This window comes from Echinicola pacifica DSM 19836 (assembly GCF_000373245.1).
Lineage (GTDB): Bacteria > Bacteroidota > Bacteroidia > Cytophagales > Cyclobacteriaceae > Echinicola > Echinicola pacifica.
In genome coordinates this window covers 1-210,650 of record NZ_KB890757.1, presented here as the reverse complement: position 1 = coordinate 210,650, position 210,650 = coordinate 1, and the positions used below count along the sequence as shown (strand labels likewise).

The following is a 210,650-nucleotide window of genomic DNA, read 5'->3' as shown; positions in this document are numbered from 1 at the left end:
ACATAGATGTCACCAGCTACACCGTTGGTGCCATTATCGTTTGGAGAACCTGCTCCGCTTTGAGATACATTAAAAGTCGTGGTTGTATTATCTTCGGAGGTATAGGTAAAGGTACCGTCGCCATTATCAGCCAAAGTAGTAATCGTTTCATTCGCTTTTACTAACTCTTCGATTGTAATGGTTTTTTCTTCACCATCTTCAGTAATATAAGTTAAATTATCACCGTCATAGAAAACGTTTCCACCGTGTTGTTTGATCAGTTTAATAATATGATTCATCACTTGAATATTGGTGATAATCGTATTAAAATTCGTGATCACCTCTTGGGTCACATTTAAAGTAGTGTTTTCTCCAGCTTCGTTGGTATAAGTATATGAGCCATTTCCATTATCAATAAGTGTGGTAATGGTTTCGTTCAATTTCACGACATCGGAAATAGTAATTTCATTTACTACACCATTCTCGTCCACATAAGTAAATGAATCACCATTATAGCTTACGTTACCACCATAGTGTTGGATGATAGTCACCAGGGTATCAAGAACCTCAGGATGGTAAATTATTTCGCTGAAATTATTTACAATACTTTCAGGAACATTAATAATGGTTTTCACCTCTTTCTCGTCGGTATAGGTATAAGTACCATCGCCATTGTCCACGAGTGTAGAAGTGGACTCATTTAGTAAGTCACCGATTGAGATCGTAATTTTGTCTCCTTTCTCGTTCAAATAATAGAATTCATCATTTGCCGGATCGTAGATCACGAAGTTGTTAGAGGTATTTCCGCCCGCGGTAGAAGCAAGTCTTCTCCATCGGCCATCAAACCAATAATAGTATCCAGGAACAATAAGATCGCTGTTTGTGGTATTGAATACCATCAGGCTTTCTACATTTCCTGCCTTAATTGTGGCTGAATCGGTGACATGGGTAAGCGCCACCCGGGGGATGAGGATACCTTTGTCGGAAGCCACCACTTCCAATTGTGCCGAGGGGTTTGGGGTCGTTGTCCCTACTCCGACCTGGGCACTTACATATCCTACGGGAAGCAGGAATATCAATACCAATAAAAGATTTTTCATAACACTATGATTTAATGTATTGTCTATATTTTTTAAGATTATTTAATCGGGTTTCTCATTACTTGAATCCATCCTTTGAAGGTCTTTCTAGATCCATCATCCAGGGTGACTTCAAGTACGTAGAAATAGGTTCCGTCAATTAGGCCATCGGCATCCCAGTTATTCTTATAATCATCTGATTCAAATACATGGTCACCCCATCTATTAATAATCGTTACTTTGTGTTGGGAGAATTTGCTTAATCCTTTAATTTCAAAAACGTCATTTTCACCATCTGCATTAGGTGTAATGATGTTTGGAATAAAAAATTCCCGAACTTCATTTTCATCTTCATCAATATTGTCAGAAGGTTCTGCGTCCTCTTCTTTGGAGCTTACTTGTACTAAGTTTTTGATTGCACCCACTTCCTGGGTAGATACTGTTAGTTTAATGATCATCTCATCTCTAGAAATGAATTCCGGAACCGTCCAAATAAGACTTTGTCCCATGGTTTCCAAGGTATATTCCAATAAGCCGAAAGCCGACTCTACTGTCATTGATTTATACCGTGTGCCATCCGGGAGATTATCGACAATTACCACGTTGGTAGCTGTGATATCGCTGTTATTTTGAACTCGGATTTCATATTCTAAGTCATCGCCTGCCCAGACCATCTTTTCAAAAGATGTCTTCGTAATTGTCAGATCCGTCAAGGAACTCTGAACCGTTGCCATGGTAAAGACACCATAGGCTGAAAGTTCCTCTGGCGTCGTGATGAGCTGATTTGCAGCATCCATCTCTCCTCCGAGGTCCTCCCATTGCTGGGCTGTTTCGTCCCATCTCACGATATGCATCCCTGTTTCCACTTCACCAAGTATAAAAGCGGGGGTGGTCACATCACGAAAGGAAAGAGACAGCTTCACATCCTTAGCGCCATCACGCTTTTCCATTGTCCAATATTCTGCGTCGTTGATCGCATTGATTTGAGCCTCTTTATTTGCTCTTGGATATTGGCTATTCGGATCCTCGAAAAAGTACTGTGTCCGAAAATCACCATTATTGCCTGTTGCCGAGATGGCATCTAATCGATAATAGCCCTTATCTCCAATAGGATAGGTAAAAGCCTTATCACCTGATTTGCTTACCAGACCATCCACAAAACTTGCATCAGACACATTTTTTGTGAGGCCATTTTCTTTAAAATCTATCTCTCCATCAAACTCATTGGCCTGGACAATCCCGTCTGAAAAATCCGCTTCACCGGAGATATTCATTAGGCCTGACAAATGGAATGGTTCGTTTTGAGCAGCGTTCTGAAAAAGAACATGCTGTAAATTAATCTCCCGGGCACCTTGAATAATCTGCAAGGCGCTCCCTTGGAACCTGGTAAGACCTGTGGTCTGTCCTTCTGTAAATCCTACCTTGCCCTTATTGGCGTAATTGGCAAATACATAAAACTCCCCATCGTTGGTCATCTCCCCTTCTTCCTTATTCTCAAAATCAAATAAGGTGGAAACTATGGTGCCCGAATTCACTTTTAGCGTACCGTAGTTTGTCGTCTGTGCACATACCAGCGAGGTCTCACCGAACCCGCAAAGGAGCAATGTCCCTAGCATGCAAAATATTGCGTTAGATGTTCTCATCATTTAATTCTGATTATCATATTACCACGGGACTGACTTGATGCTGATTGTAATTCTTCCTCCGAATGTGGAGATACCTTAACTCTGTCCGAATCCAATCCTCGGCTTACTAAAAATTCCTTTAACTTCGAGCACTTGTTACTAAAAATTGTTTGGTCACCTTCATGTTGAGCAATGAGTGTGACGTCCAGCTCTGGATTAAAGGTCATCAATAACCTTAACCTTTCCAAAGCCATTATCTGCGCAACATCCAGATCCATAGCCAGTTGATGCATATCAAGGTTGTATAGATTGGCCTTAATCATCAACTGCTCGATCTGAGAGCTCATTTCGCAATAATCTGAGGATGTGGATTTTAACTCAATTAATTTTTTAGTATTTAATGGAATGATCAATTCACTACGTCTATTTACCTGATGAAGCTCCTCTTTACAGCTTACACCGTCTGGGCATGAGCTGATTAGATCCTCCTCACCATACCATGATAAAGTCAATCGATCTGGATCAATTCCCTCTGCTTCCAGATATTTACTTACAGCATTTGCACGTCTTTTACTCAATCGTTGATTGTACTTATGAGAAGCTCTGGAATCAGTATGTGAGCGAACTTCTAATGTCAGCTCAGGATAAGTATTTAGCAATGCTGATACATCATTCAGAATATCATCTTCTCCTCTACGGATAAAACTTTTGTCCAAATCGTAATAGATGATCTCAGTAAATACCGCAACATCCGGAGCTGGATATTTGGCAAGCTTATACTGCTTTGTGATCAGGATCGAATCTTTCCCTAATGCGGAGATTTCATTATCCGATACGGTAAAGTAACCGGCCTTCATAATGGACAGATTATACAATTCATCCTGACCCAGATCAGTTTTATATTTATTGTTTTCGATAGTAGCCAATGCGATATTCTTCCCTTTGGCATCTACAAATTCCAATTGAGCCCCTTCTATAGGATTTCCGTTGCAATCCACCACCTCAGCTATAAATTTTCTAAACACTGGTCTAATTTTATATATATCATCCAATCCATTTTCGGCATCTCTATTGGAGCTTAGGTAAAGCTCATTATCCGAAAACATCCTGTAGGCAAAATCATCTCGAATACTATTGATCGGCAGACCTAGGTTCTGTACTTTGCCTAAAGTCTCTCCGTTGATTTTCGATTGATAAATATCCAATCCTCCATAACCCTGGTGGCCATTGGAAGAGAAGTACAAAGCGCTATTATAAATAAATGGGTCCCTCTCGTCATTACTGGTGTTCACCATTTCCCCAAGGTTCTCTGCGGCACCGAAGCCAATTCCATTTGAATCCGTGATCAGGGCCACTTTATAAAGGTCATAACCTCCAAGGCCTCCATCCATATTGGAAGAGAAATAAAGGTTGTTGTCCTGAGAAATGTATGGACTTACTATGGCGTACTCATGAATGGAATTACCTGGAAAGGCTTCATACTGGCTGATAGTGCCATTTTCGTCCAGGATCCCATAATACAATTCAGGATAAACGATTACTTCATCCTCACCTTTTACTTTGGTAATGCCTCTGGTTGCTGTAAAAAACAGGTAGGTCTTACCGTTTATTTCTGCAAAAGCAGGGTCACTTACATGCCTAAAGGCCTCTGTATCCACTGTCAGCTTTTGGATCTCTCCGGCAGGATTCTGCTTGTAAATGCTCAGGTAGCTTCTCCCGGTCCACTGATAGTAATCCTTATTAAAGGACTTATTGCGAGCATCCAATCTAAAGAGCTTCATGCTGGAGGACTTTTCTATTCCTCTATCTGAAACAAAGTATTTGTTGCCAGCGGCATCTTTGGTCAGGTAAAAGTCTGCAGCATTGGTGTTAAGCTCTTCCACCGCGATCACCTTGGTAGGGTCCACAGGTGAATGATTTGCAGCAAGAAAATCCCACTCTGCCAACGTCCTCTCATCAATATCTTCCTGCTGCAATAAATCATTTATTTCACCATACCGATTGACGGCATGTGCGGTTTGAGCAAATCCCTTCACATCTTCCTGGGTATATTCTCCTTTATAAGAAAGAGCTTTCTCCCACCATACGTAAGCCTTATCGTAATCATTGATCTTACCATAGCTATACGCTACATTTCTGGCGGTCATGTACCTGGCTTTCTTCTCGTAGGCCTTCTCATATAGCTCCGCAGCAGCTTTATAGTTCAGCTGATCCATCTGCTCATCAGCGTATCTCAGAAGTGAGCGCTGAGCAAAAGCGGCATTGCTTAGGACCATTAGTAATAGTATTGTCTTTATCTTTCTCATCTTTAGAACCACCTTTGATTTCTCATTTTTACATTTCTAGGGCTCAGATAATATCCCACTGATAACTCGTGCGAACTATTTCTAAGGTTATTTAAAGCATTCAAATTATGATCGTATGCATAGCCAATTCTAAAATTGTCCGTAGCAAATATTTCCATAACTATTGCAATGGCATTTCTGTGACTTAAGTCTTCTTGTAAATTATCTTTGGAGATATTGAAATTGCTTCTGTAGCTTCCCCCGATCCAAAACCTCTCATACAATAAGAACATGGTATTGATATCATAACTGGTAGGAGCACCTGCTACTTCCTTGATCAGGAACGAAGGCTTGATGGATACCACCGCAGATAGTGGCCAGATCGCCCCGGCAGTTAGGTAATAATGGAAATTCTCATACTTACGCTCCACGCCTTGGTTTTCTAAAGCTTGGGTGCTTACGATATTATAAGCACTCAGACCAGCGTAGTATTTGGGAGTGTGATAGAATAAACCCACATTCAGGTTGGGTTCCAGCACATTCACGATACCCTCGGTCAATAATGGATCATCCTCATCAACTGGCTTCAGCTGATCAAAGTCGAAACGGTAATCAGATAATCCACCACTAATCCCTAATGCTAAAAAAGACTCTCTACCCACCTGCAAGTGATAAGCATAGGTAAGAAGTGCACCAGTAGTCTTGGTAGGACCGATCTCATCATGCGTAAAGGCTACCCCAAAACCCATGGTCCCTTCGTTGGCACTGAAATCTGCAGTGGCCGTGAAGGTCTTTGGTGCTCCTGGGAAATTAATCCATTGAGATCTGTAAGTAGATTGTATATACCCCACATTCTTATATCCCGCATACCCTGGATTAACATGCAGTCCATTAAATATATACTGACTGAATTGCGGCATTTGTTGACCAAATACTTGAGTGCTAAAAAAGCCCAAGTTAATCAGCATTAATATTTTGATAAGTTTTCCCATTACTATTTTGATGAATGTCAATACTAAAATGCTTCTTCTATACTTTAAAGGGCAGTTGCCCCACCAATTACTCTTTTGAAGCGCCAATTTTTTCAGAGGAACTTATTTTCTAACGTTTATTAGACCGTTCATACTTATTAATTCGCTACTGACACAAATAATGTAATATTCAAGCTGAATGTCTAAGAAACGGATACGCACATATACGCAAACAAAAAATAAGAATATATCTTATTAATTTAATCCTAAAAAATACCTGTAATTTCTAACTATATAATTACGATAAGCGGGTAAATTACAATTTTAAGCGATTTTAGGGCGTATTACCCAATAATCATTACTTAAAGCCATTTAAGAGCACATAATACTGGTAAAAATCACCAGATTTAGGAGGGCGAATTGGTGGGGTTACCTAGTAGAAAGCACCTGAAAACAGGTATTAAATTACCAAACACTATTTTTTTAAAAATCACGACCTTCTATCCTCTAAAACTTTAGATACCAATGCCCTAGAATCTTTACCCCCCTATTTTTGAGCACTTCTTCTCTTAATAGTACCCACTTTCTAATGCCGCTTTTAGGTACATCTCCCATATTGCCTATCATTTTACCCACATATAGAGGGAAAATAACTATTAAGGAGTAAAATCAATTTTGCCCCACTCAATATCACTCCATATTCCACTACTCATCCCCCAATGCTTCACGCTCTCAATTGGCCAAGCGTGTCGTGGCTAATAAGGGCTAGCCTGTCTTGTCAAAGGATCCTAAATGGTAAGCCTTTAACTAAATCTGCATAAGCTATATATAAAGAGCGCATGAGGGCCTTGAAATATCGACTATGGCCTGGCGACAAAAAAAATGCGCCTCCACTCTATATAGCACCCAGACCCATTTGACTTAAGCCGCATAAGCCAGCGCTCTTCCTAGCAGAGCTCCTCTTCATATGAAGACCGGCCTCTATTCATCAATAGACCATCTATGCTGTGGGGAAATCTATTTTTCAAGCTGCGCTTTTGAGAACCACAACTAAATCTAATCAATTGATTTTCAAAAGATTACAAACAAAATAGAATACAAGAAAATAACCTCTCACATTAGAGGCATTTTCTTTGGAGCGAAGCGAATCAGAAAAAATCACCATCATCAACCCTTAAGAACTACGGATCACTAAAAGGAGAATGGTAAGAATTAAGCTAAAAATCAAAATTGAGGACATAAAAAAGGACCTATGAAGCTCCTTCATAGGTCCTTATTCTCAGTGTAGGACTGAGATCCACTTATATATACTTATAGATTGTCTTTGATCGTTGTAGCGATTTTTTTCATTTCTTCTTCTTCCAATTTCAGCTTGGGACGGGTGAAATTGATATCATCCATGGTATTGAGAGGCACCAGGTGCACATGGACGTGAGGCACCTCAAGACCGATCACCGCCACACCCACACGGGTGCATTTGACGGACTTATCGATAGCCTTGGCCACCTTCTTTGCAAAGACATAGAGTCCCGCTAAGACCTCATCTTCCAGATCAAAGATATAGTCGGTTTCTTGCTTTGGCACCACTAGTACATGGCCCTTTACTAAAGGCATGATATCTAGAAATGCAATATAATTATCATCCTCGGCCACTATCTGGGCGGGGATCTCTCGGTTGATGATTTTTGTAAAAATACTTGCCATGGGGTAAAAATAAAAAATCCCGAATGGAATACCATCGGGATTAAGCTATTTAATATTCTATTTCCAACACTTCAAATTCCACTACACCAGCAGGAGCCTTAATCTGGGCTACTTCTCCTACTTTCTTACCTAGAAGTCCTATACCAAAAGGAGAGGCAAGTGAGATTTTGTGCGCTTTGAGATCGGCTTCTTCCTCAGATACCAAGGTATAGGAGACGGTCATGCCATTCTTTATATTTTTGATTTTTACGGTGCTTAGGATCCCGACTTTTGAAGGGTCCATTTTGGAATTGTCTAGCACTCTGGCATTTCCGATTACGCCTTCGAGTTTGGCTATTTTAAGTTCCAAATGGCCTTGAGCATCCTTGGCAGCATCGTACTCAGCATTTTCACTCAAATCTCCCTTATCACGGGCTTCAGCGATTTGTTTTGCTATATCCTGTCTTCCTTTGGTCTTCAATAGTAGCAGCTCATCCTTAAGCTTTTTAAGACCCTCTTCTGTATAATACTGTACTTTTCCCATAGTCTAATTGTTTGTCAAAGCTTGAAAAATAAAAGAACGGCCTCATTTCTAAGACCGTTTCATATTTCTACCGATATTTTAAGTATAGAGCAAATATAATAATCTCCAATGCATAAAGCAATTTTAAACACCAGAATTATACCCTGTTACCCCCTTATGCCCCAAAACCACTATTAATCTTGTCCACCAACACTTGGTTGATTTTCTCATAGGACTGGAAGGTCCAGCCTGCGATATGTGGAGAAAACATCACATCCTCCCGCGTCACCAGTTCCTCGAATGCTGCACGCTGAGATTCATCGAGTGTCTTCAACTTTTCATTTTCAAGCACATCCAATAAGGCTCCCTTGAGTGTTCCTTTTTTCAGGGCAGAAACTAAGGTTTGCAATAATATCACCTCACCTCTGGCGGTATTGATCAGGTAAAAAGGATGGTGAAAACCAGCCATCACCTCCTCCGAGAAGAAGCCTCTGGTTTCCGGAGTCAATGGCACATGAATGCTCAGCACCTCTGCCTGCTCCTGCAGCTCCTGGAAAGTGGCCTGCTCAGCGTATTCATCGCCGTAGTTTTCCAGGTATTTGTCATAAGCCAGTACCCTTACGCCAAATCCGGACATCCTTTTTGCGAAGGCTTTTCCCATATTTCCATAACCAAATACACCTATCGTCTTACCCTGAAGTTCCTCCCCACGATTTCCTTCACGATCCCAGATGCCTTTTCGTACTTCTGCATCCGCTTTTTTGAGATTATTGAATAGCGAAAGCAACATGGCCACGGCGTGCTCCCCTACCGCATCACGATTTCCCTCAGGCGCATGATATAGCTTAATATTATGCTTATCGATATAGTCCAGGTCAATCTTATCCAAGCCAGCGCCGGCACGCCCAATGAACTTCAGCTTGCTAGCTTTGGCTAATAGCTCCTCATCCATGGGGGTTTTTGACCGGATGATCAGGCCATCATATTCGTGCACCGTCCCCAATATCTCCTCACGGGTGATCTTAGGCTTATAATCCGCTTCAAATCCCCGCTCTTCCAATAAGGACATGATACTGGGGTGCATTTCGTCAATAATTAATATTTTCATAGGAATTAATCATTAGCCCATTGGAACCAATGGATAATTTTCATTTTTACAAATTCAGCAACATCATCGCTACAAAGAAGTACACCGCAAGTCCCAGGAGGTCATTGGCAGTGGTGATAAAAGGTCCTGAGGCCATGGCAGGGTTTACCCCAAACTTATCTAGGACAATCGGCGTCACTGTCCCCATAAAGGAGGCCAACAATACCACACAAAATAAGGCAAGGCCTACCACAATACCGAATTTCACCTCATTATTGTATATAAAGACCACTGTCCCGAAGACGACCAGTCCCAGCACCAATCCATTGAGCATGGCCACCATCAGCACCTTGGCAAACCGCCGGCCTAGGCTCTCCGCAAATACGGACTTGGCAGCAAGAGACTGCACCACCAAGGAAGACGACTGGATCCCCACATTTCCGCCCGTAGCCGTGATCAGCGGGATAAAAGAAGCCAGCTGAATGTACTTACTCAAGCCTGCATTATAGCCTCCAATCAACTTGGCGCCTAATAATCCACCGACGATCCCGATAAATAGCCAGGGTAAACGGGCTTTAGTCAGTCGGAAAACAGAATCAGATTCTTCTACATCATCTGATATCCCGGACATGGCCTGCATATCTTCCTCAGCCTGCTCCCGCATCACATCCAGGACATCATCGACGGTAATTCTTCCCACCAACTTATTCTTGGCATTGACCACAGGTACAGCTTCCAAATCATATCGGCGCATGATCTCGGCGATCTCCTCCTCATCCATATAAGTGGGTACGGAGATCAGGTCTTCCTCATAAATATCCTTGACTTTGGTATCGGCAGAGGAAAGAATGATTTTCTTTAGCGCCACGCGCCCCAAAAGGCTCTCTTTATTGTCCACGACATAGATAGAATAAATCTTCTCTACATTTTCTGCCTGACGGCGGATCTCCTCAATGGTCTGCACCACCGTCCAGTTGAGGTTAGCTTTTATAAATTCTTTTGCCATCAGGGAGCCCGCACTGCCCTCTTCATAGCGAAGGAGCTCTTGGATATACCCTGACTTTTCTTTTTCCTGAATATGGCTGATGACCTCTTCCCGGTCCTTGACCACGAGCTGATTTAGGATATCCACGGCATCATCCGACTCCATATGATCAAGGAGAGCGGCCAGCTCGGCGGATTCCATTTCCTGGACCACCTTAAACTGAGGCTCTTCATCCAGCTCAATCAATACATCTGCAGCAAACTCCCGCTCCAGGACCCTAAGGACAAAGAGGGCTTCCTCCATATCCAGTTCATCCAGCAGCGCGGCGACATCAGCCTCGTTTGCCCCTTCGATGGACTCGCTTATTCCGCTGACATCCTGAGCTTCCACGCTGTCACGCAGGGATTCCAGGTACTCTTTGGAGAGCTCAAATTCTCTTATTCTTTCCAAGACGATTCCAGTTTATTAGTTAATAATACGAAAGAAGCCACATCCAACTGCTCCGCTCTCAAATCCAACATTGGATCCTCCTTCATGCTATCACTTAATCCTAAAGATTTCAGGGCATTTCTGAGTGTTTTCCGTCTCGTGCTAAACCCTTGCTTTACCACTCTGAAAAATAATTTTTCATTGCAGTCCAACTTTTCGACCTCATTTCTTTTGAGTCGAATGACGCCACTATTTACCTTTGGTGGAGGGTCAAAAACCGTCGGGGGAACTGTCATCAGGTACTCTATATCATAATAGGCCTGTAAGAAAACACTCAAAATGCCATAACTCTTATTTCCATGTGGAGAGGCTATGCGCTGGGCAACTTCTTTTTGAAGCATGCACACTACTTCGGTGACTTTGTCCTTTTCTGCCAAAACTTTAAAAAAGATTTGTGAAGAAATATTATAAGGAAAGTTTCCGGCAATGATAAAAGGCGTATCAAATACCTCTCCAAAGTCATATCTTAAAAAATCCCCAGATATTATTTTATCTTTAAGTAATGGATATTTCTTGTTCAAATAAACGATTGACTCTTTGTCAATATCTATCAGATGAAGGTCCCACTCCTGCTGAAGCAAAAAATCAGTCAACACTCCCATGCCAGGACCGATCTCCAACACTTGTTTCACGCCCCTATGCCCACTGACCGCTTTGGCGATATCTTCAGCTATATTCAAGTCCGTAAGGAAATGCTGCCCGAGATGCTTTTTTGCACTGACTCTCTCCATCTTTAGTTCTATGATAAATTTATAGTAAATTGCCTTCCAAAATTAAAACAATATATGCTAACCGCCATAAGAATACTAGACTCTCCTGGAAATCTTCGCACGCAAATGGGCGTATGCCTTATTAGCAGCGGCAAAGACATAAATAAACTTCCTATAGATGAGGCCAAATCTGCCTACATCAAAAAGACTTTTGCAGACAAAAAGAAAACTAAAGTCAGCTTGTCTGACGAAAATTCTCATTTGGTATTTATAAAACTCGATGAAGAAAAAGATAATATAGCCGATTTAGAAAAAGCGCGGAAGGAAGGCGCCAGCCTTTGGAAAAAAATAAAGCAGGAGCTCGCCCCCAAAATATATTATTTTGGCAAGTCCGAAAAACTGCTCTTAGCATTTGCCGAAGGCCTGATATTAGCCTCCTACCAATTCTCCAAATACCTCTCCACAAAGCCTGAAGCTCCTGAGACCTTGGAGATCTATACCGATGTCACCGATCAGCAGATGGCAGATGAACTGATGGCAATATGCCACTCCACCTTCATCGCCAGAAATCTGGTCAATGAGCCAGTCATCACCTTGACCGCTCAGCAGCTAGGACAGGAAATCGAAGCATTAGGAAAAACCTATGGCTTCAGCACTGAGATATTTGACGAGAGCAAAATAGCATCTCTAAAGATGGCGGGTCTGCTGGCTGTCAATGCCGGCAGTGAGCAAGCGCCTACTTTCAGCATCCTGCATTATAAGCCTGCGTCAGGAAGGAAATTCAAAAAGCCCATTGTCCTGGTGGGCAAAGGGGTGGTCTATGACACTGGCGGACTAAGCCTAAAGCCTACTGCCAACTCCATGGACTTCATGAAAGCCGATATGGCGGGTGCTGCTGCGGTGATCGGTACCCTATGCGCTGTGGCTCAGCTAAACCTGCCAATAGAGGTCATCGGCCTGATTCCAGCGACGGATAATCGGCCTGGTGGCAATGCGATTACTCCTGGGGATATCATCACCTACCCTAATGGGAAGAGCGTAGAAATCCTGAATACCGATGCAGAAGGCCGGTTAATCTTGGCGGATGCTTTATTATATGCAGCGAAATTTGACCCTAAATTAGTCATAGACTTGGCCACTCTCACGGGCTCCGCAGCGGCGGCTTTAGGAAAAGAAGGTGCAGTGATGATGGGCAAAGCTTATGATGAGGAGAAAAGTTTTCTTAAAATTGCAGGAAAGGAAGTCTGGGAGAGACTGGTGGAGTTTCCGCTATGGGATGAATATGGCGATCAATTGAAATCCTCTGTGGCTGATATTGCCAATATTGGAGGCCCTACTGCCGGGGCAATTACCGCAGGGAAATTCCTGGAGCACTTTACTTCTTATAATTGGATCCATGTGGACATCGCTGGACCAGCCTTCTTAAAAACAGGAGAAAACTACAAACCAAGTGGAGGAACAGGATTTGGCGTCCGCCTCATCACTCAGTTTCTGAAAAATATCGCAAATTGATCCGTATATGAATCAAAGAAAAAATAAGCCCATCATTGGGATTACCATTGGAGACATCAATGGGATAAGTGCTGAAGTGACGATGAAAGCACTGCAGGACAATCGACTGCTAAAGAATATGACCCCTGTCATCTATGCACATGGCAAGGCGATCACCTTCTATAGAAAGCTATTAAAGCTGGAAGATTTCAATTTTATGCAAATCAGGTCCATAGAAGAAGCTCATCCTAAGAAGGTGAATGTCCTTAATATAATAGAGGAATGTCCGGAGATATTACCCGGCGTAGAGACTGCTGAGGCGGGCAAAATGGCATTGGCCGCACTAGACCAAGCCATAGGCGATCTGAAAGCGGACAAAATCCAAGCGATGGTCACTGCGCCATTAAACAAAAATAATATCAACTCTGCCGAGTTAAAATTCGTAGGACATACAGAATACCTCACTCAGGCTTTTGGAGCCAAAGAGAGCTTGATGTTCATGATAGCGGAGGACCTTCGCGTGGGAGTGGTGACAGGACATATCCCACTGGCTGAGGTACCGAAGAATATCACTGGACCTAATATCAAGCAAAAGCTAAAGATAATGTTGAAATCTTTGCAGGAGGATTTTGGGATTCAGAAGCCACGAATCGCCGTGCTGGGGCTCAATCCACACGCGGGAGAAGAGGGCTTATTAGGATCCGAGGAAGAAGCGATTATTCAGCCAGTCATTCGGGAGTTTAAGGACAAAGGTCATATGGTTTTTGGTCCCTACCCGGCGGATGGTTTTTTCGGGATGATGCATCATAAAAAATTCGATGCGGTGCTGGCCATGTATCACGACCAAGGCTTGGTTCCATTCAAGGCACTCTCCTTCGAAAATGGAGTAAACTTCACGGCAGGGCTGCCAATAGTCCGGACTTCTCCGGATCATGGAACAGCCTATAATATAGCAGGAAAAAACGTGGCAGAAGAGGGTTCAATGCGAGCAGCCCTATTTTCTGCCTATGATATTCTCACCCAAAAGCAAGGTTGGCAAGAAGATGAATAAAAATAAATCACTGCTATATTTTACATTTAAAAATATATACACTAAATTTGCGGTCTTAAATAAGAAGGAGGAATTGTGAAATTCTGGAGAGCTTTTGACATAGAAATCATCAAATTAAACGAAGGGAAGCATGAGTTTACCTTTGAGATCAATGATGATTTTTTCAGTCATTTCGAAGATAATGACCTTGTAAAACAAGGGAATTTGGAAGTAAAGGTTTTGATCAAAAAAGGATCAAACCTATTGGAAGTTATATATCAAATAAAGGGTCAGGTAGAGTTGACTTGTGACCGGAGCTTAGAGAAGTACGATGAGCAGATAGAATCCAGTCAGAAGGTGCTTTATAAGTATGGCTCTGAGGAGGCGGAGATCAACGAGGAAATGTTCATGATTACTCAGGACACTCCTTCGATCAATGTGGCTCAGTTGATTTATGAATTTATACTTCTTTCATTGCCAGCTAAGAAGATTCACCCGAGTTACAGGGATGATGAAGACGAGGCCGAGAGTGAAGGTAAGATGATATATTGGTCAGATTCGGAGAATGAGGACAATGATGACCTTTCTGAGGAAGAGGAAGACCAACAAGTAGATCCCAGATGGGAAGCATTAAAGAAAATTAAGAAAAAAGATTAATCTAAAAACTGTATAGAGATGGCACATCCTAAACGCAAAATTTCAAAAACTAGAAGAGACAAGAGAAGAACTCACTATAAGTTGACTGCTCCTTCTTTGGCTCAATGCCCAACCACTGGTGAATATCACCTTCCTCACCGCGCTTACTGGTTAGACGGCAAGCTGTACTACAAAGGTCAGGTAATCATTGATAAAGAAGTACTTGCCTAATTTAGGCGGGAATTTGTTTCAGGTGAAAAAAATGTCACTTAGGTGAACAATACCATAAATCCATTTGGGTATAGCTCAAATGGATTTTTTTATGTCCTCCAATCACCTGGCACTCAATTCCGTTCATTTTACATTCTACTTCCCAAAATGCTTGGTTGAATAGCACATTTTAAATAATTTTGGAAGCCAAAAACATTTTGTATTGGGAACTAAGGAATCCCGGTCACAAAATTACCATTACAGGGTTCGGATGCTAACCTCCCTCATTACCAATAATAGACTAGCATTTGCCCAAAACTAAAAGTAAATGAAAAAGACTAGAGCTGTCATAACCGGAGTAAATGGATGGGTTCCTGATTATGTACTAACAAACCAAGAACTGGAGTCCATGGTTGACACCAGCGATGAGTGGATCACCTCCAGAACTGGCATCAAGGAAAGAAGGATCCTAAAAGGAGAAAACCAGGGTACTTCAGAGATCGGAGCCAATGCCATAAAAGGATTGCTCGAGAAAACGAATACCAAGCCAGAGGAGATCGACTTGATCGTCTGCGCCACGGTCACCCCCGATATGCCTTTCCCTTCCTGCGCCAATATCATCGCACATAAGGTCGGAGCCATCAATAGTTATAGCTTCGATATTTCTGCCGCTTGCTCAGGATTTCTATATGCACTGACCATCGGAAGCCAGTTTATCGAAACCGGCCAACATAAGAAAGTAATCGTCGTGGGAGCAGACAAGATGTCCTCCATCGTCAATTACGAAGACCGTACCACCTGTATCATTTTTGGAGATGGCGGCGGCGCGGTACTCTTGGAGCCTACCACCGAGGAACTAGGCATCATGGACTCCCTTCATCATTCGGATGGATCAGGAGCTCCCTACCTCCATATCAAAGCCGGAGGAAGCTTAAAACCAGCCACAGAAGAAACCGTAAAAGCTAAGCAGCACTACGCCTTCCAGGAAGGATCTACTGTATTTAAATTTGCCGTCACCAATATGGCGGAAGTTAGTGGCCAGATCATGGAAAAAAACAACCTCACGGGAGATGACATCGCATGGCTGGTACCCCACCAAGCCAATAAGAGAATCATCGACGCCACTGCCAACCGAATGGGCGTGGGCTCAGACAAGGTCATGATCAATATCGAAAAATATGGCAATACCACTGCCGGAACTTTACCGCTCTGCCTGTGGGATTATGAATCGCAACTTAAAAAAGGCGACAATATTATCCTTGCAGCTTTTGGCGGAGGATTCACCTGGGGCTCGATCTACCTGAAGTGGGGATACGACTCAAAATAACTAAAAATTAATCAATCTAAGCATATGGCAAGTACTGCAGATTTTAAAAATGGTCTTTGCATGGTAATGAACCATGACATATGGAGCATTGTGGAATTTCAACACGTAAAACCAGGCAAAGGTGCGGCATTTGTCCGAACCAAACTAAAGAGCCTTACTACTGGCAAGGTGCTGGACAAAACCTTCAACGCAGGGGAAAAAATCACCACTGCCAGAGTAGAAAGAAGGCAACACCAGTTTTTGTATGCCGATGATATGGGATACCATTTCATGGACAGTTCCACCTTTGAGCAAATTCCAATAGAAAAATCCTTACTTGATCGAGCTGACCTTATGAAAGAAGGACAGCTCGTTGACGTCCTTATCCATGATGAAACGGAAAACGTATTAGGCGTAGAGCTTCCACCATTTGTGGAGCTCATGATCACCTATACCGAGCCAGGCATCAAAGGGGACACCGCCACCAACGCACTCAAACCAGCCACCCTTGAGACTGGAGCCACGGTCATGGTTCCGCTTTTTGTGGACCAAGACATCATGATCAAGGTCGATACAAGAGATGGTTCTTACTCGGAAAGAGTAAAATAATTTCAAAAGCTATGTGATTTGATTAAATTACATAGCTTTACTGTTTGTGAAACCCTATTTAGATGATTTGATATAGGCATCTATTATAAACTTTAACATTTTATGAAAGCCAAAGAAATTCAAGAATTAATAGATTTCATTTCTAACTCGGGCCTTGCCGAAGTAAAAATAGAAACTGATGAGTTTAAACTTTCCATTAAGAAAAACGCAGAAGTACAAGCAGTGAGAACGGTGGAGGCTGCTCCCGCTCCTGCCCAAGCTCCAGCTGCTGCTCCTGCTGCCGCTGCCCCAGCTCCCCAAAAAGCCGAAGCAGACGACACAAGCAATTATGTAGAAATCAAATCCCCAATGATCGGTACTTTCTACACCACTCCTAATCCAGATGCAGACCACTTTGTCTCTGTAGGAGAAAGCATTAAGCCTGGCCAAACGGTTTGTATCATCGAGGCAATGAAACTTTTCAACGAAATAGAAAGTGAAGTTTCTGGGAAAATCGTTAAAATCCTGGTAGAAAACGCCACACCTGTTGAGTACGACCAGCCATTATTCCTGGTTGACCCAGCAGGATAATTTATTTTCTCACCAACTTTGATGTATCGTGTTTAATAAAATACTAATAGCCAACAGAGGAGAAATCGCCTTGAGAATTATCCGTACCTGCAAGGAAATGGGTATCAAGACGGTTGCTGTATATTCCACCGCTGACAAAGACAGCCTTCATGTGCGTTTTGCAGATGAAGCTGTGTGTATAGGTGCTCCACCAAGCCGTGAATCTTACCTTAATATCCCTAGAATAATCGCCGCAGCAGAGATCACCAATGCTGATGCCATTCATCCAGGATATGGATTCCTATCCGAAAACGCAGAATTCTCCAAAATCTGTGAAGAATATAATATAAAATTTATCGGAGCAAGCTCCGACATGATTGACCGAATGGGCGATAAGGCCACCGCTAAAGCTACAATGAAAGAAGCTGGTGTCCCTACCATCCCTGGATCCGAAGGACTGCTAGCCTCAATGGGTGAAGGCATCCAAATCGCTTCCGAGATGGGCTATCCTGTCATCCTTAAAGCTACCGCTGGTGGCGGTGGTAGAGGAATGAGAATCGTTCGGGAAGAAAGTGAATTCAAAAAAGCCTGGGACGATGCGCGCCAGGAATCAGGCGCTGCCTTCGGCAATGACGGTCTCTATCTGGAGAAATTCGTCGAAGAACCTCGCCATATTGAGATCCAAATCATTGGAGATAGCACAGGCAAAGCTTGTCACCTCTCTGAAAGAGACTGCTCCATCCAACGTCGTCACCAAAAATTGGTGGAAGAAACTCCTTCCCCTTTCATCACAGACGAGCTTCGCGATGCCATGGGCAAAGCTGCCATCAAAGGCGCAGAAGCTATTGGATACGAAGGCGCTGGAACCATCGAGTTCCTAGTGGACAAAAACCGAAACTTCTACTTCATGGAGATGAATACCCGGATCCAGGTAGAACATCCTATTACCGAAGAAGTGACTGACTTTGACCTGATCAAGGAACAAATAAAGGTCGCTGCCGGTGAGCCAATCTCTGGTCAAAACTATTACCCTAAGCTATACGCTATGGAATGTCGTATCAATGCGGAAGATCCTAGCAATGGCTTCAGACCTAGCCCAGGCAAGATAAACAACCTTCACCTTCCAGGTGGTCGCGGCGTAAGGGTAGATAGTCATGTTTATGCTGGATATGTCATCCCGCCAAACTATGACTCCATGATCGCAAAACTTATCGTAAGCGGCCAGTCCAGGGAAGAAGTAATCGTAAGAATGAAGAGATCCTTGGAGGAATTTGTGATTGATGGTATCAAAACCACCATCCCATTCCACATCGCCTTACTAGAAGACGAAGAATTTAAAGCAGGTAACTTTACCACCAAATTCCTCGAAACTTTTGACTTCTCAGTAATCAAAGGCTGATCTCATATCGATAGCTAAACAAAAAAGGCTGATCCTACTGATCAGCCTTTTTTTGCTTTATACTTTTTACACACTTCCTAAACTATCCGCCCAGTACGCTCCCATACAGGATCCAAAATGATAAATGCAATTACTATCCGAAAAGGTGTTACAAGAGAAAAATAACACCCCATAAACAATCCATTACTGGAAAATCACAATAAAAAAGAAAATCAAGACCCAAAAGCCTGATGAAATTCATAATCCATCAATCATGACTTAACAAAATCAAGTAACTTTGTTAGGGAAATCTCTCCCCCTTTAGTTACTACCCCTATTGTGCCAATACATAGAGAAGGGTTCTTTTTTTAAATGAAAGAGTCCTCATATAATGAGGCAAGGACATAGGTAGAGCAATGGTAAAGAGAAGACCAAACTCTAATCTCCGTTCATGGGAGATTTATCGACCAGTCTGCTGCTGAAAAAATGGAATATATCGATAAATAACCTATAAACCGTCAGTTACCTTTGCAGATAGAATCAAATAGTGATAAGAGGAATTATTTACCTTCGATATCCTCCACTAATTCCTGGTACCAGGCTTCGCCATACTTTCGGATCAAAGCATCTTTCACGAATTTATAAATGGGCACATTAAGCTCCTTGCCGAGTCCACAAGCAGGGCTGCAGATGTCCCAGCGATCATAATTCAGCGCATCATACTCCTCGTATTTGGTAACCCGAACAGGATAGAGATGGCAGCTAATCGGCTTTTTATAGTCAATATCACCTTGGATATGAGCCTCTTCAATTCCACATTTTAAAATACCATGGTCATCAGTGATGGCATAGGCACATTCTCTATTATTGATGGTAGGCGTCCCTTTCTCCCCTTCCTGATCGATCACCCAGGTTCCTTGCTCTTCGATAGCCTTGATGCCTTCCTTGCTAAGGTATTTCTTAACCTTCGGATATATCGCTTCAATGATGCTGATTTCTTCCTCTTCCAGAGGTGCACCAGCATCTCCTTCCACACAGCATGCGCCCTTGCATTTCTCTAGATTACAAACAAAAAAGTGTTCTTTCAAGTCGTCGCTCAGAACTGCATTTCCTACTAATATCATAATTATCTCTTTATCTCTGCAAAATTAGAAAAAGTAGCTTGGATCTTTTGCATAGAACTAAATTGTTTTGATAAGTGGGGAGAAATAAACTAATTAATCCTTCTGGCTTTCCTAAATATGGCATTTTGACTTGTCTTAGGCAATTGAGGTTAATGTGATTTTAAGCTAGCGTCCACATTGCCGAAGGCCCTTATTAATGAATAAGCGCATGCTCAAATAAGGGATCCGCACTCAGGAAGGATATCCGAGAGAAGCAGTAATTTATAGGAAGAGCAAAAGCGATAATAAACCTTTATTTAGGTAACAAATCGCCCTAATTTCCGTTTATTTGCAAAGTGCAAGCCGACTTGTCGCCGCAACCTAGTGTTGAGGAGGAAAGTCCGGGCAATATAGAGCGCCATACTTCCTAACGGGAAGGGCTAAGTCTGGTGACGGGCTTGGTACAGACAGTGCCACAGAAAACAAACCGCCTTGGTATCCACCGAGGTAAGGGTGAAAAGGTGAGGTAAGAGCTCACCGTCCTTTTCGTGAGATGAGGAGCAGGGTAAACCTTATGGGTTGAAAGATCAAATAGGCTCCGGTCCAAGGGCTGCTCGTCCAATTCCTGAGCTTGTCTCATGGAAAACCGGAGTGGGTAGATCGATAGATCTTAGTTGCAAAGCTAAGACTAGATAAATGACAAGTATCCGTCCTTGACGGAGACAGAACCCGGCTTATAGGCTTGCACATTTTATTGTTCTTTTTATTTAAAAAAAAAGCATTATAATTTTATGCCTAAGATCCTGATTATTGATGATGAGAGAGTCATCCGGTCCACGCTCAAAGAAATTTTAGAATACGAAAACTACGATATCCACGAAGCCCAAGACGGTGTAGAAGGACTTAAGAAAATCGAATCTCAGGATTTTGACCTGGTACTCTGCGATATCAAGATGCCTAAAATGGATGGGCTGGAAGTGTTGGAGAAGGTGAGTAAAATGGACAAACAGCCTCAGTTCATTATGATCTCTGCTCACGGGTCCATAGAATCAGCCGTGGAAGCCACCAAAATGGGCGCCTTCGACTTTATCCCCAAGCCTCCTGATCTCAACCGACTGCTGCTAACCGTGCGGAATGCACTGGACAAAAAAACCTTGGTTACCGAAACCAAAGTGCTCAAGAAAAAACTTTCGAAGAAGCTAGACATGGTCGGTGAGTCTCCAGCCATCCAGGATGTGAAGGAGACGATAGAAAAAGTGGCTCCTACCGATGCCCGAGTGTTGATCACTGGCCCCAACGGGACTGGCAAAGAACTCGTCGCTCACTGGCTTCATCAGAAAAGCACAAGAGACAAAGCTCCATTTATTGCGGTAAACTGTGCGGCTATCCCTTCAGAACTTATAGAAAGTGAGCTTTTTGGGCATGAAAAAGGTGCTTTCACCTCTGCCAACAAGCAAAGACAAGGGAAATTTGAGCAAGCCAATGGAGGCACCATCTTTCTTGATGAAATAGGCGATATGAGCCTTTCTGCCCAAGCAAAAGTCTTGCGCGCCCTTCAGGAGCATAAGATCACTCGCGTAGGTGGAGATAAGGACATCAAAATAGATGTGCGTGTACTTGCCGCAACTAATAAAGATTTGAAAAAAGAAATCGATGAAAATAACTTCAGAGAGGATTTATACCATCGTCTAAGCGTAATTCTCATTCAGGTTCCTGCTCTTAAGGACCGAACAGAGGACATTCCCCTTCTTGTGGATCGATTCTTGGAAGATATCGCCAAGGATTATGGTACGGCCAAAAAATCCATTGAAGATAAGGCTATCAAAAAGCTCCAGGAATACCCTTGGACGGGAAATATCAGGGAACTTAGAAACGTCGTAGAAAGACTCGTTATCCTAAGTGATCAAACGATCAGCCTAGAAGACATAAAAAAATACGCTGATTATTAATCAGCGTATTTTTTATCCTTTTACTTCCTGGTCATGCACCACTTTTGCATAAGCCGGACATGGCTTGCTGGAAGCACAGGCTCCCATTGCCAATAATCCTGAAGCCAATAGTATTGCTAATAGCTTTCTCATATTTTTTACTTTTATTAATCGAAATCAAATATGTTTATTTCTCTAAGGAATACAAAATTAATTCACCATTAAATTGCAACCTCTTACCTCACTATTATCAAATCTCCCTAAGATTTTCAGCATTCCCTTTTCATCATACTTCCCCAGATCCTGAGTTTCTATAAAAGCACAGGAATGAAAATTCGCCAGATCAATTATATTCACACCTCCCTGCCCCTTATCACTCCAACTAAGCGGGTCATTTACATCTCTAAGAAATACCTTCATCGATGCTGGCAGTTTATACAGTCCTTCCCCATCGCTATAGGCCTGAGAAAAAAGCTCTGTCATCCCATATTCTGAGTGAATGGAGGAGACTTTGAGACCTCTTTTCAATACCTCATGGACCTCCTCTCTTATCATCTCTTTTCGGCGCCCCTTCATCCCGCCAGTCTCCATAATGATCAATTGATCAAGCGGGGGAAAATCCTCCCCAAACTGCTCTGCCAAATCCAATAAGGCAAAGGTCACTCCCAGCAATAAGACCTTCTTACCATCCTGAAGGTGCCGGATTTTCAATAGTTGATCGATCAGCATATCGTAATTGTATAAGTAAAACCCCGAATAGTCCGAGCCGGTTTTCTTAATAAAATGATCCGCCATGCTGACCAGAGAGCTGCCTTTACGCTCCAAATAGGCAGGAAGCATCGCTAAAACATGAAAATCAGTCAAGTCCCCATAGTGTTGTTCAAAAATTCGCTGTGCGTGCTGCAGGTAAAAGGATTCCTCCCAGATCCAATGACGGCTGGTAATCTGCCCAGTGGTACCGCTGCTAGAATAAAAATCTGCATAGTCTGAAGATGGCCCGCTTATGACGGCATGGGACTTGAAAAATTGTATTGGCAAAAAAGGAATTTGCTCCACAGTGCTCACTGCCTCCACCTCTAGCCCTCTAGCTTTGAGGTAAGCGCTGTAAATCAAATTATGCTGAGCCTGAAACCGAAAAAGCTCCAGGGCCAGGGCATCAAATTCATTTCCCTGCAGGTTTAGGACACGCTCCGAAAAACTTTTAAAATAATTCATCGTTTTATTATCTATAATGCACAAATTTAAGCAAATTTAAGATTGACCAAATGTGTTGAGATACATGAATGCAAAACTTCTCTTTTATACTTTAATCTTGGGCTTCCTTGCTACGGCATGCGTCTCTCCTCCAGATGACTTCCCTTCCATACCAGAAATAAGTTTCCATGGATTGAGCTATATAGAACTCGACGGTGCATCAGATTCGCTTAAGATCGCAGTAAAATTCAGAGATGCGGAAGGCGATCTTGGTCTTGACCCCAGGGCTATCAATCCTCCATTTAACGAAATCGAATACCTAACGGACAATAACGGGAATTATATCACCTATTCAAACCGACCCGAAGGAGCACCTTCCTACAATCCTCTAGACTGGATCATCGATCCATTAATTAATAATGAGGAAATAAAAGACACCTTATGGGTCGAGTATAATCCTAATTACTATAATATCTTCGTGAAATTCTTCATTAAGAGAGGTGGCAATTTTACCGAATTCAAATGGTCTGACCCTCCTTTTTATACCACTTTAGACGGACGATTCCCTGAGATATTAGCAGGTGACAATCAACAATCCATTGAAGGGGTGATCGAATACTCGATGTTATCCTCAGGCTGGAGGCCCATATTTCGAAATGACACTATAAGAATTGACGTGCAGATCCAAGATCGAGCACTCAATCGGAGTAATACGGTATCCACGCCTAATTTTACGCTGAACCAAATACAAGTTAAATAAGGTTCAGTGATAGAGGTATTCATAAAAGCCAAGGCCTTCAATTCATAATTGAAGGCCTTGGCTTTTATTCTATATTATCGTTCCATATCCTACCATAAAGGGTAAGACCGAGGGTCAAATTCATTCATAATCCTATAGGCTATTTCCACGACATCATCCACGCTAGGCTTGGAGAAATAATCTCCATCGGAGGAATAGGCAGGTCTATGAGCTTTTGCGGCGATAGTGACCGGCTGAGAATCAAGGCTAAAATAAGCCTTTTGGTTTTCTATTACTTCTTGCATCATATAGGCTGAAGCTCCCCCCGGCACATCTTCATCCGCAAAAATCACACGATTGGTTTTAGCGATAGATTCAGAAATCTTATGACTTACGTCAAATGGCAGTAAAGTCTGCACATCGATCACCTCGAGCGAAATACCATATTGATCCAATTCCTCCGCAGCATCGAGGCAAATCTTACACATGGCTCCATAAGTCACCACGGTGATATCGGTCCCTTCCCGGATCACTTCAGGATGTCCCAAAGGCACGGTAAACTCACCGATATTCAATGGCATTTTTTCTTTCTGTCGGTAAGCATTCAGGCATTCGACCATTACGGCAGGCTCGTCGGCCTTCAGCAAGGTATTGTACATTCCCGCTGCCTGCGTCATATTTCTGGGGACACACAGAAGCATTCCACGTAGGCTCCCCAGGATAGCGCTCATTGGCGAACCGGAGTGCCAAACGCCCTCTAGCCTATGGCCGCGAGTCCGAACGATCAAAGGAGCCTTCTGGCCACCCTGAGTACGATAATGTAAGCAGGCCAAATCATCCGTGAGGGTCATCAACGCATAAAATATATAGTCTAAATATTGAATCTCGGCAATAGGCCGCAAACCCCGCAAGGCTGCTCCCACTCCCTGACCAATAATAGTCATCTCTCTGATCCCGGTGTCGGTCACACGAAGGTCACCATGCTTTGCCTGCAAGCCAGCAAAAGCCTGATTTACATCCCCGATCTTACCCACATCCTCACCAAAGGCAAATACCCTGGGATCATTTGCAAGCATCTGGTCAAAACAGGCCTGAAGGACCTCCCTTCCGTCCACCAAAGCCGTGGTATCTGCATATTCGGCGGGGACCACTGGCACATTTGCATGGCGATCCTGGGACTCACTGTATAAGTGCGAATTATATCTTTTGTGATTGATCTCCACCTGCTCCTCATACCATTTCTTCAACTCCTCCCTGACGCCAGGCTCGTCATAGCGCATAAGGAAAAGTGCTTTCCTCACGGTGCTGATCACATCCTTGCGGATAGGATTTAGCGTTTTGCCGAGCTCTTCGGCCAATAAATTTAAAGCAGCAGACTGCTTACTCAATGGCGCTGATTTGCTAAGTATCTCCACAGCCTCCACTAGTTCCGACTTTATACTTGTCGAAAAGGCTTTCCAAGCATTATTTTTTGCCTCACGGACAAATTTCAATGCCTCCTCCTCGATCAGAAGAACTTCCTCTTCTGTGGCAATTTCATTTTCTAAAATATAGGATCTGAATATTTTCACGCAATCGTGATCAGCCTCCCATTGTAGTCTTTCTTTTGATTTATAGCGCTCGTGAGAGCCTGAGGTGCTGTGTCCCTGAGGCTGGGTCATCTCCACGACATGAACCAGACTTGGTACAGATTCTTCACGAGAGAGTGCTTCCGCCTTGCGATAAGCCTCATGAAGACCTACATAATCCCATCCTCTCACCACAATAATCTCTACACCATCTTTATCGTCCTCACGCTGGAACCCCGCCAAAGCTTCAGAAATACTGCCTTTGGTGGTCTGGAAGGAGTTGGGTACAGAGATACCGTACTCATCATCCCATACGGAAAGGATCATTGGAATCTGAAGCACACCAGCAGCATTGATAGCTTCCAGGAACATTCCTTCGGCAGTGGAACCATTGCCGATGGTGCCCCAGGCAATTTCAGAACCGAGGCCCTTGAATTGTGATAATTTTTGTAACTCTTTATTTTCCTTGAAAAGCTTAGAAGCATATCCCAAACCTATCAGCTTAGGGATCTGCCCGGCTGTGGGAGAGATATCTCCACCGGAATTCTTACTTTTTCTGATATCTTTCCATGTCCCGTCCTCATTAAGAGATCGGGTGGCAAAGTGACCATTCATCAGACGCCCCGCAGAAGCAGGCTCTGCAGTCACATCAGTGTGGGCATATAGCTGAGCAAAGTACTCTTGCAATTTCAACTCCTCGATGGCTAACATAAAAGTCTGATCTCTGTAATAGCCACTTCTCCAATCACCCTGCTTAAAATACCTAGCCATCACCACTTGAGCAAGCTCCTTGCCATCCCCAAAAATCCCAAATTTAGCCTTACCCATAAAAACCTCCTTGCGGCCCATCAGGGAAGCTTGTCGGCTTTGCTGAACAATCCTGTAATCAAATAATATCTGATCCTTCGCTAAATTTAGATCCACCTTATGTCTAGGTAACGTTTCCACTTCTATCATTTTTATAAATTAACAGCAATTTTGGGTTTTCTAGTTAATCCAAAAATACTCAATTTTCACTTCTATACAAACTTTACCACAAAGTACCTAGCCAAGGATGCCAAACCAAATTCGCCTATTACCGGGTATTTCTTCCTGCCTTAAAATATTATTTTGACATTCATCTAAAGGCCTAAAATTCGCATTAAGCAGAAAATTTTGATGCTGATTTTAGATAAACGCCAAATCCTCCATAATCGTACACAAAATAATAAAGACCATAAAAAGGTTGTTTTAAAACAAAAGACAAATGTAATGATTTTAAGGAAATTAAATTTTGTTTTGAAAGAAATTTCAACAGCTAACCAAATAATCATAAAGATCATACCCAAGGATAATTTATCAGTTATTATATTTGTGCTAAGAATCATTAACCCAATAAGATACAACTATGATAATAGGGATCCCTAAAGAGATTAAAAACAACGAGAATCGAGTAGCTCTTACCCCAGCAGGAGCTCAGGAATTAGTCAAGAGAGGTCATACCGTTTATATCCAGGAAACTGCTGGTATTGGAAGTGGATTTCCTGACCATATGTATACAGAAGCAGGAGCTAAAATTTTACCTACTATCAGTGAAGTTTACCAGATCGCAGAGATGATCATGAAGGTAAAAGAACCGATAGAAGCGGAATATGATCTGATCAGAGAAGACCAACTTCTATTTACATATTTCCACTTTGCGTCATACGAACCTCTGACCAAGGCTATGCTGAAAAGCAAGTCCATCTGTTTAGCCTATGAGACGGTAGAAAGCATACATGGTGGCCTTCCACTCTTAGTTCCTATGTCTGAGGTAGCCGGCAGGATGGCCACCCAAAAGGGCGCTAATTATCTGGAAAAACCATTGGGCGGTAAAGGAATACTGATGGGCGGAGTACCTGGTACCCTTCCTGCTAAGGTTATGATTCTGGGCGGTGGCGTGGTCGGCACACAAGCCGCATGGATGGCGGCCGGCATGAAAGCAGATGTCACCATCCTCGACGTCTCTCTCCCTCGTATGAGATACCTCTCTGACGTGATGCCCGCCAATGTCAAAACCAGAATGTCCAATGAATATAATATTAGGGAAATGATTCAAACTGCCGACCTGATCATCGGAGCAGTATTGATCCCGGGAGCTAAGGCCCCTCACCTGATCACTCGTGACATGCTGAAAGACATGCAGCCTGGCACCGTCCTAGTGGATGTGGCCGTGGATCAAGGCGGATGTATCGAGACTTGCAAGCCTACCACGCACGAAGACCCAACATTCATCATTGATGATGTACTTCATTATTGCGTAGCGAATATGCCTGGAGCTGTCCCTTATACCTCCACTATCGCACTGACCAACGCCACTCTTCCGTATGCGCTCCAACTCGCTGAAAAAGGCTGGAAAAAAGCTGCTCAAGATAATTATGAGCTTGCCAAAGGCCTTAACGTCATCCACGGGGAAGTAGTATATAAGGCGGTGGCAGATGCTTTTGACCTTAACTATACCCCTGTCGAAAAATATCTTGTAGGATAATATCCTTCCGGTCAGCGATTATTACCACTGGCCTTTCTCATTGAATTGAATATCACCCAAATATATCATAAGGCTCCTTTTTAGGAGCCTTTTTTTTCTTATATCATCATCCCTTACTTTAAACCTGCCCTATCCTTGAGGCGATCACCTCTTTATTAGTGCTTACCCAAACCCACTCTCATCAAGCAAGTCCCCAGCTATAGAAACAACTAGCCTACTCGCTCTATGTAAGTGGTGGAAATCAATAATAATCTTCAAAACTTTATCTTTTAGGCAATAATATTTTCGTTATCTTTCTTTTATGAATATATTTATAGTCAAGAAAACTCCATTTAATATTATTTCATTATGAGATTGAGATCAATACCCTTACTAATTATCGGGCTTTTAAGCTTCCAATTAGCACATTCCCAGAATAGCGAGCCCATTACCGTTGTCCCCAAACCTGCATCTATTCAAACGAGCACAGGAAAATTCCTACTCAGCAAATCCACTGCTATCGTCACCCAGGATGAGGTAGGCAGAAAATCAGCTAGCATATTCAATGACTTTTTGGAGAGAATTCATGGCCTTAGACTACCTGTCACAAGCATTGCCCCAAGTCAAGCCCATATTGAACTACACACAGATGTGGAAGCGACCAATACTGAAGCGTACCGGATGGATGTAACTTCTGAAAACATCGAAATTAGCGGAAGTGAGCAGGGAATATTCTATGGGCTTCAAACTTTATTGCAGCTAATAGAGCCAGGCAGCTCCCTATCCGTGCCAGCAGTAAGCATTACTGATGAGCCCGAATTTGCCTATAGAGGCATTATGCTCGATGTAGCCAGGCATTTCTTCGAGGTAGATCAGATCAAAAATATGATTGACCTTATGGCTCATTATAAATTCAACAAACTCCACTGGCACCTCACGGAAGATCAGGGCTGGAGATTAGAGATCAAAAAGTACCCAAAACTTACAGAGATAGCCGCTTACCGTGACTCCACCATCATTGGTCAGTATTATGATTTCAAGCCTTTCGTCTTTGATGGACAGAAACACGGAGGATATTACACTCAGGAGGAAGCCAAGGAAATCGTGCGATATGCTGCCGAAAGGATGATCACCGTGATCCCAGAGATCGAACTTCCAGGACATAGCTCCGCGGCATTGACGGCTTATCCAGAGTTTAGCAGTTTCGACAGCAAAGACTATGATCCTAAATTAGAGAATGTGCTGCAAGGTAATATTCCTGCAAAAAACGAAAAAGGAGAAGCTTACGACAATGATCTTAACACCACCGTGCCCGGTATTTGGGGAGTACACCCTAATATCTACGGTGTAAAAGAAGAAACCTTCACCTTCCTTGAGGACATTTTGACCGAGGTAATGGAAATCTTCCCAAGTCATTATATTCATATCGGTGGAGACGAAGTGCCAAAAGATCACTGGAAAACTTCAGAGCTCGCGCAACAGGTAATCAAGAAAGAAAAGCTAGCCGATGAACATGAGCTTCAGAGTTATTTCATTACCCGAATGGAAAAATTCCTCAATAAAAATGGCCGGGACCTGATCGGATGGGATGAGATATTAGAAGGAGGACTTGCCCCCAATGCCACGGTAATGAGCTGGAGAGGTGAAAAAGGAGGCATCCAAGCCGCACAGATGAACCACGATGTGATCATGTCCCCAAATAGCCATATGTATATCGATCATTATCAATCAGAAGACACTAAGGACGAGCCATTAGCAATTGGCGGATTTTTGTCTTTGGAAAAAGTATATAGCTACCATCCGCGCCCTAGCTCTCTGACAAAGGAGCAGCAAAAGCATATCCTAGGCGTACAAGGGAATTTATGGACAGAATATATCGCTACCGACAATAAAATGGAATACCATCTCTTTCCTAGAGCCCTGGCCATAGCAGAGGTAGGCTGGACCAACAACCAGGATAAGGACTACGAGGAATTTAGTACCCAAAGACTACCAAGAAGACTATCTGAGCTGGAAAAATTAGATGTATTTTATCGTATTCCTGAGGCTAAAGTTAGTATCAATCAGGCCCCAAACAGCCCTAAACTCAGCATCAGTATCGACGCTCTGGTAGAAGGCAGCACGGTTTACTACTCGGTGGATGGCCATAAAGCCGACCAAACCGCCAACTTATACTCAGGCCCATTCTTAGCCCCTTACACTACTAAGGAACAAGGCCCGCTAGAATTACGCTATATCATCATCACCCCGGAAGGCAGACAAAGTAACGAGTTTTCATTACCTATTCAGCTTTAAACAAAAAAAAGCAGTAGGCATCAACTATCATGGGTGCCTACTGCTTTTTATAATTTTGATTTTAAAACACTTCCCGAACAGGTATGCTCATCAAGCGATGATCACTTCCACATTATTACGTTCCAGCATTTTTATGAATTCTGGCTCAATACCTGAATCAGTAATTACCTTATCCACCTGATTAAATCCAGCGATATAGGCTAAGCCAATTTTTTTGAATTTGGTAGAATCAGAAACCACAATCACCTCTTCTGCGATTTCGATCATAATTTGATTCAAATACGCTTCCTCCATATAGTGGGTAAATACCCCCACATCTGGCTTGAAACCATCCACTCCCAAAAACAGCTTATTGCAATGCAGCTGCTTGAGGTTTCTCTCCGCCATAGGTCCTACCAGTGACATGGAGAATTCCTTCAAAAAACCACCTGGCATCATCACCTCCAGATTATCATAACTCGCAAGGTTATTCACAATATCCAGTGCATTACTAATTACCGTAAGTTTCTCAAATTTGCCCAAATTACTAGAAATCTCAAAAGTCGTGGTACCAGAATCAAGGATAATTGAATCCCCCTCTTCAATAAGGGAGACCGCTTTTTTACCAATTTTCTTTTTTAGATCCAGATTAATTTTTTTCTTTTCCGTAACTGGAAGCGCCATATTATTGGTTTTGAAGGCCCCGCCATGAGCACGGACCAACAGTTTATTTCGCTCTAGATTAGCCAAGTCATTCCTTATAGTCACTTCACTAACTCCTAAAGATTTACTTAATTCACTAACATTTACTTGGCCATTTTCCTCCAATACATCCAGGATGTGAGACCTACGCTGCGCTGTTTTCTTCATAATTTATATATTTTTTACTTTTCTAATTCTGACTGACACACTTGCAATAACCTTTCGAAAATTACCTAATTACTTTCATTTATCAAACAGCATTCTCAAACAAGAACATTTTGAAACATAAAAAGTCATACTTGTCATAATAATATCGTTTAAAATGAAATAATATTATAAAATAATCTATCTATAAAATTTTCGGTTAGCCCGAATTCTTTGGCTATAAACCTTTCAACTCTCTCTATCAAAAGCCCATTGTCTAAAAAATATGCTTTCGAAAATACAAGGATCTATAATCAAAATCACCTGCTCACCCTCCAATACTCTAATCAAATGATAAAATACAAGATTTCAAAACTATTTTTAGTTTCGTTTTATTTGTTTATTATATAAATATTTTCTTTATTTGTATAAGATAAAGATTATCTGGTTTGTTAGGGTTATTATTCAAAAAGGCCGATCACTACTTCCGCACGTAGAATGATCGGCTTTTTTTTGTTTAATATTTTTATAACTCGCATCAAATTGTAAACCCGTTCTTTTCAAACTCAAAAATCTTTTCCTCATTTGGAAGAGGTTGAACTCCCTTATAACATTACGTAATAGGTTTTACTAATGTTGAAAAGATTCTGCAGTATCCTTAATTTTTAATATATTCACAGCTCATTTAGACCCTTAACCACAATAGTATGAAGTCCTTCCACCTTTTTATATTCAGCTTTATGATTTACGGCAGCACCTATGGGCAAAGCCAGCATGAGGGCTATGAATTAGTTTTTGAAGAAAATTTCGAGTCGTATCAGGCCATTTCCCATTTTAGGATGACCGATGATAAGGCTTGGCAAATTATAGAAACCCCTAATGGGAAGGTTTTGGAACTTTCTCAGCAAAGTCAATACAGCCCTCGCTTTCGTTCCCCTTTTAATATTGCGATTGTGAACAGCCCTGAGGTAGGCAGTTTTATTATGGAGATTGATTTACAGCAGACAGGAAGAGAATATGGCCATCGGGACTTATGCCTCATTTTTGGAGCACAGAACCCAGAGAACTTTTACTATACCCATATCGCATCCGTTCCTGATCCCCATGCTCATAATATTTTTCTGGTGAACAATGAAGAACGAAAGGCTATTGCCACCAAAATCAACAATGGAATTGACTGGGGCACCACGGACTCCTGGCATCATATTAAGATCATCAGAGATCTGGAATCGGGAAGCATTGAAGTGTATTTTGATGATATGGAGCAGCCAATCATGGTGGCTTCAGACCTCCACTTTGGATTTGGGAAAATAGGTTTGGGCAGTTTTGATGATACAGGAAGGTATGACAACCTAAAGATCTGGACTAAAAAGAATGAAGAAGCCCCAAAACCTTTCTTCTAAAGACCGAACTAGTACTTCGCTAGCTCTTCATCTATAAATTTCCGCCAGCGCGCTTGGGCGGCTTTATTTTGCCCATGAGAAGTTTCTGAATCGTATTGCTCCTGAAGTTTGTTCATCTCTCGATAGGTTTCGATATACCAATAACCGATCTGAGCGTCATAATTGCTTGGATCCATTTCCTCCTGGAGGAGATTTTCCTTAAATCGCTCCACCACCAGTTTAGTAATATCAAAATGCAATTGCTCATGCGCTAATCCATAGTCATTTTTCGCCGTGCTCTTGACCCAGGAAGATTGCTGAAGCATAAATACCTTCACCCAAAAATCTAATTGCAGGACTCCATCCACCACCTTAGTATTCCCCTCCCAGGCGAAACTAGTAAAAATAGAGGCGGCAAATTTGCTCCCTGCATGAGGCCGGGCCTTGAAATCCGACCATTTCAGCACTTGATCCTTACTGTAAAAGACCGTATCACCACGGTTTGGCCCGGTATAATCCATGATATTTACTTGTACTCCCTTGGCTAAAAGTGGGTGAGAAAATTCATTAAGGGCAAACCATTCGTTCAGATAAGCAATGGAATTTTCAAAAGAGCGCTTTAAAGAGCTGGGAATCGCAGAGTATTTACCAGGCGAGCGCTGGTAATTGGCGCCGCCCTTAAAATCCGCAAGGTGAACCAAGGAATCCCCCGCCTGAAGATAGAAGCCTAAATGAACCTTCAACTCCCCCTGAACGCTGCCATTTTTGCTTTGCTCACTTACACTTAGATGGTCCACACGGATGGTGACAGGCCATTCTTGATCAGGGCTGCCATGGCTTTTATTTATATAGTCTAAAATTCCCACCCCAGGATCTCCCTCAAAACTAATCTGCACCTTAGACTCCCTGGAGGTATATATTTGGCCAAAGCCAGCAGCCATAGTTCCAGTCCCCTCCACTTTGTCTATAAAATAGGACTTCATCTTAGTGGACGAGTTTTCGGGAGTCAAATCGACGTAAACAGGACTTTGGGAGAAAGCCTGTTGAGCTCCCAAAAAGAATAAACTGGTGGCCATAAAAAGCCATCTTGAAAAAATACGCCTGGGAAAAGTCTTCTGCATCAGCATCATGTATTAACTATTTTGCTCCTTTTATTCAACTCATCCATGTCGCTTAAGGTTTGGAAAAGTTGGCAAGATTCATCAGCAAGCCTGGAAGTTAAGCACCAAAAAAGCTACCCACCATAAGTGAGTAGCTTTCCCATTAATTGTTCCACATTCGTAAACACAGCCTTATCGACCAGGGATTAAGGAAGAATCACCTCATTAATCACATGGATGACGCCATTTGTGGCATGAATATTTAACATATCAGCATTAAGCGAAGCGCCACCTACAGTCATCGCGTCCAGATCCACCTGCAAAACGGCATCAGCATTCAGTGTGGCCAGAGAAGTCCCTGTTCTGAGATCCTGAGCAAAGGCTCTAGCCGGAACCACATGGGCCGTCAACACGGCCGTCAAAGTCTCTAGAGGAATGTCATTAAAATCATTCCATGAAGGATTGCTATCGTATAAAGCCTGGAAAGCGGCATCTGTTGGTGCAAAAACAGTCAAATCACCCTCATCTCCACTTACTGCCTCCACTAGATTCGCCCTGCTCAGCGCGCCCACTAGTTGAGTAAATTCCGGCATCTCCTCCATGGTCTTAGCCACAGCAATCTCCGCAATAGAAGAGGATGGCGGCATAATCACATAGTCCAACACATGAATAAGGCCATTGGTAGCCATGATATCGGTAGTAGTCACCTTAGCGGCACCATTAATCCAGATAGCGCCATTGGCATCTTCACTGACATAAAAACTTGCGCCATTCACCGTGGTCACTTCTCCAGGCATGACCGCCGAGGCCACCACCTCTCCCGAAAGCACATGGTAAGTAAGGATACCTGCCAAATCATCATTGGCTAGCAGATCAGAGGCAGACATATCGTTGTCTTCGAGGAAAGCGGTAAATGCATCATCCGTAGGTGCAAAAACTGTAAAAGGCCCATCCCCCTGCAAGGTGCTCACCAAATCCGCCTGAATAACTGCGGCTTCCAAGGTGGTGAAATTATCGCTTCCTACTACGATATCCACAATGTCTTCTTGTGCAACTGGGGTAGGCTCATCGTCGTCATTACACGCTACCAAAAACATCCAGCTGGAAAAAATTGCCAGCAAAATCGGAAACCTAACTTTTGAATTTTTCATGGTTTAAATGATTGTGTTTTAAAATCTCTTATAAACCAATAACTCAAGGTCGGTAGTTTTGTTTAACATTTTTCTCAAAATATTAAACACAAAAACAAAAAACCAGCCTCAAAGGTTACTGAGGCTGGTTTCAATTAAGGATTTATAATCAAAATCTAATCGTTGAGAGGATACCATTCGATATCCTGAAGATTTGGGCGACGACCTCGCTGCACGGGGGCGTAATATTCAGATAAATAGGAGACGATAATATCCTCATTGGCTCCGAGATCCCACAGGCCTTGTGTTTCCTGCATCCAGGCGATCAATTCACGCCATCTGGCTTCATCTCCCCGGTTTTGGGTGATTAGGTTTGCCGAATGGCAATTGGTACAGTTTGCGATAACCGTTTCGTACCCATCTTTTGCAACAAAGCCAGTGGCCACATGAACACCATCTTTGACTAAGTCATCTCCAGCAAAAGTCGCCTCAGGAATCTCCGCAGGTTGTTTTTCCACTTCCTCATCAAAAACCGAGAAGGCTTCAGGGTCCAATTTCAGCAAGACCAGACCGCCTATCAATCCGCATAGAGTAAGGGCTAATACCAAAACCAGCCCCACCAGTTTCTTTAATGCTTCTATTATCTGTTTATCCATTATCGCCCACCTTAACTGCTATTCTATGACATGCATTATTGAGGTATCCTTTTGGATTCCATCCGGGAACCACCATAGGCTGGCTAGTGCCATTTGAGTCGGTGGCCTTTGCCCAGACTTCGTAATACCCATCCTGAGGAAAGCTCAGCGTGGCTGAAAAATGTTGCCAAGCCAGGCGATTTGCAGGCTTCTGAAGCGTGGCTTGCTGCCAGGTCCCTCCAAAATCCGTAGAAACTTCGAGCTTCGTGACCTCCAGCTCTCCAGCCCAGGCATGACCACGGACTTCGAGTTTTTGGCCAGAAGATAGAACAGCGCCGGTTTTAGGGTAAGTTATAAGTGATTTTACCGGCATAGATTCGATAATGCACATGTCCTCATCAGCTACCGTATCTCCGGGAGCCACGGGCTTGCAAGGCACACGATAGGAAGGCGCCTCCATTTTTGACCCATCATGCACCTTGTCTCTTATGGATATCCCCGTCAGCCACTTACCAGATACGGAGGCAGGGTATCCCCCTGCGACTAGCCGTAAGGGATAGCCATGAGCAAGAGGAATATCTTCTCCATTCATCTGAAATGCAAGCAACGTTTCCTCCTGAAGAGCCTTGGAGATAGGAACACCCCTTGAAATCGGCTCCTTGTCCGGATTTCCTGATAGGTGTACATCCGCTGCATGATACCCTATATAAACCGCATCATCCTTAATCCCAACATCAGCAAGAACATCCTTAAGCCTTACTCCTGTCCAATTGGCACAGGCCACCGCTCCGGTCTCCCACTGATTACCACTTGCTGGTGGAAAGAACTCACTTCTGCCATTCCCTCCACATTCAATCGTCAACTGGTAAGTATAATGCTTAAACTTCGTCTTCAAGTCCTGCAAGCTATAGGTTTTTGGGGCATTTACTGATTCGCCATCAAAGGTCAATTGCCAGGCCCTTACATTTATTTCCGCAGGAATTAAGCCATTATTTCTCACAAACATCTTGCTGGCAGGTGTCACCTTATCATCCAAAAGATGAGGCATAGACTCAATATTCCACGGCTTACTATTAAGAACTTTTAGTTCTTTATTCTTGCTAAACAATTTATACGGATCATCATCCTGGAAAACAACTGGCACATAGCCCTCAGGCATATTGCCCCCAAAAACGATGTCTAAGCCCATGGCTGTGGCAAAGGCAGAAAGTGATGCTTTTTTTATAAATCCTCTCCTTCCTTTACCAATCTCCTTTATATCAATTTTAGTCATATCAATTATCTTAATGGATTATTCATCCTTACGGTTACTTGGCTTCTTCAAAAATAGAAAACTTTCAATGCCTTATGAAATAATTTTTAATAATGGTCCATAACTTATTGATAACTCCTACCCGCAAAGGAGCCTCCTATTATAGGCTCAGAAAATCGATCTCCTCAGAGCTTAAGAGTACCTCGAAAACCCCGACCGGCATAATACGAATCTGCACCATTATGATAAATAAACACTCTTCCAAATCGACGATCACCAAATATGGCTCCTCCACGCTTTCTGAGCTCCTCTGGTGTCTGGAGCCAACTTGATGTTTTGGTATCAAAGTCTCCTAAGCGCTGCAACATTTGATATTGGGTCTCATCCATGATCTGAATCCCGATGGCTGCGGCCAAGTCTTGAGCAGTGTTTTTAGGTTTATTATTTTTCCTTGCCTCCCAAGCAGCTCTGTCATAGCACAGACTCCTTCTTCCCGCGGGACTTTCGGCTGAGCAGTCGCAAAAAAGATAAAGATCTTCTTCACTATCATAGCCGATCAGATCCGGCTCCCCACCCGTGGATTCCATTTCGTATAGAATGGCCAATTTATCTAAATCCCCCCTTAATCGCTGCTCCACCGCCTCCCAATGGATGCCTTGGTGTCGAGTCGGAAATTTCTCAAATCGACTGGCCAATGTCTGCAAGAGCTCCTCCTGCTGGGAGGGTGATAAACTTTGAGTTCTATTTTTCATAGTGGAAGATAATTTTATAATTAATAGAATAGGAATGCTGATCTTAAAATCGAGCAAAAGCAATTTACCTCAAATAACACTAAGGATAAAAAATTATTTCGAATGGTTAATTAGCGAGTCTCATCTATAATGAACCTTCGGACGGTGGGAATAGAATTCATAACCCAAGAATCCACACTCTTTGCGTCAGCAAAAATCCATCTCAAGCCTACGCTAAACATTAATGCATCTAAGCCCAGACTAAGCAATGATATAGTATTAAAAAAACCATTGGCAAAGCCCATCTAATTCCACAATTTGAGGATTTCCCCAACAAATGATTTCCTAAGAATATGGCTAAGGGCCAAATCAAGTGATATTTTAGCTTGGCATGAATGTGGGACAATTAGATAGCAAGGGATGAGAATTCCATTTGAAAACTAACCAAACTAAAACCACAAAGCCATGAAAAGTTTAGCATTAATAATCGCCATGGGAAGCTTAAGTTTTGCCACTACACAGGCCAATACAATAGTCGAAAAAGAGCCAATCACCTATAGAGCTCAGGACAGCAAGGTGCAGATTGAGCCTGAGGAACTCCCTCAGAAAGTAAAAGAAAGCATTTTGGATAATGAAGAGGTAAAGATGCTTCCAGTATCCGAGGCTTTTAAAGTTACCGACCAACAAGGAGAGGTTTCTTACGAGGTTCAATTTGGAATGGAGGAAACCGTCATCAAAACCTATGATGAAGAAGGTAATGAATTAGAAGATTAATACAACCACCAATCGATAATGGGGTAATATTACCCTAAACCCGCAATCCGCTTCGAATATTGTTGCAGATTGCGGGTCTTTTTTTTTTAATTGACTAAAATAAATAGAATTTTATGGCGCAGCCGTCCTACTTAGAAATCACCGGAATGCCGCATGACTGATTGCGGTGATACCGCCTGATGGACCGCAAAGGGTTAACGTTTTCAAACAGGCCACTTTTCCAATCTGTATGCGCTATCCCAAAACATCCATTCGAGTCGAGAAGCCATTTCAAAAGCTTGGTACATCTGCTCCCGGGTTGATTCACTGGCGGACGCAGCAAGGTGATCGGTAATTTCAATTGCCTTATGAACGGCCTCGGCAAATTCTTCCCCGGAATAGGTGTCGATCCAATTTTTATAGGGGTTGAGCTTATTCGACTGATGCTCATAAATAAAATCACCCACCTCCTTATAAATCCAAAAACAAGGCAAAACTGCCGCTGCAGCTACTTCTATATTTTCGAAGGCGGCTTGATTTCTGAGAAAATTGGTATAAAGTAAGCAAGTAGGAGAAGGCAGAACCTCTTCAGGCAAACCCAATTCCACGAAATAACTCTCATGCAAGGCTCGCTCTACCACAATGGCGCCAGCGGCAAAATTAGAATAAGCAAGCACCTGATTCAGATCGGACAATCTCCCGCTAATCGTACTGAGTGCTTTCCCAAATTCGCCAAGATAATAAGCGTCCTGAGCCATATAAAATTTAAATTTATCCTTAGGGAGGCTTCCATTCAGCAGCTCTTGGTTAAAGGGCATCTGTATAATTTTCTTATATAAGGGATTGATTCTTTCCCAAGCCTGTTGGCTCCACTTCATATTTTTATCAATTTATTGGGGTGATGAAAATGATTTAAAGGGCCGTTGCCCTGACCGATTTGAACATCCTTACCAGCTTCCAGTGCTCCGAGGATATACTCTCTGGCTGCGGCCACTGCTTTATCCATGACCAAGCCCTGACCTAAATATGCCGCAATAGCAGAACTAAGGGTACAGCCGGTCCCATGGACATTGGAGGTTTGGATTTTTGCATGCTCAAATACGATTTCGGAATCTTTCCCTCCCAGCACGTCAAACACAGATTCTCCCACCAAGTGTCCCCCTTTTACTAATACATAAGAGGAGCCAAAGCCCAGTAAGTCCTTACTGGCAAGAATCATTTCGTCACGAGACTGAATATCTCGTCCCAAGAGCACTGCCGCTTCATCCAGGTTGGGGGTGATCAGGGTGGAGAGTGGGAAAAGACGCTCCTTTAAGACGCTCACGGTTTCCTCCTGGATAAGTCTAGCGCCACTGGTAGCCACCATTACAGGATCAAAAACCAAGGGAACCTGAGGGAAATCACGGAGGTAATTGGCCAGAGCAATGACTACTTCCGGCCTGTTCAGCATACCTATCTTGATCGCTAAAGGGGGGATATCCTCCATGACTGCTTTCAGCTGATCCATAATATGGTCCACTGGAATATCATGAATGCTGCTCACCCCACAGGTATTCTGCGCGGTGGTGGCGGTGATCACTGACATTCCGTAGCAGCCGAGGGCGGAGAATGTTTTTAGGTCTGCCTGAATTCCCGCTCCACCAGCACTATCTGAGCCAGCGATGGTCAAGAGGGGTATATATGATTTATTCTTTATCGTCATACTGCTTTTTCTATTTGATTCCTGAAGTTTTCTGCCGCTTTTGCAGGATCAGGAGCACTACATATTCCAGACACTACTGCGATAGCATCTGCACCAGCATTTATTATAGATTGGGTATTGTCTTCCTTGACATTTCCTATCGCCACCAGCGGGATGGAAGTAGCTGACCGTAATCTTTGAAGCCCTTCCAGGCCCCACTCACTGCGGGTGTCCTGCTTAGTCGGGGTCCTAAACACCGGGCTAACCCCAAAGTACCAGGCTTCTTTGGCGCTTTCATCCTCCAAGTCATCCATGGTCTCCAGTGACAACCCAACAGGAATCCCGGGACCAATAAGCAACTTCGCCTCCTGAATACCTGCATCAGATTGACCAATATGTAAGCCATCAGCCTGAATAGCCTTGGCGACCTGCCAATTGTCATTTACGATCAAAGGAACATTGTATTGGCTGCAGATTGCTTTTGCCCGAAGGGCCTTATCCATAAAATCTGTCAGGGAAAGACTTTTCTCTCTAATCTGGACAAGGTCCACTCCCCCTTTTAGCGCCTGCTCCAAGACCCAGAAGAAGTCCCTTCCTAGGCAGGCGGCTTCATCCGTCACCAGATAAAGTCTAAAAGGAAAATCTCGCTTATTCATCCAACAGGCTAATTTGGGCCCTTTTGAGGATCATTTCCTTGTCTATGGAAAACAGAGCGTCATAAATCTCCACCTGCATGGACCCAGGCCCTTTAGCTTTGATGGAGGCTATTTCGCCAGCGAGACCCATGATGGTCATACCGGAGACTGTAGCTTGAAAAAAGTCTTTTTCGATCGCGGCGAAGGCGGCCACCACTGCGGTGGCACTACATCCCATTCCTGTAATTTTCCCCATCAAGGAGTGTCCATTATGAATGGCACACACTCGCTTTCCTTCGATGATATAATCTGTTTCTCCAGATATACAGACCACTGCCCCTGTCTCCTCCGAAAGCTGCTTACCATAAGCCAGGGCTTCATCGGATCCATGACGGCTATCAACACCCTTAGATTGGATATTCACTTTGGCCATGGCCATGATTTCTGAGGCATTTCCGCGGATGATCGTAGGCCGAAAAGCCAGCAGTCGGGTGATGGTCTCATTTCTATAGGCTGTGGCTCCCGCTCCTACAGGATCGAGTACCCAGGGCGTATTGGTCGCACTGGCTTCTTTGGCGGCTAGCATCATGCTGTCCACCCAAAATTCATCCAAAGTGCCGATATTGATTACCAAGCTACCCACAATATTGACCATATCGGCAACTTCCTGCTTGGCATGAGCCATTATGGGAGATGCACCAAGGGCCAGCAAGGCGTTGGCGGTGTTATTCATCACTACATAGTTGGTGATGTTTTGTACCAAGGGAGATTGCTCCCGCAAGGTGATAAGATTGTTGATGATTGACTCCTTCATAGCGATTAGGTTAAAAAACTTTAGGAGTCTTGCAAGCCAGGTAAATATAGACCTGAGAATAATCAACACTTTTTCCTTCGCTGGTATTACCCATTTCAGGTTCGAAGGGTATGCTCTCAGTCCCTGTAAGGACACCCCTAAAGCTTATATATTTGGTGAAGTTAAAATATTAATATGGTCCTTCAAAACTAAACAGGGACAATTCTATCCCTGGAGGTTCTTCATTACTTTTGCGGTAATTTCATATGATTTTAAGCGTTCCTGATGCTCATAAATATTGGTGCTGATCATCAGCTCATCCACCTCGGTCATTTCAAGAAAGCGACGCAGGTCATCACTGATGGTCTTCTCAGTTCCCACAAAACTACAAGCCATCATCTGCTGAATGGCTGCCGCTTCTTCTCTGGACCATATGCTGTCCATGGAATCCACTGGTTCACGAAGTGGATAGGACTTCCTACGAATGATACCTAAGGCCATTTGGTAAAATGAGGTCGCCAGTTTATCTGCTTTCTCCTCCGACTCTGCTGCCACCACATTGATACAGCTGATTATATAGGGCTCCTTCAAATAGACCGAAGGCCGGAAATTTGCTCTGTAATAGCGAATGGCATCCAGAAACTGGGCGGGGGCAAAATGACTCGCAAAAGCATAAGGCAATCCTTTTCTGGCTGCCAACTGGGCGCTGCTCATACTGCTCCCCAGCAGATAGATGGGCACATCCAGGCCCTCCCCAGGGATCGCGCGAACCTTGCCATCGATGTTTTCATTTGAGAAATAATGCTGAAGCTCCTCTAGATCTCGTGGGAACTCCTCAACAGTCTCTAATCGATCCCGCCTCAAAGCCCTCGCTGTGGTCTGGTCAGTTCCCGGAGCTCTTCCCAGCCCTAGATCAATCCGCTCAGGATATAGCGAGGCTAAGGTGCCAAATTGCTCTGCGACCATGAGAGGGGCATGGTTGGGCAGCATGATTCCTCCAGAGCCAACGCGGATGCTCTTCGTTCCCCCTGCGATATGCCCGATCAATACAGCCGTAGCGGAACTGCCTACATTGACCATATTATGGTGCTCCGCCAACCAGAAACGCTTATAACCCCAGTCCTCCGTATGGCGAGCGAGGTCTAGGCTCCGGTCAAACGCATCAGCAGCATCGTGGTGCTCTTTTATGATGGCTAAATCCAAAACGGAAAAACTAACCTTATTCGATGTCAACATTTCTTAATTTCAATTTTTTTAGACTTGAATTAAGAACCGTTTAGGATTGAAATTCGTTCGCAAAAAACAGTTTATGCACTCCAACACAGCGAAAGAGAGACCCAATCAATTTACATTTTTTCAACAAAACTCCTTGTAAATCTCTCTGAATATCCCCCTATCCTCCGGTGATATACCCCTCGCCTATGTCCATACGCCGGCTCGCTTTACTCACACTTTGGTAAAGACATTGGATACTTCCTTTTAACTATTTTATAATCACATACTGCATTGTGGAGTCTCGAATTACTTTTGAAAAATGTCCCAAAAATTTCAATTCTATAATCTATAAAAATATAATCCTCCAAGGAAAAGATCACAACTAGGACATTTTCTGGCGAAGCCTTTCTTGTAAGGAAAATAATTCTTCAATGGTGCGTGTACACCACTCCCATGAATTTTCAATTGGAGCAAAAAGTATTATATCACAGATTCTTAAACCATTGTGAGTCATTCCTTCGAGTCTTTCCTTAAAAAAAAACACAAGTCCAAAGGATCAGAAAAATCATTACTAATCTATATATAGGAATTTAAAGAAATGCACCTATTCTCCCTTTTCATAAATCCGGCTGACATAAAGCCCCACCGCTCCAACAAAAAGCATAGCCGCAAATAGCGCAAAAGCAGGTTACCGAACTTGAAATAATAAATAATATTGGAAGAAGGAATCAGGTGTGTCCTCGTGGTCTTCTGATCACCCAAACAGGTCAGAACTAAGATAACGATCACCACGGTCACAGGTAATGCAGACAATAAGGCCTGAATCCAAGGACTCTGCAAGCTTTATGGCAGCAAAAAGGGCTCCCCCGCTGCTCATACCTGCAAGAATACCCTCTTCTTTTGCCATTCTCCGTGTCATTTCGGTTGCCTCTTCCTGGCTCACATCCATGATATGATCGACACGGCTGGCATCATATATTTTAGGGAGGAATTCGGGTGACCAGCGACGAATCCCTGGAATACTCGATCCATCTGTAGGTTGAGTACCCACTATCTGTATTGCGGGATTTTGTTCTTTAAGGTATTTGGACACGCCCATGATAGTGCCTGTAGTTCCCATTGCTGACACAAAATGTGTGATTTTACCTTCGGTATCGCGCAGTATTTCTGGTCCCGTACTTTCGTAATGAGCCATATAATTATCAGGATTTCCGAATTGATTCAGGATATAATAGCCTTCATTTTCAGCCATTTCTTCAGCTAAAGTCCGTGAATATTCGATGGTTTTCTCAGCGGGAGTTAGGATGACCTTGGCTCCATAGGCTTCCATGGAAACAACCCTCTCTTTGGTGGAGTTGTCTGGCATGATGAGGGTCATCTTTACCTGGAGAAGATTAGCGATCATGGCTAGGGCAATCCCTGTATTTCCACTCGTGGCTTCCACCAGCTTGTCACCCGGCTTGATATCTCCACGATCCATCGCTTTTTTGATCATACTATAGGCGGCGCGATCTTTTACACTACCACCGGGATTTTGCCCTTCCAGTTTACAATAGATCTTAACGTTTGATTTAGTAGGGATATTTTGCAGTTCCACAAGGGGAGTATTGCCAATTAATTCGGCTAATTTCATGAAGCTCCGTGTTTAAATACGTAGATGTCATTGGTCTCACCGCTGGCATCATACATTCTCGTCTGATAATAAATTTTACTTTTTGCGGGAATACTTTTGGTAAGCCATACGTTTCCGCCTACTATACTCTCCGCGCCTATGACTGTATTACCTCCTAGGATTGTAGCTCCGGCATAGATCACTACCCCATCCTCAATGGTGGGGTGACGCTTGAGATCTGCGTCTTCTTTATTGACACTTAGAGCTCCTAGAGTAACTCCCTGATATATTTTCACATGATTTCCAATGACCGTGGTCTCACCGATTACGATACCTGTGCCATGATCGATGCAGAAGTTACTACCTATTTTGGCTCCCGGGTGAATCTCAATTCCAGTTTTGCTATGGGCAAATTCGGTGATCATTCGGGGAATGAGGGCTACGCCCAATTTATGCAGTTGATGAGCTAGGCGATAAGCAGCGATGGCATAGAAACCCGGATAACTTCGGATGACCTCAGTTCTGGATTTGGCAGCCGGATCACCAGCATACATCGCATCGATATCCTCATGAATGGCATCAAATACGGTGGACAATTGCTCAAAAAATTGAGCTGCCACTGATCTACTATCGCAATCTATAAGTTTACGATTTCTCCCCAGAATCCCCTCCAACTCGGCTTGATAAAAATGCAAGCGATCTTCTATTTCTCCACCGTCCTTCAATACCTTGACGGCATATTCGGGAAAGAGCACTCCTAATACTCCCTCAAAAAACTCCTGAACGATTCTAGGTGAGGGGCAATCCGGGCACTGCTGATGGGACTGGTGTATTTTATCGATAAAGGATAAATTGTATTTCATAAGTAAAAAGACTATAATACAAAACCCGCTCGGATCACATATGGTTCAGTATAAATAGCATTTGTATTGACATAAAGAACATTGTACAGAAAGGTGAAATTCATCCCACCACGGCGGCCGAAAGGCACAAAATACCCACCACCAAGAAATAAGCCTGGAACCCACTCCCTTTCGGAGACTAGGATACCCGCATCATTTCTCCTATATGCTTCTACATTCAGGCTTTCATATTCGGCATGGGCAAAAATATTGGGGGAGATATTATATCTATTAAATAACCTTCCACCATACACATTCGAGGAGGTGCCATAATCTTTATATTCCAAATATTGGTAAGTAATGCCAGCACCTGCAGAATAGCGCTCAGTGATCATCACGCCGACCAATGGAGACACTTCGATATAAGTCAAATAACCGAACTGTAAGCCCAGGTTACCTCCAAAATAAAGTCTATCGCTAAAGGGCACCTTTTGCTCTTCATCCTCATAGTATTCGATTTGGGAATAGCTTTTTGTTACGGATAATACGAGGAATAGACCAGCCAATAAGGCCAGTTGAGTCAATTTATTCTTGAACGATAACATAGAGGTCTTCAGTTTTTTTCTTCATTAAATATCTTTCACGGGCAAACTTCTCCAAAAGTTCATAATTACTGAGTAATTCCTCTCGCTCTGCCTTGATTTTTTCTTTACGTTCTATGTAAAACTCCTTTTGATCCTCCAAACCATTTAGTTTGGAACGGAGTTTAAATTGGCTAATGATGTCATTATTGTCAATAAATACCATCCATACAACAAAAAGTACCGTGAAGATAAAGTAGAAGTTCTTAGTATATTTTAAGTATTTGGCCATTGATATTATCTTTTGCTCCAAGCAAATATAGGGAATAGTGGGGATAATTTTTAAATCTGTTATACAATAAGGGTTTATGGATTCGGTACTTAGAAGGCTTGAAGCTTAGGGCAAACCTTTATTTTAGGCGGCAATCAAATTTCGGATCGTCATAAACACTCATACCATCCACCATTGGTCTGTGCCAGCAGGTCCGTAAGGAACTTAAACCATCCTGGTGTTTAGCATGCACGGCAAAAAAAAACATCTGCCGAGACAGATGTTTTTAAATTTATAGAAGGGATGATTTCCTTATTTCTTTTGAGGGAAATAAGCATTATCACCTAACATTTCTTCAATTCTAAGTAACTGATTGTACTTGGCCATTCTGTCTGAACGGGAAGCAGAACCAGTTTTGATTTGGCCTGTATTACAAGCAACTGCCAAGTCAGCGATGGTAGAATCTTCAGTTTCTCCTGATCTGTGAGACATTACAGCGGTAAAACCAGCTTTGTGAGCTAGGTCGATAGCGTCCAATGTTTCGGTCAAAGTACCAATTTGGTTTACTTTGATAAGGATAGAGTTAGCTGATTTCTCTTCGATACCTCTTTGAAGGAATTTTACATTCGTCACAAAAAGATCATCACCTACGAGCTGAACTCTGTCACCAATTTTGGCAGTAAGCATTGCCCAACCTTCCCAGTCTTCCTCTGCACAACCATCTTCGATAGAGTCGATAGGATACTTTTCAGAAAGCTCAGCCAAATAAGCTACTTGCTCTTCTCTGCTTCTAGCCACGCCAGTTTCGCCTTCAAATTTCTTATAGTTATACTTACCATCTTCGAAGAACTCAGAAGCGGCACAGTCAAGAGCGATGGTCACATCATCCCCTGGAGTATAGCCGGCCTTCTTGATCGCTTCAAGGATAGAGTTCAAAGCTTCTTCCGTACCACCAGAAAAGTTAGGAGCGAATCCTCCTTCATCTCCTACAGCAGTGCTAAGGTTTTGGTCATGAAGGATTTTTTTAAGGTTATGGAAGATTTCAGCACCCATTCTCATGGCTTCAGAGAAGCTAGGAGCACCTACAGGGCGGATCATAAATTCCTGAAAAGCAATAGGAGCATCAGAGTGAGATCCACCGTTGATGATATTCATCATTGGTACAGGGAGGGTTTTGGCATTTACGCCGCCTACATATCTGAACAATGGTAAGCCTACTTCTTCAGCAGCTGCTTTAGCCACGGCAAGGGACACACCAAGGATGGCATTAGCACCAAGCTTAGATTTGGTATCAGTACCGTCAAGTTTGATCATCATCTCATCGATCCCCTTTTGGTCAAAGATAGACTGTCCGATCAATTCAGGCTGAATAATTTCATTCACATTTTTCACAGCTTGCAATACACCTTTACCGAGGTATTTGCTCTTATCGCCATCACGAAGCTCAACGGCCTCATTGATACCTGTGGATGCACCGCTAGGAACGGCCGCGCGACCAAAAGCTCCTGTTTCAGTCACCACATCAACTTCCACGGTAGGGTTACCTCTGGAGTCTAAAATTTGTCTGGCATGAATTGCTGTAATTAAAGTCATAATACTAAAAGGTTTATAGGTTGTTCTATATTAAAATATCGAAATATAAATTAAAAAAGCGAGGCGGAAGTACCGCCAGGCTTTATTATTTTTTGATCATTGCTACAAAATCGTCAAAGAGATACCTAGAGTCATGAGGCCCTGGGGAAGACTCTGGGTGATACTGTACGGAGAATGCTGGACGGTCTTTCAGCTTGATGCCTGCGACAGTATTATCATTCAAGTGTACATGAGTAATTTCGACCTGAGGGTTGTTTTCAGCATCTTCACGCACCACATTAAATCCATGATTTTGGGAGGTGATTTCGCTCATACCTGTTATCAGGTTTTTGATAGGGTGGTTTAGTCCACGGTGTCCATGGTGCATTTTATAGGTTTTGATACCTACTGCTTCTGCGAGCAATTGATGTCCAAGGCAGATACCGAAGACTGGCTTATTAAGTTCGAGAACTTCTTTCACCGTGTCGACAGCATAGTCCATTACGGCAGGATCACCTGGTCCGTTGGAGAGGAAATAAGCGTCGGGCTGCCAAGCTTCCATTTCGCTCACCGCTGTTTTGGCGGGAAATACTTTACAGTACACGCCACGGCTGGCTAAGTTACGAAGGATGTTTTTCTTAATCCCATAATCGATACAAGCCACCTTGATAGAGGCGGTTTCCTCACCGATAAAGTAGGGCTCTTTGGTACATACCTGAGAAGAAAGCTCCAATCCTTCCATAGAAGGGACTTTTTCAAGTTCTTTTTGAAGTTCTTCGATTGTATCATATTCAGAGCTAATGATGGCATTCATCGCACCTTTGGACCTGATATGGCGAACGATCTTACGGGTATCGACATCAGCGATACCAGTGATTCCGTGTTGCTCTAGGTAATCCTGAAGCGACTGGGTCGCATCCAAACGGCTATAGATATCAGAGAAACTATTAACGACTAGCCCGCCAATGGTGGGGTTATCGGATTCGGTTTCACTATCTATCACACCATAATTACCGATATGGGAGGTAGTGGTTACGATTATTTGGCCGGTATAGGAAGGGTCTGTATAGATTTCCTGATAGCCGGTCATACCTGTATTAAAACAGATTTCGCCACCATTAGTACCATGTTTACCAATCAGGGTGCCGTGGAATACGGTACCATCTTCAAGAAGGAGTGTTGCTTTATGTTTGTCCATTTATCGAAATTGAATGTCCAAATTTAAGGATTTTATCACTAAGTGACAGGATAATTTTAAAAAGGATAATAAAAAAGGGATTGAACCTAAGTCCAACCCCTTTTTTGAATATTTATAAACGGCAATACATTTATTATTCAGACTTAGTTTCTTTGTCCGAATCAGCATTACCATCAGCCGCATTGTCATCAGAGGCTTTTGCTTCTGGTGCTTCTGCTTTAGCCTCAGGGGCTTTAGTTTCAGTAGTAGCATCGGCAGCGCCAGCGCTACGACGGCTTCTTCTGGTTTTCTTCTTCTCAGGCTGAGCATCTTTCAGCATCAGTTCATTGAAGTCCACTAGCTCGATGATACACATTTCGGCATTATCACCGATTCTATAACCGGTTTTAATGATTCGGGTGTAACCACCTGGTCTATTGGAAACTTTTTCCACTACCTCACCGAAAAGAGCTTTGATCGCTTCTTTATCTTGAAGGTAAGAGAAGGCAATACGTCTGTTGTGCGTAGTATCTTCTTTGGCTCTAGTAACTAGAGGCTCTACATATTTTCTTAATTCCTTGGCCTTAGCAAGCGTTGTGGAAATTCGCTTGTGAAGAATCAGAGAGGCCGCCATATTAGAAAGCATTGCTTTCCTGTGAGAGGCCGTTCTGCCAAGGTGATTAAATTTCTTACCGTGTCTCATCTTTTATTATTCTTCGTCAAGTTTATACTTAGATATGTCCATGCCGAACTGCAATCCTTTTTCTTGGATTAACTGCTCCAATTCAGCCAGAGATTTCTTACCGAAGTTTCTGAATTTCATCATATCAGAAATCTCCAGTTTTGCAAGGTCTCCCAGAGTCTTCACATCTGCGGCTTTGAGGCAGTTGAATGCCCTAACTGACAGATCAAGATCACTAAGCGGAGTTTTAAGCAACTTACGCATGTGAAGGAATTCCTCGTCGATAGGCTCTGGGGAATCTCCACCTGGGGTGTCGATGACCATCGTCTGATCGGAGAACAGCATAAAATGCTGAATTAGGATTTTGGCAGATTCCTGAAGCGCTTTTTCAGGGTGGATAGAACCGTCAGTAGAAACTTCAAGGACTAACTTTTCAAAGTCAGTTTTTTGTTCTACCCTAGTATTTTCCACGCTATACTTTACGTTTTTGATAGGCGTAAAGATGGCATCAATAGGAATAACTCCGAACACCTGCTCTTTTGGCTTAGATTCTTCAGCAGGAAGGTATCCTCTACCTTTTTCTACTGTAATTTCGATTTCGAAGCTTTTAGAGTCATCCAAGTGACAGATTACCAAATCGGGGTTCAAAACCTCAAATGAAGAGGTAAACTTAGCGATATCTCCAGCAGTAAAAACATCTTGGTTTTTAACTTCCACGGTAATTTTACCATCTATGGAGTCATGGATTTTCTTAAGCCTCACCTGCTTGAGGTTAAGGATGATGTCAGTAACGTCTTCCACAACCCCTTCGATGGTAGAAAATTCATGAACTACACCAGGTAATTTCACCGAGGTGATGGCGTAGCCCTCTAAGGAAGAGAGCAAGATTCTTCTCAGCGCATTACCAATTGTAACCCCGTAACCTTTTTCGAGAGGCTTAAAAGTGAACAAACCGTGAAAATCATCGGCTTTTTCCATCACCACTTTTTCGGGCATTTGAAATGCAAGTATGGACATATCAATAGTTCTTTTAAGTCAGAAAGTTTAGTTATTACTTAGAGTAGAGTTCAACGATAAGTTGTTCTTTGATATTCTCAGGGATGTCTTCTCTTACTGGAATACTAACGAACTTACCGGATAAGGATGTATTATCCCACTCTATCCATGAATATCGATTAGAAGGTTGACCTGCCAAGCTGGAAGATATTGCTTCCAAAGACTTAGATCTTTCTCTTACTGATACGATATCCCCTGGCTTAAGGGAGTAAGAAGGTATATTTACCAACTCACCATTTACCAGGATATGCTTATGAGAAACCAACTGTCTGGCGCCTCTTCGGGTAGGGGAGATACCCATTCTATACACTGTATTGTCTAGACGAGCTTCCAACAATTGGAGAAGGTTTTCACCTGTAATTCCTTGTTTTCTGGAAGCAATGTTAAACATTTTAGCAAACTGTCTCTCCAGTACGCCGTAGATGTATTTAGCTTTTTGCTTTTCAGCAAGCTGAATAGCATATTCAGACTGCTTCTTTCTTCTACCTCTACCGTGTTGGCCTGGAGGATAGTTTTTCTTTTGAAGCGCCTTGCTTTGTCCCTCGATAGGCTCTCCGAATTTCCTGGAAATTTTCGCTTTTGGACCTCTATATCTTGCCATTCTATTTCTTCGTTAAATTATACTCTTCTACGTTTTGGAGGACGACATCCGTTGTGCGGAAGTGGAGTCACATCAATAATCGTAGTCACATCAAGACCTACATTTTGCAATGTTCTGATAGCTGATTCTCTACCAGCACCTGGACCTTTTACAAACACCTCGATTTTTCTCAAACCTAGGTCATAAGCTACCTGTCCGCAATTTTGAGCGGCCATCTGTGCAGCATATGGAGTGTTTTTCTTAGAACCCCTGAATCCCATTTTACCGGCAGAAGCCCAAGAAATCACTTGACCTGCATTATTGGTAATGGAAATAATGATATTATTAAAGGAAGCTTTAATATGCACTTGGCCTACTGCTTCTACTTTAACAACTCTCTTTTTCCCTTTAGCTTTATCGTTTCTTCTCTGAGCCATAATCTAAATCAAGATTTATTTAGTTGCTTTCTTTTTGTTAGCAACAGTCTTTCTCTTACCTTTTCTAGTTCTAGCGTTGTTCTTAGTCTTCTGACCTCTTACTGGAAGCCCTTTTCTGTGACGAAGACCGCGATAACATCCAATATCCATCAAACGTTTGATGTTCAACTGAACCTCAGACTTAAGGACACCCTCAGTCTTAAATTCTTCTGCGATGATATTTCTGATAGCAGTGGACTCATCATCAGTCCATTCTCCTGCTTTCTTATCATATGATATCCCTGCCTTAGTAAGGATAGCTCTAGCTGAGCTTCTGCCTATACCAAAAATATAGGTTAAGCCTATCTCCCCGCGCTTATTGTCGGGAATGTCAACACCTGCAATTCTTGCCATAATTTTAACCTTGTCTTTGTTTAAACTTAGGATTCTTTTTGTTGATTACGTAAAGTTTTCCTTTTCTTCTGATCACTTTACAGTCAACACTTCTCTTTTTAATAGATGCCTTTACTTTCATGACATTTTATTTATACCGATATACAATTCTTCCTTTAGAAAGATCATAGGGAGACATTTCAAGTTTTACCTTATCTCCTGGCAGGATCTTTATATAGTTCATTCGCATTTTACCGGAAATATGTGCGATCAGCTGATGCCCATTCTCCAGTTCCACTTTAAACATTGCGTTTGACAACGCTTCTATGATAGTGCCATCTTGCTCTATAGATGCTTGTTTAGCCATATTTAGAATTTAAAGTTTTCTTCTATGTATTGATGTGTTGTAAGTATTTCTGTTCGATCCTCAAATACCGCAATGGTATGCTCATAATGGGCCGAGGGCTTCCGATCAGCAGTCCTGATCGTCCATCCGTCTCGCTCTTGAACGATGTTTCGCGTTCCCAGATTGACCATCGGCTCTATTGCGATGACCATTCCTTCCTTGAGCTGAGGCCCACTTCCTTTTTTTCCGTAATTAGGAACTTCCGGTGACTCGTGAAGGCTTCTGCCTACTCCGTGTCCTACAAGCTCACGTACTACAGTATAACCTTTTGATTCAACGAACTTCTGTATCGCATTACCGACATCGCCAATCCGATTACCGAACACAGCTTTTTCAATACCGAGATACAATGATTCTTTCGTGTCTTTGAGTAATGACAATATTTTTGGAGAAACTTCACCGACAGGGTAAGTATAAGCGCAATCGCTATGAAAACCTTGGTGAAAGACTCCACAATCTACTGAGATTATATCGCCATCTTTCAAAACATATCCACTTGGAAATCCGTGAACTACTACTTCGTTCACAGAAATACAAAGTGAAGAGGGAAAACCATTGTATCCTTTAAAAGAAGGTACTCCTCCGTGATCCCTAATATACTCTTCTGCAATCTTATCTAATTCAGAGGTCTTTACCCCTTCCTTTACAAGCTTGGCCACTTCACCGTGAGCCTTACCTAATATTTCAGCACTATCTTTTATCAACTGGACTTCTTCCGAAGTCTTGTAGTGTATCATATATTATGCTACTGCGTAGTTAGAAGGATTATTCTTCATATTGCCACTCTTCATCATTCCTTCATAATGTCTCATCAACAGGTAGCTTTCTATCTGACGCAAAGTATCCATAATCACCCCTACCATAATCAATAGAGAGGTACCTCCATAAAACTGTGCAAACTGATTACTTACTCCAGCAATCATCGCAAAGGCAGGCATAATGGCTACCAGAGCGAGCAACACAGATCCAGGAAGTGTAATTCTGGAAATGATATTGTCAATAAAATCGGCAGTTGGGGCTCCTGGCTTGACGCCTGGCACAAAACCACCGTTTCTTTTCATATCGTCTGCAATCTGCTCCGGATTTACGGTAATAGCAGTGTAGAAGAAAGTGAACAATATAATCATAATGGCAAACACCAGATTATACTGCCAGGAGGTCGGGTTACTGAAAGTACTACCAATATAGTTGGCAATATCACTTTCTGAAGCCCAGATTTGAGCGATCAAAGCAGGTACAAACATCAGAGATTGTGCAAAGATAATCGGCATTACACCGGATGCATTCACTTTGATAGGGATATACTGACGCTGACCGCCATAGACTTTACCTCCTACTACTTGCTTAGCATACTGAACGGGGATCCTACGAGTGGCCTCAGTAAGGGCTACAACACCCACAACAACGAAGAACAACACGAAGAATTCGATGATCAATAGCAGAGCTCCTGAGGTACCTTTGGTAACTACTTCACCAAGGAGTGCTCCAGGAAGATTAGAAATGATACCGATCATAATCAGCATGGAGATACCGTTTCCGATTCCTTTCTCTGTAATCTTCTCACCTAGCCACATGCAGAACATGGTACCGGCGACAAGTAATACGAGAGAGCTGAACATAAACAGCGTCTTGCTTACCATGATGGCCTCATTAGGAATAGTAGCAGAAATATACCCAATTCCCTGCGCCAGCGTAATAAGAATGGTCAACACTCTAGTGATCTGGTTGATCCTTTTACGGCCAGATTCACCTTCCTTCTGGAGCTTTTGGAAATAAGGAACTCCAACAGTTAATAGTTGCAACACAATGGATGCGGAAATATATGGCATGATACCTAATCCGAAGATAGAGGCATTGCTAAATGCGCCACCTAAGAAAGTGTCGATCAAGCCAAAGATCCCTTCTGATGAGCCAGAGAGTTGATCAGGGTCTACTCCTGGCAAAACGATATAAGAACCCAATCTGAATACAACCAGAAAACCGATTGTATTCAGGATACGGATTCTTAGATCTTCAATAGAAAAGATGTTCTTAACTGTTGAGATAAATTTTTTCATTCTTAAATCTTGTTAGCAGTCCCGCCTTGTTTCTCGATGGATTCAATGGCAGAAGCTGAGAAATAATGAGCGCTTACGTTTAATTTGATCGTAAGTTCGCCTCTTCCTAGGACTTTTACAACATCTTTTTTCGAAACTAAACCGTTATCGATGAGCACATCCACGTTAATGGTGTCAGTATCAAGCTTTTCGGCCAAAGACTGGAGCACATCTAAATTTAAAGGTTTAAATTCAATTCTGTTGTGGTTCTTAAAACCGAACTTAGGAACACGTCTTTGTAGGGGCATCTGGCCACCTTCAAACCCAAGCTTACGGCTATATCCAGATCTGGATTGCGCTCCTTTGTGTCCTCTAGTGGAAGTTCCACCTCTACCGGATCCTTGTCCTCTACCGATTCTTTTACGGTTTTTTACGGATCCTTCTGCGGGTTGTAATGTATGTAATTTCATAATTAGGCTTCCTCTACTTTTACAAGGTGACTAACTTTACTAATCATTCCGGCGATCTGCGGGGTATTTTCTACTTCCACAGACTTGTTGATTTTACCAAGACCAAGAGCGACGATAGTTGCTTTTTGGTCTTTCGGTCTACTGATGATACTCCTGATTTGAGTTACTTTTACCTTTGCCATTTTCTTACCCGTTAAATACTTTATCCAATTTAACTCCACGCTGTTGAGAAACAGCGATAGCGTCTCTTAGTCGAGACAAGGCATCAATGGTAGCTTTCACCACATTGTGAGGGTTAGAAGACCCTTTGGATTTCGCCAAAACGTCTGTTACTCCAGCACTCTCCAATACGGCACGCATAGCACCACCGGCTATTACACCAGTACCAGGCGCAGCAGGCTTGATAAGTACCAAACCACCACCAAATTTACCAATAGCTTCATGAGGGATAGTACCTTTAAGTACCGGCACTTCCACCAAGCTTTTCTTAGCATCTTCAATACCTTTGGTAATAGCGTCAGTGACCTCGTTAGCTTTTCCTAAGCCATAACCCACAATGCCATTACCATCACCTACTACTACGATAGCTGAGAAAGAGAATCTTCTACCACCTTTCACTACTTTAGCTACTCGGTTGATAGCAACTACTTTTTCTTTTAGCTCTGTATCTGTTGCCCGGATGGGTTTTCTTTTTGATTGCGACATAATTGATTAAAATTTAAGGCCACCTTCTCTCGCACCTTCCGCGAGAGCTTTAACGTTACCATGATACAAGTAGCCTGATCTATCAAAAACTACTTCTGAAAAACCGCCTGCTACTGCACGTTCTGCTAATTTTTTACCTACCTCTTTAGAGACAGATACATTTGCATTGTTGGCAGCACCCAGCTCTTTTGAAGATGCTGATGCAAGCGTGTGACCTTTAAGGTCATCAATCAGCTGAGCGTATATACCCGTATTACTTTTGAATACGGACAAACGAGGTCTGGCAGCAGTACCGGAGATCTTCTTCCGGATGCTTCTCCTGATCCTGATTCTTCTTGAATTCTTATTAAAAGCCATCTTTCAATTATTTTTTAGCGGCAGTTTTACCAGCCTTACGTCTAACTATCTCACCAACAAAGCGGATACCTTTACCTTTGTAAGGTTCAACTTTACGTAGAGACTTGATTTTAGCGGCTAATTGCCCGATCAATTCTTTATCGATACCTTCTAGGGTTACCAAAGGGTTTTTACCTTTTGGAGTCTCAGCGGTCACTTTAATCTCTTCAGGAAGGGCAAAGAAAATGCTGTGGGAATATCCTAGGGATAATTCCAACACTTGTCCCTGGTTAGCAGCCTTATAGCCTACACCCACAAGTTCAAGTTCTTTCTTATATCCTTCAACTACGCCAACAACCATGTTGTTGATCAAAGAACGATACAGGCCATGAAGGGACTTATGTCTCTTCGATTCAGTAGGACGGGTCACAACGACCTGATTGTCCTCCACTGAAATGGCTATGTCGGGATTCACATCCTGAGTAAGTGTACCTTTGGGACCTTTAACAGTAACAACATTATCTGTTGCCACGTCTACAGTAACACCCGCTGGTAGATTTATTGGTTTTTTACCTATTCTTGACATAACGGTATGATTAATATACGTAACAAAGCACTTCCCCGCCTACACCTTCTGTACGGGCCTCCTTATCTGTCATCACCCCTTTGGAGGTGGAGATAATGGCTATACCTAGACCGTTGATCACTCTAGGTAGCTCATCTTTAGGAGCATATTTTCTTAAACCTGGCTTACTTACCCGTGAAAGACTCACGATAGCGTTTTGCTTAGTCACGGGATTATATTTCAACGCTATTTTGATGGTACCCTGAGGACCATTTTCTTCAAATTTATAGTTTTGAATATATCCTTTATCGTGAAGCACTTTCGTAAGTTCCTTCTTGATATTAGAAGCAGGTATTTCAACGATTCGGTGAGTTGCTTTGATAGCATTTCTCAACCTGGTCAAATAATCAGCTATTGGATCAGTCATATTAATATAAGTCTAACTGCACGCTCTTTCGGGCGGGCAAAGTTACACATTGATTCTTAGAATAAAAACTTTTATCTGATATTTACCAGCTCGCTTTGGTTACACCTGGAATCTTACCTGCAGAGGCCATTTCTCTAAACGTAACCCTGTTGATACCAAACTTCCTCATATAACCCTTAGGACGGCCGGTAAGCTTACATCTGTTGTGCAGCCTTACTGGAGAAGCATTCTTAGGCAGTTTGTCCAGTGCTTCGTAGTCACCAGCTGCTTTAAGTTCTGCTCTTTTCTTGGCGTATTTTGCTACCAGACGCTCTCTTTTTCTCTCACGAGCTTTGATCGACTCTCTTGCCATGATTATTCTTCTTTATTTTTGTTAACAAAAGGCATCCCGAAAGCTTTGAGTAAAGCATAGCTTTCTTCGTCAGTGTCAGCAGTGGTTACGAAAGTAATGTCCATACCTGAGATACGGTTTACTTTTTCAATGCTGATTTCAGGGAAAATAATTTGCTCAGTAACACCGAGTGTATAGTTTCCTCTTCCATCAAAACCTTTGTCACTGATTCCTTTAAAGTCTCTTACACGTGGCAGAGCCACAGAGATAAGACGATCAAGGAATTCATACATTTTACTACCTCTAAGGGTCACCTTGGCACCGATCGGCATTTCTTCTCTCAACTTAAAGTTGGAGATAGAATTTTTAGCTTTAGTAGCTACCGCTCTTTGGCCAGTAATCAGGGAAAGTTCTTCAACTCCCTGATCTACTAATTTCTTATCTGCAACAGCAGCACCGATACCTTTGTTAAGCACTATTTTGCTCAACTTAGGAACTTGCATTACTGATTTATATTGGAATTTCTCCTTAAGTGCAGGAGCGATTTCCTTAACGTATTTTTCTTTAACTCTAGGATTAGCCATTGATTACCTCCCCGGTTTTCTTAGAATATCTTACTAATTTACCATTTTCACCTGCCTTACGACCTGTTCTGGTGGCGTCACCAGTTTTAGGATCTACAAGCATCAGGTTACTGATGTGAATGGCAGCTTCTTTCTTTTCAATTCCACCTTGAGGATTGGCAGCAGTTGGTTTCACATGTTTGGTTACCATGTTCAAACCTTCTACGATAGCTCTTCTTTTCTCTAAGTTGATAGAAAGAACTTTACCAGACTTACCTTTATCATCGCCAGCGATCACTTTTACGGTGTCTCCGGATTTGATGTGCAATTTTGGTTGCTTATTCTTTTTTCTTTCCATGATTACAATACTTCTGGGGCCAAGGATACGATCTTCATAAATTGCTTCTCTCTCAGCTCTCTTGCTACCGGACCAAAGATACGGGTACCTCTTGGCTCATCGTTATTGTTCAAAAGAACCGCTGCATTATCTTCAAAACGGATATAAGATCCGTCTTTCCTTCTAATCTCTTTACGAGTTCTTACTATTACCGCCTTAGAAACGGTACCTTTTTTCATGTTGCTGGAAGAAAGAGCAGACTTAACGGTCACGACAACTTTATCTCCGATAGAGGCATAACGCTTACCGGTTCCTCCCAGTACTCGGATAACTAGCACTTCTTTAGCACCTGAGTTATCCGCTACACTTAATCTGGATTCTGACTGTATCATGATTATTTAGCTCTTTCTAATATTTCTACTAATCTCCAACGCTTGTTCTTACTCAGCGGACGAGTTTCACTTATTTTAACGAGGTCTCCTTTGCCACACTCGTTTTGCTCGTCATGAACCATAAATTTGGTAGTCTTAGCAACAAACTTACCATAGATTGGGTGCTTTACTCTACGCTCCACTGCTACGGTAATGGACTTGTCCATTTTGCTGCTGACTACTTTTCCTATTCTTTCTTTACGTAGATTTCTCTCAGTAGCCATTGTCTTATTATTTAGCTAGTTGTTTCTGCGCCAAAAAAGTCTTCAATCTTGCGATAAGCTTTTTTGTCTCGCTAATTCTATTAGGATTCTCTATTGGAGAAATTGCATGAGCAAAGCGTAACTTTGTAAGCTTCTCTTGCTCAGCGGCAATACGCTCATTGATTTCACTCTCGGAGAGTGCTATTATTTCAGAGTTTTTCATAGTTAGTATTATCCTACGTAATCCCTACGCACTATAAATTTGGTACTCACTGGCAGCTTCTGCTGCGCCAGTCTAAGGGCTTCCTGAGCCACTTCTCTACTTACACCTGTAGCTTCAAAAAGGATGGTTCCCGGCTTAATCACCGCTACCCAGTACTCTGGAGCACCTTTACCTTTACCCATACGTACTTCAGCAGGCTTTTTGGTAATTGGCTTATCAGGGAATATCCTGATCCATACCTGACCTTCCCTCTTCATAGCACGTGTCATCGCAATACGAGCCGCCTCTATCTGACGGGAGGTTATCCAACCTGCTTCCAGGGACTTGATACCAAAGTTACCGAACGCAAGAGTGTGACCTCTTTGCGCGATACCTTTGACGCGTCCCTTCTGCATCTTTCTATATTTAGTTCTTCTTGGCTGTAACATGATTTCTCACTTATGGGGTGAAAATTAGTTATTTCTCTTTCTTCTCTTTGGACCGCCTTCTCTTCTTCTTCTGCCTTGTCCTCCGGATTTTTCATTGGCGATACCAGCATTTGGAGAAAGATCTCTTTTACCGTAAACTTCACCTTTGAAGATCCAAACTTTGATACCAATGATACCATAGACAGTTTGAGCTTCAGATAATGCATAATCGATGTCGGCTCTTAATGTATGAAGAGGAATTCTTCCTTCTTTGTACATTTCAGATCTTGCCATCTCAGCACCACCTAGACGTCCTGAAAGTTTGATTTTAATACCTTCTGCACCCACTCTCATGGTCGCCGCAATAGATTGCTTCATGGCTCTTCTGAAAGAGATACGTGCTTGAAGTTGTTGAGCTATGGATTCTCCTACCAATTTGGCATCCAATTCAGGTCTCTTAATTTCAAAGATATTGATCTGAACGTCCTTGTTAGTAAGCTTTTTCAGCTCTTCTTTAAGTTTATCGACTTCAGCTCCACCTTTACCAATTACCACTCCTGGACGGGCAGTATGTATGGTAAGCGTGATTCTCTTGAGCGTTCTTTCGATAATAACTTTGGCTATGCCTCCTTTAGGGATACGGGCATAGACATATTTTCTGATTTTTTGATCTTCGTATAGCTTATCGGCAAAGTCCCTGCCACCATACCAGTTAGAATCCCAGCCCTTAACGATACCTAATCTAAAACCAATAGGGTTTACTTTTTGTCCCATATTCTAATCTTAATTAGCGTTTTCATTTGTTTCTACTTCGTCAGCGGTAACTGCTGCGTTGAATCCATCAACGACAAGAGTCACATGATTTGATCTTTTACGAATTCTGTGGGCCCTTCCCTGGGGTGCAGGTCTAAGTCTTTTCAGCATTCGACCACCATCTACCTGAATAGTCTTTATGAATAGGTCCGCCTCTTCAAGCTTCAAATCAGGATTTTTTGCCTGCCAGTTTGCAATGGCAGATAACAATAATTTCTCCAATTTGGCCGCACCATGGTTAGGTGTGAACTTCAGTATGCTTAGGGCGCTACCTACTCTCTGTCCTCTTACTAGGTCAGCTACAAGACGCATTTTACGAGTCGATGTAGGTACATTATTAAGTCTTGCTATTGCTTCCATGATTATCTCTTTCCTTTATCTTTTTTGGCAATGTGACCTCTAAAGTTTCTTGTAGGAGCAAATTCACCCAGCTTGTGACCTACCATGTTGTCAGTAACAAATACCGGAATAAATTTATTTCCGTTATGCACAGCAAAGGTATGGCCTACAAAATCCGGAGAGATCATAGATCTTCGCGACCAAGTCTTTATGACAGACTTTTTGCCGGATTCGTTCATAGCATCTACTTTTTTGGCCAAGTGATGGGCTATATAAGGACCTTTCTTTAATGAACGTGCCATAATTATTTAGATCTTTTACTAATGATAAACTTGTTTGAATACTTTTTAGGCGATCTGGTTTTCTTTCCTTTAGATAGTAAACCTGTTCTAGAACGAGGGTGTCCACCTGACGAACGACCTTCACCACCACCCATTGGGTGATCCACAGGGTTCATCGCTACACCTCTTACTCTAGGACGTCTACCTAACCAACGGTTTCTACCAGCCTTACCCAATACCACGTTCATGTGATCTGCATTAGACACGGTTCCAATAGTAGCCGTACATACTCCTAATACTAATCTCATCTCTCCAGATGGAAGTTTTAGGGTTACATACTTGCCCTCTCTGGCCACCAATTGAGCATAACTACCAGCACTACGTGCCATAGCTCCACCTTTACCAGGCTTCAGCTCAACATTGTGTATGATGGTACCTAGTGGAATATTCCTCATCTGAAGATTATTACCAACTTCCGGTGCCACACTTTCTCCAGAAATCACTGTTTGTCCTACTTGCAAACCTTCTGGAGCGATAATATACGTCTTAGCACCATCTGCATAAAAAAGCAGTGCCAAACGTGCAGTCCTATTTGGATCATATTCGATCCCATTTACTACTGCTGGTACATTATCTTTGTTACGCTTAAAATCAACGATTCTAAGCCTTCTCTTATGACCACCACCGATATAACGTGCGGTCATTTTTCCTGAGTTATTTCTACCGCCTGATTTCTTCAACGGAGCTAATAAAGACTTCTCTGGCTTTGACTTGGTTATCTCATCAAAGGCCGGAGCCATTCTAAATCGCGTGCCGGGAGTTACAGGCTTTAATTTTTTAACTGCCATGATTCTGATTCAATTAAATTTCTCCGTAAAAATCAATCACTTCCCCGTCGGCTACCTGTACAATAGCTTTTTTGAAAGCATTGGTATAACCGGATACTACTTTACTTTTGGTGTATCTAGACTTCTTCTTACCTGCATATCGCATGGTACGGATCGTCTTTACCTTCACACCAAACATATTCTCTACGGCTGCTTTGATCTCGGGCTTCCTTGCAGTCTTCTCCACCACAAATCCATATACCCCACTTTCGTTCAAGGCCGAAATCTTTTCCGTAATCAAAGGCTTCTTTAGTATATCCATTGTCTTACTTCGATAAAAGGGTTTCCAACTTACTTACTGAACCTTCACAAAGCACCAAAGTATCTGCGTGTAACAGATCGTAAGTGTTAATATCACTTACAGCTTTTACTTTTGCCTTAGGGAGGTTTCTACTTGACATATATACATTGTTGTTCGCTTCTGGAAGCACCAATAATGTCTTCTTATCTGTCAATGAAAGATCTGCCAACAATGCCAAGTAGTTCTTGGTCTTGATGCTGTCAAATGTCACATCTTCCAGAATAGTCAGGCTGTTATCCTTTACCTTATAAGTAAGGGCAGACTTTCTTGCCAATTGCTTCACTTTCTTGTTCAACTTGAAAGAGTAGTCTCTTGGTCTAGGACCAAATACTCTACCACCACCTCTAAACAATGGAGATTTAATAGAACCAGCTCTTGCACCACCGGTGCCCTTCTGCTTCTTGATTTTCCTTGTTGAGCCGGCTATCTCAGCCCTCTCTTTGCTCTTATGAGTACCCTGTCTTTGGTTAGCCAAAAACTGCTTCACATCAAGATAGATCGCATGATCGTTAGGCTCGATTGCGAAAATTTCGTCAGAAAGACTTATCTTTCTGCCTGTCTCTTCACCGTTATGTTTTAATACTGCTAATTCCATGTGATTACTTCTCTAAAATAACGTAAGAATTTTTTGGACCAGGGATAGAACCACTTACCAAGATCAAATTCTTTTCAGGATATACCTTCAAGACCTTCAGGTTCAATACCTTAACACGGCTTCCGCCCATTCTACCTGCCATTCGCAATCCCTTAAATACTCGGGATGGCCATGAACATGCTCCAATGGAACCAGGGTGCCTCTGACGGTTGTGCTGACCGTGAGTCGCACCACCTACACCGGCAAATCCGTGACGTTTTACTACACCTTGAAAGCCCTTACCTTTTGAAGTACCAATGGCATCAACGAAATCGCCTTCTCCAAATACTTCTCCAGCTTTTACAGCTTTTCCTAAATCCACCTGACCTTCAAATTCAACTCTGAAGTCTCTGAATTCTACAACTTTCTGCTTAGGTGTGGTACCGGCCTTTTTGAAATGACCCATTAGTGGCTTAGGAGTGTTTTTCTCCTTACGCTCACCGTACCCCAACTGAACAGCGCTGTACCCGTCTGTTTCAACATTTTTTACTTGCGTCACTACGCAAGGACCAGCTTCTATTAGCGTGCATGCGACATTACGTCCATCGGCACTAAAAATGCTAGTCATTCCTACTTTTTTACCTATTATTCCAGACATCTTCTGTTATATAATATAATTATGCACAGGCATTTACACACTTGTGGCTTTTTAAGGACTGCAAAGTTAGTAATTTATAATAAGCTAACAAATTACAACTCATATATTTTCAAACATTTACGCAAATATAATTCTATATTATCCCGCTTTATCGCCTGCTTTTAGATGAAGATTCTTTTCTACCATTCCTTATTTGGTCCATCTATTTCTGCCCTCTTCCAAAAAATCTACTCAAAGCACCAGGGTTTCCATCCTATTTCTCCATCCCCAAATCACCTAAAATAGGCTTCTTTTTTTTGGTGAAACAAAGAGATCATAGCCACCAATCAGGCCTCATAAAAGAACATCATCAACGAATAAGTCAAAAAGAAAAGCGAGAGGAGAACACGCAGCCCGTTTTAATAGTATTATCAGCCCTCTCAGGCGAACGAATACCCATCAGGCAACTCTCGCCTATCAAAGCATTCATCAAGCCCTCTACGAGCTATAAAAGACCAAAAAGCCTGTCCAGAATCGGAACAGGCTTTTTGTAATAATTTATAAAGACCAGTAGGTCACACTTTGATCTCAACATCAACTCCACTAGGAAGTTCGATTTTCATCAAAGCATCTACTGTCTTAGAGCTGTTAGAATAAATATCTACCAATCTCTTATAAGTACATAATTGATACTGATCTCTTGCCTTCTTGTTTACGTGTGGAGACTTCAATACAGTGAATTTCTCCTTTTTAGTAGGCAATGGAATCGGACCAACCACCACTGCTCCGGTGGTCTTTACAGCTTTTACGATCTTCTCAGATGACTTATCCACCAAGGTATGATCGTAGGACTTAAGTTTAATTCTTATTTTCTGATTCATGTTCGATGTTTTTTAGGCCTTAGCTCCTTTTACTTCAGCAATAACTCCTTCAGCAATATTATTAGGAACTGGGTCATAGTGAGAGAATGTCAAAGTAGCGGTAGCACGACCAGAAGTGATAGTTCTAAGGTCAGTGATATAACCGAACAATTCTGACAATGGCACAGATGCTCTGATCACAGAGGAAGTACCTTTGGTATCCATACCTTTCATGAGACCTCTTCTTCTGTTAAGGTCACCGGTAATAGGACCAGTGTACTCGTCAGGAGATACCACATCCACAGACATGATAGGCTCCAGCAACTGTGGCTTACACTTTTTAGCTGCTTCTTTGAAACCGATTCTTGCAGCCAATTCAAAAGAAAGGGCATCGGAATCGACGTCGTGGAAGGAACCGTGGAAAAGTCTTACTTTCATAGACTCAATTGGGTATCCTGCCAATGGACCATTTTTCATAGCCTCATTGAATCCTTTTTGGATAGAAGGGATGAATTCTTTAGGAATCACACCACCGACAATACCGTTTACAAAGTCCAATCCTGGCTTGATCTCACCAGTTTCAGGATCTGCTTCCTTAGCACCAAGTTCGAATACGATATCGGCAAATTTACCTTTACCACCTGACTGCTTTTTATAAACTTCCTTGTGCTCAACACTACCAAACAAAGCTTCTTTGTAAGCTACCTGAGGAGCACCTTGGTTTACTTCTACTTTAAACTCTCTTTTCAGACGGTCCATGATGATGTCCAAGTGAAGCTCACCCATACCTCTAAGAATGGTCTGACCAGTTTCGTGGTCAGTATTCACGTGAAGAGTAGGATCTTCTTCTACAAGCTTGGCGATCGCCATACCCAATTTATCAACATCCGCTTGAGTCTTAGGCTCAATAGCGTACCCAATAACTGGCTCTGGGAAAGTCATGGACTCAAGAACTACCTTACGGCTTTCGCTACAAAGTGTATCTCCAGTCTTAATATCTTTGAAACCTACAACTGCACCGATATCACCGGCTTCCAGTCTTTCGATTTGATTTTGCTTATTGGCGTGCATTTGGAATACACGGGAGATACGCTCTTTATTGCCAGACCGGCTATTGAATACGTAAGATCCTGATTCCAACACACCTGAATATGCTCTTACAAAGCACAGACGACCTACGAATGGATCAGTGGCAATCTTAAATGCCAGACCAGCGAAAGGTTCTTTAACATCAGGAGCAAGAGGAATTTCTTTCTCTTCGTCATCGATGTCATGTGCAATGATATTGTCCTTATCAAGAGGAGAAGGCAAGATCTCCATAACAAGGTCAAGCATAGTCTGAACTCCTTTGTTCTTGAATGAAGAACCACATACCATAGGTACGATCTTCATATCAATAGTCGCCTGACGAAGGGCGTTAAGGATTTCATCTTCCGTGATGGAGCTAGAGTCTTCAAAGAATTTCTCCATCAGGCTTTCGTCATAGTCTGCTACCGCCTCAAGAAGGTGCTCTCTGTATTCAGCAACCTCTTCAAGCATGTCCTCAGGAATAGGTATCTCTTCGAAAGTCATACCAAAATCATCCTCATTCCATACGATAGCACGGTTATTGATCAAATCAACAACCCCACGGAATTTATCTTCCGCACCGATCGGGATCTGCAATGGTACCGCATAGCTACCAAGCATTTCCTTCACTTGCTTACAAACTTCAAGGAAGTTTGCGCCCGCACGGTCCATTTTGTTAACGAAACCGAGACGAGGTACTTTATAGTTATCAGCTAATCTCCAGTTAGTCTCTGACTGAGGCTCAACGCCATCAACAGCACTAAAAAGGAATACCAATCCATCCAATACACGGAGGGAACGGTTTACTTCTACTGTAAAATCTACGTGACCAGGAGTATCAATAATGTTGATCTGATACTTTTTATCTCTGTAGTTCCAGAATACGGTAGTCGCAGCAGAGGTAATGGTGATACCTCTTTCTTGCTCCTGCGCCATCCAGTCCATGGTAGCAGCGCCATCATGTACTTCACCTATTTTGTGAGAAACACCAGAATAAAACAGTATCCGCTCAGTCGTTGTTGTCTTACCTGCATCGATGTGAGCGGCGATACCGATGTTACGGGTATATTTTAAGTCCTTTGCCATCCTTATTAAAATCTAAAGTGTGAGAATGCTTTGTTGGCCTCTGCCATTCTGTGAGTATCATCCTTCTTCTTCACAGCTGCACCTTCACCTTTGGATGCTGCGATAATCTCACCAGCAAGACGGTCCATCATAGTCTTCTCGCCTCTTTTTCTTGAAAAGGTGATCATCCACTTGATTCCTAGGGATGTTTTTCTCTCAGGTCTTACTTCCATTGGTACCTGGAAAGTAGCTCCCCCAACCCTACGACTCTTCACCTCTACAGCTGGAGTAATATTGTTAAGCGCTTTCTTCCAAACCTCAAGACCATTCTCACCCAACTTCTCTTCTACTTTCTCTACTGCGTCGTAGAAGATTCTGTAAGCAATACTCTTCTTCCCATCTACCATAAGGCAGTTCACAAACTTAGTCACCAAAGTATCATTGAACTTCGGATCAGGAAGAATATATCTCTTTTTTGGTTTCGCTTTTCTCATTGTTACGTTCTTTTACTATTAATTATTTTTTGTCCTTAGGACGTTTAGCACCGTACTTGGAACGACCTTGCTTACGGTCTTTTACTCCCGCTGTATCCAATGCACCACGGATGATGTGATATCTTACACCTGGAAGATCCTTCACACGACCACCTCTAATCAATACAATAGAGTGCTCTTGTAAATTGTGTCCTTCACCTGGAATGTAAGCATTCACTTCTTTTCCGTTTGTCAATCTAACCCTGGCTACTTTTCGCATCGCAGAGTTAGGCTTCTTAGGCGTTGTGGTATATACTCTCGTACATACTCCCCTTCTTTGAGGACACGCATCCAAGGCTCTAGACTTGGATTTTGTCACCAAAGTGGTTCTACCTTTTCTAACTAACTGTTGTATAGTAGGCATTAACTGATAAATTTATTTTACTTCTTTAACATATAAAATTTGGACTGCAAAGGTAATCAATAAGATAAAACAAACAAAATTAAAGAGTTATATTTTATTTAACCATGCCGCCCTTACAGAACTACGTGATTATCTGACACCTTATCCACCGTCCGTAATAATTAAAATTCTCCGATCTTAAGCCTCGCCCAAGGTCCCTCCGAAGTTCATCGGAAACTCAGGATGCTCAGAACCAGACTGTATCTTACCAAAGGCCTGCTCATACTTGTCTATATTGTCCTTCAGGGCCGCCAACAATCGCTTGGCATGATCTGGTGTCATTATGATCCTCGACTTTACCTTGGCCTTGGGAATGCCCGGCATCAGCCTGATAAAATCCACCACAAACTCAGAATTCGAATGCGCAATCATCGCTAGATTGGAGTAGATTCCTTCCGCTATCTCATCGGTCAGCTCTACATTGATCGGTTGATTGCCTTCCTTAATTTGATCTTTAGGGTCTTCCATTATCTCTTTGTTTTACCAAAAAAAGGCCTGCATTTCTACAGGCCTTCCTTATTGATTTCCAATACTATTTATTTAACAGCCTCTTTGGACTTACGGCTACTTTTCTCCTTATCGGATCCTGATAGCTTTTCATATTCTTCCTTAGATCCTACGATGATATGCTGGAAATGACGCTGACCAGTACCTGCAGGAATCAAGTGACCTACGATCACGTTTTCCTTCAGTCCTAATAGCTCATCACGCTTACCACGTATAGCCGCTTCACTAAGCACCTTGGTGGTCTCCTGGAAGGAAGCCGCAGAGATAAAGCTCTCTGTACCCAATGATGCCGCCGTGATCCCTTGCAAGGTAGGCTTAGAGACAGCCGTCTCTGCATCCCTTACCTGGACTAGCTTTAGATCCTTACGCTTCAAGCTGGAATTCTCATCTCTCAATCGTCTTGAGGTGATGATCATACCTGCCTTCAATGTAGGAGAATCTCCTGGCTCCATAACCACTTTCTTATCCAGAATATTGTCGTTTTCCTCTCTGAAGGCCCACTTATCAACGACCTGCCCCTGAAGGAATCCTGTGTCACCTGCATCAAGTATCTCTACCTTCTGCATCATCTGACTTACGATCACCTCAATATGCTTATCATTGATCTTCACACCTTGAAGACGGTAAACTTCCTGAATCTCATTTACCAAGTATTCCTGTACGGCAGTCGGGCCCTTGATAGAAAGAATGTCATTTGGCGTAATCGCTCCATCGGATAATGGCTCACCAGCTCTGATGAAGTCATTTTCCTGCACAAGAATGTGCTTGGAAAGAGATACCATATAACGCTTCTTAACGCCATCTTTGGACTCAATGAATATCTCACGATTACCTCGCTTGATACCACCATAAGTTACCACACCGTCGATTTCGGATACCACCGCTGGGTTAGATGGATTACGTGCTTCAAAGAGCTCTGTAACCCTTGGAAGACCACCTGTAATATCACGGGTCTTACCTACCGAACGAGGTATCTTCACTAGGATCTGGCCAGACTTCACTTTATCACCTTCTTCTACTGCAAGGTGAGCACCTACTGGAATATTATATCCCTTGGTCTCATCTCCGTAATTTACAATTACCGCAGGGTTCTTGGTTTTATCCTTGGTATCAATGATTACCTTCTCCTTATACCCTGTCTGATCATCGGCCACTTCCTTGAAAGTAATGCCTTCGATGATGGAGTCAAAGGATACCTCACCGTCAAACTCAGAAAGAATCACGGCATTGTATGGATCCCAAGTACATAGTGAATCCCCTTTGGCCAATTTCTGACCATCAGCTACATTCAATATCGCACCGTAAGGTACGTGGTTTGACACGAGTGTCTTACCAGACTTGGCATCATTGATTTTTATCTCTCCTGATCTTCCCATTACCACAGTCACAGGATCTCCGTCCTTATTAGTGGTATTGATGAATCTAAGTTCTTCTTCAAACTCTACTACCCCATCAAATTTGGCATTGATACTCGCCTCAACAGAGATGTTGGAAGCGGTACCACCCACGTGGAATGTACGTAGAGTAAGCTGAGTACCTGGCTCTCCAATAGACTGGGCTGCAATAACCCCTACTGATTCACCATTCTGAACTGCATTACCAGTGGTCAGGTTTCTACCATAACACTTGGTACATACTCCTCTTCTGGACTCACAGGTCAATACTGATCTGATCTCTACTTCTTCTACAGCTGAGTCATCTATTATTTTAGAAATCTCATCCGTAATCTCCTCACCGGATAGAAGTAATACCTCATCTGTAAGTGGATCAATCACATCGTGTACAGATACACGACCTACGATCCGCTCAGATAATGGCTCCACGATCTCGTCGTTATCCTTTAGCGCCTGTACGACCAAGCCTCTCAAGGTACCACAATCCGCTTCAGATACGATCACATCCTGAGCCACATCCACTAGCCTTCTGGTCAAATAACCCGCATCGGCAGTTTTCAAGGCTGTATCAGCCAGACCCTTACGAGCACCGTGAGTGGAGATAAAGTACTCCAATACATCCAATCCTTCTTTAAAGTTGGATAGAATCGGGTTTTCAATAATCTCACCAACGGAACCTTGAAGGTTTTTCTGAGGCTTAGCCATCAGACCCCTCATTCCACCCAGCTGACGAATCTGCTCCCTAGAACCCCTGGCTCCAGAGTGCATCATCATATAGATGGCGTTGAATCCTTGCTTATCCTCCTCCATCTGCTTCATCAGAATGTTCGTCAGGTTGGAGTTGGTACGAGTCCAGATATCAATTACCTGGTTATATCTCTCGTTGTCTGTGATCAGACCCATCAGATAGTTATTCCATACCTGATCTACCTCTTCCTTGGCTTTGGCGATCAATGGATCCTTATCTTCTGGGATAATTACGTCATTCAGTCCCATGGACAGACCACCTTGGTAGGCCATCTGGAATCCTAGATGCTTGATATCATCAAGGAACTGCGCACTACGTGCAATGCCGCATATTTTTACTACTTCTGCAATAATCTGCTGAAGCTTTTTCTTTGTAAGAAGTTCGTTTACAAATCCTACTTGCTCAGGCACAAACTGGTTGAAAATCAATCGACCGGCTACAGTCTCAATAATCTTCTCTACCAATGTTCCATCAGGCTCTCTTACCATCACCTTACACTTGACGATAGCATGTTGGGAAATTACCTTCTCATTAAGAGCGATGATTACATCCTCTTCACCGTAGAAAGTCATTCCTTCACCTGGTACTGGCTCCTCAGGGGTGGACCGGCGACCTTTGGTCACATAGTACAGCCCCAATACCATATCCTGAGACGGTACCGTAATCGGCGCACCGTTGGCAGGGTTTAGGATATTGTGAGAAGAAAGCATCAAAGTAGAAGCCTCAAGAATCGCCTCATGTCCAAGTGGTACGTGGACTGCCATCTGGTCACCGTCAAAATCGGCGTTGAATGCAGTACATACTAATGGGTGAAGCTGAATCGCTTTTCCTTCAATAAGCTTCGGCTGGAAAGCCTGAATACCTAATCGGTGAAGCGTCGGGGCTCTGTTTAGCAATACAGGGTGTCCTTTAAGAACGTTCTCTAGGATATCCCATACCACTGGATCTTTGCGGTCCACAATTTTCTTAGCAGATTTCACTGTCTTCACTATTCCTCTTTCGATCAACTTACGGATGATGAAAGGCTTGAATAGCTCGGCTGCCATATTCTTAGGCAAACCGCACTCGTGAAGCTTAAGCTCAGGTCCTACTACGATTACCGAACGACCAGAATAATCCACACGCTTACCAAGCAAGTTTTGACGGAATCGACCTTGCTTACCTTTCAGCATATCAGAAAGGGACTTCAAGGCTCTATTTCCATCAGAACGTACAGCATTTACCTTCCTTGAGTTATCAAATAAGGAATCTACTGCTTCCTGAAGCATTCTTTTCTCATTTCTAAGAATCACTTCCGGTGCTTTGATATCGATCAATCTTTTCAGACGGTTATTACGGATAATCACCCTTCTGTAAAGATCATTCAGATCGGAGGTAGCAAAACGTCCGCCATCCAAAGGCACCAAAGGACGAAGCTCTGGCGGGATCACAGGAACCATTCTTACCACCATCCACTCTGGACGGTTCTCGATACGTGTTCTTGCATCACGGAATGCTTCCACCACTTTCAGCCTTTTGAGGGCTTCAGCTTTTCTCTGCTGAGAGGTATCCGTGGCTGCTTGGTGACGAAGGCTATAAGAAAGATCATCAAGATCAAGTCTTGACAATAACATTTCGATGGCCTCAGCACCCATTTTGGCGATGAACTTATTAGGATCATCGTCATCAAGCATTTGGTTTTCCTTTGGAAGCTTATCCATGATATCCAAATACTCATCTTCTGTCAGGAAATCCAGGTACTGCAGACCGTCTTCGGCTTTGATACCAGGATTGATGACAGCATATCGTTCGTAGTATACTATCTGATCCAATTTCTTGGTAGGAAGTCCAAGTAAGTAACCTATTTTATTAGGTAGAGACTTGAAATACCAGATATGCGCTACAGGAACAACAAGCTCAATATGGCCCATACGTTCTCTACGCACTTTCTTTTCGGTAACTTCCACACCACATCTGTCACAGATGATACCTTTATATCTTATGCGCTTGTATTTACCACAATGACACTCCCAGTCTTTCACAGGACCGAAAATACGCTCACAGAACAAACCACCCATTTCGGGCTTGTAAGTCCGGTAATTAATGGTTTCCGGCTGTGTCACCTCACCATGCGAACTATCAAGGATAGATTCAGGAGAGGCCAAACTAATAGTGACTCTGGAGAAGTCGTTGTTTAGTTTTTTATTTTTTCTGAACGCCATAATATGTTTTGAGAGTATGTTAAGGGCCTTGCGGCCCAAATGATTCTAAATTAGTCAAGAGTAATTTCCAGAGCCAAACCTCTAAGTTCATGAACCAATACGTTGAAGGATTCAGGAATATTCGGCTTCGGAAGGTTTTCACCTTTCACGATAGCCTCATAAGCTTTTGCTCTACCAATTACATCATCTGACTTAACTGTTAGGATCTCTTGAAGCACGTGCGACGCACCAAAGGCCTCAAGTGCCCAAACTTCCATCTCCCCAAAACGCTGACCACCAAACTGGGCTTTACCACCCAATGGCTGCTGCGTAATCAAAGAGTATGGCCCGATAGATCTAGCGTGCATCTTATCATCCACCAAGTGACCCAGCTTCAACATATAGGATATACCTACTGTTACCGGCTGATCAAATTTCTTACCCGTCAGACCATCATATAGATAAGTCCTTCCAAAGGATGGAAGGCCAGCTAGATCCAATTCAGCAGCTACTTCTTCGGTAGTAGCTCCATCAAATATCGGAGTCGCATATTTCTTACCTAAAATCTGTCCAGCCCAAGCAAGAACGGTCTCAAAGATCTGCCCGATGTTCATACGAGATGGTACACCTAGCGGGTTAAGCACGATATCCATTGGGGTACCGTCTTCTAAGAATGGCATGTCTTCATCTCTTACGATCTTAGCCACAATACCTTTGTTACCGTGACGACCGGCCATCTTATCCCCTACCTTCAGCTTACGCTTCTTAGCCACGTAAACTTTAGCCAACTGCACTATACCCGCAGGCAATTCATCCCCTACTTCAAGGGTAAATCTATCCCTCTTGAATCTACCAGAAATCTCGTTTCTAGTATTAGTATAGTTTTTCACTAACTGTTGTACCAAGCTATTGGTATGCTCATCGTCTGTCCAATCATCCAAGATGATATCGGAAATAAGATTCGCTTCCTCAGGAACATTATAATTACTCTCATCTCTGTAAGGATTCTTAGCAGGGAAGAGATTATTATCAATATTCTGGTGGTTAAACTTAACGCCTTTGGTGATGATCTCATCCCCAAATTTGTGCTTCACCGATAAGGAAACTTTTCCTTCTAGGATACCGACAAGCTTATTGATCATTTTAGCTCTTACTCCAAGCAATTCCTTGGCATAAGTTTGCTTCAATTTCTCAACCTCAGCTTTTGATTTGGCACGAAGGTCTTTATCTTTCTTCGGTCTGGAGAACAGCTTGGTCTCGATCACCACACCATTCAATGATGGAGAAGCTTTCAATGACGCATCTTTTACATCCCCAGCCTTATCACCAAAGATCGCTCTAAGCAGTTTCTCCTCAGGGGTAGGATCGGTTTCTCCTTTTGGAGTGATCTTACCAATGATGATATCTCCTTCTTTCAGCTCAGCACCGATACGGATAATACCGTTTTCGTCAAGGTTTTTGACCGCCTCTTCGGATACGTTAGGGATCTCAGAAGTCAATTCTTCCTCCCCACGCTTGGTATCTCTTACTTCCAACTGGAACTCTTCGACGTGAATAGAGGTGAAGACATCTTCACGAACTACACGCTCAGAGATTACGATGGCATCCTCAAAGTTATACCCTTGCCATGGCATATAAGCCACTTTAAGGTTTTTACCAAGAGCAAGCTCACCCTGATTGGTGGAGTATCCTTCTACCAATACCTGACCTCTGGTCACGCGCTGTCCTTTTAGCACTAGCGGTGTTAGGTTAATCGTGGTATCCTGGTTAGTTCTTCTGAACTTGATCAGGTCATACGACTTATATTCATCACTGAAGTTTACCAATAACTCATCATCAGTCAGGTCATACTTAACAGTGATCTTTTTAGCATCCACAAAATCAATTACACCATCAGCCTCAGCGATGATCAATGATCTGGAATCCACAGCAGCCTTCGCTTCCAATCCGGTACCTACAATAGGAGACTCGGCTTTCAGCAATGGTACTGCCTGACGCTGCATGTTTGAGCCCATCAATGCACGGTTAGCATCATCATGCTCCAGGAATGGAATCAATGATGCTGCTACAGATACAATCTGGTTTGGAGCAACGTCCATATAGGTGATCTCTTTCGGCTCCAATACTGGGAAGTCACCCTCAAAACGAGCCTTCACACGATCATTGACGAAAGTACCATCTACCTCAAGCGGCGCATTTGCCTGGGCAATATTATTATTATCTTCTTCTTCGGCAGTAAGGAACACGATATCATCGGAATTCATTCCTGCTTTACCTTCTCTTACTTTACGGTAAGGTGTCTCCAGGAATCCCATAGAGTTGACCTTTGCGTGTACACAAAGAGAAGAGATAAGACCAATATTAGGTCCCTCTGGAGTTTCGATAGTACACAGACGACCATAGTGCGTGTAGTGAACATCTCGAACCTCAAAACCGGCTCTTTCACGAGACAGACCACCTGGCCCCAAAGCAGACAGCCTACGTTTGTGCGTAAGCTCAGCCAATGGGTTGGTCTGATCCATAAACTGAGAAAGCTGGTTGGTACCAAAGAATGAGTTGATCACAGAAGAAAGTGTTCTTGCATTGATCAGGTCAACAGGCTTAAAGTCCTCATTGTCCCTTACGTTCATTCTTTCGCGGATGGTTCTGGCCATTCTAGCCAAACCAACACCAAACTGGCTATATAATTGTTCCCCTACAGTTCTCACCCTTCTATTGCTCAAGTGATCAATATCATCGACCACGGCTTTAGAGTTGATCAAACCGATAAGGTATTTTACAATACTAATAATATCCTCTGTGGTCAATACGATCTTCTCTCTCTCAATATCGAGACCGAGTTTTTTATTGATTCTGTAACGACCCACTTCACCAAGATCATATCTCTTATCGGAGAAGAACAATCCGTGGATTACTTCACGTGCAGTGGCTTCATCAGGAGCTTCGGTATTCCTTAGCTGACGATAAATCACCTCTACGGCTTCTTTCTCTGAGTTAGAGTTATCTTTTTGAAGAGTATTATAGATAATAGAGTAATCGGCGATATTCACATCATCTCTATGAAGGATGATGCTTTTGGCGCCAGATTCAAGGATAAGTTCGATATCCTCTTCAGAGAGTACGGAATCTCTTTCGAGCAGTACTTCATTACGATCGATAGAAACCACCTCACCAGTGTCTTCATCCACGAAATCTTCCACCCAGGTTCTAAGCACACGGGCAGCCAGTTTTCTACCGACAATTTTTTTAAGATTAGCCTTAGTGGCATCTACTTCCTCAGACAGTCCAAAAAGGTCCAGGATGGCTTTATCAGAACCATAACCGATGGCTCTAAGCAAAGTGGTAACCGGGAATTTTTTCTTTCTGTCAATATAAGCATACATGACATTATTAATGTCAGTTGCAAATTCTATCCAAGATCCTTTAAAAGGAATAATTCGGGCAGAATACAGTTTAGTACCATTGGTATGCTTGCTTTGGGCAAAGAACACACCAGGTGAACGGTGCAGCTGAGAAACGATTACCCTTTCTGCGCCATTGATAACGAAGGACCCTTTTTCGGTCATATACGGAAGGTTTCCTAGGAATACTTCCTGTTCGATAGTTTCGAAGTCCTCATTATCCTCATCAGAGCAAAGCAATCTAAGCTTCGCCTTCAAAGGAACAGAATAGGTCAAACCTCTATCAATACATTCACCCACGCTATATTTTGGGGGATCGACAGCGTAGTCGATAAATTCAAGGGTGAAATTTTCCCTGGAGTCACTAATAGGGAAATTTTCAGAGAACACCTTGAATAGCCCATCCTGTCTCCTTTTTTCCGCTGGGGTATCCAATTGGAAAAAGTCTTTGAATGATTGTAATTGGATATCAAGGAAATCGGGATAGTCTTTGACCACCTTAATAGATGAGAAACTTTTCCTTACGGGTTGATTCTGGATAGCCAAGGCAGTATATGTTTATAGTGATAATTATTAACTAAATGCGGCAATTTCCGCTTAGAATAGTGCAATTTTTAATTTGTGCACAAACAGGAAAAGACCTGACTTTAAAAGTCAGGTCTAATCAATAACCTCCATCTTAACAGATGAGGTTATTCAAATTATTTAAGCTCTACTTCAGCACCAGCTTCCTCAAGTTGTTTCTTAAGAGCTTCTGCTTCGTCTTTAGCGATACCTTCTTTGATTGCTTTAGGAGCTCCGTCAACTACTTCTTTAGCTTCCTTAAGACCAAGACCGGTCAATTCTTTTACCAATTTAACTACTGCAAGTTTCTGACCACCAGCAGCTTTCAAGATCACGTCGAAAGAAGTTTTTTCTTCTTCGCCAGCACCTTCAGCGCCACCACCGGCAACCATAACTGGAGCGGCTGCAGCAGCTGGTTCGATACCGTATTCTTCTTTCAAAATTTCGGCTAATTCACTAACCTCTTTCACAGTCAAGTTAACTAACTGCTCAGCGAATGCTTTAAGATCTGCCATTGTATTATTATTTAAAATTAACTGATTTTGTTACTAATTGATTTGAATAATATTATGATTCTCTTTCAGAAAGAGTCTTAACAAGCCCTGCCAATGTATTCTGACCACTTTGTAGTGCAGAGATAACGTTTTTGGCAGGAGATTGTAGTAATCCAATAACCTCTCCCAAGAGTTCTTCTTTGGTCTTCAGAGATGCCAGCATATCGAGATTTTCTTCTCCTATGATAACATCTGTGTCGATTGAAGCGGCTTTGAATTTAGGTCTAGTTTCCTTTTTACCTGCTTTCTTTCTGTATTCCTTAAGGACTTTAGCGGGTAAGCTTGCTGTTTCGTTAGCAAACATAATACCTGAAAATCCTTTAAGACTGTCGATTAATTCTGAGTAATCTGCTTCGAGATCTTCAAGGGCTTTTTTGATAAAAGTGTTTTTGTAAACACGATATTCAATTCCCTTATCGAAACACATTCTTCTGAAAGTATTTACCTGAGCAACACTGAAACCTGAAGCATCTGTGATATAGAAATGCGGAGTTCCTTTTAATTTCTCGGTAAGACTTTCGATTATAGCTTTCTTTTCCTCTCTAGTCATAATTATATACCTTGAATACTCCCCTTATCAATTGCAATCCCAGGAGACATTGTGCTGGACATATGAATACTTCTGAAGTAAGTACCTTTGGCAGAAGAAGGCTTCAACTTAGAAATTGTATTAATCAATTCCTGCGTATTTTCCTCGATCTTACTTGGTTCGAAAGACACTTTACCAACACTTGCGTGAATGATACCGAACTTATCAACCTTAAAGTCGATTTTACCACCTTTTACTTCTTTCACTGCTTTACCCACTTCAAGAGTAACAGTACCCGATTTAGGGTTTGGCATCAAGCCTCTTGGACCTAATACTCTACCTAATCTACCTACTTTCGCCATTACGTTTGGCATAGTGATGATAACATCAATATCAGTCCAACCGCCTTCGATTTTGGCAATATAGTCATCCAAGCCGACATAGTCAGCTCCAGCTTCCTTAGCTTCTTCTTCTTTGTCCGGCGTACAAAGTACAAGTACTTTCACGTCTTTTCCGGTACCATGAGGTAAGGCTACAACACCTCTCACCATTTGATCAGCTTTCCGAGGATCAACACCCAGACGGATGTCAACATCTACAGAAGAATCAAATTTAGAGTTAGTGATTTCCTTCACTATTGAAGAAGCCTCAGTAAGGGAGTACTGCTGGCTTGGGTCGTACTTAGAAAGAGCTTCTTTTTGCTTTTTTGTTAACTTAGCCATTTTTTTATATTTATTCCTCCCAAGGAGCTTTTCCTGAAACTGTGATTCCCATACTTCTCGCTGTACCTGCTACCATTTTCATGGCAGACTCTACCTTGAAGGCATTTAAGTCAGGCATCTTCACCTCAGCAATCTCTTTTACCTGATCCCAGGACACAGAGCCTACTTTCTTCCTGTTTGGTTCAGCAGAACCACTTTTGAGCTTCGCCGCCTCTAACAACATGATCGCTGCAGGAGGAGTTTTTACTACGAATTCAAAAGTCTTGTCCGAATAAATCGTAACAAGGACAGGTAGAACTTGACCCATTTTATCCTGAGTTCTAGCATTGAATTGCTTACAGAACTCCATGATGTTCAAACCCTTGGAACCAAGAGCAGGACCAACAGGAGGAGATGGATTTGCCTGGCCACCTTTCACCTGTAATTTCAGATAACCAGTAATTTCCTTAGCCATTTCCTAGTCTTGTTTTTCTACTTGCATAAAGTTTAACTCAACAGGGGTGTTTCGGCCGAATATCTTAACCATAACGTTAAGCTTTTTCTTCTCCTCAAACACCTCTTCTATTGTTCCCGCGAAACCACTGAAGGGACCATCCATTACTTTAACGGTCTCTCCCACTATAAATGGCGTATCAAGTTTCTCTGCAAACTCATCAATCCCTTCAACCCTACCTAAAATACGGTTGATCTCAGATTGTCGTAATGGCTCAGGGGTTTTGGAAGCTCCCCCAGCGTTTGCTCCTAGAAAACCGATAACTCCCGGGATACTAGTAATTACGTGATTGGCTTCACCATGGGACAGGTCCGCATTAACCAAAACATAGCCAGGAAAGAAGTTTCTCTCTCTGACTCTCTTTTTGCCATTGCGCATCTCATATACTTTTTCAGAAGGTATCAAAACTTCCGGAATAAAATCCTCAAGCTTTTGACGGGCAATTTCATTGTCCAAATAAGATTTGGCCTTCTTTTCCTGCCCAGCTACCACTCTGAGTACATACCATTTTTGCTCTGCCATCAGTAATTATTGATTCTAATTAGAATAAATCATAAAACCACTTCATGATGTTCTCAAAACCTAAATTAATTATTCCTATCACTAGGGCGAATATCATTGAGGCAACAAGAACCAGCACTGCATTGCTTTGCAATGAAGAATACTTTGGCCATGTAACCTTATTCTTCATTTCGTCTATTGACTCTACAACAAAGTTCTTTACGTTCATGGTTTGTGATTTTATAAGCACGGGCAGAGAGATTCGAACTCCCATCAACGGTTTTGGAGACCGCTATTCTACCATTGAACTATGCCCGTGTGTCTTTTACTTCCCCCAAAAGGGATTGCAAAAGTAACAAATTTTCTATAAAGAAACAAATGCGATCCTGAAATACTTCAGAACCGCATTTGTATTTTATCTACTCAGACTAAAATTAGTCTAAAATTTCAGTTACCTGACCAGCACCTACTGTTCTACCACCCTCACGGATTGCAAAACGAAGACCTTTCTCAAGGGCTACAGCGTTGATCAATGTTACTTCCATTGTGATGTTGTCACCTGGCATAACCATTTCAACATTCTCAGGAAGCATTACTTCTCCAGTTACGTCAGTCGTTCTTAAGTAGAACTGTGGACGGTATCTGTTGAAGAATGGAGTGTGACGACCACCTTCTTCTTTAGACAGAACGTAAACCTCAGCCTTGAAACGGGCGTGTGGAGTTACAGATCCTGGCTTACAGATGATCATACCTCTCTTGATTTGAGCTTTCTCAATACCTCTAAGCAATAAACCAACGTTGTCTCCAGCTTCTCCTCTGTCAAGGATCTTACGGAACATCTCAACACCAGTTACTGTTGACTTAAGGCCTTCAGCACCCATACCAATGATATCTACTGGATCACCAGAGTTGATTACACCTCTTTCGATTCTACCAGTAGCTACAGTACCACGACCAGTGATCGAGAATACGTCCTCTACAGGCATCAAGAAGTCTTTGTCAACTAGACGCTCAGGAAGTGGAATGTGGTTATCTACCGCATCCATCAATTCCATTACTTTCTCTTCCCACTTGTCTTCTCCGTTAAGAGCACCAAGTGCAGAACCCTGAATCACAGGAATGTTGTCTCCGTCGTAATCGTAGAAAGAAAGTAATTCTCTTACTTCCATGTCCACAAGCTCAAGAAGCTCAGGATCATCTACCAAATCAACTTTGTTTAAGAACACTACTAGTGCAGGTACACCTACCTGACGAGCTAGAAGGATGTGTTCTCTTGTTTGAGGCATCGGTCCATCAGTGGCAGCAACTACAAGAATTGCACCGTCCATCTGCGCAGCACCAGTAACCATGTTTTTCACATAATCAGCGTGACCAGGACAGTCAACGTGAGCATAGTGTCTTGCTTCAGTTTGGTACTCTACGTGAGAAGTGTTGATAGTGATACCTCTTTCTTTCTCTTCTGGAGCGTTATCGATAGAAGAGAAGTCTCTTAGTTCAGAAAGACCTTTTCTAGCCAGTACAGTTGTAATGGCAGCAGTCAAGGTAGTCTTACCGTGATCGACGTGACCAATAGTACCGATATTTACGTGCGGTTTGGAACGGTCAAAGGTTGCTTTTGCCATGCGTGAAAATCCTCTGTTTAGTTAATGATATGAATTAGTTAAATTTTGCTAATGCCATTGAGCCAACGACGGGATTTGAACCCGTGACCTCTTCCTTACCAAGGAAGCACTCTACCCCTGAGCTACGTCGGCTGATAACATTTATTATCTACGCCTTAAAATAAGCATAGAGCGGGAGACGAGGCTCGAACCCGCGACCTGCAGCTTGGAAGGCTGCCGCTCTACCAACTGAGCTACTCCCGCTTATTACTACTCTATGTATTCCTCTATTTCCTATCCAGTACATCCTCGCAGACTTCCCAGAACCAACTAAGACCTGTATCTTAGCCAAAATATACCTACCAAAATCTTAGAAAAGAATCTTAACCATTGACTGTATTCTCAATCGTCGCCTTCCTTTTTGAAAAACTTCTCCAGTATAATTCTCACAAATTTAATAAAAACTTTGAGAATATAAAGTGTGGGGGAAACAGGATTCGAACCTGTGAAGACATAAGTCAACGGATTTACAGTCCGTCCCAGTTGGCCGCTTTGGTATTCCCCCTTTACATTATTTCAATTCGCTAAGCTCTTCGTAGAACACTTTTGTTCTTTTTTGTTTGTCTTAACGGATGGCAAAATTATACCCTTTTCTGAAACATTCAAAATATTGGGCAAAAATTACTGAAGTTTTTTTTACCTTTTTAATTAAGCTTTTCGTAATCAGCCAATTAATTTTCATCTAAGTACGGAAAAATAAAATACTCCTCTCCTGACTTTATCGACTCATCTGCCTCCTGACCGTATATCTTCTTCAACTTATCCAATACTCCCTCCTCGTCTACAAAGCCAAATAAGGACTGAAATGCCGCCAAACGAATATAGGGCTGAGTCGCTTCAGTCGCCAAATCTACTAAATTATTCACTGCTTCCATCGTCCCTTCCTCTGGCATCACCACAAAATAATCAGCATAATAACCGATCAGATAATACAGGGACTGCCCCTCTGTCTCCGAAATCTTCTCATGTAGCCAGGCTCCCTTGCCCGGCACTCGCTCTCTGGTATAGTAATCCGCCAAAGGGACAATCATCCGAATATTCCCCTCCTCCTCAAATGAGGCCGCCGTAAGCGCCTTAGGAATGCCAGTACCCGATGAAGTCAATAAGCCCTCCAACGCAGCTCCCGCTACATAATAAGAGGAATCCTCCACCCATATCATATACTGACTGCTATAATCCTCCTGTCCATAGGCCACCAGCCAATCTATCGCCGTGGCTCGCACCCCATTATTCGGGTCCGTAGCCGCCAGCTCTTCCACCTTCGCCTCCAAACCTGCATCAGCTATAGCCTCTCCAAAATGCTGCAAACTCCGCTCCCTGATCGCCCAAAACTCATCACCTAAAGACCGCTCCATTATCCCCCGAGATAAACCATACTGTGCCAAACTATCTAAGGCCTCATACCTGGAGACGCCAAATTGAGATTCCATAAACTGCTGCTTATAGTAGTCCTGACCATAAGACCCTCGCTTCTTTGCCAGCAAAACCTTGGCCTCATCAAAGTAAACCGCCGTTACAGAATCCTTATTCTCCAAGGCAAACTGCTTTACCTTCCTGTCCAAAGTGAACTTCCGCGAATAACGCTCTCCTCCACTATACCAGCTTAGCTCAAAAGGAATAATATACAAGGGACTGGACTCCAGATCCTGCTCCTGACTCACGGTCACCAGCACATTACCGGGCTCGCTATAATCCATCCGGACCACCAATTCGGGATGGCCTGAAGACAAAAACCATTGATCAAAAAACCAATTTAAATCCTTACCACTTACCTCCTCCATCGCCAGCCGTAGGTCATGAATCTCCACCGACTCCAGGGCATGCTGAGTCAAATAAAAGTTTAGCCCTTCAAAAAAGGCCTCATCCCCAAGGTAATTCCGCAACATATGCAGCACCCTCCCGCCCTTGGCATAGGAGTGATTGTCAAACATGTCCTCATTATGCTCATAATCAAAACGAATCAAATCTACCTGCTTCTCCTCGGCCTCATAAAAATAACTTTCCATCTCCCCTATATAGTGTAAATCCGCCGCATCCCGCCCCTCATCAAAACTGTACCATAAATACTCTGAATAATTAGCGAAAGCCTCATTTAAGGGCAAATTAGACCAGGACTCCGTGGTCACATAATCCCCAAACCAGTGATGAAACAGTTCGTGAGCAATAATTCCATCAAACTCACTATCAATAGCCTCTTTAGCCGTCATATTGAGATCCTCCATAAAAATGGACACGGTGGTATTTTCCATTGCACCGGACACAAAATCCCGAACTACCACTTGATCATATTTCGACCAAGGGTACTTCACTCCTAATAATTCAGAAAAGTAAGCAAGCATTCTCGGGGTATTTCCAAACACTTTCTTGGCCCCTTCGGCATAGTCCTGCTCCACATAATACCCCAAAGGGATACCTTCCCACTGATCTTCTATTCGGTCAAAATCCCCTGCGGCAAAGGCTACTAAATAGGGCGCATGTGGCAGATCCATCCTCCAATAGTCAGACCGGGTACCATCAGCATTTCTTGTCTGCGATACCAGTTCTCCATTACTTATTGTGGTCCACTGATCGGGTACCCTTAGCTTAAGGGCATGTGTGGCCCTCTCATTTGGGGCATCAATGGTGGGAAACCACTTAGAATTATGATCGGTCTCTCCCTGAGTCCATACCTGCCTCACCTCAGTACCATCGCCAGCCGAAGGTATAAAATAAAGCCCCTGGGTATCAGTAATGGCCGCACTTCCATTTCCGGCATTTCGGCTAGGGTGCGCAGTATATTTAATCATTACTCGTAGGGTATCCTCTTTGGTAAAGGTCTGGGGAAGGTAAATTTGCAGCTTTTGGCTGTCGTACCTGAAGTTCAATTCCAATGAGTCCGTCCTTAGCAGCCTCACCGAATGCACATCAAAATCCTGCGCATCAAGAATAAGGGTATTCTGGGGATAAAAATAGGGTTTAAGAGAGAGAATCGCCGTCCCGAGGACGGTTTGTGCCTTCAAGTCAAGGGCGATATCCAAATCACTATGCAGTAAATCGAAGTCTCTTTCTGGGCTGGGCTTATACTGCTCTATAGCCTGCTCCAAAGTCGCTACCCGCTCCTCTTCGCCCATCGGTTTCTGCGCTGGCGAAGGAGCCAGCTCCTCAGTATTCGGAGTTTGGGTGATCTGTGAGGGGGTTTTGCACGAGAAAACAAGTCCTGTGGCCAAGGCCAATATCAAAGAGAATTTATAATTCATAAAATCCTATTCAAGATAAAATTGTATATTGAAAACTAAATTTAGTCAAATGTACTCAGTAAGCATCAACGAAGAAAATTTTAGTATTGAGCAACAAGGCGATGATTTTTTGATCAACGGCGAGCTTGCCAGCCTTTCGATCACGGCTATAAACGACCGGCGCTTCCAGGTCATCAAGGATCAGCAAGCCTACGAAGTGGAGCTCCTCTCCAAGGTGCCTGAGGAAAATAAAATCACCTTAAAGATTAATAATAAGACGGTGGAGGTGGGCATAAAGGATAAGATGGCCTTACTATTAGAGAAGTTGGGGATGAATGGATCGGTCGCTCCGGCCAGCGCAGAAGTACGAGCTCCCATGCCTGGACTGATACTGGAAATACAGGTGAAAGTCGGTGAAGAGGTCACTGTAGGACAGCCCCTGCTTATCTTGGAAGCGATGAAAATGGAGAATATTATCAAGTCCCCACAATCGGGAACGATCAGTTCTATACTGGCAACGAAAGGCAATAGCGTAGAAAAAAACCAGTTATTGGTACAATTTTAGGTGGTTTTCCTTAGTTTTCTGACAGCAAGAAATTATATTTGTCGAGTTTATCTATTCTTTAATAAATACAGAAAAAAGGCGCTCTGTCAACCAACTTTACATTATGAAATACAAACGAATTTTGCTAAAACTCAGTGGAGAAGCTTTAATGGGAGCCAATGGCTATGGAATTGATTCCAACAAATTGAAGCAATACACCGAGGAGATCAAAAAAGTGAAAGACCTAGGCGTGGAGCTTGCCATAGTCATCGGTGGCGGCAACATTTTCCGAGGCGTTCAGGGTGAGAAAGTCGGAATAGACCGAGTACAAGGCGATTATATGGGCATGCTGGCCACATTGATCAACGCTATGGCTTTGCAAAGCTCCCTAGAGCAAAACGGCCTGTTTACCAGATTAATGTCAGGAATCAAGATCGAAAGTGTGTGTGAGCCATTTATCCGTCGTAGAGCGATTCGTCACCTTGAAAAAGGCCGAATAGTGATCTTTGGCGCTGGTATAGGCAACCCTTACTTCACCACCGATTCCACCGCCAGCCTCAGGGCTATCGAAATCGAGGCCGATGTGGTCCTCAAAGGTACAAGAGTAGATGGTGTGTACACCGCTGATCCTGAAAAGGACAAAAACGCAACAAGATATACCAATATCTCCTTCCAAGAAGTGTATGAGAAAAATCTCAATGTCATGGACATGACCGCCTTTACCCTCTGTCAGGAAAACAACTTGCCGATTATCGTGTTTGATATGAACAAAACCGGAAACCTCCAGAATTTGGTAAAAGGAGAAGAAGTTGGTACCTTGATTACCTCAAATTAAGACTATTTAAGATACAGATAAAAGATGGAAGAGATACAGTTAGAGCTGGATGCTGCACAAGAGCAGATGCAAAAGGCAGTGGATCATACTGCCAGTGAACTATTAAAAATCAGGGCCGGCAAGGCCATGCCTAACCTCTTGGATGGCATCATGGTAAATTACTATGGCGCACCAACTCCTATCGCTCAGGTGGCTTCTATAAATACCCCTGACGCCAGGACACTATCTATCAAACCTTGGGAGAAAAATCTGATTGGTGAAATCGAAAAATCAATCATCAACTCTGACTTGGGGCTTGCCCCTCAGAACAATGGGGAGATGATCATGCTTACCATTCCACCACTTACCGAAGAACGTCGTAGAACACTCGTAAAACATGTGAAAAACGAATGCGAAAATGGTAAAATCAGCGTACGTAGTGCTCGTAAAGAATGTAACGACGGCCTCAAAAAACTCCAAAAAGAGGGTGCAGCTGAGGACGATGTGAAGCGCGCAGAAGATAAAGTGCAAAAATTAACCGATGATTACTCTACCAAGATTGACGGTCTCTACGAGAAGAAAGAGGCTGAAATCATGAAAGTTTAATCCTCCTGGTTTTTCCTACTACTATTCAAAAAAGCAGCTGATTTCTCAGCTGCTTTTTTTGTTCCTTAATCTTATTCAATCTCCTGCTTCTCCACCAGAACTAATCCCCGGACCCTATAGTAATGAACGTCGCCACACCGAGACGCAGGCCTCCCCGAGAATATTCCCCATTCTCAAATCCAGCACCCATCTCTACCCTGAAAACCCTAAATAGGTTATCCAAAGAATAGCCCAGCTCCCAATAATGTGGGGAATACTCGGTCTTAAGGTAATTGAGGAATAGGTTTTCTTTAACCCCCGAAAACCGTAAAATGGGCAGTTGAGTGAACAAAAATTTCCGGAATTGGTAATGTATGAGGCCACTTATATAGTTGCTCTGGGTGCTAAAATCATAATAATCCAAAAACCGATAATTACCGACCGTTCCCATGCTTGTAAATAAGGTTCTATTGCCTCCAAAATGAGCATAATCCATAAAGTAAACCTTATTATTATTCAGGAATCCCCCCGCCCGGATATTAAAATTCAGATCCCCGCTCACCCCAAATTCTATGCTATGCTTCACGCCTAAAGCCCAGCGGTCAAAATCAGCGCTATTCTCCCCCAAGCCTATATTAGAAAAACCCTTGGCATACTCAAATTTTATAGCGGGTACCGATTGGCTTAAAGGGTATTTCACTCCATTGCGCATATAGTATTTTATCCCCGGCCTCCAAGTCAGCTCTGCCTCAATCACTAGCGATTCATTGGCAGAAAATGCATCAGGACCAGCCTCTATATTGACAGGAGTATTGGAAGAATATCCTCTTCCTTCCTTATTATAAAAACTGTAATTAGAGTGATTTTCCAAAGGCCCTCTATCCGCATACATCAAGTTTACCTTATATGAAAAAGCGTCCTTTGGCCGATGTTCAAAATAAAGTCGAACAAATTGCTGCTCATAAAGCTTCATATAATTTTGGCGCAGTAATAAGGAATAGGCTGCATTAATTAATTCGCTGATGGGCTGGTCCCCATTATATTGATAAATATATTTACCTGCACTCAAGCCATATTTAAGATTGCTCCGATCGTGGGTCCACTGTTTATAAAAGTCCATGGTACCATACCAGGTTTTGCTCGTAAAGCCGTACCTCAGTTCCGGGCTGATTTTCCATGAATAAGACTTATTTAATAAGGAGTCTTTTCGTTCTACCTGATAAAAGCCTCCCAATCCCATCTTAAACCCTTCAACAGTATTGAAAGAAAAACGAGTCCAATTGCTTGCAAAGCCTATCGACCTTCCAGCTCCCAGGAAGTAGGTCCGTCCTCCAAGGATATCCAGCGGTTTAAATTTCTTCTTGGCCATATCCGCTAAGGAATCAATATCACTGACTTTTGCCGCCTCTATCATGGCCAGGCTGTCATCTCTGTGGTATCCCTGGATTTCTTTATCAGTTAATTTTACGGGACGAATACTATCCCAATACACCTGACTACGCTCCTTTGCTAAACTATCAATGGTATAATTTCGAATCACGGCCACCTCCGGATCTTCCCTTTCTTTGATTTCCTCCTTTTCATATTCCCTGATAAGCTTTCTGAAATCCTTACGGGTCATCTGGCTTGACTCTGCAAGTTGGGCCACGGCATTTTTCTCACTTTTGAAGGAGCTCACTTCATCAGGGATATCCTCTACCTTTTCGTCTAAGATCTCAGTTTCGGCTATTAAATCAGGATTAAGCGTCAGCTTATAGTCTCTGGTGGAAGCCAGGTATTTATAGTGCCCGGCAAAGCCGAAAAAGCTGCCTCCAAAATTATATACATGAGTCAAAGGCATCCACACCTTATCCTGCACGGGAGCATACTGCTGCGTTACGCTCACATCAAACCCCATAATAGAGGTCTTTAGGTCCAGACTATGAATAGCCCATAACTCCTCAATAATATAAATATACCCCTCAAAAACCTGCTCCCCTTTGGATCTTGGCGTGACTTTGATTTTATTGACCATCACTCCATGGTCAAAGAAGGTTCCTTCATGCTTAAATCGATAATATGAAAAAGCATACCGTGCCAAAGGCGAGACGGCCTCATTTACCTTGTCAGCGTAAAATGAAGCCCCGATATAGGGCGCAGGGGAAGCTTGATTGTTTTCGCCGGCAGACCTCATACTGATCACTTTTTCCGTAAGCTCATTGGCTTGGCGAAAAGTAATCTCCGACACAGACTCGGAAGTATAGGCCTCATTGAGCGCTAAGCCCTCCTCTTTTAGCTTTTTCTTGAGAAAAAAGGGAGCATCGGTGAGCTCTCCAGTGCCTTTGATATAGACCTTCATAGAGTATTCGTCCACCTGAAGCCGATGGTACTTGGCCTTGCTAATGGCCTTTCGCATGACCGTTAAGGCCGGATCTTCTGCACCACCTTTCACCTCAACCTCCTCCATGGCATAGGTTTGAGCAGTCAGTTTGATTTCTAAGGAAACCCATTCCTTGGAGATTTCCACTGATTTTTGGAGGGTTTCATAGCCAAGATGTCTGATGATAATATCATAATTCCCTGGAGCAAGTGGGTATTCAAATTCACCGGATTGGTTGGTGGGTATGCCATCATTAAGGTTTCGGACAAATACGGATGCGTAAGCGATGGGAGTTCCATCTGTCTCTATAATCCGCCCTCGTATCCCCTGGCCAAATAAAGACCTGCTATCAAGGCATCCAATGACTATAATTAGTAGGCTCAGGGACAATAAAAATTTTTTCATCAATTCCATATTTTTTGACATGGAAAAATTAGTAATAATATTCAACAAGTAGGCTTAAGGCGGGTTGCTTTGACATTATTTAACTATTTCAAGCCATATCCTGTCAAAAATAGAAATTACGCTTTACCGAAGAAGAAGGGTTTCATTCTGAAATAAAAGGCGCTTGAAAAATGTAAGGCATAAAAAAAGCTTCCTAAGAAGCTGTAAAACAAAGAACGGACAGCCAATAGCTGCCAATTCTTTCCAATTATTTAAACCTTACGCAATAAATATAGCTTGGTCCGTAAAATTTTCAAAATTAAACCGCATGTAATTCCAAAGCCTAATACTTATCACTACAGAAAGGTAAATGCTTCCATGAAAAGAGCTCTCCATACCTCGCCACCAACCTACTCACAATCAATATCTTACCATCTATTCATTTAATAAAATAGTAAGAGCAGTTTTAATTCTTCATGAAATTGACCACTATTTTTATCCTGCAAAAGGGCTTTGAATAGGCTGTATAGTCCTATAAAGAGTTTGAATTGCAGAACTAATTAAATAAAACTTGTAGAAAACACAATATTAGAGTTTCGAAAGGCAGCAATCGTTTCCGACTTATAAATTGGCAAATAACCATCACTTCTTTTACGATTAACCTAAAAAATAATATTAAATACTAGTGAAAATGTAAACCTACGCACCAAAGGTTCAAAATAAGATATTGCATTTCTCATGATTTACAGCCAATTTAGTAAAACATAAACCCGGATCATGCCTCAGGCATTATCATAACCTACTCACTACCAAATTATCTTTATCCGTCGAAAAAGCGTGAAAAAGATATAAAGTGTATTTTTAACAATTTTATTATCAGTAGTTTACTGATAATGCTAAGTTATTTTTCGGGTTTTGTGGATAATAAATAAACCATTTAAAAAAACCCACATGACTCAAACTTTACGAAAGTTCAGAGTCCTTATGCTGAGCCTTTTATTGATTGCCGGATGGCAAGCAATGGCATATGGACAGGGGCGCGAGGTGACCGGAACGGTCATTTCCGCTGAAGACAAATTACCACTACCAGGCGTATCAGTCCTGATAGAGGGAACCACCCGCGGTACCGTCACAGACCTTGACGGTAAATTCAGCATCAACCTAAACCAGGGAGATGCAGTACTCACCTTATCATTCATTGGCTTCGAGACGCAAAATGTAGCGGTAGGCAATAAGAACGAAATCTCTGTCACCTTACAGATGGACATGCAATCCATGGATGAGGTGATCGTGGTAGGTTACGGTGAGCAAAAGAAAGAGACCATTACAGGAGCAGTAGCAGCCGTCAAAGGCGCCGATCTTGCCAAATCTCCAGCCACGAATATCTCCAACTCCATCGCCGGAAGAATGTCCGGTGTGGTAGCGGTAAATAGAAGTGGTGAACCAGGAAATGACGGCTCTGGCTTACGTATCCGGGGATCAAATACCCTTGGTAATAATGATGCCTTGATCGTAATCGATGGGATCCCTGCACGTGCAGGAGGATTCGAAAGGTTAAATCCAAACGATATAGAAAGCATCTCGGTATTGAAAGATGCCTCTGCGGCCATCTACGGTTCTAGGGCGGCCAATGGCGTGATCCTCGTGACCACCAAGCGTGGTCGATCAGGCAAGCCGGAATTGTCCTACCAGTTTAACCAGGGATGGGCTCAGCCTACCGTACTGCCTGATATGGCCAATGCTGCGCAGTACACCGAAATGCTCAACGACCTTAGCGTCTATGAACTTCCAGTGGATGAATGGGCTGATGCAAATCAAGCTTACAAAACTACCGGTGTATATACACGCCCTGACGGACAGGAAAGAGCAGCACCATTCTCCCCTGATGATATCGCCGCTTATAAGGCAGACAATGACCCGTGGAATTATCCCAATACCGATTGGTATGGCGCTACGCTCAAAAACTGGTCGCCACAGGTAAAACATAATTTGCAGCTGATCGGCGGAAGTGAAGACGTAAAGTATCTAGCTTCCCTAGGCTATCAAAATCAAGATGCCTACTATAAAAATGCCGCTACAGGATATAAGCAATACGACCTTAGAATCAACCTTGACGCAAAGATCAACGACTATATCAGTGTAAAACTGGGTGTACTTGGTCGTGAAGAATACAGACATTATCCTACAAGAAGTGCAGGAGCCATCTTCCGTATGCAGGTACGAGGAAAGCCTCATCAGCCTGCATATTGGCCAAACGGACTTCCGGGACCAGATATCGAAAATGGTGAAAACCCAGTGGTCATCACCACCAACGCCACCGGATATGATCGTGATAAAAGAGATTACTTCCAGTCAAACGGTGAGTTAACGATCAAAATCCCTGGAGTAGAGGGCCTGAAATTTGTCGGTACCGCTGCGGTGGATAAACTCTCCAGAGGGATCAAAAGATGGGAGATTCCATGGACTCTATACGAAAGAGGAACTGGATTCGAAGCAGATGGTGTGACGCCGGTGTTGGTGCCAAGTAAAAGAGGCCCTGCTGAACCACGTCTTCGTCAGCAACAATACAACCAATTGAATATCCTCCTTGGTGGGGTGATGTCCTACGAAAAGGTATTCAATGAAGACCACAGCCTAAATATCCTTGCGGGTACTAATAAGGAAACTGAAGAAGGTGATAATTTCTGGGCTTTCAGAAGGTATTATATTTCTGACAACCTCGATCAGCTATTTGCCGGTGGTGATAAGGAAAAAGATAATGGCGGAGATGCCTATGAAAGAGCAAGGCTAAACTACTTTGGCCGGGCAGCTTATAACTATAAGGAAAAGTACCTGGCAGAATTTCTATGGAGATATGATGCTTCTTATATTTTCCCGGAGGACACTCGATATGGCTTCTTCCCAGGCATCATGATGGGATGGGTAGCTTCTGAGGAAGACTTCTTCAAAAATGCCCTTCCAGGACTTGAATTCTTCAAAATCAGAGGTAGCTGGGGACAGATGGGGAATGATCAAATTTATTTTGATACCAATGGAGACGGTACCCAAACCCTTCAGGAATACCAATTCCTGGCCACTTATGGCTTTGGTTCTTATATCATTGATGGCACAGAAACGAAAACACTCTATGAAACGAGAGTTCCAAACACCACCATCTCCTGGGAAATCGCCAATAACTCCAATATTGGGATCGAAGGTCAGCTGATGGATGGCAAGGTATTCTTCGAATTGGATTACTTCTATAATAAAAGAACCAATATCCTATGGAGAAAAAATGCTTCTGTACCACAGACTACCGGGATTTCATTACCTGCGGAGAATATCGGCGAAGTGGCCAACTCCGGGGTTGATTTCCAAATCGGTTATAGAAACAGAACCGAAGGTGGCTTTAATTACTCCATTAGTGCCAACGGTGGCTATGCTAAGAATAAGATTCTTTTCTGGGATGAAGCTCCTGGAGCTCCAGACTGGCAAAAATCAACTGGCAAGCCGATGAATACATTCCTGGTTTACCAGTATGACGGGGTATTCCCTGACCAAGCGTCCATCGATGCAGAGAATCTAGACTACTCTTCCATCACCAATGACCTTCGTCCAGGTGATATGAAGTATGTGGATTATAATAATGACGGAGCCATCACACCTGATGATCGGGTGAGAATGGATCAGAATAATATCCCAATGTTCCAGGGAGGAATTAACCTGACAGCGAATTACAAGAACTTTGACTTAGCCATACTAATTCAGGGAGCCTTCGGTGCCAGACAATATATCAGTGCTGGAGAATCCGGAAATATCGGAAACTACTTCCTTGACATATATGAAAACCGCTGGACCGTAGAAAATCCTAGTTCGGTAGATCCTCGTATTGCCAATCGTAGTGATCAATATTATTCCAACGGAAACACCTATTGGTTTAGAAGTGCGGATTATATCCGTCTAAAGAACTTCGAGATAGGCTATACCTTACCAATGGAAATAGGCGAGAAAATCGGAATGAAAAACCTAAGGCTATTTGCCAATGGACTCAACTTGTTCAATTTCATGAACAAGCTAGGAATTATGGATCCTGAGTCAGACGCCTCCACAGGCCAATACTACCCACAGGCTCGGGTAATCAATACAGGTCTATCGGTAACATTCTAATCACTAAAGGACTTAACTATGAATATCATAAAAACAACAACCTATATCTGCGTGATAGCGGTCAGTTCATGGATCTTACCTTCCTGTAGCGGGGACTTTGTGAATACAAAGCCTTTGGATCAGGTATTGGGTGAAGAAGTTTGGGAAGACCCCGCTCTGGCAGAAGCAGCAGTTACCGGAATATACGCCGGTCTTGGAAACGGAGGTTTTGACGAGCAGATGCTAGCCTCTCTGACTGACGAGGCGATGTTTACCCACCCGGGTAGAGGCATCACCACCATCACCGAAGCTCGGTCAAACCCTGCGGACATTGGCTGGGTAAATAATACTTTGGCCTGGGGCAATATGTACTCGTATATTCGAGCCGCCAATGTGGCGATCGATAACCTCGCCGAGCCGGCTTTCTCCGATCAGGAATTGGCTGATCAGCTGATGGGCGAAGCGAAGTTTATGCGAGCTTATTATAATCATCAACTATTACGCTATTTCGGAGCCTTCCCCATTGTGGACGTAGCTTATAAACTTGGAGAGGAATCCTATGATATCCCAAGAAACACCTGGGAAGAATGTATCAATCATATCATAGAAGACCTGGATGATTCTGCTGGCCTATTGGCTGGGAAAAACATGCAGTCAGGTCGTACCAACCAAATCGCAGCTATGGCTCTAAAAGCACGTGTGCTTCTGTATGCCGCCAGTGATCTTCATGATGTCCCTACCGCTTCGGCGAAGTCAAGCACAATCAGCAGCTATTCAAACCCCGAATACATCGGCTATACTACCGGTGATCGTATGAGTAGATGGCAACAAGCCAGGGATGCCGCCAAAGCGGTGATGGATATCGATGATGGAAACCTGCTGAACTTAAGTGCTCCAGTATCCCATGAGGAAGGTATTGCGAACTATATGAATAATTCACTTTCCAGAAATGGTGGGGAGAATGAGCTAATCTTTGCACGCTACTTCATCAATGCCAAGCAGGAAAACGGTGGCCGTCAAGGTCTGTTTAACGGTCCCAACGGCTATAATAACTGGGCAGGAAACAGCCCTATCCAGCTATTAGTGGATGATTATGAGATGATGGACGGAACGGAATTTGACTGGGATAATTCCGAGCATGCTTCGGCTCCTTACGAAAACAGAGATGCCAGATTCTATGCTTCCATCCTATATGATGGCTCGCAGTGGAAACCTAGATCCTCCGCCAACCAGCCAAGAGATCCACTGGGCCAGATCCAATCTGGAACCTATGAGGTGGTAGTGGACGGTAAGAAGGTTGTCCACTTTGGACTGGACACTCGTAATAGCCCAATTGAAGATTGGAACGGATCCTATACAGGATATTATGTTCGGAAATTCACCGATCCAAATCCTAATATAGTGGATCAAAATACCTGGCAAGAGATCCCTTGGCCTTTCTTGAGATATACTGAGGCCGTACTGAACTATGTGGAAGCCTGCTTAGAACTCGGCCAGGAGGAAGAAGCGAGAATTTGGCTTAACCGTATCCGATATCGCGTGGGAATGCCTGCCATCACCGACTCTGGTGAAGCTTTGGTAGAGCGCTATCGCAATGAAAGAAGAGTGGAGCTAGCCTACGAAGAGCATAGATACCACGATACGCGCCGCTGGATGATCGCTGAAGAAACCCTGGGCCGTAAAGCAAATGGAATCAATATAGTGGGCGCATTCAAGCCAGGCAAAACCGCGGACCTTTACCGCTATGATCCCACTGTCTATGATTACTCCTATGATGTATTCCTGATTGATCCAGGAAAAGAAAATAGAATGTGGCTGGACAAAATGTATTTCTTGCCTATTCACAGGGATGAAATGAACAGAAACAGTCTGCTTATCCAAAACCCTGGATACACAAATTAACCTTCAACCTATTTGATCTATTACATTAGAGAATCTATACCTCAATACTCAAAGAGGTATAGATTCTTTTTTTTATATTTAAACTTGAATAGGCTTTCAGGAGGAAAACAACACTACCTGGGAGGATGATCCTCCGATAGGAAACTAACCTCTTCCTTTCCATCCCATTATTCTTACTCCCTAAACCATCACTTATTGATTTTCATAAACCAATAATCTCTAATTGACTAACAGAGGCATTTCCTGAAACTATGCTGGCCACTAACCCAATATTATGCAAAAAATCTACCCAAAATTAATTTACCTACTCACCCTAATCCCCTTAGCCTTTGCCTGCTCCCCAGAGGAAAAAGTGGAAGAGGCCCAACCTAAGGCTGCTGAGGCTACACTTTTCGAATTGGCCAGTCCAGCCCAGTCGGGAATCACTTTCCAAAACAAGCTGATAGAAGGCCTCAACACCAATGTACTGATGTATGAGTATTTCTATAATGGCGGCGGCGTGGCCATTGGTGACCTGAATGGTGATGACCTGGATGATATTTACTTCACCGGAAATATGAGTCCAAACAAGCTATACCTTAATCGTGGAAATATGCGTTTTGAGGATATTACTGAAGCCACCAGCACTGCGGGAAGGCCTGGTCCCTGGAAGACGGGTGTCACCATGGCGGATGTGAATGGGGATGGTCTATTGGATATATATGTATGCTATTCAGGAAATCTAAGTCCCGAAAAGCGAAAAAACGAATTATATATCAACGAAGGACCTGACCAAAATGGACTGCCAAAATTCTCAGAACAGGCCGAAACTTACGGCATTGCCAGCACCGCCACCAGCACCCAGGGAGTATTCTTCGACTATGATCGAGACGGTGACCTTGACCTATTTTTATTAAACCATAATCCTAAATCACTTCCTATCCTGGACGAGGCGAGCACCGCCGCAATCATGAAAATGGAAGATCCTGCAGGTTCCCAGCTATTTCGCAATGATTCGGGGAGATTCATAGAAGTCACCAAAAAGGCAGGGATTCATAATTCCGCCTTGTCCTATGGACTAGGGGCAGCAATGGCTGATATCAACGGGGATGGATGGACCGATATCTATGTCGGAAATGACTATACCGCCCCGGATTATCTCTATATGAATAATGGCGATGGAACCTTCAGCGATAAGCTGGACCAGTCCATGGGACATACCTCCCACTTCTCGATGGGCAATGACATCGCTGATATTAATAATGACGCCCTTCCAGATATCATCACCCTGGACATGCTGCCAGAAGAAAACCGTCGGCAAAAACTCCTCATGGCCCCCGACAATTACGAGAAGTTTGACTTTAAAGTAAAGGCAGGCTTTAACCACCAATACATGAGAAATATGCTTCAGGTAAATAATGGGAATGAGACTTTCAGCGAAATAGGTCAACTTTCCGGCATATCCAATACAGACTGGAGCTGGTCTGCTCAGTTTGCGGATTTTGATAATGACGGCTGGAAGGACCTATATATCACCAATGGCTACCTGCGAGACTATACTAATATGGATTTCCTGAAGTTTATGGGCGACTATGTCCAAAACAATGATGGAAATATCCGACGGCAAAATGTCCTTGACCTGGTAAAGCAAATCCCAGCCTCCAACTTGCATAACTATATCTTCAGCAATAATGGCGACCTGACCTTTACCAATGCCAGCCAAAAATGGGGTCTTGACCATGCTTCCAATAGTAATGGAGCGGCTTATGCAGACTTGGATAATGATGGCGACCTCGACTTGGTCGTAAATAATATCAACCAAGATGCTTTTCTGTTTGTAAATCAAAGTAGTCGTTTATTTGAAAACAATTTTCTAAAAGTCCAACTTAAGGGAGAAAACCACAACACTTATGGCCTGGGAGCCAAAATCAGCCTTTATCATAAAGGTCAAATTCAGTATTTGGAGCAAATGCCAACTAGAGGCTACCAGTCTAGCGTTTCCCCAGTGTTGCATTTTGGTTTAGGGTCAATCTCAGCGATCGACTCTTTACAGATACTCTGGCCATCTGGCAAAGCACAAACACTGACGAAGATAAAAGCAAACCAAACATTAACGCTTGAAGAAGGCAAATCCGGCAAAATTCCACCTCCAGAAAATCGTCAGGCAGCGCCTATCTTTGAGGAAGCGATTCCCTTGGTATCGGTCTCGCTCACCAGCAACACCATCAACGACTTCAAAAGGCAGCCACTAATGGTCAGCCCCATATCTTTTGGCAGCCCCACACTCACCAAGGCGGACCTTAATGGTGATGGCCTCGAGGACCTATTCGTCGGAGGAGGTGTCGGAGACCTCTCCAAAATATTCATCCAGCAGGCAAGTGGCAAATTCAATCAACTGCCTCAGCCGGCCTTTGAGGGAACAGAAAGTCTAGAAGTTACCAGCGCAGAAATTGCCGACTTCAATGGCGACGGGTTTCCGGATCTTTATATTGGCAACGGTGGCTATGGCAATTTCATGCCGGAAGACCCTATGCTACAAGATCAACTCTTTCTTAATGACGGCAAGGGAAAATTGACTTTATCCTCCACGGCCCTTCCTAGTATGCTGACGAGCACCAGTAGTGTGGCTGCAGCCGATATCAATAAGGATGGAAACATGGACCTCTTTGTGGGAAGCAGGGTCATCCCAGGCCGCTATCCAGAGATCCCCCGCAGCTACCTGCTGATCAATGATGGCCAGGGGAAATTCCACGATCAGACCAGCAGCATCTCTCCCGAACTCCAGTTTCCCGGACTTATCACCGATGCCAAATGGGCTGACCTGAACCAAGATGGCAATATGGAGCTGATCATCACCGGAGAATGGATGCCCATCCTGGTTTACACCTTGCAAAATGGCAAACTAGTAAATGTAAGTGCTTCCTATTTTGAGGAGGAGCTCAGTGGCTGGTGGAACCGACTATATATTAGCGATCTCAATGCCGATGGATTCCCTGAAATTATTGCAGGAAATCTCGGGGAGAATTCTCAAATTCATGCCTCCGCCACGGAGCCGGCGCAGATGGTGTATAAGGATTTTGACGATAATGGTTCGGTCGATCCAATTTTGCTTTGCTATATCCAAGGGAAGAAATACCCCTACCTGACAAGGGACGAGCTACTTGACCAAATCACAAGGATGCGTAGCCGATTTCCAAGTTACGAAAGCTTTGCTGATGCTCAATTAGAAGATGTATTTACAGAGGAAGAGCTAAAAGGTGCTAAAACCTTAACTGCTAATCACCTTCAAACGAGTTTATTCATCAATAATACCAAAGGAAAATTTACCCCTGCTAAGCTGCCGATTGAAGTGCAGTCCAGCCCTATAGCGGCCATCTACGGGCAGGATTTTGACTTGGATGGACATATGGACCTCCTCATGGCGGGAAATATGAGCAAGGCACGTTTACGATTTGGAAAAAGCGATGCCAATTACGGGCTTCTATTATTGGGAGATGGCAAAGGTGGATTCACTAGCAGCCCTCAAACTCTCTCTGGCCTTAATCTAAAAGGAGATATCAGGTCCATCTTAAATTTGAATAATCAAATATTGTTTGGAATCAATCAGCAAGGAATCAAAGCTTATAAGATAAAATAAACCCCAGACCAGCACAGTCAAAAATGAAAAATCATAGTTTATTACTCATATTTCTTTCTCTGCTGCTACTTGCCAGCTGTGAGCATCAGGGGTCTAGCCCTAAGATGAATCCCGAATGGATAGGTAAAGTGGTAGAAGAAATGACCGAAATGATGGTTCACGATGTCACCAATCCTCCCCTTGCGGCGAGGTTTTTCTCTTACGCCTGTCTGTCTGGCTATGAGGTCTATTCGTTTCAGGACAGTAGCCTTCACTCCATGCATGGTACGCTTAATAATTACCCAAAAATCAAGCATCCGCAAGAATACAAAGCCTATTCACCGGAGCTGGCTAGTGTATTGGCTATGATTCACACGGCCAGCAAGATGCAGCCCAGCGGAAGTGACCTGCAGCAATATCAGGCCTCCTTGCTCGACAGCTGCCGTCAAATCGGCTTTGACGAGGAGCGTATCGCGCAGTCCATTGCCTATGCCGAGGATATCAGTACGCAGATCTTGCAGTATGCCAAGGAAGATGGATATAACCAAACGACTAGCTACCCGCGATACACTCCTGTGGGGAGCCCGGGAAGCTGGTACCCGACTCCTCCGGGTTATTTCCCGCCAGTGGAGCCCCACTTCAACAGCCTACGACCATTCTTTTTGGATTCAGCGCAGCAGTTTAAGCCTTTGCCACCAGTGGCTTATTCTGAGGAAAAAGACTCGGAATTCTTCCAGATTTTGGAGGAAGTATATCACATAAATCTCAATGATACCACGCGAGAGATCGCCGCATTTTGGGACTGCAACCCATTTGCCCTTCAGGACAATGGTCATTTGATGGTGGGGATGAAGAAGATATCCCCAGGAGCGCACTGGATGGGCATCACCACCATTGCCTGTACCAAGGCTGAGCTCAACTTTGGGGAGACCCTAAAGAGGCATACCATGGTGGCGGTCACCTTGATGGATGGGTTCATTGCCTGCTGGGATGAAAAATATAGAAGCAATAGGATCCGTCCAGAAACGGCTATCCGGAAGTTGATTGATCCGACTTGGACTCCCCTCCTTCAGACGCCTCCTTTTCCGGAGTACCTGAGTGGTCACAGCACCGTTTCCACTGCGGCCTCGGTGGTCCTGACGCATTATTTTGGAGACAATTTTCAGTATGAAGATACGGTAGAGGAGCGTTATGGCCTTGCGGCAAGACCTTATAATTCATTCATAGAGGCGGCCGAGGAGGCGGCTATCTCGAGATTATATGGAGGCATTCACTATATGGACGCCATTACTCGAGGGCAGACTCAGGGCAGAGCCGTGGGAAACTGGATTATTGATAAGGTAGAATAAGGATATTCAGGGCAATTTCATTATCCTTAAGAAGGAAGAATCGATTATACAAAAAACTTTTTGCCTTTGATATAATCTTCCACCAAAGGAGGGAGCAGGTAGGTAACTGATTTGCCTGCTTCCATGGATTTCCTGATGAAGGTCGCAGAGATATCGATAAGAGGAGCTTCCACATACATGACGTTAGGATGCTCAAAGGTGACCGTTTCGCCAGGTCTTGGATAAACATATAGTCCAAAAAGCTCCAAAATCTGATCACTATTTTTCCATTTATGGAAATGAGTGAGGTTATCACCGCCAATAATCAGCTTAAAGTCATGCTGGGGAAATTTATCGGTAAGGTGAGCTAGGGTGTCTATGGTATAGCTAGGCTTAGGCATATGAAATTCAATGTCAATGGCCTTAAAATTAAAATTCCCTTCTATAGCCAGTTCCACCATTCGGAGTCTATCAAACTCATGGAGCAGACCTCGGCGTTTTTTGAAGGGATTTTGAGGAGACACCACATACCAGACCTCATCTAGGTCAGTTCTATCCTGCATGACATTTCCAATGATTAAATGTCCAATGTGGATAGGATTAAATGAACCGAAAAATAGACCGATCTTCAATGTACCTTATTTCTCGATAAATGAATTTATTAATTGACCAGCCTCCTCAAAGGAGCGCTGCATATCATCGTTGACGAGGGTGATATCAAACTTCCCCTCAAAAGACATTTCGAATTTCGCTTTATAAAGACGTCGTGAGAGGCTTTCTTCAGACTCGGTACCACGATCTTTGAGTCGTTCGATGAGGGTATCCAGGCTAGGGACTTTCACAAAAACCGCCATTGCCTGATCTCCAAAATATTCTTTGAGGTGCAGGCCGCCTTTTACGTCCACATCGAAAACAACATGCTTGCCGCTATCCCAGATGCGTTGGATTTCTGATTTCAGAGTTCCATAGAAATTACCTTCATAGACTTCTTCCCATTCCACAAAGGCATCTTCATCGATTTTTTGTTTGAATTCCTCAGGGGACAAAAAGTAATAATCTTTGCCATGGACCTCATGACGTCCTCTTCTATCTCTAGTACAGGCAGAAATGGAGAAGCCCAAATCGGTACGGGAGCTAAGGAGATGTTTTACGATGGTGGTTTTGCCGGAGCCCGAGGGCGCCGAGAATATAAAGGCTTTGCCGGATGCCATAATGCTGAGTGCGGTTTTTCGCTATTTAATATCTTCGATTTTTTGACGGATACAAGCCGCCAACTCGCTAGGGACATCCTGCTTGGTGCATTTATTTTTTAGCACTTCGCGGATGGCCTGCTCGAGGTGGTAATGTTCGAAGCAGGGCTGACATTTTGAAAGCTTCTCCTTCAACACCTCCTTTGAGGCGTCCTTGTCTTCTCCATCAAGAATGCTTTCTAACAGCTGAAAGCATTTGCTCACATCACCGCATTCCAGTTTTCTTTCGCCAGATGAGTTATTCTTATTATCCATTTTACTTTAATTTCAAATTGCAACTTACACTACTCTTCCTCAGTATCGTAGCCCATATCTTTTGCATAAGAATGCAATTTCTCCTTCAATAAGTTCCTTGCTCTATGAAGTCTTGATCGGACCGTCCCGATTGGAATATCGAGAATCTTGGCCATTTCCTCATAGGTAAACCCTTCCAGATCACACAATATGATGACTGTACGAAAATCAACAGCCAGACTATTGAGGGCGTTGGAAATCTCATCGCCCAGCATATCCTTTACTGCATCTACTCTCAAATCAGAGGTAATACTGTAATCAACACTTTCGGAGTTATAATAAGTTTCAACTTCCTGATAATCAACTTTCGCAGGTTGCTTACTTTTCTTCCGATATTCGTTGATAAAGCTGTTTTTCAATATCCTAAACAACCAAGCCTTCGCATTAGTGCCCTGTTCAAAGGAATTGATAAAACGATATGCTTTTAGATAGGTATCCTGTACCAAATCTTTAGCATCATCCTCGTCAAATGTTAGCCTGAAGGCAAAGTTGTACATGGAGTCTATGTGAGGCATAAACTCATTGTCGAAGATGCTATTCTTCTCTTTGTCGGAATATTTTTTCTTTTGTACCTCAGACATAAGTTTCAAAAATAATCATAGACTTAATTTATCACTAATTTTTTGAAAGAATTCGCTTGTTTTCATTTATTTTGAGTCTCAAAAATCGCCATTTCTCCTTTCATCAGGACGAATTTAACGTAACAAAACAGTTAATGTTTATATTCCGAGTAATTTCTTACTTACCACTTTGGTTCTTATACCTGCTATCTGACCTGTTTTTCATCCTTGCCTATCATATTATTGGCTATAGGAAGAAGGTGGTAAAAACCAATCTAGAGCATGCATTTCCAGAGCTGAGCCCTGAAGAGATCAGGAAAATAATGCGCAAATTCTACCGAAACCTCACTGACTCCTTTGCCGAAACCATCAAAATGCTCACCATGAGCCAAGATGAGGTAGCTCGGAGATTCCTCATCATAAACCATGAGCAGCTCACCGAATATATAGATCAGGGCAAAATAGTGATGGGACTTACTGCCCACTTCTTCAATTGGGAAGGTCAGGTGATCGGATTCAAGGCTCAGACCAAGCCCTTCCTAGACACCGTATATCTTAAGATCAAAAACCCCTTCTTTGAGAAGCTCATGCAGACCATGCGTGGGAGATTTGGTGGTGCGTTGATCGAAAAAAGCGACTTCCAACGGAATTTTATTCGCAACAGAAATAAGCCTCGCCTCATTGGCCTGGCCGCAGATCAGCGTCCTAATCGCGAAGACCAGCGTTATTCAGCTACATTTATGAATCGGGAAACTGGCTTCTTTGAAGGAGGCGAGAAACTCGCAAAGAAATTTGACCTGCCCGTTTTCTATTCTGAAGTTCGCAAAATAAAAAGAGGCTATTATCAGTACACCTATCATCTGATCACTGAAGCCCCGCATGACCCTACTCCGCATAGCATTACAGACACTTTTATCCGCCTGCTAGAGGAAAATATAAGGAAAGAACCTGCGCTTTACCTTTGGTCGCATAACCGATGGAAAAACAGTAAGTAAGGTACCTTTATTTTTTTACGTGAAATAACCTTAACTTTGAATATTATAGGAGGAAGAAGAATGGATTATTTAGATGGATTGAACCCACCGCAACGCCAAGCGGTAGAGCATACAGATGGACCAATAATGATCATTGCAGGAGCAGGATCTGGCAAAACCCGGGTACTAACCCTACGAATTGCCCACCTAATCCACTCAAAAAATGTGGATCCTTTCCAGATTTTATCACTGACGTTTACCAATAAAGCCGCCAGTGAAATGCGCCAGAGGATAGAGCGATTAATCGGTCTTGAGGCCAGAAACACCTGGATGGGAACTTTTCACTCCGTTTTTGCAAAAATCCTGCGTGTGGAATCCGAGCGACTGGGCTATCCCTCCAACTTCACCATTTACGATTCTGACGATAGTAAGTCACTTATTAAGAGTATTGTCAAAGAATTAAAGCTGGACGATAAGGTCTATAAGCCCAACACCGTCCTGTCTCGAATCTCCGGCGCCAAAAACAGATTGATATCCTGGGAAACGTACCTGAATGACCCTTATATCAAAGCCGACGATGAGGCTGCCATGAAGCCCCGAGTAGGTGAAATCTACCGATTATATCAGATGAGGCTCTTCAAGTCCTCCGCAATGGATTTTGATGACTTGCTCTTCAACACCAACGTTCTCTTTAGGGATCATCCCGATGTCCTTAATAAATACCAACAACGCTTCAGGTACGTGATGGTGGATGAGTTTCAGGATACCAACCTATGCCAGTACCTCATCACCAAGAAACTGGCTGCGGTACATCAAAATATATGCGTAGTAGGTGACGATGCCCAAAGTATATATGCCTTCAGGGGTGCCGACATCCAAAACATCCTTAATTTCGAAAAAGACTATCCTGATCTCTTTGTAGTAAAACTCGAGCAAAACTACCGATCGACCAAGAACATCGTCGAAGCTGCCAACTCCATTATCGCCAATAATAAAGCACAGCTTAAAAAGAATGTATGGACCCAAAATGTGGACGGGGACCTAATTGAGCTGATCAAGTCGGCCTCAGACAACGAGGAAGGCAGAATGGTGGCCTCCACGATATTCGAAGAAAAAAACAATAAGAAGCTTTCCAATAGCGATTTTGCCATCCTCTACCGGACCAACTCCCAATCGAGATCCCTGGAAGAAGCCCTGCGAAAAATGAACATCACCTATAAGATCGTGGGTGGACTTTCCTTCTACCAAAGGAAGGAAATCAAGGATCTGATGGGCTATTTCCGCTATGTGGTCAATCAAGACGACGAAGAAGCCTTCAAGAGGATCATCAACTATCCCAAAAGAGGCATAGGAGCGAGTAGCGTGGAGAAATTGATGGTGGCAGCCTATGAGCATGATATCCCTCTATGGAGAGCGGTCAATAATGCCGCTAGTTTCCTGAGTGGAAGAGCAGCCAATGCGGTGACGGACTTTGCGACCATGATCAAAAGCTTCAAGATGGAAGCTGAGCGAAAGGACGCCTTTGAGGCCACCTCAGCCATCGCGAAGCAGTCGGGATTACTTAAGGAACTCTACGAAGACAAAACCATCGAAGGGCTAAATCGATATGAAAACGTACAGGAATTGCTCAATGCAATAAAGGAGTACGTCGATAATCCTGAAAATGAAGATAAAAGCTTAGGCTCTTTCCTTCAGGAAATCGCCTTGCTGACAGATAATGATCGCGATAAGGACAATGCAGACGCAGTCACCCTGATGACCATCCACTCCTCCAAAGGCCTTGAGTTCCGACAGGTATTCGTGGTGGGTTTGGAAGAAGACCTCTTCCCTTCCCAGATGATGATCCAGAGTCGGGAAGATCTTGAGGAAGAGCGCAGGTTATTTTATGTGGCCACCACGCGAGCGATGGAAAAATTATACTTAAGTTATGCTATTACTCGTTATCGATTTGGTAGATTGTTAGATTGTCAGCCAAGTAGGTTCCTCGAGGAGGTGGATCCATCCTGTATCAAGCTGACCCGACGTCGCGGACAGCAGCCCACAGCGAGCCATTACGGCAATCAGGGCCAGCGAGAAGGAAAGACAGGCTTCATCGGCCTAAAGACTCCATCGGTGAGGAGAAATACCACGGCAAAAGTCCATACCCCAAGCCCGGATTTCAAACCTTCCAATACTCAAAACCTCTCGGGCGGCATGAAAGTCGAGCATCCAAAGTTTGGCTTTGGCAAGGTGCAGAAGGTGGAAGTAGAAGGATTGAATAAAAAAGCGACTATTGAATTTGACAATTTTGGAGAAAAAACTTTATTACTTAGCTTTGCTAAACTTCGCATTTTAGAATAAAGATAAAATTCCCTTAACCTCAGGCGATATTTTACCCAGACGCCTCTTTATCCACTATATATATATTGTGTGGATCTTGTATCGGGAATCATGAATGGATGCATAATAGGAGTCCCAATCAGGAACTTAGCATATGTGGTCCGAAGGAAAACTGAAGAATAAATTAACAGACAGTAAAGGAGTTCGGCTTTATATCCGATGGTCTCTTATAGGTTTCGCATATAGAAACGCTGCAAAACCCACAAATTAATCAAGCATCTTATAGCAGGAATAACAAAGTCTGCCTAAGCATACATTTAAGTACCAATCAAGGCCTCAAATAATGACATTATTTCGTAACTTGAAGTAATTGTCACCAAACTGAGGCCTAAGTATGGAAGAAATAGAACAGCAAAAAAACTCAGTAATTTTGAAAGAATACGGAAAAAATATTCAGAAGCTAGTCGATCACGTTACTCAGCTTCCTGATAAGGCAAAGCGCACCGAGCAATCTTACACCTTGGTGGAGCTAATGAAACAACTAAATCCCCAGCTTAAGGCTGAGAATGATCAGAAGCTATGGGACGACTTATTCATCATGTCTGACTTCCAGCTGGATGTGGACAGTCCCTTTCCAATGCCCGAAAAGGAGCTATTAGGTAAGAGACCACAGCTGATCGGATATCCTGAAGGCGAAGTAAAATTCAAGCATTACGGAAGGAATATCGAAAAACTTATCGAAAGAGCGGTAGAAATCGAGGACGATGAAGATCAGGAAATTGCCATTATCTATATCGGCCAGCTGATGAGAAGCTTCCATACGACATGGAACAGGGAGAACTTCGATGACGCCATCATCTTGGATGATATCAAGAGCCTCTCCAAAGGCAAGCTCCATATCGACCTGGAGAAAGTACGAGAAAATGGACTATTTGAAAGCAGCACCCGCAGGGACTTCAAGCCTGCAGGGCCAGAGCCTACCAGCACAAATAATGGCTCGGGAAGACGCAGCAATAGTAATAACAATACTAATAAGAAGAGAAATAACGGCGGTAACTATAAAAAACGCAGAAATTAATGTCCTCATTTAGAGTAAAAGGGGGATTGAAACTTAAAGGCGAAATCACCCCTCAAGGCGCTAAAAATGAAGCGCTACAGATTCTTTGCGCCGTATTGCTCACAGAAGAAACGGTCACGATCAATAAGATCCCCAATATCCGAGACGTCAATAAGCTCATAGAGCTCCTGGCCGATATGGGTGTAGAGGTCAATAAAATCGGCCCTGAAAGCTATCAATTCAAAGCTGCCAAGATCGACTTGGAGTATATGGATTCTGATAAATTTCTGACCAAGGCTTCCGCATTAAGAGGCTCAGTGATGCTTTTAGGCCCACTTTTAGCACGCTTTGGCACAGGTAAAATCTCCAAACCGGGAGGCGACAAAATCGGACGTAGAAGGCTCGATACGCACTTTATAGGTTTCCAAAGCCTGGGAGCCAAATTTCATTATGACACCAAAAGAGAGATCTACAATATAGATGGAAACGCGCTAAAAGGCACTTATATGCTGCTAGACGAAGCCTCTGTCACCGGCACAGCCAATATCCTAATGGCGGCAGTAATGGCAGAAGGCAAGACCACCATCTATAACGCCGCTTGCGAGCCTTACTTACAGCAGCTATGCGATATGCTGAACCGTATGGGAGCAAAGATCACTGGCGTAGGCTCTAATCTCCTCCATATCGAAGGGGTGAAGAAACTGGGTGGTACAGAACATACCCTGCTTCCTGACATGATTGAAATCGGATCATTCATCGGCCTCGCCGCCATGACTCAATCCGAAATCACCATCAAGGATGCTCAGATTCACCGACTAGGGATCATCCCTGATACCTTCCGCAGGATGGGAATCAAATTGGAGTTTAGAGGGGATGACATTCATATCCCTGCCCAAAAGCACTATGAAATAGAAACCTTCATCGATGGGTCCATCCTGACCGTGGCGGACGCCATTTGGCCAGGCTTCACTCCTGATCTCCTGAGCATCGTATTAGTGACGGCCACGCAGGCCAAGGGCACCGTACTGGTCCATCAAAAGATGTTCGAAAGCCGCCTATTCTTCGTGGATAAACTTATCGATATGGGTGCACAGATCATCCTCTGCGACCCACACCGTGCCACAGTCATCGGTCTTGATCGCAAATACCCACTGAAAGGTATCCGTATGACCTCACCAGATATCCGTGCAGGAGTTTCCTTACTGATAGCAGCCTTATCTGCTGAAGGTACCTCCGTCATAGACAATGTGGAACAGATCGATCGAGGATATCAATATATCGACCAGAGACTGAATGCTCTTGGAGCAGACATCGTCAGGATCGATTAGTATAAAAACCATTATAAAGCAAAGGCCGATGAATTTCATCGGCCTTTTGCACTTTCAGTGATGGGCTTCTAACTTTCAGCGAATAGAAACCAAAAAAATCATCTCCTTGCTAAGCTCTTTTTCTCCTCACCATTGAGGTATTCATCCAAGGCCAGTACACGCTCCACCGCATAGATTTGCTTGGCTTTGTATAGCTGACGTTTGGCGGTCTCCACATCCCCTTCGTTGAAGTGAAATACAGCATCATTATAATACTGCAATCCAGCAAGCTGCTTCAGATTTATGGAGGAGTAAATGGTATTGCCCTCATTGTGTTTTATTCCTGCTAGTTCGGAAGCCGCCTTGGACTTCTTAATCCCTGAGGCAGGAAGGAAATTTCCTATATACTCTTTGACGCTCGCCTGATCAGTAATCAATCCAGCACGAGGCTCGGTACTTTCCATGACATAAGTCTTATCGTCCTGGTGCACCAGTACGAATACATGAAAGTCCGTTTCTATAATTTCATAGTTAAACTCATACCTATCCAGGAAATAAGCGAATAAAGCGGAGCCGCTGACGCAATCATATTTCCCTTCCTCCAACAGATCATTGAAGGTGCTATGCCGCTGATAATCCTTCAAGGCATATTGATGGGATTTATAAAATACCTCCGCCAAAAACCATTCAGTAAATTTTTTCTTCTTTGCGCTTTTATCAAGCTTATCCACTAGCTTATCCAAAACAGCCAAATCAGCCTCTGATCTTGCATGCAAGGCCACGAGCTGATTTAAAGGATGAGAGGAGTCCTTGAACAATTGCTCTTCACGTGTGGTTTCAAATACCACCTCTTCTTCATCCTGAGCATTGACCAAGAACACTACACCTACCAATGCAATAAGTATCCATAATTTCTTCATCATCCCTCCTTTCTGATTTATATTAATTGAATATTATCAAGTTAACAATTTGTTAACATTAAGAAAAACAAAAATAGTAATTTGAATCAAAAAATACTATAAACTCTATTAATCAGTACGTTATAGTTTACCCCTATGTTACCAAAACATAAAATTGAACCTGAAAACAGGGGTTTATTACGAAACAGTAGAAAAGATTGCTACCCGAATAGGAGCTACCAAATGCTCTAGGCCTCGCAGATTAGCAACAGGAATTCTATTAAAATCGATGCTTTGGCTTCCAGATGAGCCTATAATTACCTTCTTATATAGCAAGCACCGCCAGTGCTCCACCTAAATACCCGAGTGGCTTTGGACTAAAAATAGGGTTTAAAATTAAGGGGATATTGACAAAATAAGGATTATAAGGCCGTCCATGAGCGAAAAAAAAGCATAAAAAAAGCCCTGGAAATGATTTCCAGGGCCTTCTATTCAAAAGAACTATTATTTCTTATACGTAATTATTGAGCATTACTGGCATCACTAGCATCAGGATATCCTCATTCTCAGAAATGTCACTTGGTACAATAAGTCCAGCTCTATTAGGAGCGCTAAATTTAAGAGTAACCTCTTTGCATGAAAGGTTATTCAGCATTTCCACAAGGAACTTAGCGTTGAATCCGATTTCGATGTCCTCTCCATCATGCTCGCAAGACAATCTTTCGTTGGCTTCATTGGAGAAGTCAAGATCCTCTGCGGAGATTTGAAGTTCGCTACCAGTCAATTTCAACCTCACCTGGTGCGTGGTTTTATTGGCATAAATGGCGATTCTTTTCAAGGAGCTCAAAAATTCCACTCGGTCAATGCTCATATTATTTTCATTGTCCACCGGAATCACATTCTCATAATCTGGATACCTCTCATCGATCAATCGGCAGATCATCTGGATATTGCCAAATTTAAAATAGGCATTAGAATTATTAAATTCCACTGTAACTGGCACATTGTCAGAAGGCAAGGTAGACTTCAATAGGTTTAGGGCCTTACGAGGAACGATAATACTAGCAGCTTCACCTGCGGCGATATCCACTCTTCTATAGCGAATAAGACGGTGACCGTCTGTCGCTACGAAAGTCGTATTGGTACTGCTTAGATTGATATATACCCCAGTCATGGCAGGTCTAAGCTCATCATTGCTAGTGGCAAAGATGGTATTGTTGATAGCGCTAGACAGCACATCGGTGGACATATCCACGGAACTGGCATTTTCTACAGATGGGATTTTAGGGAAATCAGTGGCATTTTCGCCGGCCAATTTATATCTACCATTATCTGAGCTGATCTCAACACTGTAAGTATCATGGTCGATACTAAAAGTAACAGGCTGCTCCGGAAGATTCTTCAATGTCTCCATCAAAATCCTGGCGGGTACAGCAATATTGCCATCTTCTTTGGCCTCTACATCTATTTCAGTCATCATCGATGTCTGCAGATCAGATGCGGTTACTGTCAGCTTGCCTTCCTTAATTTCAAATAGAAAGTTTTCTAATATCGGCACCACCGGATTGGTAGTAACCACTCCATTGATTCCAGAAAGTTGCTTCAAAAGAGCAGAAGAAGAAACAATAAATTTCATGTGTTCGATTTATTTATAAATGGCTTAATAATTCCGCAAATCCAGAGAACCTTCAAAAAAAGCTACCTCCACCAAGCATTGCGGTATTACTCGATTTTAATTAATTATATGTTGAATAAAAATGAATTGTGTCTGTTTTATTCTAACCAATAAACACAATTCAAGGCTTTTGACCAAGGCTTTACGCCCAATAAGTTTTCAACAGGGTAAATTTATAAATAAAATCATAAAAGACTGTAAGCGCTGGGGATTTCTCCCAAAAAAAATATCCTGATTCCTCGAATTCCCTCTGCCTCATCAAAGCCTGGGCCGACTATACTTATAATTCCGAATGATTATTTTTATTCCTCCAAAGGCAAGCACTATAAGAATCGGAAGCACTACATTAAATAACTGCCAATACGTACGATCTTCCAAAACCTCCTTTTGGTCCAATGGTCGAATCTTAAGGACCTTATTTCGGGTGGCCATGATCCCATCGGGGTCAATAAGATAGTTTACCGCATTGATCAAAAACTCCCTGTTGCCATAAGTTTCCTCAGAAAACGGGTCTTTCCCCAAAGGCATAGGCTCCCCGGTTTGTACATCTAGCCTTCCCTGCAGCCAATCGCCATCTCCCACGACCACTACCGCACCAGCATCGCCAGTATCCCGAAAGGCCGTGTCCTTCTCAAATGGAGCTGGCAAGAAGCGATTTTGAAATAAAGAGGTAAATTTTCCCTCCATCAAATAGGCCAAAGGCAGATGCTTCCGGTTAAACTGGTTGACATCAGGCTCCTGTGACATCTCCCGAAAAGCGACCGGCACTGGCGGCGATAATAGCCGACTGTACTGACCGCTATAAACCAAGGCTGTCCTAGTCAGTCCTTCAGCCTTTACCGTGTCCAGAGAGCTTACAAATCTCAGCTGAAGCTGATCGAGACCTTTGACCATAGGATGCTGCGCCATCTCGCTCGCGATCACATAAAACGGCCAGGGCAAGGGAACGATCTGCGGCTGATCCCCAAACTCCCCAGCGACTACGGGGTAGTAGCCATAATTCATATCCTGAACCAAGTCAGGATTGATACGAATGCCGTATTTAAACAATAAATTTTCTAATCCCGACTGATACGGCAATGCCACCGTGCCCTCTCCTGCCGCCGCTTCCATATCCACCGCCATAGGATCCAGCGCCACCAATAAGCGTCCACCTCTCATCAGGTACTGATCCAGCAGGTAAAGCTCCCTCTCCTCATACTCCTCCCTCGGGCTGCTCACAATGATAAGGTCAAAAGTCATCAGATCCTGCACGGACTTCGCCTGCTGCAGTGGCACCTTATACACCTCAGCAAACTCACTCAGTGCCTCCACGACACCATATCCTTCGTCTTCCTGAAACTCCCCATGGTTGGTGATCATCGCCACCGCGGGCTTCTGATCTTCTTCCAGCCGCTGAATTAGCCTTATCAATTCATATTCAATATTTTCTATGGATAAATTTAAGATCTCATCCGGAGACATACCTCCTGCGCCTTTTAGCAGCAGGCCGCCAGTTTCATACTCTTCATTGCGTACCAGGAGGCCGGGAAAAATCAATCGAGAGGTCTGACTGCCATTTTCTGAGGCAAATAAATTCGTCGGATTTATGCCAAAATCTGCGATATATTGGACAAACTCCGCCTGCGTCTCTTCCTCCAAAGACAGCGGATCTACCTTATGAAGTGAAATAGGCACCGCAGCAAAATCATCAAAAGTAAGTACCATCTCCTCAATACTCCGCTCAAACCGCCTCATACCACCAGGGAGATCTCCTGTCAGTAACAGCTCTACCTCCAGTGGATTCTTCAAATTCTCCAATACCTCAATGGTGGCGGGGTGCAAAGAAAAGCGCTTCTCCTCCGTAAGGTCGATCCGAAAAGGAAAGAGCAATTCTAAGGCGGTAAATATCAAAACAATCGCCAGACAGGATAACAAAATCCGCATGGTGCTTTGTCTTTTCACCTTCTTTGTGGCAGCTGCAAGCTCCTTCATCGCTTTCTAATCATCATAGTTGCCAACAAAATCAATAGCATGATGCTACCAATAAAATAATATAAATTTCCGCTGCTGATCACGCCTCTGCTCATTTGCTCATAATGGAAAGACAAGCTCAAGCTGTCCAGCAGATATGCGCCACGGCTAAGCTCCCATAAACTGGTCAATGCTGAGAAGCCAAAATAGGCTGCAAAGCATAGAAAAGCTGCAATAATAAAGGCACTCACCTGATTTTTGGTTATTGCCGAACTGAAGATCCCCAGCGCTGTAAAAACCCCTCCGATGAGCAGCATCCCAACATAAGCCCCAAAGAAACCTGCGGAATCTATATTGCCCTCAGGGCTGCCCAATTTATATATGGAATAATAATAAATCAAAGTAGGAATCAAGGCCAGGATTAAGACCAGAAATGACGCTATGAATTTAGAAAAAACAATCTGGACAGGACGGATTGGGGCCGTCACCAGCAGCTCCCAGGTCCCGGAGCGCCGCTCCTCAGCTAGCATCTTCATGGTAATGGCCGGAGCCAAAAACATCAATACATAAGGACCAGAATTAAACAATACCTCCAAATCTGCAAATCCATAATTCAATACGCTAGTATCAGGAAAAACCCAGACTACCAAGCCTAGGGCAATGAGGAAAACCGATATAACAAGATAGCCGGTCAGTTGATTGAAATAATCATTTATCTCCTTGAGAATAAGACTATACATTATATCTGGGGGCGGTTAATTCATAAAAAACGTGTTCTAAACTTCTTTCCTCCTGCCTCAAACTAATTAAGGTCAATCCATGGCTATTCAGCACCTGCATCAATTCCGTTCGTAACAGAAACACCTCTTTGGCCTCCAGCCTGATCGTGGTCGGGCTTATCAGATGGCACTTTGCTAAACCCAGCAAGTCATCAAACCATTTGGACTGCATTTCTTCCTGAGTTTCCAGCACAAATACCACCTCTGTAGTATTCTGTTTAAGGGCTTTCAGGCTGTCCTGGGCGACTAGCTTGCCTTCATGAATGATGACCACCTCATCACATACGGCCTCCACTTCCTGCATGATGTGAGTACTTAATATCACGGTTTTGTATTGGCTGACCTTTCGGATCAGGGCGCGAATCTCCACCAGCTGATTAGGATCCAGCCCGGTGGTAGGCTCATCCAGAATGATCACTTTGGGATCATGAACAAGCGCCTTTGCGAGTCCCACCCGCTGGCGATAGCCTTTGGAAAGTGCCCCAATTCTCTTGTGCTGCTCTTTTTCCAGCCCGCAGTCATGGATGACTCCTGCCACTCGCTGGCGAGCTTCTGCACCATGAAGCTGGTATAAGCCTGCCACAAACAGCAAAAACTCCACCACATACATCTCCATGTATAAGGGATTATGCTCAGGTAGGTAGCCGATTTGCCTGGAAGCCTCTATCGGATGTGTCAAAATAGAAATCCCATCAATAAGGACATCCCCCGCATCGGGCAGAATATAGCCAGCGGCGACTTTCATGGTCGTAGATTTACCTGCGCCGTTTGGGCCCAAAAACCCCAGGACCTGACCAGGGCGAGCACTAAAACTCACCTGATCCACAGCTAGCTGCGTACCGTATTGCTTACTGACTTGAAGGACTTCTAATGACATCTAACCGTTGCTTTATTTGCCCTTTGGGCGAAGTGGTCTGCACTCAATATCCGCCACAAAATAATTAGGATGCGTTTCGATGGTTTGCACCATGGTCAAAGCCACATCCTCTGGGCGCATCATGTTTTCATGAGCCTGCACCCCTTCGATATCATCGAAGAAATTGGTCTGTACAGAACCTGGGTAAATGGTGCTTACCTTGATCCCAAATTCTCTAAGCTCCATATATAATGAATGGGAAATTCCTCTCACGGCATGTTTAGTCCCGCAATACCCCGACATAGACGCCAGCCCATTCAGCCCTGCGATAGAGGCCACATTGATAATATGCCCTTCGTCCATTTGCTTCATTTTTGGCACCACTTTTTTGGTGACAAAGAAAATTCCGTGGACATTGACATCAAACATGCCTTTCCAATCCTCGGTGCTCATTTCCTCGATTTTACCCATCTTGCCAAAGCCGGCGTTATTGACTAGGATGCTGATATCATCGCCAATAGCCTCTTTGGTTTCTTCATAGGCTTTTTCTACTGCCTTTTCCTGAGAAACATCACACACTACAAAAGTGAAATTATCATGCTGTAAGTCAGGCTGCGTACGCCCCCAACCCGCTACAATCACATTTTTTTTCAACAATAATTTTACCGTCTCCAAGCCAATGCCTTTGCTGACTCCAGTAACAATCGCTTTTTTTCCTTCTAATTTCATAGTACAGTTGTTTATTTAGGACCAAACAGGGAAATCCATGCCAAATTGCCCCTTTTTTCGCATTTATAAAAGTAATCAATCAGGAAAACATTCAATTAAAAACCACCAGGAAAGACTTCCTCTTTCCCATTTTATCCGCTATTTTTTCCTATAAATTTCATTATTCTTCACCCCTATTTCATCTCGCCTATCTATTTCGATTCCTAAGGCATAGTGCGGGATAATATGCCTAAAGTTTTGGGGCAAATAAAACTTCAGTTGCCTGACACTACACTTTCCCTCGAGGACAGAAAGTCTTCCCAGGATGCTTAATCAGTTTGTCTGATAGAATCACGGAAAGGTTTTGAAGCTTATATGCCAATGGTAACCTATTTTTTGTATTTTTAAAACAGCCTATTTTGGAATGTCCAAAAGTAATCCTTCTGGATAAGTACAGGACCACCAATAAGCACTTTTCACCAAAACTCTATAATCATGTCCCTACAATTAAAGGTTTTCCCAGTCTTACTTTGCTTGGCGCTTGCCGTGCCTGTTTCCATCCATGCCCAGCAAGCCCTAAACGAGAAGATTGATACCAACGCCGAGCAAATCGAACAGAAGGTACTGGAATGGAGAAGGGATATCCATCAGCATCCCGAATTAGGAAATCAGGAAACGCGTACTGCTGCATTAATAGCAGCTCATTTGCGGTCCTTAGGCATGCAAGTCCAAGAAAATGTGGCGGTCACGGGAGTCGTTGGGATTTTAGAAGGAGGTCACCCCGGCCCGATAGTGGCCTTACGAGCCGATATGGATGCCCTGCCAGTTACCGAAAGGAATGACTTACCCTTCAAATCCACCAAAACTACGGTGTATAACGGGCAGGAGATTGGGGTAATGCATGCTTGTGGTCATGATACTCATGTGGCAATTTTGATGGGTGTCGCCGAAGTGCTGACTTCCATGAAAGAGGAGCTCCACGGATCGGTAAAATTCATCTTCCAGCCTGCGGAAGAGGGAGTGTTCGAAGAAGGAATAGGCAGCTGGGGCGCTAAGAGAATGGTGGAAGAAGGTGTAATGAAAGATGTGGATGCTGTATTTGGCTTACATATAAATTCCCAGACAGAAGTGGGTAAAATAAAATACCGGCCAGGTCCCGCCATGGCAGCAGTGGATAATTTAAAATTGGTGGTAAAAGGCCGCCAGGCTCATGGCGCCTATCCCTGGTCCTCAGTGGATCCTATTGTCACCAGCGCACAGATGGTCAATGCCCTACAGACCATCATCAGCAGAAATGTAAATATCACCGAAAACCCAGCAATCGTCACCATAGGAAGTATCCATGGAGGCGTAAGGCAAAATATAATCCCAGAAACTGTGGAGATGCTCGGCACCATCCGTACTTACGGCGAGCAACAGCAGCAACTGATCCACCAGCGCATCAATACCATTGCTACACATACGGCGGAGGCAGCTGGCGCAAAAGTCGATATCACTATAGATAAAATATATCCTGCCACCATTAACGATATTGACTTAACCGAGCTTATGCTTCCCAGCCTAATCAATGTCGCTGGGGAAGAAAATGTCATTTACCATGACCCCATCACCGGAGCGGAGGACTTTAGTTATTTCCAACAAGAGGTACCTGGGCTATTTATTTTCTTGGGAGGAATGTCCATAGGAAAAAAACCAGAAGAGGTGGCCGCTCATCATACACCAGATTTCTTCATTGACGAAGCGGGGCTGATCTTAGGCGTAAGAGCTCTAAGCTATCTTACAGTGGACTATATGGGACTGGAGGAATAAAATTGCAGCAGCTATTTACAATTACTTTCCCCATTAAAAATACAACCTCCTCATTCACTTCTCAAACAACAGACAGCTCAAGGATGCTGCCTTAAAAATCAAAAAAAATGGAAGAACCAAAATTCTGGCTCTTCCATTTTTTTTTTATATGCTCCTTCATTATAAGGATTCCAACACTAGCGAAGATGAATTTACTCCTAACTCCCCTAAACTGTCAGTTACCTTCTTCATAAACTTAGGTGGACCGCAGACATAGAAATATTGATTTTCGAAGGTGGATACATTTTCCTTCAGGTATTCCTTATCAATGGTCCCGACATCATAGGCAGTATCTTTTTGCTCAGCTATGATATTGATAAATTTATGTCCCAGGATTGATTTTAATTCCTCGAAGAGGATAATATCATCATTGGTATTATTGGCAAAAATCAATTTGCTTCTTCCAATCTCATTTTTCTCACGGAGATCACGAAAGATGGAAATAAAAGGAGTAATTCCTGCTCCTCCGGCAATGAACACCCCTTCTCCTTTGAAAGAGATGGTACCCCAAGGGTCGCCAATCTCCACTTCCTCGCCAATTTGGGCCTCACCAAGTCTCTTAGTTACGCCTTGATGACTTTCGTAAGACTTAATCGTAAACTCTAAATAATCATCCGAAGGGAGGCTAGTAAAGCTAAAAGGCCTTTTTTCCTCTTCCCATCCTGAGCGCAAAAAACTAAGCTCCGTTGCTTGCCCAGGAGTAAACTGGTAACCAGCGGGCTTTTCTATTCTGAAGCGGTTGACATTATAAGTCACCGGCTCTTTCTCTAGTATTTTTAACCTGTGTGTTGCCATATTATTTTGTGGTTTAAGGCTGGAAAATCAATTCTAACCAGCTATTATTACTTTATACCAGAAATAAATACAACAACCATGCTAAAATCTAGCTAAAAGACCTTTTATTACTGCAATCATCTTAGGTTCTGCGATAGCAGCGGCAGCGAGGACTTCCTGAATAGATATTTTCTTGACTTTACCAGGCACACATAGATCAGTAATGGCGGACATAGCAAATACCGGTAATTCCATATGCCTAGCGACGATGACCTCTGGCACGGTGCTCATCCCAACGGCGTCGGCGCCAATGGTCCGCAGGTATCGATATTCAGCTTTAGTTTCCAAATTTGGACCTTGGACGCCAGCATAGACTCCTTTTCGAAATTTGATCCCTAATCCTTGGGCTATTTGACTGGCCTGTTGCAGAAGCCTCAGTTCATAGGGCTCACTCATATCCGGAAATCTCAGCCCAAAAGCATCCAGGTTTTCGCCTCGTAGGGGATTTTCAGGAAAGAGGTCAATATGATCTTCGATCAGCATAATATCACCTATCGAATGAGCGGGGTTTAGTCCCCCAGCGGCATTGGAAACACATAATAGCTCTATGCCCAGACGCTTCATGACTCTTACCGGGAAAGTCACCTCTTTCATCGTATAGCCTTCATAATAATGAAAACGGCCTTTCATCACCACCACTTTACAGCCAGCGAGGTCTCCAAAGACCAGTTCACCCTTATGGGACTCGACGGTGGACACCGGAAAATAGGGAATGTCCTCATAGGGAATGGAGGCAAAAACTTCCATTTCATCCACCAAGCTCCCCAGTCCCGTCCCTAGTATAATCCCTGCTTTGGCGCTAAAGTCAGCCTGATGCTTAATAAACTGAACTGCTGCATCTATTTTCTTACTATATTCTTTCATTTTCTTGGTTAAATAGGATGATTTTCCGGGCTTTGATCGCCCACTGCTTATAGCATAATCGGACTCTCCAACTTATTATTCTAAATCTATGGAGTCAAATTCAAGTTCCTGCAGCCCTAAAATTATATATTTGCATTGAAATAAGATTAAAAAGCGGAAAGGATTTTATTCATCCAAGGCGCTAAACCAGCTATGGGGATGGGAAATTAAAGTATTCGTCCCTCAATTCCGTTGAAGTATCCCAGCAGAGGACACAAAAAACGCTTAGGCAAAGACTCAAGTAAATAACCTCTGCTCATAAAAATCAGATAATGAAGATCAAAATAATAATAGGCACTAACAGAAAGAATGCAGTTTCTAAAACGATAGCCCATCAGTATGATGAAATCTTAACTCAGGCGGGGATAGATTCGGAGATTATTGATTTGCGGGATTTACCGAGTGACTTTGTGTTTTCGGCGCTCTATGAGCATAATGGAAAAAATGAAATTTATAATGAATTGCATGGCAAGGTTCAGGAGGGGGATAAATTTGTATTTATTGTCCCGGAATACAATGGATCATTTCCAGGGATATTGAAGTCCTTCATTGATGGGATGACTTATCCGAACACCTTCAATGGCAAAAAATGTGCTTTGGTGGGAATTTCCTCTGGAATAGGCGGCGGTGGACTCGCATTGAGCCACCTTACCGACATATTCCACTACCTGGGCATGCATGTGATGGCGCATAAGCCAAAACTTGCAAAAATTGAGGAAAACATGTCTAATCACTCGCTCACCAACGAATTTTATTTAGACCTGTTGAGGACCCAGGCAGAAATGTTGATTAGCTTTTAACTAATCAACATTATCATGTAAAAACCGGTTATTGCCCAGAATTTCATTATCATCATTCAGATTGAATTTTGAAATGCTTGATTCCGAGCTATGTTGCACATCCTGGAGTTTTACATTTTTTCTTAAGTAAGCGGGAGTATCCAATTTTTCTTTAAATTCTTCTGGAGTTTGATTGGCCGCTCTGAGGTTTTTAAGTCTTTCGAAGCGCTCGTGTGCACGGTGTATTGCCTTCTGCTTGATCTGCTCATAATAATCAGTGGCAAATCCAGACGGAGGGGTTTGCGGCTTTTCAGGCTGCTGATACTGTGCTCGTGGCTGCTCTGGCTCCTCGTCATATAGAGGTGTGATGGTCTTTTCGGGTTGAGCTTCGACGAACTCAAATTCCTCTTCCTGATCATCTGCGGCATCCACTTCTGCGGACGGCTTTTCCTCTGACTTGGCAAAGGCCTGGGAGTTTGTATTTTCCACAGGCTTATTTACTGGCGCAGGGCTTTTTATATTAAAGGTAAATGTCTGCCCGGCAGAAGCGGTAGATTCCTCTTCCACCTTTTTGGTTTTGCCGGAATCCAGATCAATCACCTTTTTGGTATCTTCTTCGACAGCTTCCACCTGAGTTTTTTCACCGCTAAATTTCTTAGACAATTCGTCAGTTTGGAAACCGGTAGCAATAACAGTCACGCGGATAGATTTCTTCAGATCCGGGTCTATCCCCTGACCAAAGATCACCTCTGCATCATCGCCCGCACGGTCCTGGATGTATTCGGTGATTTCGCTCAATTCGTCCATTGACAATTCTTCTTCCTCGCCAGACATGATGGAAAGGAGGATTTTCTGGGCACCTTTGATGTCCACATTGTTCAGCAGCGGAGAAGCGATAGCTTTCTCGGCTGCTTTCAGTGCACGGCCTTCCATTTCCTCTGTTGCCGAGCCCATTACGGCAGCACCAGCATCTTTCATGACGGTTTTCACATCTTCGAAATCGACGTTCACATCCTGGTGAACAGTGATGATCTCAGCGATGGATTTGGCAGCGGTGGTCAGCACATTATCCGCTTTGCCAAAGGCAGCACGGATAGGCAGGTTACCATATACCTCACGCAATTTATCATTTAGGATCACCAAAACGGTGTCACAGTTGGCTCTAAGTTCTTCGATACCACGCTGAGCGGCACCGGTTTTTTTACGACCTTCAAACACAAAAGGAGCGGTCACTATACCGACAGTAAGGATATCCATATCCTTAGCGATCTTCGCCAATACAGGAGCAGCACCAGTACCAGTACCTCCACCCATTCCGGCGGTGATGAATACCATTTTGGTATTATCTGCCAATAGTTCTCTAATTTCTTCTTTGCTTTCCAGGGCTGCGTTTTTCCCTTTTTCAGGATTTGCACCAGCACCCAATCCTTCTGTCAGGTGGGTCCCGATCTGCAGCTTAAGCGGAACAGGACTGCTTTTTAGCGCTTGGGCGTCGGTATTGACCACCACAAACTCTACGTCCTTTATTCCTTGCCCATACATGTGGTTCACAGCGTTTGAACCACCGCCTCCCACACCTATCACCTTGATGATAGATTTATGGTTTTTGGGAATATCAAATTTGTAATCTTTCATATTATCTGACATTTTTTCCTCAATTTTTGGTGAACTGTAAATTCTTATTTTTTATCTATCGTGAGCAAGGAGATTAATAATTCCCTTCGTCCCCGATATCATCTGTTATAAAATCCTTTAATCTGCGTCTGATGCTTCCAAAGATATCCTTCCCTGGCATTTCAACTTTCTTATCCTGCCGGGTATTTGGAGCCTGGACCTGACGCTGACGGTAAAAATCTTCTCTATCATCCAAGGCCTTAAATCCTGCCAGTACCAAACCAACGGTAGTGGCAAACATTGGACTTTTGACTTCCTCAATTTTTGACTTGCCCAGGTGCTCATTTGGATAGCCAATACGAGTATCCAGCCCGGTCATATATTCAAATAATTGACCTACTCCCTGTAACTGGGAACCTCCGCCGGTGAGGACAATGCCTCCGGCTAACTTCTTATATAATCCACTGGCGACAATCTCCGACTGCACCATTTCAATGATCTCTTCCATTCTAGCCTCAATCACATGAGCTAGGTTCTTAATTGATATTTCCTTTGGAGGACGGTTTCTCAGCCCCGGGATAGAGACGATCTCATTCGGGTTGGCATCTTCAGAAATGGCCCTACCAAATTTGGTTTTCAAGAGCTCTGCCTGATTCTGCATCACCATGCATCCTTCTTTGATATCCGAGGTGATGATATTCCCACCAAAAGGAATCACTGCGGTATGTCTGATGATATTATCATAAAATATGGCGATATCAGTGGTGCCACCACCAATATCCACAAGGCATACCCCTGCTTCTTTGTCCAAATCACTCAATACGGAAAGCGAGCTAGCCAGTGGCTCAAGGATAAGATCCTGAGACTGAAGTTCGGCACGTTTTACACATCGGTTGATATTATTGATAGCTGTGGTCTGAGCAGTGATGATATGGAAATCTGCCTCTAGTCGGGCTCCTGACATCCCAACAGGATCTTTGATACCGTCTTCATAGTCCACGGTATAGTCTTGGGGCATCACGTGAATAATAGTATTGCCTGGAGGAACCACGATATTTTCCATATCATTGGAAAGACGACGAACGTCCTCTATGGTAATTTCATCATCCTTGGTATTACGGATGATGACACCATGGTGAACTGAGCTTCGGATATGCTGACCAGCTATACCTACGATCACCTCGCGGATATCCACCTCTGCCATATCGGCTGCTTCATTTACCGCCTTCTGAATCGCATTGACCGTCTTGTCAATATTGGTTACTATCCCCCGGATAACTCCATCAGAAACTGCCTTGCCCATTCCGAGCACTTCCAGCTTCCCAAATTCATTTTTGCGGCCGATGATCGCACAAATTTTTGTGGTCCCAATATCCAATCCGACGACTAATTTTTCAGTTTCCATAGCTATATCAATTATTCACAAATGATTTGATCCTTAAATTTCACGTTTACCTTACTGTAGGCATCCCAGCCTTTTTGGGGTATGATCTTCTCATAAAAAAGACTTATTCTATTAAATTTCTCTTCAATATCCACCGCTTGCCCAAACTCAATGACCTGTCTCCCCACCTGCTGGTAAAGCTTGATATCACCTTTTCGCCCCACCTCGATGGAGGATATCTGCGCCTTCCAGAATTCATGCTGGTCTATAAAATAAACCAAGTCCAATAAATTCTGATAGTCCAAATTCAAATCCCTGGCCGCCAGTAATTCGTCCGCCTTGGCCCCCTCGATGATCAAAACCCGAGAAGTATAGTGCGGCGAGGTCGGCAGCACCAAACCTTCTGAGGAAATATAGCCATCAGCCGCTAAGGCCCGAGTGATCCGGGCTATCGGGCGATACTGATCGATCGTTACCGTCACATCTCCTTTTAGGTCTTTATAAACCTCTGCATTCTTCACAAATGGGTGGCTTTCCACCTTCTCCTCTAACTTTCTTAGGGGGATATTATCGAGCTGCTCTCCTTCGGATAATCCAGGAAAAGCCTGCATTAACATCTGACTAATCTCCTCTTCCTCCACAAAGTACACATCGCTGATACCATGCACCTTTACATTGAGGCCATGATATCTTCTCTCTGCACCCTTCTTCTCCACAAAACCGATGAATACAGCAAGTACCAAAAGCACCGCAGTATAGATCACCGATTGTTTTATATTCCAGCCTCTCATTTCCAGTCCTTCATTAGTTGGTTGATCGGATCCACTAGGCGGTCGATGTCTCCTGCGCCCAATGTCACGAGCACCTGAGGTTTTCGCTCCTGGAGGATGCTCAGTAGCTCTTCCTTATTCACTAGCTGCTTGGTGGGACTACTAATAGCCCCCAACAGCATCTCTGCATTCACCCCTGCTATAGGCAGTTCCCGTGCCGGGTAAATAGGCAATAGCAGTAGGTCATCAGCCAGCGACAATGCCTCCGAAAATTCTGGGGCAAAATCCCGTGTTCTAGTAAAGAGATGTGGCTGGAAAATAGCCGTCAACTTCTGATCCGGGTACATGGCTTTTACAGAACCCAAAAAGGCCTTTATCTCTTCCGGATGATGGGCATAATCATCTATATATACACCCTTATCATCCTGTTGCTTAATCTCAAACCGTCTTTTGACTCCTCGGAAGCTTTTCAGGCCCTCACGGATCTGCTCGGCATTTACTCCATACTCCAAGGCTATTGATATTGCGGCTAGCGCATTTTCTACATTGTGAAAACCAGGAACATTCAGTACCAGCCCCTTAATGGTCACTCCCTCAGAGATATAATCGAAAGTGAATGATACAGGTCCGGCATGAATATTCTCCGCTCTTATATCTCCCTCTCCCAGTCCATACTCAAGGACCCTTCTGTTACCAAAATCATTCCTATTGAGGTTTTTAAGGGCATTTTTTTGGATAAATAATAAGCCGTCCTCAGGAAGCAAATCAATATACTTATTGAAACTATCGGTAAGCTCCTGAGCGTCACCATATATATCCAGGTGATCTGCATCCACGCTAGTGACCACAGCCACATTTGGGAATAATCTTAAGAAAGACCTATCAAATTCATCCGCCTCTACCACGACGGTCACCTGTTCCTCACTTTCCTCATCATGTAGAATCAGATTACTATTATAGTTTTGGGTAAGCCCCCCCAGGAAGGCTGCGATATTCTTACCAGCATCTTTGAGCAGGTGAGCGACCATCGATGAGGTGGTGGTCTTCCCATGCGTTCCTGCCACCCCCACGGTATTCATAGAATGTGTGATCATCCCGAGCACCTCAGATCGCTTTTTCAGATTATAGCCCTTGTCCACAAAGAAGTTTAATAAGACACTGTCTTTGGGAATGGCGGGAGTCCATACGATCAGCACCTTAGACGGGTCCGCCTGGATCTGCTCAGGGATGGCTTCCAGCACATCATCATAGGTGATGATCATGCCCTCTTCCTCCAGCGTCCTGGTAAGCGGCGAAGGAGTCTTGTCATACCCATATACTGGTAAACCAATATGATTGAAGTACCGGGCAATGGCACTCATGCCGATTCCTCCGATTCCCAGAAAGTACACGCTATGTAGTTTTTCCCAGTTCATTTGATTAATGCTTCCAGCTCTTTTATAATATCCAAGGCAGCATTTGGCTTGCCCATTTTTTTAATATTTTGACTCAGCTTATCCTGTAAGCTGGTATTATTCATTAGCTCATCCACTTTTGCGGACAACTTCTCTACTGCCTCATGATCCGGTAAGATCACGGCGGCCTCTTGATCCACAAGGGCCATTGCATTCTTGGTCTGGTGATCCTCTGCCACATTTGGCGATGGGATGAAAATCACTGGCTTCCCTACCAAACTGAGCTCCGACACAGACAAGGCGCCTGCTCTGGAGATGACAATATCCGCGGCGGCATAGGCCAAATCCATTTCGCGGATAAATTCCACTGGCTTGATATCATTCATTTTGGCCTGGGCCACCTTCTCTGACATTTCCTCATAATAAAACTTCCCCGTCTGCCATAAAGCCTGATAGCCCTGCTGCTCGAAGTGAGCCATGGAAGCCAGCAGCGCATTATTGATGGTCCGTGCACCTAAACTTCCTCCCAGCACCAAAATCACCGGCTTGTCCGCCGCCAAACCAAAAGCCTTAAGAGCCAATTCCTTCTTATCCGCAATTGCCAAAATATCCTTCCTCACGGGATTACCAGTGAAGTGAATTTTGCCAGCAGGAAAGAACTTCTCCATGCCCGGATAAGCCACACAAAACGCACTGGCCTTCTTCGCCAATAGCTTATTGGTAAGTCCAGCGAAGGAGTTCTGCTCCTGCACCAGCGTAGGGATACCTTTTCGCTGAGCAACATATAATAAGGGTCCGCTCGCATAACCCCCAACTCCCACCACGGCATGTGGCTTGAAGTTTTTGATCAGCTTGGAGGCTTTATTTATGCTATCCCAAAGCTTAAAAGGGAAGCTAAGATTCTCCAAGGTCAACCTTCGCTGAAGTCCAGCGACCGGAAGCCCCTCTATGGAATATCCCGCTTCAGGCACCTTCTGCATTTCCATCTTTCCCTCAGCACCCACAAATAGAATCTCACTGTCCGGATATTTTTCATTCCAGGCATTGGCAATGGCAATGGCGGGATAGATATGCCCTCCGGTGCCACCACCGCTTATCATGATTCGATATGTTTCTTTCTTTTTGATAATTATATCTATTGCGCCATCTGCATGGCATTCTTTCTAATTCCATTGCCATCCGTGGCAAATCCATCTTCGTGGTCTCCACGGCTTACACTCAAAATAATCCCTAAGGAGATTCCGGTGAACAATAAGGAGGTCCCCCCCATACTCAACAGCGGCAATGGCTGACCTGTAATCGGCCCTAAACCTACCGCCACAGCCATATTGACCATGGCCTGGATGACCAGCGCAAAACTCAGTCCCGCCGACAGCAGCCCTCCAAAGGGTCGATTGCTAATCGCCACCACTCTCATCCCTCGGTACAGCAAAGCCAAATAGAGAAATAACACCACCCCTCCTCCTATCATGCCATATTCCTCAATGATGATGGCATAGATAAAATCCGAATAAGGGTGAGGAAGAGAGTTTCTCTGCTCACTATTTCCCGGTCCCTTGCCTGCTATGCCACCCGTGGCTATGGCCATATAGGATTGCTGCGCTTGGTAAGGCACCTCTTCGTCAGACATAAAATTCTCTATCCTGGAGAAGAAAGTCCCACCACGCTGTCCAAGGAAAATGGCTGAAGTCAATGCCAGAAAACCAATCAGACATACAGCAATAAGGAACTTCACTGGTACTCTACCGATAAACATCAACAGCAGGCAGGTGGATAATAACATCACTGCTGTGGACATATTGGCAAGGCCAATTAATAAGCAAATCAAGCCGATCCAAATCATCACAGGGATGAAAGTGCGCTTAAAATCCTGAATATTCTTCTGCCGCTTACCCAGCATCCCCGCCACTGCCGCGATCAGCGCCAGCTTAGCCAAATCCGAAGGCTGGAAAGCCTGATTGATTATCGGGATGGTAAGCCATCTGTTAGCATCATTGAGATTGGAGCCAAACATATAAGTGAAGGCCAATAGCGGCACAGACACCCATAAGGCCATAAGGCTCAGCTTAGCGTAATACTTATAAGGCAAGCGATGCGCGGCCCACATCACCACCAAACTCAATAAAACTAAGGAGCTATGCTTAATCAAATACGCCTCGGTATTGCCTCCCATACGGCGATAAGCCAAGGATCCTGTGGCAGAATAAACCACCAGAATACTTATCACAGATAGCAATAACACTATCCCCCAGATGATGGGATCGCCTTTTAAGTTATCGTCTATCCAAGCTTTTACCTTATTCATTTGCTAAGCCTCCAAATTCTTCACTGCCTTCTTAAACTGATCTCCTCGATCCTCATAATTCTTAAACAAGTCGAAACTTGCACATGCAGGAGACAATAAAACTACGTCGCCTGCCTTACCATATTCTAGCCCCCAGCTCACTGCTTCCGCCACTGACTGGGTTTCTTTAATTAAAGGGATTTCTCCATCAAATGCCTTCAGCAATTTTGCATTGTCCTTCCCAAGGCAGATGAGCATCTTTACATGATCCTTGATATCCTGCATGAGTACAGCATAATCATTTCCCTTGTCCACTCCTCCTGCTATCCATATCAAGGGTTCCTTATATGCCGCCAGTGCATAAGCAGTGGCATCCACATTGGTTCCCTTGCTGTCATTCACAAAACGTACTCCCGACACCTCGCCTGCTGCCTCCATCCGATGCGGCGCATTCACAAAAGTCTCCAAGCCATGAGCCAGAGATTTCTGGTCCACTCCGGCGATCAAGGCAGCCATTCCTGCACATAAGGCATTCAGCATATTATGCTTGCCCTTAAGTGCTATCTGGCTCTGCGCCACGCTGAACTGCCGCTGGTCCACCCGCCATTCTAAATGGCCCTCAGTCTCCACGCCAGCATAGGCTTCCTTAGTGTTCAGGGCTACAGGATACCTCGCTGGATTTACAGAAGAGGCATTTGACAAGCCCTGTAGGGTATATTTATCTTCTGCGAAATACACGAAATGATCATTCGCAGTCATATTTTTGATCAAGCCAAGCTTTGACTCGATATACTTTTCCATCTTATACTCATACCTGTCCAGGTGGTCAGGGGTAATATTGGTAAGAATAGCGACATCCGGCTTGAGGCTAATAAACCCATCAATCTGAAAGCTGCTAACCTCCAGAACCCACCAGTCATGATCACCGTCCACTAGCTGCCCGGCCCAGGATTGACCAATATTTCCCGCCAGGCCTACATCGATACCCGCCTTCCTTAGCAAATGGTAAGTCAATAAGGTGGTGGTGGTTTTGCCATTGGTGCCAGAGATCGCTATGACCTTCCCTGAGGAATACCGAGAAGCAAATTCCAGCTCGTCAATTACCTCCACTCCATTGGCTATTGCTTTGGCCACCACGGCTTGGCTATAGGGGATTCCCGGGCTTTTGATCAGCGTATCCACATTGATTAACCTGGATTCGGTATGACCATTTTCTTCAAATTCGATTCCCGCGGAGCTCAGCATCGTCTTGCGATCCGGATGGATCGCTCCTCCGTCAGACACAAAAACCTGCATTCCCTGCTTATGCGCCAAAAGGGCCGCTCCCAACCCACTTTCTCCAGCTCCTAAAACTGCTATTTTGCTCATGCTTATCGGAGTTTTAGGGTGGCAAGTGTGATAATGGCCAAAAGTATCCCTACAATCCAAAATCGCGTGACGATCTTAGACTCTGGAATTCCCCCCTTTTGGTAATGATGATGTAAAGGGGACATTCGGAAAATCCGCCTACCCTCTCCATATTTCTTCCTGGTATATTTGAAATAACTGACCTGCAAAATCACAGATACATTCTCTATAACAAATATTCCACAAAGCACCGGAATCAATAATTCCTTTCGCAAAGTCAAGCATAATACGGCAATCACTCCTCCCAGCATAAGACTTCCTGTATCGCCCATAAACACCTGAGCAGGGTAGGAATTATACCATAAAAAGCCCACACAAGCCCCCAGGAAGGCTGCACAGAAGATTACCAGTTCCCCAGAGTTAGGGATAAACATGATATTAAGGTATTGGGAGAAAATAGCGTTGCCACTGATATAGGCAAATATGGCAATGGCCAAGCCTATAATGGCCGAGGTCCCTGCCGCCAATCCATCAATACCATCCGTAATATTGGCGCCGTTGGATACTGCGGTGATGATAAATATCACCAGCAGAATATATAAGTACGGAGTGAAGTCTTCCCCTAAGAAGCCTAAGAAATTCTCATAATTCAGCTCATTATTCTTCATGAACGGAATGGTGGTCTTCATATCCTTGACATCCTTGAATGCTGGGGTCTCCACCAAGCCTTCCTCAATGGAAACAGGATTCTGGAATTCTCTTACCACCACATCATCATGAAAGAATAGAGTCGCCCCTACGATGATTCCAATTCCCACCTGACCAATTATCTTAAACTTGCCCGCCAGGCCTTCCTTATTTTTTCTGAATACCTTGATATAATCATCCAAAAAGCCAATGCCGCCAAGCCATACCACTGATACCAGCAGCAGGATGATGTACACATTATAGATATCCGCAAATAATAGGGTAGGGAAAATAATGGCAGCAATCATCATCAGGCCACCCATGGTCGGAGTGCCTTTCTTTTCATTCTGACCTTCCAAGCCTAGGTCACGAACCGTCTCGCCAATCTGCTTCCGCTGAATCCAGTTGATCATGGCTTTCCCAAAGGAAATGGTGATGATCAAGGATACCATCGCTGCCATTCCTGCCCGGAAGGAGATGTACCTGAACACCCCAGCTCCGGGGAAGTCAAATGCGTTGTCGATATAGTCAAAAAGATGGTAAAGCATTACTTTTCAGTATGAATCAATTTCATTAAATCAGTTACAATTTTAAGGTCATCAAATGGGAATTTCTCCCCCTTGATTTCCTGGTAATTTTCATGTCCTTTGCCGGCAATAAGGATAATATCCCCTTTGTTGGCAGACATGCAGGCCACCTTTATCGCTTCTTTTCTATCGGCGATCGTCATGGTCTTTTTATAGGCAACAGGGTTTACCCCGGCTTCCATTTGCTTTAGTATTTCCAGGGGATCCTCATCCCGTGGATTGTCAGAGGTAAGGATCACCTTATCGCTCATTTCTGCGGCGATCTTCGCCATCAAGGGTCTCTTGGCAGCATCACGATTACCTCCACAGCCCACCACTGTGATCACCTTCTCCACTCCTGTACGCACTCCCTGGATCGTCTTAAGGACATTCTCCAAGGCATCAGGCGTATGCGCGTAATCCACAATGGAGGTGATTTCATTATAAACCACCTGCTCAAATCGCCCCTGGGCTCCTTTGAGGCCAGAAAGCTGCATCAGTACCTCATCCTCATCCTCCTCGAGCAGGCAAGCCGCTCCCAATACTGCCGTGAGATTATAAGCATTGAATTCCCCAATCAAGCGGAACCAAGCCGGACGACCATTGATCTCCAGCTCCAATCCCTGAAGGGTATTGCTAAATACCTTGGCTTTGAAGTCGGTCGGGTATTTTAAGCCATAGGTATGCTTAGAGGCAGAGGTGTTTTGCAGCATCACCATCCCTCGCTTATCATCCGCATTCACCAAGGCAAAAGCCGTGGAAGGCAAGCCGTCAAACAGCTTCTTTTTAGCCTTAATATACTCATCGAAGGTGCCATGATAATCGAGGTGATCATGGCTAATATTGGTAAATACAGCACCGGCCAATACTATGCCTGCCATTCGCTCTTGTACTATTGCATGAGAACTCGCCTCCATGAAGCAATGTGTACAGCCTTGTCTCACCATATCATCCATCAGCTTATTGATAGCTACACTGTCTGGAGTGGTATGGGTGGAAGGGATTACCTCGTCATTTATCTTATTCTCAACCGTGCTCAGCATGCCCGTATCATAGCCCATGGCCATGAAAAGGCGCTGCATCAAGGTGACACAGGTGGTCTTTCCATTGGTGCCCGTGACGGCCACCACTTTTAGTTTCCTGGAAGGATTATCGTAATAGTTCGATGCCATGATCCCCATAGCATTGGCAGCATTGACCACCTCCACATAGGTGATCCCCTCCTGCAGGCTAGCAGGAAGTTTCTCGCATACCACGGCCTTGGCACCATCCGCTATGGCCTGGTCCACGAACTTATGTCCATCCACGCGGGTTCCTGGTACAGCCACGAAGACCACTCCCGGAGATACTTTCCGGCTATCAAAGACAATATCCTTCACCTCCACGTCCATATTACCGGTGGTCGAGGTCAAGGATACTTTGTACAATATGTCTTTTAGTGTCTTCATTAGCTCAATTCAATCATTATTCTGCCTCCTTTAGGAACATTAGTTCCTGCTCTCAAGGATTGGTATTTTACACGTCCCTTACCGGTATAGTTCACCGACAGGCCTTTGTTTTCTAGTATATATAAAGCATCCCTCAAGGTCAGACCCGCTACATCCGGCACCACTGGCGCCTCCACTTTATTGGGCTGCCAAGCGATGGACCGGTTTACCACCGCAGACTTCACCCACTCTTCTTCTCCAGCATAGTGGTTACTAAGCCCAAACTTATTACAGATCATCTGAAGCTCTTCCACATTTCCCGCCTGGATATAAGGGAATACCAAGGTGCCGCTCTTATCTCTCTTCGGCTTGGGCTGAGGGAGAGGTTTGTTCAGGTTCAGATCCTGAGCGTATATCTTATCGGCTATTTCCTTAAATACCGGCGCAGAGACATCGCCTCCATACACATTAAAACCCTTAGGGCTGTCAATCACGATGATCATACTATATTTCGGATTATCCGCAGGGAAGTACCCTGCAAAAGAAGTATAGTATCGCTTGGTGTACCGTCCGTTCACCAGCTTCTGGGCAGTACCCGTCTTTCCTGCTATCTTATAGGCTCCACCACTAATATTCCTGGCGGTCCCCCGCTCCACGACTCCTTGCAGCAGGCCTTGAAGCTTTTCTATCGTATCATCCGAAGCGATGCTCTTTCGGATCACCTCAGTATCGTATTCTTCTTCTTTGCTATTTCCTCGCTGGATGCGCTCCACGATCATCGGCTTCACCATCCTGCCACCATTGGCCACTGCATTATAGAGTGCCAAAGTATGCATAGGGGTCAGCTTCACTTCATAGCCGATAGACATCCATGGCAAGGTGGTTCCATACCAGTTTTTCTTATCAGTGGGGCTTTTGAAATAAGGTACACCTTCACCTTTTAGCTGAAAGCCAAAAGGCTTATCCAGACCCGCCTGCTCTATATAGGCGAGGTACTTAGATGGATCTACTCCGAAGTGCTCATCCACCAATTTAGAAACCCCCACGTTGGAGGATTTCTCGAATACCTCTCGTACTGAGAGCTTGCCATAGCCTCCATATTTGGAGTCTCGCATGGTTTGGTTATAGAACTTATAATTTCCATCTCCGGTGTCCACCGTATCGTTGAGGTTTACTTTTCCCTCCTCCAGTAAGGCCAACATGGACAAAAGCTTAAAGGTGGATCCTGGCTCAGTAAGCCCTTGTTCCCCTATCGCATAATTATAATATTCTCCATAGCCGTAGCCATTATCTTTCTTCTCCAGGTTTGCTATTGCCTTGATATGGCCGGTCTTCACTTCCATCACCACCACGGAGCCATATTCAGCGTCTTTATTGATTAGCTGGCGCAATAATGCCGATTCTGCTACATCCTGAATATTGATATCGATGGTGGTCACAATATCAAAACCATCCTCAGGTCTTATATCTTCCGCATCATGAACGGGCTTCCACGTGCCCCCGGCAATTTTCTGAAATAAGGCCTCGCCATTTTTCCCTTCCAAGTATCCATTGAAGCTATACTCAAGGCCAGCCCCATAGCGATCCTCATTGAGGAAACCCACGGTTCTTCCCGCCAGGTTCTTGAAGGGATTGTATCGTTTCTCTACTTTTTCGAAGATTACTCCGCCGCCCATTCTTCCTTTTCGGAAGATCGGCCACTCGGACATGCGCTGCTTCTCCTGGTATCCGATCTGTCTCCTATTGATCACCAGATAACGCTTTCCTTCGAGACGGGCGTCATTGATCATCCTTCGATAGGCTGTGGAGGATCGGTCCTTATAGAAGGCGGATAGGTTCATGGCTAAGGAATCTATCCCCGCACGGTATTCATCCTCATCCACTATGCCCGGATCCAGCGCCACTCTATAAAAGGGTAAGCTGGTCGCCAGGAGACTTCCATCATCACTGTATATATTTCCACGGGTGGCACTTACCTTTCGGTATTGAAGGTTAATATCCTCCGCTTTTTGGCGCCACTTATCTCCATCCACAAACTGAACATGGGCTATTCTGTACAAAATAGCCCCTGCAAAAAGTACCACTGCCAAAAATGCCAGCCTTACTCTCAGCAATATGGATTTCTTTATATTCATTATTCTTCTACTATCTTATATGGCGGTTCTTCAATTTCATATATCCCTAAGGCCTTTATTTTCTTAGCCACCTCGGACTGCTTACTGCTAAACATATACTCAGCCTCCAAAGTGGTCACATCGGCACGAAGGTCTTCCACTTCCTGCTGCAGCTTCTCTATCTCTCTGATCGTCCCCTCGGCCTTATGGTTACTCCAGATATAGATCAATGCCAATAGCGCCGCATATAGAAAGGGAGGCACCAAGCGCACAGGAATACCATCTCCCAACAACTGACTCATCTTGAGCTTGGAGTCGATGATCGCAAATACATTATTGCGATTTGGCTCTGAGCTCTGTGAGCGATTTTCGTTGGAGGACCTTTTCAGTTTTTTCTTAAAAGTATTCCCTTCCATGCTTATGCCTTTTTAGCTATTCTTAATTTGGCACTCCTGGCTCGGTTATTTATCGCTACTTCCTCGGCACTGGCCTGTATGGCCTTGCGGGACACTGGCTCCAATGGACGAATAAGGTTTCCGTAAAAATCCTTCTCCACCTCGCCTTGAAATTTCCCCTTAGCAATAAAATTCTTCACCAATCTATCTTCTAATGAATGATAACTCATCACCACCAGTCGTCCTTCGGGTTTCAGCATCTCCACAGTCTGCAGCAGCATCTCCTCCAAGGCCTTCATCTCATCATTCACCTCAATACGCAAGGCTTGAAACACCTGTGCGTAATACTTAAATTCTCTCCCTCTCGGGGCTAGTTTTTTTAGCAAGTCCTTAAACTGCTCTGTGCTCTGTATAGGTCTGGCAGCTCTTTCCGCCATCACCGCCTGAGCAAGTGTTTTGGCATTTCTCACCTCGCCATAAATGCCAAAAATCTTATGAAGATCCGTCTCCTCATAAGTATTAAGCACCTTAGCTGCGGTAAGCTCTCCCGTCTGGTTCATCCGCATGTCCAGCCCACCATCAAAGCGAGTGCTGAAGCCACGATTGGGTTCATCTATCTGGTGGGATGAAATCCCAAGATCGGCCAAAATACCATCCACTTGGGAGATACCATACAGCCTCATATATCGCTTCAAGTCTCGGAAGTTTGCCTGTACGAAGGTAAACCGCTCATCCGCAGGAATATTCGCCAGCGCATCCTCATCCTGATCAAAACCGTATAATTGCCCCTCGGGCCCTAGCCTGCTTAGAATCTCTCTGGCATGACCGCCACCACCAAAGGTAAGGTCCACATAAACCCCACCCTTCTGGATAGCAAGTCCATCCATGCACTCCTTTAGCATGACCGGAATATGATATTCTCTCTCGCTCATTTATTTCGAATCTGACAAATATTCTCTCGCTTGGCCAGCAAATTCCTCAGGATCATTGATCAGGAAATCATTGTACCTCGCTGGGTCCCATACCTCCATGGTATTCCCCATGCCTACCACGATCACCTCTCGCTCTATCCCCGCAAAACCCAATAAGGGCTTTGGAATCAAAAATCGGCCTGCAGCATCCAATTCTACCTCAGTATTGCCACGATAAAAGCTGCGCTTAAAATTCCGCTGCTTCGGGTCAAAGTCGTCCAATCCTGATACCTTATTGTCTAATTTCCTATACTCATTATAGGGATATAATACCAAGCACGGATCGAAACCCCGGCGCATAACCAGCTCGCTACCAAAAGATTCCGGCATCGCAGCCTTTAGCTTGGCTGGCAATGTCAGACGGCCTTTGGCGTCTAGCTTGCAATAATATTCGCTGGAGAATTTACCCATATTGGTACTACCGAGTCTTGTTCAAATACAAAAGTAATAAAAGGAATCACACAATCCACCACCTTTCCCCACTTTTTCCCACTTCTTTATAAATGTATCCAAAAGTTAGAATTTTACAAATATTTTCTCTAAAAAATACCATAGCTAACAGCTGATTATCACCCACTTATTAGCAAAAAATACCCCGTTTATCCATTATAAAACCCACCTTAATTTGCCATTAAAAGCGATTTTCTAACAAATGTAAGCCCCTCAAATATTTTTTTATAAAGTTTTCGCCCATTTTGTGGGAGAAAATCCCAATTCTACCCCAAAACCTATTCATTCTATCCCTAATTATGGTAAAATTTAACAAGCAACCGCCCCTTTCCGCCATTTCACAACACTTTCACCAAGCCTTCCACCCATTCACTTCTATATTAATTTGAGCCTTGCAAAGACATGGTTCTGTGAAAACCGCATTCGCTAAAATCTGCGCTGCAAAACCTAGGCGAAACCCGGCACTTCCTCCCTGCCAAACTTGTTGGCTGGAACCAAAGTGGTAGATTTTCCCAAAAATAGAAAAATCAAATTAGTCCTAACTAATCAAAGTGGGTTTCAGGAAGCCTCTACCAGCAGGTCTATAAAGAACAAAAGGACACTGCACGGGATTATGCCTTGCAGGATCGGTGGCTAAGAAGTTCCTTTGATTTACTGATTTTAAATTGTTTCTGAAAATCCTCCTCTTCCACTGGCCTATATACCCAACAGAAATTAAAAACGAATCGAAACAGGGATTTCAGGATAGGTCAGACCCCAGGTCTTTTTTTTGGATAAAAAGATTAATGGCTTCGCCAAAAAGAATCTTATACAGATAAGAAATACAGGCGGGATTCATACCTAATTAAAGGCTCAAAAAATTATTTCTTTCGCTCAATCGTATAGCGAACGAGGTTTTCTAAAGAAACCTTATAATCTGAGTCAGGCTGTGCGGCCAAGATATCAATAGCTTCCTGGAAATATCTGGTCATCACCGTTTGCGCATATTCCAATCCCCCGGATTTCTTCACAAAATCAATTACCTGATTGACAGACTTTTTATTTTCACTTCTATTTCTGATGAGGAAGATGATCTTTTTCTTATCAGCCCAAGAGGCATTATTCAAGGCATAAATAAGTGGCAAGGTCATTTTTTTCTCCTTAATATCTATCCCCACTGGCTTGCCGACTTCTTCTTCCCCATAATCGAACAGATCGTCCTTAATCTGAAAGGCCATACCGACTTTTTCGCCGAAGGTCTTCATCTGCTCCACCGTATCTTCATCGGCCCCGGAGGACACCGCCCCGATCGCGCAACAAGCCGCTATAAGGCTGGCGGTTTTTTGGCGGATAATCGTATAATAGACCTCCTCCGTAATATCAAGATTCCGTGCTTTGGCGATTTGCAGCAGCTCGCCTTCACTCATCTCACGGATGGCTGTAGAGATATATTTCAGCAGCTCAAACTCTCCATGATCCACGCTGATCAGCAATCCTCTGGACAGCAAAAAATCACCTACCAACACAGCAATTTTATTTTTCCATAGGGCATTCACAGAGAAGAAGCCTCTTCTATAATTGGCATCATCCACGACATCATCATGCACCAGAGTGGCCGTATGAAGCAGCTCGATAGTGGCGGCACCTCTATAGGTGGATTCGCTAATCCCTCCAGTCACACCAGCAGTCAAAAACACAAACATGGGCCGCATCTGCTTCCCTTTTCTCTTCACAATATAGTTTGTGATATGATCCAACAGCTTGACATTGCTCTTCATAAAAGAACGAAACTTCTTTTCGAAGTCGGCCATTTCTGTTGCTATGGGTGCTTGTATTTGTTTGAGGTCTGCCTTCATCACTAAATTAGAATTGCAATAATACGATCAAATAAGGCATTGACAAAATAGAGGCATATTTTATTCACCAATGGGCATTAAATCTAAAATGCATAGCCAAAGGATAGCCTTCCCAGTAATTGGCCTTCTGCTTGCTGCGTCTCCCTAGTGCGATAGCTGAATCGGTATTTTATGCCTATTCTTTGTACGGAGTACACAAATTCGGCATAATACTCTTGGCGCAGTGCCACAGGGACCATTAGATTGGGATTATTATAATCACCCTTGCCGGTTCCTTGCAGGGTAGCATTCCAGAACACCCTTTTATATTCCGCTCCCAGCTGCCCATAGATTTCCCTTTTGGTCGAGGACCCGAGTCTATTTCCACTAATCATCCCCTGGCTGCCCGGCAAGTAGCTCCCAAATCGAAGCGCTGGCGAGAGGCTTATACTTCGATCAAAATTGCCTACCGAGGCGCGTGAAAACAGCCAGAAATCGACGCGGCGTCCCTTTACCGCATTCCATCCCGCTTGGACATCCACATTCATCAGGGCACTATTCTCAATTTGATATTGCCAACCTCTAGGCTGAGGAAAGCCAAATAGCTGGTGATACCAAACCTGCAAATCCTCGGCTTTTGAGCCTGGGCCTATTTTGCCAAGTAGCAAGCCTCCCTGCCACCAGCCACGGGCGGAAAGACGCTGGTAGTCAAACTTCCCATACAGCACGCCTGCATAAGGCCGATCATAGGTTTGGATATCGTCTGAGGTATAGCGCTCCGGGGTGAAGATCTGCTGCGCAAGGGTCAGCTTGATGCGATTTTGATCATCCCTGGAATAGGCATAGCCTAAGAAAAGTCCATTGGTATAATACCGGTCAAAGTGCGTAAAAGCCAAGGCATCATTGTCCACCTGAAAGGACAACTGATGATGAGTGACGGTGGTTTTTGTGGATTGCGCCTTCGCTACAGACCCTGCAATCCCTATAAAACAGAATAATAATAAGATTTTTTTGATTTTCTCCAATTCCGATATGCCGATATACCTAATAAAGTGTAAATTATTAAAAAATAATTAATTAGGACTCATACCTATACAATTGTTAGAAAATGACAATCATTGGTGAATTGAAACTAGCGGGTTTTAATGCTTTAATTTTTCACTATCTTTGACAGAACATCAACTGAAATTTCCTTGACTGACGACTATATTAAACATAAATATGCCCCTATCATTCCTGAAAAGGATGAATGGCCCGTAGTAAAACTTGCCAAAAGCCGCAAGAGTTTTGTGCAGAGCGTTGCAGGAATCAGCAAGGACAAAATCATATCAATCACCGGCAATAACCTCGACCTACTTAAGGAGGAACTCGAAACGACCTTATACCGCGAAAAACTCCGCATCAAGCAGAACCCCTGGCTTGTGGATCCCGATGATGAGGAAGAGTTTTGGTCAGAAGTGCGGTCTGCCCTGGTTCAGGGAAGCCCCGACCCCAATAGCACAGAGGAGGAAAAAAAGCAGTTTTATCATCAAATCCTCACCAGCATCACCACTCGGTATGCGGAAGAAATCGCCAGTAACTTCAAACATAGCCATTATAAAGCGACCCGGAAATTGGTCACTTTTGGTTTTAGCAGGTTGCTAAATGCGGCAAGAGTAAAAGGTTTTGGCTCTATTTTCAGCAAGCAATTTACCCTACAGGATAAAATCCAAATCATAGGAGAAACGGATCAATTGAGGCATCTGGCCTCCAAAGGCACCATCGTGATGGTACCGACACACTTCTCCAATCTTGACAGCATCCTAATCGGCTGGACCATCAGCACGCTTGGCATGCCCCCATTTGTCTATGGAGCGGGCTTGAACCTATTTAATATTCAGATATTCGCTTACTTCATGAATGCCCTTGGCGCTTATAAAGTGGATAGAAGAAAGAAAAACCTTCTCTATCTCGAAACGCTAAAAACCTATTCGAGCGAAGCGATCCAATTTGGCTGTCATAGCCTCTTCTTTCCTGGCGGCACACGCTCCAGAAGTGGGAGGATAGAGGATAAGCTAAAGCTGGGGCTGCTCAGCACGGCCGTGGAAGCCCAAAGGGCAAACTATGAAAAAGGAGCCCTTGACATCAGTGGCAAGGTATTTATCGTCCCAGTCACCATTAATTATCATTTCACCCTAGAGGCGCCAAGTCTGATCAGGGAGTACCTTAGCCTTACAGGCCAAGAGCGATACTATAAGGAGTCCGATGAATTTTCCACCTCCTACAAAATCTCTAAATTCCTGGTGAAATTTTTTACCAAAGGATCTGATATCTCCGTGAGTATAGGCTCAGCCATGGATGTACTCGGAAACTATGTCAATATGGACGGGGAATCCCTGGATAAGGATCAGCGGGTCATCGATACCTGCGATTACTTCCTGTCAAATGGAAAGGTAACCGTGGACCCTCAGCGCGAGGAGGTGTACACCCAAAAGCTTGGAGATCGAATAGCGGAGGAATTTCATAAGATCAACCGGATTTTCAGCAGTCATCTGGTCGCTTTCACCGCCTTTGAGATGATTAAGAAACAAAATTCCAAAATGGATTTATTCAACCTTCTCCGTCTTCCGGAAGAGGATCTTCTTCTCAGCTATGATGATTTCAGGTCAGGCTGCCAGCGCGTATTGAATCGCATCATGGAAATCAGAGCCGAGGGCAAGGTGCATGTCGCCCCTCACCTGAAGCAGGGTTTGGATGATATCATCGCTCATGGGCTGGAGAATGTGGGCATGTACCACGCCAAACGCCCTTTGATCAAAACAGAAGACAATAAAATCACGACGCAGGACATGAGCCTGTTATTTTACTATCATAATCGACTAGATGGCTATGAGCTCGAAAAACTCTTCAAATAATACAGATAAACCAGTTGGAGTAATCGGTATCGGGAGTTTCGGTACAGCCATTGCAAATATCCTAGCAGAAAAGAGCACGGTAATCGTCTATGCCCGGAAGCAGGAGATTGTGGATGAAATAAACCTCCAGCACAGCGCTGAGGGACGGGAGCTGCATACCAATATATCTGCCACCACTGATCCCCAGCTGATCTGTGAAACCTGCGAGGTGATGTTTCCTGTAGTTTCCTCCTCTGGATTCAGGGATGTGATGCGGAAATTTGCCCCGTTCTTACACCCTTACCATATTCTGATCCACGGTACTAAGGGGCTGGTGGTGAACCTGCCCAAGGGCAAGACCATTAGTCAGGTCGATAAGATCGCCAGTGATAATATCTGGACCATGAGTGATGTGATCCAAAATGAGACGGTGGTCGTAAGAGTAGGATGCCTAGCTGGTCCAAACCTCGCCAAAGAACTGGCGATGGGCCAGCCAGCTGCCACGGTGGTCGCCAGCCACTTCAATGAGGTCATTCTGGAGGGGCAACGCTTACTTCGCTCAGACCGATTCCAAGTATATGGCAATCAGGATATCCGAGGTGTAGAACTCAGTGGAGTGCTCAAAAATACAATCGCCATTGCCTCCGGCGCCCTGGCGGGCCTTGGACTGGGCGAAAATGCCCGCGGACTACTCATCTCCAGGGGTATGGTGGAGATGATTCATCTCGGCAAAGCCCTTGGAGGCCAGACACAGTCATTCATCGGATTGGCCGGAATCGGTGATCTAGTCGCTACATGTAGCTCCACTTTTTCTAGAAACTATACGGTAGGATATCGCCTGGCCAAAGGTGAAACTCTGGACCAGATCAATGCCAGCATGGAGGAAGTTGCCGAAGGAATCAATACTGTGCGGCTATTGCAAACCTTCCTGCAAGGAAGTGGCATGAGAGCTCCAATTACCGAAAACCTCTATAAGGTGCTTTTTGAGGGCTTTAAAGTCGAAGATGCCCTTCATTTTCTTATGAAATACCCCTTCAATGTAGATATTGACTTCCTATAAATATAGACCAAACTAAACAACCCTTTAACCAAACCATGAGAAATTATTTGACGCTGATGGCGGCCTTAGCACTAGGCCTAGCCTCATGCACCTCCACCAAATCGACGCTGTACTCACCAGAGGCGCAGCCCAATCTTCTTTCGGACCAATTTAGCTTTACCGAGGGCCCGGCAGTGGCACCAAACGGCGATGTTTATTTCACCGACCAACCCAATAATCGCATATACCTCTGGGAAGCCGATACGGATCAGGTAGAAGTGTTTATGGAAAATGCAGGCCGCTCTAATGGGTTGTTTTTTGATGATAATGGAGTGCTTTATGCCTGTGCAGATGAGAAGTTTGAACTTTGGAAAATCAGTGCGGACAAGGAAGTGACCGTTGTCGAAGCGGGTTTTGAAGGGCAGGATTTCAATGGGCCAAATGATCTCTGGATAGACGATAAAGGCGGTATATACTTTACGGACCCTTATTATCAAAGGGATTATTGGACCCGACAGGAAATGGATATGGAGGCTCAGCGGGCATATTATCGCGATCCTCTGGACGGAAAAGTCCGCATAGTGGCGGATCATTACGTCCGTCCAAATGGCATCGTGGGTACCCCTGACGGCAAAACTCTTTATATCACTGATATTGGAGATAAAAAAACCTATAAATACGCCATCCAAAAAAACGGTGACCTGAGCGACCCCGAGCTATTCGTCAGCATGGGTTCCGATGGCATGACTCTGGACGAAAGAGGCAACCTCTACCTTACTGGCAATGGCGTGACGATCTTCAATCCAAAGGGAGAGCAAATTGGCCATATAGCCATTCCTGAGCGCTGGACTGCCAATATCACCTTTGGTGGCAAAGATCGTAAAACCCTCTTTATCACGGCCAGCAAGTCCGTATATACCCTAAAAATGAATGTCGCAGGCGCTAAATAAGAGCTTGCCTGATAAAAATAAGTGGAATAGGTGAAGAAGCGATTTCTCTAGAGATCTGCATTTTTCACCTATTTTTTTTCGATTTCCTTTAACCCAGAAATATACCAGTGAAATAGAAAAGCTTCCTTTCTAGTTGCCAAGCATTAATTTTTCGCTTTGCCCAGCAAGCTCAACTTCGGCCCCTCGGAACGCCGATACCAAAATATAGAAGGTGGAATGAAATTCTCCCTGGATTCGAAAATCTTAGGTCGGAAGAAACCTGCTTTTGCGATAGCAAAATAAGAGGAGGAAAATCAACGTAGGAATCCAGATATCAGATTATTACTGGCTGCAGAAGCCCTGCAAGATCTGGTTTGAGGTGGGATTAAAGGCATTATTTTCGGTAAGGACATTTACTGTCGTGCTTTGCAATACCGACTGTAGAGCGCAGAAGTCGCTGAGTTGGACATTACCGGAGAAGCTTAGATTTCCTTCCACTTCTTTGATGCTCTGCAAGCCATCCAAATCTGCAAGGCTTGCGTTTTTGAACACGTAAAGCATATCCCCCAGTTGCTCCATAGCCTGCAATCCTTGCATGGTCTGCAATTTGGCATTGAGGGAGATGAAAAACATCCCCTGTACAGACTTCAGATTGTCCAGTCCTTGGAAGCTTTCCAAAGCTCTGTTCCTATAGATAAAAAACTGGCCACCCACAGACTCTAAGCCTGATAAGCCCGAAAGGTCTTTGATGTTTTCGGTATTCTGGATGATAAAATCCCCGGAGACAAATCGGATATTCTTCAATGGAGAAAGGTCAACAATATCCCCCGTCACTCCTTCAATGGACAAATCGCCATTGATCCCCACATAGGTATCTTTAAAATCATCAATAGCCGCCTGGGAACTAAGAAATAAGTCGCCATCCCAAACCGTTGGCTGAGGGAAGTTCTCTGTTAAATCCCGATAACTACAAGAAATTACAGTGGTAAAAAAAACCAGAAAAAGAAGAGGTCTCATGAAGGGCTTGTATTCCAAGTTTAAATTTAGGTGAAAATAAAGCAAATTAACATAGAATACAATACAGCCCTCCTCATGCCGCTATATAATGCATCTAAGCACTTTTATTTGTATATAAACAGCATATTTAAAAGTATTTAATTAATCGCTAATTTTATCAAAACAGTCCTCTCAAAGGACTAAAACAGGATCCACATTGGCACTAATTCAAGCCTCAAACAGACTGGTGATATTTACTTCTCATAGAAAACTCCAGGTTAGCTTGGCACTAGCAAATGAAAAAAACCTCACTTTGAGACATGACTGTCGGACCTTATCCCATTAGAAATCAAGGAAATAATAGCTAAAGACTATTACTTTTTCAAACCATTAGGAGAGGTTTATCTTCCTTGACCTGAGCTTTTGGCAGTAATAATTAAGGGGAGAGGCGATTTAAAATTAATCCCCACAAAAAAGGCGGTGATTCCATATTGGAACCACCGCCTTAAATTTGGGCAATTCTTTAAATTATTTATCCGATAAAGGGATCCATTTGGGGGATAAATCCGGATTTTCCATGGCAGAGTCCAAAGGAAATATCGGGCGATTCAGTCGCTTATAGCCCAACCTCATTAGATCCTGATCCACGCCACCTTTGGTAAGCGCCAACAGCCAGTCGGCCCTCATATCATACAGCTCAGGCACCAAATAGCCTATCTTCACGATGACAATATCTGTTTTGCGAGGATTGAGGCCAAGCTGAGTAAAGTCTTTTTCATAATGATAAGGCTTACGTCTATCGGTAACAATCACATCCACACTACCTGTACGGATGACCACCTCGGTTCTGGCGTCACGATCGCCTTCTCTGATGGCCATGACTTTTCCTTCCAGGGTGATTGGACCTTCAAAACGGCTATCGACCATTGCTCCCACTGGAGCTTTGACGATGGCTCCTTCACCAGCAGCGAGAGCCGCTTTGATCATCTCGGGGCCAGGAATAGAGGCATAGATTACCGACGGACCAGACTCCGACTGAAATTCCTTACGGTCTAAAATTCTTTTGAGCGACCAAGTGACATCCCCAGCACCGCCCGCGGTAGGATTATCTCCGGAGTCGCTAATCATAAAGGGCACCTTATCACTCGTGATAGCCGCATCCAATGCCTCCTCAAGAGTGGAAGTGGGGGCCACAAATTCAAATTCCTTACGAACATCCCAGAAGCTATTGGCAAGCTTTTCGGCACCTTCCTGAACCTTTTCCTTATCATCTCCGGTGACCATAACCACCCCGTGATTTCGCGGTTCATCGGCCCATGGATAGCCCATCCAGATCGCAGCATCCACGACCCCTTCCTGATCTGCCACCTTAGGAACCTGAGCATAGAGGCTTTTGCCAGGCTCTATTCTCGTACTCGTCTTTTCTCCGGGCAATAATATTGGCACCGCCACATAAGCCTTATAAGCCGGCCTACCCTTTCCACTCTCCAGTCGATCCAACAGATTATCCATGGCTCTTTTTTTGGACTCTAGAGCATCCTCATGAGGGGCCATTCTATAGCATGTGATCATATCCGACTGGGTGGCCAAGCGATCAGACACATTGCCATGAAGGTCCATAGAGGTAGAAATAAGGGGTTCCTGCCCGATCACCTCTCTGATCCGAACGATCATATCTCCTTCGGGGTCATCCAGGCCCTGCACACTCATGGCACCATGAATATCAAAAAACAAACCGTCATAAGGCTTATTGGCTTCCAGCATCTCCAAGGTCTCCTTCATCAGTTTCTCATAAGCCTCTCGACTCACAATGCCCCCCGGTATGGACTTCCCTGTCAAGGTAGGCAGCCAAACTGCCCGCATGCGATTTACCGCTCCCTCCTCCATAAACGGGTAATTGGTAAATACCTCCTCTCCTCTTTTCGCACGGAAGGCCTCTTCCTCCGATACCGCTGGCGAAAAAGTGCTCGACTCAATAGCTAATCCGGCTATCGCTATGCGGGGTAATTCCCCTCGCCCGGCTTTGTCCTCACTGCAGCTGGCCATCAGGCCAAGTACCACAAGTGAAAAACTTAGAAATGTAAGGGTGATCTTGTTATTCATATAGAAAGTTTTTATTTATCTACCCTAAATTAATAAAATTTTTATCAGATGATTCACCATTCATCCAAAAATTACACGTACTAAATGCTTTTAGCCATACACAGCTAACCTGAGAGCATTAGGCTTCGAGCTTTTTTAAGCGCTGCAAAAGCGGAGGATGGGAAAATTTAATAAATACCTGTAGAGGATGTGGGTTTATTTGACTTAAGGTTTTTACCGAAAGGGTCTTTAGGGCGGCGGCAAGAGGAGGTCCTGAATAGGTGCTTTTGGCAAACGCATCCGCCTCAAACTCATTCTTCCTGCTCAGCATATTCATGCCTATCCCCATAATGCTGGAAATAGGGCTAAACAAAATAAAATAACCTAGTAGATTCAAATGAATCGCTTGCCTTGCCCCTCCCAGAGCCATACTGATTTGCTCAGAATTTACCACGATGGACATTGCATATAATATAATCCCCACCTGCAGCACGGAGAGCAGCATGGACTGAAGGATATGTTTTTTCTTAAAATGCCCCACCTCATGAACGAGGACCGCCACTAATTCTTCCACCGTATGCTGCTCAATCAGGGTATCATAAAGCACCACTTTCTTTTGTTTGCCAAATCCGGAAAAGAAGGCATTAGCTTTGGTGGAGCGCGTACTCCCATCGATGACATATACATTGGTCAGAGGAAAGTCCACCTGATCGGCGTAGTGCATAATGGCTGACTTCAGCTCTCCTTCCTCCAGAGGAGAAAGTTTATTGAATAAAGGCAATATCAATGAAGTATAAAACCTATTGATCACGACCATAAAGACAGCAGCCACCAGCCAGAAATAAAGCCAAAACCCTGAGCCCAAAGTTGCGATCAGCCAAATCAAAAGTGTCAACAATCCCCCTCCAACGACCAGGGCAAGAGCATAACCTTTTATCTTGTCCAGGAAGAAGGTCCTGGGGCTGGTTTTGTTAAACCCATAATCCTCCTCAATACGGAAGGTATGGTAATAGTCAAAAGGAAGGGACAAAAGATCTGAAGCAATGAATAGTATACCAAAGAATAAGAGTGACTGTATGAGCGGCTTATCAGTAATACCGGAGATATAGGTATCCAGCTCACCGAAAGCACCCAAAATCAATAGTACCAGCATGAGGGCCAGCGACAGACTTTCAGAAAACATTCCAAAGCGGAAATTCACTTTTTGGTAGGATTTAGCTTCCAGCAATTTCGCCTGATCTAAATAGCCCTTGAGATTATCGGGAACAGGAGGTACAGGCTGTCTCACATTCAGCCAGCTGCTGAATTTATCAAAAAAGAAACCAGCCAGAACCAGGCCGATCAGGATAATCTTTATGTTTTCCGCATTCATCATCCCGCAAAACTATTAAAATTTCGGACAGGGCAAGAGGGTATCTCTTAATCTTGGCGCACCGGGGTTTCTATTGGGAAGGGTAAAAGAAATGCTCACTTCATGGGCTCCGCCAGACTGGATTCCCAGCTGTGACATGGTATAGTCGAAGCTATAGCCGACATCCATACCGGAGGGAAGACTGAGGCCAATCAGCATCACTATGGCATCCCGGTTGGTTTCACTATTCAGCGGTTTATAGGGAAGGCCTCGGTACCACAGTCCGAGCACCAGAGGCTCAGCGTAGAGGTAAGCGCCGAGATCCAGCTGCTCAAAGACCCCTTGTTTTTTATAATTCACCGTGGGTACAAAGTACCGCTGCTTATATCTATGTGTAAAATCCCGCTTCATGGCTCCATGCCCAAGACCTATTCTATACCCTGCATGGAAGGAATACTTGCGAGGAAGGGGACTTAGCCCATCGAGGAAGGACTGGTTGGGCTGATTGATATGGTGTACAGAACCGCCTATCCACAGCTTATCGGTGAATATCAATCCACCGACCGAAAGGGAAAGCATATTAATAGGTTCTCCTAGGCCTGTCAGATCGGTATTTCCTGGAAATAGAGGTCCGAAGGGGTTACTTGGATCTATTTGATTCGCAAAGATCAAATTATCATAATAGCCAACATCACGGCGGATATAGCTGGCCTGAAAGCCTGGCCGGAAGTAAAGGCCTTCTGACACCCGAAGTTCGTAGGAATAGATGCCTGAAATAGTGATGGAATGCAGATCAGCAGCACCTTGGACATCATTTAGTATCATCAGGCCGAGGCCACTGTTATATTTTTCCAAATAGGTATCCGCATATGCCGAAAAAGTATTATACTGTGCATCCAGGCCGGGCCATTGACTGCGATAATTTGCACCTATACGCGTCTGTAATTCAGACCCAGCAAAGGCCGGATTTAGGTACAAAGGCGCAGCATAGTATTGGCTGAACTGAGGGTCCTGGCCAAAACTACGAGTAGTAGAGCAAGTTAATGCGATCAAGCAAAAAACTAAGTATATATAAGACCTAAACAAATATTTGTTCGTTTATTTGAGTAAAGTTAAGCTGTTTAACGACAAGCCAGTATCAGGTGTTTTATGGCAGCACATAAATTATGAAAAGGACTTCTATTTACATAAGATTAAGAGTGATTTATATTCTTTACCTTCTAATGCTATGTCCTTTTTTTATATTTTCTGCCCAAAGTCAAGGTTATAATAATAACGAATGGATCTTCGGATACTGTGGCCGCAATGCAGAAAATAATTATATTTCTTTTGGAAAGGGCAGTACACCCAATGTAAACACCCTGCCCGGCTCGGTGGTAATCGGCCAAAACAACAATGCCATCGCCATAGACCCGATTACCGGTGAACCTTTATTCTATACCAATGGTGAGTTGGTTTATAATTATCTTGATGACCTGATACAAGGCGCTCCCAATGGGATAAATGGTGATTTTGAGGGTACGCAAACCGTCGCTATCGCTGCGCTAAACTACGAACAAAACGGCGAAAGAACATTTTATACCTTTTATATTAGCCCCGCTGGGGAATTGCAATATTCGGTCATTGACATGAATGCCCAAGGCGATGCGCCCGCCAATAGCCCTCCTGCTGGCGAAGTCACTAGTCTCAATCAACCCATTTCTTCTGCTTCCGGCGCCATCTCTGTCATCAAAACTCCTGACTCGCCAAGCTATCTGATCAGCTATGAAGGTGGGCAACTGGTTTCCAGAGAAATCACCAATCAGGAAGGGGTATTCACCGAAATGGACTTCCTAAGCCTGCCCAACGCTCCCGATCGGATGATTTTTAATGAAGAGACCTCGCAACTGATTTTATTGCCAGAAGATTCTTCTTCACCTATCACCGTCCTGGATTTTGATACCTTAAGTGGCACTTTCTCCAGCCCTCGAGAAATAACTTTCTCCACCAGCATTCCCTCCGTAAACTATGGCGGGGCCGAATATTCCCCTGACGGGAATTTCATTTATTTCACCCGAGGAGATGAACTTCTCCGTGTCCCTACAGACGACCTGGAGGCGGAGCCAGAGATTATCCCTAGCCCAAATCCCTCAGGAAATGTAAATTCCCAACTATTAGATATCAAGGTGGGGCCAGACGGCCAGCTTTATTATATCTATCAGGAAGAAGGAAATGACGCCTTCTATGTAGGCACCTTAGAGAATCCCGATAATCCTCTATTGGAGGAACTGGAAGTCGATGCTGATCCCTTCGAAGGCACTGACTTTTGTGGCGGCCAATTCCCATTATTTGCTCCTAATGAGGACATCGACGTCACCGTAGATTTTACCTATGAGCCGCAAGATCCCTGTATGAATAATGCCCTTCAGCTGACCTCATTTTTGGATCCTGCAAATATACCTATAAGATCCTATGAATGGGAGCTAACTCCTCCCCCTACGGACGAGGACGGGTCGGAGATTGAGCTTGAGCTCAATGAGGAGCACCTGCTCCTGCCTGCAAATGCCACCAATCAAGAATCTGTAACGGTCACCTTAACGGTGGAGCTAGCGGATGGAAGCAGTCAGACCGTCAATCACACCATCAGCTTTACAGAAAACAACCTACAGGCCAGCTTCACCCCATCCGACACCACCACTTGCAAAACCTGTCTCGACCTGAATGAAATGCTAGAGGTGAGCTCTGGCGAAGAAGGACAAGGTGGCTCAGGTGGAGGATCCGGTGGGGGCATCGGAGGAATCCCAGGCACTGGCGGAGGATCGGGTCAAGATGGAGAAACTGCTTATGAATACTTCTGGTCCAATAAGAAAGAAGAAGGATGGATCGGTGAAGGTCCTAATGAAGTTTGTAAACCTGGCACATATTGGGTTTTAGCTAGAGAAGAGGGATCCACATGCTATGTATATGCTGAAACCACCGTGAAAATGTGGGATCCAGTGGCCAATGAAAAAGTAGATGATCAAACCAATAATATATGGTATTTCGGAGAAAATGCAGGCTTAGACTTCAACCCTGACCCTGACAATCCGGATGGCCCGCTACCAAGACCTGTGGAGGACCCTGGCTTTGACTGGGACATTCCTGCCGGTACCACGACTATTTCTGATCAAACGGGACAGGTGCTTTTCTATACGGATGGCCAGTCGGTATGGGATCTTAATGGAAATCTCATGGAGGGAGGCGAGGATATAGGTGGAGACAATACCTCCACGCAAAGTGTGATCGCCATCAAAGTCCCTCAAGAGCAAACCTTATATTACCTCTTCACCACCCAGTCCAATAGCAGCGGCACCAATACGGTGAAGTTTTCCCTGGTGGACATCAAAGGTGAGAATACTACCGGAGTGGGAAGTGTGGTAAGTCCTGACAATTTCCTCTTCAACCCAGGAACAGAGCAATCCGCCGCTATTGAGTCTGGCGACACCACCTGGGTGATGTTCCATGAACTGGGCAATAACACCTTCCGGGCCTACCCCGTAACCTCCCAAGGTATTGGGCAGGCGGTTCCCAGTTCGGTGGGCACCAATCATGGCTATGGAGCGGGTGTAGGTTCCATGAAATTCAGCCCTGATGGAGAACAAGTCGCCGTAACCATCTATGATGAGAATGGCTGCAGCACTGTCGATATATTTGATTTTGATGAGTCCACAGGCGAACTTAAAGAATACGCTACCATTGACCTTGGCTGTAGTGATGAGGTATATGGGCTGGAGTTCTCCAGTGATAGTAATAAGATATTTGTGTCTTATAGAGACGGAAAAGGAATCGAAGAGATCGCCATCAAAGGCTTGGAAATAGATGATGAGGAAGGTGGAAGTGAGATCTGCCCTACCTGTTTTGCTGATGCCGAAAGCCGTGACCAAATAGAGGCTTGTATAGAAGCATCCCGAAACCTACTTTCTGGCAGTGCTGGAGGAGATCTGGGAGCCATACAGATGGGGCCAAATGGTGTCATCTACGTATCGGTGGTCGGTGCACCGCAGGTGGGCCAGATCAACCCTGGCTCTGACTGCAACCCTAGCTCCTATACGAGCCAAGGTCCCGCAACCAATGGCAGCAATAACCTTGGTCTCCCTTCCTATGTCCAAAACTCAGGAAGCAATATCCCAGAGCCAGAATTATCAGGCCCTGACCGACTGTGTCTGGATCAAGGGCTGGCCTTGGCCGAATTCCAAGGTGCCGGAGAGCCAGATATAGACTTTTACAACTGGGCCATTCTTGATATTGATGGAGGCGAGGTCTTTTCATATTCAGGCACAGGAGACGATTTCCAATTCCTGGAGTATGAATTTGATTCCGCAGGAATATTCACCGTGACCTTGAATGTGGAGCGCTGTGGAAATCCGGACTATTATAATGGTCAATTGGATGTAGAGGTAGTAGGCCCACCCCCATTGACTTTGGAGGATGATATCACTTTATGTAGTGGCAGCCCCATTACCCTGACAGCCATAGAAGGATATGATCCTTCGGAGGGACTGTACGATTTCGAATGGACCAATGCCGCCGGAGACGTTTTTGGGGACAATAACTCCAATTCGATCGAGGTGACGGAGGAGAGCATCTATACCGTAGTGGTAAGCTTTAGACCTCCGGCAGATGCTGATGAATCCTTCCAGGCCTGCTCGGCGATGACCTCTGTTTTTGTAGGCCCGGCATTTGAATTTGAATTGACACAGGAGGCGGAAGAGAGCTGTTATGAGGAGAATTATATCACCTTCGCCCCTGACACACCTATCAGCGGGCAGTGGTTCTACCAGCTCCAGGGAAGCACCGAAGCCCCCGTATTATTGGGAGCAGGATACGAGTGGGAAGTCAATCCCGAAGAGCTTCCTAGCCCTGGTGTTTATGATATTATCTTCGCTGCGGAAGACCCTATTCTGGAGGGCTGCGTGGTAGAAGAGAGAGCTAGCTTAACAATAAATCCATTACCCGAATTTACGATAGACCTGATCACAGGACAGAGCACCTGCGAAAATCCCACGGGAAGCTTTGCGATCACTATGCTGGAAGATGCCAACAGCGTTTCGATTATAGAAAATGGTGAGGAGTTTTTGAATGTGGCCAATGGCGATGTGCTTGGGCCATTTGAGAATTTGCCTCCGGGCAATTATACCGTTATAGCCGACCGTGGAGGATGTGAGTTTGTGGAGGTGGTAACCATTGCCAATGCGACTCCGCCGGGTGATTTCAGCTATGAGGTGATCGCCAGCCCGGAAACCTGCGGCCCGGACGGGATCTTACCAGGAAGTATCGTGATCAATATGACTGGGCTCGCCACAGAGGCAGACTTTATCATCACCAATGAGGACAATGGAGATCAGATCGCAGGATCTATCACCAACTCCACTGTCACCGTTGAGCTAGGAAAAGGAAGCTACGCTGTGGAGGTTTCCGAGCCTTCTGGCTGTATATTCCCCGATACGCAACGCTATTTAATAATAGGCAAATCGTTGGTTAACTTTAGTGCACCCAGTCAAGTTCAGGCTTGTGAGATTTTCTATTTCGCACCTGATCCCCCGCTAGGGGTCAATTATACCATCACCTTCGAGGACGGCAGTATTTACACTCCACAGCCCAATGGCATCTATACCCTGGATCAGGAAGGAATCTACACCATTCGAGGTGAAGATCCTTCGGGTGAAAATTGCCCAAGGATTAGAGAAATGGAGGTCGTCCTCAATAATCAGGTCCGGTATGATATAGAAGAGCTATATGATTGCGACACTGGTCTACGCTACCTTGCGGTGCTTGATGATGAATTTGATCCTTCAAATTACAATTTCTTTTGGAGGAATGTGGTTGGAGTAATTGTCGGTAGAGAGCAAAGTTTTGTCCCTAATAATCCTGGTGACTTCAGCCTGGACGTACAGCCAAAACAGGGCGCCGCTTGCCCAGCAGCATGGTTGGATTTCTACGCACCAGAAGTCCCGGCCAGGGTCCCTGTGGAGATCATCATCGAAAGCGGATTATGCACCAATACTAGCACAGGCATCCTACGAGCATCCTACGATGCTCCGGCCACTGCCAACCTGGAGCCTGCCTGGTATCGCGTCACTGCTGACGGTCAAAGTATCCGTATTCCTGAATTTGACGGTCTTGATGAAATAGCAATAAATGAAGAAGGGACCTATCGGGTGCGGCTTATCAATTCGGTTTTTGGGCAGACATGCTCCGTCGGAACGGATAAGGCGACCTTGGTGGACTCCGATGCTGTGGCCCCGGAACTAGAGGATAGCTATACCATCTGTGCGGTGGAAGGGATCACGGAAACCCTTCAGCCCACCGGCGAATGGAGAAGATACCAATGGTACCTGGAGGATGAATTGGTCAGCAGTAACGCAGCCTTCACCCCTACATTACCTGGGGACTATACCCTTATCGTGACCGATATCGCAGGCTGTACTTTTATGGAGACCTTTACGGTGATAGAAGATTGCGGACTGAAGATTACCACCCCAAATGCACTAATCCCTACTGATCCAGAAAGGAATTTTGTGGTATATGTAAACGATTATGTGGATGAGATATCCGTATTGATCTACAACCGATGGGGGGAATTGATTTTCCATTGCATCCAGGAGAATGTACCCGAAAACAGCCCATTTTGCACTTGGGATGGCACCGTAGGCGGCAAAAAAGTCCCTATCGGAACCTATCCTGTGGTGATCAAGTTTAAGAGTAGAGACCAGAATTTGGAACAAATAGTTAAAAAAGCAATAGTAGTAATCGAGTAAATATGATCGCATTGATTTCTCCAGCTAAAACGCTGGATTTAGAACCAACTAAGGTAGCCTACAGCTCCCAACCGGATTTCAAATCTGACATTAAAACCTTGGTATCGCTGATGAAAAAAAAGTCAGCAAAGGACATCATCCAGCTGATGAAGGTAAGTGACTCATTAGCCGAGCTAAACGCCGACCGGTATAAGAGCTTCTCTGGCGAATTCAACTCCGAAAATAGCAAGCAAGCCCTTCTCACCTTCAAAGGGGACGTCTATAAAAGCATGGAAGTGGACCAGTATAGCCAGGAGGATTTTGAATTTGCCCAGAATCACCTGCGGATTTTGTCCGGATTATATGGCTTGCTCAAGCCTATGGATCTTATTCAGCCATATCGTCTGGAAATGGGCATTTCTTTGGAGAACAAAAACGGCAAGAACCTCTATGAATTTTGGGGTAACAAAATCACCAAGGCGATTGATAAGGCCGCAGCTGGTCAAGCGGTGGTCAACCTCGCCTCCAACGAATACTTCAAAGTCGTGAATAAGAAAGCTCTGAAAAGCCCCATCATCACGGTCAATTTCAAAGAATACAAAGAAGATAAATACAAGGTAATCGGATTCTTTGCTAAGCAGGCACGAGGACTGATGGCGGACTATATTATAAAGAATAAAATTACCGATCCCGAGCAGCTAAAGGTTTTTGCAGAGGATCGTTATGAATTCTCCGAGCCTTTAAGCTCTGAGAAAGAATGGATTTTCGTGAGGTAGATTCCCTTTCATCCGAGCCCCTCACGCATCAAATGGTGATTTACCAGAATATTACCCATGAAAAACAAGTTATTTTACCTGCTCATTATATTGATCAGCCTGTCCTCTTGCTCTGTATTACGCAGTTCTCAGCAGACCCAAAGGGGTCAAGCAAGCTATTATGCAGACAAATTTAAGGGGCGACCAACCGCTAGTGGCGAGAAATACCGTCATGGCAAAATGACTGCCGCGCATAAGACGCTACCCCTGGGAACCAAGGTAAAGGTAAAGAACCTTCAAAATGGCAAGACTGTAAAAGTTAGGATCAATGATCGTGGGCCATTTGTGAGTGGGCGCATCATAGACCTCTCCAAAAAGGCCGCAAGAAAGCTGGACATGGTCCGTGCGGGGGTGGTTCCTGTGGAGATAAAATGGAAATAGCCGAAGCATGCCCTCTATGGACATAGAACCAGACCTAGGATAATAGGGACTGAAAACCTAAGTAGTCAGGGATAGTACCGAGAGTTCCATCCGCTTAGCGGATTGATAGCTATATCAGATTCCTAATGCCAATCTATCTATCGGAATTTTAAGGATTTATAAAAGTCATAATAATAAAAAGGCTGCCTCCATACTGGAAGCAGCCTTTTTAAATTTATATCTACTCTTGGCTTAAGGTTCAAGGGCTTTTACACCTGGAAGCACTTTGCCTTCCATATGCTCTAGCAAAGCTCCGCCGCCTGTAGAGACGAAGGACACTTTTTCACCATAACCAAATTTATTAATTGCAGCAGCAGAATCACCACCACCGATAAGGCTAAATGCGCCATTTTCAGTAGCTTCCACAAGGGCATCAGCCACCGCCTTAGTTCCTTTGTCAAAGCTAGACATTTCAAAAACACCCATAGGGCCATTCCAAAGAATGGTTTTAGAGTTTTTGATCACCTCGGCGAATATCTTACGAGACTCTTCACCAATATCCAAGCCCATCCATCCGTCAGGGATTTCACCGCTATTGGCCACACCCTGCTCAGCATCGTTAGCAAATTCCTTAGAAGTGATATTATCCACTGGCAGGTAAAGGTTTACCCCCTTGGCTTTAGCTTTTGCTTCCAGCTCCTTGGTAAGTTCCATTCTATCAGCCTCCAAAAGGGAGTCACCGATTTTGCCACCTTTTGCCTTAGCAAAGGTATAGGACATGCCACCACCAATGATAAGGTTATCCACTTTATCCAATAATTTTTCGATGATCAGGATCTTATCAGAGATTTTTGCACCACCCATAATGGCAGTAAATGGTCTTTCTGGCTTTTCCAACACCTTATCGGCATTTTCTAATTCAGACTGCATCAAATAGCCACACACTTTATCGTTAAAATAATCTGCAACGACGGCAGTGGAAGCATGGGCACGGTGAGCGGTACCAAAGGCATCATTCACATATATATCTCCCAAAGAAGCTAGTTTTTTTGAAAATTCCGGATCACCAGCAGTTTCTTCTTTGTAAAAACGAAGGTTTTCAAGAAGCAAAATTTCACCTGGCTTCAATGCTGCTGACAGCTGCACGGCCTCATCGCCGATACAATCCGGGGCAAATTTCACCTTACGGTCAAGGGATTTCTCAAGGTCAAGCAAGATATGCTTAAGAGAGAATTTCTCATCGGCACCACCTTTTGGACGTCCTAGGTGGGACATCAAAATTACTGATCCGCCATCACTAAGGATTTTCTCAATAGTCGGCAAAGCGGCCTCAATACGAGTGTCGTCAGTTACATTAAAATTAGCATCCAAGGGTACGTTAAAGTCCACTCGTACCAATGCTTTTTTTCCTTCAAAGCTTAGGTTGTCAACAGATTTTATCCTACTGTTCATGGTTAAATAGGTTTTTTAAGTAAAAATAATTTTCTAAATCAATGGGCAGAAGCCCTTCTTAAACGATCATTGATGGCTTTTCCGAGGCCTGATTCTGGCAATTCTTCCGCAAGGATAATATCCACGTCCAAACTATCCAAGTACCTCATATAGGCAAATAATGCATGCGCAGCCTGCTTCAGGTCCCCATTGGGGCTTAGGGCACGCTGGTGCGGAGCATCTATTTCATCAAAGACCTTATCAAAACTTAATACTGCAAATTTCTTACCTTTTTGAATAAAATGTGGCACCAGTTGATCCAGATCACCCAATATAAAAGGTTTGCGAGGCGCATAATGGCTCTTCAGCATACCTGGAGTCTTGGGATTGCTGCTTGACTGCGGCAATATCAACACATTTCCAGCCACTCTCTTAATCTGAGAAACTTCTATTCCTCCCAAACGAAAAATAGTAAGTTGTCCATCTTCGAGGCCGACAATAGTGCTTTCGAGTCCCACTTCACATTCGCCACCATCCAGCACATAAGGGATCTTGCCATCCAGCTGATCCACCACATGCTGAGCCGTGGTGGGGCTAATATAGCCAAAAGGATTTGCACTAGGTGCAGCAAGTGGAAAGTCGAGCGATTGTAACAGCTCTCGGGTAAGCGGGTGATTAGGCACCCTTACCGCCACCTGATCCAGGCCACTCGTCACCAAGTCTGGGATGATGGATTTCTTAGGTAAAAGGACAGTAAGCGGTCCAGGCCAAAACTCATTGGCCAAAGCCTCCAACTCAGGAGCAAAGGAGGTGGTATAATGACTGATCTGTTCGACACTTCCCGTATGAATAATCAGGGGGTCAAAGTCAGGTCGGTTTTTAGCTTCAAAAATCTTGGCTACCGCATCTTTATTAAGTGCGTTTCCTGCAAGCCCATATACGGTCTCAGTAGGAATACCCACCAGGTCTCCTGCTTCCAGGATGGCTTTAGCATGGCCAATATCTTTTCCGATCTTTGTCATTAGGAATCACTTGAACAAAATTCATCTATCCATTCCTGAGCCTCATTATAGCCCAGTTGTAAAGCCTGCTGTAAATGTGCGCAGCCTTCATCCACCTTATTCAAAGCACTCATTTCAGTAATGCCCAAAAGGTAAAAAGCGGCTCCATTGGTATCATCCAATGAAACTGATCGGTGGAGGGCATTGATTGCTTCCAGCGGATCATTATTGCCTACCAAGGCCTTTCCCCGGTTAAAATGTACCAGCGCTTGATTTGGATCCACACGAAGGGCATTGTCAAAGTCCAACAAGGCATCTTCATATTCTTCCATACCCAAAAGCGCCAAACCTCGATTATAATAGATATCTGTTTGGTTTAGATCCAAAGCACTCGCCATATTATAATTAACTACGGCATCCTTAAATTCTTCCTTTTCCAGATAGGCATTGCCCAAGTTCAGGTAAGGCTTATAACTTACAGAATCCTGCTTCATTGCGGCTTTGAAGTTTACAATGGCATCGTCCCATTTTTGCAGTTCGAAATAAGCCACGCCACGGGCATTGAGCGCATCAAAATGGTTAGGATTTTCCTCCAGAATACGGTCAAAATTCTCAATGGCAGTTTTAAATTCTCCCTTTCGCAGTTCGATAATTCCTGCATCGTATAGCTCCTGCTCCGAAGGAGCGCATGCCACCATTATAAACAGTAGCATGGGTATCAATAAATATTTATTCACTATTAATAATTTTTCAGACAAAGATACAAATATTAAGCAATACGGCAGCCTAATCCCTGTTTCTTTGACATTCTTAAAATTCAATTTTATTTTTTCTTAATCCAAAGAATGGCAAGCCTTAGAGGACGAATTCTGATTTACTGGTTTTCTCCAACATTCTCAAAATCGAATCATTGGATTTCACCACATCGGGGATAATATCATAATTGACCCATGCCAGGTCATTACTCTCATCACTAATGGTCAGAGGCTCATCCATGGCGGCCTCGATCAGAAACCTCACATCATAGTGAAAATGCTCCGCATCCCTGCTATTGGCAGGAATAAGGTGCTTATCAATGTCAAAAATAAAGCTATCCACAAGCTTTAGGGAGATCAATCCACTTTCTTCACGTGCCTCAGTCATGGCCACCTCCATGAGGTTATCATTGCCATCGGCATGCCCGCCTAACTGAAGCCAGCGGTTTAGTTTACGGTGATGAGTCAGTAAGGCATGAGTACGTCTTTTATTGACGATCCAGGCGGAGGCGGTAAAGTGGCCCTCTTTTCTTTCCCGGCTAAAGGCCAGCGGGTCCTCACAAAGGGCTATAAATTCTTCAACGAAAGATTTTTCTTCTTCAAAAGGAGTACGGTAACTTTTCAGAGTTCTAAGGAGTTGCTCTCTATTCATAATAATTTACTGTGGATTAAATAAGCTTTCTACAAACGTATCAAATGACCTGGCTTTGGTGTATAAGCGATCGGAATAGATCGTCACCAATATTTTAATCATTTGTGGCTGGTGGTTTACAGAGACTTTCTCAATGGCTACATTGCCAAAAAGCTGCTCTGTTCTTTCAGCCATATAGGAAGTTTTGGGCTTTAGGTATTGTTTTTCGGTGATATTGACACCGGTGGGTTTCTCCTGAATGGTCCTGTCCAGGCTCACTCTTTCGTACCCTAAATCTACAATTCGCTGACCAAAAGCAAAGAAAAGGTGGGAAAAACTTTCCGAATCCAAGGGCGCCTCATAGAATAAGGCGAGGCCATTGGCATAAGGAGAGCGGAATATCTGCAGCTCGGGCGGCACTATTTCTCCAGCTTTTTGCAAATGGATATTTTGGTAAAGGAGATCAAACAGCTGTTGTCCCTCCGCGGATTGTGACCATTTATAAGTTTCAGCCATTTCGGACTGACTGGGTGTAAAATTCTCTTTATGGGTTACTGCTGCACTTTTGTCTGTGAACAGTTTCTTTAATATATCATCAACAAACTTCATTCAGTCCTTTCTTTTTATTCTACCATCGGATAATAATTCTACCTCTCCCGCATCTTCCATGGTTCGGAGCATTTCTGCCAGATGGACATCAGCAGAGGCCAGCTTGAGCTTTACGGCGATGTCCTGATATGTTAACGCCAAGCCCTGCTCCAAAGTTTGGAATAATCGCTCCCTCAGGTCCATTAAATGTGTGCTGAGCTCACTATTTTTCTTTTTCTGTACACAAACATCACATATTCCGCAAGGCAGATCACTTTCCTCACCAAAATACTCTAATAATTGCAAGGTTCTACACATCTGTTCATTTTGAGCGTAAGCGATCATGGCCCTTACCTTGGTGATGCTATTTTCTCTGCGCTCTGCTATCCGCTGCTTGTTTAGCGGCAATTTCCCCGCATCATATCTATGGGTGAGAAAGGTAACCTGCGGCTGGTCTTTTTTCTTATTATAAGCGGCTATCCCTAGCGTATCCATACGCTCCAGTCGAGCAATCACCTCCGATTCAGGCAGGTTCAATGCCTTCGCAAGCTTATCCTCATTCACCTTTATATATTCACTAAATAGCTCCCCGCCATACATCCGCAGCAAGACCTTGATCAGTGGATCCAGCTTGACCTGCGCGATCTGATATTCATATAGCCGGCGATTGTCCACCAGAAAATGAAGAGAACTCAAGCTATAATAACCTTCGCTAAGCTCCACAAACCCCTCTTCTTGCAGGATCTTCAGGGCATGATAGGTCTGCAATAGGTCCAGATTATACGTTTGGCTGAAAGCCGAAATATCAAAATCATAACTTACCATAAGGCTGCTGCCTACGGCAATGCGGTAATAATTCGCCAGACACTGATACACACGTCTGATAAAATCGATCGGCGGGAAAGAGGCGATGGACCGCTCCTCCATCAATTCTAAATCCTTATCATGGAAGAGCATTACGGCAAAAGCCTTCCACTCATCCCTGCCGGCACGCCCAGCTTCCTGATAGTAATTCTCAGGACTCTCCGGCATATCCATATGGACCACCACACGCACATCCGGCTTATCTATCCCCATCCCAAAGGCATTGGTGGCGACAATCACCCTTACCTTATTGTCTTTCCACTCGACCTGCCGCTTTTCGCGCAGCGCCTTATCCAGTCCTGCATGGTAAAAAGTAGCCGATATCTTCAGCTGGCTGAGAGCCATCGCAATCTCCTTCGTGCCTTTACGGCTACGCACATACACGATGGCCGATCCAGGAACCCGCTGTAGAATCTCTATCGCCTTTTCAAGTTTATTTTCCGCCTTGCGGACGGAATAAGAAAGGTTCTTTCGGGCAAAGGATTTGATAAATACCTTGGGCTCACGGAGTTCCAGTTTCTCTATAATATCCACCTTTACCTTGGGCGTGGCTGAGGCGGTCAGGGCGATAAAGGGCACCGTGGGATGATATTGGCGAAGCTCCGCAATCTCCAGATAGGGAGGTCTAAAATCATAACCCCACTGAGAGATACAATGCGCCTCATCAATCGCGATCAAGTTTACCTTCATCTGCTTAAAACGCTCTATAAACAGGTCGGTTTTTAGCCTTTCGGGAGAGACATAGAGAAATTTATAGTTTCCATAAATACAATTATCAAGGGTGGTGTCAATTTCCCGCTTTCTCATTCCAGAATAAATCGCCGCCGCCAGGACTCCCCTTCGGCGGAGGTTTTCCACTTGGTCTTTCATCAGGGCGATCAGCGGACTCACCACCACGCAGATGCCATCCTGCATCAGGGCAGGCACCTGAAAGCAGATGGACTTGCCTCCACCAGTAGGCAGCAGCGCCATGGTATCATGCCCCTCCGCCACCGATAGAACTATGTCCAATTGGCGGGGCCGGAAATCATCGAATCCAAACACCGATTTTAATACAGAAAGCGCTTTACTTTTCACCTTACCACTCCAGTTTCTTTTTCTCCAAAAAAGCAGCGATCCCCTGCTTGCAATCTTCCGTCCCTCTTGCTTTTGCATTGGTCTCGGCAGCCAAATTCAGGCCTTCCACGAGTGCCAAATCAGCCGATTCATTCAGTAATTTCTTAGTAAGTGCGATGGCCATGGAGGAATTTTGGCTGGCCAGGCGCTCCGCCTCGGCACGGACTGTCGATTCGAGTCTATCAGCCTCAACCAGCTGATGAACGAGGCCCATTCGCTCGCCCATCTCAGCAGAGATCAGGTCTCCCGTCAAGAGTAATTTACGAGCATAAGCCTCCCCTACCTTCCGCCGCAAAAACACCAGTACCAAAGCAGGCACGAAGCCTATTCTCACTTCAGTATAGCCAAGCTTGGCCTCAGGTACGGCATAGGCCAAATCACAGACGGTCATCAGCCCACATCCCCCGGCAAGGGCATGCCCTTGTACCTGCGCAATGGTAAGCTTAGGGAAGGTATAAATGGTTTCAAATAGTCTTTTTAGCAATTGGCTGTCCTCGAGATTTTCTTCATAGGTATTGGATTGGAGCTGCATGAGGCTTTCGAGATCAGCCCCCGAGCAGAATACTTTGCCTTCCGCTCTGATCACCACTATCTTCACCCCCGCATCCTCCCTACATTGCTCCAATAACTGCTGTAAATGCTGCACCATGGATGCATTTAGGGCATTTCGCTTCTCAGGACGTGAAAGCGTCAGGTAGGCTATTCTATTTTCTAAATGATAGGTGACTGGCGTATCCATATGCTTTTACTTAATTCAATGAAGATAGGACGAGTAACTTGTTCTTCCAAACAATAGCACTTAGACCTAAAAAATTAATTTGACTGCTCCAGTCGTGGGACCAGGCGCCTCCGTGCCGGACATCTTCTGCCATTGGTGGCCGTCATAATGATAAACTTCTTTAGGCTTTAGCCCATTAAATTTCCATAGCCCACCTTTGCTTGACAGCAGTCCATGCGATGGCAATGCCAGCACCAGGCTATCTCCTATGCTACGTCCTTGAAGCCAACCGCCCTCATTAGGAGCACTTCTTCGCCTATTGGGCAGCACCTTATATTCCAGGTCTTTTAGGCTGGCGCCAAAATGAAAATAATAATGAGCCTCATTTTCTTTATAATCCACTGCAAGTCCCTTCGAAAGGCGATACACTAGCAGCTCATCCGCTGTGGAGGCAGATAGCCATAAGCTGGCCTTGGAAAGCACCAAAACCATCATTACTGTAGCCAAAAGATAGGCATAGGTTTTCTTATAATTGCTGCTTAGCAGCATATACCCTCCCCATATCATCAGCGTGAGCGCTATAGCCTCCCCGGCAGAAAGAAAAACCCCCTCCCTCTGCGCTCCCGGAAGCCTATGGATAAAGAAAATCACTTCATTAAGCGCCTTTACGATCACTTCCAAAACCCGAGCGAGGAGCGATAAATCGAGCCCCGTAAGAGCAAGCAATAATAAAGGAAGTCCTATCGCCATAATTAAGAATGCCCCAGGAATCACCAGTAGATTAGTGAATAAGGAATAAGTGGGGTAAACATTGAAATAATAAAGGGTAAGGGGAAGGGTCGCCAGCTGAGCTGCAATACTTACAGAGGTCACCTCCCAAAAATAATAAACGATTCTATTCGATGGCAACCAGGCTTTCACGATCCAGGGCTGAAGGATTAATATCCCCAGCATGGCCGCATAGGAGAGCTGAAATCCCACCGCAAAGATAATATTAGGCTTAAACACCATCAAAATCAAGGCAGAAAGGGCCAGCGCATTGAAGACCGAGGACGTTCTGGATTTCATCTGAGCCAAGGCCATCAGGGTAAACATCGTGGCAGCTCTCATCACGGAAGCAGACATTCCGGTAAGCAGTGCATAGGCCCATATCAGCAGGATCACAATGGACAGATAAAGGACCCGTGCTCGGACAGGCATACCGGCTGGCTTAAAGAAGAGAAGAAAAAAGCCATAGATAATCCCGACATGCAGACCAGATACCGCCAGCACATGCATGGCACCAGCAGAGGCATAAGCCTGCCCTACCTCCTCACTGAGCGAGGATTTCTGGCCAATTAGCAAGGCAGAAGCCACCTCAAAAGCTGCTCGATCCTTCATCCAGCTGCTTAAGGTCCCTAGCATCCGCCCCCGTAGATCCTGCATTTTCCCAAATATAGAAGGTGGTCCTTCTCCAAGAACTTGAATATTGTCCCCTACAAACTGGCTATGGTAGATTCCCTCATTGGCCATATAGGCGCTGTAATCAAATTCGCGAGGGTTTTGAGGGGAGGTGATACGCTCATAAGGAGAGGTAATAAGTACCATTTGGTCCGGCTGCAATGGCGCAGGTGAGCGGTGGTAGATGCGAATATTCCCCCTTCGCTGCGGTGCACCCAAAGAATCCAGCGCAAATAGTAAGGAGAGCGTATTGGCAAAACTGTTAGGTTTTGCTAAGTCATTGTGCTGGACTTTGGCCAAATAAGCCCTGGAGGCAGGATGATGAACGATATGCTCGTGATGGTGATGCGGATCATGATCAAGGGCCAGCCACAGACCCATCATAAACAACAGGCTATAAGCTAAAAATGGGAAGGCGAATCTAAAGGTATAGACCTTCCTGGACTGATTGATAATGATCAATATCAAATATACCAACCAAATGAAAATCAGGGAGAACAAGATAGAGCTAGAACTTAGCGCTGTACTTATATAAGGGTATAGCAAGACTCCAAAGCCAAAAAAGAAAAGATACCTTATAAATGGAAAATCATTAAATTTCATCCGCCCCTCTTTATCGTCCCACAAAAAAACCTTTGATGATTAATCTAAATTCAACCCATATAATTTAATAAAACCCAGTATTACAAACAAAAAAAGGGAAGCTTTTAAATAAAAGCTTCCCTTTGGGATTCCCTTGTACTCCGAGTAGGAGTCCAAAAAGTGAGAAATAATTAGTTGACTTCTAGAATCTATAGCCGACGCTAAGACCAGCATTCAGCTCAATGGCAGAAAAGCGATCTTGCACCTCACCGCTAAAGCCACGGGCGATATTGATATAAGGGGCGATGGCAAACTTGTCGTTTTGCACCCACTTATAACCTCCGCCTATTCCCAGCATAGCGCTGTTCATATCAGTGATGATCACTCCACCGCCATCAGCAGGCTCAGTAAAATCACCGAATCTATACTTGAAGAATGGATAAACATAAAGTCTTCCAGACCCCATATTGGATTGGGTAAAGTAGAAGTTATAAGAAACCAACAAACTACTGGTGTTAAATTCCTTATTTTTCTTTTGGCTGTTATACCCAAAACGGTCATTTATCAAATACTCCACGCCCACGGACTGGTCAGCATCGATAAATCTCTCATACCCTATCTCTACAGATCCCTGCAAGATGGTATTCATAATATTCAGCTTGATTTCATTTCTATTGAAATCACTGTCAGATTGAGCTTGAGCATGAAACATCAGGCCCGCTAATAAAAATACGAGTAAAAACTTTTTCATTGTAGAATTGGATTAGTAATGGTAATAAATACAAAATACTTGGTAAAATTTACTTTATTGTTAAAACAATACAATTTCAGTTACAAATATCGCTCCATTTTATAATGTAATATATCACATTCGGAAAAAATGTCGCCGACTTGTTGAAATTTAAATTTTGCATAAAGGGGCACGGCATGGAGCTGAGCATGGAGGTATAGGTAAGTTTTATCAGGCAAAAAATTTGCCTGAATATCCTCTATTACTCCGTTCATAAGTCCTTGGCCCACCCCTTTGCCACGAGCATCTTCAAGCACAGCAAATCGCTCGAGTTTGACCCCATTGGTGGTCTTCCGATAGCGGGCGGTGCCCACGGGAGTACCATTGATACGAGCTAAAAAATGAACCGAAGATTCTTCAAACTCATCGTATTCTTCTTCTGCTGCCACATTTTGACCTTCCACGAAGACCTTCTGCCGAATATCAAAGGCCTGCTGAAGCGTCTCCTTGTTCTGTATCTTTTCTACGACTAATTCTGTCATTTTTGATTTTCTCTTTTTCCACATCTTCCTGATCATAGGCCTCGATAATGGCTTTGACCAGCTTATGTCTAATCACGTCCTTACCGCTCAATTGCACCTGACCAATGCCTTTGACATCCTTAAGGATCCTCAGAGCCTCTCTCAGTCCTGATTTTTGGCGAGAGGGCAGATCCACCTGGCTTTGATCACCGGTGATGATCACTTTGGAGTCGGGGCCCATTCGAGTGAGGAACATTTTGATTTGTTCGGTAGTCGTATTTTGGGCTTCATCCAGAAGCACAAATGCGTCATTGAGCGTCCTTCCACGCATATAAGCAAGAGGGGCAATTTCTATCACCCTATTTTCCTGATAAAACTTAAGTTTCTCTGCGGGAACCATATCCCCTAAGGCATCATAGATAGGCCGAAGGTAAGGGTCGAGTTTTTCCTGCAAATCGCCAGGGAGAAAGCCTAAGTTTTCGCCTGCTTCCACGGCAGGCCTGGTGATGATGATACGTTTTACCTCTCGGTTTTTGAGTGCCCTGACGGCCAGAGCCACCGCGATATAGGTTTTGCCTGTACCAGCAGGTCCAAGAGCAAAAACCAGATCATTTTTGTTGGCTGCTTCCACTAGTTTCCGCTGATTGGGAGACTTGGGTTTTATGGCCACGCCTTTATTGCCAAAGACAATGATATCGTTATTGGAGGCATTCTCTAAGGGTTCACCTTCCAGTTCGATATATTCTTTGACATTTTCGGGCGTCAGTTGACCGAAGCGGTTAAAATGCTGCAATAGCATATTAAGCACATCATTGATTCTGATGATCTCAGGAGCCCGACCCTGGATTCTGATTTCATTTCCACGAGAGACAATTTTGCTTTTTGGAAATGCCGCCGATATCTGACGGATATTTTCATTCTCGGTTCCGAGAAAGTCCAAAAGTGGAATGTTTTCTAAAGTAATGATCTTTTCTACCAATCCTATAATTTGTATTTAGCTATAATAGATTATTATTAACAAGAAGAAAATTTCTATTTTTGTTTATACTTTACAAAAGTACAAAATTTTAATTGACTTCGTTCTATGGCCTTAGTAACATTCCTGTCGGATTTTGGGAATAGCGATTATTACGTACCTGCTGTCAAAGCAAAGATGCTATCCATTAATCCTCAGCTGAATATCGTTGATATTACCCACCAGATTTCGTCATATGACATCGCGCATGCGGCGTTTATATTGCGCTCCGTGTACCGTGACTTCCCCAAGGGGACGATTCACTTGGTCGCGATGAATAGTACGAGCGCTATGACCTCAGGGTTTATCGGCATCAAGCTGGAGGAGCATATTTTTATTGGCCCCAACAACGGCGTATTGAGTATGCTGGCAGATTATGAGCCCGGTATCATCGTGCAGTTTGCAGACATTCACATCAAGGACAGCACCTTTCCTGCCAAAGATATCCTGGCTCCCATCGCGGCAAAAGTCGCCAGTGGCGCAGCTATCCATGACTTTGGTGGCCCTCTGCAGCAAATCCGAAAAATGATGGCTCGCCAAATAAAGGCCACCAAAAAACAAATCGTCGGTCATGTAGTCCGTGTGGACACCTATGGCAACCTGATCACCAATATCCCCAAAAGCGTCTTCAACCAGCTCAACCCAGGGAAATTTACCGTGGAATTTGCCCGTGAAGTGCTCAGCAGCCTGGATCAATCCTATGATAATGTGGAGCCTGGCGATTGTTTCGCGCTGTTCAACAGCCTGGAATTTCTAGAAATCGGCATCAACCATGGCCGGGGATCAGACCTGCTGGGTTTAAAATATGACAGCCCCGTCGTAATTAATTTCCATAGAGAAGAAGAGTAAAACCTCCTAATCCACTGATAATAAAGAGCCTAATCCAAGACAGATATAATAGCTCAAAGTACTATAAAAAAAAATTGCAAATTAGTTAGGCAAAGGTATTGCAAAGAAAAAATACTTTCCTCATATTTGCATCCCGTTCAGAAGAGAACGGAAGTCATAACATAAATTGACTATCAAGCCTTGGTGGCGGAATTGGTAGACGCGTTGGTCTCAAACACCAATGAGGTAACACTCGTGCCGGTTCGACTCCGGCCCAAGGTACAAAAACCCCTTCAGATGAAAATCCGAAGGGGTTTTGTCGTTTTTAGCTAATAGTAAATTTCCATCAATCCATTGAAGGTGCATTAGGACACTGGGTTTATTCTTATTATTTCACTCCAGCTAAATACCCAGCTAAAGAATCTCCCCTCTGCCTCTATAAGGAATCAGTGCTAACCTGTTATTATCTCAGGCTGAAATAAAACTTTCTCATTAGGGTCAATATATTCTTTTCTTAAACACCCTACCCCATATTCCTAAACTTAATAGCTTGTGCTAATCCGTGCTTTTACTAAAATAAACCTCGGATTAATCACTCCGCTCAGTCTCCTAATTCCCCCTCCTCCCCTGTGATTGGCGAAAAAGGAGGTAAATACATGCGATATCAAAGACAGCCCAGGTAAAGAGACCGATGAAAGCGAGTAACAGGCTGATAAAGAGGAAGCCCGTGACCAGGCCGACGATTCCGACTATCCTATAGGGCTCCCCCATGGATTTAAGGGAGAGGATAAGACCTATGGAAAAGGGTATTAGTGAGATGCCAAACACAACGACTCCATAAATCCCCATCCACTGGCTCTCTGCGGCGCTCGGATCGTAATAAAGGTCGGAACCTATAATAATGGCATTAATCACTATTAATGCTGCCGCTCCAAACATCAGAGCGGAATTTTGGATACGCTGACCGATTCTGTAAAACCCATAGGCAAAGCCAGCATAGCTGACTAATACCAGCACCTTCAGTAGGGTATAATAGGGAGGAATCTGCTGGCGATCATCAGCCATCAGCGTCAGCTCCCAAAAGACCTCATAGGATGATAGTATGAAGTATGCCAACCCGATAATCGCTGACCAAAAAAATACCTGACGATCTTTCGCTGAGAAATCATCAGGAATAGAATCTAAACTCCGATCTACTAAGGGAGGATCCAGGGGAATCCCTAGTACCGACTGAATGATCTTTATAGTATAAGACCTTGGGGTGACCTCCCCTGACTCAATACGCTGTATGGTACGCACGCTGATATTGCAGCGCTCGACTAACTCTTCCTGGGTCATTCCCATGGACAGCCTATGCTGTTGAATTACCTTTCCTAGCTCTGGTTGTTTCATTGTTAATAGTTGTTGATTGACCATCGCAAATTGGATCTTATTATCATACCATAAGCCGAATAATGGGTGAATTTTACCCGACATTTACCCGACATTCGTCCCACAAAGCCCCTAAACCGGGTTTTTATCTTTATCTATTTTCGTTCTGGGCGGAGGTATTCAATTTGCCAAAGGCCCAAATACCTTTAACGCAGCAGATACATTTTTCCATAACCTTTTTTGAAGGCCTTGTCTCCTGCGGTCGCACGATGCTCTATAAATTGACCGTCTTTACGGACAAGAACTCGATAGATATACACCCCATTGGCTAGCTGATCGCCAAATTCATCCTTGCCATCCCAAGCGTATTCGGAGATATTATTTCCTATCTTCAGCGGCCCCAGTTCATCCTGGAGGATCTCCTTCACCACTTTGCCTGTAACGGTCATAATCTGGATCTTCACTTCATCGGGAGGAGCAATCCCCGTCACGGTAAACACAAATCGAACGCTGGTGCTAAATGGATTGGGATAGGGATAAAAATGCGAAATGCTGCTTTCGTTTATCACTTCAAACTGCACCTCGTAGGGCTTATCTCCCGCTTGATTTCCGGAGCCATCTTCCGCATTTACCCGAAGGGTATAAACCCCATCCTCCAGGGGACCAGGCTGATACTCCAGCTTGAAATCTGTGGTCGCAGTCGCCGAAGACCACTTCAGCGAAGGCCCAGAAAAGCTTACCCGCTCAAAGGTGCAGGACTCGCAATCCCGCTTCAAAAACACCTCCACCCCAGTAGTATCCTGCTTGAGCAAGGATTGGTTCTCGTCCTTTACCAAGGCCAGGATCATCACACTAGGCGATACGATATCACCATCCATAATATACACTCCATCAAAACTCACATCCAACACTGGGTTTTGATCATCTTCCTTGACGATAATATAATCGGCTAAGTCAAGGACATTATTCTTAAAAGTCTGCTCCATATACTCCCGTGGATTGACCGTGATATTGAGAGAATTGCTACCTGGATTTCCAAGGGAGGAAAATGGGATTTCGAAGGTATAGGATTCCCCTGCTTTCACAGCAGGAATCATCTGCTGAAAGTCCTCCACGGTATTGGTTATCTTATTCAAAAAGGAATATTGCAGCTTCAGGCTATCGCTAAAGTCAACATTTGAGATATTGATAAACTCAAATTTCACCAAGGTATCCTCACCTTCCTCCAGTCGGATTTCATTTTCCTTATTTTTAAGAATCAAAACCCCTTCAGGAACGCCCGTATAATTGACCTGCCACTGGGACAATTGGCGAGGAATGCGGTTTTCGGATTGATCTAGTGAGAATTGTAAGCGCAGGAAGGGGTAGCGCTCTGCATTGATATCTGTAAGACTCAACTCCTCCATAAGCACCTCCCGGAAGAGCAACTCCTCCTGTCCATCAGCCCTCACCCCTATCACATCAAAGGCAAATTCCTCCTCCTCTGTGGGCTGAGGAGCTTTGGTTTGGTTATAAAACCGATCCCAAAATGCGGAGGGTCCTATCCGACCGCTAGCAATATATCCTTGGTCAAAATAGCCTTCCAAAGTAGTGTTGAAGGTGATGACCTGCTGGCTGGCAGGCAGCTCCGAGCTGGGGTCAGCCACGATTTCTGTAGCATCCCCCGCTTTCATACCTTTGCGACCAAAGAGAATATAAGGATCACCAGTGGCGAGATTCCTAAGCCTAGCCTCATTGGCTCCGAGCTCTTTCATCTTCTGGTAGGCTGCATCGGGCCAATCGTCAAAAGTCACCGCTCCCACAGAAAAAAGCACCACATAATCTCCGTCCTTGACCCCGTCTATATAGTCATAGAAGATGGACTCCTCTGGATCTGTAATCCAGCTATTTCTAATATTCTGAATAATCTGGGGAGTCTTTCCGCAGCTTTTACCATCCAAAACATCAAAATTGGTCAGGGGAACAACTAAATAAGAAGCGAGACTACGCTGGTCAAAAGCCATCAAGGCAAATGAACCATCGGTACACCTGCGCTGAAAAAGATCCTGATTATAAGATATACCATCCAACTGGATCTGCACCTGGCCATAACTCAGCCCTTCTGTCTGGTCTCCAAAGGTAAAGATATCCACGTCCAGCTTCGTGCCTTCATATTGCCACTGCAGGGGTGTTCCTTTAGGCTGCAAATTGACCAGCTGATTTTCTTCGAGCTGCGCAAATTGCCGCTGGATCCAACCTTCAGGGCCATTGGGGATAAAAGAAAAGCTGTCTGTGGGCCAATCCTGGCTTTCACCTTCTTTGGCTTGGAGGAATTTTGTCCTCCAATAAAAAGTCACGGTATCTGTTCCACTAAGACGGTCGGCGATATTTTGGCTAAAGCGAGCTAAGTTTAAGGTGGTCACCCTCGCCTCTTTTCGCCAGGAAGAGCTAAAATCAGGGGAGGTATCCAACTGAAAAATAATGGTACGCTCTTCGGTGGATTTGCCAGGAATCTGCGCCACCATCTCCACCACTTCTCTGCTATGAATCGCATAAGGAAGAGGGCTTAGATTCTGTGTTCCTGAAGACTCGATGAATAAAGAGGCCATAATGCTATTATTCGCAAAGGAAATTTCTGGCACAGTGCGTTTTGAATTTATAGCAATGGTAAACACATTATCTCCAGCGGACACCACTCCTATATTGGGCACAGAATAGTGAATGGTATCTCTATAATATATGGGGGCTATTTTCTTTGGTTCAAAATTAATCAAGGTCCCATCTGGCAGCTGACGGCTGACCGTGATCTCCACGGTATCCATATCCACTCGGCCTAGATTCCGTACGACGAAGGTCAGGTCGAGCGTATCGGTAAGGTTATTTACTTTATTACCATTCAGGTCTTGCAAGGCCACTTCATCCTTATTCAGGGAATAATCCGCATGAGGAGCAGGGAAAATCCCAACGGCAGGATCTCCAAGCATTATCATCTGATTGGCATGAGATTGATTGATAGAAGAGTTTCCGTATCGCTCATAAAACAACACCTCGGAAGCCAGCTTCACCTTCCCGATGGACTGATAGATGAGTGAGGAATCCTGAAAGGCCTTTTCGTAAAATGTCTCGGAATAACGGCGCAGGAAAACGTCCACGCCAATGCTGGCATTTGCCATGAAGTTGGTAGCGCCACGGTCAGGGGTTATGATCCAGTCTTCTCCGAAAGTATAGGCTTTGCCAAAGGCATTTCCTGCATCGCAGCCATTCATCAGCAGGGCGGGATACTTTCCTTTATTGGCATAGCCCAATTCATCCTGACTCACAAAGCCCACATCAATATCGGTGGTGGAGGTGGCGGCATGACCAAAGAAAGTCACTAGGCTGGTCCCTTCATTTACTTTTCCCGAGATATTAATCAATTCTGTGGCGGTATTATTCCGCTTACGAAAGGTGGTCACATCGCCGCCTAGAAAAGGACCTTCGGCTATCCTCTCGAAGCCTTGCAAATACACATAATATCTCTCCAGCTCGAAGGCAGAAAGTCCTCCACTGAGGTGTATCAGGTCTTTTTGCCAATTGGCAGAGGCGCCAAGAGCTTCTTTTTCTTTCACCTTATTCAGGTAATCATTGATCTGCTCCGGGGCAGTGGCAGGGATTCGCCCCACGGCCATCGCTGCATCATTGGGAATGGATGGGTCAAAGCCCACCACAAAACGGTTGTCATTATAAGGATACCCAAAGGTGGGGACATAATCTTTTTGGGTAAATAAATCCGGGCGGTCGCGATAATAATAAGTCTCACTTCCTGACCTTTCGGTATTGTACATCCCAAAAGCCCTACCCATCAAGAGGAGATATTCAGGATGGTAGCGTTCGTAATATTGCTTCAGAAATTTCTTTATCGCCAGGGGGGATTTTTCGCCATAGTTGAATTGATTGTATAGATCCTCGGCGGTGAAGATCAAGGTCTGAAAACCTCCTCCTGCCGGAGACTGGCGATAGCTAGCATAAGCTGCCACGGGGTCCACATTTACGGAAGTAGGCTTGCGCATATCCGGATGCGTCATGATGAGATAGTTCGCAGCGCTGCCCAGAAGGTTCTGAAAGGTAATTCGCTCCAGAGTGGTGGTCTCAATTCGGCTGCTAGCTCGCATCATCAGGAGACGGGTGCTGCTCAGCGGATTCCCCGCCGACACTTGGATACCTGAGCTTGTGCTGGCGGGTGCAAGGAGAATAGGCTGGGAGATATCCGAAATATCATACACACGATAAGCTTCGGACAGCGCGGACCAATCCAGGGTATATTGTCCAGCTGGAATCATTACGATCTCCTTGGAGAAATCACTGCTGATCATTTGGCGGTTATAAGTTAGCTTGGCGTAGCTGACGGAAACATTATCATTATTGCCCACCATACTTTTTGGGCTAATACGAATAAGAAACTTTCCATCCGCGCCGAAATCCTCCGCCCGCAAAGGGTACTCCCTTGAGAGATAAGCAAATCCTTCAAAGGCCAAGGTTTCCACGAGTCTCAGGCTGCTTTCATTGGCTCCAACGAAGATATCGACCAAATGAGGTGCCTCCGATCTTCCGACTATCGCCACCGAAACCGCCGCCTTCAGATCTGGTAAAAAAGGAGCTAAGTCCGAAAAAACAATCTCTCTGGCCTTGCCTCGAGTGATTACGGCGCTTGTCCATCCTTCCCCCACATCGTAAGACCCCAGATGCATCCCTAAGGTATAGCTCCGCCCCAGGGAATATTGCTCCCCGAGCACCTGCAATACTTCCTGTCGGATATAGGTAAGAGGAGCTAAGCTGGGGTCAAGGGCTCGCTGCGCCACCCTCTTACCATATTGGCCTGGGGTAACGGTGATGAAAAAAGCAGTGGCATCCGTGTGAAGGTTGTACTCGGGATTGGCCATCTGGTCAGCTTGCTCATATAGCTCCCGGTCCGCATCCCCATCATTCCTCTCTCCGATTACTTCTATATAATCCTGCTGGTCAAATCTTCCATCCTCCTGTCCAGACACGAAAACGGCCACCTCTACCCCACGATGATAAACACGAATGGTACGAGGATCTAGGCTGCTCATGGTCAATCCAGAGGCTGAGAGCGTGGTATAGCTGATGCGGTAAATACCATCTGTATTCGTGAGAAGCTTATAATAAGTCTTGGAATAATCTATCCATTCATTCTGAGCAAATGCTGCGAAGGAAGTAAGGAATAATACAGTATATAGTAGAACAATTTTCTTCATAAGCAGCCTATCTATTGCCCCATTTATACAATCTAAAACCCTCTCCTAACGGCTCCAAAGAAACCTTCAAACTAAATACATGTGAATAGGGCGTTTCTGACACCGCACCAATATCGGTGAGGGCATAGTCAATATAGGCCCGTTCGTTTAAGAGCATCCCCAATCCAAAACTTGGCTTTAGGGCTAGGCTTTTGTCTCCATTAAAGTCCTTGATATATTGAAAATTGCTGAGTCCTCCTCTAAGGAAAGCGACGTTTTTGTAGCCAAATTCCATTCCTAGCCTAGGGTCCACGCTCATCACGGAGGTGGAGATCAGGGTATTCCGCTGACCGTCAAACGTAAACCCAAGGTCTAACACTCCCTGAGCAGTCAGCAGCTCCCCAAACTCCACCGTTTTTGCAAAACTTACAATCGCCTGTGGAAGGGTGAGTTCTATCGAGTTTTGGGGCAGTTCATTGCCGGTCTCGGCATAAATATCCTTGACTTCTTCTGCATTATGCGCCCATGCATTGAAGGTGGTGGTGATATCTCTGAGCATTAGCCCCAGCTGCCAGCCTTCTGCCACATACATCCCCCCTACATCAAAGCCAAAACCCCAGGCTTTGGCAAACTTACCGACGTTTCTATGGATGATTTTAGTGTTGATTCCGGCTTTGAAGACATTGCTAAAATCTCTGGCATAAGAAAGGATGAGCGCATAGTCGGCGGCATTGAAAAACTGGATATTATCGTAATTCAGGGCGCCATTGGCATCATACAAGAAGCGGGTGTCGGGAATATCATCCACGCCAAAACGGATCATGGAGATGGCAATTTGATTATCCTCTTCGATATTGGTAGAAAACGCCGCGTAATCATACTTGGCAATTCCCGCAAAATACTCAGAATGCATCAGTGAAAATTCATACTGGTTTTCAATTCCAAGTAGCCCCGCAGGGTTCCAGTAAGCGGCAGTGACATCCTTGACGGCTCCCACTTGCGCTCCTCCCATGCCTAGGGCCCGCGCGCCCACGCCGATATTCAGAAATTCATTGGAATATTTGGGCACAATGCTCTGGGCTTTCGCCCATGAACTGGCCAAAAGCATCCCCAAGATAAAAATGAAACTTTTCGAAATAAAAATCCTGACAATTTTCACTAGTGCAAAGTAAAAAATATTTGATGATAAAAGAATATGTACATCTTAAATTAAGCCATGAACTCTCTTTTAACATTGTTCGTAATCGAACAAAACCTGTTCATTTCAGAGACAGAGGCTTATTCGACTCATCCCTTCACCTGAATGGCAAAAAAAATAATTACGTTTTTTAAACTTATGACTATCATCCGAAAATATCGCTCAGAGCACTGTTTAGAAAAGAAAAGGAGGGATAGAATAGTATAAACACATCCTGTGATCACCCAGAAATTGGTTATACAAGGTAGCAGCTTTAACTTTGGTATCATTTTGTGAAGAGTACCTATCATAATCATCCATTAGCTTTAAAAACAAAGCCATGCATATGACTTGTATAATTCACTTAAATTAGGCTTAAATGAAAGCATCCAACACACAGGTGCAAATGAGAAAAGGAATTCTCGAGTTTTGCATCTTACATATAATATCGCGGGGAGAAGTATATGCTTCGGACATGTTAGAGGAGCTCACGGAGGCTAAGCTGATCGTGGTGGAAGGAACCTTATACCCTTTACTCAATCGCCTCAAGACGGCCTCACTGGTTTCTTATAAATGGGTAGAATCGGAATCCGGGCCACCAAGGAAATATTACTCCATCACTTCAGAAGGAACGAATTTCCTCAACACGCTGGACAGCACCTGGAAAGATCTGGTACAGTCCACCACATTGATCACCTCGAAACAACAAAGGCCATGAAAAAAACGATTAGCATAAATATAAGTGGGATTTTATTCCATATTGAAGAAGACGGATACGCGAGTCTCAAGAAGTATCTGGAAGCGATCAACCGGCACTTTTCACATTATGATGACAATCAAGAGATCATCAGTGATATCGAAAACCGGATCGCAGAGATATTTCTCAGCAATCTTAAGAACAATAAGCAGGTCATCACCGCAGAAAATGTGGAGCGTCTGATCGAGAAAATGGGGACCATTGCTGATTTTCAGGCGGTGGAAGACGAGCCATCATCCGAGGCTAAAGCCAAGATGGAGGAAGAGCCTATTGAGCATGAATATTATAAATACATCACTCCTCCTGAGCAGGAAGGAGCCACGGGGTATAAAAAACTCACCCGACTGGAAAGCCGCAAAATCCTCGGTGGAGTCTGCGCAGGCTTAGCACATTATCTGGCCATAGATCCCTTATGGACCCGCCTGATCGCGATATTATTGCTGTTTAGCGGGCGACTTTCCTTCCGGAATTTCGACATCCTTCCCTGGGACTGGGATTGGTCAGTATCCCTGGGATGGTGGGCCGTATTGGCCTATATCGTGCTATGGATTATCCTTCCGGTATCCTTTGAGGAACCTGAAGACAAAAAAATTAAGAAGCTCTATCGTAACCCCGATGACCGGGTGATTGGAGGCATCTGTAGCGGGCTTGCCGCTTACTTTAGCATAGAAGTATTATGGGCTCGTCTGGCCTTCATCGGACTTGTTTTTGCAGGTGGAGCGGGCTTAGTGATCTATTTGATCCTATGGATTATCACGCCTCTTGCCAAATCCATTACGGAGCGAATAAAAATGAAAGGTGGCGAAATCACCCTTTCAAATATAGAAAACACGATTATAGAAAACCGGCAATTACCGGCAATCCCTATGCAGCAGCCGCGAAGGAAAGCCTGGCTGGCGCCCTTTCGATTTCTTGGCAATGTGCTAAATGGGATAGGCATGGCCTTAGGGCCCTTTGGCAGGTTCATATTAGATATCATCCGTGTAGGGTTTGGCTTGATAATATTTTCCATAGGTACCCTACTGACCATCGCTCCGGTGATGTTGCTGGGCGTCTATTTTGGCTTAATCAATAATAATAATATTGGATTTATCCTCAATAATCTTCCTGAAGGAATGATGACAGAGCTGATCCCAATGTGGCTAGCAGTAGCCATCAGTGTCGCCATCTTCATCCCTGGTCTTGTGCTAATATTACTCGGGATAAGCGTGATGATCAGAAGAAGCTTAATTGAGTCGCGATTTGGCTTGGTAACCTTGGGAATATGGCTATTGAGCATTATGATCTGTGCCTTCCAAATCCCCAATACCATTGCCAATTTCACCAGCCGAGGCGAGTACACCGCCACTCAGACCTTGAACCCTAAGGGCTCTATCTTGATTCTCAGGGCCAGTGAACGGGAGACCGGATTGGAGGAACTTGACTTAGTATCCCTCACCTTAAGAGGCACTGAAGACAGTCTTATTACGCTGAGTCAGCACTTCGAATCCAAAGGCTCTAGCCGCAAGGAGGCAAATAACAATGCGAGTTCGGTAGGTTATGAGTTTGAATTGCAAGATAGCGTGGCCATATTCCCTCGTACTCTTTCCTTTGGGTCGATGGCAAAATTCCGAGGCCAAAGTGTGGAGCAAACGATGATGATTCCATATAATAAACCTTTCATTTTGGAGAAATCAATGATATCTATCTTGAAAAGCACCATTTATAAAAACGGCTATAAACTCAAGGATATCAATAGCGAAAATACCTGGGTGTTTAATAAAAACGGCTTGCTATGTATCAGCTGCACGTCAGAACATAAAAGCAGTGAAGAAGACAGTCTTAGCAGAGCAAAATTCAGAGAACTTCTCCCCTCTGTAGGAAGCCAAGAGTAAACTTTATTTCTCATCAAATTATAAAGGCAGCCTTGCAAAAGAGCTGCCTTTCTTTTTGGCTCGATATATGTTTTGCAAAGAATATTAAGCGTACATTTTCATAGCTTAAGCTTGTAGAGGCCGAAAAACCAGTGCCATGTTTTATCACATAAAGCATAAAATTTACTGCTAAAATAGTCTGTTTTTTTAAGGCAAATATCAGTAGCTTAGCAATACCTATATAATATAACCGCAACACCATATGAAGAATTTTAATCTGAAATCGCTCTCCCTTCTCAGTGCTTTTGCCTGCTTTTTTCTACTGATTTCATCCTGCAATGTCCAGCGTGTGGACACACAGGGAATCGTCGGACAGGTGTATTGGCTGGAAGGAAATCAAATGCCCACCGTGGGTGAGCCATCGGGCACGGATAATAGGCCAAAGCGAGAGAAAGTAAAACGTACCATACGCATCTATGAGCGGACGCATATCAGTCAGGCCAAAATGGGAGATCAGCTTTTCACTGAAATTGAAACTCCAATGCTCGCTGAGATCGAAACTGAAGAAGATGGAAGCTTCGCTATAGGTCTGCCTCCGGGAGTTTACTCACTCTTTACCGTGGAAGAAAATGGGCTATTCGCTAATATCTATGACTTGGACAGTTATATACAGCCCGTGGAAGTCCTCGCTGACGAATGGAATGACATCCAACTCCTCATTAATTATAAAGCGGCCTATTAAGCCCTATAAATTATTCTATTTATTATTTAAATTATCATTAATACTTTCCTATAAAACCAAGAACCCGTCCTTCTCTTAGGTCGGGTTCTTGGTTTTAAGCATTTATTTATTCCTTTTCGGCCTCCTTGCTTAATTGGTGAATTATTTTCTGAAGGCCACTTCACTATGATGAATACATGATTATATAGGATTTACGAATAGAAATAGCATTTACATTAAATAATAAAACTGTTTTCAAAAGGTATAAAAAGCATTTTTTCACTTGTATTAAGGAAATAAATCACTAAATTCCACACATAAATAGCAGTACCACAACTCTTTGTATCAAGATAATTTTTGTTATTAATGGTAATAACCTTGCCAGAAGAGGGCTATTCAAACAGGTAATAACCTATTGTTTTGGCTTACCTATGTTAAATTAACAATTACCAGCTATTATGATATTGAATCTCCATTTTTAAGATAAGGGCGCAGTTCATTCTTGAGGCAATTCAATATTCTACCCGTATAACAAATTAAGGCTAAATTGAACCTTAAAATGCACGGACACAAATCAATATCAAAAGAATATCACTTCTGGAAAACCGGTATAAATCAGACCCCAGGCAGTGATTTAAATCAGTTTCAAATCTAATTTTGGTCAATCTGTGGGCCCAAATAATATATTATTCTCGACTTAAAATAGGACCTTATCTATTATTATAGTTAAAGTCATAAGTCTAACAGAAAATTAGTAAACAATAATAAGCGTAAGACTACTCTACTCATACTAACTCAATTAACCGATGAAACTGCTTAGCAAGAAAGCCGCAGGGTATATCCTATTGGCATCTATTACCTTTAATCTAATTTTTATAGCTATAGACATTTACCCTTCCATCTCCAGAGAAGCATGGGAATATTACGAATCAAAGCAAAAGGGTAAAATCTCTGATCCTGTGATTTTGCAAGAATCCATCCTTCAAAAATCCATGGAGATGGCGAGAGGTAGGACCACATTGATGCCGATGCACGATCAGAGTTTCTTCTTGAAAGAAATAAAAACCAAGTTAAAATCCCTCAAGAGCACGAAATCTACTCCTTATTTTTATCCAAAGGCCTTCTTATTCACAGGACTCACCGATTATGCCATTTCTCATCAGGACTCTAGCTTGATGAAAGAAATTAAAAAAGAGTTTAACTTCTATATAAAAGAGGACGGAAGGCCCTCCTTCGAGGTCAATATTGTAGATCAAATTCCCTTTGGCATGGCTGCTATCAACTTTTATCGCTTTTATGGTGAGGAAAAATATAAAAAGATGGCAGACTATATGTTTCTCAAAATCCTAGAATGGAGGAGTGAAGAAACAGGTTTAATCTATTATCGAACGGATCATATCAACAAATTTTATTATGTGGATACCTTGGGAATGATCTGTCCCTTCCTTAGCAGATACTATTATTATTTCGATGTTTCTACTGCCAAAGTTATTGCTAGAAATCAGTTAGATTATTTCATTAATCACGGAATTGACCAAGACAGTCAACTGCCTTTTCATGCGATCAATATAAAGCAAGGACTCAAGGTAGGCCCTACAAATTGGGGAAGGGGCATAGGTTGGTATTATTTAGCTATGTCAGAATACACAAAATATACTCGTGACTTATTTTTAAATGAAACTATTTTTGAACTAAATATCACATTGGAAGGACTAAAAAACGATACAAATACCTGGACTCAATTCCCTGGAAGCTCAGAGCACTTTGATGCATCAGCCACGGTCATGTTTCTATACTGCATATTGTCCTTACAGCCCAATCATGATCTTCAGGATCAGGTAATCTCGATTTTGGCACCAGAAATGCTAAATGGAAACCTCTTGTCCACTTCCGGAGACACCCATAGTATCAATAAATATTCCACCACTTTTGGAAATAGTGAGCTCTCTCATGGCATATTCCTCATGACCTTAGGCTTGGAAAAAAATCTAAAGACCTATTATTAACCTGCGCATCAATTCTAAATTTTAACCTTATAATATCCGGCCCCAACCATTTACTCTATTCCCTCTCTTCCCAACTAAGGACCAGGTGAGGGAATATTTTTTTTACGCAAAACTACCATAAAACACAATAAATCAACTGATTACCTAATCATCTAAAAAAATGTTAATTTTTTGCATTCCTTGAAGCAACCCTTTTTGGGTAATTTGCATCTACCTTATTGAAACCCTCGCTAAGTAGAGCAATGAAAAGGGGATCATATACTATCGAAGATGTTTATCAGGAAAACTTATACCTCAGAAGCCAAACTTATAGAAGGATGCATGCAGGGCAATCGGAAAGCCCAGCAGCACTTATATGAGCAGTATTCGGGGAAGTTTCTGGTGATCTGCCGGCGATATATTAAGGATCATGACCTTTCCGAAGATGTGATGATCGAAAGCTTCATGAAGATCTTCGAAAAGCTATCGCAATATGAGTCTAAGGGGAGTTTTGAAGGTTGGATGAAGCGGATAGTGGTAACCCAGGCGCTCCTGACCCTCCGAAAAAACCAAAAGTTGGCGATGGAAGTCAATTTAGAAGGACAGGCAGAATCAAGCTTACCGCAGTATGAAGCGAGCCATCTGGAAGTGGAGGAACTAATGGGTATGATCCACAGCCTTCCCATAGGATATAAAACCGTGTTTAACCTTTATGCGATCGAAGGATACAGTCATGCTGAAATCGGTGAATTATTAGGGATCTCCCCTGCCACGAGCAAGTCTCAGCTGAGCAGAGCCCGAGCACTATTGAAAGACAGAATTTCTCTATTGAACCAAAAAGAAAGGAGCATCAATGGATAATCAAAAAAATAATATTGACGAGCTTTTCAGGAAAAAACTTGAAAATCACAGCGAACGACCAAGCAAATTAGCCTGGGAGAAGCTAGAGTCACAGCTAGGCCCGCAGGCAAAAAAAGGTAGTCCTTTATGGCTTCGCATAGCCGCAAGCTTACTTATCATTGGCTTGGCAGGATATATAGGATGGAGCATTGCTCCAGACCAGACGGTCGAGACGCCCCATCCTATAGCGGATAATAGCCCTGCTCTTCCAAGCGATGAGCAGGAAGGATCCGTCCAAAACCTACCTTCCACAGTGGAGCAAGTGGAGGAACCAAGCCCCAAACAGGAAGTCCCTGCCACTCAGAAAGTACCTGAGTCCTTTCCCCTGAAGGATGACAAGGCTAAAAAGCAGCATGATGGTGACAAAGTAAACAAGCAAGTGCAGCCCAAGCCCTCTAAAGTCCAAAAAGAGATCCCCATAGAGATCCCTAGCGCGAGTACGGGGAACCTGGCTTTGGAAATCGAAGAGTACCCTGCCAAGGCTAGCTTTAATCCTGAAGAGCTTATCGCAGCAGCCGATATCGCTCCGCCGATAGAATCTGAACCAGTAAGCTATAAAGTAAGCATCAAATCAAGTGGCATTAGCGAAAAGCCTAAAAAGGAAAAGCTAGTGACAGAGATAGGAGACAAGATCAATACCATCGGAGGCCTGATCAGCAAAGTAGATGATGGATATGCTCAGCTCCAGGATGCCAAAAACAACCTATTTGCAGAGTTAGTGAGCAAGAAAGAAACCAATTAAGAACACATTAATTTCAACTATAATGAAAAGATACCTTTTAGCCGTTTTATTTGCCTCAGTCACCCAAGCGGTCATGGGCATGAACTGGACCAGCGGTGGGGATACTGCCAAGGACAGCATAATCGTAGAATATGGACATTCCGGAAAAATCGTCATCCTAGTGGACAATAAGGAGGATTTTGAGAAATTAAAAGTACTCAATGTAAACCAAATCATCAACGAGCTGGACCTGGAGCTGGATGAAGAAAGCGGAGAACTCACTGTGGTGGAAGTAAGCAGCAAAGATGGAAGCATCAATGAAATCGTAAAGGTGGAAGAAGCTGGCACAGAAACCTCCGTCTCAGTGGGAGGCATCAAGGTGATCGTCGATGAATCCGGCCCCTCCACCAAAGTACGGGTGGAGAAGCAGAAAAAAGCCGAACCCAGCTTCCGCACCTTCTTCAATATGGACCTTGGAATCAACAACTACTTGGAAGGCGGCGGTTTTCCCACCTCCAATGAGCCCTATGCGGTGAAGGGCTGGGGAAGCTGGAATGTGGGGCTAAACTGGATGGCCAGTCAGCGCTTATCCAAAGGCTTCTATTGGGACTTTGGGCTCGGCGTGCAGTGGTATAACTTCAAGTTTGAAAACACCGATTATCAAGCAGTCCGTGGAGACGATAACATCGATTTCATTCAACGGACAGACGTGAATGGATTCAAAAGCAAAATATCCGCCTCCTACCTAACGGCGATGACCCTACTGAAGCTAGATTTTGGAAGGATGAATGATAATGGTGAACGAGGACTGAAATTGGCCGCAGGCCCATATGTAGGCTACCGTCTGGGAGGTCGCTCCAAATACGTGTACCGAGAAGTGGGAGGCTCTGGAAGACAAAAAGATAAGCTAAATACTGGCATATACCTCAATAATATCCGATACGGTCTTCGAGGGGAAATCGGCGTGGGAAGAGTTACTTTCTTTAGCACCTATGACCTCAATGAGCTTTTCCAGGAAGGCAAAGGCCCAAGCACAGAAAGCCTGCACCCTATCACCTTTGGACTAGTTTTTTAAATTTCACTCAACCCTTTGCCCCTCATACCTATGAAAAATCACTATAAATTCATCAGCGCAGCCTTCCTGTTTTTCGCAGGAATAAGCATCTCGGTGCAAGCGCAGCAGATTATAAATAAGACCTTTGACCATATCAATGAACTCAATATCGAAGGCGGAAGCATTGAGGTATCCTATGAGGGCATAGACAACCAAAAGGAAATTAAGCTCACCGCGTCTCTAGGAGCCAATGAGCAGGCCGATAAAGACCTCATCTTTGTCACTATCGGAAATACTTTGAAGATTTCCTACCAGTCAAATTCCAATAACTGGAATAATAATAACAGCAATAAAACGAAACGCTATATCAGGATCACTGGTCCAAGTGAAATTGTCCTGAAAGCCAGCAATTCCTCCGGAATCTTAAAGGTGAAAAACATTCATTCGGCGCAGACAATTTTGAAGGCCAGCTCTGGAATAATAGAGGTGGAAAATATCAATGGCAACCTCCATCTCAGCGCCTCCTCGGGTCAAATCAAAGCAAAGGACATTCAAGGTGATGTAAAGGCCAATATCAGCAGTGGCCAATTGGAGATCGATAAGGTAAATGGAAATTTAGAATTAAAATCCACCAGCGGCATGGCAAAAGCAAAAAATATATCCAGCCAGCTCCAAGCGAGCCTGACCTCAGGAAGCGTATCTGTCGAGAACATCGGTAGCCTAGGCAATATCGAATTGTCCTCCGGCCATTTCAAAGCTAAAAATGCCGGACTAGGCGCCAACAGCAGCTTCCGGGGATCATCAGGGGCTATAGTCATCCACACCAGCTCAGACCTTAATGCCTATAACTATGAACTATCGGTCGGAAGTGGCATGGTACGAGTGGGAAACCAATCTAATAGTGAGGGGATCCTTATAAACAATCAAGCCGCCTCCACCATCAGTGGAAAGATAGGATCTGGCATGATCTCCATCACTCAATAAGGCACACTTATTTATTTCCATAAAAAAAGGAGACTCCAAAATGATTGGAGTCTCCTTTTTATTTATGATTTTTTAAGCAATAACCTGCATCATAGATGGACAGGCCTATTAGTCTCTTCGCTTAAAATCCTCAATGATTTCTCTATCCTCACCCTTCAATCTAAGCAGGCGAATGATTCTGTCTGGGGTAGGCTTACCCAGGGAAACTAATCCCAAAGTAATCGCATAGGCAACGGTAAATCCCGGATTTTCATAAAACAGCAATCCAATTGCACATAATATCCCGGCCATAAACAGCAGGTAGAACCTGCGAATAGTAAGTCTGGCATATTGCCTCCATTTGTCCTCCAGCGTCACATTTGCCTCTCGCAATCCCATCATGGCCTTATTGAAAGTCAGGAGGCTGTACAAGAGCAAGGCGCAAATGGCGATTAAGATAAATGGCCACCAAGCACTAGGCAAGGTAGGAATATCCAAGTCAAGATTACCACTGGAAGTATAGAGATAGACGAATGAAAATGCGGGAAGTGGAATGGCGATTAGTATCAATACATTACGTTCCAGCACAAAATACTCTTTTTTCATTCCCATCAACCTATCTCAATTTTAATATCCCCACTCTCAGGATGGGCGACACAACAGAGGATATATCCCTCTTCCTTCTCGCTGGCACTAAGTCCTGCATCCTGATCCATCTTCACTTTACCACTAGACAGCTTCCCTCGGCAGGCCGTGCAGAGGCCACTTTGGCAGCTATAAGGCATATCATACCCTGCGTCTAATCCCGCCTCGAGGATGGTCTTGCCGGGTCCTACTTCATAGGTATGGCTTTCTCCCTCCAGCGCGATGGTCACTTCTCTAGTGATCGCAGGGCTGCCATCTGATGATGGAGACTTAGCTTCTGCTTCCTCGGTAGAGGAGGTATAAAAACTCTCTCTGTGGATGCTTTCTTCATCCTTGCCCAATTTCACCAAAGCCTCTATACTTGCCTCCATAAGCCCTTCCGGTCCGCAAAGGAAGAATATCTCTTTGCCAGCCTCAGGGTAATAGTGCTCTTGAAGGATCCTTTCTATCTTGGCTTCGTCGAGACGTCCCTTATAGCCTGCCCATTCATTGGCTGGCTGGGTAAGGGTATGCACCACCTCAAACCTCCCGGGATTCTTAGCGACCATCTCCTGGATCACCGTATCGAAGATAATCTGATCCTCGGAGCGGTTACAGTACACTAAGGTCACCTTAGAGTTAGGCTCATTCACCAAGACAGATTTTGCAATCCCCATAATGGGAGTGATGCCACTGCCTCCGGCTATTAATATAAAGTGATTTTTATTTTTGGAATGAAAGTCGGTGGTGAAATGCCCCATAGGTTTCATGACCTCGATGGTTTTCCCTGGACGGATGCCATCATTCAGGTGGTTTGACACCAAGCCACCCTCGACCCGCTTCACGGTGATTCCCGGATGCGGATCCACATATGGAGAGGTGCTTAAGCTGTAAGAGCGGCGCTCTTCCTTGCCATTGACCTCTAGGATTAAGGTCAAAAACTGGCCCGGCTTATAATCTAGATATGGATCAGGTTGCTCGAAATAAACCGTAACGGCATCTTCAGTTTCCTTTACAACTTCCCGCACTTTCAGCGACAGGTATTGGCTGCCCCTTTTTTTCTCCACTTTATTTTTCTTGAATATATTAAATAACATACTTGATGATTAGTTCGATGATCTACTGATTCCCCTTCTTTCTTTACCAGCAGTTCCCCACACCAAGCGGGGCTAATGGATTAATAAAGTACAGACAATCAATTATAATAACATTCCCTTTTATTGAAGGTTCAAAATTAAGATTGATTTTTTTAAAATCACCAAAACTCTAAGGTAAAATCCTCCTCCTGCCTAAAAGGTGTTGCAGATCAATTGAATTTGTCAAGGTATTTTCTTCGTTTTATCTGGAATTATTATCAGGTATGAGTAAAAAATCACCGCTTGAAATAAAAATATTTGTCCTAAAGACCTAAATAAGTTAAACCTCCCTAAAGGTTTCAAATTCAATATATTATTAGCAATAATCACTAATAAATAGTGACATATACTAAAATTACCCAAATTACAGCATAAAAAACCGTTCAATCACGGCATTAAAAAGTTCAATTCATAGCGTTTTAACATATTTTTACATTTGATTGTAGCACATCGTGAGCCTACTGCGTATAGTTAATCAGATTGCAATCTAAAGATTATAGTAGTTTGATTTAACCAACATGATTATGATTAAACATTTGAAAATGAATACTATGCCTAAACGCTGGCTAAAAGGCATCACTCTAATGATGCTCGCTATATCCCCGCTTTTCATCACTGGTTGTCTTGACGATGACGATGATATCAACTATGATGGACCTGTGGCTTATGTAGCTTTCTATCATGGCTCACCTGAGACGGGTGCCGTAACGATGTACGCTGATGGAGTATCAAAACCACCTTACAGTGTTTACCCATTGGAATATACGGACTTCTTTAATTATGGAAACTTCTACACTGGAGACCGTACTATTTCCTTCAAGAGCAGAAATGCCGACAACTCTCTACTAGATACTGCAGTTGTTCTTGAAGAAAACAAAGCTTACTCTTTCTTTTTGATTGACGGAGAAGGTGATAAGGATCTGGGCACTGTGATAGCAGAAGACGACTGGGAAACTCCAGCCGATGATCAGGCACTCATCCGATTGGTGCATCTATCTCCAGACGCTCCAGCGGTAAACATGACCATCAATGATCAGGAGATGGCCCTATTCTCAGACGAGAGCTACCAAGGTGTGAGTACCTTTGAGCCTATCGCCGGAGATCTTACCAGCATTACGATTACCGACGCCATGACTGGCGAGGTGCTATTGACAGCCGACGACTTACAGTTGAGACCACAGCGGGTATATACCGCGATAGTAAGAGGATATGCTAATCCAGCAACGGGAACACACACTGACGAAGACCTTAGTCTGCAAATAATAAGAAACTACCCTAACTACTAAATCTGTTCCCATAAGGATTTAAAATTAAGCTTGTCTTCGGACAGGCTTTTTTTGTTTACGGGAATACCCTCTTGAAAAATAGTAGAGCATAAATCACTCACTTTGCTCCTCTCAAGAACGGCTATTTCATCAAGTGCATTCGCTCAGCCAATGAAAAGAACGCGGGCCAATAGTAGGATGATTTCTCCCGCGTCCCATTATAGCAGACAATCCCTTCAAGATAAACTCATGAGGCAATGACTTTTTCGTCTTAAAGCCTTATTTTTGTGTTTACACAGAAATCCAAACTCATATCCCATGAATTTAAATACTTTGACCGCCATTTCCTCAGTAGATGGACGCTATGGTAATAAAACTCAGCCGCTAAGGGCTTATTTTTCAGAATATGCCCTCATCAAATACCGTGTTCAGGTAGAAGTAGAGTACTTCATTGCTTTATGCGAAATGCCTTTACCTCAATTAAGTGGTATTACTGCAGAGATATTCCCAAAACTTCGGGCCATAGTGGAGGACTTTTCAGAAGAGGATGCCCAGGTTATAAAAGAAATCGAAAAGACGACCAACCATGATGTGAAAGCGGTTGAATATTTCCTAAAGGAAAAATTTGATCAATTGGGATTGGATGAATCAAAAGAATTTATCCACTTTGGCCTGACTTCCCAGGACATCAACAATACCTCCACCCCACTGATGCTGAAAGAAGGCATGGAAAAGGTGATTCTTCCCGTGCTTATGGAAGTCATGGCAAAGCTCAGTGGCCAGGTATCAGAATGGAAAGATGTGGCCATGCTGGCAAAAACCCATGGCCAGCCAGCCTCCCCGACTCGTCTTGGCAAGGAAATCCAAGTGTTTGTAACCCGTATTGAAAATCAACTACAGCTCTTGCAGCAGGTGCCATACTCCGCCAAATTCGGTGGTGCCACAGGCAATATGAATGCCCATCATGTCGCCTATCCTGAAGTGGATTGGAATAGCTTTGCTAATAAATTTGTCCAAGACTACCTTGGCTTAGAAAGAAGCTTCCCCACCACTCAGATCGAGCATTACGATAACCTTGCAGCTCTTTTTGACGGCCTGAAACGCATCAATACCATCTTGCTGGACCTATCCAAGGACGTATGGCAATATGTGAGCATGAATTATTTCAAGCAAAAAATCAAAGAAGGAGAAATTGGCTCTTCTGCCATGCCACACAAAGTGAATCCTATTGATTTTGAAAATGCGGAAGGTAATTTAGGAATTGCCAATGCCCTATTGGAGCATCTGGCAGCCAAGTTACCCATAAGCAGATTGCAGAGAGACCTTACAGATAGCACCGTATTACGGGTGATTGGCGTACCTCTCGCTCATATGTTGATCTCATTTGAATCACTCAAAAAGGGAATCGATAAACTCGAGCTGAATCTCGCCGCTATTGATGCGGATCTGGAAGACAACTGGGCGGTGGTCGCAGAAGCGATCCAAACCGTACTCCGCAGAGAGGGCTATCCTAAGCCTTATGAAGCGCTGAAAGACCTTACGCGAACCAATACAAGGATCACTGAGAAGTCCATTAAGGATTTCATTGACCGACTTAATGTATCGGATAAGATCAAGGAAGAATTAAGGAAAATATCTCCTTTTAGCTATACAGGAATTTGATTTCACAGGAGGCTGTTTTTGGACAGCCTCTTTTTTTTTTAGTTTCCTAAGGAAAGGGCGAGTCTGCTATGGTGATTGATTGTCTTTATTTTATTTGGGGCAAAAATATTTCTCCCATCATACAGCGCACTCCCCCACCACCGATCATTTCTATCGTGGGGATATTTGGCATAATCAAGTCTGTATATTTGGAGAGTATATGTTTCTGGCCAGCTTTCAGGCTATTATAAGCTGTTTTGGACAAAACGGTATAATGCTTCCCCTGGCTATTCTGAACCTCCAGCATATTCCCGGCAAAGGCAAATTTCTGTGGGATGGTGATCGGAAGCACTACTTTTCCTGATTGCTCCAGCTGCTCCTTTACCCGTAATTTCTCCGCCAAGCGCTCTATGCTATCCAGACAAACTACCGCAAGTTTCTCTCCAATATGCATCATCACATTGGTATGATAGATGGGCTTCTTTTTGGCTTTCAGCTGCTGTACCGCAGTAAACTCCACCAATTTATACCCCATCAATTGCTGAAAATAATGCAAAGGTTCGGGATGTGTCCTATCCGACTTACAGGCATAGGCAATCTTATGCTGGCGATCGAGGACCATACTCCCTGTGCTCTCCAGGTACTGACGGTCATCCTCAAAAAAAGTAAGATCAACGATCTCCTCCACGCGAAATCCAGCTTCAAAGAACAGATCCACAAGGTCATTTCTACGCTCCTTACGTCGCAAATTGGATAACATTGGATAGTAAATCAATCGGCCATCAGCATGGGTACTAAACCAGTTGTTTGGAAAAATCGCATCTGGTTTATTAGGTAATTCTGTATCCTCCACCACCATCACGTTGATGTCCTTGGCTCGCAGCAGGCTTACCATTTGATCAAATTCCGCTAAAGCTCTGACCTGTACCTCAGATACGGAGATTTCTTCGGGAGGCATTTGGTAGCCATTGTCCAGTGCTGTCTCGGGATTAGCCCCGAAAGCGGCAGGCCGCACCATCAAGATAGCAGAGGACACCTGAGCCCTCATACCTTGGGGATAGTCAATATGGAAAGAAGGCAAGTGGCAAGCTCGTACATAGGAGGTTTGGATGACTTATTTGCGATAATAACGCATAAGTGCGGGTTTAATTCTAAATCGCTCTTCACTTAGAGAAAAATAACTTTTCCCATCAAAAGCGAAGGTCAGGGCTTCCCCTTGCGGTTCAGGAAGATAAGGTAATTGCACGGGAGGGGCACTCATGGCTTCCTTCAAGGATTGACCTGGAAGTCGTGCCCAGTGATATACCACCCAATAGTTCTTTAGGATGATTTCTGTACCATCCGGAGAGATATCACCCGCCACAGACATGGTCACTGGCAGGGTCAGCACCTTCTCCAAGGTCACTTTCTCCTGATCATTATGGGTTGTGGGCACCCTAAAGAGCACATTACTGGAATCACGCTTACTGATGATATACACCTCTCCATCCCAGGGATCCACCATCAGGGTTTCTGCATCCCGAGGACCATCAGGATACACCATCTCGGTGACGTGAGGGATCAGTTCCACATCGCCCTCTTCACTATGAGGCTCCTCGAAACTATAGAGCTTAATCGAAGGATACCTTCCTTGATTATCACCAATCTCTCCCACATAGATGATAGACTTATCTCCAGTGGCATTGGGTCCCACAGCGATATCTTCCCAGTCTCTATTATATATTCCACTAAGGGTGATGGCACCTTTACTCTGGCCGAGGCTGTCGATTTTATACACCACCGGTGCCCCGTCGCTATCATTGTGAGTATAGATAAGATTGTCAAAAACTTTGCTGGATGCTAGCCCGCTAGCTTCATCAAGGATCTTGCGATCGACGAGCCCTTTCTCATAACCTTTGGTGTACAGCGAATCCACCACCTGAGGATCGATCCTCACCTGGTATTTATCATATATTTTCTCCGATACCAGATAAGGCATCAGAGACAATAAAAAGGTTAATTTTAATACGAGATGCATCAAAAACTTCATCATGCAAAATTAGCATAAAAAGGACTATGGCTACTTAATAATCCTATTGTGAACATGTTAAATTTTGTAAACAACTATAATTTAGAACGTAAGGTTCAGCATTGAGTTACTTTCTACTCTCACATCTTGCCTAATCGAGGACGAACACCCCAGAAAAGTACATCAATAATTTATGGATAGGCAATAAAAAAGTGGCCCTCCGAGGAAGGCCACTTTATATATCAATAGCTTGATTAAAACTAATCTGCTTTCTCTTTCTTCTGAACGGTAATCGTGAGTTCTTCGGCATTATCTTCATAATCAGCCTTGATCACATCCCCTTCCGAAAGGTCGCCGCGAAGGATTTCCTCTGCAATAGAATCCTCCAGGTATTTCTGGATAGCTCTATTCAGCGGCCTTGCACCATATTGCTTATCATATCCCTTGTCTGAAAGGAAGTCTTTTGCCTTATCGGTAAGTTCGATATTATAACCCAAATCAGTGATTCTACTGAACAATTTGCCCAAGCTGATATCAATGATTTTGTGAATATCGTCTTTATCCAGTGAGTTAAAGACTACAACGTCATCCAATCTATTTAGGAATTCAGGACTGAAGGCCTTCTGAAGGGCACTTTGGATCGTGGACTTCATCACCTCATCCATATTATCCTCCTTAGCTTTGGAAGAGAATCCTATGCCTGCACCAAAATCCTTCAAGTCTCTAACGCCGATATTGGAAGTCATGATGATAACGGTATTTCGAAAATCAACTCTTCGTCCTAAACCATCAGTCAAAATTCCATCATCCAATACCTGAAGCAGTAGATTGAAGACATCAGGGTGAGCTTTCTCAATCTCATCCAAAAGGACCACTGAATACGGTTTTCTTCTAACTTTTTCTGTTAGCTGACCACCTTCTTCGTATCCTACATAGCCTGGAGGTGCTCCCACCAATCTGGATACACTGAATTTCTCCATGTATTCCGACATATCGATTCTGATTAGAGAATCCTCTTTGTCGAACAAATAAGTAGCCAGTGTTTTTGCTAGTTCGGTTTTACCTACCCCTGTTGGGCCTAGGAATATAAATGAACCAATTGGCTTCTTAGGATCTTTCAAGCCCACTCGGGTACGCTGAATAGCCTTGGTAAGCTTCTTAATCGCATCCTCCTGGCCGATCACCTTACCTTGGAGCTCATTGCCCATATTCAGTAATTTATTACCTTCTTTTTGGGCAATACGCTTGGCGGGTACACCAGTCATCATGGAGATCACCTCAGCCACATTATCTTCCTCTACAGTATAACGCTTGGTTTTACTATCTTCTTCCCACTTGGCTTTAGCATTTTCAAGTTGCTCCAAAAGTTTCTTCTCACGATCCCTTAGCTGGGCCGCTTCTTCATACTTCTGGCTTTTGACTACTCGATTTTTCTCCACTTTGATATTCTCCACTTCCTCTTCCAACTTCAGGATTTCCTCGGGCACGTGGATATTGTTTATATGCACTCTTGCTCCGGCTTCATCCAGAATATCGATGGCCTTATCTGGTAGGAAACGATCAGAAATATATCGGTCCGAGAGTTTCACACATGCTTCTATCGCCTCAGGCGTATAGTTCACATTATGGTGATCTTCGTATTTGTCCTTGATATTATTTAGGATCTGGATAGTCTCCTCAGGAGTGGTGGCGTCCACCATTACCATCTGGAATCTACGAGCCAAGGCACCATCTTTTTCTATATACTGACGGTATTCGTCCAAGGTAGTCGCTCCGATACATTGTATTTCGCCCCGAGCCAAGGCTGGTTTGAACATATTAGAGGCATCGAGAGATCCACTGGCTCCACCAGCACCCACGATCGTATGAAGCTCATCTATGAAGAGGATAACGTTCGGAGATTTCTCTAGTTCGTTCATCACTGCCTTCATTCTTTCCTCAAACTGACCACGGTACTTAGTACCTGCCACAAGAGAGGCCAGGTCAAGGGTCACCACGCGCTTATTGAAAAGCACTCGAGACACTTTCTTTTGGACGATTCTCAGGGCAAGGCCTTCGGCAATGGCGGTTTTACCTACGCCAGGTTCACCGATTAGGATTGGATTATTTTTCTTTCTTCTGGAAAGAATTTGCGCAACGCGCTCTATTTCTTTTTCTCTACCAATGATTGGGTCTAGCTTATCATCCTCGGCCATTCGGGTGAGGTCCCTGCCGAAGTTATCCAGCACGGGAGTTCGCGACTTTTCGGTGGAGCCTTTACTGCTACCACTGGAAGAGCCTCCTGAAGAGCCAAAGAGTTTGCTGCTTTCTTCATCAGCGTCATCGGCCTCAGCTCCAGAGCGAGGCGTCTGATCAGTTTGGAATTCAAGCATTTCCTTGACAGTATCGTAAGTAGTATCAAATTTATGTAAGATCTGAGTAGCTATATTATCCTCATCCCGAAGGATGGAAAGAAGTAGATGCTCAGTTCCTATCAATTGACTTTTGAATATTTTAGCTTCGAGGTAAGTGATCTTTAGCACTTTCTCGGACTGGCGGGTCAAAGGGATATTGGCCAGGTTTTTCACATTGTGATTGGCAGTTCCTTTGACAGCGCGCTCCACGGAATTGCGAAGCTCATCCAGTGGCACCCCTAATTTCTTAAGAATGGAAACAGCGACACCTTCCCCTTCACGGATCATGCCCAGCAAGAGGTGTTCTGTACCGATATAGTCATGGCCCAGACGAAGGGCCTCCTCACGGCTAAGCGAAATCACCTCTTTCACCCTATTTGAAAATTTTGCTTCCATTTAGTTCCTTTCTGAATTGTTTATAATTCTATATATAATTTTACCGAATTTGTTTTAAAAACACAATCCTTTTGAAGATTGTTCATTTGTTTTTTTTCGATTGTGCTAAAACTTCATTTGCATGAGGTCCTTCGCAAAATAACAAATCGATAACGCTCAAATTTGATACAAAGTCCAAGCCAAACAGTTGTGTATAGGGCTGTGGATGGTAGATCTCCCTATGCTTATATGACTCCTTCGTTACAATTATCCCCCTTATGTCCTCACAGGATGTGCTTTCATCCACCTGAGAGGCTAAGGTCACCTGAGTTTTCACTCTCATCAATTTCAGACAAACTGTCAGTAACTCCAAATTAAACTCGTACAATTTGTCAATGTTTCTGTGGAACACCTGTTCAAAATATGGAAAATAGTACTCAAAAAAGGGTGCTTTGCCATAAGAACTTTGAATTCCTCTTAGGTGAACATTTTTCCATTTTTGACTATAATCAATATTCACCTCTGTATAATGGACCTTTTTATTACCTTCCAAAACAGGAACGCTCAGGGTTTCCACTTTATTGGCAAGGCGAATTTGACTTCGGTTGCGGTAAGATTGTTTTTGATAGGTATCCCTATCTTCCAGCACCAAAAGATCTGCACCATGTATGGCAGTAAAGAACTCGAGTGAAGGAAGATAAAACAGGTCTGCAAGGATGATTTTCTTTTCCATGTCCAAAAATAGACAAAAGCCATCAGCCAAGCCTCCTTATAATAGTCAAATTATCCGAGTATTTCCTCCAAATTCCCCTGGCCTTGCCGAAGAATTTCGAGCTCATCCCCCGTGCAATCTATGACCGTGGAGGCGATATTGGTTCCGTAACCACCATCTACCACCACATCCACGAGGTCCTTGTATTTCTCATAAATGAGCTCTGGGTCAGTGCTATATTCCAGCACATCATCCTCATCCCTAATGGAGGTGGAGACGATAGGCTGGCCCAGCTCCTTCACCAATATACGAGTAATACTGTGGTCAGGGACGCGTATCCCCACCGTTTTCTTTTTGCTATGCAGTAATTTCGGCACCTTATTATTGGCATTAAGGATAAAGGTATAAGGCCCGGGAAGGGCTTTTTTCATCACCTTAAAGACCGGGGTGCTCACCACTCTGGTAAATTCCGATATATTACTCAGGTCATAGCATATAAACGAGAAATTCTGCTTTTGAGGCTTCACACCTTTGATCTGGCAAATTCTCTCTATGGCCTTTTGATTATAAATATCACAACCCATACCATATATAGTATCGGTCGGGTAAATCACTACCCCTCCTGCTTTCAGCACATCCACCACCTTCTGCACCTGACGGGGATTGGGGTTTTCTGGATAAATTTTGATTAACTCTGCTGGCATACTATTCCTCCTTTTATAATCGCTTTATTTAGTGAATGTATCAATTTATTACCCAAAGACCTAGCACAAAATACCAGTTGCGTACATATGCGCACATTTACGTAGCCTTCTCAATTCATTTAATTTGTCTATTTTTGTATCGCAGCTTTAATTTGTATTTAGCACTTAATCATGATTACAGAAAAGAACCAAAAATACTATATCGCAGGCTTGATCGCCGTATCTGTACTGATCAGCTCCTTTGCGTTTTATTTCTACCAGGTATTCTTCAGCCCTAACACCCTTACCGAATCCGAGGTCCCTGCAGAACTAAAGATCCCCAGCAATGCCACCTTCAAGCAGGTCACCGATGACTTATCCAAAAAAGAAATCATTACCGATCTGATCTCGTTCAGCTTCGTGGCCAAGGTCATGGACTATCAGGATAATGTAAAACCTGGGCGATATATCATTCCTCCAAAACTCTCCAATCGTGAACTCGTGGCCCTGCTCCGCTCTGGCAAACAGGCTCCTGTGAACGTAACATTCAACAATATCCGCACCAAAGAGGATCTGGCTGAGAAGATCACCGCCAATCTGGAAGTCCCCGAGGAGCAATTCCTCCACCTGCTGACCGACAGCGTATATATCCGTAAGTTTGAGTTCAATGAGGAGACCATTATGAGCATGTTCATCCCCAATACCTACGAACTCTATTGGAATACCTCCGCCGAGCAGCTATTTGATAGAATGTATAAGGAATATGTGAAATTCTGGAATGATGAAAGGCAGCAAATGGCCTCCGACATGGGCATGAGCCTAGAGGAAGTGTCCACTTTGGCCTCCATAGTACAGGCAGAAACTACCAAAAACCCGGAAAAACCAACTATTGCCGGAGTTTATATCAATAGGCTGAATCAAGGCATCCCTTTACAGGCGGATCCTACCTTAGTCTTTGCCCTGGGAGATTTTTCCATCAAGAGGGTATTGAATGTGCATAAGGAGATCGACAGTCCTTATAATACCTATAAGTATGCCGGGCTTCCTCCGGGGCCCATCAATCTTCCAGATATCACCTCGATCGATGCTGTACTAAACCATCAGGATCACAACTATCTTTATTTCTGTGCCAAGGAAGATTTTTCAGGTTACCATGTGTTTACCACCAACCTCCGCGATCACCTTAACCAGGCAAGAAAATACCAAAACGCCCTCAATCAGGCCAAAATATATTAAGCGATGTTTACAGCAAACACTCAAGTGAGAGTCCGATATGCCGAGACGGATCAGATGGGCTATGTATATTATGGCAATTATGCCATGTATTTTGAGGTGGCTCGGGTAGAAGCCTTACGGCAAATCGGCTATTCCTACCGTAATATGGAGGAAAATGGCGTGATGATGCCCGTATTAGAGCATTATAGCCGCTACTTCAAGCCCGGCAAATACGATGAGCTACTGACCATCAAGGTGGAAATTCAGAAAATGCCAAGTGTCAAGGTACGCTTTGACTATTCTATCTATAATGAGGCCGAGGAATTGATCCATCAGGGCCATACCATCCTGACCTTTATCAAAAAAGAAAGTCATCGACCGTGCAGACCACCTCAGGATTTAGTAGATTTATTGGAAGCTTACTTTTAGCACCAGCAACAAATGGTTAAACGAAGGGTGCAACATATATTGAGACGACTGGATGAATATGCCCAAGGGCTAAGGCATATCCATTTGTCCAATCCCAATCAGAATCTTTATGATGTGGGAAGAATTTTTATCCACCAGATCCAAAAAGACGAAATCGACGACCGGGCCAATGCCGTGGCCTTCAACTTCACTGTGGCTTTATTTCCGCTAATTCTTTTTCTGCTAAACACATTGCCTTTTATCGAGCTGTTTTTTCCGGCGGTAACTCCCGAAAACATCCTGATATTCGTAAAGGACATCATGCCCGGCCAGCTCTACGCCGGCACAGAGTCCACCATACATGATATCATCAGCAGACCTCGCCAAGGCATGCTGAGCGTGGGCTTCTTCATGGCGCTCTATCTCTCCACCAACGGCATCGTCTCACTGATGAACGCTTTCAATGCCTGCTACCGTACGCGGGAAAACCGGAGCTTCTTCCATACCAGAATGATCGCGGTGATGATCATCATCTTTTTGGTATTCAATATTTGCGCAGCGGTATTGACGATGATATTTGGCAATAAACTGCTACTGGTACTCTCCGAATACGCCATGGTCTCCAATAACCTGCTGTATATGCTGGTGGCCTCCCTCCGTTTTTTTGTCCTCCTGTTTTTGTTTATGCTAGCCACCTCCTTCATCTTTTATTTCGCTCCCGCGGTGCATAAGAAATTTCATTTCTTCTCCGCAGGATCCATCACAGCGGGGCTATTAATCACGCTTGCCTTCTTCCTATTCTCCTTCTATCTAAACAATTTCGCCAGCTATAACAAGCTCTATGGCTCCATTGGGACGATGATCGCCCTGATGCTGTGGATTTTGATCACCTCCTTCATTATACTCACCTGTTTTGAGATCAATGTAAGCCTTGCGAAGGCAGCACGTATGGGAAGGCCTCCAAAACAAACCATCAGGAAACCAAGCACTTAAAGTTTTCATCATTTTTTTAAGTAGCAAAAGGTTGTATATTCCAATCTTCATAGTACCTTTGCAAACCGTAAGACAAACATAAACGTCTTACAGACCAATGAAGAAGCAAGCGTCAAGCCCAGGACTTCATACCTAATAGAGGAGTGGCAGAGTGGTCGAATGCGGCGGTCTTGAAAACCGTTGTACCGCGAGGTACCGGGGGTTCGAATCCCTCCTCCTCTGCACAGAAAAAACCTAACTATCAATATTTCAGATAGTTAGGTTTTTTTTGTTTTAGATTAGTAGCGAAATGGTTTAAATTTTGGACCAGTCAAAATATCCGGAGGGACAAAATCACTATATATTAATCCGCAGCTTTGTTAACCATCATAGCATCAATGCCTCAGCCGAGTCACTCAAAGCAACAATAAAAGCATTCAGAGCACAATTCAGAGGCGTCACGAATATCGAATTCTTCCTATTTAGATTGTCAAAAATTTATGCTTGAAATAATTGCCCCCAGAAATTCAGATTGATCCATTATTACAAGCAATAAAACTGCTATAACTGTTAATAATATTATACTTATATTTTTTTTTATAATTCAAATGCTAATATCATAGGATTATCATCCTTTGTTACATCAATATCCTTTAAAAAATCCTCATCATCTTTATACCTCATAGGATTTATTACAGACAATAAATATCCGTTTTCATAATAAAAAATATCAAGTGGCTTCTCTTTTACTAAATAATCGTTTATGATTGGCCCAACGTTCTTTATTTCCTTTTCATCTGTTCTGACCTCAACATAGTATTCATTTCCGCTCGGAGGATATCCCTTCCCATACCCTATTATCGTACCTCCCACTTCTGCCATCAATAATTTGAAAAAGTGAAGTTTTCCATTCATCTGGTCGGATTTAAGGTATTCCAACTTTTGAGAGTAGCCTTTCCTCATTATTTCCTTGGATATACCCTGGCCTGCAACATTAATTGAAACAAAAGAAGTTAAACTGTCTTCAGTCAACCTATAATGAATCATATCCCACGCTAAGGAAACAAAAACATCTCCAGTTGAATTTTTTAAGAATATATCGTTAAACTCTATTCTTGAATTTTGACCTTCCAATTGGCTGTTATCTTCCTTTGAATCAAATAAAGCAACTGTCTTACCATTTTTAGAATTGAAAGCAATAACATCACTGTTTGTATATTTGCTGTCTACCTCATTCTGAAATCTACTAGTCTTTAAAAAATACCATTCTTTATGTTTTGTGAAACGTGAGAAAAATGTGATAGGCACCCTTATTTCGTTCTTGAACTCAAAGGAATCCAAATCATATATAAATATCTTTCTATTTTCCCTATCTAAAATTTCGATGGTTCGTGATGATTCATCTATTAGAAAATCATCTAAGGAAATATATTCACCACCGGCTTCTCCTTTCATGTTAAATTCAAATATCAACTTACCATTAAAATCAAAAATGTAAATACCGGGAAATATTACATCTGTAACGAAGAGCTTGTTCTCAAATATCTTAATCTCCTTTATATCAGACAACAACAGGTCATCCCTAGTTTCCAATCTAATAATTTTCATCCCTTTAGAGAATTCGGAAACTTTGATAGACTTGGAAGATTCAATTTTAATTTCACTAGCCGCTATCTCGTTTGGTAATGAAGTGTTCTCTAACCTTTTATTATCACAATTGGCTAAAATTAAAAAACTCATTACACCTAATAATACAGACCTGAATTTGAAAAGCATATTTAAAACCTGTTTGTTAGAAAAATTTATTTGAAATTTGGAGCTAAGAATTCCCTGGCTCCTAATGGCAATTCATTATGGAGTTTCAGGATTAGTTCTACATTGACATTTATTGTAATATGCATTGTAACATGCATAATACCCCTCTGTGCATTCAACAAAGCATCCTGTGCCTATACCTCCACCACCACCGCTTCCATTGGCTCCAATACTACAACTTTTAGACCCTGGACCACCTGCTGAGCATAAATAAGTTCCTCCAGCATCACTCGCCTAAGCAATTTCTCCCTATTTCAACTAGTACTTCGGGAAACACACTATCTCCCTTAAAATCAAAACTGACAATAACATTAAAAAGGATCATCAAACCAAAAAAGGTACCAGTGATCACTCTTCACCACTTACAGTTTTTTATAACAAATAATTTAAAATTAAACATAAAACAAATAACATATACTACAGCTATTGTAAACTTATTATTTCAATTTTTGATTTTTCAAATTATTATATTAAAAAATCATTAATATTTATATTCCTATATGTTTATATAATTAGACTGGATTTGTTATTTAAACTATGAAAAAATGATCGAAAAACTAATTGAAAATGGGTTTCTCTTCCTTGTACTATTTGAAATATTCCTTAACAATATTAGAATAGCAACATATAAATCATTCTGATAAAAACAAATAATATACATTCCCCTGAGCTTCATCATGAAGGGTAAATCTTGGGAACGGTTCCCTTTTTTACCACTGCTGGGTGCTCTTCAATTTTCCCCACTTCTGATCCAAGGTCAATTTCTTATATTTCATATCTCAGATGTATAGATTTGAAATTCAAAAAAATACTCCCTTCTTATTGGAGGTTATGGCAGTTATGACCTTTAAAGATAAGGTTGCTCGTTGAATCTGGCTTGACATTTACCCTAATTGACGAAGGACCCAACAGCCTTCGGAATATCCATGCCAAATTTCTACCATTACAATACAGAGAAATATACGTTTCATTTCTGGTCTCATTCATGCTGCAGCTTTAGCCATTTATTTATGGTAGCGCAATACGGGGGATGATGGATACGAATAGTTTAGGAAACTAATCCTCTCACTATTTCATCAACCAGCCTTTGAGGAATACGCTCTTGTTCCAATCTAAGGTTTTGCTGTACCAAATAATGAAACGTTTCCTTTTCTTCTTCATCCAGGAAAATAAGATCTTGGACTTTTGTGGAAGCACCTCTGACCAAGTATCCTTGAAATAGATGTAATAAGCTCTTGTGCATAAGAAATGAATGAGTTTTAGGGAAATATGATCTTAACTGAGAGAGCATTTGGAAGCCATGTGCATCCAAATCACTCCAATAGTATATTTCCCTTTCGTGTAGCCATCCAATAGTTTTAAGTGATTCAATAGCAAATCCTTTCCCCCAAACAGCTATGGAACAAGGGGTTTGAGGGAAGGTAAGAAAATTCATCTTATTTTCAATAACGAAAACGTTCTGGCAATCAATAGGATTTCTTTCAAATTGATCAACCAAAACCGTGAGGTCATCATAAGTCCTATTTCCCCTGCAACCCTGATCCAAGATCCTAAATCTTACCATTGGTTGATCATATTTTAAATGGTATCTTTTTTCAAAAAGATTTTCTGATAGCAGAACAATGTCAGGAACGAGCTCATCTAAAATGAACCTTAAAATTGTTTTATTCTCCTCTATAAACTTGGTGTGCACAGAAATGGGTAACTCTCTGATATAGTATTTATCTGGTTCAAAACAATTGAAAAACCAGTGACAAACTTTAAGTAAGCTAGGCCAAATAGTAGCGTTTGCTATTATGGCTTTGGTATTTTGAATCAGCCATTGGTCAAGAATTGGATACTCTGCCTTGATAAGTTCATAATTTTCTACCATTAAACGATATTCCTCTCCCTTGTTCAGGAATGTGAGATAATCTGTCAAGGTTTCAAATGTAATAGATCTCGGAATATTCTGAATGCCATGTTGACGAGTTTTGACTGTTTCTGAATAGACTGTATAACCAAATCCCTTTTTGACCTTGGAAGCGCTGAATACTTCTACTATTTCCTTGTTCATTTGAGCAAAGTCTTTTGATAGTGATTTATTTGAGCGAATTACAAGAGGAAAACAGTCACTTCCATTTAGTAGAGATTGTAATACTACGTAGTATTTGCTCACAGCTTTGTTCCTTATTTCACTTGATGTTATCATTTACTAACTGCCTGATTGAAAATAATGCTTCCTTTGCTCTTGAAGTTGCTTGATAGGCATGTCGTAAACCACCGAATGTCGATTATTTTTTCTCTGCACAAAATGGACTCTAGCTATATAAGGTTCTACAATAGCTACCTCTTCTGCTTTAGCTGGTGATACGACCATTACCTGTAAATGAAGTTGTTTACATAGTTCCATTAAAAATTGGGCTTTTTCATCGTCTTGTTTACTGAAAGCCTCATCTACACAGATGAATCGGAAGGAATTAGTATTTAAACCTTCACTATGTATTCCAAACTGATAAGCTATAGCAGAGCCGAGTATAGTATAGGTCAGCTGCGCCCCTTCTCCCCCAGAAAGTTTAGCCGTACCAGTAAAGCTCCTGAAAATTTTCCCGGGATCTTCTCTATGATGAGCTACTGCTTTAAATTTCAACCAATTACGCACATCCAAAACCTCAATTCTGAGCTTTTCCTCAACTGTCAAATCATCAAGAAGACGTTTAATTTTATTGAAGCTTTCTTCCAAAATGCTATCATCCTTCGTTCTCTCAAACTCTGCCAAATTTGGTTTCCATGCATTCAGTCTATACCTAAACTCTTTTACCTTTGGTGAATAATCCTTTTCTACATGAAGCTTGATAAAGGTTGGAGGGTTATTATTGAAATTGATCTTTTTCAATGATCTATTCAGCGTATCAATATTTTCCTCAATATCCTCTTCTTGTCTTTCCAGCCAAGTTTGAAAGTCAGACATTTTAGTAATCATTTCCTCATTAAGGTACTTTTTAAACTGATGTTTGTATTCAGCTAACTCTTCCTCCTCAATTTTCTCCAATAGCCCAACATACTCCTCTATAAACTCTGCCTTATCACTGAGTCGATGAGTATCTGAGCTCCAATCACTGAAATTTTCAATAATATCATTATCCGGATGCTTAAAAAGTCTCATCAAACCCTCTGCAGCACTCTTGAGTTTACGGATATCCTCTTTAAGTCTTTCAATATCCTGATTGATTCCTCCATTGATTCTACTTTTAATTTTCTCAATGGAAGCAAGATCACACCCAACCCCTTTTATAAAGTATTGTTCAAAAACAGCTAATTTCTCGCTTGACTCAAGTTCAGGGTACCGATCACGGACCTCTCTCGCCTCCCTCAACTTCTGTTGCTGTATATCAATATCCCCCCCAATTTTGTTGTTCTCTTTTTCTAAACCTTTCATCAGGTCCCGCTTTCCCCTAATATCTTGTAGAATCTCTTCTCTTTGTTTTTTGAGGATGGTTACCCTATCACTGTTTTTTTCAAGCTCTTCTATTTTCAACTTATTATTCTGAATTTCAGATGATATGGACCACCAATCAATTTTTATAAACACCTTAATATCAATTAACCGAGTAAGGTTTTCCGATTTCATTCGCTCCCTTTTTTGGTTTGCTTTTATTACCTTAAGCCTATTTTCAATTGTATTTATAGTGTCATTTAGATGAGATGCCTCTTCTTTTAAAACCGCTTTTTTTTCCTCGTTATCCCATCCCAGTACATATTTATGGCGACTTCTAATTTCAGGGCGGTCATCCTTCTCATGTCGGCTTGCATTTTTAGTAAGTCCTTCTTTAGTTATAGCCTTGTTTGCCAGCCTAAATGACTCAAGATCATCTACACATAAATAATTGAACTTGGAAATAATCTCATTTTTAATCCATTCAGTGTAATCGGACGCTTTGAATTGCAATTTATTAATCAGTTCCTCTTCATTATGTGGCTGAAAAAGGACTGGAGCATCATCTTTTGTGTCAAATTTATGATAGATTATTCTTCCCCTTAAGTCATGCTCTTTTACATAACTATTTACTTGTTTATAGTATTTTTCGGGAACAATGAGCCTAAGGGCAAAATTGTGAAGCACTCGCTCAATGGTCGATTCCCATTCGCGGGCTTCTGCTTTAATTTTTATTAGCTCACCGATAAACGGGATTTCCTTTTCATTTGCCTCAATTGATTCAAGAATTTCCCTTCTAATCCGGGCTGGATTACCAGTGATATTAATCTTCTGTAACCTCAAGACATTCAATTCATTAGAAAGACTATCAAACTTCGCCTTAGAATCATCTAATTCCTTTCGGGCTTGAAAGAATTCTTCCTCATTACGATCCAATACCTCAGATATCAGGTTCTTTTTACTTATAGCGAGCTTTCTTTGGTCTTCAAATAGCTCCTTCGATTGAGGGTCTACCTGAAATTCCAAGCTTTCAGCAAGCTGGTTGTAAAGAATTAGATCCTTTTTCCGATTTAATATTTCTTGTTCATACCGTTTATTTTCTTTTTCTAAATCACGAATTTGCTGTCCATACCTATCGGATTCAATTTGTACGTCAATAGTTATCCTATTATGGTCCAACTCTTCAACCTCAATGTTTAATTCCTCAAGCTTCTCCTCATTTACTTTACTTTGCTCACTAACTAAAGCTATAAGCTCACGACTCAATGTCTCTTGTTTCTGAGCAAACCAAAGTGGAGATATTTTTTTGAAACCCTCCATTTGGATTAAGTCTATATTCAATGCGTTTAACTTGATGGATTTATCTCTAATTGGGGCTAATAATTCAATTTGTTTATGCGCTTTTTCAATAGCCCTATGTGCATCGTTTAGTGTCTTAAAATAGTTCTTGATCTTTTGAAATTCAATTTCGGAATCACGTTCTTCCAGCATTTGGAGCCGAACAAATTCGTCTAAATTCCCCAGCACCTTGAGACCAATAGTTTTATTGAAAAGTGTCTGGGCTTTTTCTGACCTCATTCCAAAAGCCTTACGCATCCACCGTCCATATTGCCCAGGACTGTCTGTTAGAAATAAAAATTCCTTGGATCCTTCCTTGGGATATTTACGTTTCAATCTCCTTTTCCATTCTCCATTATTGTCAAATGGCATGAAATCCTCCTTTATTGAAAGCTTTTTATAGGCAATTATGAAGTTTCTCTTCAATTCATTGCCAGAAAACCACCGTGCTTGCGCTAGCGTGACAAACTGTGACTCATTTTGAAAGACAGCTACTAATACCGATTGGGCTTTAGCCTTGTCTCCTCGAAGTTTTTTCACTTCTCGAAGGTTGGTTTCTGGATTTTCCGTTTCACCAAATTCTCCTAGTAAATAAGTTTCCTCAGTTCGTTCACCTTTTTCCCCTGCCGTTTGATTATATGCCCTTGCTCTACGTTCCGGCAACAGAAGAGTTAATAAGCCATCTACTAGGGTGGTTTTTCCAGATCCATTTCCACCTGTAAGCAGGGAAGTCTCACCATCTGGTTCGATTGTGAAAATATCCTCATCAAAAGTTCCCCAATTCCATACTTCAAAGTTATGGAGACGAAAGCCTGAATGGCTTGGTTTAGTGCTAAACAGACTTAAGTTCATCTTCAAGTTGTTGTTTAAACTTAGATAATTCGTCTGTTGTAATTCTAGCCTTTAGGATACGTTTCACTTCATATTTGTGCTCATCTGGAGATGTAGCATCTTTGTGTACCAGTTTCAAAAATCCCATATCAACACATTGGTCTAAATGGCGATTTAGTTCCTTAATAAATTTTAAATCATTAGTTTTCTCTTTGAAAAACATCTCCATACGCTCTCTGAATTCTTTTGCTGTAATATATAAATTGACTGTTTCCAGATCACTCAATTCAAATTCTAATAACCATTCTCTCAGTAATACGCATACTAATGTAAGGTCGTAGGTTAATGGGATTCTACGAACCAGCCCAATCGTACTACCTGATTCGTCCAGCTCAATTTGCTTTAAATAAGCATAACCATCCCTTTTGTCTACTATCACTTCAAGAGCGATTTTTTCGAAGTATTGAGCGATTTCAACCTGATACTGTAATACCTCATTCCAAATATTCTCCTGATCTTCAAACACAGGGCCTTGCAATAATTTCACAGCTGATTTGGCATACGGAGCGACATTTCGACTTTGATTTTCCATTCGTTATCTAGTAAAAATGATTTGTGGCAATTCGAGAAATTTCCCTTCCACTAAATTAAATAAAATGGTTTCCCGGCTGTTTTCATTGACAAAAAATTTGCTATTCGTACTTATTAGTGTTACATACGCCAATAGCTCCGCTAAGCCTTTATTAAGCCCTTTATTTTGAACTACTTCCTTAAGAGAAACTTGAGACCTGGATTGCAGCATATCCTGAATATTGTCCAATAATTGTTGTTTATTGATCAAATCGGCATTGTAGATTTTTGACAAATCCTCCAAATCTTCCAATGCCAGCTGTGCCTCTTTCGCTTTAGTAATTAATATTTTATTTTCCGGCTTTTCTCCTAGCTTGCGCTCTAAAAAGAGATAAATTTCCGGATCTCCTTGTATGTTAAGATAAGACTCCCTTGAGGATGTATGATTGACATTCTGAATGGCAAGGAGCCGAATACTTGACATTAGTTCTTTTGCCTTTCTTGATTCCAATTGCTCTTTTGCCACTATTTCCCTGCTGAGTTTATCAGCTAGTATTCCATTTTTATCCAGCACTTTTCTGGCGGCTGAATGTAAAAGTGATTTTAACTTCCGCAAAGAACGAGAAGATATTTCAATCCCACGATCCTCAAGCACATGGTATACTTCTTTGGTCAATTTTTGAAAATCGGATTGACTTGAATCATCCAACATGAAGTGCCAAAAGGCATAAAAACTTTTTCCCTGATCTGTGCATCTAAGCTCGTACAGGGCATCAAAGGTTTCCGATAAAAGCTTGCCCTTGGAAAGCTCAGATTGCTGCTGCCGCTCATAAATTTTACGGGTAATCTCCTTAAAATTGTCCTCTACCTCCTTAAAATCCCCGACCAGCTCATTAGCCGCACGGTTTACCTCTTCAAAACGAGAAATAATTTGGTAATCTTCATAAGTGCTTACATAGCCGTTGACTTGAATTTTTCGGATTTCTTCATCAATTGCTTCCTTTCTTCTTTCTAGTTCCGCCAATCTCTTTTCCCTATCTGGATTGGCATTTTCAATGATGTCCCTTAATTTGGTAAAGATATCTTTGAACTTGGATTCAGTTCCAATAAATTCACGGTCTTTTAATAACTCAAATACCTGAAAGGCTTTTTCTACATACTTAGAAAGGAAGACTAAAGGCTCTTTTTGTACATCATCCATGACATTCCGTAGATAATGACTGTCAATCCAACTGTTTATGTACAACTTAGCTTTTTCCTCAAAATCCATTACCAAATGATAGGATTTGATTTCATCATCCTCATCCTGATATCCAATTTCTTCTTGGAAATCTGCTAGCCTCTGCACTAATAATTGATATGGTACTGAAATTTGCTCATTAATTTTGTATTCACGATACAAAAATGTGATGATTAAGGGTAAATTCCGGGCCCTAAGTAGCTTCAAGCTTACCGCAGAATCTACAAGTGACCTGACTTTTAATATAGAGGAGAGAGAGTCAAGCATTTTATATTGTCATTTTATTTAAATTCATACCATCTGGTGAAATTCATTAATCACATCAATGATAGCATCGATCATTTTTTCATAACCATGGGTAATCGCCTGAAAATTAATTCACTTATCAAATTTATAAGTATACCGAACTTATCCAAATGTGATGTGATAGTTCTATAGAATTATTTCTTAAATGGGCATTTAAATTTGTAAATCATTCAAAGTACGGCCTTGCCATATTGGCTATTAGAATAGTCGCCTCTATTTTGGCTTCGACTGAGCATGTCTGAAACCCCAAATGATCCGGAATTATACATTTAAGTTTATAAAAAAGACTGGTATTTGTCACCAAATTTCATTTACTGACTATTCAAATTTGGCGTTGAGGCAAATGGTAACACCTTTCACTTAAAAAATAACACTAAACCCTTCCTCAGAGGATAGTTTTTGTAGATCTATTTCTTTCGCAATTTATACATAATTTAAAACCTATTTGTTCAAGTAAATCTTCCTCGATATCTAATGAAGGATTTAATTTAACACGATAATACAAAATCGAAAACCTGTTTACTGGTATACTTTCCCCTGGAATCACTGGTATACTTTCCTCTGAAATAGTGGTATACTATGGAGTGGAATACTCACTGCCTAGATTGCGAAAGTATTTATCCAAAGTTTGATAGCGAATTAATGCATCTTTATTAATAGCCTCTATCTGTGCAAATTGATTGCATAGCTAGTTATTTTGTGTCAACGGTAAAAAAGACAGCTATGGAGATCTTTAAAAGAAAATTAGGCAATGGATCGATTGAAGTGAAGGAGACGCAAACATATTACTCATGCGGAGGCACCGGAAAATCACCCCAATTTAAGCATATCCAAAATGGAACCTGCTTCAAAGGCCATGGACAAAGGGAATTTGAAAAAAAGATATTGTTTATATAACTAGTGCACTTTGACTGTACTCTTAAATTATTAATTTGCACCATAAGTTCTTTGATACACCTGCCGTAAGGTATTGATTCGTGGGTGCTGTCCCGGTTTTCTGGGAAACGATCGGCATCCTTTTCCTTCCAAAAGGGCCGGCCAGCCCGGAGGGAATGAAGGTTATATTGGTAAAACACAGATTCATCATCCAGCTTTTGCTGAACTCTTGGGTTTCTGTTTTTTTATTATGTTATGTATGGATTTAGGTAATCAACATTACTTCAATACACATAGAATATCTGGCAGGTGTTTTCAAAGGCCTTTATAATTGAAACATGAAAGTTGAACAGGAACATATAGACCAAATTCGAAAGCAATTTGCAGAACTGCATAACAAAGAGGAATTGATAAACCTTTTAAGTTATGCTAAGAATATGTTTTATGGCGAAGAGTGTAAACCGGTTCAATTAAAGTCATTGACCTACTATGCGAACCCTGAAATCTGCAAAAAGCGTTACCAGACCTTCACCATTAAGAAGAAATCCGGTGCAGATAGGACGATCAATGCACCTGTAAATGGATTAAAATCTATTTTGCGATCACTGAATTTCGTTTTGCAGTGCATGTATGAGCCACATGAGGTAGCAACCGGATTTGTCATGGATAAGTCCATTGTAGATAATGCCAAAAAGCATTTAGGTCATCATTATGTGCTTAACCTGGACTTGAAAGACTTCTTTCATACATTTGACCGCAACAGGGTAAAGATGGGTTTTATATATGAGCCATTCAACCTTAGCGGGGATAAGGAACCTTTGGCCTTTTTGCTTGCAAGTTTATGCACCCACCCTTTTGAAATTGATGAAGAGTTAAAAACCGTCCTTCCACAAGGTAGTCCGACATCACCGACTTTGACTAACATTTTATGTAAGAAGCTTGACCGAAGATTGAATGGACTTGCCAATCGGTTTGGAGCGACTTTTACGAGATACGCAGACGACATTACTTTTTCCTCACCGCACAACATCTATAATGATGAAGCATTCAACAATGAATTAAAGCGTATCATTGAGGAAGACCAAGAACTAGCAATCAATCCAAAAAAAACACGCCTACAAAAAGCAGGCTATCGGCAGGAAGTCACGGGATTGATCGTAAACGAAAAAGTGAATGTTGGCAGGAGATATGTAAAACAAATCCGCATGTGGTTATACTATTGGGAAAAGTATGGCTACGAGAAGGCAGAGCAGATTTTCACACGGGATTACATAGCGGATAAAGGCCATGTAAAAAAAGGGGGGGCCAATATGGCGAATGTGCTGGATGGTAAGTTGGAGTTTTTGAAGATGGTGAAGGGTGCTGCGGATACAACCTATTTGGGGTTGAAAGGACGGCTTGATAAGCTAGTAATAAATCAGGACACTAATAAAACAGAAATAGCTGAACTTACAAATAAGGGTTTGCGGTTCTCAAATGAAAATGAAGTATTACATGATCCTGATTTTGTGGTCAAAAGATTAAAACAATTTACTATTGATCCAATAATGAAGTGGACGACTCATTTTTGGGATATTCCAACAGAAACAGATACAGACGTACATTCACTGCGTGATATAGCAGATCATTTTGCAGCAGTTAATTCGCGATTTGATGAGTTTGTAGCACTACAGAAGTACAATAATAATTTATGGTGGAAAGTAATTTATCCATTCATATTTCAGAAAAAGCCAAAAAAGAATGAAAATAAAGATAACCCCTACAGATGGGGAGAATATAACCTTCACATAGGTTGGCAATACCCAAAATTTGTTGCGGAATGGTCGAAAGATAATTATGATATCCCACCTCCTGCTTTGAAAAAAACGCCTTTTGAAATGCCACTTCCATCAGAACTCATTACTGATCTAGCTAATCAAAAGTATCGTGAACTATTCGGTAAGGAGATTAGGTATTTTGGGGATGCCATACAAATGTTTAAGAGAGAAATAGAATTCAGGGAAGATACAAAGGATTTGTACTATGAAGTAAAAGTGCTTGCAAGACAAGAACTTACAGAGTTCAGTGTAAACGGTCTAGAATCCCTGAAACAACTTTCCTTTTTTACCTACACAGCACCAGTTCTAAAAGCTATAAGAAGAATTTTCCGCATGATACAAAGCCGGACTGAACAAAGAGAGGTCATTATAGAATGTAAAAAATTAACTGATCTTCGTCTGATTGAATTAAGAATAATCCATAAAAATTCTCTTTCGCATAGAGAATCAACGGATGACAAGATTACAAAGCCATCTGGCGATTTATTGGAAGTGATTAAAAATCTTATCAGTATTTGTAATTTTGAAATAGAATCCAGCTTTAATGATGGAATATTCAGAATAACATATTTAAGACCAAATACTAACGTAATAAAACTTAATCACTTAAGACCTTTGAAGCAATCACTGGATTCACTACATGGTTTCACCTACGTTTTAAAGTTCCCAATATGATGAAAATAATATTATTAGAAGACCGACCCGGTAGACAGGAGCAATATCTTGATTCAGAAAAAATTGCAAAACTTAAAGCCTTACAGGGATTAAAAATACTTTTGGGTGAAGAATGCCGGGACAGGATTAATAAGTTGAATCAAGCTGATGATTCGCAATTGAATGAGTTTACATTAATTCTTATCCACCGTTCTGCGTTATCAGCAAATGGAATTGATACTGTTGTAAATCATTGTCAAGAGAACAAAAAAAACCTTGTATTCTTCAGCGGAGGTATCAGCCAATCACTGTTCACCTCGCAGAATTTCCCATACTTGCTACTCAATTCAAAAGATTTTTACCAGTCTAATATGCTCAACTTTCTTTCAAAATTTGTAAATGGAGGAACAGAACATATTACAGAGTTGATCTATGGAGATAGCTGGAATCTTAATCTTATGCTCAATTACAGACAACTACTCCTTAAAGGAGAACTGGGGCGTACAGAAGAAAGCTTCAAAGAAAGTATAGAGGAGTTGATTGGAAAACTACCGTTGGAAGACCTCAATAAGGAAATTAAAGCAAAAATCACATTAATATGAATGCTCTACTGATACATGCAAATAATTTAAACCCGAACCTTGATAATAAATTCCCAGGGGACAAAGTAGCATTTGACTACTCACACAGCATCCAGCGCTCTAATTTTATTCTTGATAGGTTTTTGCATGAGGAACTATCAAAAGTGTTTAAAAACAAAGAATACCAAGTAATAGTCATCCCTTATACTTTATCACAACAAAACTATCTGGAATTAACAGGTTTACGCGTAGCAGCTCATATCAGAACCACCGAAGAGTTTAATCACCAATATGTTCCGATTGTATTTGTTGGACCAGAAACTCCAGAGGAAATTGCCAGACTTTCTGATTTAGGGAATATTTTGTTTACATCCGGAATTTTCAGCACGGTACACCAAGAATCAGATTTTCTTAAAAAGTTTTTTGACAGGATAATGCGGGAGAAATCAAAAATCACTGAATCTGAACACCAAAAAGGTATTGAACGACTTCAACTGTCTCCACCTGCCAATTACCAATCTCATCATAGCATTGACAATGAACTGGCATTGCAGCGTTGGTCGAAATACTTGAAGTGTGATGATAAAATTCCTGAAGTTAAGGAAAAGTTACAAACAGGCTTATATTTTAAATACCATCGGGTACTAAATCCTCTAAACTCATCTGGAACAGGTAGCACTTATTTAATTTCTGGAAAAGGAAAGGTTTTATTAGTTGATGATGAAGCGGAAAAAGGGTGGGCAGATTTCTACAGTTATTTTTTTCAGAACAACGTAAATAATAAATCAATTGAATTTGAAGCATTGGCACTCGATTTTAAGTCTTTGATCCAACAGGATATCATTGAAGCCGCCCGGAGGAAAGTAGAACAATTTGATGCTGACGTAGTACTGCTGGATTTGCGGCTCTGCGATATGGATTTTGACGCAGCCCCTCAACCGAAACCGAAGGATCTTACGGGATATAAAATTTTAGAGGAAATAAAGAAAATCAATAAAGGCAACCAGGTGATTATTACTACTGCTTCAAACAAGGTCTGGAATTACCAATCAACCTATGAGATTGGAGCGAATGGATATATAGTTAAAAGGCATGATTCTGATGTAGCTGAAGATATAAAAAATTTGAAAAACACTATTCAAAGTGCTGTGGAAAGAGCAGATTACCTAAAGGTTACATGGTCATTAACATATTCGTTAAAAGATTCTTTGGACAGGGCAATTAGAGACAAAAAATTGGATAACAGGTTTGGGAGGGAATTAATATTAATACTGGATAGCTCATTCAACTTATATGATAATGCAAGTACTCCTAACGATTTCGCCTATGCATATTTATCTCTATTTAAATGCCTAGAGCTAGTAACAAATGAGTTGACATTTCAAGAAGATGGAACATGGATGATTATTGGGCCAGAGCATTTGAAACACTTTCGCTTTGATGAAGATACTTTTACTTATCAAGAAATTTCTTCAGCAAGTTTTAAGAATAATCTCCCTTCTATATTCGAGAAAATTACAGGCTTATGTTTTCAATTGTGGAATTATGAGCAGATAGAGGTTCAAAAACTTTATTATTCCATTAGAAGAAGAAATGAGTTTATTCATCCTTCAGAGAATAAACTTCCCACCACGCTAAAATCTGAATGTGATAAGATATTCATGCCTGATGGGTACTCTGTTTTACTTAATCAGATATCAACTTTTGGAAATAAGATCACTTTATGTGGATATTCCGGAGCATGCTGAGCCCTCCAATCCGGAATGTTTTCAAGAAGTGAAAGTGCCTTTACAGGCATGCTCTTTCCGCTAAAAAGCTGGACTAGTTAAGCTGCGATTTTAAAGTTATAAAATTCATTCGGTGTTTTCATTTCTAAAGCTGAATGAGGTGCATAAGTATTATATTCATCCACCCATTTCTGCATTTAGTTGAGTACGCTTTGAGCGTTATCTAGACAACTCTCGTATACGTAGTCTCTTTTAAATGTACCATTTAGAGCTTCACACATTCCATTTGATTGTGGAGAATAGGTAGGTGTATTGCAATCAACAATATTCCATGATTTCAGACTCGCTTTAAGATTCTTTACAACAAACTCCGGCCCATTGTCATGTAAGAACTGAAGCTGCCCTAGAGCAGGCAAGTTCTCCCTAAAACGACTGTGTAAAGCTTCCTGAACCATTAATTCAATATCCACTGCCTGCATATGTTTACCTGCTTTCCAAGCAATGATAGACCTGTCACAACAGTCCATCACAAAGGCTACAAGGAGCTTTTCCCCATTCCAACATTTAATCGAAGTAATGTCGCTTGCCCAGCGGGTGTTAGAAGCTTTTACTGCTATTTGACCGGTATGTGGCCTGCTGCTACCTCTGGTGCGATGACGGGTAATCAACAAACCTTCTTCTTTCATGTACCGATGCACCATGTATTGGGTCACCGTTAAGCCATAGTCCCGCTTCAATAAGGCCTTTACTCGAGGAATTCCATAGGTAGACTTCTTTGCCGTAAGCTCTAGTATAGCAGCTTTCATCTGCTCACAAAGAGGCTTCCTAGCTGTTCTTTTACGTGCAGGATACTTCTTTGGCTTATAGTAAATGGTAGATTTGGCTACTCCCAAAGTCTTGATAGTTCTGTTAATACTCACTCTGAACTCCCCGGCTAACGATTCAATTTCTTGTTTCGTAGTTGATCCATTTCCAACTTTTTTTTTTAGAATCTTGATGTCCAAGGTAGATTCACCAAGAGCCTTCTTCAGCTCTTCATTCTCTTTTCTGAGTAGTTCTAATTCTGCTTTGGTATGTAAGTCCCCTTGATTCTTAATACTCATAATAGCTCCTGATTTAGCGTTGGATCGCCAATTGTACACTT

Annotated in this window: 182 protein-coding genes, 6 tRNA genes, 1 other RNA gene, 1 pseudogene and 1 riboswitch; of the genes and pseudogenes, 53 read left to right on the top strand and 137 right to left on the bottom strand. The window is 43.3% G+C overall.

Translation table 11 applies throughout. The annotated features are described in order from the left end of the window. From B050_RS22700 to rsmA, 9 genes and pseudogenes are all read right to left on the bottom strand, one after another. Positions 1 to 1,079, bottom strand: a pseudogene (locus tag B050_RS22700) (hypothetical protein); the annotation flags it as partial. Between the two features lie 38 nt (positions 1,080 to 1,117). Then, entirely contained in the window at positions 1,118 to 2,704 is a 1,587-nt protein-coding gene (locus B050_RS0119735) for a T9SS type B sorting domain-containing protein (protein WP_157492910.1), read from the bottom strand. Next, a complete protein-coding gene (locus B050_RS0119730) occupies positions 2,701 to 4,989 on the bottom strand; it encodes an OmpA family protein (RefSeq protein ID WP_083923308.1) in 2,289 nt (762 codons plus the stop codon). Before B050_RS0119730 ends, B050_RS0119735 begins: the two co-directional genes overlap by 4 nt. Positions 4,990 to 4,991: 2 nt before the next feature. After that, on the bottom strand, positions 4,992 to 5,960 hold the full coding sequence (locus B050_RS0119725) for a PorP/SprF family type IX secretion system membrane protein (protein WP_018475686.1): 969 nt from the start codon (positions 5,958 to 5,960) through the stop codon (positions 4,992 to 4,994). Between the two features lie 1,290 nt (positions 5,961 to 7,250). After that, a complete protein-coding gene (locus tag B050_RS0119715; RefSeq protein ID WP_018475684.1) occupies positions 7,251 to 7,643 on the bottom strand; it encodes an HIT family protein in 393 nt (130 codons plus the stop codon). Positions 7,644 to 7,692: 49 nt separating this feature from the next. Beyond that, the gene (greA, locus tag B050_RS0119710) at positions 7,693 to 8,166 is read right to left on the bottom strand and encodes a transcription elongation factor GreA (RefSeq protein WP_018475683.1); all 474 of its coding nucleotides are present in this window, start codon (positions 8,164 to 8,166) and stop codon (positions 7,693 to 7,695) included. A gap of 154 nt (positions 8,167 to 8,320) precedes the next feature. Beyond that, the gene (locus tag B050_RS0119705) at positions 8,321 to 9,253 is read right to left on the bottom strand and encodes a 2-hydroxyacid dehydrogenase (RefSeq protein ID WP_018475682.1); all 933 of its coding nucleotides are present in this window, start codon (positions 9,251 to 9,253) and stop codon (positions 8,321 to 8,323) included. A 46-nt stretch (positions 9,254 to 9,299) separates the two neighbouring features. After that, positions 9,300 to 10,667 carry a magnesium transporter gene (mgtE, locus tag B050_RS0119700; RefSeq protein WP_018475681.1) on the bottom strand — a complete coding sequence of 456 codons (1,368 nt, stop codon included), beginning with the start codon at positions 10,665 to 10,667 and terminating at the stop codon, positions 9,300 to 9,302. Next, positions 10,655 to 11,437, bottom strand: coding sequence for a 16S rRNA (adenine(1518)-N(6)/adenine(1519)-N(6))-dimethyltransferase RsmA (gene rsmA, locus B050_RS0119695; RefSeq protein ID WP_018475680.1), 783 nt, complete (start codon positions 11,435 to 11,437; stop codon positions 10,655 to 10,657). Before rsmA ends, mgtE begins: the two co-directional genes overlap by 13 nt. Before the next feature lie 54 nt (positions 11,438 to 11,491). Between rsmA and B050_RS0119690 the strand changes: the two genes are divergently transcribed. The 8 genes from B050_RS0119690 to accC all read left to right on the top strand — a co-directional run bounded on the left by B050_RS0119690 (position 11,492) and on the right by accC (position 18,646). Continuing rightward, entirely contained in the window at positions 11,492 to 12,928 is a 1,437-nt protein-coding gene (locus tag B050_RS0119690) for a leucyl aminopeptidase family protein (RefSeq protein WP_018475679.1), read from the top strand. 7 nt (positions 12,929 to 12,935) lie between these two features. Next, positions 12,936 to 13,958 carry a 4-hydroxythreonine-4-phosphate dehydrogenase PdxA gene (pdxA, locus tag B050_RS0119685; RefSeq protein ID WP_018475678.1) on the top strand — a complete coding sequence of 341 codons (1,023 nt, stop codon included), beginning with the start codon at positions 12,936 to 12,938 and terminating at the stop codon, positions 13,956 to 13,958. A 75-nt stretch (positions 13,959 to 14,033) separates the two neighbouring features. Beyond that, a complete protein-coding gene (locus tag B050_RS0119675) occupies positions 14,034 to 14,594 on the top strand; it encodes a YceD family protein (protein WP_018475677.1) in 561 nt (186 codons plus the stop codon). 18 nt (positions 14,595 to 14,612) lie between these two features. Beyond that, the gene (gene rpmF, locus B050_RS23320; RefSeq protein WP_083923307.1) at positions 14,613 to 14,804 is read left to right on the top strand and encodes a 50S ribosomal protein L32; all 192 of its coding nucleotides are present in this window, start codon (positions 14,613 to 14,615) and stop codon (positions 14,802 to 14,804) included. Between the two features lie 307 nt (positions 14,805 to 15,111). Continuing rightward, positions 15,112 to 16,110 (top strand): beta-ketoacyl-ACP synthase III, encoded by a 999-nt coding sequence (locus tag B050_RS0119670; protein ID WP_018475676.1) that lies wholly within the window; start codon positions 15,112 to 15,114, stop codon positions 16,108 to 16,110. A 24-nt stretch (positions 16,111 to 16,134) separates the two neighbouring features. Next, entirely contained in the window at positions 16,135 to 16,698 is a 564-nt protein-coding gene (efp, locus tag B050_RS0119665; RefSeq protein ID WP_018475675.1) for an elongation factor P, read from the top strand. 102 nt (positions 16,699 to 16,800) lie between these two features. Then, positions 16,801 to 17,268 carry an acetyl-CoA carboxylase biotin carboxyl carrier protein gene (gene accB, locus B050_RS0119660; RefSeq protein WP_018475674.1) on the top strand — a complete coding sequence of 156 codons (468 nt, stop codon included), beginning with the start codon at positions 16,801 to 16,803 and terminating at the stop codon, positions 17,266 to 17,268. Between the two features lie 28 nt (positions 17,269 to 17,296). After that, positions 17,297 to 18,646 carry an acetyl-CoA carboxylase biotin carboxylase subunit gene (gene accC / locus B050_RS0119655; protein ID WP_026236038.1) on the top strand — a complete coding sequence of 450 codons (1,350 nt, stop codon included), beginning with the start codon at positions 17,297 to 17,299 and terminating at the stop codon, positions 18,644 to 18,646. A gap of 539 nt (positions 18,647 to 19,185) precedes the next feature. Here the strand turns inward: accC and B050_RS0119650 are convergent. Continuing rightward, positions 19,186 to 19,749: a DUF3109 family protein gene (locus tag B050_RS0119650; RefSeq protein ID WP_018475672.1), complete on the bottom strand. Its 564-nt coding sequence runs from the start codon at positions 19,747 to 19,749 to the stop codon at positions 19,186 to 19,188. A gap of 334 nt (positions 19,750 to 20,083) precedes the next feature. On the opposite strand from B050_RS0119650, the gene rnpB reads away from it, so the two are divergent. Both rnpB and B050_RS0119645 read left to right on the top strand, forming a co-directional pair. Then, positions 20,084 to 20,481, top strand: an RNA gene (gene rnpB, locus B050_RS23000) — RNase P RNA component class A. A 38-nt stretch (positions 20,482 to 20,519) separates the two neighbouring features. Further along, positions 20,520 to 21,677: a sigma-54-dependent transcriptional regulator gene (locus tag B050_RS0119645; RefSeq protein ID WP_018475671.1), complete on the top strand. Its 1,158-nt coding sequence runs from the start codon at positions 20,520 to 20,522 to the stop codon at positions 21,675 to 21,677. A gap of 189 nt (positions 21,678 to 21,866) precedes the next feature. Here the strand turns inward: B050_RS0119645 and B050_RS0119635 are convergent, their stop codons facing one another. Then, on the bottom strand, positions 21,867 to 22,871 hold the full coding sequence (locus B050_RS0119635) for a hypothetical protein (RefSeq protein WP_018475669.1): 1,005 nt from the start codon (positions 22,869 to 22,871) through the stop codon (positions 21,867 to 21,869). A 64-nt stretch (positions 22,872 to 22,935) separates the two neighbouring features. Between B050_RS0119635 and B050_RS0119630 the strand changes: the two genes are divergently transcribed. Continuing rightward, positions 22,936 to 23,610: a hypothetical protein gene (locus B050_RS0119630; RefSeq protein ID WP_018475668.1), complete on the top strand. Its 675-nt coding sequence runs from the start codon at positions 22,936 to 22,938 to the stop codon at positions 23,608 to 23,610. A gap of 89 nt (positions 23,611 to 23,699) precedes the next feature. Here B050_RS0119630 and B050_RS0119625 read toward each other — a convergent pair whose 3' ends face one another. Beyond that, a complete protein-coding gene (locus B050_RS0119625; protein WP_018475667.1) occupies positions 23,700 to 26,114 on the bottom strand; it encodes an alpha-ketoacid dehydrogenase subunit alpha/beta in 2,415 nt (804 codons plus the stop codon). Positions 26,115 to 26,544: 430 nt separating this feature from the next. Here B050_RS0119625 and ald point away from each other — a divergent pair, with 430 nt between their 5' ends. Both ald and B050_RS0119610 read left to right on the top strand, forming a co-directional pair. Continuing rightward, complete coding sequence (gene ald / locus B050_RS0119615) at positions 26,545 to 27,663, top strand: alanine dehydrogenase (RefSeq protein WP_018475665.1); 1,119 nt, start codon at positions 26,545 to 26,547, stop codon at positions 27,661 to 27,663. 348 nt (positions 27,664 to 28,011) lie between these two features. Further along, the gene (locus B050_RS0119610; RefSeq protein WP_018475664.1) at positions 28,012 to 29,937 is read left to right on the top strand and encodes a beta-N-acetylhexosaminidase; all 1,926 of its coding nucleotides are present in this window, start codon (positions 28,012 to 28,014) and stop codon (positions 29,935 to 29,937) included. A 90-nt stretch (positions 29,938 to 30,027) separates the two neighbouring features. On the opposite strand, the gene agaR is transcribed toward B050_RS0119610, so the two are convergent. Further along, positions 30,028 to 30,786 carry a transcriptional repressor AgaR gene (gene agaR, locus B050_RS0119605; protein ID WP_018475663.1) on the bottom strand — a complete coding sequence of 253 codons (759 nt, stop codon included), beginning with the start codon at positions 30,784 to 30,786 and terminating at the stop codon, positions 30,028 to 30,030. A 683-nt stretch (positions 30,787 to 31,469) separates the two neighbouring features. On the opposite strand from agaR, the gene B050_RS0119600 reads away from it, so the two are divergent. Next, positions 31,470 to 32,165 (top strand): hypothetical protein, encoded by a 696-nt coding sequence (locus B050_RS0119600; RefSeq protein ID WP_018475662.1) that lies wholly within the window; start codon positions 31,470 to 31,472, stop codon positions 32,163 to 32,165. Positions 32,166 to 32,173: 8 nt separating this feature from the next. Here B050_RS0119600 and B050_RS22695 read toward each other — a convergent pair whose 3' ends face one another. The 5 genes from B050_RS22695 to B050_RS0119575 all read right to left on the bottom strand — a co-directional run bounded on the left by B050_RS22695 (position 32,174) and on the right by B050_RS0119575 (position 37,013). After that, positions 32,174 to 33,220 carry a hypothetical protein gene (locus tag B050_RS22695; RefSeq protein ID WP_018475661.1) on the bottom strand — a complete coding sequence of 349 codons (1,047 nt, stop codon included), beginning with the start codon at positions 33,218 to 33,220 and terminating at the stop codon, positions 32,174 to 32,176. A gap of 230 nt (positions 33,221 to 33,450) precedes the next feature. Then, entirely contained in the window at positions 33,451 to 34,395 is a 945-nt protein-coding gene (locus B050_RS0119590; protein ID WP_044203089.1) for a fasciclin domain-containing protein, read from the bottom strand. 155 nt (positions 34,396 to 34,550) lie between these two features. After that, on the bottom strand, positions 34,551 to 35,030 hold the full coding sequence (locus B050_RS0119585) for a hypothetical protein (RefSeq protein WP_018475659.1): 480 nt from the start codon (positions 35,028 to 35,030) through the stop codon (positions 34,551 to 34,553). Next, a complete protein-coding gene (locus B050_RS0119580; protein ID WP_018475658.1) occupies positions 35,023 to 36,282 on the bottom strand; it encodes a sulfite oxidase in 1,260 nt (419 codons plus the stop codon). Before B050_RS0119580 ends, B050_RS0119585 begins: the two co-directional genes overlap by 8 nt. A 164-nt stretch (positions 36,283 to 36,446) precedes the next feature. Continuing rightward, positions 36,447 to 37,013 carry a DUF4256 domain-containing protein gene (locus tag B050_RS0119575; protein ID WP_026236035.1) on the bottom strand — a complete coding sequence of 189 codons (567 nt, stop codon included), beginning with the start codon at positions 37,011 to 37,013 and terminating at the stop codon, positions 36,447 to 36,449. Between the two features lie 444 nt (positions 37,014 to 37,457). Here B050_RS0119575 and B050_RS0119565 point away from each other — a divergent pair, with 444 nt between their 5' ends. Continuing rightward, positions 37,458 to 37,766: a hypothetical protein gene (locus tag B050_RS0119565; RefSeq protein WP_157492909.1), complete on the top strand. Its 309-nt coding sequence runs from the start codon at positions 37,458 to 37,460 to the stop codon at positions 37,764 to 37,766. 203 nt (positions 37,767 to 37,969) lie between these two features. On the opposite strand, the gene tenA is transcribed toward B050_RS0119565, so the two are convergent. The 59 genes from tenA to B050_RS0119270 all read right to left on the bottom strand — a co-directional run bounded on the left by tenA (position 37,970) and on the right by B050_RS0119270 (position 82,942). Further along, entirely contained in the window at positions 37,970 to 38,623 is a 654-nt protein-coding gene (gene tenA, locus B050_RS0119560; protein WP_018475654.1) for a thiaminase II, read from the bottom strand. After that, positions 38,620 to 39,447, bottom strand: coding sequence for a bifunctional hydroxymethylpyrimidine kinase/phosphomethylpyrimidine kinase (thiD, locus tag B050_RS0119555; RefSeq protein WP_018475653.1), 828 nt, complete (start codon positions 39,445 to 39,447; stop codon positions 38,620 to 38,622). The genes tenA and thiD overlap by 4 nt, the downstream gene beginning before the upstream one ends. Continuing rightward, positions 39,444 to 40,082, bottom strand: coding sequence for a thiamine phosphate synthase (thiE, locus tag B050_RS0119550; RefSeq protein ID WP_018475652.1), 639 nt, complete (start codon positions 40,080 to 40,082; stop codon positions 39,444 to 39,446). Before thiE ends, thiD begins: the two co-directional genes overlap by 4 nt. Next, positions 40,075 to 40,875, bottom strand: a complete 801-nt coding sequence (gene thiM / locus B050_RS0119545; RefSeq protein WP_018475651.1) for a hydroxyethylthiazole kinase — start codon at positions 40,873 to 40,875, stop codon at positions 40,075 to 40,077. Before thiM ends, thiE begins: the two co-directional genes overlap by 8 nt. A gap of 55 nt (positions 40,876 to 40,930) precedes the next feature. Continuing rightward, positions 40,931 to 41,024: riboswitch (TPP riboswitch) on the bottom strand. A gap of 55 nt (positions 41,025 to 41,079) precedes the next feature. Beyond that, the gene (locus B050_RS0119540) at positions 41,080 to 42,090 is read right to left on the bottom strand and encodes an LLM class flavin-dependent oxidoreductase (protein WP_026236033.1); all 1,011 of its coding nucleotides are present in this window, start codon (positions 42,088 to 42,090) and stop codon (positions 41,080 to 41,082) included. Between the two features lie 733 nt (positions 42,091 to 42,823). Beyond that, a complete protein-coding gene (cysM, locus tag B050_RS0119535; RefSeq protein ID WP_018475649.1) occupies positions 42,824 to 43,702 on the bottom strand; it encodes a cysteine synthase CysM in 879 nt (292 codons plus the stop codon). Continuing rightward, positions 43,699 to 44,544, bottom strand: a complete 846-nt coding sequence (gene epsC / locus B050_RS0119530) for a serine O-acetyltransferase EpsC (RefSeq protein WP_018475648.1) — start codon at positions 44,542 to 44,544, stop codon at positions 43,699 to 43,701. The genes cysM and epsC overlap by 4 nt, the downstream gene beginning before the upstream one ends. Positions 44,545 to 44,555: 11 nt before the next feature. Continuing rightward, entirely contained in the window at positions 44,556 to 45,128 is a 573-nt protein-coding gene (locus B050_RS0119525; RefSeq protein WP_018475647.1) for a hypothetical protein, read from the bottom strand. Then, complete coding sequence (locus B050_RS0119520) at positions 45,109 to 45,396, bottom strand: FtsB family cell division protein (RefSeq protein WP_018475646.1); 288 nt, start codon at positions 45,394 to 45,396, stop codon at positions 45,109 to 45,111. The genes B050_RS0119525 and B050_RS0119520 overlap by 20 nt, the downstream gene beginning before the upstream one ends. Positions 45,397 to 45,687: 291 nt before the next feature. Continuing rightward, positions 45,688 to 46,968 carry a phosphopyruvate hydratase gene (gene eno, locus B050_RS0119515; protein WP_018475645.1) on the bottom strand — a complete coding sequence of 427 codons (1,281 nt, stop codon included), beginning with the start codon at positions 46,966 to 46,968 and terminating at the stop codon, positions 45,688 to 45,690. Between the two features lie 85 nt (positions 46,969 to 47,053). After that, positions 47,054 to 48,145 (bottom strand): glutamine-hydrolyzing carbamoyl-phosphate synthase small subunit, encoded by a 1,092-nt coding sequence (gene carA / locus B050_RS0119510; RefSeq protein ID WP_018475644.1) that lies wholly within the window; start codon positions 48,143 to 48,145, stop codon positions 47,054 to 47,056. 133 nt (positions 48,146 to 48,278) lie between these two features. Beyond that, complete coding sequence (rplQ, locus tag B050_RS0119505; protein ID WP_018475643.1) at positions 48,279 to 48,827, bottom strand: 50S ribosomal protein L17; 549 nt, start codon at positions 48,825 to 48,827, stop codon at positions 48,279 to 48,281. Between the two features lie 6 nt (positions 48,828 to 48,833). Beyond that, positions 48,834 to 49,823 carry a DNA-directed RNA polymerase subunit alpha gene (locus tag B050_RS0119500; protein WP_018475642.1) on the bottom strand — a complete coding sequence of 330 codons (990 nt, stop codon included), beginning with the start codon at positions 49,821 to 49,823 and terminating at the stop codon, positions 48,834 to 48,836. A gap of 34 nt (positions 49,824 to 49,857) precedes the next feature. After that, complete coding sequence (rpsD, locus tag B050_RS0119495) at positions 49,858 to 50,463, bottom strand: 30S ribosomal protein S4 (RefSeq protein ID WP_018475641.1); 606 nt, start codon at positions 50,461 to 50,463, stop codon at positions 49,858 to 49,860. A gap of 17 nt (positions 50,464 to 50,480) precedes the next feature. Further along, positions 50,481 to 50,879 carry a 30S ribosomal protein S11 gene (rpsK, locus tag B050_RS0119490; RefSeq protein ID WP_018475640.1) on the bottom strand — a complete coding sequence of 133 codons (399 nt, stop codon included), beginning with the start codon at positions 50,877 to 50,879 and terminating at the stop codon, positions 50,481 to 50,483. A 15-nt stretch (positions 50,880 to 50,894) separates the two neighbouring features. Then, positions 50,895 to 51,272: a 30S ribosomal protein S13 gene (gene rpsM, locus B050_RS0119485; protein WP_018475639.1), complete on the bottom strand. Its 378-nt coding sequence runs from the start codon at positions 51,270 to 51,272 to the stop codon at positions 50,895 to 50,897. A gap of 4 nt (positions 51,273 to 51,276) precedes the next feature. Beyond that, a complete protein-coding gene (gene rpmJ / locus B050_RS23315; protein WP_009034194.1) occupies positions 51,277 to 51,393 on the bottom strand; it encodes a 50S ribosomal protein L36 in 117 nt (38 codons plus the stop codon). A 6-nt stretch (positions 51,394 to 51,399) separates the two neighbouring features. Beyond that, a complete protein-coding gene (infA, locus tag B050_RS0119480) occupies positions 51,400 to 51,618 on the bottom strand; it encodes a translation initiation factor IF-1 (protein WP_015264095.1) in 219 nt (72 codons plus the stop codon). Positions 51,619 to 51,620: 2 nt separating this feature from the next. Continuing rightward, positions 51,621 to 52,394, bottom strand: coding sequence for a type I methionyl aminopeptidase (gene map / locus B050_RS0119475; protein ID WP_018475638.1), 774 nt, complete (start codon positions 52,392 to 52,394; stop codon positions 51,621 to 51,623). 3 nt (positions 52,395 to 52,397) lie between these two features. Further along, on the bottom strand, positions 52,398 to 53,714 hold the full coding sequence (gene secY, locus B050_RS0119470) for a preprotein translocase subunit SecY (protein WP_018475637.1): 1,317 nt from the start codon (positions 53,712 to 53,714) through the stop codon (positions 52,398 to 52,400). 2 nt (positions 53,715 to 53,716) lie between these two features. Continuing rightward, positions 53,717 to 54,163, bottom strand: a complete 447-nt coding sequence (gene rplO, locus B050_RS0119465; RefSeq protein ID WP_018475636.1) for a 50S ribosomal protein L15 — start codon at positions 54,161 to 54,163, stop codon at positions 53,717 to 53,719. 2 nt (positions 54,164 to 54,165) lie between these two features. Beyond that, entirely contained in the window at positions 54,166 to 54,345 is a 180-nt protein-coding gene (gene rpmD / locus B050_RS0119460; RefSeq protein WP_018475635.1) for a 50S ribosomal protein L30, read from the bottom strand. Positions 54,346 to 54,349: 4 nt separating this feature from the next. Next, entirely contained in the window at positions 54,350 to 54,868 is a 519-nt protein-coding gene (rpsE, locus tag B050_RS0119455; protein ID WP_018475634.1) for a 30S ribosomal protein S5, read from the bottom strand. Positions 54,869 to 54,874: 6 nt separating this feature from the next. Next, complete coding sequence (gene rplR, locus B050_RS0119450) at positions 54,875 to 55,225, bottom strand: 50S ribosomal protein L18 (RefSeq protein WP_018475633.1); 351 nt, start codon at positions 55,223 to 55,225, stop codon at positions 54,875 to 54,877. 7 nt (positions 55,226 to 55,232) lie between these two features. Continuing rightward, entirely contained in the window at positions 55,233 to 55,790 is a 558-nt protein-coding gene (gene rplF / locus B050_RS0119445; protein ID WP_018475632.1) for a 50S ribosomal protein L6, read from the bottom strand. A 10-nt stretch (positions 55,791 to 55,800) separates the two neighbouring features. Continuing rightward, the gene (gene rpsH, locus B050_RS0119440; RefSeq protein WP_026236032.1) at positions 55,801 to 56,196 is read right to left on the bottom strand and encodes a 30S ribosomal protein S8; all 396 of its coding nucleotides are present in this window, start codon (positions 56,194 to 56,196) and stop codon (positions 55,801 to 55,803) included. A gap of 82 nt (positions 56,197 to 56,278) precedes the next feature. Further along, the gene (gene rpsN / locus B050_RS0119435) at positions 56,279 to 56,548 is read right to left on the bottom strand and encodes a 30S ribosomal protein S14 (RefSeq protein ID WP_018475630.1); all 270 of its coding nucleotides are present in this window, start codon (positions 56,546 to 56,548) and stop codon (positions 56,279 to 56,281) included. Positions 56,549 to 56,550: 2 nt separating this feature from the next. Further along, positions 56,551 to 57,111 (bottom strand): 50S ribosomal protein L5, encoded by a 561-nt coding sequence (gene rplE / locus B050_RS0119430; RefSeq protein ID WP_018475629.1) that lies wholly within the window; start codon positions 57,109 to 57,111, stop codon positions 56,551 to 56,553. After that, positions 57,104 to 57,448 (bottom strand): 50S ribosomal protein L24, encoded by a 345-nt coding sequence (gene rplX / locus B050_RS0119425; protein WP_018475628.1) that lies wholly within the window; start codon positions 57,446 to 57,448, stop codon positions 57,104 to 57,106. The genes rplE and rplX overlap by 8 nt, the downstream gene beginning before the upstream one ends. Before the next feature lie 2 nt (positions 57,449 to 57,450). Continuing rightward, on the bottom strand, positions 57,451 to 57,819 hold the full coding sequence (gene rplN / locus B050_RS0119420) for a 50S ribosomal protein L14 (protein ID WP_018475627.1): 369 nt from the start codon (positions 57,817 to 57,819) through the stop codon (positions 57,451 to 57,453). 2 nt (positions 57,820 to 57,821) lie between these two features. After that, on the bottom strand, positions 57,822 to 58,082 hold the full coding sequence (gene rpsQ / locus B050_RS0119415; protein WP_018475626.1) for a 30S ribosomal protein S17: 261 nt from the start codon (positions 58,080 to 58,082) through the stop codon (positions 57,822 to 57,824). A 7-nt stretch (positions 58,083 to 58,089) separates the two neighbouring features. Then, positions 58,090 to 58,284: a 50S ribosomal protein L29 gene (gene rpmC, locus B050_RS0119410; protein ID WP_018475625.1), complete on the bottom strand. Its 195-nt coding sequence runs from the start codon at positions 58,282 to 58,284 to the stop codon at positions 58,090 to 58,092. Between the two features lie 8 nt (positions 58,285 to 58,292). Beyond that, complete coding sequence (gene rplP, locus B050_RS0119405; RefSeq protein WP_018475624.1) at positions 58,293 to 58,712, bottom strand: 50S ribosomal protein L16; 420 nt, start codon at positions 58,710 to 58,712, stop codon at positions 58,293 to 58,295. Between the two features lie 24 nt (positions 58,713 to 58,736). Then, positions 58,737 to 59,465, bottom strand: a complete 729-nt coding sequence (rpsC, locus tag B050_RS0119400; RefSeq protein WP_018475623.1) for a 30S ribosomal protein S3 — start codon at positions 59,463 to 59,465, stop codon at positions 58,737 to 58,739. Positions 59,466 to 59,474: 9 nt separating this feature from the next. Beyond that, positions 59,475 to 59,864, bottom strand: coding sequence for a 50S ribosomal protein L22 (gene rplV, locus B050_RS0119395; RefSeq protein WP_018475622.1), 390 nt, complete (start codon positions 59,862 to 59,864; stop codon positions 59,475 to 59,477). Between the two features lie 2 nt (positions 59,865 to 59,866). Then, entirely contained in the window at positions 59,867 to 60,145 is a 279-nt protein-coding gene (gene rpsS, locus B050_RS0119390; protein ID WP_018475621.1) for a 30S ribosomal protein S19, read from the bottom strand. Positions 60,146 to 60,147: 2 nt separating this feature from the next. Then, positions 60,148 to 60,972: a 50S ribosomal protein L2 gene (gene rplB, locus B050_RS0119385; RefSeq protein ID WP_018475620.1), complete on the bottom strand. Its 825-nt coding sequence runs from the start codon at positions 60,970 to 60,972 to the stop codon at positions 60,148 to 60,150. 13 nt (positions 60,973 to 60,985) lie between these two features. Then, positions 60,986 to 61,273, bottom strand: a complete 288-nt coding sequence (gene rplW, locus B050_RS0119380) for a 50S ribosomal protein L23 (protein ID WP_018475619.1) — start codon at positions 61,271 to 61,273, stop codon at positions 60,986 to 60,988. A gap of 4 nt (positions 61,274 to 61,277) precedes the next feature. After that, positions 61,278 to 61,907, bottom strand: coding sequence for a 50S ribosomal protein L4 (gene rplD / locus B050_RS0119375; protein ID WP_018475618.1), 630 nt, complete (start codon positions 61,905 to 61,907; stop codon positions 61,278 to 61,280). Positions 61,908 to 61,911: 4 nt separating this feature from the next. Further along, on the bottom strand, positions 61,912 to 62,544 hold the full coding sequence (rplC, locus tag B050_RS0119370; protein WP_018475617.1) for a 50S ribosomal protein L3: 633 nt from the start codon (positions 62,542 to 62,544) through the stop codon (positions 61,912 to 61,914). Positions 62,545 to 63,098: 554 nt separating this feature from the next. Then, on the bottom strand, positions 63,099 to 63,404 hold the full coding sequence (rpsJ, locus tag B050_RS0119365) for a 30S ribosomal protein S10 (protein WP_015264118.1): 306 nt from the start codon (positions 63,402 to 63,404) through the stop codon (positions 63,099 to 63,101). A gap of 12 nt (positions 63,405 to 63,416) precedes the next feature. Continuing rightward, positions 63,417 to 65,537, bottom strand: coding sequence for an elongation factor G (fusA, locus tag B050_RS0119360; protein ID WP_018475616.1), 2,121 nt, complete (start codon positions 65,535 to 65,537; stop codon positions 63,417 to 63,419). Positions 65,538 to 65,542: 5 nt separating this feature from the next. Further along, a complete protein-coding gene (gene rpsG / locus B050_RS0119355; protein WP_018475615.1) occupies positions 65,543 to 66,010 on the bottom strand; it encodes a 30S ribosomal protein S7 in 468 nt (155 codons plus the stop codon). 22 nt (positions 66,011 to 66,032) lie between these two features. Then, complete coding sequence (gene rpsL, locus B050_RS0119350; RefSeq protein ID WP_015264121.1) at positions 66,033 to 66,413, bottom strand: 30S ribosomal protein S12; 381 nt, start codon at positions 66,411 to 66,413, stop codon at positions 66,033 to 66,035. Positions 66,414 to 66,590: 177 nt separating this feature from the next. Next, positions 66,591 to 66,920, bottom strand: coding sequence for a DUF3467 domain-containing protein (locus tag B050_RS0119345; protein ID WP_018475614.1), 330 nt, complete (start codon positions 66,918 to 66,920; stop codon positions 66,591 to 66,593). 68 nt (positions 66,921 to 66,988) lie between these two features. Continuing rightward, a complete protein-coding gene (gene rpoC / locus B050_RS0119340) occupies positions 66,989 to 71,302 on the bottom strand; it encodes a DNA-directed RNA polymerase subunit beta' (protein ID WP_018475613.1) in 4,314 nt (1,437 codons plus the stop codon). Positions 71,303 to 71,352: 50 nt separating this feature from the next. Further along, the gene (gene rpoB, locus B050_RS0119335; RefSeq protein WP_018475612.1) at positions 71,353 to 75,228 is read right to left on the bottom strand and encodes a DNA-directed RNA polymerase subunit beta; all 3,876 of its coding nucleotides are present in this window, start codon (positions 75,226 to 75,228) and stop codon (positions 71,353 to 71,355) included. A 155-nt stretch (positions 75,229 to 75,383) separates the two neighbouring features. Beyond that, a complete protein-coding gene (rplL, locus tag B050_RS0119330; RefSeq protein ID WP_018475611.1) occupies positions 75,384 to 75,761 on the bottom strand; it encodes a 50S ribosomal protein L7/L12 in 378 nt (125 codons plus the stop codon). Positions 75,762 to 75,813: 52 nt separating this feature from the next. Beyond that, entirely contained in the window at positions 75,814 to 76,350 is a 537-nt protein-coding gene (gene rplJ / locus B050_RS0119325) for a 50S ribosomal protein L10 (protein WP_018475610.1), read from the bottom strand. Positions 76,351 to 76,352: 2 nt separating this feature from the next. Continuing rightward, entirely contained in the window at positions 76,353 to 77,051 is a 699-nt protein-coding gene (gene rplA / locus B050_RS0119320; RefSeq protein ID WP_018475609.1) for a 50S ribosomal protein L1, read from the bottom strand. 10 nt (positions 77,052 to 77,061) lie between these two features. After that, a complete protein-coding gene (gene rplK / locus B050_RS0119315; protein WP_018475608.1) occupies positions 77,062 to 77,505 on the bottom strand; it encodes a 50S ribosomal protein L11 in 444 nt (147 codons plus the stop codon). Between the two features lie 3 nt (positions 77,506 to 77,508). Further along, entirely contained in the window at positions 77,509 to 78,066 is a 558-nt protein-coding gene (gene nusG / locus B050_RS0119310; RefSeq protein WP_018475607.1) for a transcription termination/antitermination protein NusG, read from the bottom strand. Positions 78,067 to 78,085: 19 nt separating this feature from the next. Then, a complete protein-coding gene (gene secE / locus B050_RS0119305; RefSeq protein ID WP_026236031.1) occupies positions 78,086 to 78,274 on the bottom strand; it encodes a preprotein translocase subunit SecE in 189 nt (62 codons plus the stop codon). Between the two features lie 18 nt (positions 78,275 to 78,292). Continuing rightward, positions 78,293 to 78,363, bottom strand: a tRNA-Trp gene (locus tag B050_RS0119300). 116 nt (positions 78,364 to 78,479) lie between these two features. After that, the gene (gene tuf / locus B050_RS0119295; protein ID WP_018475606.1) at positions 78,480 to 79,667 is read right to left on the bottom strand and encodes an elongation factor Tu; all 1,188 of its coding nucleotides are present in this window, start codon (positions 79,665 to 79,667) and stop codon (positions 78,480 to 78,482) included. A gap of 60 nt (positions 79,668 to 79,727) precedes the next feature. After that, positions 79,728 to 79,799 (bottom strand) — tRNA-Thr (locus B050_RS0119290). 38 nt (positions 79,800 to 79,837) lie between these two features. After that, positions 79,838 to 79,910, bottom strand: a tRNA-Gly gene (locus B050_RS0119285). 218 nt (positions 79,911 to 80,128) lie between these two features. Beyond that, positions 80,129 to 80,211, bottom strand: a tRNA-Tyr gene (locus tag B050_RS0119280). Between the two features lie 166 nt (positions 80,212 to 80,377). Further along, positions 80,378 to 82,942: a M1 family metallopeptidase gene (locus tag B050_RS0119270; RefSeq protein ID WP_018475604.1), complete on the bottom strand. Its 2,565-nt coding sequence runs from the start codon at positions 82,940 to 82,942 to the stop codon at positions 80,378 to 80,380. A gap of 49 nt (positions 82,943 to 82,991) precedes the next feature. Here B050_RS0119270 and B050_RS0119265 point away from each other — a divergent pair, with 49 nt between their 5' ends. The 3 genes from B050_RS0119265 to frr all read left to right on the top strand — a co-directional run bounded on the left by B050_RS0119265 (position 82,992) and on the right by frr (position 84,885). Further along, positions 82,992 to 83,486 carry an acetyl-CoA carboxylase biotin carboxyl carrier protein subunit gene (locus B050_RS0119265; RefSeq protein WP_018475603.1) on the top strand — a complete coding sequence of 165 codons (495 nt, stop codon included), beginning with the start codon at positions 82,992 to 82,994 and terminating at the stop codon, positions 83,484 to 83,486. 103 nt (positions 83,487 to 83,589) lie between these two features. Continuing rightward, complete coding sequence (gene pyrH / locus B050_RS0119260; RefSeq protein WP_026236030.1) at positions 83,590 to 84,300, top strand: UMP kinase; 711 nt, start codon at positions 83,590 to 83,592, stop codon at positions 84,298 to 84,300. Between the two features lie 24 nt (positions 84,301 to 84,324). After that, on the top strand, positions 84,325 to 84,885 hold the full coding sequence (frr, locus tag B050_RS0119255; RefSeq protein ID WP_018475601.1) for a ribosome recycling factor: 561 nt from the start codon (positions 84,325 to 84,327) through the stop codon (positions 84,883 to 84,885). A 100-nt stretch (positions 84,886 to 84,985) separates the two neighbouring features. On the opposite strand, the gene B050_RS0119250 is transcribed toward frr, so the two are convergent. Further along, entirely contained in the window at positions 84,986 to 87,628 is a 2,643-nt protein-coding gene (locus B050_RS0119250; RefSeq protein ID WP_044203099.1) for a DUF5686 family protein, read from the bottom strand. 930 nt (positions 87,629 to 88,558) lie between these two features. On the opposite strand from B050_RS0119250, the gene B050_RS0119245 reads away from it, so the two are divergent. The 4 genes from B050_RS0119245 to B050_RS0119230 all read left to right on the top strand — a co-directional run bounded on the left by B050_RS0119245 (position 88,559) and on the right by B050_RS0119230 (position 98,578). Next, a complete protein-coding gene (locus B050_RS0119245; protein WP_026236029.1) occupies positions 88,559 to 91,753 on the top strand; it encodes a SusC/RagA family TonB-linked outer membrane protein in 3,195 nt (1,064 codons plus the stop codon). A gap of 18 nt (positions 91,754 to 91,771) precedes the next feature. Further along, positions 91,772 to 93,634, top strand: a complete 1,863-nt coding sequence (locus tag B050_RS0119240) for a RagB/SusD family nutrient uptake outer membrane protein (RefSeq protein ID WP_018475598.1) — start codon at positions 91,772 to 91,774, stop codon at positions 93,632 to 93,634. 274 nt (positions 93,635 to 93,908) lie between these two features. Beyond that, positions 93,909 to 97,250, top strand: a complete 3,342-nt coding sequence (locus tag B050_RS0119235) for a VCBS repeat-containing protein (protein ID WP_018475597.1) — start codon at positions 93,909 to 93,911, stop codon at positions 97,248 to 97,250. 23 nt (positions 97,251 to 97,273) lie between these two features. After that, positions 97,274 to 98,578, top strand: a complete 1,305-nt coding sequence (locus B050_RS0119230) for a vanadium-dependent haloperoxidase (RefSeq protein ID WP_018475596.1) — start codon at positions 97,274 to 97,276, stop codon at positions 98,576 to 98,578. Between the two features lie 44 nt (positions 98,579 to 98,622). Here B050_RS0119230 and nadD read toward each other — a convergent pair whose 3' ends face one another. The 4 genes from nadD to B050_RS0119210 are packed head-to-tail and all read right to left on the bottom strand — an operon-like array spanning position 98,623 to position 100,682. After that, entirely contained in the window at positions 98,623 to 99,189 is a 567-nt protein-coding gene (gene nadD / locus B050_RS0119225) for a nicotinate (nicotinamide) nucleotide adenylyltransferase (protein WP_018475595.1), read from the bottom strand. Between the two features lie 6 nt (positions 99,190 to 99,195). Continuing rightward, positions 99,196 to 99,768: a guanylate kinase gene (gmk, locus tag B050_RS0119220; protein WP_018475594.1), complete on the bottom strand. Its 573-nt coding sequence runs from the start codon at positions 99,766 to 99,768 to the stop codon at positions 99,196 to 99,198. A 21-nt stretch (positions 99,769 to 99,789) separates the two neighbouring features. Continuing rightward, positions 99,790 to 100,062 carry an anti-sigma factor gene (locus tag B050_RS0119215; RefSeq protein WP_018475593.1) on the bottom strand — a complete coding sequence of 91 codons (273 nt, stop codon included), beginning with the start codon at positions 100,060 to 100,062 and terminating at the stop codon, positions 99,790 to 99,792. Between the two features lie 29 nt (positions 100,063 to 100,091). Further along, positions 100,092 to 100,682: a sigma-70 family RNA polymerase sigma factor gene (locus tag B050_RS0119210; protein WP_018475592.1), complete on the bottom strand. Its 591-nt coding sequence runs from the start codon at positions 100,680 to 100,682 to the stop codon at positions 100,092 to 100,094. Between the two features lie 134 nt (positions 100,683 to 100,816). Here B050_RS0119210 and B050_RS0119205 point away from each other — a divergent pair, with 134 nt between their 5' ends. The 4 genes from B050_RS0119205 (at position 100,817) to murA (ending at position 106,339) form a co-directional block, all read left to right on the top strand. Next, entirely contained in the window at positions 100,817 to 101,656 is an 840-nt protein-coding gene (locus B050_RS0119205; protein ID WP_018475591.1) for a lysophospholipid acyltransferase family protein, read from the top strand. Positions 101,657 to 101,716: 60 nt separating this feature from the next. Beyond that, the gene (locus tag B050_RS0119200) at positions 101,717 to 103,975 is read left to right on the top strand and encodes an ATP-dependent helicase (RefSeq protein WP_018475590.1); all 2,259 of its coding nucleotides are present in this window, start codon (positions 101,717 to 101,719) and stop codon (positions 103,973 to 103,975) included. Positions 103,976 to 104,348: 373 nt separating this feature from the next. Beyond that, positions 104,349 to 105,032, top strand: coding sequence for a DUF4290 domain-containing protein (locus B050_RS0119195; RefSeq protein WP_018475589.1), 684 nt, complete (start codon positions 104,349 to 104,351; stop codon positions 105,030 to 105,032). Beyond that, positions 105,032 to 106,339, top strand: a complete 1,308-nt coding sequence (murA, locus tag B050_RS0119190) for a UDP-N-acetylglucosamine 1-carboxyvinyltransferase (protein ID WP_018475588.1) — start codon at positions 105,032 to 105,034, stop codon at positions 106,337 to 106,339. The genes B050_RS0119195 and murA overlap by 1 nt, the downstream gene beginning before the upstream one ends. A 98-nt stretch (positions 106,340 to 106,437) precedes the next feature. On the opposite strand, the gene B050_RS0119185 is transcribed toward murA, so the two are convergent. The 6 genes from B050_RS0119185 to B050_RS0119155 all read right to left on the bottom strand — a co-directional run bounded on the left by B050_RS0119185 (position 106,438) and on the right by B050_RS0119155 (position 113,209). Beyond that, the gene (locus tag B050_RS0119185; RefSeq protein WP_157492908.1) at positions 106,438 to 107,241 is read right to left on the bottom strand and encodes a hypothetical protein; all 804 of its coding nucleotides are present in this window, start codon (positions 107,239 to 107,241) and stop codon (positions 106,438 to 106,440) included. A gap of 487 nt (positions 107,242 to 107,728) precedes the next feature. Next, a complete protein-coding gene (gene dnaN, locus B050_RS0119180; RefSeq protein WP_018475586.1) occupies positions 107,729 to 108,853 on the bottom strand; it encodes a DNA polymerase III subunit beta in 1,125 nt (374 codons plus the stop codon). A 297-nt stretch (positions 108,854 to 109,150) separates the two neighbouring features. After that, positions 109,151 to 110,866 carry a gliding motility-associated ABC transporter substrate-binding protein GldG gene (gene gldG / locus B050_RS0119170; protein WP_018475584.1) on the bottom strand — a complete coding sequence of 572 codons (1,716 nt, stop codon included), beginning with the start codon at positions 110,864 to 110,866 and terminating at the stop codon, positions 109,151 to 109,153. After that, the gene (locus B050_RS0119165) at positions 110,863 to 111,585 is read right to left on the bottom strand and encodes an ABC transporter permease (RefSeq protein WP_018475583.1); all 723 of its coding nucleotides are present in this window, start codon (positions 111,583 to 111,585) and stop codon (positions 110,863 to 110,865) included. Before B050_RS0119165 ends, gldG begins: the two co-directional genes overlap by 4 nt. Further along, on the bottom strand, positions 111,578 to 112,501 hold the full coding sequence (gene gldA, locus B050_RS0119160) for a gliding motility-associated ABC transporter ATP-binding subunit GldA (protein ID WP_018475582.1): 924 nt from the start codon (positions 112,499 to 112,501) through the stop codon (positions 111,578 to 111,580). Before gldA ends, B050_RS0119165 begins: the two co-directional genes overlap by 8 nt. Positions 112,502 to 112,513: 12 nt before the next feature. Next, positions 112,514 to 113,209 (bottom strand): SDR family oxidoreductase, encoded by a 696-nt coding sequence (locus tag B050_RS0119155; protein ID WP_018475581.1) that lies wholly within the window; start codon positions 113,207 to 113,209, stop codon positions 112,514 to 112,516. A gap of 474 nt (positions 113,210 to 113,683) precedes the next feature. On the opposite strand from B050_RS0119155, the gene B050_RS0119150 reads away from it, so the two are divergent. Then, positions 113,684 to 114,997, top strand: a complete 1,314-nt coding sequence (locus B050_RS0119150; RefSeq protein ID WP_044203073.1) for an amidohydrolase — start codon at positions 113,684 to 113,686, stop codon at positions 114,995 to 114,997. Between the two features lie 159 nt (positions 114,998 to 115,156). Here B050_RS0119150 and B050_RS0119145 read toward each other — a convergent pair whose 3' ends face one another. Continuing rightward, positions 115,157 to 115,831 carry an FAD-binding oxidoreductase gene (locus B050_RS0119145; RefSeq protein WP_018475579.1) on the bottom strand — a complete coding sequence of 225 codons (675 nt, stop codon included), beginning with the start codon at positions 115,829 to 115,831 and terminating at the stop codon, positions 115,157 to 115,159. An 81-nt stretch (positions 115,832 to 115,912) separates the two neighbouring features. Continuing rightward, positions 115,913 to 116,734, bottom strand: coding sequence for a purine-nucleoside phosphorylase (locus B050_RS0119140; protein WP_018475578.1), 822 nt, complete (start codon positions 116,732 to 116,734; stop codon positions 115,913 to 115,915). Positions 116,735 to 117,045: 311 nt separating this feature from the next. On the opposite strand from B050_RS0119140, the gene B050_RS0119135 reads away from it, so the two are divergent. Further along, the gene (locus B050_RS0119135) at positions 117,046 to 117,573 is read left to right on the top strand and encodes an NADPH-dependent FMN reductase (RefSeq protein ID WP_018475577.1); all 528 of its coding nucleotides are present in this window, start codon (positions 117,046 to 117,048) and stop codon (positions 117,571 to 117,573) included. Here the strand turns inward: B050_RS0119135 and ftsZ are convergent, their stop codons facing one another. The 15 genes from ftsZ to B050_RS0119055 all read right to left on the bottom strand — a co-directional run bounded on the left by ftsZ (position 117,574) and on the right by B050_RS0119055 (position 135,794). Continuing rightward, entirely contained in the window at positions 117,574 to 119,187 is a 1,614-nt protein-coding gene (gene ftsZ / locus B050_RS0119130) for a cell division protein FtsZ (RefSeq protein ID WP_026236028.1), read from the bottom strand. Positions 119,188 to 119,260: 73 nt separating this feature from the next. After that, entirely contained in the window at positions 119,261 to 120,571 is a 1,311-nt protein-coding gene (ftsA, locus tag B050_RS0119125) for a cell division protein FtsA (protein WP_018475575.1), read from the bottom strand. 11 nt (positions 120,572 to 120,582) lie between these two features. After that, positions 120,583 to 121,341 (bottom strand): cell division protein FtsQ/DivIB, encoded by a 759-nt coding sequence (locus B050_RS0119120; protein WP_018475574.1) that lies wholly within the window; start codon positions 121,339 to 121,341, stop codon positions 120,583 to 120,585. Then, positions 121,338 to 122,735, bottom strand: coding sequence for a UDP-N-acetylmuramate--L-alanine ligase (gene murC, locus B050_RS0119115; RefSeq protein WP_018475573.1), 1,398 nt, complete (start codon positions 122,733 to 122,735; stop codon positions 121,338 to 121,340). Before murC ends, B050_RS0119120 begins: the two co-directional genes overlap by 4 nt. Beyond that, the gene (gene murG / locus B050_RS0119110; RefSeq protein ID WP_018475572.1) at positions 122,732 to 123,814 is read right to left on the bottom strand and encodes an undecaprenyldiphospho-muramoylpentapeptide beta-N-acetylglucosaminyltransferase; all 1,083 of its coding nucleotides are present in this window, start codon (positions 123,812 to 123,814) and stop codon (positions 122,732 to 122,734) included. Before murG ends, murC begins: the two co-directional genes overlap by 4 nt. Before the next feature lie 35 nt (positions 123,815 to 123,849). Then, positions 123,850 to 125,019 (bottom strand): FtsW/RodA/SpoVE family cell cycle protein, encoded by a 1,170-nt coding sequence (locus B050_RS0119105; RefSeq protein ID WP_018475571.1) that lies wholly within the window; start codon positions 125,017 to 125,019, stop codon positions 123,850 to 123,852. A gap of 3 nt (positions 125,020 to 125,022) precedes the next feature. After that, complete coding sequence (murD, locus tag B050_RS0119100) at positions 125,023 to 126,366, bottom strand: UDP-N-acetylmuramoyl-L-alanine--D-glutamate ligase (protein ID WP_018475570.1); 1,344 nt, start codon at positions 126,364 to 126,366, stop codon at positions 125,023 to 125,025. A gap of 2 nt (positions 126,367 to 126,368) precedes the next feature. Then, entirely contained in the window at positions 126,369 to 127,580 is a 1,212-nt protein-coding gene (gene mraY / locus B050_RS0119095; protein ID WP_018475569.1) for a phospho-N-acetylmuramoyl-pentapeptide-transferase, read from the bottom strand. Next, on the bottom strand, positions 127,580 to 129,046 hold the full coding sequence (locus B050_RS0119090) for a UDP-N-acetylmuramoyl-L-alanyl-D-glutamate--2,6-diaminopimelate ligase (RefSeq protein WP_018475568.1): 1,467 nt from the start codon (positions 129,044 to 129,046) through the stop codon (positions 127,580 to 127,582). Before B050_RS0119090 ends, mraY begins: the two co-directional genes overlap by 1 nt. Continuing rightward, positions 129,046 to 131,160, bottom strand: coding sequence for a penicillin-binding protein (locus B050_RS0119085; protein ID WP_018475567.1), 2,115 nt, complete (start codon positions 131,158 to 131,160; stop codon positions 129,046 to 129,048). Before B050_RS0119085 ends, B050_RS0119090 begins: the two co-directional genes overlap by 1 nt. Then, on the bottom strand, positions 131,160 to 131,555 hold the full coding sequence (locus B050_RS0119080) for an FtsL-like putative cell division protein (protein WP_018475566.1): 396 nt from the start codon (positions 131,553 to 131,555) through the stop codon (positions 131,160 to 131,162). The genes B050_RS0119085 and B050_RS0119080 overlap by 1 nt, the downstream gene beginning before the upstream one ends. 2 nt (positions 131,556 to 131,557) lie before the next feature. Next, positions 131,558 to 132,466 carry a 16S rRNA (cytosine(1402)-N(4))-methyltransferase RsmH gene (rsmH, locus tag B050_RS0119075; protein ID WP_018475565.1) on the bottom strand — a complete coding sequence of 303 codons (909 nt, stop codon included), beginning with the start codon at positions 132,464 to 132,466 and terminating at the stop codon, positions 131,558 to 131,560. Next, on the bottom strand, positions 132,467 to 132,916 hold the full coding sequence (gene mraZ, locus B050_RS0119070; protein ID WP_018475564.1) for a division/cell wall cluster transcriptional repressor MraZ: 450 nt from the start codon (positions 132,914 to 132,916) through the stop codon (positions 132,467 to 132,469). 899 nt (positions 132,917 to 133,815) lie between these two features. After that, positions 133,816 to 134,790, bottom strand: coding sequence for a polyprenyl synthetase family protein (locus tag B050_RS0119060; RefSeq protein ID WP_018475562.1), 975 nt, complete (start codon positions 134,788 to 134,790; stop codon positions 133,816 to 133,818). A gap of 83 nt (positions 134,791 to 134,873) precedes the next feature. Then, complete coding sequence (locus B050_RS0119055; protein ID WP_018475561.1) at positions 134,874 to 135,794, bottom strand: lipid A deacylase LpxR family protein; 921 nt, start codon at positions 135,792 to 135,794, stop codon at positions 134,874 to 134,876. Positions 135,795 to 135,962: 168 nt separating this feature from the next. On the opposite strand from B050_RS0119055, the gene B050_RS0119050 reads away from it, so the two are divergent. From B050_RS0119050 to B050_RS0119040, 3 genes are read left to right on the top strand one after another with little or no spacing between them, the layout of a single operon-like run. Next, complete coding sequence (locus B050_RS0119050; protein ID WP_018475560.1) at positions 135,963 to 137,663, top strand: 1-acyl-sn-glycerol-3-phosphate acyltransferase; 1,701 nt, start codon at positions 135,963 to 135,965, stop codon at positions 137,661 to 137,663. Beyond that, a complete protein-coding gene (locus tag B050_RS0119045) occupies positions 137,638 to 138,702 on the top strand; it encodes an NAD(P)H-dependent glycerol-3-phosphate dehydrogenase (protein ID WP_018475559.1) in 1,065 nt (354 codons plus the stop codon). The genes B050_RS0119050 and B050_RS0119045 overlap by 26 nt, the downstream gene beginning before the upstream one ends. Positions 138,703 to 138,737: 35 nt before the next feature. Beyond that, complete coding sequence (locus tag B050_RS0119040; RefSeq protein WP_018475558.1) at positions 138,738 to 139,631, top strand: SMP-30/gluconolactonase/LRE family protein; 894 nt, start codon at positions 138,738 to 138,740, stop codon at positions 139,629 to 139,631. A 321-nt stretch (positions 139,632 to 139,952) separates the two neighbouring features. Here B050_RS0119040 and B050_RS0119035 read toward each other — a convergent pair whose 3' ends face one another. The 4 genes from B050_RS0119035 to B050_RS0119020 form a co-directional block, all read right to left on the bottom strand. Next, positions 139,953 to 140,627 carry a receptor L domain-containing protein gene (locus tag B050_RS0119035; protein WP_026236025.1) on the bottom strand — a complete coding sequence of 225 codons (675 nt, stop codon included), beginning with the start codon at positions 140,625 to 140,627 and terminating at the stop codon, positions 139,953 to 139,955. Between the two features lie 507 nt (positions 140,628 to 141,134). Continuing rightward, positions 141,135 to 142,709, bottom strand: a complete 1,575-nt coding sequence (locus B050_RS0119030; RefSeq protein ID WP_018475556.1) for a M81 family metallopeptidase — start codon at positions 142,707 to 142,709, stop codon at positions 141,135 to 141,137. A gap of 118 nt (positions 142,710 to 142,827) precedes the next feature. Further along, complete coding sequence (locus B050_RS0119025; protein ID WP_026236024.1) at positions 142,828 to 144,060, bottom strand: M48 family metallopeptidase; 1,233 nt, start codon at positions 144,058 to 144,060, stop codon at positions 142,828 to 142,830. A gap of 15 nt (positions 144,061 to 144,075) precedes the next feature. Continuing rightward, the gene (locus tag B050_RS0119020) at positions 144,076 to 145,125 is read right to left on the bottom strand and encodes a PorP/SprF family type IX secretion system membrane protein (protein WP_026236023.1); all 1,050 of its coding nucleotides are present in this window, start codon (positions 145,123 to 145,125) and stop codon (positions 144,076 to 144,078) included. 137 nt (positions 145,126 to 145,262) lie between these two features. On the opposite strand from B050_RS0119020, the gene B050_RS0119015 reads away from it, so the two are divergent. From B050_RS0119015 to B050_RS0119005, 3 genes are read left to right on the top strand one after another with little or no spacing between them, the layout of a single operon-like run. After that, on the top strand, positions 145,263 to 150,815 hold the full coding sequence (locus B050_RS0119015; protein WP_018475553.1) for a T9SS type B sorting domain-containing protein: 5,553 nt from the start codon (positions 145,263 to 145,265) through the stop codon (positions 150,813 to 150,815). A 2-nt stretch (positions 150,816 to 150,817) separates the two neighbouring features. Beyond that, entirely contained in the window at positions 150,818 to 151,570 is a 753-nt protein-coding gene (gene yaaA / locus B050_RS0119010; RefSeq protein ID WP_018475552.1) for a peroxide stress protein YaaA, read from the top strand. A 57-nt stretch (positions 151,571 to 151,627) separates the two neighbouring features. Further along, complete coding sequence (locus tag B050_RS0119005) at positions 151,628 to 151,990, top strand: septal ring lytic transglycosylase RlpA family protein (RefSeq protein ID WP_018475551.1); 363 nt, start codon at positions 151,628 to 151,630, stop codon at positions 151,988 to 151,990. Positions 151,991 to 152,221: 231 nt separating this feature from the next. On the opposite strand, the gene B050_RS0119000 is transcribed toward B050_RS0119005, so the two are convergent. From B050_RS0119000 to B050_RS0118950, 11 genes are all read right to left on the bottom strand, one after another. After that, complete coding sequence (locus B050_RS0119000) at positions 152,222 to 153,421, bottom strand: phosphoglycerate kinase (protein WP_018475550.1); 1,200 nt, start codon at positions 153,419 to 153,421, stop codon at positions 152,222 to 152,224. A gap of 38 nt (positions 153,422 to 153,459) precedes the next feature. Then, on the bottom strand, positions 153,460 to 154,422 hold the full coding sequence (locus tag B050_RS0118995; RefSeq protein ID WP_018475549.1) for an L-threonylcarbamoyladenylate synthase: 963 nt from the start codon (positions 154,420 to 154,422) through the stop codon (positions 153,460 to 153,462). After that, positions 154,422 to 155,114: a tetratricopeptide repeat protein gene (locus B050_RS0118990; protein ID WP_229802473.1), complete on the bottom strand. Its 693-nt coding sequence runs from the start codon at positions 155,112 to 155,114 to the stop codon at positions 154,422 to 154,424. The genes B050_RS0118995 and B050_RS0118990 overlap by 1 nt, the downstream gene beginning before the upstream one ends. Positions 155,115 to 155,256: 142 nt before the next feature. After that, positions 155,257 to 155,808, bottom strand: a complete 552-nt coding sequence (locus B050_RS0118985; RefSeq protein WP_018475547.1) for an NUDIX hydrolase — start codon at positions 155,806 to 155,808, stop codon at positions 155,257 to 155,259. A gap of 6 nt (positions 155,809 to 155,814) precedes the next feature. Further along, positions 155,815 to 156,396 carry a hypothetical protein gene (locus B050_RS0118980; protein ID WP_018475546.1) on the bottom strand — a complete coding sequence of 194 codons (582 nt, stop codon included), beginning with the start codon at positions 156,394 to 156,396 and terminating at the stop codon, positions 155,815 to 155,817. Beyond that, a complete protein-coding gene (locus B050_RS0118975) occupies positions 156,397 to 158,316 on the bottom strand; it encodes a RecQ family ATP-dependent DNA helicase (RefSeq protein ID WP_018475545.1) in 1,920 nt (639 codons plus the stop codon). A 1-nt stretch (position 158,317) separates the two neighbouring features. Continuing rightward, entirely contained in the window at positions 158,318 to 159,094 is a 777-nt protein-coding gene (locus B050_RS0118970) for an enoyl-CoA hydratase/isomerase family protein (protein ID WP_018475544.1), read from the bottom strand. A gap of 66 nt (positions 159,095 to 159,160) precedes the next feature. Further along, a complete protein-coding gene (locus tag B050_RS22690) occupies positions 159,161 to 161,116 on the bottom strand; it encodes a ComEC/Rec2 family competence protein (RefSeq protein ID WP_157492907.1) in 1,956 nt (651 codons plus the stop codon). 181 nt (positions 161,117 to 161,297) lie between these two features. Beyond that, positions 161,298 to 161,846, bottom strand: a complete 549-nt coding sequence (locus tag B050_RS0118960) for a hypothetical protein (RefSeq protein WP_018475542.1) — start codon at positions 161,844 to 161,846, stop codon at positions 161,298 to 161,300. A gap of 80 nt (positions 161,847 to 161,926) precedes the next feature. Then, positions 161,927 to 162,367, bottom strand: coding sequence for a GNAT family N-acetyltransferase (locus tag B050_RS0118955; RefSeq protein ID WP_018475541.1), 441 nt, complete (start codon positions 162,365 to 162,367; stop codon positions 161,927 to 161,929). After that, positions 162,309 to 163,325 (bottom strand): PhoH family protein, encoded by a 1,017-nt coding sequence (locus B050_RS0118950; protein ID WP_018475540.1) that lies wholly within the window; start codon positions 163,323 to 163,325, stop codon positions 162,309 to 162,311. Before B050_RS0118950 ends, B050_RS0118955 begins: the two co-directional genes overlap by 59 nt. A 105-nt stretch (positions 163,326 to 163,430) precedes the next feature. Here B050_RS0118950 and B050_RS0118945 point away from each other — a divergent pair, with 105 nt between their 5' ends. Beyond that, on the top strand, positions 163,431 to 164,210 hold the full coding sequence (locus B050_RS0118945) for an SAM hydrolase/SAM-dependent halogenase family protein (RefSeq protein ID WP_018475539.1): 780 nt from the start codon (positions 163,431 to 163,433) through the stop codon (positions 164,208 to 164,210). Between the two features lie 177 nt (positions 164,211 to 164,387). Next, positions 164,388 to 164,471 (top strand) — tRNA-Leu (locus B050_RS0118940). 327 nt (positions 164,472 to 164,798) lie between these two features. Here the strand turns inward: B050_RS0118940 and B050_RS0118935 are convergent. The 3 genes from B050_RS0118935 to B050_RS0118925 all read right to left on the bottom strand — a co-directional run bounded on the left by B050_RS0118935 (position 164,799) and on the right by B050_RS0118925 (position 171,881). Continuing rightward, complete coding sequence (locus B050_RS0118935) at positions 164,799 to 165,581, bottom strand: helix-turn-helix domain-containing protein (RefSeq protein WP_229802472.1); 783 nt, start codon at positions 165,579 to 165,581, stop codon at positions 164,799 to 164,801. Between the two features lie 185 nt (positions 165,582 to 165,766). Then, positions 165,767 to 170,794, bottom strand: a complete 5,028-nt coding sequence (gene porU2, locus B050_RS0118930) for a putative type IX secretion system sortase PorU2 (RefSeq protein WP_018475537.1) — start codon at positions 170,792 to 170,794, stop codon at positions 165,767 to 165,769. 7 nt (positions 170,795 to 170,801) lie between these two features. Next, positions 170,802 to 171,881 (bottom strand): putative type IX sorting system protein PorV2, encoded by a 1,080-nt coding sequence (locus B050_RS0118925; protein WP_018475536.1) that lies wholly within the window; start codon positions 171,879 to 171,881, stop codon positions 170,802 to 170,804. 448 nt (positions 171,882 to 172,329) lie between these two features. Here B050_RS0118925 and B050_RS0118920 point away from each other — a divergent pair, with 448 nt between their 5' ends. From B050_RS0118920 to B050_RS0118880, 8 genes are all read left to right on the top strand, one after another. Next, the gene (locus B050_RS0118920; RefSeq protein WP_026236020.1) at positions 172,330 to 172,668 is read left to right on the top strand and encodes a PadR family transcriptional regulator; all 339 of its coding nucleotides are present in this window, start codon (positions 172,330 to 172,332) and stop codon (positions 172,666 to 172,668) included. Next, complete coding sequence (locus tag B050_RS0118915; protein WP_018475534.1) at positions 172,665 to 174,581, top strand: PspC domain-containing protein; 1,917 nt, start codon at positions 172,665 to 172,667, stop codon at positions 174,579 to 174,581. The genes B050_RS0118920 and B050_RS0118915 overlap by 4 nt, the downstream gene beginning before the upstream one ends. 241 nt (positions 174,582 to 174,822) lie before the next feature. After that, the gene (locus tag B050_RS0118905) at positions 174,823 to 175,302 is read left to right on the top strand and encodes a hypothetical protein (protein WP_018475532.1); all 480 of its coding nucleotides are present in this window, start codon (positions 174,823 to 174,825) and stop codon (positions 175,300 to 175,302) included. Between the two features lie 785 nt (positions 175,303 to 176,087). Continuing rightward, complete coding sequence (locus B050_RS0118900) at positions 176,088 to 177,287, top strand: glycoside hydrolase family 88 protein (RefSeq protein ID WP_018475531.1); 1,200 nt, start codon at positions 176,088 to 176,090, stop codon at positions 177,285 to 177,287. Between the two features lie 270 nt (positions 177,288 to 177,557). After that, positions 177,558 to 178,127: an RNA polymerase sigma factor gene (locus tag B050_RS0118895; protein ID WP_018475530.1), complete on the top strand. Its 570-nt coding sequence runs from the start codon at positions 177,558 to 177,560 to the stop codon at positions 178,125 to 178,127. Continuing rightward, positions 178,120 to 178,908: a hypothetical protein gene (locus tag B050_RS0118890; protein WP_018475529.1), complete on the top strand. Its 789-nt coding sequence runs from the start codon at positions 178,120 to 178,122 to the stop codon at positions 178,906 to 178,908. Before B050_RS0118895 ends, B050_RS0118890 begins: the two co-directional genes overlap by 8 nt. Positions 178,909 to 178,930: 22 nt before the next feature. After that, entirely contained in the window at positions 178,931 to 179,962 is a 1,032-nt protein-coding gene (locus tag B050_RS0118885) for a porin family protein (protein ID WP_026236019.1), read from the top strand. 30 nt (positions 179,963 to 179,992) lie between these two features. Beyond that, positions 179,993 to 180,925 (top strand): DUF4097 family beta strand repeat-containing protein, encoded by a 933-nt coding sequence (locus B050_RS0118880; RefSeq protein ID WP_018475527.1) that lies wholly within the window; start codon positions 179,993 to 179,995, stop codon positions 180,923 to 180,925. 108 nt (positions 180,926 to 181,033) lie between these two features. Here B050_RS0118880 and B050_RS0118875 read toward each other — a convergent pair whose 3' ends face one another. Next, positions 181,034 to 181,510 carry a hypothetical protein gene (locus B050_RS0118875; protein WP_157492906.1) on the bottom strand — a complete coding sequence of 159 codons (477 nt, stop codon included), beginning with the start codon at positions 181,508 to 181,510 and terminating at the stop codon, positions 181,034 to 181,036. A gap of 5 nt (positions 181,511 to 181,515) precedes the next feature. Then, positions 181,516 to 182,625 (bottom strand): ferredoxin--NADP reductase, encoded by a 1,110-nt coding sequence (locus B050_RS0118870; protein ID WP_018475525.1) that lies wholly within the window; start codon positions 182,623 to 182,625, stop codon positions 181,516 to 181,518. A gap of 563 nt (positions 182,626 to 183,188) precedes the next feature. Here B050_RS0118870 and B050_RS0118865 point away from each other — a divergent pair. Further along, positions 183,189 to 183,950: a DUF4397 domain-containing protein gene (locus B050_RS0118865; protein WP_157492905.1), complete on the top strand. Its 762-nt coding sequence runs from the start codon at positions 183,189 to 183,191 to the stop codon at positions 183,948 to 183,950. 297 nt (positions 183,951 to 184,247) lie between these two features. Beyond that, positions 184,248 to 185,591 carry an adenylosuccinate lyase gene (purB, locus tag B050_RS0118860; protein ID WP_018475523.1) on the top strand — a complete coding sequence of 448 codons (1,344 nt, stop codon included), beginning with the start codon at positions 184,248 to 184,250 and terminating at the stop codon, positions 185,589 to 185,591. A gap of 85 nt (positions 185,592 to 185,676) precedes the next feature. Here the strand turns inward: purB and ctlX are convergent, their stop codons facing one another. The 5 genes from ctlX to B050_RS0118835 all read right to left on the bottom strand — a co-directional run bounded on the left by ctlX (position 185,677) and on the right by B050_RS0118835 (position 191,762). Next, positions 185,677 to 186,618 carry a citrulline utilization hydrolase CtlX gene (ctlX, locus tag B050_RS0118855; protein ID WP_018475522.1) on the bottom strand — a complete coding sequence of 314 codons (942 nt, stop codon included), beginning with the start codon at positions 186,616 to 186,618 and terminating at the stop codon, positions 185,677 to 185,679. Positions 186,619 to 186,684: 66 nt separating this feature from the next. Further along, complete coding sequence (locus B050_RS0118850) at positions 186,685 to 187,602, bottom strand: hypothetical protein (protein WP_229802471.1); 918 nt, start codon at positions 187,600 to 187,602, stop codon at positions 186,685 to 186,687. A 236-nt stretch (positions 187,603 to 187,838) separates the two neighbouring features. Next, positions 187,839 to 190,367 (bottom strand): ATP-dependent Clp protease ATP-binding subunit, encoded by a 2,529-nt coding sequence (locus B050_RS0118845; RefSeq protein ID WP_018475520.1) that lies wholly within the window; start codon positions 190,365 to 190,367, stop codon positions 187,839 to 187,841. Positions 190,368 to 190,449: 82 nt separating this feature from the next. Further along, positions 190,450 to 191,079, bottom strand: coding sequence for a WbqC family protein (locus tag B050_RS0118840; protein ID WP_018475519.1), 630 nt, complete (start codon positions 191,077 to 191,079; stop codon positions 190,450 to 190,452). Between the two features lie 50 nt (positions 191,080 to 191,129). After that, positions 191,130 to 191,762, bottom strand: a complete 633-nt coding sequence (locus tag B050_RS0118835; RefSeq protein ID WP_018475518.1) for an L-threonylcarbamoyladenylate synthase — start codon at positions 191,760 to 191,762, stop codon at positions 191,130 to 191,132. A gap of 171 nt (positions 191,763 to 191,933) precedes the next feature. Here B050_RS0118835 and mltG point away from each other — a divergent pair, with 171 nt between their 5' ends. The 4 genes from mltG to B050_RS0118815 all read left to right on the top strand — a co-directional run bounded on the left by mltG (position 191,934) and on the right by B050_RS0118815 (position 194,579). Next, entirely contained in the window at positions 191,934 to 192,977 is a 1,044-nt protein-coding gene (gene mltG, locus B050_RS0118830; RefSeq protein ID WP_018475517.1) for an endolytic transglycosylase MltG, read from the top strand. A 3-nt stretch (positions 192,978 to 192,980) separates the two neighbouring features. Then, positions 192,981 to 193,385, top strand: coding sequence for an acyl-CoA thioesterase (locus B050_RS0118825; RefSeq protein ID WP_018475516.1), 405 nt, complete (start codon positions 192,981 to 192,983; stop codon positions 193,383 to 193,385). A gap of 12 nt (positions 193,386 to 193,397) precedes the next feature. Beyond that, positions 193,398 to 194,357, top strand: coding sequence for a YihY/virulence factor BrkB family protein (locus B050_RS0118820; protein WP_018475515.1), 960 nt, complete (start codon positions 193,398 to 193,400; stop codon positions 194,355 to 194,357). 137 nt (positions 194,358 to 194,494) lie between these two features. Then, a tRNA-Ser gene (locus B050_RS0118815) sits at positions 194,495 to 194,579 on the top strand. A 354-nt stretch (positions 194,580 to 194,933) separates the two neighbouring features. Here B050_RS0118815 and B050_RS0118810 read toward each other — a convergent pair. From B050_RS0118810 to B050_RS0118785, 5 genes are all read right to left on the bottom strand, one after another. Beyond that, the gene (locus tag B050_RS0118810) at positions 194,934 to 196,112 is read right to left on the bottom strand and encodes a 6-bladed beta-propeller (RefSeq protein WP_018475514.1); all 1,179 of its coding nucleotides are present in this window, start codon (positions 196,110 to 196,112) and stop codon (positions 194,934 to 194,936) included. A gap of 1,087 nt (positions 196,113 to 197,199) precedes the next feature. Further along, positions 197,200 to 198,342 carry a Wadjet anti-phage system protein JetD domain-containing protein gene (locus B050_RS0118800; protein ID WP_018475512.1) on the bottom strand — a complete coding sequence of 381 codons (1,143 nt, stop codon included), beginning with the start codon at positions 198,340 to 198,342 and terminating at the stop codon, positions 197,200 to 197,202. Positions 198,343 to 198,345: 3 nt separating this feature from the next. Next, entirely contained in the window at positions 198,346 to 201,756 is a 3,411-nt protein-coding gene (locus B050_RS0118795; protein ID WP_018475511.1) for an ATP-binding protein, read from the bottom strand. Then, positions 201,737 to 202,327 carry a DUF4194 domain-containing protein gene (locus tag B050_RS0118790; RefSeq protein ID WP_018475510.1) on the bottom strand — a complete coding sequence of 197 codons (591 nt, stop codon included), beginning with the start codon at positions 202,325 to 202,327 and terminating at the stop codon, positions 201,737 to 201,739. The genes B050_RS0118795 and B050_RS0118790 overlap by 20 nt, the downstream gene beginning before the upstream one ends. A 3-nt stretch (positions 202,328 to 202,330) precedes the next feature. Continuing rightward, entirely contained in the window at positions 202,331 to 203,812 is a 1,482-nt protein-coding gene (locus B050_RS0118785; RefSeq protein ID WP_083923304.1) for a DUF3375 domain-containing protein, read from the bottom strand. A gap of 1,253 nt (positions 203,813 to 205,065) precedes the next feature. Between B050_RS0118785 and B050_RS23310 the strand changes: the two genes are divergently transcribed. Genes B050_RS23310 through B050_RS0118765 form a run of 3 tightly spaced genes read left to right on the top strand, consistent with a single transcriptional unit; the run spans position 205,066 to position 209,527 of the window. Continuing rightward, positions 205,066 to 207,219 carry a reverse transcriptase family protein gene (locus B050_RS23310; protein ID WP_018475507.1) on the top strand — a complete coding sequence of 718 codons (2,154 nt, stop codon included), beginning with the start codon at positions 205,066 to 205,068 and terminating at the stop codon, positions 207,217 to 207,219. After that, positions 207,216 to 207,800 carry a hypothetical protein gene (locus B050_RS0118770; RefSeq protein WP_018475506.1) on the top strand — a complete coding sequence of 195 codons (585 nt, stop codon included), beginning with the start codon at positions 207,216 to 207,218 and terminating at the stop codon, positions 207,798 to 207,800. Before B050_RS23310 ends, B050_RS0118770 begins: the two co-directional genes overlap by 4 nt. Then, entirely contained in the window at positions 207,797 to 209,527 is a 1,731-nt protein-coding gene (locus tag B050_RS0118765) for a response regulator (RefSeq protein WP_018475505.1), read from the top strand. The genes B050_RS0118770 and B050_RS0118765 overlap by 4 nt, the downstream gene beginning before the upstream one ends. Before the next feature lie 77 nt (positions 209,528 to 209,604). Here the strand turns inward: B050_RS0118765 and B050_RS23820 are convergent, their stop codons facing one another. Continuing rightward, positions 209,605 to 209,703 carry an integrase core domain-containing protein gene (locus B050_RS23820; protein WP_018475504.1) on the bottom strand — a complete coding sequence of 33 codons (99 nt, stop codon included), beginning with the start codon at positions 209,701 to 209,703 and terminating at the stop codon, positions 209,605 to 209,607. Further along, on the bottom strand, positions 209,704 to 210,650 hold a 947-nt coding region (locus B050_RS0118755; protein WP_018475503.1), incomplete at its 5' end, for an IS3 family transposase.

What these genes read in the sequence shown, in the direction of transcription:
- rpsJ (WP_015264118.1), bottom strand. Translation starts at nt 63,404, where the DNA reads ATGAATCAGAAAATAAGAATTAAACTTAAGTCCTACGATCATACCTTG.
- carA (WP_018475644.1), bottom strand. Translation starts at nt 48,145, where the DNA reads ATGGACAAACATAAAGCAACACTCCTTCTTGAAGATGGTACCGTATTC.
- rpsC (WP_018475623.1), bottom strand. Translation starts at nt 59,465, where the DNA reads ATGGGACAAAAAGTAAACCCTATTGGTTTTAGATTAGGTATCGTTAAG.
- dnaN (WP_018475586.1), bottom strand. Translation starts at nt 108,853, where the DNA reads ATGAAATTTATTGTTTCTTCTTCTGCTCTTTTGAAGCAACTTTCTGGA.
- B050_RS0119230 (WP_018475596.1), top strand. Translation starts at nt 97,274, where the DNA reads ATGAAAAATCATAGTTTATTACTCATATTTCTTTCTCTGCTGCTACTT.
- ctlX (WP_018475522.1), bottom strand. Translation starts at nt 186,618, where the DNA reads ATGAGGGCTCAGGTGTCCTCTGCTATCTTGATGGTGCGGCCTGCCGCT.
- B050_RS0119575 (WP_026236035.1), bottom strand. Translation starts at nt 37,013, where the DNA reads ATGAAAAATAGAACTCAAAGTTTATCACCCTCCCAGCAGGAGGAGCTC.
- rplV (WP_018475622.1), bottom strand. Translation starts at nt 59,864, where the DNA reads ATGGAAGCAATAGCAAGACTTAATAATGTACCTACATCGACTCGTAAA.
- murC (WP_018475573.1), bottom strand. Translation starts at nt 122,735, where the DNA reads ATGAACTGGGAAAAACTACATAGCGTGTACTTTCTGGGAATCGGAGGA.
- B050_RS0119165 (WP_018475583.1), bottom strand. Translation starts at nt 111,585, where the DNA reads ATGTATAGTCTTATTCTCAAGGAGATAAATGATTATTTCAATCAACTG.
- B050_RS0119650 (WP_018475672.1), bottom strand. Translation starts at nt 19,749, where the DNA reads ATGATATTAGTAGGAAATGCAGTTCTGAGCGACGACTTGAAAGAACAC.
- B050_RS0119625 (WP_018475667.1), bottom strand. Translation starts at nt 26,114, where the DNA reads ATGATAGAAGTGGAAACGTTACCTAGACATAAGGTGGATCTAAATTTA.
- B050_RS22690 (WP_157492907.1), bottom strand. Translation starts at nt 161,116, where the DNA reads ATGAAATTTAATGATTTTCCATTTATAAGGTATCTTTTCTTTTTTGGC.
- rplK (WP_018475608.1), bottom strand. Translation starts at nt 77,505, where the DNA reads ATGGCTAAGGAAATTACTGGTTATCTGAAATTACAGGTGAAAGGTGGC.
- B050_RS0119705 (WP_018475682.1), bottom strand. Translation starts at nt 9,253, where the DNA reads ATGAAAATATTAATTATTGACGAAATGCACCCCAGTATCATGTCCTTA.
- B050_RS0118880 (WP_018475527.1), top strand. Translation starts at nt 179,993, where the DNA reads ATGAAAAATCACTATAAATTCATCAGCGCAGCCTTCCTGTTTTTCGCA.
- ftsA (WP_018475575.1), bottom strand. Translation starts at nt 120,571, where the DNA reads ATGGAAACTGAAAAATTAGTCGTCGGATTGGATATTGGGACCACAAAA.
- rpsN (WP_018475630.1), bottom strand. Translation starts at nt 56,548, where the DNA reads ATGGCAAGAGAGTCGATCAAAGCTCGTGAGAGAAAAAGAGAGCGTCTG.
- B050_RS0119030 (WP_018475556.1), bottom strand. Translation starts at nt 142,709, where the DNA reads ATGAATAACAAGATCACCCTTACATTTCTAAGTTTTTCACTTGTGGTA.
- B050_RS0118770 (WP_018475506.1), top strand. Translation starts at nt 207,216, where the DNA reads ATGATGAAAATAATATTATTAGAAGACCGACCCGGTAGACAGGAGCAA.
- yaaA (WP_018475552.1), top strand. Translation starts at nt 150,818, where the DNA reads ATGATCGCATTGATTTCTCCAGCTAAAACGCTGGATTTAGAACCAACT.
- B050_RS22695 (WP_018475661.1), bottom strand. Translation starts at nt 33,220, where the DNA reads ATGGCCACCAGTTTATTCTTTTTGGGAGCTCAACAGGCTTTCTCCCAA.
- rpsM (WP_018475639.1), bottom strand. Translation starts at nt 51,272, where the DNA reads ATGGCAAGAATTGCAGGTGTTGACATTCCCGACAATAAGCGCGGGGAG.
- B050_RS0118790 (WP_018475510.1), bottom strand. Translation starts at nt 202,327, where the DNA reads ATGGAAAATCAAAGTCGAAATGTCGCTCCGTATGCCAAATCAGCTGTG.
- B050_RS0119265 (WP_018475603.1), top strand. Translation starts at nt 82,992, where the DNA reads ATGTACTCAGTAAGCATCAACGAAGAAAATTTTAGTATTGAGCAACAA.
- B050_RS0118870 (WP_018475525.1), bottom strand. Translation starts at nt 182,625, where the DNA reads ATGTTATTTAATATATTCAAGAAAAATAAAGTGGAGAAAAAAAGGGGC.
- B050_RS0118905 (WP_018475532.1), top strand. Translation starts at nt 174,823, where the DNA reads ATGAAGAATTTTAATCTGAAATCGCTCTCCCTTCTCAGTGCTTTTGCC.
- rpsG (WP_018475615.1), bottom strand. Translation starts at nt 66,010, where the DNA reads ATGAGAAAAGCGAAACCAAAAAAGAGATATATTCTTCCTGATCCGAAG.
- rplP (WP_018475624.1), bottom strand. Translation starts at nt 58,712, where the DNA reads ATGTTACAGCCAAGAAGAACTAAATATAGAAAGATGCAGAAGGGACGC.
- rplC (WP_018475617.1), bottom strand. Translation starts at nt 62,544, where the DNA reads ATGTCTGGAATAATAGGTAAAAAAGTAGGAATGACTAGCATTTTTAGT.
- B050_RS0119035 (WP_026236025.1), bottom strand. Translation starts at nt 140,627, where the DNA reads ATGAGACCTCTTCTTTTTCTGGTTTTTTTTACCACTGTAATTTCTTGT.
- B050_RS0119215 (WP_018475593.1), bottom strand. Translation starts at nt 100,062, where the DNA reads ATGGATAATAAGAATAACTCATCTGGCGAAAGAAAACTGGAATGCGGT.
- rpoC (WP_018475613.1), bottom strand. Translation starts at nt 71,302, where the DNA reads ATGGCGTTCAGAAAAAATAAAAAACTAAACAACGACTTCTCCAGAGTC.
- B050_RS0119670 (WP_018475676.1), top strand. Translation starts at nt 15,112, where the DNA reads ATGAAAAAGACTAGAGCTGTCATAACCGGAGTAAATGGATGGGTTCCT.
- rplO (WP_018475636.1), bottom strand. Translation starts at nt 54,163, where the DNA reads ATGAAATTACATACATTACAACCCGCAGAAGGATCCGTAAAAAACCGT.
- B050_RS0118875 (WP_157492906.1), bottom strand. Translation starts at nt 181,510, where the DNA reads ATGAAAAAAGAGTATTTTGTGCTGGAACGTAATGTATTGATACTAATC.
- agaR (WP_018475663.1), bottom strand. Translation starts at nt 30,786, where the DNA reads ATGAAGAAAACAGCGCAGCGTAGGTCTCACATCCTGGATGTATTGGAG.
- B050_RS0118890 (WP_018475529.1), top strand. Translation starts at nt 178,120, where the DNA reads ATGGATAATCAAAAAAATAATATTGACGAGCTTTTCAGGAAAAAACTT.
- rplJ (WP_018475610.1), bottom strand. Translation starts at nt 76,350, where the DNA reads ATGACTAGAGAGGAAAAGAAAGCTATAATCGAAAGTCTTACCGAGAAA.
- rpsD (WP_018475641.1), bottom strand. Translation starts at nt 50,463, where the DNA reads ATGGCAAGATATAGAGGTCCAAAAGCGAAAATTTCCAGGAAATTCGGA.
- eno (WP_018475645.1), bottom strand. Translation starts at nt 46,968, where the DNA reads ATGACTTTAATTACAGCAATTCATGCCAGACAAATTTTAGACTCCAGA.
- cysM (WP_018475649.1), bottom strand. Translation starts at nt 43,702, where the DNA reads ATGAAATTAGCCGAATTAATTGGCAATACTCCCCTTGTGGAACTGCAA.
- rplN (WP_018475627.1), bottom strand. Translation starts at nt 57,819, where the DNA reads ATGATACAGTCAGAATCCAGATTAAGTGTAGCGGATAACTCAGGTGCT.
- B050_RS0118765 (WP_018475505.1), top strand. Translation starts at nt 207,797, where the DNA reads ATGAATGCTCTACTGATACATGCAAATAATTTAAACCCGAACCTTGAT.
- B050_RS0119060 (WP_018475562.1), bottom strand. Translation starts at nt 134,790, where the DNA reads ATGAAGGCAGACCTCAAACAAATACAAGCACCCATAGCAACAGAAATG.
- B050_RS0119520 (WP_018475646.1), bottom strand. Translation starts at nt 45,396, where the DNA reads ATGGCCAAATACTTAAAATATACTAAGAACTTCTACTTTATCTTCACG.
- rpsS (WP_018475621.1), bottom strand. Translation starts at nt 60,145, where the DNA reads ATGGCACGTTCATTAAAGAAAGGTCCTTATATAGCCCATCACTTGGCC.
- efp (WP_018475675.1), top strand. Translation starts at nt 16,135, where the DNA reads ATGGCAAGTACTGCAGATTTTAAAAATGGTCTTTGCATGGTAATGAAC.
- B050_RS0119725 (WP_018475686.1), bottom strand. Translation starts at nt 5,960, where the DNA reads ATGGGAAAACTTATCAAAATATTAATGCTGATTAACTTGGGCTTTTTT.
- rpmD (WP_018475635.1), bottom strand. Translation starts at nt 54,345, where the DNA reads ATGGCAAAGGTAAAAGTAACTCAAATCAGGAGTATCATCAGTAGACCG.
- thiE (WP_018475652.1), bottom strand. Translation starts at nt 40,082, where the DNA reads ATGAATAAGCGAGATTTTCCTTTTAGACTTTATCTGGTGACGGATGAA.
- B050_RS0119630 (WP_018475668.1), top strand. Translation starts at nt 22,936, where the DNA reads ATGAATGCAAAACTTCTCTTTTATACTTTAATCTTGGGCTTCCTTGCT.
- B050_RS0118865 (WP_157492905.1), top strand. Translation starts at nt 183,189, where the DNA reads ATGATTAAACATTTGAAAATGAATACTATGCCTAAACGCTGGCTAAAA.
- B050_RS0118795 (WP_018475511.1), bottom strand. Translation starts at nt 201,756, where the DNA reads ATGAACTTAAGTCTGTTTAGCACTAAACCAAGCCATTCAGGCTTTCGT.
- nusG (WP_018475607.1), bottom strand. Translation starts at nt 78,066, where the DNA reads ATGGCAGAGCAAAAATGGTATGTACTCAGAGTGGTAGCTGGGCAGGAA.
- B050_RS0118840 (WP_018475519.1), bottom strand. Translation starts at nt 191,079, where the DNA reads ATGGAAAAGAAAATCATCCTTGCAGACCTGTTTTATCTTCCTTCACTC.
- murD (WP_018475570.1), bottom strand. Translation starts at nt 126,366, where the DNA reads ATGAGCAAAATAGCAGTTTTAGGAGCTGGAGAAAGTGGGTTGGGAGCG.
- B050_RS0118885 (WP_026236019.1), top strand. Translation starts at nt 178,931, where the DNA reads ATGAAAAGATACCTTTTAGCCGTTTTATTTGCCTCAGTCACCCAAGCG.
- B050_RS0119080 (WP_018475566.1), bottom strand. Translation starts at nt 131,555, where the DNA reads ATGGAAGGGAATACTTTTAAGAAAAAACTGAAAAGGTCCTCCAACGAA.
- rplB (WP_018475620.1), bottom strand. Translation starts at nt 60,972, where the DNA reads ATGGCAGTTAAAAAATTAAAGCCTGTAACTCCCGGCACGCGATTTAGA.
- B050_RS0119000 (WP_018475550.1), bottom strand. Translation starts at nt 153,421, where the DNA reads ATGAACAGTAGGATAAAATCTGTTGACAACCTAAGCTTTGAAGGAAAA.
- rplA (WP_018475609.1), bottom strand. Translation starts at nt 77,051, where the DNA reads ATGGCTAAGTTAACAAAAAAGCAAAAAGAAGCTCTTTCTAAGTACGAC.
- B050_RS0119005 (WP_018475551.1), top strand. Translation starts at nt 151,628, where the DNA reads ATGAAAAACAAGTTATTTTACCTGCTCATTATATTGATCAGCCTGTCC.
- pdxA (WP_018475678.1), top strand. Translation starts at nt 12,936, where the DNA reads ATGAATCAAAGAAAAAATAAGCCCATCATTGGGATTACCATTGGAGAC.
- B050_RS0118810 (WP_018475514.1), bottom strand. Translation starts at nt 196,112, where the DNA reads ATGCTTTTCAAATTCAGGTCTGTATTATTAGGTGTAATGAGTTTTTTA.
- B050_RS0118980 (WP_018475546.1), bottom strand. Translation starts at nt 156,396, where the DNA reads ATGAAGTTTGTTGATGATATATTAAAGAAACTGTTCACAGACAAAAGT.
- B050_RS0119185 (WP_157492908.1), bottom strand. Translation starts at nt 107,241, where the DNA reads ATGATGAAGAAATTATGGATACTTATTGCATTGGTAGGTGTAGTGTTC.
- purB (WP_018475523.1), top strand. Translation starts at nt 184,248, where the DNA reads ATGAATTTAAATACTTTGACCGCCATTTCCTCAGTAGATGGACGCTAT.
- rpsQ (WP_018475626.1), bottom strand. Translation starts at nt 58,082, where the DNA reads ATGGCTACTGAGAGAAATCTACGTAAAGAAAGAATAGGAAAAGTAGTC.
- fusA (WP_018475616.1), bottom strand. Translation starts at nt 65,537, where the DNA reads ATGGCAAAGGACTTAAAATATACCCGTAACATCGGTATCGCCGCTCAC.
- rplD (WP_018475618.1), bottom strand. Translation starts at nt 61,907, where the DNA reads ATGGAATTAGCAGTATTAAAACATAACGGTGAAGAGACAGGCAGAAAG.
- B050_RS0119145 (WP_018475579.1), bottom strand. Translation starts at nt 115,831, where the DNA reads ATGGCAACACACAGGTTAAAAATACTAGAGAAAGAGCCGGTGACTTAT.
- B050_RS0119150 (WP_044203073.1), top strand. Translation starts at nt 113,684, where the DNA reads ATGTCCCTACAATTAAAGGTTTTCCCAGTCTTACTTTGCTTGGCGCTT.
- B050_RS0119635 (WP_018475669.1), bottom strand. Translation starts at nt 22,871, where the DNA reads ATGAATTATTTTAAAAGTTTTTCGGAGCGTGTCCTAAACCTGCAGGGA.
- gmk (WP_018475594.1), bottom strand. Translation starts at nt 99,768, where the DNA reads ATGGCATCCGGCAAAGCCTTTATATTCTCGGCGCCCTCGGGCTCCGGC.
- B050_RS0118960 (WP_018475542.1), bottom strand. Translation starts at nt 161,846, where the DNA reads ATGAAAAAGTTTTTACTCGTATTTTTATTAGCGGGCCTGATGTTTCAT.
- accB (WP_018475674.1), top strand. Translation starts at nt 16,801, where the DNA reads ATGAAAGCCAAAGAAATTCAAGAATTAATAGATTTCATTTCTAACTCG.
- B050_RS0118935 (WP_229802472.1), bottom strand. Translation starts at nt 165,581, where the DNA reads ATGAAACAACCAGAGCTAGGAAAGGTAATTCAACAGCATAGGCTGTCC.
- B050_RS0118900 (WP_018475531.1), top strand. Translation starts at nt 176,088, where the DNA reads ATGAAACTGCTTAGCAAGAAAGCCGCAGGGTATATCCTATTGGCATCT.
- B050_RS0119155 (WP_018475581.1), bottom strand. Translation starts at nt 113,209, where the DNA reads ATGAAATTAGAAGGAAAAAAAGCGATTGTTACTGGAGTCAGCAAAGGC.
- B050_RS0118955 (WP_018475541.1), bottom strand. Translation starts at nt 162,367, where the DNA reads ATGACAGAATTAGTCGTAGAAAAGATACAGAACAAGGAGACGCTTCAG.
- B050_RS0119610 (WP_018475664.1), top strand. Translation starts at nt 28,012, where the DNA reads ATGAGATTGAGATCAATACCCTTACTAATTATCGGGCTTTTAAGCTTC.
- B050_RS0118835 (WP_018475518.1), bottom strand. Translation starts at nt 191,762, where the DNA reads ATGCCAGCAGAGTTAATCAAAATTTATCCAGAAAACCCCAATCCCCGT.
- rpsL (WP_015264121.1), bottom strand. Translation starts at nt 66,413, where the DNA reads ATGCCTACTATACAACAGTTAGTTAGAAAAGGTAGAACCACTTTGGTG.
- B050_RS0119600 (WP_018475662.1), top strand. Translation starts at nt 31,470, where the DNA reads ATGAAGTCCTTCCACCTTTTTATATTCAGCTTTATGATTTACGGCAGC.
- rplQ (WP_018475643.1), bottom strand. Translation starts at nt 48,827, where the DNA reads ATGAGACACGGTAAGAAATTTAATCACCTTGGCAGAACGGCCTCTCAC.
- rpmJ (WP_009034194.1), bottom strand. Translation starts at nt 51,393, where the DNA reads ATGAAAGTAAAGGCATCTATTAAAAAGAGAAGTGTTGACTGTAAAGTG.
- rplR (WP_018475633.1), bottom strand. Translation starts at nt 55,225, where the DNA reads ATGGCTTTTAATAAGAATTCAAGAAGAATCAGGATCAGGAGAAGCATC.
- B050_RS0119025 (WP_026236024.1), bottom strand. Translation starts at nt 144,060, where the DNA reads ATGAATGCGGAAAACATAAAGATTATCCTGATCGGCCTGGTTCTGGCT.
- B050_RS0119500 (WP_018475642.1), bottom strand. Translation starts at nt 49,823, where the DNA reads ATGTCCATACTTGCATTTCAAATGCCCGAAAAAGTGGTGATGGAAAAA.
- B050_RS0119250 (WP_044203099.1), bottom strand. Translation starts at nt 87,628, where the DNA reads ATGAAAAAATTTTTATTGTCCCTGAGCCTACTAATTATAGTCATTGGA.
- B050_RS0119120 (WP_018475574.1), bottom strand. Translation starts at nt 121,341, where the DNA reads ATGAGAGGCTGGAATATAAAACAATCGGTGATCTATACTGCGGTGCTT.
- B050_RS0118985 (WP_018475547.1), bottom strand. Translation starts at nt 155,808, where the DNA reads ATGAATAGAGAGCAACTCCTTAGAACTCTGAAAAGTTACCGTACTCCT.
- B050_RS0119210 (WP_018475592.1), bottom strand. Translation starts at nt 100,682, where the DNA reads ATGTCTGAGGTACAAAAGAAAAAATATTCCGACAAAGAGAAGAATAGC.
- B050_RS0119090 (WP_018475568.1), bottom strand. Translation starts at nt 129,046, where the DNA reads ATGAAGACACTAAAAGACATATTGTACAAAGTATCCTTGACCTCGACC.
- rpsE (WP_018475634.1), bottom strand. Translation starts at nt 54,868, where the DNA reads ATGTCGCAATCAAAAAGAAAACCCATCCGGGCAACAGATACAGAGCTA.
- B050_RS0118945 (WP_018475539.1), top strand. Translation starts at nt 163,431, where the DNA reads ATGGCCTTAGTAACATTCCTGTCGGATTTTGGGAATAGCGATTATTAC.
- B050_RS0119345 (WP_018475614.1), bottom strand. Translation starts at nt 66,920, where the DNA reads ATGGAAGACCCTAAAGATCAAATTAAGGAAGGCAATCAACCGATCAAT.
- B050_RS0119590 (WP_044203089.1), bottom strand. Translation starts at nt 34,395, where the DNA reads ATGAAAAATTCAAAAGTTAGGTTTCCGATTTTGCTGGCAATTTTTTCC.
- B050_RS0118970 (WP_018475544.1), bottom strand. Translation starts at nt 159,094, where the DNA reads ATGGATACGCCAGTCACCTATCATTTAGAAAATAGAATAGCCTACCTG.
- B050_RS0119735 (WP_157492910.1), bottom strand. Translation starts at nt 2,704, where the DNA reads ATGATGAGAACATCTAACGCAATATTTTGCATGCTAGGGACATTGCTC.
- B050_RS0118920 (WP_026236020.1), top strand. Translation starts at nt 172,330, where the DNA reads ATGAAAGCATCCAACACACAGGTGCAAATGAGAAAAGGAATTCTCGAG.
- B050_RS0118820 (WP_018475515.1), top strand. Translation starts at nt 193,398, where the DNA reads ATGGTTAAACGAAGGGTGCAACATATATTGAGACGACTGGATGAATAT.
- B050_RS0119105 (WP_018475571.1), bottom strand. Translation starts at nt 125,019, where the DNA reads ATGAATAAGGTAAAAGCTTGGATAGACGATAACTTAAAAGGCGATCCC.
- porU2 (WP_018475537.1), bottom strand. Translation starts at nt 170,794, where the DNA reads ATGAAGAAAATTGTTCTACTATATACTGTATTATTCCTTACTTCCTTC.
- B050_RS0118915 (WP_018475534.1), top strand. Translation starts at nt 172,665, where the DNA reads ATGAAAAAAACGATTAGCATAAATATAAGTGGGATTTTATTCCATATT.
- B050_RS0119585 (WP_018475659.1), bottom strand. Translation starts at nt 35,030, where the DNA reads ATGGATAAACAGATAATAGAAGCATTAAAGAAACTGGTGGGGCTGGTT.
- ftsZ (WP_026236028.1), bottom strand. Translation starts at nt 119,187, where the DNA reads ATGAAAGATTACAAATTTGATATTCCCAAAAACCATAAATCTATCATC.
- B050_RS0119135 (WP_018475577.1), top strand. Translation starts at nt 117,046, where the DNA reads ATGAAGATCAAAATAATAATAGGCACTAACAGAAAGAATGCAGTTTCT.
- B050_RS0119040 (WP_018475558.1), top strand. Translation starts at nt 138,738, where the DNA reads ATGAGAAATTATTTGACGCTGATGGCGGCCTTAGCACTAGGCCTAGCC.
- B050_RS0119085 (WP_018475567.1), bottom strand. Translation starts at nt 131,160, where the DNA reads ATGAATATAAAGAAATCCATATTGCTGAGAGTAAGGCTGGCATTTTTG.
- pyrH (WP_026236030.1), top strand. Translation starts at nt 83,590, where the DNA reads ATGAAATACAAACGAATTTTGCTAAAACTCAGTGGAGAAGCTTTAATG.
- B050_RS23820 (WP_018475504.1), bottom strand. Translation starts at nt 209,703, where the DNA reads ATGCAGAAATGGGTGGATGAATATAATACTTATGCACCTCATTCAGCT.
- rplX (WP_018475628.1), bottom strand. Translation starts at nt 57,448, where the DNA reads ATGGAAAGAAAAAAGAATAAGCAACCAAAATTGCACATCAAATCCGGA.
- rpsH (WP_026236032.1), bottom strand. Translation starts at nt 56,196, where the DNA reads ATGACTGATCCAATAGCTGATTATTTGACCAGGTTGAGAAATGCTATC.
- thiD (WP_018475653.1), bottom strand. Translation starts at nt 39,447, where the DNA reads ATGACGATAAAGAATAAATCATATATACCCCTCTTGACCATCGCTGGC.
- B050_RS0119645 (WP_018475671.1), top strand. Translation starts at nt 20,520, where the DNA reads ATGCCTAAGATCCTGATTATTGATGATGAGAGAGTCATCCGGTCCACG.
- B050_RS0119205 (WP_018475591.1), top strand. Translation starts at nt 100,817, where the DNA reads ATGTTTATATTCCGAGTAATTTCTTACTTACCACTTTGGTTCTTATAC.
- murA (WP_018475588.1), top strand. Translation starts at nt 105,032, where the DNA reads ATGTCCTCATTTAGAGTAAAAGGGGGATTGAAACTTAAAGGCGAAATC.
- tuf (WP_018475606.1), bottom strand. Translation starts at nt 79,667, where the DNA reads ATGGCAAAAGCAACCTTTGACCGTTCCAAACCGCACGTAAATATCGGT.
- B050_RS0119540 (WP_026236033.1), bottom strand. Translation starts at nt 42,090, where the DNA reads ATGTTGACATCGAATAAGGTTAGTTTTTCCGTTTTGGATTTAGCCATC.
- greA (WP_018475683.1), bottom strand. Translation starts at nt 8,166, where the DNA reads ATGGGAAAAGTACAGTATTATACAGAAGAGGGTCTTAAAAAGCTTAAG.
- B050_RS0118895 (WP_018475530.1), top strand. Translation starts at nt 177,558, where the DNA reads ATGTTTATCAGGAAAACTTATACCTCAGAAGCCAAACTTATAGAAGGA.
- B050_RS0119045 (WP_018475559.1), top strand. Translation starts at nt 137,638, where the DNA reads ATGAGCTCGAAAAACTCTTCAAATAATACAGATAAACCAGTTGGAGTA.
- mltG (WP_018475517.1), top strand. Translation starts at nt 191,934, where the DNA reads ATGATTACAGAAAAGAACCAAAAATACTATATCGCAGGCTTGATCGCC.
- B050_RS0119235 (WP_018475597.1), top strand. Translation starts at nt 93,909, where the DNA reads ATGCAAAAAATCTACCCAAAATTAATTTACCTACTCACCCTAATCCCC.
- B050_RS0119690 (WP_018475679.1), top strand. Translation starts at nt 11,492, where the DNA reads ATGCTAACCGCCATAAGAATACTAGACTCTCCTGGAAATCTTCGCACG.
- B050_RS0118990 (WP_229802473.1), bottom strand. Translation starts at nt 155,114, where the DNA reads ATGCTACTGTTTATAATGGTGGCATGCGCTCCTTCGGAGCAGGAGCTA.
- ald (WP_018475665.1), top strand. Translation starts at nt 26,545, where the DNA reads ATGATAATAGGGATCCCTAAAGAGATTAAAAACAACGAGAATCGAGTA.
- B050_RS0119270 (WP_018475604.1), bottom strand. Translation starts at nt 82,942, where the DNA reads ATGAATTATAAATTCTCTTTGATATTGGCCTTGGCCACAGGACTTGTT.
- B050_RS0118845 (WP_018475520.1), bottom strand. Translation starts at nt 190,367, where the DNA reads ATGGAAGCAAAATTTTCAAATAGGGTGAAAGAGGTGATTTCGCTTAGC.
- mraY (WP_018475569.1), bottom strand. Translation starts at nt 127,580, where the DNA reads ATGCTTTACCATCTTTTTGACTATATCGACAACGCATTTGACTTCCCC.
- secE (WP_026236031.1), bottom strand. Translation starts at nt 78,274, where the DNA reads ATGAACGTAAAGAACTTTGTTGTAGAGTCAATAGACGAAATGAAGAAT.
- B050_RS0118800 (WP_018475512.1), bottom strand. Translation starts at nt 198,342, where the DNA reads ATGATAACATCAAGTGAAATAAGGAACAAAGCTGTGAGCAAATACTAC.
- rplW (WP_018475619.1), bottom strand. Translation starts at nt 61,273, where the DNA reads ATGGATATACTAAAGAAGCCTTTGATTACGGAAAAGATTTCGGCCTTG.
- B050_RS0119245 (WP_026236029.1), top strand. Translation starts at nt 88,559, where the DNA reads ATGACTCAAACTTTACGAAAGTTCAGAGTCCTTATGCTGAGCCTTTTA.
- thiM (WP_018475651.1), bottom strand. Translation starts at nt 40,875, where the DNA reads ATGAAGGAGTCAATCATCAACAATCTTATCACCTTGCGGGAGCAATCT.
- frr (WP_018475601.1), top strand. Translation starts at nt 84,325, where the DNA reads ATGGAAGAGATACAGTTAGAGCTGGATGCTGCACAAGAGCAGATGCAA.
- infA (WP_015264095.1), bottom strand. Translation starts at nt 51,618, where the DNA reads ATGGCTAAACAAGCATCTATAGAGCAAGATGGCACTATCATAGAAGCG.
- B050_RS0118825 (WP_018475516.1), top strand. Translation starts at nt 192,981, where the DNA reads ATGTTTACAGCAAACACTCAAGTGAGAGTCCGATATGCCGAGACGGAT.
- B050_RS0118785 (WP_083923304.1), bottom strand. Translation starts at nt 203,812, where the DNA reads ATGCTTGACTCTCTCTCCTCTATATTAAAAGTCAGGTCACTTGTAGAT.
- B050_RS0119565 (WP_157492909.1), top strand. Translation starts at nt 37,458, where the DNA reads ATGAAAAGTTTAGCATTAATAATCGCCATGGGAAGCTTAAGTTTTGCC.
- rpmC (WP_018475625.1), bottom strand. Translation starts at nt 58,284, where the DNA reads ATGAAAAACTCTGAAATAATAGCACTCTCCGAGAGTGAAATCAATGAG.
- B050_RS0119140 (WP_018475578.1), bottom strand. Translation starts at nt 116,734, where the DNA reads ATGAAAGAATATAGTAAGAAAATAGATGCAGCAGTTCAGTTTATTAAG.
- B050_RS0119580 (WP_018475658.1), bottom strand. Translation starts at nt 36,282, where the DNA reads ATGACTAAAATTGATATAAAGGAGATTGGTAAAGGAAGGAGAGGATTT.
- B050_RS0119200 (WP_018475590.1), top strand. Translation starts at nt 101,717, where the DNA reads ATGGATTATTTAGATGGATTGAACCCACCGCAACGCCAAGCGGTAGAG.
- B050_RS0119730 (WP_083923308.1), bottom strand. Translation starts at nt 4,989, where the DNA reads ATGAGAAAGATAAAGACAATACTATTACTAATGGTCCTAAGCAATGCC.
- gldG (WP_018475584.1), bottom strand. Translation starts at nt 110,866, where the DNA reads ATGAAGGAGCTTGCAGCTGCCACAAAGAAGGTGAAAAGACAAAGCACC.
- B050_RS0118850 (WP_229802471.1), bottom strand. Translation starts at nt 187,602, where the DNA reads ATGATGAAGTTTTTGATGCATCTCGTATTAAAATTAACCTTTTTATTG.
- B050_RS0119195 (WP_018475589.1), top strand. Translation starts at nt 104,349, where the DNA reads ATGGAAGAAATAGAACAGCAAAAAAACTCAGTAATTTTGAAAGAATAC.
- B050_RS0118925 (WP_018475536.1), bottom strand. Translation starts at nt 171,881, where the DNA reads ATGCTTTTGGCCAGTTCATGGGCGAAAGCCCAGAGCATTGTGCCCAAA.
- rsmH (WP_018475565.1), bottom strand. Translation starts at nt 132,466, where the DNA reads ATGAGCGAGAGAGAATATCATATTCCGGTCATGCTAAAGGAGTGCATG.
- rpmF (WP_083923307.1), top strand. Translation starts at nt 14,613, where the DNA reads ATGGCACATCCTAAACGCAAAATTTCAAAAACTAGAAGAGACAAGAGA.
- rpsK (WP_018475640.1), bottom strand. Translation starts at nt 50,879, where the DNA reads ATGGCTCAGAGAAGAAACGATAAAGCTAAAGGGAAAAAGAGAGTTGTT.
- murG (WP_018475572.1), bottom strand. Translation starts at nt 123,814, where the DNA reads ATGATAAGCGGTGGTGGCACCGGAGGGCATATCTATCCCGCCATTGCC.
- mraZ (WP_018475564.1), bottom strand. Translation starts at nt 132,916, where the DNA reads ATGGGTAAATTCTCCAGCGAATATTATTGCAAGCTAGACGCCAAAGGC.
- secY (WP_018475637.1), bottom strand. Translation starts at nt 53,714, where the DNA reads ATGAAAAAATTTATCTCAACAGTTAAGAACATCTTTTCTATTGAAGAT.
- B050_RS23310 (WP_018475507.1), top strand. Translation starts at nt 205,066, where the DNA reads ATGAAAGTTGAACAGGAACATATAGACCAAATTCGAAAGCAATTTGCA.
- rplE (WP_018475629.1), bottom strand. Translation starts at nt 57,111, where the DNA reads ATGGCTAATCCTAGAGTTAAAGAAAAATACGTTAAGGAAATCGCTCCT.
- map (WP_018475638.1), bottom strand. Translation starts at nt 52,394, where the DNA reads ATGATACACTACAAGACTTCGGAAGAAGTCCAGTTGATAAAAGATAGT.
- rplL (WP_018475611.1), bottom strand. Translation starts at nt 75,761, where the DNA reads ATGGCAGATCTTAAAGCATTCGCTGAGCAGTTAGTTAACTTGACTGTG.
- B050_RS0119015 (WP_018475553.1), top strand. Translation starts at nt 145,263, where the DNA reads ATGCTATGTCCTTTTTTTATATTTTCTGCCCAAAGTCAAGGTTATAAT.
- rplF (WP_018475632.1), bottom strand. Translation starts at nt 55,790, where the DNA reads ATGTCAAGAATAGGTAAAAAACCAATAAATCTACCAGCGGGTGTTACT.
- epsC (WP_018475648.1), bottom strand. Translation starts at nt 44,544, where the DNA reads ATGAAATACAATTTATCCTTTATCGATAAAATACACCAGTCCCATCAG.
- B050_RS0119240 (WP_018475598.1), top strand. Translation starts at nt 91,772, where the DNA reads ATGAATATCATAAAAACAACAACCTATATCTGCGTGATAGCGGTCAGT.
- tenA (WP_018475654.1), bottom strand. Translation starts at nt 38,623, where the DNA reads ATGAAGTGGAGCCAACAGGCTTGGGAAAGAATCAATCCCTTATATAAG.
- B050_RS0119715 (WP_018475684.1), bottom strand. Translation starts at nt 7,643, where the DNA reads ATGGCAAGTATTTTTACAAAAATCATCAACCGAGAGATCCCCGCCCAG.
- rsmA (WP_018475680.1), bottom strand. Translation starts at nt 11,437, where the DNA reads ATGGAGAGAGTCAGTGCAAAAAAGCATCTCGGGCAGCATTTCCTTACG.
- gldA (WP_018475582.1), bottom strand. Translation starts at nt 112,501, where the DNA reads ATGTCATTAGAAGTCCTTCAAGTCAGTAAGCAATACGGTACGCAGCTA.
- B050_RS0118995 (WP_018475549.1), bottom strand. Translation starts at nt 154,422, where the DNA reads ATGACAAAGATCGGAAAAGATATTGGCCATGCTAAAGCCATCCTGGAA.
- B050_RS0119525 (WP_018475647.1), bottom strand. Translation starts at nt 45,128, where the DNA reads ATGTTATCGTTCAAGAATAAATTGACTCAACTGGCCTTATTGGCTGGT.